227 protein-coding genes and 4 tRNA genes (1 of these 231 cut by a window edge) are annotated in these 228574 nt (G+C 72.0%); 61 read left to right on the top strand and 170 right to left on the bottom strand.

Features of this window, described 5'->3' with window-relative positions; translation table 11 throughout:
- From ACW62_RS22495 to ACW62_RS22475, 5 genes are all read right to left on the bottom strand, one after another.
- Positions 1–157 carry the 5' portion of a GNAT family N-acetyltransferase gene (locus ACW62_RS22495; protein WP_053206334.1) on the bottom strand. The gene continues 836 nt to the left of window position 1, outside the view, so the window shows 157 of its 993 coding nt (coding positions 1–157); its start codon is at positions 155–157; its stop codon lies off the left edge, out of view.
- A gap of 46 nt (positions 158–203) precedes the next feature.
- The gene (glmM, locus tag ACW62_RS22490) at positions 204–1553 is read right to left on the bottom strand and encodes a phosphoglucosamine mutase (RefSeq protein WP_053206333.1); all 1350 of its coding nucleotides are present in this window, start codon (positions 1551–1553) and stop codon (positions 204–206) included.
- A 103-nt stretch (positions 1554–1656) separates the two neighbouring features.
- Positions 1657–2136, bottom strand: coding sequence for a 30S ribosomal protein S9 (gene rpsI / locus ACW62_RS22485; protein ID WP_053206332.1), 480 nt, complete (start codon positions 2134–2136; stop codon positions 1657–1659).
- Positions 2137–2144: 8 nt separating this feature from the next.
- Entirely contained in the window at positions 2145–2588 is a 444-nt protein-coding gene (gene rplM, locus ACW62_RS22480; RefSeq protein WP_053206331.1) for a 50S ribosomal protein L13, read from the bottom strand.
- A 141-nt stretch (positions 2589–2729) separates the two neighbouring features.
- Positions 2730–3605: a GNAT family N-acetyltransferase gene (locus ACW62_RS22475; protein ID WP_053206330.1), complete on the bottom strand. Its 876-nt coding sequence runs from the start codon at positions 3603–3605 to the stop codon at positions 2730–2732.
- 59 nt (positions 3606–3664) lie between these two features.
- On the opposite strand from ACW62_RS22475, the gene ACW62_RS35940 reads away from it, so the two are divergent.
- Both ACW62_RS35940 and ACW62_RS22465 read left to right on the top strand, forming a co-directional pair.
- The gene (locus ACW62_RS35940) at positions 3665–5308 is read left to right on the top strand and encodes a helix-turn-helix transcriptional regulator (RefSeq protein ID WP_053206329.1); all 1644 of its coding nucleotides are present in this window, start codon (positions 3665–3667) and stop codon (positions 5306–5308) included.
- A 196-nt stretch (positions 5309–5504) separates the two neighbouring features.
- Positions 5505–6620: a flavin-containing monooxygenase gene (locus ACW62_RS22465; RefSeq protein ID WP_053206328.1), complete on the top strand. Its 1116-nt coding sequence runs from the start codon at positions 5505–5507 to the stop codon at positions 6618–6620.
- On the opposite strand, the gene pulA is transcribed toward ACW62_RS22465, so the two are convergent.
- Both pulA and ACW62_RS22455 read right to left on the bottom strand, forming a co-directional pair.
- On the bottom strand, positions 6577–12261 hold the full coding sequence (gene pulA, locus ACW62_RS22460) for a pullulanase-type alpha-1,6-glucosidase (RefSeq protein WP_205629529.1): 5685 nt from the start codon (positions 12259–12261) through the stop codon (positions 6577–6579). The genes ACW62_RS22465 and pulA overlap by 44 nt on opposite strands.
- A gap of 960 nt (positions 12262–13221) precedes the next feature.
- A complete protein-coding gene (locus ACW62_RS22455; RefSeq protein ID WP_053206327.1) occupies positions 13222–14361 on the bottom strand; it encodes a citrate synthase/methylcitrate synthase in 1140 nt (379 codons plus the stop codon).
- A gap of 78 nt (positions 14362–14439) precedes the next feature.
- Between ACW62_RS22455 and ACW62_RS35350 the strand changes: the two genes are divergently transcribed.
- Positions 14440–16002, top strand: a complete 1563-nt coding sequence (locus tag ACW62_RS35350; protein WP_053206326.1) for a citrate synthase — start codon at positions 14440–14442, stop codon at positions 16000–16002.
- Between the two features lie 42 nt (positions 16003–16044).
- Here the strand turns inward: ACW62_RS35350 and ACW62_RS22445 are convergent, their stop codons facing one another.
- Positions 16045–16407, bottom strand: coding sequence for a winged helix-turn-helix transcriptional regulator (locus tag ACW62_RS22445; protein ID WP_053206325.1), 363 nt, complete (start codon positions 16405–16407; stop codon positions 16045–16047).
- An 87-nt stretch (positions 16408–16494) separates the two neighbouring features.
- Here ACW62_RS22445 and ACW62_RS22440 point away from each other — a divergent pair, with 87 nt between their 5' ends.
- A complete protein-coding gene (locus ACW62_RS22440; protein ID WP_205629528.1) occupies positions 16495–17604 on the top strand; it encodes an NAD(P)/FAD-dependent oxidoreductase in 1110 nt (369 codons plus the stop codon).
- A 47-nt stretch (positions 17605–17651) separates the two neighbouring features.
- Here the strand turns inward: ACW62_RS22440 and ACW62_RS22435 are convergent, their stop codons facing one another.
- The 10 genes from ACW62_RS22435 to ACW62_RS22390 form a co-directional block, all read right to left on the bottom strand.
- Positions 17652–18509 (bottom strand): GNAT family N-acetyltransferase, encoded by an 858-nt coding sequence (locus ACW62_RS22435; RefSeq protein WP_053206324.1) that lies wholly within the window; start codon positions 18507–18509, stop codon positions 17652–17654.
- Entirely contained in the window at positions 18509–20185 is a 1677-nt protein-coding gene (locus ACW62_RS36605; protein ID WP_053206323.1) for an ABC-F family ATP-binding cassette domain-containing protein, read from the bottom strand. Before ACW62_RS36605 ends, ACW62_RS22435 begins: the two co-directional genes overlap by 1 nt.
- Positions 20186–20236: 51 nt before the next feature.
- Positions 20237–20656 (bottom strand): response regulator, encoded by a 420-nt coding sequence (locus tag ACW62_RS22425; RefSeq protein ID WP_053206322.1) that lies wholly within the window; start codon positions 20654–20656, stop codon positions 20237–20239.
- A 74-nt stretch (positions 20657–20730) separates the two neighbouring features.
- Complete coding sequence (locus ACW62_RS22420) at positions 20731–21405, bottom strand: response regulator transcription factor (RefSeq protein ID WP_053206321.1); 675 nt, start codon at positions 21403–21405, stop codon at positions 20731–20733.
- The gene (locus ACW62_RS22415; RefSeq protein WP_053206320.1) at positions 21402–23192 is read right to left on the bottom strand and encodes a sensor histidine kinase; all 1791 of its coding nucleotides are present in this window, start codon (positions 23190–23192) and stop codon (positions 21402–21404) included. The genes ACW62_RS22420 and ACW62_RS22415 overlap by 4 nt, the downstream gene beginning before the upstream one ends.
- Before the next feature lie 13 nt (positions 23193–23205).
- Positions 23206–25629: an ABC transporter permease gene (locus ACW62_RS22410; protein WP_205629527.1), complete on the bottom strand. Its 2424-nt coding sequence runs from the start codon at positions 25627–25629 to the stop codon at positions 23206–23208.
- A complete protein-coding gene (locus ACW62_RS22405) occupies positions 25572–28028 on the bottom strand; it encodes an ABC transporter permease (RefSeq protein ID WP_053206318.1) in 2457 nt (818 codons plus the stop codon). The genes ACW62_RS22410 and ACW62_RS22405 overlap by 58 nt, the downstream gene beginning before the upstream one ends.
- Positions 28025–28744 (bottom strand): ABC transporter ATP-binding protein, encoded by a 720-nt coding sequence (locus tag ACW62_RS22400; RefSeq protein WP_053206317.1) that lies wholly within the window; start codon positions 28742–28744, stop codon positions 28025–28027. The genes ACW62_RS22405 and ACW62_RS22400 overlap by 4 nt, the downstream gene beginning before the upstream one ends.
- Complete coding sequence (locus ACW62_RS22395; RefSeq protein ID WP_053206316.1) at positions 28741–30090, bottom strand: adenylate/guanylate cyclase domain-containing protein; 1350 nt, start codon at positions 30088–30090, stop codon at positions 28741–28743. The genes ACW62_RS22400 and ACW62_RS22395 overlap by 4 nt, the downstream gene beginning before the upstream one ends.
- An 81-nt stretch (positions 30091–30171) precedes the next feature.
- Positions 30172–30606: a hypothetical protein gene (locus tag ACW62_RS22390; protein WP_053206315.1), complete on the bottom strand. Its 435-nt coding sequence runs from the start codon at positions 30604–30606 to the stop codon at positions 30172–30174.
- A gap of 156 nt (positions 30607–30762) precedes the next feature.
- Here ACW62_RS22390 and ACW62_RS22385 point away from each other — a divergent pair, with 156 nt between their 5' ends.
- A complete protein-coding gene (locus tag ACW62_RS22385) occupies positions 30763–31776 on the top strand; it encodes a cyclic nucleotide-binding domain-containing protein (protein ID WP_053206314.1) in 1014 nt (337 codons plus the stop codon).
- Complete coding sequence (locus ACW62_RS22380) at positions 31773–32603, top strand: MBL fold metallo-hydrolase (RefSeq protein ID WP_053206313.1); 831 nt, start codon at positions 31773–31775, stop codon at positions 32601–32603. Before ACW62_RS22385 ends, ACW62_RS22380 begins: the two co-directional genes overlap by 4 nt.
- 69 nt (positions 32604–32672) lie before the next feature.
- Here ACW62_RS22380 and ACW62_RS22375 read toward each other — a convergent pair whose 3' ends face one another.
- From ACW62_RS22375 to ACW62_RS22185, 39 genes are all read right to left on the bottom strand, one after another.
- On the bottom strand, positions 32673–33089 hold the full coding sequence (locus tag ACW62_RS22375; protein ID WP_157574910.1) for a hypothetical protein: 417 nt from the start codon (positions 33087–33089) through the stop codon (positions 32673–32675).
- A gap of 68 nt (positions 33090–33157) precedes the next feature.
- On the bottom strand, positions 33158–34027 hold the full coding sequence (gene truA / locus ACW62_RS22370) for a tRNA pseudouridine(38-40) synthase TruA (RefSeq protein ID WP_053206311.1): 870 nt from the start codon (positions 34025–34027) through the stop codon (positions 33158–33160).
- A gap of 26 nt (positions 34028–34053) precedes the next feature.
- Entirely contained in the window at positions 34054–34623 is a 570-nt protein-coding gene (gene rplQ, locus ACW62_RS36390) for a 50S ribosomal protein L17 (protein WP_053206310.1), read from the bottom strand.
- Positions 34624–34670: 47 nt separating this feature from the next.
- A complete protein-coding gene (locus ACW62_RS22360; protein WP_046772640.1) occupies positions 34671–35684 on the bottom strand; it encodes a DNA-directed RNA polymerase subunit alpha in 1014 nt (337 codons plus the stop codon).
- Positions 35685–35774: 90 nt separating this feature from the next.
- Positions 35775–36380 (bottom strand): 30S ribosomal protein S4, encoded by a 606-nt coding sequence (gene rpsD, locus ACW62_RS22355; protein ID WP_053206309.1) that lies wholly within the window; start codon positions 36378–36380, stop codon positions 35775–35777.
- Positions 36381–36412: 32 nt separating this feature from the next.
- A complete protein-coding gene (gene rpsK / locus ACW62_RS22350; protein ID WP_046772638.1) occupies positions 36413–36811 on the bottom strand; it encodes a 30S ribosomal protein S11 in 399 nt (132 codons plus the stop codon).
- An 80-nt stretch (positions 36812–36891) separates the two neighbouring features.
- On the bottom strand, positions 36892–37269 hold the full coding sequence (gene rpsM / locus ACW62_RS22345; protein ID WP_046772637.1) for a 30S ribosomal protein S13: 378 nt from the start codon (positions 37267–37269) through the stop codon (positions 36892–36894).
- Between the two features lie 167 nt (positions 37270–37436).
- Positions 37437–37550, bottom strand: coding sequence for a 50S ribosomal protein L36 (gene rpmJ, locus ACW62_RS22340; protein WP_015883600.1), 114 nt, complete (start codon positions 37548–37550; stop codon positions 37437–37439).
- A gap of 64 nt (positions 37551–37614) precedes the next feature.
- Positions 37615–37836, bottom strand: coding sequence for a translation initiation factor IF-1 (gene infA, locus ACW62_RS22335; protein WP_026877474.1), 222 nt, complete (start codon positions 37834–37836; stop codon positions 37615–37617).
- A 285-nt stretch (positions 37837–38121) separates the two neighbouring features.
- A complete protein-coding gene (locus ACW62_RS22330) occupies positions 38122–38580 on the bottom strand; it encodes a DUF1707 SHOCT-like domain-containing protein (RefSeq protein WP_053206308.1) in 459 nt (152 codons plus the stop codon).
- Between the two features lie 319 nt (positions 38581–38899).
- A complete protein-coding gene (gene map, locus ACW62_RS22325; RefSeq protein ID WP_420843613.1) occupies positions 38900–39715 on the bottom strand; it encodes a type I methionyl aminopeptidase in 816 nt (271 codons plus the stop codon).
- 17 nt (positions 39716–39732) lie between these two features.
- Positions 39733–40314: an adenylate kinase gene (locus ACW62_RS22320; protein ID WP_053206306.1), complete on the bottom strand. Its 582-nt coding sequence runs from the start codon at positions 40312–40314 to the stop codon at positions 39733–39735.
- The gene (gene secY / locus ACW62_RS22315; RefSeq protein WP_053206305.1) at positions 40311–41615 is read right to left on the bottom strand and encodes a preprotein translocase subunit SecY; all 1305 of its coding nucleotides are present in this window, start codon (positions 41613–41615) and stop codon (positions 40311–40313) included. The genes ACW62_RS22320 and secY overlap by 4 nt, the downstream gene beginning before the upstream one ends.
- Positions 41616–41787: 172 nt before the next feature.
- Complete coding sequence (rplO, locus tag ACW62_RS22310) at positions 41788–42237, bottom strand: 50S ribosomal protein L15 (protein WP_053206304.1); 450 nt, start codon at positions 42235–42237, stop codon at positions 41788–41790.
- A 5-nt stretch (positions 42238–42242) separates the two neighbouring features.
- Entirely contained in the window at positions 42243–42425 is a 183-nt protein-coding gene (rpmD, locus tag ACW62_RS22305; protein ID WP_053206303.1) for a 50S ribosomal protein L30, read from the bottom strand.
- On the bottom strand, positions 42422–43039 hold the full coding sequence (rpsE, locus tag ACW62_RS22300; RefSeq protein WP_053206302.1) for a 30S ribosomal protein S5: 618 nt from the start codon (positions 43037–43039) through the stop codon (positions 42422–42424). Before rpsE ends, rpmD begins: the two co-directional genes overlap by 4 nt.
- Positions 43040–43072: 33 nt before the next feature.
- Complete coding sequence (gene rplR, locus ACW62_RS22295; RefSeq protein WP_053206301.1) at positions 43073–43456, bottom strand: 50S ribosomal protein L18; 384 nt, start codon at positions 43454–43456, stop codon at positions 43073–43075.
- 3 nt (positions 43457–43459) lie between these two features.
- On the bottom strand, positions 43460–43999 hold the full coding sequence (rplF, locus tag ACW62_RS22290) for a 50S ribosomal protein L6 (RefSeq protein ID WP_053206300.1): 540 nt from the start codon (positions 43997–43999) through the stop codon (positions 43460–43462).
- Between the two features lie 21 nt (positions 44000–44020).
- The gene (gene rpsH, locus ACW62_RS22285) at positions 44021–44428 is read right to left on the bottom strand and encodes a 30S ribosomal protein S8 (protein ID WP_053206299.1); all 408 of its coding nucleotides are present in this window, start codon (positions 44426–44428) and stop codon (positions 44021–44023) included.
- A 72-nt stretch (positions 44429–44500) separates the two neighbouring features.
- Positions 44501–44686: a type Z 30S ribosomal protein S14 gene (locus ACW62_RS22280; protein WP_046772627.1), complete on the bottom strand. Its 186-nt coding sequence runs from the start codon at positions 44684–44686 to the stop codon at positions 44501–44503.
- A gap of 1 nt (position 44687) precedes the next feature.
- A complete protein-coding gene (gene rplE, locus ACW62_RS22275) occupies positions 44688–45257 on the bottom strand; it encodes a 50S ribosomal protein L5 (RefSeq protein WP_053206298.1) in 570 nt (189 codons plus the stop codon).
- The gene (rplX, locus tag ACW62_RS22270) at positions 45257–45601 is read right to left on the bottom strand and encodes a 50S ribosomal protein L24 (protein WP_157574909.1); all 345 of its coding nucleotides are present in this window, start codon (positions 45599–45601) and stop codon (positions 45257–45259) included. Before rplX ends, rplE begins: the two co-directional genes overlap by 1 nt.
- 66 nt (positions 45602–45667) lie before the next feature.
- Positions 45668–46036: a 50S ribosomal protein L14 gene (gene rplN, locus ACW62_RS22265; RefSeq protein ID WP_046772624.1), complete on the bottom strand. Its 369-nt coding sequence runs from the start codon at positions 46034–46036 to the stop codon at positions 45668–45670.
- A 7-nt stretch (positions 46037–46043) separates the two neighbouring features.
- Positions 46044–46361, bottom strand: a complete 318-nt coding sequence (gene rpsQ / locus ACW62_RS22260) for a 30S ribosomal protein S17 (RefSeq protein ID WP_074946514.1) — start codon at positions 46359–46361, stop codon at positions 46044–46046.
- Complete coding sequence (rpmC, locus tag ACW62_RS36600) at positions 46358–46741, bottom strand: 50S ribosomal protein L29 (protein ID WP_053206296.1); 384 nt, start codon at positions 46739–46741, stop codon at positions 46358–46360. The genes rpsQ and rpmC overlap by 4 nt, the downstream gene beginning before the upstream one ends.
- Positions 46741–47160 carry a 50S ribosomal protein L16 gene (rplP, locus tag ACW62_RS22250; RefSeq protein WP_053206295.1) on the bottom strand — a complete coding sequence of 140 codons (420 nt, stop codon included), beginning with the start codon at positions 47158–47160 and terminating at the stop codon, positions 46741–46743. The genes rpmC and rplP overlap by 1 nt, the downstream gene beginning before the upstream one ends.
- 4 nt (positions 47161–47164) lie before the next feature.
- Positions 47165–48025, bottom strand: coding sequence for a 30S ribosomal protein S3 (gene rpsC / locus ACW62_RS22245; protein ID WP_053206294.1), 861 nt, complete (start codon positions 48023–48025; stop codon positions 47165–47167).
- Positions 48025–48390: a 50S ribosomal protein L22 gene (rplV, locus tag ACW62_RS22240; protein WP_053206293.1), complete on the bottom strand. Its 366-nt coding sequence runs from the start codon at positions 48388–48390 to the stop codon at positions 48025–48027. Before rplV ends, rpsC begins: the two co-directional genes overlap by 1 nt.
- Positions 48391–48420: 30 nt before the next feature.
- Positions 48421–48702, bottom strand: a complete 282-nt coding sequence (gene rpsS / locus ACW62_RS22235) for a 30S ribosomal protein S19 (RefSeq protein ID WP_046772620.1) — start codon at positions 48700–48702, stop codon at positions 48421–48423.
- Positions 48703–48719: 17 nt separating this feature from the next.
- The gene (rplB, locus tag ACW62_RS22230) at positions 48720–49556 is read right to left on the bottom strand and encodes a 50S ribosomal protein L2 (protein ID WP_053206292.1); all 837 of its coding nucleotides are present in this window, start codon (positions 49554–49556) and stop codon (positions 48720–48722) included.
- Positions 49557–49592: 36 nt separating this feature from the next.
- Positions 49593–49901, bottom strand: a complete 309-nt coding sequence (gene rplW / locus ACW62_RS22225) for a 50S ribosomal protein L23 (protein WP_053206291.1) — start codon at positions 49899–49901, stop codon at positions 49593–49595.
- On the bottom strand, positions 49898–50554 hold the full coding sequence (rplD, locus tag ACW62_RS22220) for a 50S ribosomal protein L4 (protein WP_053206290.1): 657 nt from the start codon (positions 50552–50554) through the stop codon (positions 49898–49900). Before rplD ends, rplW begins: the two co-directional genes overlap by 4 nt.
- Positions 50551–51225, bottom strand: coding sequence for a 50S ribosomal protein L3 (gene rplC / locus ACW62_RS22215; RefSeq protein WP_053206289.1), 675 nt, complete (start codon positions 51223–51225; stop codon positions 50551–50553). The genes rplD and rplC overlap by 4 nt, the downstream gene beginning before the upstream one ends.
- A 13-nt stretch (positions 51226–51238) precedes the next feature.
- Complete coding sequence (gene rpsJ / locus ACW62_RS22210; RefSeq protein WP_026877498.1) at positions 51239–51547, bottom strand: 30S ribosomal protein S10; 309 nt, start codon at positions 51545–51547, stop codon at positions 51239–51241.
- A gap of 324 nt (positions 51548–51871) precedes the next feature.
- Entirely contained in the window at positions 51872–53068 is a 1197-nt protein-coding gene (gene tuf, locus ACW62_RS22205; RefSeq protein WP_053206288.1) for an elongation factor Tu, read from the bottom strand.
- Between the two features lie 117 nt (positions 53069–53185).
- A complete protein-coding gene (gene fusA / locus ACW62_RS22200) occupies positions 53186–55291 on the bottom strand; it encodes an elongation factor G (protein ID WP_053206287.1) in 2106 nt (701 codons plus the stop codon).
- A 51-nt stretch (positions 55292–55342) separates the two neighbouring features.
- Positions 55343–55813, bottom strand: coding sequence for a 30S ribosomal protein S7 (gene rpsG, locus ACW62_RS22195; protein WP_046772613.1), 471 nt, complete (start codon positions 55811–55813; stop codon positions 55343–55345).
- Complete coding sequence (gene rpsL / locus ACW62_RS22190) at positions 55813–56187, bottom strand: 30S ribosomal protein S12 (RefSeq protein WP_026877502.1); 375 nt, start codon at positions 56185–56187, stop codon at positions 55813–55815. The genes rpsG and rpsL overlap by 1 nt, the downstream gene beginning before the upstream one ends.
- Positions 56188–56750: 563 nt before the next feature.
- Positions 56751–57509 (bottom strand): hypothetical protein, encoded by a 759-nt coding sequence (locus tag ACW62_RS22185; RefSeq protein WP_157574908.1) that lies wholly within the window; start codon positions 57507–57509, stop codon positions 56751–56753.
- Between the two features lie 216 nt (positions 57510–57725).
- Between ACW62_RS22185 and ACW62_RS22180 the strand changes: the two genes are divergently transcribed.
- Together ACW62_RS22180 and ACW62_RS34270 are read left to right on the top strand one after the other, a co-directional pair.
- Positions 57726–58640 carry an ADP-ribosyltransferase domain-containing protein gene (locus tag ACW62_RS22180; RefSeq protein ID WP_053206285.1) on the top strand — a complete coding sequence of 305 codons (915 nt, stop codon included), beginning with the start codon at positions 57726–57728 and terminating at the stop codon, positions 58638–58640.
- Entirely contained in the window at positions 58607–58762 is a 156-nt protein-coding gene (locus tag ACW62_RS34270; RefSeq protein WP_157574907.1) for a hypothetical protein, read from the top strand. The genes ACW62_RS22180 and ACW62_RS34270 overlap by 34 nt, the downstream gene beginning before the upstream one ends.
- Before the next feature lie 55 nt (positions 58763–58817).
- Here ACW62_RS34270 and ACW62_RS22175 read toward each other — a convergent pair whose 3' ends face one another.
- From ACW62_RS22175 to ACW62_RS22130, 10 genes are all read right to left on the bottom strand, one after another.
- Complete coding sequence (locus tag ACW62_RS22175; RefSeq protein WP_053206284.1) at positions 58818–62732, bottom strand: DNA-directed RNA polymerase subunit beta'; 3915 nt, start codon at positions 62730–62732, stop codon at positions 58818–58820.
- 88 nt (positions 62733–62820) lie between these two features.
- Positions 62821–66291 carry a DNA-directed RNA polymerase subunit beta gene (gene rpoB, locus ACW62_RS22170; protein WP_053206362.1) on the bottom strand — a complete coding sequence of 1157 codons (3471 nt, stop codon included), beginning with the start codon at positions 66289–66291 and terminating at the stop codon, positions 62821–62823.
- Between the two features lie 1024 nt (positions 66292–67315).
- Positions 67316–67708: a 50S ribosomal protein L7/L12 gene (gene rplL / locus ACW62_RS22165; protein ID WP_053206283.1), complete on the bottom strand. Its 393-nt coding sequence runs from the start codon at positions 67706–67708 to the stop codon at positions 67316–67318.
- A 78-nt stretch (positions 67709–67786) separates the two neighbouring features.
- Entirely contained in the window at positions 67787–68374 is a 588-nt protein-coding gene (rplJ, locus tag ACW62_RS22160) for a 50S ribosomal protein L10 (protein ID WP_053206282.1), read from the bottom strand.
- A gap of 228 nt (positions 68375–68602) precedes the next feature.
- Positions 68603–70348, bottom strand: coding sequence for an alpha/beta hydrolase (locus ACW62_RS22155; protein WP_053206281.1), 1746 nt, complete (start codon positions 70346–70348; stop codon positions 68603–68605).
- A gap of 116 nt (positions 70349–70464) precedes the next feature.
- Positions 70465–71175, bottom strand: coding sequence for a 50S ribosomal protein L1 (gene rplA / locus ACW62_RS22150; protein WP_053206280.1), 711 nt, complete (start codon positions 71173–71175; stop codon positions 70465–70467).
- Between the two features lie 86 nt (positions 71176–71261).
- Positions 71262–71693, bottom strand: a complete 432-nt coding sequence (gene rplK / locus ACW62_RS22145) for a 50S ribosomal protein L11 (protein WP_053206279.1) — start codon at positions 71691–71693, stop codon at positions 71262–71264.
- A 65-nt stretch (positions 71694–71758) separates the two neighbouring features.
- The gene (gene nusG / locus ACW62_RS22140; RefSeq protein WP_420843612.1) at positions 71759–72553 is read right to left on the bottom strand and encodes a transcription termination/antitermination protein NusG; all 795 of its coding nucleotides are present in this window, start codon (positions 72551–72553) and stop codon (positions 71759–71761) included.
- Positions 72526–72774, bottom strand: coding sequence for a preprotein translocase subunit SecE (gene secE / locus ACW62_RS22135; protein ID WP_053206277.1), 249 nt, complete (start codon positions 72772–72774; stop codon positions 72526–72528). The genes nusG and secE overlap by 28 nt, the downstream gene beginning before the upstream one ends.
- A gap of 55 nt (positions 72775–72829) precedes the next feature.
- A tRNA-Trp gene (locus ACW62_RS22130) sits at positions 72830–72902 on the bottom strand.
- Between the two features lie 249 nt (positions 72903–73151).
- Here ACW62_RS22130 and ACW62_RS22125 point away from each other — a divergent pair.
- The 5 genes from ACW62_RS22125 to ACW62_RS22105 all read left to right on the top strand — a co-directional run bounded on the left by ACW62_RS22125 (position 73152) and on the right by ACW62_RS22105 (position 78328).
- Positions 73152–74864 carry a M14 family zinc carboxypeptidase gene (locus tag ACW62_RS22125; protein WP_053206276.1) on the top strand — a complete coding sequence of 571 codons (1713 nt, stop codon included), beginning with the start codon at positions 73152–73154 and terminating at the stop codon, positions 74862–74864.
- A gap of 37 nt (positions 74865–74901) precedes the next feature.
- Positions 74902–75342 carry a hypothetical protein gene (locus tag ACW62_RS22120; protein WP_053206275.1) on the top strand — a complete coding sequence of 147 codons (441 nt, stop codon included), beginning with the start codon at positions 74902–74904 and terminating at the stop codon, positions 75340–75342.
- A 42-nt stretch (positions 75343–75384) separates the two neighbouring features.
- Positions 75385–76014, top strand: coding sequence for a hypothetical protein (locus tag ACW62_RS22115; RefSeq protein ID WP_053206274.1), 630 nt, complete (start codon positions 75385–75387; stop codon positions 76012–76014).
- Between the two features lie 60 nt (positions 76015–76074).
- On the top strand, positions 76075–77292 hold the full coding sequence (locus ACW62_RS22110; RefSeq protein WP_205629526.1) for a pyridoxal phosphate-dependent aminotransferase: 1218 nt from the start codon (positions 76075–76077) through the stop codon (positions 77290–77292).
- Positions 77293–77374: 82 nt separating this feature from the next.
- A complete protein-coding gene (locus ACW62_RS22105; protein ID WP_420843611.1) occupies positions 77375–78328 on the top strand; it encodes an adenosine deaminase in 954 nt (317 codons plus the stop codon).
- A 10-nt stretch (positions 78329–78338) separates the two neighbouring features.
- Here the strand turns inward: ACW62_RS22105 and ACW62_RS22100 are convergent, their stop codons facing one another.
- Both ACW62_RS22100 and ACW62_RS22095 read right to left on the bottom strand, forming a co-directional pair.
- Positions 78339–79136 carry a PIG-L family deacetylase gene (locus tag ACW62_RS22100; protein WP_053206271.1) on the bottom strand — a complete coding sequence of 266 codons (798 nt, stop codon included), beginning with the start codon at positions 79134–79136 and terminating at the stop codon, positions 78339–78341.
- Positions 79137–79323: 187 nt separating this feature from the next.
- The gene (locus tag ACW62_RS22095; RefSeq protein WP_053206270.1) at positions 79324–79764 is read right to left on the bottom strand and encodes a winged helix-turn-helix transcriptional regulator; all 441 of its coding nucleotides are present in this window, start codon (positions 79762–79764) and stop codon (positions 79324–79326) included.
- A gap of 80 nt (positions 79765–79844) precedes the next feature.
- Between ACW62_RS22095 and ACW62_RS22090 the strand changes: the two genes are divergently transcribed.
- The 3 genes from ACW62_RS22090 (at position 79845) to ACW62_RS22080 (ending at position 83232) form a co-directional block, all read left to right on the top strand.
- Complete coding sequence (locus ACW62_RS22090) at positions 79845–81245, top strand: MFS transporter (protein WP_205629525.1); 1401 nt, start codon at positions 79845–79847, stop codon at positions 81243–81245.
- A gap of 94 nt (positions 81246–81339) precedes the next feature.
- Positions 81340–81843 (top strand): GNAT family N-acetyltransferase, encoded by a 504-nt coding sequence (locus ACW62_RS22085; RefSeq protein WP_053206268.1) that lies wholly within the window; start codon positions 81340–81342, stop codon positions 81841–81843.
- Between the two features lie 57 nt (positions 81844–81900).
- The gene (locus ACW62_RS22080; protein ID WP_053206267.1) at positions 81901–83232 is read left to right on the top strand and encodes an FAD-binding oxidoreductase; all 1332 of its coding nucleotides are present in this window, start codon (positions 81901–81903) and stop codon (positions 83230–83232) included.
- On the opposite strand, the gene ACW62_RS22075 is transcribed toward ACW62_RS22080, so the two are convergent.
- The 7 genes from ACW62_RS22075 to ACW62_RS22045 form a co-directional block, all read right to left on the bottom strand.
- Complete coding sequence (locus ACW62_RS22075) at positions 83229–84296, bottom strand: UDP-N-acetylmuramate dehydrogenase (protein ID WP_053206266.1); 1068 nt, start codon at positions 84294–84296, stop codon at positions 83229–83231. The genes ACW62_RS22080 and ACW62_RS22075 overlap by 4 nt on opposite strands.
- 13 nt (positions 84297–84309) lie before the next feature.
- The gene (locus tag ACW62_RS22070; protein WP_053206265.1) at positions 84310–84756 is read right to left on the bottom strand and encodes a MaoC family dehydratase; all 447 of its coding nucleotides are present in this window, start codon (positions 84754–84756) and stop codon (positions 84310–84312) included.
- Positions 84753–85214: an FAS1-like dehydratase domain-containing protein gene (locus ACW62_RS22065; protein WP_083460036.1), complete on the bottom strand. Its 462-nt coding sequence runs from the start codon at positions 85212–85214 to the stop codon at positions 84753–84755. Before ACW62_RS22065 ends, ACW62_RS22070 begins: the two co-directional genes overlap by 4 nt.
- A gap of 70 nt (positions 85215–85284) precedes the next feature.
- Positions 85285–85455, bottom strand: a complete 171-nt coding sequence (gene rpmG / locus ACW62_RS22060) for a 50S ribosomal protein L33 (RefSeq protein WP_026877526.1) — start codon at positions 85453–85455, stop codon at positions 85285–85287.
- A gap of 99 nt (positions 85456–85554) precedes the next feature.
- Positions 85555–85631, bottom strand: a tRNA-Met gene (locus tag ACW62_RS22055).
- 40 nt (positions 85632–85671) lie between these two features.
- Positions 85672–85744 (bottom strand) — tRNA-Thr (locus ACW62_RS22050).
- 117 nt (positions 85745–85861) lie between these two features.
- Positions 85862–85943: transfer RNA gene (locus tag ACW62_RS22045), tRNA-Tyr, on the bottom strand.
- 100 nt (positions 85944–86043) lie between these two features.
- Here ACW62_RS22045 and ACW62_RS22040 point away from each other — a divergent pair.
- From ACW62_RS22040 to ACW62_RS22030, 3 genes are all read left to right on the top strand, one after another.
- On the top strand, positions 86044–86538 hold the full coding sequence (locus ACW62_RS22040) for a YajQ family cyclic di-GMP-binding protein (protein WP_053206264.1): 495 nt from the start codon (positions 86044–86046) through the stop codon (positions 86536–86538).
- A gap of 159 nt (positions 86539–86697) precedes the next feature.
- A complete protein-coding gene (locus ACW62_RS22035; protein WP_053206263.1) occupies positions 86698–87429 on the top strand; it encodes a dienelactone hydrolase family protein in 732 nt (243 codons plus the stop codon).
- Positions 87430–87519: 90 nt separating this feature from the next.
- The gene (locus ACW62_RS22030; RefSeq protein ID WP_053206262.1) at positions 87520–89742 is read left to right on the top strand and encodes an esterase-like activity of phytase family protein; all 2223 of its coding nucleotides are present in this window, start codon (positions 87520–87522) and stop codon (positions 89740–89742) included.
- A gap of 190 nt (positions 89743–89932) precedes the next feature.
- Here the strand turns inward: ACW62_RS22030 and ACW62_RS22025 are convergent, their stop codons facing one another.
- From ACW62_RS22025 to ACW62_RS22010, 4 genes are all read right to left on the bottom strand, one after another.
- The gene (locus ACW62_RS22025; protein WP_053206261.1) at positions 89933–90442 is read right to left on the bottom strand and encodes a hypothetical protein; all 510 of its coding nucleotides are present in this window, start codon (positions 90440–90442) and stop codon (positions 89933–89935) included.
- 76 nt (positions 90443–90518) lie between these two features.
- On the bottom strand, positions 90519–91370 hold the full coding sequence (locus ACW62_RS22020; protein ID WP_053206361.1) for a M48 family metalloprotease: 852 nt from the start codon (positions 91368–91370) through the stop codon (positions 90519–90521).
- Positions 91371–91439: 69 nt separating this feature from the next.
- A complete protein-coding gene (locus ACW62_RS22015) occupies positions 91440–91643 on the bottom strand; it encodes a YbdD/YjiX family protein (protein ID WP_157574906.1) in 204 nt (67 codons plus the stop codon).
- Positions 91640–93820, bottom strand: coding sequence for a carbon starvation CstA family protein (locus ACW62_RS22010; RefSeq protein WP_053206260.1), 2181 nt, complete (start codon positions 93818–93820; stop codon positions 91640–91642). Before ACW62_RS22010 ends, ACW62_RS22015 begins: the two co-directional genes overlap by 4 nt.
- 210 nt (positions 93821–94030) lie before the next feature.
- On the opposite strand from ACW62_RS22010, the gene ACW62_RS22005 reads away from it, so the two are divergent.
- From ACW62_RS22005 to rarD, 3 genes are read left to right on the top strand one after another with little or no spacing between them, the layout of a single operon-like run.
- Positions 94031–95890, top strand: coding sequence for a 2-oxoacid:acceptor oxidoreductase subunit alpha (locus ACW62_RS22005; protein ID WP_240477383.1), 1860 nt, complete (start codon positions 94031–94033; stop codon positions 95888–95890).
- A 14-nt stretch (positions 95891–95904) separates the two neighbouring features.
- Positions 95905–96945: a 2-oxoacid:ferredoxin oxidoreductase subunit beta gene (locus ACW62_RS22000; protein WP_053206359.1), complete on the top strand. Its 1041-nt coding sequence runs from the start codon at positions 95905–95907 to the stop codon at positions 96943–96945.
- 60 nt (positions 96946–97005) lie between these two features.
- The gene (rarD, locus tag ACW62_RS21995) at positions 97006–97929 is read left to right on the top strand and encodes an EamA family transporter RarD (RefSeq protein WP_053206258.1); all 924 of its coding nucleotides are present in this window, start codon (positions 97006–97008) and stop codon (positions 97927–97929) included.
- 66 nt (positions 97930–97995) lie between these two features.
- Here rarD and ACW62_RS21990 read toward each other — a convergent pair whose 3' ends face one another.
- A complete protein-coding gene (locus ACW62_RS21990; protein ID WP_053206257.1) occupies positions 97996–98241 on the bottom strand; it encodes a GntR family transcriptional regulator in 246 nt (81 codons plus the stop codon).
- A gap of 82 nt (positions 98242–98323) precedes the next feature.
- Here ACW62_RS21990 and ACW62_RS21985 point away from each other — a divergent pair, with 82 nt between their 5' ends.
- Complete coding sequence (locus tag ACW62_RS21985; protein ID WP_053206256.1) at positions 98324–98593, top strand: hypothetical protein; 270 nt, start codon at positions 98324–98326, stop codon at positions 98591–98593.
- 76 nt (positions 98594–98669) lie between these two features.
- Here the strand turns inward: ACW62_RS21985 and ACW62_RS21980 are convergent, their stop codons facing one another.
- The 19 genes from ACW62_RS21980 to ACW62_RS21890 all read right to left on the bottom strand — a co-directional run bounded on the left by ACW62_RS21980 (position 98670) and on the right by ACW62_RS21890 (position 119271).
- Positions 98670–99662 (bottom strand): polyprenyl synthetase family protein, encoded by a 993-nt coding sequence (locus ACW62_RS21980; protein ID WP_053206255.1) that lies wholly within the window; start codon positions 99660–99662, stop codon positions 98670–98672.
- Positions 99663–99714: 52 nt separating this feature from the next.
- Complete coding sequence (gene nuoN / locus ACW62_RS21975; protein WP_053206254.1) at positions 99715–101241, bottom strand: NADH-quinone oxidoreductase subunit NuoN; 1527 nt, start codon at positions 101239–101241, stop codon at positions 99715–99717.
- Positions 101238–102764 (bottom strand): NADH-quinone oxidoreductase subunit M, encoded by a 1527-nt coding sequence (locus ACW62_RS21970; RefSeq protein ID WP_240477381.1) that lies wholly within the window; start codon positions 102762–102764, stop codon positions 101238–101240. The genes nuoN and ACW62_RS21970 overlap by 4 nt, the downstream gene beginning before the upstream one ends.
- A gap of 11 nt (positions 102765–102775) precedes the next feature.
- Positions 102776–104629 (bottom strand): NADH-quinone oxidoreductase subunit L, encoded by a 1854-nt coding sequence (nuoL, locus tag ACW62_RS21965; RefSeq protein ID WP_053206358.1) that lies wholly within the window; start codon positions 104627–104629, stop codon positions 102776–102778.
- A gap of 121 nt (positions 104630–104750) precedes the next feature.
- Positions 104751–105050: an NADH-quinone oxidoreductase subunit NuoK gene (nuoK, locus tag ACW62_RS21960; protein ID WP_053206252.1), complete on the bottom strand. Its 300-nt coding sequence runs from the start codon at positions 105048–105050 to the stop codon at positions 104751–104753.
- Positions 105047–105871: an NADH-quinone oxidoreductase subunit J gene (locus tag ACW62_RS21955; protein WP_083460035.1), complete on the bottom strand. Its 825-nt coding sequence runs from the start codon at positions 105869–105871 to the stop codon at positions 105047–105049. The genes nuoK and ACW62_RS21955 overlap by 4 nt, the downstream gene beginning before the upstream one ends.
- Positions 105871–106398 (bottom strand): NADH-quinone oxidoreductase subunit NuoI, encoded by a 528-nt coding sequence (gene nuoI / locus ACW62_RS21950; protein ID WP_240477380.1) that lies wholly within the window; start codon positions 106396–106398, stop codon positions 105871–105873. The genes ACW62_RS21955 and nuoI overlap by 1 nt, the downstream gene beginning before the upstream one ends.
- Positions 106391–107707, bottom strand: a complete 1317-nt coding sequence (gene nuoH / locus ACW62_RS21945; RefSeq protein ID WP_083460034.1) for an NADH-quinone oxidoreductase subunit NuoH — start codon at positions 107705–107707, stop codon at positions 106391–106393. The genes nuoI and nuoH overlap by 8 nt, the downstream gene beginning before the upstream one ends.
- Entirely contained in the window at positions 107704–110160 is a 2457-nt protein-coding gene (locus ACW62_RS21940) for an NADH-quinone oxidoreductase subunit G (RefSeq protein WP_053206250.1), read from the bottom strand. The genes nuoH and ACW62_RS21940 overlap by 4 nt, the downstream gene beginning before the upstream one ends.
- Positions 110160–111476, bottom strand: a complete 1317-nt coding sequence (gene nuoF / locus ACW62_RS21935; RefSeq protein ID WP_053206249.1) for an NADH-quinone oxidoreductase subunit NuoF — start codon at positions 111474–111476, stop codon at positions 110160–110162. The genes ACW62_RS21940 and nuoF overlap by 1 nt, the downstream gene beginning before the upstream one ends.
- The gene (gene nuoE / locus ACW62_RS21930) at positions 111473–112177 is read right to left on the bottom strand and encodes an NADH-quinone oxidoreductase subunit NuoE (protein ID WP_083460033.1); all 705 of its coding nucleotides are present in this window, start codon (positions 112175–112177) and stop codon (positions 111473–111475) included. Before nuoE ends, nuoF begins: the two co-directional genes overlap by 4 nt.
- Entirely contained in the window at positions 112174–113535 is a 1362-nt protein-coding gene (locus ACW62_RS21925; protein ID WP_053206248.1) for an NADH-quinone oxidoreductase subunit D, read from the bottom strand. Before ACW62_RS21925 ends, nuoE begins: the two co-directional genes overlap by 4 nt.
- Positions 113535–114398, bottom strand: coding sequence for an NADH-quinone oxidoreductase subunit C (locus ACW62_RS21920; protein WP_205629523.1), 864 nt, complete (start codon positions 114396–114398; stop codon positions 113535–113537). Before ACW62_RS21920 ends, ACW62_RS21925 begins: the two co-directional genes overlap by 1 nt.
- A complete protein-coding gene (locus tag ACW62_RS21915) occupies positions 114395–114949 on the bottom strand; it encodes a NuoB/complex I 20 kDa subunit family protein (protein ID WP_053206247.1) in 555 nt (184 codons plus the stop codon). Before ACW62_RS21915 ends, ACW62_RS21920 begins: the two co-directional genes overlap by 4 nt.
- A gap of 12 nt (positions 114950–114961) precedes the next feature.
- Positions 114962–115321 carry an NADH-quinone oxidoreductase subunit A gene (locus ACW62_RS21910; RefSeq protein ID WP_053206246.1) on the bottom strand — a complete coding sequence of 120 codons (360 nt, stop codon included), beginning with the start codon at positions 115319–115321 and terminating at the stop codon, positions 114962–114964.
- A gap of 52 nt (positions 115322–115373) precedes the next feature.
- Entirely contained in the window at positions 115374–116699 is a 1326-nt protein-coding gene (locus ACW62_RS21905) for a geranylgeranyl reductase family protein (protein WP_053206245.1), read from the bottom strand.
- Positions 116700–116871: 172 nt separating this feature from the next.
- Entirely contained in the window at positions 116872–117753 is an 882-nt protein-coding gene (locus ACW62_RS21900) for a DUF1707 SHOCT-like domain-containing protein (protein WP_053206244.1), read from the bottom strand.
- Positions 117750–118574, bottom strand: coding sequence for a DUF1707 SHOCT-like domain-containing protein (locus tag ACW62_RS21895; RefSeq protein WP_053206243.1), 825 nt, complete (start codon positions 118572–118574; stop codon positions 117750–117752). The genes ACW62_RS21900 and ACW62_RS21895 overlap by 4 nt, the downstream gene beginning before the upstream one ends.
- Before the next feature lie 4 nt (positions 118575–118578).
- Positions 118579–119271 (bottom strand): demethylmenaquinone methyltransferase, encoded by a 693-nt coding sequence (locus tag ACW62_RS21890; RefSeq protein ID WP_053206356.1) that lies wholly within the window; start codon positions 119269–119271, stop codon positions 118579–118581.
- A gap of 39 nt (positions 119272–119310) precedes the next feature.
- On the opposite strand from ACW62_RS21890, the gene ACW62_RS21885 reads away from it, so the two are divergent.
- Entirely contained in the window at positions 119311–120561 is a 1251-nt protein-coding gene (locus tag ACW62_RS21885; protein ID WP_053206242.1) for an isochorismate synthase, read from the top strand.
- Here the strand turns inward: ACW62_RS21885 and menD are convergent.
- Positions 120558–122207 carry a 2-succinyl-5-enolpyruvyl-6-hydroxy-3-cyclohexene-1-carboxylic-acid synthase gene (gene menD, locus ACW62_RS21880; protein WP_053206355.1) on the bottom strand — a complete coding sequence of 550 codons (1650 nt, stop codon included), beginning with the start codon at positions 122205–122207 and terminating at the stop codon, positions 120558–120560. The genes ACW62_RS21885 and menD overlap by 4 nt on opposite strands.
- Positions 122204–122770 (bottom strand): CGNR zinc finger domain-containing protein, encoded by a 567-nt coding sequence (locus ACW62_RS21875; protein ID WP_083460047.1) that lies wholly within the window; start codon positions 122768–122770, stop codon positions 122204–122206. Before ACW62_RS21875 ends, menD begins: the two co-directional genes overlap by 4 nt.
- Before the next feature lie 142 nt (positions 122771–122912).
- Between ACW62_RS21875 and ACW62_RS21870 the strand changes: the two genes are divergently transcribed.
- Positions 122913–124208 carry an MFS transporter gene (locus ACW62_RS21870; RefSeq protein ID WP_083460032.1) on the top strand — a complete coding sequence of 432 codons (1296 nt, stop codon included), beginning with the start codon at positions 122913–122915 and terminating at the stop codon, positions 124206–124208.
- Between the two features lie 5 nt (positions 124209–124213).
- Here the strand turns inward: ACW62_RS21870 and ACW62_RS21865 are convergent, their stop codons facing one another.
- Positions 124214–125362, bottom strand: a complete 1149-nt coding sequence (locus ACW62_RS21865; protein ID WP_053206239.1) for a hypothetical protein — start codon at positions 125360–125362, stop codon at positions 124214–124216.
- A 153-nt stretch (positions 125363–125515) separates the two neighbouring features.
- Here ACW62_RS21865 and ACW62_RS21860 point away from each other — a divergent pair, with 153 nt between their 5' ends.
- The 5 genes from ACW62_RS21860 (at position 125516) to ACW62_RS21840 (ending at position 129715) form a co-directional block, all read left to right on the top strand.
- Positions 125516–126427: a 1,4-dihydroxy-2-naphthoyl-CoA synthase gene (locus ACW62_RS21860; protein ID WP_053206354.1), complete on the top strand. Its 912-nt coding sequence runs from the start codon at positions 125516–125518 to the stop codon at positions 126425–126427.
- 117 nt (positions 126428–126544) lie between these two features.
- Positions 126545–126805 (top strand): hypothetical protein, encoded by a 261-nt coding sequence (locus tag ACW62_RS21855; RefSeq protein WP_053206238.1) that lies wholly within the window; start codon positions 126545–126547, stop codon positions 126803–126805.
- Between the two features lie 50 nt (positions 126806–126855).
- Positions 126856–127464 carry a hypothetical protein gene (locus ACW62_RS33345; RefSeq protein WP_205629520.1) on the top strand — a complete coding sequence of 203 codons (609 nt, stop codon included), beginning with the start codon at positions 126856–126858 and terminating at the stop codon, positions 127462–127464.
- Positions 127465–127655: 191 nt separating this feature from the next.
- Positions 127656–128840, top strand: a complete 1185-nt coding sequence (menE, locus tag ACW62_RS21845) for an o-succinylbenzoate--CoA ligase (RefSeq protein WP_053206236.1) — start codon at positions 127656–127658, stop codon at positions 128838–128840.
- On the top strand, positions 128840–129715 hold the full coding sequence (locus ACW62_RS21840) for a 1,4-dihydroxy-2-naphthoate polyprenyltransferase (protein ID WP_053206235.1): 876 nt from the start codon (positions 128840–128842) through the stop codon (positions 129713–129715). Before menE ends, ACW62_RS21840 begins: the two co-directional genes overlap by 1 nt.
- Positions 129716–129815: 100 nt before the next feature.
- Here the strand turns inward: ACW62_RS21840 and ACW62_RS34265 are convergent, their stop codons facing one another.
- From ACW62_RS34265 to ACW62_RS21805, 8 genes are all read right to left on the bottom strand, one after another.
- Positions 129816–129989 (bottom strand): hypothetical protein, encoded by a 174-nt coding sequence (locus tag ACW62_RS34265; RefSeq protein WP_157574905.1) that lies wholly within the window; start codon positions 129987–129989, stop codon positions 129816–129818.
- Positions 129990–130096: 107 nt separating this feature from the next.
- A complete protein-coding gene (locus tag ACW62_RS21835; RefSeq protein WP_053206234.1) occupies positions 130097–130327 on the bottom strand; it encodes a hypothetical protein in 231 nt (76 codons plus the stop codon).
- Positions 130328–130388: 61 nt separating this feature from the next.
- Positions 130389–130676 (bottom strand): DUF4229 domain-containing protein, encoded by a 288-nt coding sequence (locus tag ACW62_RS21830; RefSeq protein WP_053206233.1) that lies wholly within the window; start codon positions 130674–130676, stop codon positions 130389–130391.
- A 198-nt stretch (positions 130677–130874) separates the two neighbouring features.
- The gene (locus ACW62_RS21825) at positions 130875–131951 is read right to left on the bottom strand and encodes a serine hydrolase domain-containing protein (RefSeq protein WP_420843610.1); all 1077 of its coding nucleotides are present in this window, start codon (positions 131949–131951) and stop codon (positions 130875–130877) included.
- Positions 131952–131967: 16 nt separating this feature from the next.
- Positions 131968–132489: a pyridoxamine 5'-phosphate oxidase family protein gene (locus ACW62_RS36595; RefSeq protein ID WP_053206232.1), complete on the bottom strand. Its 522-nt coding sequence runs from the start codon at positions 132487–132489 to the stop codon at positions 131968–131970.
- A 143-nt stretch (positions 132490–132632) separates the two neighbouring features.
- The gene (locus ACW62_RS21815; RefSeq protein ID WP_205629518.1) at positions 132633–133049 is read right to left on the bottom strand and encodes a GNAT family N-acetyltransferase; all 417 of its coding nucleotides are present in this window, start codon (positions 133047–133049) and stop codon (positions 132633–132635) included.
- 51 nt (positions 133050–133100) lie between these two features.
- Positions 133101–133502 (bottom strand): cytidine deaminase family protein, encoded by a 402-nt coding sequence (locus tag ACW62_RS21810; protein ID WP_053206231.1) that lies wholly within the window; start codon positions 133500–133502, stop codon positions 133101–133103.
- On the bottom strand, positions 133499–133906 hold the full coding sequence (locus ACW62_RS21805; protein ID WP_053206230.1) for a DUF3806 domain-containing protein: 408 nt from the start codon (positions 133904–133906) through the stop codon (positions 133499–133501). Before ACW62_RS21805 ends, ACW62_RS21810 begins: the two co-directional genes overlap by 4 nt.
- A gap of 99 nt (positions 133907–134005) precedes the next feature.
- Here ACW62_RS21805 and ACW62_RS21800 point away from each other — a divergent pair, with 99 nt between their 5' ends.
- Positions 134006–135028, top strand: coding sequence for an LLM class F420-dependent oxidoreductase (locus ACW62_RS21800; protein WP_053206229.1), 1023 nt, complete (start codon positions 134006–134008; stop codon positions 135026–135028).
- On the opposite strand, the gene ACW62_RS21795 is transcribed toward ACW62_RS21800, so the two are convergent.
- Both ACW62_RS21795 and ACW62_RS21790 read right to left on the bottom strand, forming a co-directional pair.
- The gene (locus ACW62_RS21795; RefSeq protein WP_053206228.1) at positions 135021–135965 is read right to left on the bottom strand and encodes a threonine ammonia-lyase; all 945 of its coding nucleotides are present in this window, start codon (positions 135963–135965) and stop codon (positions 135021–135023) included. The genes ACW62_RS21800 and ACW62_RS21795 overlap by 8 nt on opposite strands.
- A complete protein-coding gene (locus ACW62_RS21790; protein WP_053206227.1) occupies positions 135965–136432 on the bottom strand; it encodes an Lrp/AsnC family transcriptional regulator in 468 nt (155 codons plus the stop codon). Before ACW62_RS21790 ends, ACW62_RS21795 begins: the two co-directional genes overlap by 1 nt.
- A 416-nt stretch (positions 136433–136848) precedes the next feature.
- On the opposite strand from ACW62_RS21790, the gene ACW62_RS21785 reads away from it, so the two are divergent.
- The gene (locus ACW62_RS21785) at positions 136849–137277 is read left to right on the top strand and encodes a PLD nuclease N-terminal domain-containing protein (protein ID WP_205629517.1); all 429 of its coding nucleotides are present in this window, start codon (positions 136849–136851) and stop codon (positions 137275–137277) included.
- Between the two features lie 508 nt (positions 137278–137785).
- Here the strand turns inward: ACW62_RS21785 and ccsB are convergent.
- From ccsB to ACW62_RS21710, 15 genes are all read right to left on the bottom strand, one after another.
- Positions 137786–138778 carry a c-type cytochrome biogenesis protein CcsB gene (gene ccsB, locus ACW62_RS21780; protein ID WP_053206226.1) on the bottom strand — a complete coding sequence of 331 codons (993 nt, stop codon included), beginning with the start codon at positions 138776–138778 and terminating at the stop codon, positions 137786–137788.
- A complete protein-coding gene (gene resB, locus ACW62_RS21775; RefSeq protein WP_053206225.1) occupies positions 138778–140373 on the bottom strand; it encodes a cytochrome c biogenesis protein ResB in 1596 nt (531 codons plus the stop codon). Before resB ends, ccsB begins: the two co-directional genes overlap by 1 nt.
- Positions 140374–140398: 25 nt before the next feature.
- Positions 140399–141148 (bottom strand): cytochrome c biogenesis CcdA family protein, encoded by a 750-nt coding sequence (locus ACW62_RS21770; protein WP_053206224.1) that lies wholly within the window; start codon positions 141146–141148, stop codon positions 140399–140401.
- Positions 141142–141750, bottom strand: a complete 609-nt coding sequence (locus tag ACW62_RS21765; RefSeq protein ID WP_053206223.1) for a TlpA family protein disulfide reductase — start codon at positions 141748–141750, stop codon at positions 141142–141144. The genes ACW62_RS21770 and ACW62_RS21765 overlap by 7 nt, the downstream gene beginning before the upstream one ends.
- A complete protein-coding gene (locus ACW62_RS21760; RefSeq protein ID WP_053206222.1) occupies positions 141750–142397 on the bottom strand; it encodes a histidine phosphatase family protein in 648 nt (215 codons plus the stop codon). Before ACW62_RS21760 ends, ACW62_RS21765 begins: the two co-directional genes overlap by 1 nt.
- Positions 142394–143704, bottom strand: coding sequence for a glutamate-1-semialdehyde 2,1-aminomutase (gene hemL, locus ACW62_RS21755; protein ID WP_053206221.1), 1311 nt, complete (start codon positions 143702–143704; stop codon positions 142394–142396). Before hemL ends, ACW62_RS21760 begins: the two co-directional genes overlap by 4 nt.
- Before the next feature lie 78 nt (positions 143705–143782).
- A complete protein-coding gene (locus ACW62_RS21750; RefSeq protein WP_053206220.1) occupies positions 143783–145318 on the bottom strand; it encodes a M28 family peptidase in 1536 nt (511 codons plus the stop codon).
- Between the two features lie 139 nt (positions 145319–145457).
- Positions 145458–146906 carry a catalase gene (locus ACW62_RS21745; RefSeq protein WP_053206219.1) on the bottom strand — a complete coding sequence of 483 codons (1449 nt, stop codon included), beginning with the start codon at positions 146904–146906 and terminating at the stop codon, positions 145458–145460.
- The gene (locus ACW62_RS21740) at positions 146903–147349 is read right to left on the bottom strand and encodes a Fur family transcriptional regulator (RefSeq protein WP_053206218.1); all 447 of its coding nucleotides are present in this window, start codon (positions 147347–147349) and stop codon (positions 146903–146905) included. The genes ACW62_RS21745 and ACW62_RS21740 overlap by 4 nt, the downstream gene beginning before the upstream one ends.
- A 249-nt stretch (positions 147350–147598) precedes the next feature.
- A complete protein-coding gene (gene hemB / locus ACW62_RS21735) occupies positions 147599–148582 on the bottom strand; it encodes a porphobilinogen synthase (RefSeq protein WP_053206217.1) in 984 nt (327 codons plus the stop codon).
- A 14-nt stretch (positions 148583–148596) separates the two neighbouring features.
- Positions 148597–150234: a bifunctional uroporphyrinogen-III C-methyltransferase/uroporphyrinogen-III synthase gene (locus ACW62_RS21730; protein ID WP_083460030.1), complete on the bottom strand. Its 1638-nt coding sequence runs from the start codon at positions 150232–150234 to the stop codon at positions 148597–148599.
- Complete coding sequence (gene hemC / locus ACW62_RS21725) at positions 150212–151156, bottom strand: hydroxymethylbilane synthase (RefSeq protein WP_053206215.1); 945 nt, start codon at positions 151154–151156, stop codon at positions 150212–150214. Before hemC ends, ACW62_RS21730 begins: the two co-directional genes overlap by 23 nt.
- Positions 151153–152517, bottom strand: coding sequence for a glutamyl-tRNA reductase (locus ACW62_RS21720; RefSeq protein ID WP_053206214.1), 1365 nt, complete (start codon positions 152515–152517; stop codon positions 151153–151155). Before ACW62_RS21720 ends, hemC begins: the two co-directional genes overlap by 4 nt.
- Positions 152514–153248, bottom strand: coding sequence for a redox-sensing transcriptional repressor Rex (locus tag ACW62_RS21715; RefSeq protein WP_053206213.1), 735 nt, complete (start codon positions 153246–153248; stop codon positions 152514–152516). The genes ACW62_RS21720 and ACW62_RS21715 overlap by 4 nt, the downstream gene beginning before the upstream one ends.
- 137 nt (positions 153249–153385) lie before the next feature.
- A complete protein-coding gene (locus ACW62_RS21710; RefSeq protein WP_240477377.1) occupies positions 153386–153652 on the bottom strand; it encodes a glutaredoxin family protein in 267 nt (88 codons plus the stop codon).
- A gap of 46 nt (positions 153653–153698) precedes the next feature.
- On the opposite strand from ACW62_RS21710, the gene ACW62_RS21705 reads away from it, so the two are divergent.
- Positions 153699–154559: an HAD family hydrolase gene (locus ACW62_RS21705; RefSeq protein ID WP_053206212.1), complete on the top strand. Its 861-nt coding sequence runs from the start codon at positions 153699–153701 to the stop codon at positions 154557–154559.
- Positions 154560–154676: 117 nt separating this feature from the next.
- Here ACW62_RS21705 and ACW62_RS21700 read toward each other — a convergent pair whose 3' ends face one another.
- The 10 genes from ACW62_RS21700 to ACW62_RS21660 form a co-directional block, all read right to left on the bottom strand.
- Entirely contained in the window at positions 154677–155531 is an 855-nt protein-coding gene (locus ACW62_RS21700) for a lysophospholipid acyltransferase family protein (RefSeq protein WP_053206351.1), read from the bottom strand.
- Between the two features lie 49 nt (positions 155532–155580).
- A complete protein-coding gene (locus ACW62_RS21695; protein WP_205629515.1) occupies positions 155581–156615 on the bottom strand; it encodes an NAD-dependent epimerase/dehydratase family protein in 1035 nt (344 codons plus the stop codon).
- A 66-nt stretch (positions 156616–156681) separates the two neighbouring features.
- Positions 156682–156783: a 30S ribosomal protein bS22 gene (locus ACW62_RS33340; RefSeq protein ID WP_074946526.1), complete on the bottom strand. Its 102-nt coding sequence runs from the start codon at positions 156781–156783 to the stop codon at positions 156682–156684.
- Between the two features lie 97 nt (positions 156784–156880).
- Positions 156881–157099, bottom strand: coding sequence for a helix-turn-helix domain-containing protein (locus tag ACW62_RS21690; RefSeq protein ID WP_053206210.1), 219 nt, complete (start codon positions 157097–157099; stop codon positions 156881–156883).
- 359 nt (positions 157100–157458) lie between these two features.
- Positions 157459–158637, bottom strand: coding sequence for an acetoin utilization protein AcuC (locus ACW62_RS21685; RefSeq protein WP_053206209.1), 1179 nt, complete (start codon positions 158635–158637; stop codon positions 157459–157461).
- A gap of 2 nt (positions 158638–158639) precedes the next feature.
- A complete protein-coding gene (gene proC, locus ACW62_RS21680) occupies positions 158640–159443 on the bottom strand; it encodes a pyrroline-5-carboxylate reductase (protein ID WP_053206208.1) in 804 nt (267 codons plus the stop codon).
- Positions 159440–160369, bottom strand: a complete 930-nt coding sequence (locus ACW62_RS21675) for a proline dehydrogenase family protein (protein ID WP_053206350.1) — start codon at positions 160367–160369, stop codon at positions 159440–159442. The genes proC and ACW62_RS21675 overlap by 4 nt, the downstream gene beginning before the upstream one ends.
- A 69-nt stretch (positions 160370–160438) precedes the next feature.
- Positions 160439–161167 (bottom strand): ABC transporter permease, encoded by a 729-nt coding sequence (locus ACW62_RS21670; protein WP_053206207.1) that lies wholly within the window; start codon positions 161165–161167, stop codon positions 160439–160441.
- A complete protein-coding gene (locus ACW62_RS21665) occupies positions 161164–161892 on the bottom strand; it encodes an ABC transporter ATP-binding protein (protein WP_053206206.1) in 729 nt (242 codons plus the stop codon). Before ACW62_RS21665 ends, ACW62_RS21670 begins: the two co-directional genes overlap by 4 nt.
- A 61-nt stretch (positions 161893–161953) precedes the next feature.
- Positions 161954–162568, bottom strand: coding sequence for a TetR/AcrR family transcriptional regulator (locus ACW62_RS21660; RefSeq protein ID WP_083460027.1), 615 nt, complete (start codon positions 162566–162568; stop codon positions 161954–161956).
- Between the two features lie 307 nt (positions 162569–162875).
- On the opposite strand from ACW62_RS21660, the gene ACW62_RS21655 reads away from it, so the two are divergent.
- The gene (locus tag ACW62_RS21655; RefSeq protein ID WP_053206205.1) at positions 162876–163361 is read left to right on the top strand and encodes a hypothetical protein; all 486 of its coding nucleotides are present in this window, start codon (positions 162876–162878) and stop codon (positions 163359–163361) included.
- A gap of 493 nt (positions 163362–163854) precedes the next feature.
- Here the strand turns inward: ACW62_RS21655 and ACW62_RS21650 are convergent, their stop codons facing one another.
- The 3 genes from ACW62_RS21650 to ACW62_RS21640 are packed head-to-tail and all read right to left on the bottom strand — an operon-like array spanning position 163855 to position 166603.
- Positions 163855–164736, bottom strand: a complete 882-nt coding sequence (locus ACW62_RS21650; protein WP_083460026.1) for a sugar phosphate isomerase/epimerase family protein — start codon at positions 164734–164736, stop codon at positions 163855–163857.
- Between the two features lie 58 nt (positions 164737–164794).
- Positions 164795–165595 (bottom strand): M15 family metallopeptidase, encoded by an 801-nt coding sequence (locus ACW62_RS21645; protein WP_053206204.1) that lies wholly within the window; start codon positions 165593–165595, stop codon positions 164795–164797.
- 48 nt (positions 165596–165643) lie between these two features.
- Positions 165644–166603 carry a Ppx/GppA family phosphatase gene (locus ACW62_RS21640; protein WP_053206203.1) on the bottom strand — a complete coding sequence of 320 codons (960 nt, stop codon included), beginning with the start codon at positions 166601–166603 and terminating at the stop codon, positions 165644–165646.
- Here ACW62_RS21640 and ACW62_RS21635 point away from each other — a divergent pair.
- A complete protein-coding gene (locus tag ACW62_RS21635; protein WP_053206348.1) occupies positions 166562–167380 on the top strand; it encodes a DUF3109 family protein in 819 nt (272 codons plus the stop codon). The genes ACW62_RS21640 and ACW62_RS21635 overlap by 42 nt on opposite strands.
- Before the next feature lie 141 nt (positions 167381–167521).
- Here ACW62_RS21635 and ACW62_RS21630 read toward each other — a convergent pair whose 3' ends face one another.
- A complete protein-coding gene (locus tag ACW62_RS21630) occupies positions 167522–169018 on the bottom strand; it encodes an LPXTG cell wall anchor domain-containing protein (RefSeq protein ID WP_083460025.1) in 1497 nt (498 codons plus the stop codon).
- A gap of 129 nt (positions 169019–169147) precedes the next feature.
- Between ACW62_RS21630 and ACW62_RS21625 the strand changes: the two genes are divergently transcribed.
- From ACW62_RS21625 to disA, 3 genes are all read left to right on the top strand, one after another.
- A complete protein-coding gene (locus tag ACW62_RS21625; RefSeq protein WP_053206201.1) occupies positions 169148–169852 on the top strand; it encodes a class I SAM-dependent methyltransferase in 705 nt (234 codons plus the stop codon).
- Between the two features lie 61 nt (positions 169853–169913).
- On the top strand, positions 169914–171305 hold the full coding sequence (gene radA, locus ACW62_RS21620; protein ID WP_053206200.1) for a DNA repair protein RadA: 1392 nt from the start codon (positions 169914–169916) through the stop codon (positions 171303–171305).
- Positions 171306–171462: 157 nt separating this feature from the next.
- Positions 171463–172557, top strand: coding sequence for a DNA integrity scanning diadenylate cyclase DisA (disA, locus tag ACW62_RS21615; protein WP_157574903.1), 1095 nt, complete (start codon positions 171463–171465; stop codon positions 172555–172557).
- 318 nt (positions 172558–172875) lie between these two features.
- Here disA and ACW62_RS34260 read toward each other — a convergent pair whose 3' ends face one another.
- Together ACW62_RS34260 and ACW62_RS21610 are read right to left on the bottom strand one after the other, a co-directional pair.
- Positions 172876–173037, bottom strand: a complete 162-nt coding sequence (locus tag ACW62_RS34260) for a hypothetical protein (protein WP_157574902.1) — start codon at positions 173035–173037, stop codon at positions 172876–172878.
- Between the two features lie 119 nt (positions 173038–173156).
- Positions 173157–174383, bottom strand: coding sequence for a hypothetical protein (locus ACW62_RS21610; protein WP_157574901.1), 1227 nt, complete (start codon positions 174381–174383; stop codon positions 173157–173159).
- A gap of 284 nt (positions 174384–174667) precedes the next feature.
- Here ACW62_RS21610 and ACW62_RS21605 point away from each other — a divergent pair, with 284 nt between their 5' ends.
- From ACW62_RS21605 to ACW62_RS21590, 4 genes are all read left to right on the top strand, one after another.
- Positions 174668–175537, top strand: a complete 870-nt coding sequence (locus tag ACW62_RS21605; RefSeq protein ID WP_083460023.1) for an HhH-GPD family protein — start codon at positions 174668–174670, stop codon at positions 175535–175537.
- Positions 175538–175711: 174 nt separating this feature from the next.
- Entirely contained in the window at positions 175712–177523 is a 1812-nt protein-coding gene (locus ACW62_RS36260; protein WP_205629512.1) for a glycoside hydrolase family 3 protein, read from the top strand.
- A gap of 29 nt (positions 177524–177552) precedes the next feature.
- Entirely contained in the window at positions 177553–178845 is a 1293-nt protein-coding gene (locus tag ACW62_RS21595) for an exo-beta-N-acetylmuramidase NamZ family protein (RefSeq protein WP_053206197.1), read from the top strand.
- Positions 178842–180578, top strand: coding sequence for a serine hydrolase domain-containing protein (locus ACW62_RS21590; protein WP_053206196.1), 1737 nt, complete (start codon positions 178842–178844; stop codon positions 180576–180578). Before ACW62_RS21595 ends, ACW62_RS21590 begins: the two co-directional genes overlap by 4 nt.
- Here the strand turns inward: ACW62_RS21590 and ACW62_RS21585 are convergent.
- Positions 180562–181302, bottom strand: a complete 741-nt coding sequence (locus tag ACW62_RS21585; protein WP_053206346.1) for an HAD-IIA family hydrolase — start codon at positions 181300–181302, stop codon at positions 180562–180564. The two genes, ACW62_RS21590 and ACW62_RS21585, sit on opposite strands and share 17 nt — an antisense overlap.
- 143 nt (positions 181303–181445) lie before the next feature.
- On the opposite strand from ACW62_RS21585, the gene ACW62_RS21580 reads away from it, so the two are divergent.
- Entirely contained in the window at positions 181446–181817 is a 372-nt protein-coding gene (locus ACW62_RS21580; RefSeq protein ID WP_053206195.1) for a hypothetical protein, read from the top strand.
- 84 nt (positions 181818–181901) lie between these two features.
- On the opposite strand, the gene ACW62_RS21575 is transcribed toward ACW62_RS21580, so the two are convergent.
- Positions 181902–184445, bottom strand: coding sequence for an ATP-dependent Clp protease ATP-binding subunit (locus ACW62_RS21575; protein ID WP_053206194.1), 2544 nt, complete (start codon positions 184443–184445; stop codon positions 181902–181904).
- 236 nt (positions 184446–184681) lie between these two features.
- Here ACW62_RS21575 and ACW62_RS21570 point away from each other — a divergent pair, with 236 nt between their 5' ends.
- A complete protein-coding gene (locus ACW62_RS21570; RefSeq protein ID WP_053206193.1) occupies positions 184682–185719 on the top strand; it encodes a serine hydrolase in 1038 nt (345 codons plus the stop codon).
- On the opposite strand, the gene ACW62_RS21565 is transcribed toward ACW62_RS21570, so the two are convergent.
- The 4 genes from ACW62_RS21565 to ACW62_RS21550 all read right to left on the bottom strand — a co-directional run bounded on the left by ACW62_RS21565 (position 185704) and on the right by ACW62_RS21550 (position 188293).
- Entirely contained in the window at positions 185704–186045 is a 342-nt protein-coding gene (locus ACW62_RS21565; protein WP_053206192.1) for a DUF2516 family protein, read from the bottom strand. The genes ACW62_RS21570 and ACW62_RS21565 overlap by 16 nt on opposite strands.
- Before the next feature lie 37 nt (positions 186046–186082).
- On the bottom strand, positions 186083–186544 hold the full coding sequence (locus ACW62_RS21560) for an MBL fold metallo-hydrolase (RefSeq protein WP_053206191.1): 462 nt from the start codon (positions 186542–186544) through the stop codon (positions 186083–186085).
- A 5-nt stretch (positions 186545–186549) separates the two neighbouring features.
- A complete protein-coding gene (locus ACW62_RS21555; RefSeq protein WP_420843609.1) occupies positions 186550–186918 on the bottom strand; it encodes a helix-turn-helix domain-containing protein in 369 nt (122 codons plus the stop codon).
- Between the two features lie 64 nt (positions 186919–186982).
- Positions 186983–188293 (bottom strand): glycoside hydrolase family 15 protein, encoded by a 1311-nt coding sequence (locus ACW62_RS21550; RefSeq protein WP_157574900.1) that lies wholly within the window; start codon positions 188291–188293, stop codon positions 186983–186985.
- A gap of 104 nt (positions 188294–188397) precedes the next feature.
- Here ACW62_RS21550 and ACW62_RS21545 point away from each other — a divergent pair, with 104 nt between their 5' ends.
- Entirely contained in the window at positions 188398–189660 is a 1263-nt protein-coding gene (locus ACW62_RS21545; protein ID WP_053206188.1) for an APC family permease, read from the top strand.
- 241 nt (positions 189661–189901) lie between these two features.
- Here ACW62_RS21545 and ACW62_RS21540 read toward each other — a convergent pair whose 3' ends face one another.
- Genes ACW62_RS21540 through ACW62_RS21525 form a run of 4 tightly spaced genes read right to left on the bottom strand, consistent with a single transcriptional unit; the run spans position 189902 to position 192674 of the window.
- Positions 189902–190294 carry a DUF6463 family protein gene (locus ACW62_RS21540; RefSeq protein ID WP_157574899.1) on the bottom strand — a complete coding sequence of 131 codons (393 nt, stop codon included), beginning with the start codon at positions 190292–190294 and terminating at the stop codon, positions 189902–189904.
- A 26-nt stretch (positions 190295–190320) separates the two neighbouring features.
- Complete coding sequence (locus tag ACW62_RS34845; protein ID WP_053206186.1) at positions 190321–190899, bottom strand: TetR/AcrR family transcriptional regulator; 579 nt, start codon at positions 190897–190899, stop codon at positions 190321–190323.
- Positions 190896–191861, bottom strand: a complete 966-nt coding sequence (locus tag ACW62_RS21530; protein ID WP_053206185.1) for an asparaginase — start codon at positions 191859–191861, stop codon at positions 190896–190898. Before ACW62_RS21530 ends, ACW62_RS34845 begins: the two co-directional genes overlap by 4 nt.
- 57 nt (positions 191862–191918) lie before the next feature.
- A complete protein-coding gene (locus ACW62_RS21525; protein ID WP_240477373.1) occupies positions 191919–192674 on the bottom strand; it encodes an SDR family NAD(P)-dependent oxidoreductase in 756 nt (251 codons plus the stop codon).
- Between the two features lie 87 nt (positions 192675–192761).
- Here ACW62_RS21525 and dtd point away from each other — a divergent pair, with 87 nt between their 5' ends.
- Complete coding sequence (gene dtd, locus ACW62_RS21520; RefSeq protein ID WP_053206184.1) at positions 192762–193193, top strand: D-aminoacyl-tRNA deacylase; 432 nt, start codon at positions 192762–192764, stop codon at positions 193191–193193.
- Between the two features lie 17 nt (positions 193194–193210).
- Positions 193211–194059 carry an NAD-dependent epimerase/dehydratase family protein gene (locus ACW62_RS21515; protein WP_053206183.1) on the top strand — a complete coding sequence of 283 codons (849 nt, stop codon included), beginning with the start codon at positions 193211–193213 and terminating at the stop codon, positions 194057–194059.
- Here the strand turns inward: ACW62_RS21515 and ygfZ are convergent.
- From ygfZ to ACW62_RS21500, 3 genes are all read right to left on the bottom strand, one after another.
- Positions 194047–195021, bottom strand: coding sequence for a CAF17-like 4Fe-4S cluster assembly/insertion protein YgfZ (ygfZ, locus tag ACW62_RS21510; protein WP_053206182.1), 975 nt, complete (start codon positions 195019–195021; stop codon positions 194047–194049). The genes ACW62_RS21515 and ygfZ overlap by 13 nt on opposite strands.
- A 29-nt stretch (positions 195022–195050) precedes the next feature.
- Positions 195051–195569 carry a heme-binding beta-barrel domain-containing protein gene (locus tag ACW62_RS21505; protein WP_053206181.1) on the bottom strand — a complete coding sequence of 173 codons (519 nt, stop codon included), beginning with the start codon at positions 195567–195569 and terminating at the stop codon, positions 195051–195053.
- Between the two features lie 108 nt (positions 195570–195677).
- Entirely contained in the window at positions 195678–196106 is a 429-nt protein-coding gene (locus tag ACW62_RS21500) for a YybH family protein (protein ID WP_053206180.1), read from the bottom strand.
- 45 nt (positions 196107–196151) lie between these two features.
- Between ACW62_RS21500 and ACW62_RS21495 the strand changes: the two genes are divergently transcribed.
- Positions 196152–196514, top strand: coding sequence for a DsrE family protein (locus ACW62_RS21495; protein ID WP_053206179.1), 363 nt, complete (start codon positions 196152–196154; stop codon positions 196512–196514).
- 28 nt (positions 196515–196542) lie between these two features.
- On the opposite strand, the gene ACW62_RS21490 is transcribed toward ACW62_RS21495, so the two are convergent.
- From ACW62_RS21490 to ACW62_RS21470, 5 genes are all read right to left on the bottom strand, one after another.
- Positions 196543–196839 carry a DUF1416 domain-containing protein gene (locus ACW62_RS21490; RefSeq protein WP_053206178.1) on the bottom strand — a complete coding sequence of 99 codons (297 nt, stop codon included), beginning with the start codon at positions 196837–196839 and terminating at the stop codon, positions 196543–196545.
- A 4-nt stretch (positions 196840–196843) separates the two neighbouring features.
- Positions 196844–197692, bottom strand: coding sequence for a sulfurtransferase (locus ACW62_RS21485; RefSeq protein ID WP_053206177.1), 849 nt, complete (start codon positions 197690–197692; stop codon positions 196844–196846).
- Positions 197689–198132 (bottom strand): DUF4395 domain-containing protein, encoded by a 444-nt coding sequence (locus ACW62_RS21480; RefSeq protein WP_053206176.1) that lies wholly within the window; start codon positions 198130–198132, stop codon positions 197689–197691. Before ACW62_RS21480 ends, ACW62_RS21485 begins: the two co-directional genes overlap by 4 nt.
- A 250-nt stretch (positions 198133–198382) precedes the next feature.
- Entirely contained in the window at positions 198383–198787 is a 405-nt protein-coding gene (locus tag ACW62_RS21475) for a thioredoxin family protein (protein ID WP_053206175.1), read from the bottom strand.
- Positions 198788–198908: 121 nt separating this feature from the next.
- Entirely contained in the window at positions 198909–199748 is an 840-nt protein-coding gene (locus ACW62_RS21470; RefSeq protein ID WP_053206174.1) for a hypothetical protein, read from the bottom strand.
- A 186-nt stretch (positions 199749–199934) separates the two neighbouring features.
- Here ACW62_RS21470 and ACW62_RS21465 point away from each other — a divergent pair, with 186 nt between their 5' ends.
- The gene (locus ACW62_RS21465; protein ID WP_053206173.1) at positions 199935–201332 is read left to right on the top strand and encodes a PQQ-binding-like beta-propeller repeat protein; all 1398 of its coding nucleotides are present in this window, start codon (positions 199935–199937) and stop codon (positions 201330–201332) included.
- Here the strand turns inward: ACW62_RS21465 and ACW62_RS21460 are convergent.
- A complete protein-coding gene (locus tag ACW62_RS21460) occupies positions 201329–201607 on the bottom strand; it encodes a MoaD/ThiS family protein (protein ID WP_053206172.1) in 279 nt (92 codons plus the stop codon). The two genes, ACW62_RS21465 and ACW62_RS21460, sit on opposite strands and share 4 nt — an antisense overlap.
- A 7-nt stretch (positions 201608–201614) precedes the next feature.
- Positions 201615–202445: an alpha/beta hydrolase gene (locus tag ACW62_RS21455; protein WP_205629511.1), complete on the bottom strand. Its 831-nt coding sequence runs from the start codon at positions 202443–202445 to the stop codon at positions 201615–201617.
- 91 nt (positions 202446–202536) lie between these two features.
- On the opposite strand from ACW62_RS21455, the gene ACW62_RS36385 reads away from it, so the two are divergent.
- Both ACW62_RS36385 and mshD read left to right on the top strand, forming a co-directional pair.
- On the top strand, positions 202537–203301 hold the full coding sequence (locus tag ACW62_RS36385; protein ID WP_083460022.1) for a winged helix-turn-helix domain-containing protein: 765 nt from the start codon (positions 202537–202539) through the stop codon (positions 203299–203301).
- 17 nt (positions 203302–203318) lie between these two features.
- Complete coding sequence (gene mshD, locus ACW62_RS21445; protein WP_053206171.1) at positions 203319–204233, top strand: mycothiol synthase; 915 nt, start codon at positions 203319–203321, stop codon at positions 204231–204233.
- A gap of 493 nt (positions 204234–204726) precedes the next feature.
- Here mshD and ACW62_RS21440 read toward each other — a convergent pair whose 3' ends face one another.
- Positions 204727–207267, bottom strand: coding sequence for an ABC transporter permease (locus ACW62_RS21440; protein WP_053206170.1), 2541 nt, complete (start codon positions 207265–207267; stop codon positions 204727–204729).
- Positions 207261–207992 (bottom strand): ABC transporter ATP-binding protein, encoded by a 732-nt coding sequence (locus ACW62_RS21435; RefSeq protein ID WP_053206343.1) that lies wholly within the window; start codon positions 207990–207992, stop codon positions 207261–207263. The genes ACW62_RS21440 and ACW62_RS21435 overlap by 7 nt, the downstream gene beginning before the upstream one ends.
- Before the next feature lie 141 nt (positions 207993–208133).
- On the opposite strand from ACW62_RS21435, the gene ACW62_RS21430 reads away from it, so the two are divergent.
- From ACW62_RS21430 to pstB, 9 genes are all read left to right on the top strand, one after another.
- Positions 208134–209393 (top strand): sensor histidine kinase, encoded by a 1260-nt coding sequence (locus ACW62_RS21430; RefSeq protein WP_053206169.1) that lies wholly within the window; start codon positions 208134–208136, stop codon positions 209391–209393.
- Complete coding sequence (locus ACW62_RS21425) at positions 209381–210025, top strand: response regulator (RefSeq protein ID WP_053206168.1); 645 nt, start codon at positions 209381–209383, stop codon at positions 210023–210025. Before ACW62_RS21430 ends, ACW62_RS21425 begins: the two co-directional genes overlap by 13 nt.
- Before the next feature lie 46 nt (positions 210026–210071).
- Entirely contained in the window at positions 210072–212144 is a 2073-nt protein-coding gene (locus ACW62_RS21420) for an RNA degradosome polyphosphate kinase (RefSeq protein ID WP_083460021.1), read from the top strand.
- Positions 212141–213679, top strand: coding sequence for a CYTH and CHAD domain-containing protein (locus ACW62_RS34840; protein WP_053206166.1), 1539 nt, complete (start codon positions 212141–212143; stop codon positions 213677–213679). The genes ACW62_RS21420 and ACW62_RS34840 overlap by 4 nt, the downstream gene beginning before the upstream one ends.
- On the top strand, positions 213676–214578 hold the full coding sequence (locus tag ACW62_RS21410) for an NUDIX hydrolase (protein WP_053206165.1): 903 nt from the start codon (positions 213676–213678) through the stop codon (positions 214576–214578). The genes ACW62_RS34840 and ACW62_RS21410 overlap by 4 nt, the downstream gene beginning before the upstream one ends.
- 555 nt (positions 214579–215133) lie before the next feature.
- Positions 215134–216276 carry a phosphate ABC transporter substrate-binding protein PstS gene (gene pstS, locus ACW62_RS21405; protein ID WP_053206164.1) on the top strand — a complete coding sequence of 381 codons (1143 nt, stop codon included), beginning with the start codon at positions 215134–215136 and terminating at the stop codon, positions 216274–216276.
- A gap of 122 nt (positions 216277–216398) precedes the next feature.
- A complete protein-coding gene (gene pstC, locus ACW62_RS21400; RefSeq protein WP_053206163.1) occupies positions 216399–217352 on the top strand; it encodes a phosphate ABC transporter permease subunit PstC in 954 nt (317 codons plus the stop codon).
- A complete protein-coding gene (pstA, locus tag ACW62_RS21395) occupies positions 217352–218464 on the top strand; it encodes a phosphate ABC transporter permease PstA (protein ID WP_053206162.1) in 1113 nt (370 codons plus the stop codon). The genes pstC and pstA overlap by 1 nt, the downstream gene beginning before the upstream one ends.
- 18 nt (positions 218465–218482) lie before the next feature.
- Positions 218483–219262 carry a phosphate ABC transporter ATP-binding protein PstB gene (gene pstB, locus ACW62_RS21390; RefSeq protein ID WP_053206161.1) on the top strand — a complete coding sequence of 260 codons (780 nt, stop codon included), beginning with the start codon at positions 218483–218485 and terminating at the stop codon, positions 219260–219262.
- 50 nt (positions 219263–219312) lie between these two features.
- Here pstB and ACW62_RS21385 read toward each other — a convergent pair whose 3' ends face one another.
- From ACW62_RS21385 to ACW62_RS21370, 4 genes are all read right to left on the bottom strand, one after another.
- Complete coding sequence (locus ACW62_RS21385) at positions 219313–223959, bottom strand: ThuA domain-containing protein (RefSeq protein ID WP_083460018.1); 4647 nt, start codon at positions 223957–223959, stop codon at positions 219313–219315.
- Between the two features lie 112 nt (positions 223960–224071).
- Positions 224072–225079 carry an inorganic phosphate transporter gene (locus ACW62_RS21380; RefSeq protein WP_053206160.1) on the bottom strand — a complete coding sequence of 336 codons (1008 nt, stop codon included), beginning with the start codon at positions 225077–225079 and terminating at the stop codon, positions 224072–224074.
- Positions 225080–225083: 4 nt separating this feature from the next.
- Positions 225084–225695 (bottom strand): DUF47 domain-containing protein, encoded by a 612-nt coding sequence (locus ACW62_RS21375; RefSeq protein WP_053206159.1) that lies wholly within the window; start codon positions 225693–225695, stop codon positions 225084–225086.
- Positions 225696–225789: 94 nt separating this feature from the next.
- On the bottom strand, positions 225790–227397 hold the full coding sequence (locus tag ACW62_RS21370; RefSeq protein WP_053206158.1) for a serine/threonine-protein kinase: 1608 nt from the start codon (positions 227395–227397) through the stop codon (positions 225790–225792).
- 201 nt (positions 227398–227598) lie between these two features.
- Between ACW62_RS21370 and ACW62_RS21365 the strand changes: the two genes are divergently transcribed.
- Positions 227599–228516 (top strand): helix-turn-helix transcriptional regulator, encoded by a 918-nt coding sequence (locus ACW62_RS21365; RefSeq protein WP_053206157.1) that lies wholly within the window; start codon positions 227599–227601, stop codon positions 228514–228516.
- Positions 228517–228574: the final 58 nt, after the last annotated feature.

The raw sequence follows: 228574 nt of genomic DNA, 5'->3' as shown, positions 1-228574 counted from the left end.
GCTGCACCGAGCGGTACTCGGTGCCCTGGTAGATGACCTTCAGCTCGGGTTCGAGCCACTGCGGGCCGGTGGGGTTGTCGGCCACCCGCGCGGCGAGGTAGACCTCGTACCAGGCGGCGAAGTCGGCGTCGGCGGCGTGAATCGTCCTGATCTGCACAGGTCGAGCGTCCCCCTCGCCGCGCCCGCCGGCAACCGGTTTTTCGTCAGAGCGCCAATTCCGCCTGCACCGTGGCGGCCAGCCGGCGGGCGACCGTCTCGGCCTGCTCGGGGGTAGCGGCCTCGACCATGACCCGCACCAGCGGCTCGGTGCCGGACGGGCGGAGCAGGACGCGGCCGGTGGCGCCGAGCTCGGCCTCGGCCTCGGCGACGGCGGTCTTCACGCCTTCGTCGACGGTGACCCGGCTCTTGTCGACGCCCTTGACGTTGACCAGGACCTGCGGGAGCCGCTGCACGACGCCGGCCAGCTCGGCCAGCGGCGTGCCGGACGAGGCGACGTGGGCGAGCAGGTGGACGGCGGTCAGCACGCCGTCGCCGGTGGTGCCGTGGTCGAGCAGGAGGACGTGGCCGGACTGCTCGCCACCGAGGTTGTAGCCGCCGGCCTTCATCGCCTCGAGGACGTACCGGTCGCCGACCGCGGTGTCGATGACGGTGACGCCGGACTGCCGCATGGCCAGCCGGAAGCCCTCGTTCGACATGACGGTGGAAACGACGGAGTCGCGGCGCAGTGTCCCCTGGCCGCGCATGGCCAGCGCGAGGATCGCCAGGATCTGGTCGCCGTCGACGACCTCGCCGGTGGCGTCGACGGCCAGGCAGCGGTCGGCGTCGCCGTCGTGGGCGATACCGAGGTCGGCGCCGGCCGCGACCACCTCGGCCGCGACGACGTCGAGGTGGGTGGAGCCGCAGTTGTGGTTGATGTTCAGGCCGTCGGGCTCGGCGCAGACGGCGATGACGTCGGCGCCCAGCCGGCGCAGCGCCTCGGGCGCGGCGCGGAACGCGGCGCCGTGCGCGCAGTCGACGACGACGCGCAGGCCCTCGAGCCGGGACGGCGCGGTGCCGACGATGTGCGAGATGTAGGTCTCGAGGCCCTCGGGGTGCTCGTGGACGCGGCCGATCTCGGCGCCGGTGGGCCGCTTCCACGGCTCGCGCAGCCGCGCCTCGATGGCGTCCTCGACGGAGTCGTCGAGCTTCTGGCCACCCTTGGCGAAGAACTTGATGCCGTTGTCGGGCATCGGGTTGTGGCTGGCCGACAGCATGACGCCGAGGTCGGCGTCGAGCATGCCGGTGAGGAACGCCACGGCGGGAGTGGGCAGCACGCCGACCTTGAGGACGTCGGCGCCGGCGCTGGCGAGGCCGGCCACGACGGCCGCTTCGAGGAACTCGCCGGAGGCCCGCGGGTCGCGGCCGACGACGGCGACCGGGCGGCGCCCGGAGCCGAACGCGCCGATCTCACCCAGCACGTGGGCGGCGGCGACGGAGAGGTCGAGGGCGAGCTCGGCCGTGAGATCGGAGTTCGCCAGGCCGCGAACGCCATCGGTGCCGAAGAGACGAGCCACTGGTTGTGCTCCTACTGGGACAGCGGACGATGGGAAACGCGAACGGCCCCGGGTTCTGTATACCCCCCGGGGCCGTTCGCGGATGTTCGCGCGGTGCGCGAAATCAGCGCTTGCTGTACTGCGGAGCCTTACGGGCCTTCTTGAGGCCGGCCTTCTTCCGCTCCGTGACGCGCGCGTCGCGGGTGAGGAAGCCGGCCTTCTTCAGTGCCGGGCGGTTGTTCTCGGCGTCGGCGGCGTTCAGCGCCCGGGCGATGCCCAGCCGGAGCGCGCCGGCCTGACCGGTGACGCCGCCGCCGTCGATGCGGGCGACGATGTCGTAGCGGTCGCCGAGCTCGAGCTCGACCAGCGGCGAACTGACCAGCTGCTGGTGCACCTTGTTCGGGAAGTAGGCGTCGAGCGTGCGGCCGTTGATGGTCCACTGCCCGGTGCCCGGCGCGATGCGGACGCGCGCGATGGCCTGCTTGCGCCGGCCGGTGGCCGCGGCGGCCTCGATGTTCGAGAAGCGCGACGGCGCCGACTCGGAGGTGTAGCTCTCGATGGGAGCCTCGTCGGTGTCGACCTCGTCGACGGTGGTCTCAGTCATGTCCTCACTCACTGCGCGACCTGGCCGATCTCGTACGGCACGGGCTGCTGGGCCTGGTGCGGGTGCTCCGGGCCCGCGTACACCTTCAGCTTGGACAGCATCTGCCGCCCGAGGCTGTTGTGCGGGAGCATCCCCTTGACGGCCTTCTCGATGACCCGGCGCGGGTTCTTCTCGAGGAGGTCGCGGTAGCTGGTGGAGCGAAGTCCGCCCGGCCGGCCGGAATGCCGGTGGTCGAGCTTCTGCTCCAGCTTGTTGCCGGTGAGCGCGATCTTGTCGGCGTTCACCACGATGACGAAGTCGCCGGTGTCGACGTGCGGCGCGTAGACGGGCTTGTGCTTCCCGCGCAGCAGGGTCGCGGTCTGGCTGGCGAGCCTGCCGAGCACGATGTCGGTGGCATCGATGACATGCCACTGGCGCTGGACATCGCCGGGCTTGGGGCTGTACGTGCGCACGGTCGTAGGCCTTCGCTTTGGTCGAGAGGATGGATCTGGTCGGTGGCTGGCGTGCCGCGCTCCGGTACGCACAACGACACGACAGGATACCTGTGCGAGCGTCGCATGGTCAAAACGTGGGGAATCCCCGCCCGACGCCAGTCACACGTTCCCGTGCACCATCTCATACTGGGCCAGCTCCTCGCGAACCCAGCCGGTCGCGCGGAAGAATTCGGCCCCGTCGGACTCGGGCACGAGCGGCGGCACCGTCCACCGCCGTCCGGGGAACGCGTCGCGCAGCCCGGCCAGCAGCGCGCGGCCGTGACCACGCCGTCTGGCGCCCGGTGCGGTGTGGACGGCGCTCAGCACGGCGGTGGTCCCGGTGAGGCTGAGCAGCGCCGCGGCGGGGCCGAGCGCATAGGCCTGGCGCGGCGGCACGGCGGCGGCCAGCGTCTCGGGCGCGAGCTGCCAGGGCGGCTCGTCGGCGTGCTCCAGCCCGGCGGCGACGTCGCGGGCGAACCGCGCGGGGTCGATCGGGGACGGGACGGACGGCGGCACCGGCCCGGCCGCGGCGGGTCGCTCCCAGCGGTAGCCGACCAGCGTCCGCAGGATGCGGAAGCCGAGCCGCTCGTACAGCCGGACCGCCGCCGCGTTGCTGGTGATGACCTCGAGCGTGATGCGGGTGGCGCCGGCCTCGACGCAGCGGACGATCGCCCGCTCCATCAGCGTCCGGCCGACCCCGACGCCGCGGTAGGCCGGCGTGCAGCCGAACCCGCCGATGCGCGCCGTCGTCCCCCGCCGGGTGATCAGGCAGATGCCGACGAGGTCGCCGTCCGCCGTGTAGACCTCGCTGAGGTAACGGTCGAGGTGCTCGGCGCCGAACCGCCGCTCGAATCCCGGCCCGTCGACGGACACCGGCACGACGTAGCCCTCGAATGCCCGTGTCATGGCCTCGGCCGCCTGCTCCGACGTCAACGCGGCGACCGGGCGCGCCGTCAGCACGCCGGCCCGGGTGGAGATCTCGTCCGCGGCACTCACCGCACGATTGTCACCCGGGCACAGGAGTAGCGTGGCGGCAGGATCGGTCGGGGGCGCGCATGACGACTACCGAGGCACGGGAACGGGGCCGGGCCGCGTTCGAGACGCGGGCCTGGGAGCAGGCGTATGCGCAGCTCACGGCCGCCGACGCCGCGGCGCCGCTGCCCACCGCCGACCTCGAGCGGCTCGCCGTCGCGGCGTTCCTGGCCGGGCACGACGACGAGAGCGCGGCCCTGCAGGAGCGCGGCTACCGCGAGCTGCTGCGCGAAGATCGGCCGCACGAGGCTGTCCGGTGCGCGTTCTGGCTGGCGATCGTGCTGCTCAACCAGGGTGAGTTCGCGCGAGCGGCCGGCTGGCTGGCCCGCGCCGACCGCCTCCTCGACGACGCCGGGCGCGACTGCGCCGAGAGCGGCTACCTCCTCGCGGCCCGGGCCCGTCAGACGGTGGCGGGCGGCGACCCGGCCGTGGCCGCGGAGATGTTCGCCGAGGCCGTCGCCGTCGGCCTCCGGCACCACGACGCCGACCTGGTCGTCCTCGCCCGCATGGGCCGCGGCCGGGCGCTGATCGACCTCGGCAAGGTCGCCGACGGCGTCGCGCTGCTCGACGAGGCGATGGTCGCGGTCACCGCCGGAGAGGCCGGGCCGCTGCTCACCGGCATCGTCTACTGCACGGTCATCGACGCCTGCCGGGCGACGTTCGACGTGCGCCGGGCCCGCGAGTGGACGACGGCGCTCACCCGCTGGTGCGAGGAACAGCCGGACCTCGTGCCGTTCCGCGGCGAGTGCCAGGTGCACCGCGTCCACGTCCTGCGCGACCAGGGCGCCTGGCGCGACGCGCTGGCCGAGGCCGGGCGCGCCTGCGTCCGGCTGTCCGACCCGCCGGGTCAGCCGGCCGCCGGCGCCGCCTACTACGAGCAGGCCGAACTGCACCGGCTGCGCGGCGAGGTGGCCGCCGCCGAGGACGCCTACCGGCTGGCCGGGCTGAGCGGGCTGGACCCGCAGCCCGGCCTGGCCCTGCTCCGGCTCGGCCAGGGCCGGGTGGCGGCCGCCGTCGCCGGGCTGCGCCGCGCGGTCGACGAGACCCCGAGCCCGATCGAGCGGCCGGGCCTGCTCGCCGCACTGGTCGAAGCGTTGCTGGCGGCCGGCTCCGTCGACGATGCGGCGGCCACCGCGGCGGAACTGGCCGAGATCGCCGGGGCGGCCCGGGTGCCGGTGCTGGCGGCGATGTCCGCGTACGCGACGGCGTCGGTGCGGCTGGTGCCCGGCGACGCCGGTGCCGCGCTGACCGCCGCGCGCCGGGCGTGGGCCGGCTTCCACGAGGTCGACACCCCGTACGACGCCGCCCGGGCTCGTGTCCTGGTCGGCCTGGCCTGCCGCGACCTCGGCGACGCCGACGCCGCCCGGCTGGAGTTCGACGCGGCGCAGCGGACCTTCCGCCGGCTCTCGGCCGGGCCGGACCTCGACCGCCTGCGGCGTCTGACCTCCCCCGGCGGGCCGCGCGCGGCCTCGGACGGCGGGCTGACGCCGCGCGAGCTGGAGGTCCTGCGCCTGGTGGCCGCCGGCCGGAGCAACCGGGCCATCGCGGCGTCGCTGGTGCTCAGCGAGAAGACGGTGGCGCGGCACGTGAGCAACATCTTCGCCAAGCTCGGCGTCTCGTCCCGGGCCGCGGCGACGGCGTTCGCGTACGAGCACGGCTTGATGTGAGCTGAGCCGTCTGGCCGCTCGTGGCTGGCGGTTCGGTGGGCCCAGGGCGCCAGTAGTCCGCCAACCATCGGTGGCCGTCTACACAGTTCTGCCCATGCCCGCCCCGCCGCGAAGATGCATGGTCCGCCCGACGCGGGCGGACCGGCGCCGGCCCTAGCGTCGAAGTCCTGACCTGGCCGAACATACGGGGGGCGTCATGGACCAGCACATCGAGACGATCGTCGTCGGGGGCGGGCAGGCCGGGCTGAGCGTCGGGTACCACTTGGCCAGGCGGCGCCGGCCGTTCGTGATCCTGGACGACCGCGCGCGGACCGGCGACAACTGGCGGCGGCACTGGGACACGCTGCGGCTGTACAGCCCGGCGTGCTACGACGGGCTGCCGGGGATGCGCTTCCCCGGGCCGGGACGGGCGTTCCCGACGAAGGACGAGGTCGCGGACTATCTGGAGGCCTACGCGGCCCGCTTCGAGCTGCCGGTCGAGCACGGCGTCCGCGTCACGGCGCTGAGCGGCGACGGCGACGGGTACGTCCTGGACTGCGGCGATCGCCGGTTCACGGCCGACAACGTCGTCGTGGCGACGGGGACGTTCGGGACGCGCGCGTACGTGCCTGCGTTCGCCGGCGAGCTGGACCCGGCCATCGCGCAACTGCACTCCACCGACTACCACCGCCCGGACCAGCTGCCACCCGGCCCGGTCCTCGTCGTCGGGGCGTCGCACTCGGGGGCGGACATCGCCGTCGAGGCGGCCCGCGAGCACCACACGATCCTGTCCGGCCGCACGAACGGGCAGCTCCCGGTGCCGCTGGAGTCGCGGCGGGCGCGAGCGGCGTTCCCGGTGCTGTGGTTCCTGGCCCGGCGGGTGCTCACCCTGCGCACGCCGATCGGCCGGAAGCTGCGACCGGAGATCCGGACGCACGGCGGGCCGCTACTGCGGGTCCAGTCCGACGACCTCGCCGCGGCCGGCGTGGAACGGGCGACGGAGCGGGTCGCCGGCGTGCGGGACGGGCGGCCGGTGCTCGACGGCGGCCGGGTGCTCGACGTCGCGTCCGTGGTCTGGTGCACGGGGTTCCGGCAGGACTTCGGCTGGGTCAAGCTGCCGGTCCTGGGCGACGACGGCTGGCCGCTGGAGGAGCGCGGCGTGGTGCCGTCGTCGCCCGGCCTCTACTTCACCGGCCTGGCCTTCCAGAGCGCGTTCGCCTCCATGCTGGTGGGCGGCGCCGGGGCCGACGCGGAGTACGTGGCCCGGCACCTGGCCGCCGCGCACCCCGTCAGGGCTGCTCGAACACCGCGACCGTCCGCGCCGGGACGGTGACGCCGGCGGCTCCCGCCACGGACTCGCGGACGACGGGGTCGGCGCCGGCCGCCTGGACGGGGTGCAGCCGCAGGCTCGCCGCGTCCTCCACCGGCGCCGTCGCCGCCGACGGCGTCGCGTTGTAGACGACGACCAGCCGCTCGCGGTCCGGGTCGAGGTCGGCGCCGGCGCGGTCGTCGAGCTGCATGACGATGACGCCTGCGGGCTGCGCCGGTCCCCCGTCACCGAACGAGAGCCGCTCCTGCACCAGGTCAGCCGACCCGAGCCGGAACAGCGGCGACGAGAACCGCAGCCTGAGCAGGTCCTGCGCCATCTCCGTCGCCGCACCCAGGTCGGCGGCGGACGGCCGCTGCCCCGGGTCGGCCAGCAGCTGGCGCATGAAGTCCCACTTCGCGGCGTTGTCCGTCTCCGGCGGCAGGCCGGACCCGAAGGTGCTCTCCTGCCCGGTCCAGTCGATCCGGTTGAACCAGTCGCCGGAGTCGTAGGAGTTGCGGTCCAGCGACTTCGACCGCAGCAGGTCCGCGCCCGCGTGCCAGAACGACGGGCCCTGGCCGAGCGCCGTCGTCGCCAGCGAGAGGACGTTCATCCGGACCCGGTCGGCCATCGGCGTCTCCGCGGGCAGCTTGTACGCGAGCGCGTCGAACAACGTCTCGTTGTCGTGCGCGTCGACGTAGGTGATCACCTCGGCGGGGTCGGCCGTGTAGCCGGCCGGTGAGCCGTTGTAGTCGACGTCCGCGCCGGTCACGGCCGCGCCGGTGGCGTCGGTGAAGGCGTAGTCGCGCAGGTTGCCGGTCAGCCCGACCTTGATCAGATCCTGCAGGTGCAGCAGCCGGGCCCGCTGCTCGTCCGGCGTCCCGTTGACGGCGGCGCCGTTCGGGTCGGTGAACAGGCCGCTGCCGAAGCCCTGCAGCCGCGGGTCGTCGTCGAACGGACCGCCGCCGCGGACGCCGTCGCGCAGCCGGTCGTTGAACGTGCCGATGCCGGCGCCGAACAGCTCCAGCTGCGTGGCCTGCTGGAATCGCGCGTTGTCGGCGACCTCGCCGAAGTTCCAGCCCTCGCCGTACACGTAGACGGACGCGCCGTCGACGCCGTCCTTCTGGGTGGTGAGCGCGTCCAGCGCGGACCGCACCCGCTCCATCGTCGACCGGCTGTGGTGGCCCATGAGGTCGAACCGGAAGCCGTCGACCTTGTAGTCACGCGCCCAGGTGACGACGGAGTCGACGATCAGCTTCTCCATCATCGCGTGCTCCGACGCGGTGTTGGCGCAGCAGGTGGACGTCTCGACGGCGCCCGTGGCGGACAGCCGCTGGTAGTAGCCGGGCACGATGCGATCCAGCACTGAAGGCGGGACGCCGGCCGCGAGGTCCCCATCAGCGGCGAGCCCCGCAAGGGAAAGGGGGAATTGCTCGTCCTGCCCGGCAGCATGGGTGTGGTTGTAGACGACGTCCATGACGACGCGCAGCCCGGCGCCGTTGAGGGCGGCCACCATCTCGCGGAACTCGCGGGTGCGGCCGGGGCCGTCCGGGTCGGTGGCGTACGAGCCCTCCGGGACGGTGTAGTGCAGCGGGTCGTAGCCCCAGTTGAACCCGTCCCGACCAGCGACGGCGGTCGTGCACTCCTGCTGCGCGGTACCGGCCGGGTCGGCGGCGGTCAGCGCCTCGAGGTCGCAGCCGGGGGTGGCCTGCGCGGCGCGGTCCTCCGGCACCGTCGCGAGGTCGAACACCGGCAACAGGTGGACCGTGTTCAGCCCGGCGTCCGCGAGCGTCGACAGGTGCCGCATGCCCGCGCCGCCGGGCTGCGTGAACGCCTGGTACGTGCCGCGCTGCGCCTCCGGCACGGACGTGTCGCCGACGGAGAAGTCGCGCACGTGCAGCTCGTAGATGGCGGAGTCCTCGGGCTGCGCCAACTCCGGCTTGGCCAGCGCGTCCCAGCCGGCCGGTTCGAGGGCCGGATCGGCCAGGTCGACGACGAGCGAGCGCTGCGAGTTCGTCGTCAGAGCGACGGAGTACGGGTCGGTGACGACGTTCGTCTCGACGCGGTCCGTCGCCGGCACGTACACGTCGACCTCGAACGCGTACGCGGCGCCGGCCCAGCGCGGGTTGCCGCGGGCGGTCCAGACGCCGTCGCGGTCGCGGCGCATCGGGACGGTCTGCTCGCTGCCTCCCGGCGGGGTGAGGAGCAGGTCAACGTGCTTCGCGGTGGGCGCCCAGACGGCGATGTCGGGACGCCGTCCGTGCCAGACGACCCCAAGCTCGCGGTCCGTGGCGCCGGCGTAGACGTCGTCCAGCACGCCGGGCAGCTGCACGCCGGTCGCGTCGACCAGCCGGCCGAGGTCGTCGTACGCGGCGACGGCGACCTGCCCGGTGAGCACGTCCTCGATGTCCTTCACGTCGGCGCGCAGGCCGTCGTACGACGCCAGGTGCGGGTAGCGCTCCTTGACGTCGTCCGGCAGCTCGACCGGCGTGAGCGGGTACGACGTCCCACCGGTCACCGCCTCGGCGTCGATCCCCAGCCCGCCGGTCGGCGCCGTGTGCAGCCGGAACGTCCAGCCCGCCGCGGCCGCCGGCAGGTCCCACGCCAGCAGCCCGCGCTCCAGCCAGTGCGCCTTCTGCTGCGTGAGGTCGGCCCGCGACTCCGCCGCCGACGACGTCACCGTCAGCACGTGCGTGGCGACGTCGTAGGCGAGCGTCGTCCGCGCGCCGGCCGGCACCGTGAACGCGATGTTCGCCCCGTTGGGCGCGCCGCCGGCTCCGTAGTTCTCGTCGAACGACAGCCCGTGCGTCACCTTGGCCTCGTACGTCCCGGCGGCGATGCCCGTCGTCGAGAGCGTGTAGACGCCGTCGCCGTCGGGATCCTTCAGCCATGAGCGCATGCAGGCCGGGTCCCAGTCGGCCGCACACCCCAGCTCGGACTGGAACGACCCCGGCACGGTGACGATCGGGTCCTGCCCGTCGCTGGTGGCCCAGTGCGTCGCGTGGTCGTAGTAGAACGTCACGTCGCCTGGTGTGCCGAGCGGGAGCGGGATGTTCGGGCCGTCGCGGCGGGCGCCCAGGCCGTAGTTCTCCGCCCACGAGCCGTCGATCGCGGCCTTGTACTCGAAGTCGCCCGCGGGCAGCGTGAACGTGCCCTTCCAGACGTCGTCGTTCGGATCGAGCGTGAGCCCGGCCTGCGCGCAGCCCGGGTCCCAGTCGCCGGCGCAGCCCTGCTCGCTGTTCAGGCTGCCGGGGACGGTGACGCGTTCCGGCTGCTCGACCGGCCCGCCGGTGCCCGGGTCCTCGTCGTCCTGCGGCTCGCCGACGACGCCGTACGTCGACGCGACGGAGAGGTTGCCGGAGTGGTCGCGCAGGACGGCGCGGTACTCGACCAGCGTGCCGTGCGCGAGGCCGCTGACGTCGTGGAAGACCCGGTACGGCGCGTTGTCGTCGGTGCCGAGTGGCTGCCACTCGTCCGTGCCCAGCGGCCGCCAGGCCAGCGTGACCTGGTTGAACCCGCCGGCCGGCACGGCGACGCCGACCTCGGCCCGTCCGCCGACGGTGCCGCCCGGGCCGGGCGTGCGGAACTGCACCGCGGGCGCGTCCTTCGCCTTGGGCAAGGCCTTCGGCGCCTGCCAGACGGCGGCGGACAGCGGCGGGACGGTGACGGTGACCCGGCCCTGCGCATCCGACCTCGTGTTCGTCGCCGACGCGGGCCAGACCGGCTGGAACGTCGTCCGCGGGTTGAACGTCGCGAAGCTCACCGTCTGGGCGTCGGTCGAGTTGTTGGTGGCGACGACGTACTCGACCTGCTCGTCGGCGTCGATGCGGCTGAACGCGTACACGCCGGCGTCGTCGCTCGCGTAGCGGTGGATCTGCGCGCCGTCGGCCAGCGCCGGGTGCTCGTCGCGCAGCGTGGACAGGTCGGCGAGGCGGCGGTAGATCGGGTGGTCCGGGTCGAAGTTCTCCTCCGCCGTCGTCGCGTCGGTGCCGATGAGGTCGTCGTCGTTGTAGCTGGCCACCTGGCTCGGGAACAGGTCCTGACGGGCGTCCTTGTCGCCGCCGTCGCCGGTGAAGCCCTGCTCGTCGCCGTAGTAGACGACCGGCTGGCCGCGGGTCAGGTACATCAGGTCGTGCGCGAGCAGGGCCCGGCTGAGCTGCTCGTCCGGCGCCACCCCGGTGTCCTGCACGAACATCCCGATCCGGCCCATGTCGTGGTTGCCGAGGAACGTCGGCAGCGAGTACGCGTTCGAGTCGGCGTCGGTGTAGTGGTCGTCGCCGGCGAACAGATCGCGCAGCTCCGTCGTCGGGCGGCCGGTCGCGAAGCCCTGTGTGCGGGCCTGGAAGCCGAAGTCGATGGTCGCCTGCAACCCGCCCTCGGTCGTGTACCGCGACATCGCCGCCGGGTTCGCGTCGTACACCTCGCCGAACATGAAGAAGTCGTCGGCGCCCGACTCGTGCGCGGCGTCCAGCACCTCCGGGGCGAACTTCTGCCAGAACTCCATGTTGACGTGCTTGACGGTGTCAATGCGGAACCCATCAACCCCGAACGCCGCCCAGTATTGATAAATGTTGATCAACCCATCGCGGACCGCCGGCTGCTCGGTGAACAGGTCGTCGAGCCCGACGAAATCGCCGTACAGGTCGCCCTCGGTGCCGTCGAAGGCCGCGTTGCCGCGGTTGTGGTAGAGCGTCGGGTCGTTCAGCCAGGCCGGCACCTTGACCGTCGCGTCCTCCGGTGTGCGGAAGAACGGCGTGTACGGGAACGACGTCCGTGGGTCCAGCTCGGGGAAGGTGTCGCCGGCCGCGTAGTCGGAGTCGTCGAACTCGTTGCCGGCGGCGTCTCGGTACGGTGCGTCGGCCTTCGGGACGTAAGTGAAGGCGCCCTCCTCGTAGTCGATGACGTCCGCGGTGTGGTTCGTGATGATGTCGAAGAACACCTTGATGCCCCGCGCATGCGCCTCGTCGATGAGTTGGCTGAGCTCCTCGTTCGTGCCGAGATGCGGGTCGATCCGGGTGAAGTCGGTGATCCAGTAGCCGTGGTAGCCGGCGCTGACGTCCGCGCCGCTGCCCTGCACCGGCCGGTTCATGAACGACGGCGTCAGCCAGATCGCGGTCGTGCCGAGATCCTCGATGTAGTCCAGCCGGCGGAGGATCCCGGCGAGGTCGCCGCCGTGGTAGAAGCCCTTGTCCGCGGGGTCGAGCCCGTGCACCAGCCGCGGCTCGTCCGTCCCGGGCGGCACCTGGTACCCGCCGGTGTCGTTGGACGGGTCGCCATTGTCGAACCGGTCCGCCATCACGAAGTAGAACCGCTCGTCGGTCAGGCCCGCGCGCAGGCTGGTGCCGGCCAGCTGCTCGTCGTCCTCGGTGAGGCCGGGCTGCGGGTTCGTCGGCGCGACCGCGATGCGGTGACTCTCGTCGTCGTACGAGAACGTCACCTCGGCCAGCGCCTCCAGCACCAGCGGCAGGTTCGGCCCGTTCGCGACGCCGCCGGCGCCGTAGTTCTCGTCCCAGCTGCCGTTCAGGGCAACCTTGAACTCGTACGATCCGGCCGGCAGTTCGGCCGCCAGCGCATACGCTCCCCCGTCCGCCGGGGTCAGCGCGGTGGCGGCACAGGCCGGGTCCCAGTCGGCAGGGCAGCCCAGTTCGCTCTGCAGGCTCCCGACCAACGTGACGACGCTCGGCGCCGTCGCGTCCTCTGCCCCCGCGGCCGTCGCGGCGGGTGCCGCCGCTGCGGGTGGCGCCGCCGCAGGTGCCGCCGCCGCTGCGGTTGCCCCAGCCGTCGCCGCCCCAGCAGTCCCAACGGCCGCCGCAGGTGCCGCCGCCGCTGCGGTTGCCCCAGCCGTCGCCGCCCCAGCAGTCCCAACGGCCGCCGCGGTCGCGATGGGCGTCGTAGCTGCCGCGCCCGTCGCGGCGGGTGGCGCGGCCTCGGCCGTGACGGCGACCGATCCCAAGGCGGTGGCGAGGGCGAGAGCGAGGAGTCGGCGACTGGGCGGCAGGGTCGGCATCGGTCACTCCCGGGGCGGACGGCGATGTCACGGTGCCCGAGACGCTAGCCACCCCCGGCGACTCTTGCAAGACTTGCAGCAAGCTTTCAAGTGCCCGAAATGCGCACTGCTCATCCCTTGACACCGTCGACCCATGGCCGCACCCGACCACACTGAGTTCGCTCCCGGCCTCGCCTCTCGCACTTGCCGCCACGCCCCAGACCCGCCGCACCCCGGTCCGCCGGCCCTCGGTTCCGCCCGCCCCGGTTCCGAAACGCGCGTGGTCTGCCACACCCGTGGTCTGCCATGCCCAGCCAGTCGCGGCCCCGGGTCTGTCACCCCGCCCCGCCACGTACGCCACGACACCCCGGCCCGCCGCGGCCCCGGCTCCGCCAACCCTCGGGTCGGTCACGCCCAGGTCGGTCACATGCTGGCCTGTCACGCCCCGCCCGCCACGTACGCCACGACGCCCCGGCCCCGCCACGGTTCCGCCAACCCTCGGGTCTGTCACACCCCGCCCTGCCACGCCCGCCCCGCCACGTGCGCCGCCAGGTCACCTCGGCAGGGTCGGCGGCGGGCGGCGGGCGGCGGGCGGCGGGCGGGGAACCGAACCGTCCGGCCCACGTTCGCCGTCGCGGCGATTCAGGCAGCCGGGACGGGCACCGGCGGCGGCGGGCCGACGTAGCGGGCGGCGGGCCGGATGATCTTGCTGTCCGCCGCCTGCTCCAGGATGTTCGCCGTCCAGCCCACGACCCGGGCGACCGCGAACGTCGGCGTGAACATCGCCCGCGGCAGCCCGCACTGCTCCATCACGACGCCGGCGTAGAACTCGACGTTGGTGTGCAGCTCGCGACCTGGCTTGAGCTCGGCCAGAATCGCCTCGACCTGCCGCTCCACCTCGACGGCGAACTCGGCCAGCGGGCCGCCGAATCCGGTCGCGATCTCACGCAGCATCCGCGAGCGCGGGTCCTCCGTGCGGTAGACCGGGTGGCCGAAGCCCATGATCCGGTCGCCGGCCAGCACCCGCTCACGCACCCATGCCTGAATGCGGTCCGGCGTGCCGATGGCGTCCAGGGTGTCCAGCGCCCGGCTCGGCGCGCCCCCGTGCAGTGGACCCGACAGCGCCGCGATACCGCCGACCAGGCAGGCCGCGACGTCGGCGCCGGTGGAGGCGATCACCCGCCCGGTGAACGTCGACGCGTTGAAGCCGTGGTCGATGGTCGAGATCAGATACCGCTCGACGGCGCGGGCGTGATCAGGCGCCGGCTCCTGTCCGGACAGCATGTACAAGTAGTTCGCCGCGTGCCCGAGGTCGGTGCGCGGCTCGACCGGCTCCAGCCCCTGCCCGAGCCGGTACAGTGCTGCCAGCAACGTCGGCACGACGGCACCGGCCAGCAGTGCGTCGTCACGCCGCTCGTCTGCGGCGAGGTCGTAGACCGGCTGGAACCCCGCCGCCGCGCCGACCAGCGACAGCGCCGTACGCAATCCGGCCATCGGACCGGACGCGGCGCTCGCGCGGGCAACCGCCGGCAGCGCCGCACGCACCTCGTCGGTCAGCGCCCGCAGCCCGGCGACCCGGCGGGCGAACGCGACGCTCTCCTCCGCCGACGGCAGCGCACCGAACAGCATGAGATGCCAGACGTCCTCGAAGCTGCGATTCGCGGCCAACTCGACGGCCGAGTACTCGCGGTAGTGGTAGAAGCCCTCCTGGCCCCGGACATCGCCCAGCACGGTCTCGGTGACGACAACCCCGGCCAGTCCACGCGGCACCTGTGCAGTCATGGTTCCTCCAGTGCGCTCAATAGTTGACAGTAATGATAGATATGTTGATTTGGGTCAATATCTCGATGAAGGTGGACGATGGTGGAGCAGCGTCGGCTGACGACTCAACAGGTCGCGGCCCGGCTCGGAGTCAAGCCCGAGACGGTGTACGCCTACGTGAGTCGCGGCCTGCTCGGCAGCAGGCGGGGCGCCGGGGGCCGGGCCAGCACGTTCGATCCCGACGAGGTGGAACGGCTGGCGCGCCGGCGCCGCGGCCGTCCGGACGCCGGTTCCGCCGGGGGACGCGAGCAGGATGCGGCCGGACCCGTCTACAGCGGCGTGACGCTGATCGAGGACGACCGCTTCTACTACCGCGGCGTCGATCCGGTGGAGTTGGCGCGGCGGTCGTCGTTCGAACCGGTCGCGTGGTGGTTGTGGACGGGCGACGAGCGGCCCGGCCCGCCCTTCGCCGCTCCGGCCGCTGGGCTGGCCGCGGCCCGGGCCGCCGGTGACGCGTTGCCGCCGCAGGCCGGCCTGGTCGACCGGCTCCGAGTGGCGGCGGTCGCGGCGGCGACCGTCGACCCGGTCCGGTTCGACCTGCGCCCCGGCACCGTCGCGGCGACGGCCCGCGGACTCATCGCCACCTTCGTCGACGCACTCCCGCGCCGCGATGGCCGGAGTGAGGACGTGGGGTACGGCGCGCCTGACCACGGCCTCCCGATGGGCCACGGCGCGGGCGCTGCGACCGGCCACGACGTGGGCGGCCCCGGCCACCCGGCGCGCGGCGGGACCGGGCGGACAGGGGCCGGCCGGCCTGGCCACGGCGGCGCAGCCCAGCACGGCGACACAGCCCAGCACGGCGACACAGCAGGCCGTAGCGGCACAACGGGCCACGGCGGCGCAGCCCGCCACGGCAGCACAGCCCTGGATGGCCACACGGCAGGCCACGACGGCGCGGCCCAGCACGGCGGCACGGCAGGCCGCGGCGGCACAACGGACGAGGACGAGATCATTGCCGAGCGGCTGTGGCCGCGGCTGACCGACCGACCGCCCGGGCCGTACGCCGTGCACATCCTGGACCGAGCGCTGGTGCTGTTGATCGACCACGGGCTGGCGGCGTCGACCGTGACGGCGCGGGCGGCGGCGTCGGCGCGGGCGCATCCGTACGCGGTCGTCTCGGCGGCGCTCGGCGCTGCGGAGGGACCGCTGCACGGCGGAGCGAGCGGGCTGGCGCACCGGATGCTCACCGACGTCCTCGAGAGGGGCGCCGGGCCGGTCGTGGCCGAGCACCTACGAGCGGGGCGGCGCATCCCGGGGCTGGGGCACCGGCTCTACCGGACCACCGATCCGCGAGCGCAGGTGCTGTTCGAACGGCTCGCGGCCATGCCCGAGGCCGCGCCTGCCCTGGCCGCCGCCCGCGCCGTCACCGAGACCGCCGCGACGCACCTGCCGCTGCCGGCGAACGTCGATCTGGCGTTGGCGACGCTGACGGTCGCGGCAGGGATGCCGCCGGAGGCCGGCGAGGCGATCTTCACGGTGGCACGGACAGCCGGCTGGATCGCGCACGCGCTGGAGGAGTACGACGAGCGAGCGCTGCGGGTCCGCGTCACCGGCCGGTACGAAGGCCCGCCACCACCGCAACCGCTGCCCTCACTGTCCTGACCGCCCCGCACGCGCCAGGCCTAGGACATGCGGGCGCTGGCGTCACTGCTCTGACGGCTCCGGCGGCAGGTGCTCGACGGCCCAGGAGGAGATCTGGTCGAGGGCAGGCATCAGGGCGCGGCCGTGGTCGGTGAGCTCGTAGCTGACGGAGACCGGCGGGCCCTCGTCGACGCGGCGGCGGACCAGCTGGTGCCGCGTCAGCTCGGCGAGGCGATCGGCCAGGACGGAGTCGCTGAGGCCGTCGATGGCGCGCGACAGCTCCCGGAAACCCGCCGGGCCGGTCTGAAGCCCGCCCAGGACCAGCGCGTTCCAGCGCTTCCCGAGGATCGTGAAGGCCCGGGTGAGCGCGGCGTCGGTGCGCGCGCAGGCGTCCACATCATGGGTGGCGCGAACCGGCGCGGGCATGTCAGGAATACTAGCGCGAGCGGGGTTGCTTCGATTTTCGAAGCTGCTACGAGAAGGCTCGTAGCTTCGACTCTCCGAGGAGTATTCGTGACCGAGACCCACGGCTCGCGCCCCTCCGTCGTCATCGTCGGCGGCGGGTTCGGCGGCATCAACGCCGCGAAGGCGCTCGACGAGGTCGCCGACGTGACCCTGGTCGACCCGTCCGACACCTTCCTGCACAATCTCGCGTCCTGGCGGGCGCTGGTCGAGCCCGAGTGGCTGGACCGGATCTTCCTGCCGTACGACCGGCTGCTCGCGCACGGCCGCTTCGTCCGCGACCGCGCCGTCGACGCGGACGGAGCCGGGGTCACGCTGGCCTCGGGCGAGCGGCTGGCCGCCGACTACGTCGTCCTCGCAACCGGCTCGTCCTACCCGTTCCCGGCGAAGACCGACGAGACCGACGTCGCCGTGGCGCGGCAGCGGTTCCTGGCGGCGCACGACGCGCTACGCGGGTCGGGCCACGCGCTGGTGATCGGCGCCGGCGCGGCCGGGCTGGAGCTGGCCGGCGAGATCAAGACCGCCTACCCGGACAAGGACGTCACTCTGGTCGACCTCGCCGACGACATCCTGCCCGGACCGTACGACCAGGAACTGCGCGCGGAACTGCGCCGCCAGCTCGACGGGCTCGGCGTGCGGCTCGTCCTCGGCAGCCCGCTGCGGGCGGTGCCGGACGCCCCGGCCGCGACGGCCGCACAGGTCACCGTCACGACGGAGGCCGGCGAGGAGCTGACTGCCGACATCTGGTTCCGCGCGTTCGGTGTGACGCCGGCCACCGGGTTCGTCACCGGATCACTGGCCGCCGCCCGCGACGACCAGGGCTACCTGCGCGTCGACGACCAGCTGCGGGTCGCCGGGCACGAGAACGTGTACGCGATCGGCGACATCGCCGACGCCGACCGCAACATGGCGGCGACGGCGCGGCTGCAGGCGGAGCTGCTCGCGGCGAACCTGACGGCGCGCATCACCGGCGCGGGCGAGGTGAGCGCGTACCAGAAACTGCCGCCGCTGGTCGCGATCCCGCTCGGCCCGGAGGGCGGCGCCGGCCAGCTCCCCGGCATCGACGGCGTGGCGGGCCCGGAAGTGATCGCGCAGGTCAAGGGCCGGGCGATGCTGATGGATACCTACGACGACCTGTTCAACGTCGAGCCGGTGGCCTGACGTCCAGGGGTGAGCGTCCGCACGGCGCCGGACGCTCACCCATGCCGTCAGCGGCTGAAGGTGTAGGCCGTGACGTCGGCGACGGGCCGGTAGCCGAGGGCGGCGTAGACGCGGTTCGCCGTGGGGTTGGCGAGGTCGGTGAAGAGGGCGCAGCGGTCGGCGCCGGCGTCGAGCACGGCCTGGCTGACCGCCGCCACCAGCACCGACGCGTAGCCGCGGCGACGGCAGCCGGGTGGGGTGTAGACCGGCGCGATGCGAGCGACGCCGCCGACTGTGCGGGAGACGCCCGTGAAGCAGGCCGGGCCGTCGTCGTCCCAGAGCCAGGCGCGCTGCTCGGCGACCAGCTGGCCCACGACACGCTCGGCGACGCTGGCGCCGGGCGCGGCGTTGGACTCGCGCTCGAACGCCAGCGTCCAGTCGACCAGCAGGTCGCGGTCGCCGGGACCGGCGAGCCGGGCGGTTCCGGGCACCGGCCGCGGCGGCACGACGGCGTCGAGCTCGAACAACCGCTGTCTCATCGAGACGGCGACCGTGCCGCCGGTGCGGCCGGCCCACGCCCGGGCGTACGCCGCGGCCTCGTCCGTGGCGCCGGTGACGCCGCTGACGCCGTCGATCCCCGGGCAGCGGTCGAGCATGGCCAGGGCGAGCCGCTCGGCCTCGACCGGCGGTGCGGCGACGTGGACGCGGAACGGCGGCGTCCACACCGCGACGCCGGCCACCCCGCCGGGCGCAGCCCCGCCGGCCACCCCGTCGGCCAGCAGCGCGAACGTGCCGCCGGACCCGCCCCGGCGCTCACGGTCGACGGTGGTGAGCAGCACCGAGCGCAGCACCGGCTCGCGCCGCAGCCACTCGTGCGCCCACTGCCAGAACTCCTCGGCGTCGGTGGTGATCGAGATCTCGCTCATCAACGCACCCGGGTGACGCGGCCCTCGTCCCACACCGGCTCGGGTGCCTCGTAGACGGTGCCGTTGGCGCCGAACACGAGGAAGCGGTCGAAGTCGCGGGCGAACCAGCGGTCGTGGGTGACGGCGAGCACCGTGCCCTCGAACGCCTCGAGCCCGTCCTGCAGCGCCTCGGCCGACACGAGGTCGAGGTTGTCGGTGGGCTCGTCGAGCAGCAGCAGCGTGGCGCCGGACAGCTCGAGCAGCAGGATCTGCAGCCGCGCCTGCTGCCCGCCGGACAAAGACTCGAACGCCTGGTCGGCGGCGTGCGCCAGCTCGTACCGGTCGAGCGCGCGGCTGGCCTCCTCGCGCGCCATGCCGGCCCGCCGTCCGTCGCCGCGGTGCAGGATCTCGAGGAGGGAGCGGCCGACCAGCTCGGGGTGGTCGTGGGTCTGCGCGAACCAGCCCGGCCGCACCCGCGCGCCCAGCCGCGCCATACCGGTGTGGAGGACCGGCGCGATGGGAACGTCGTCGACGGGCTCGTGCTCGGGCTCCGGGTCGGTGCCGCCGGCGGCGAGCAGCCGCAGGAAGTGCGACTTGCCGGAGCCGTTGGAGCCGAGGACGGCGACCCGCTCGCCATACCAGACCTCGAGGTCGAACGGCTTCATCAGGCCGGTCAGCTCCAGCGACTCGCAGATGACGGCGCGCTTGCCGGTGCGCCCGCCGCGCAGCCGCATGCGCAGGTTCTGCTCGCGCGGCTGATCCTCGGGCGGGCCGGCGTCCTCGAACCGGCGCAACCGGGTCTGCGCCGCCTGGTAGCGGGCCGCCATGTCGGAGTTGTAGGCCGCCTTCTGCTTGTACATGAGCACGAGCGCCTTCAGCTTCGCGTGCTCTTCGTCCCAGCGGCGGCGCAGCTCCTCGAGCCGGGCGAACCGCTCGCGCCGGGCCTCGTGATAGCTGCCGAACCCACCCGGGTGCACCCAGGCGGTGTTCCCGGCCGCACCCAGCTCGACGGTGACGACGCGGGTGGCGGTGCGGTGCAGCAGCTCGCGGTCGTGGCTGACGTAGAGCACCGTCTTGGCCGACTCGAGCAGCCGGTCCTCGAGCCACCGCTTGGCCGGCACGTCGAGGAAGTTGTCGGGCTCATCGAGCAACAGCACCTCGTCGGGTCCGCGTAGCAGCGCCTCGAGCACCAGCCGCTTCTGCTCTCCGCCGGACAGCGTCGACACCTCGCGCCAGCGGCAGCGCTCGAACGGGATGCCCAGCGCGGCCGTGGTGCAGACGTCCCACAGCACCTCGGTCTCGTAGCCGCCGGCGTCGGCCCACTCGCCGAGGGCGGCCGCGTACGTCATCTGGGTGGGCTCGTCGTCGCGGTCCATCATGGCCAGCTCGGCAGCGTCGACGGCGGCAGCGGCGGCCCGCACGCGGGGCGGCGCCACCGAGAGCAGGAGGTCGCGGATGTCCTGGGCGTCGCGGGCGACGAACTGCCGCATGACGCCGAGCCCGCCGCTGCGCGTGACGGCGCCGCCGTGCGCTGCGAGGTCGCCGCCGACGATGCGCAGCAGCGTGGTCTTGCCGGACCCGTTCGCCCCGACCAGCGCGACCTTGGCGCCGTCGCCGACCCGGAACGAGACGTCGTCGAGCAGCACCCGCCCGTCGGGGAGGGTGAAGGAGACGGCGTTGAGGTCGACGTGGCCCATGATCCCAGTCTCGCCCCGGCGCGAGCCACGGTCGAGGGGTTTTCGGCGCGCTCAGAACCCGGGGTCGAGCTCGCCGGCCATGACCGCGACCAGGACGTCCGGCGCGAGGTCCTCTTTGTAGACGTAGGCCCGGGCGCCGCTGACGCGGGCGTCCTGCGGCAGGTCGGACGCCGGGTACGTCGACATCAGCAACACGACGGCGTCAGGCACGGCCGCGAGCAGCCGGCGGGTGGCCTCGATGCCGGAGATGCCGGGCAGGTTGATGTCCATCAGCACCAGCGCGGGCCGCAGCGACGCGGCGAGCCGCACCGCGTCCTCGCCGCTGGATGCCTCACCGGCGACCCGGAACCCGGGCGTGGCGCCGACGACGTACCGGGCGACGGACAGGTAGGTCTCCTGATCGTCGACCACGAGGACGTCGACGACGGTGGGCGGAGCCTCGGCGTGGGGGGTGTGCGGACTGCCGGCCATGACACCAGCATCGTCGCCGCCGGGCGCATCCGCCACCCGGTCACCACCCGTCCCGCGGGGGTGCCAGCACCCCGTCAGCGCAGCGAGGCGAGGTACAGCAGGACGGCGCTGACCCGGCGGTGGACGTCGGGCTCAGCGGTGAGGCCGAGCTTGGCGAACAGCGCGTTGATGTGCTTCTCGACGGCGCGCTCGGTGAGCACGAGCGCGGCGGCGACGCCGGCGTTGCTCTTGCCCTGCGCGATCTGCTCGAGCACCTCCAGCTCGCGCCTGGTCAGCCCGGCGAGCGGATCGCCGGGCGGGCGGTTGCCGGCCACCAGCACCTCGACGACACGCGGGTCGACGACGCTGCCGCCGTGGGCCACCTCGCGGACGGCCGCGGCCAGCTGGTCGGGCTCGCTGACCCGCTCCTTGAGCAGGTAGGCGCGCCGCTGCGAGCCGCCGGAGAGCAGCTCCAGCGCGTACGCGGGCGCGGCGTACTGCGACAGCACGACGACGCCGGTCTCGGGCGCGGTCTCACGCAGCCGGGTGGCGGCGCGGATGCCTTCGTCGCTGGAGGTCGGCGGCATGCGGATGTCCGTGACGACGACGTCGGGCCGGTGCTCGTCGACCGCGGCCAGCAGGCCGTCCAGGTCACCTGCCACGCCGACGACCTCGAGGTCGGGGTACAGGCTCAGCACCCGCTGGACGCCCTCGCGCACCAGCAGGGCGTCGTCGGCGACGACGATGCGGACCCGGGCGCCTGTGGTCACGGGTGGGAGCGTACCGGCGTCAGCGCGGCGACGGGCAGCGTTCCGACGACGACGGCGCCGGCGCCCGGCGCGCTGGTGACCGTCAGCTCGCCGCCGAACACGCCGAGGCGGTCGCGCATGTTGACGAAGCCGTGGCTCTCGCCGGTGGCCGCGGGATCGAAGCCGGCGCCGTCGTCGGCCACCTCGAACTCCAGCTCGCCGTCCGCGGACGCGCCGACCCGTACCGTCACCGTCGCGTCGGGTCCGGCATGCTTGCCGGCGTTCTGAAGAGCTTCCAGGCAGCAGAAGTACACCGCGGCCTCGGCCTCCGGCGAGTAGCGCGGGACGCCGTCGGCCTCGACCCGGACGGGGATCGTGGCGCGTCCGGCGGCGGTGCGGAGCGCCTCGCCGAGGCCGTGCTCGCGCAGCAGCGGCGGGTAGATGCCGTGCGCCAGCTCGCGCAGTTCGGTCAGTGTCTCCTGGACGTCGGTGCGCAGCTCCTCCAGCAGCGCCGCCGCGTCGCCCGTCGCCAGCCGCCTGGCCAGGCCCAGCTTCACCGCCAGCGCGACCAGCCGCTGCTGCGCGCCGTCGTGCAGGTTGCGCTCGATCTGCCGCCTGGACGCGTCGGCGGCGGACACGATGCGGGCCCGCGACGCCTGTAGCTCGGCGTTGCGGTGGCGCAGCTCCTCCAGCGACGCCTGCAGCGCGGAGTCGAGGCGGACGTTGTGCAGCGCCAGGCCGACCTGCCGGGCGAGGTCGGCCAGGACGCGGTCGTCGTCGTCGCTGAACGGCCGGTCGTCGGCGGAGCGGACCACGACCAGCAGCCCCAGCAGCCGGCCCAGGTGCGTGACAGACGCGACGCGCACCGATCGACGTGCGTTCGCCGATGAGGTAGGCATGACCCGCCCGGCCCGGGTGGGGCCCACCCTATGGGCGGGCACCGACAACGTCGGCGCGCTTTCGCCCGACGCACCTCCGCCCGGCCCGGCCTCGCCGCCCGGCGCACCTCCGCCCGGCTCGCCGTCGCCGACCGGAGCCGGGCCGCCCGGGCCGCCCGGCCCGCCGGGCTCGCCCGTTCCCGGCCCGCCCGCGTCGGCCAGCAGCGACGGCAGCCACATCGCCGCCCACGCGTTGCCGGACACGCGGGCCCGGCTGACGGCGGCCAGCTCGGGACCGGCGAGGGTCAGCCGGCCGTGGCCGCGTTCGGGCACCGAGACGGTTCGTTCGAGGACGCCGTCCTCGCCGGTCCAGACCTCGGCGCCGACCGGGCCGAGGGTGGAGCGCAGTGTCTCGGCCAGTTGCAGCAGCAGCTCGTCCATCGGGACGGCGCGGGTCATGCGGGAGCCGAAGGTCTCCAGCGCGGACGACGCGGGTCGCTGCGGGCGGCCGGCCCACTGCTCGGCGAGCTCGTGCAGCCGCCCGCGCACCGGCTCGGCCAGCACGACCGCCGTCAGCGCGGCCAGCATCGAGAACGCCAAGACGCCCTGCCCGTCGTCGTCGACCTCGCCGCCGAGGCCGATCACGACGACCAGGTAGACGGCGAGCACCATCAGCGCCAGGCCGCAGAACACCAGCGTCGGCCCGGCGCCGGCGCCCGCGCGGCGTCGCAGCCGGGGCACGGCCGCCGCCACCACGGCGACCGGGACCGCGGCCAGCCCGAGCAGCGCCCAGGGCAGCAGCTCGCCGGGCAGGTCGATCAGCGTCCGCAGCGCCCACACCACGAGAGCGACGGCGACGGCCACCAGCGCCGCCCATCCGGCCCACAGCGCGACGTCGCGCCGGTTCCGCGCGTGCACCGAACCGTTCACCCCGCCCACCTCCTCACTCCGCCCTCAGCACGGAACTCACCCGCAACGACGCCGCCCGCTGCGACGGCCACGCGGCCAGCAGGTTCGCCGCCACCAGGGCGACCGGCGGCACCAGTGCCAGCGCCAGCGCGTCCACCGGCGGCACGTACAGCAGCGGCGTGGTGTCGGCGACGTATCGCCACACCACCCGGCCGAGCGCGACACCTAGCGGGACGCCGATCAGCAGCCCGGCCAGCGCCAGGACGCTGGCCTGCGTGGTCACGACGGCGCGCGACTGCCGCCGGGTCAGCCCGACGGCGCGCAGCACGGCCAGCTCGTGCCGGCGACGGCGCACGGCGGTGGCCAGGGCGTGCCCGACCGCGCCGAGCGCCAGCACGGCCAGGAACCCGGCCAGCACCACGGGCAGGGTCCGGATCTGCCGGATCTCCGCGACCGGGGTGGGCACTTCCGGCGGGGCGAACCCGACGCCGGTGGTCTCGGCCAGCCGGGCGGCGACGGCCGCCGGGTCGGCGCCGGGACGCAGCTCGACGTGCGCCTCGTGGAACTTGACGTCACCGGCGAACAGCGCGTCGTAGCCGTCGCGGGTGGCCCAGGAGCCGGTCGTGTAGTCGTTGTGCGAGCCGTCGGGCAGGTACGCGATGCCGGTGACGGTGGCGCTGCCGGTCCCGCGGGTCGCCACCAGGTCGACGCGGTCGCCGACGCCCGCTCCGGCGGCCGCAGCCGTCGCCGGGGCGAGCACGATCTCGTCCGCCCGCTCCGGCATCCGGCCGTCCAGGACGACGACGTCCGGCACGCCGTCGCCGACCGGCGCGTAGGCGTAGACCGCGGCGGACACCCCGCCGATCTCCGCCGCGCCGATGCGGGCGTCGTTGACGGCGACGACGTCGGGGTCGGCGGCGGCCGCGGCCAGCACGTCGGAAGCCGGCGGCACGTCCTCGCCGTCGTCGAGGTAGGCCAGCAGCTGGTGGGTCTGGCCGAAGGTGCGCAGGTCGCCGGTCGCGCCGTCGACGCCGCTGGAGAACGTGAACGCCGCGAGCACGCCGGCCACCCCTGTGACCGCGCCCAGCAGCGCGGGCCGCACGGGCACCGCCTGGCGGCCGCGGCCGGGCTCCAGCGCGAACCGGGTGCCGACGACCACGGGCACCGGCATCCCCGCGGCGGCGACGGCGCTCGCGACGGCCGAGCGGCGGCGGTGCGGCGCCGACCGGGCCGCGCGCACGGCCAGGACGGCCGCCGCGACGGCCGCGACGGCCACCAGCGCCGGCACCGCGAGCAGGCCGATGCCCAGGACCGGGACGTCGGCATCGACGCCGGGGGCGGGCTCCAGCGTCGCCGCGGAGCCGATCGGGAACCACCGGGACGCCGCCACCGCGCCGGCCGCGCCGAGCACCGCGCCCGCGGCCGCCGCCAGCACGGGCCCGAGCGGCGCGGCCGCGACCACCTGCCGCGGCAGCATGCCCACGCCCCGCAGCGCCTGCAGGTCCGCGACCGACGCGGCGACGTAGCGCGCGACCGGCTGCCCCACCAGGAACACCGCGGCGGCGGCCGCGACCGCCGCGAACACCAGGAGCGCGTCGGCCTCGAACCCGGTGACGTCGCGGGCGTGCTGGTGGAACGCCTCGCCCAGGTTCCAGACGTCGACCGTGCGGCCGGTGAGCCGCTCCAGCTCGGCCTGGAACGCCGGGATGGCCGCGGCGCCACCGTCCAGCCGGGCGATCGCGTTGAACAGCTCGGTCGGCGAGCCGGCGCCCAGCTCGGCCGGATACCGCTCGTACAGCCCGGCCGACGATGTCAGCAACCCCTGGCCGCCGAGGCCGTCGCCGTGCCAGAACGACCGGACGACGCCGACGATCCGCGCCTCGACGACGGGCCCGTCCGGCGGCAGCGACGGATCGGCCCGGAAGGCGGCGAACGACTCGGGCCGGAACAGCCGGATCGTCACGGTGTCGCCGACGTCCAGGCCGTAGATCTCGACGAAGCGCGGCGTCACCGTCGCCTCGTCGGCGCGGTGCGGGTCGGGCAGCCGCCCGGCGAGGACGACCGGCCGCTCCACCGTGACCATGGTGTCCGGGCCGACGGCGCCGCCCAGCGAGTCGGCCGGCACGCCGTCGACGGCATACGGGGCGCCGCCGAACGTGGACAACGCGGCCACCCCGGGCAACTGCCGCACCGCGGCCCAGTCGAAGCCGGGCTGGTTCGGCAGGATCGCGAGGTCCGCGGGCAGCGTCCGCTCCAGCAGGCGGTCGACGGCGCTCTCGCCGCGCCGGGCGCCCGCGACCGCCGTCAGCACCGTCCCCGCGGCCAGCGCCACCAGCAGCGCCAGCACCAGCAAGGACCGCCACCGGCGGCGCAGCTCCAGCCGCAGCCACGCCGCCGCCATCACTCCGCCCTCAGCACGGAACCCACCCGCAACGACGCGGCCCGGTGCGACGGCCATGCGGCCAGCAGGTTCGCCGCCAGCAGCGCCAGCGGCACGATCAGCAGCAGCGCCAGCGCCGCCAGCGGGGCGACGTAGAGCAGCGGCGTCGTGTCGGCGACGTAGCGCCAGACGGTCCGGCCCAGCGCCAGGCCGAGCGGCACCCCGACCGCCAGCCCCACCAACGCGAGCAGGCTGGCCTGGGTGACGACGACGCCGCGGGACTGCCAGCGGGTCATGCCCAGCGCCCGCAGCACCGCGACCTCGTGCCGGCGACGGCGCACGGCGGTGGCCAGCGCGTGCCCCACGGCGCCCAGCGCGAGCACCGTCAGGAACCCGGCCAGGAACACCGGCAGCGTCCGGACCTGGCGCAGTTCCGCGAGCCGGCTGGGCGGCTCGGCCGGGGTGACGACGTCGGTGACGGACTCGGGCGGCGCGCCGGTGGCCGCGGCGATCACCGGCACCACGGCGGCCTCCAGCCGCTCGGTCACCGCCGCCGGGTCGGCGCCGGGCGTCAGCCCGAGCAGCACGAGGTGGTACTTGAACGCCGGCGACACCGTGCTGGCCGGGTCGAACAGCGTGTCGTAGCCGGCGCCGGAGACCCAGCCGCCGGTGACGTAGTTGTTGTGCGGGCCCTCCGGCACGAACGCCAGGCCGGTGACGGTGAACTCGCGGTCGCCCGCGGTTCCGGCCATCGTCACGACGTCGCCGACGCCCACGCCCATCGCGTCGGCGCTGCCGGGCGCCAGCGCCACCTCGCCCGGCTGCTCCGGCGCCCGGCCGTCGACCAGCACCGGCCGCAGCGGCTCGCGTCCGGCCTGGTCCAGCGTGAACAGCGTGACCGGCCGGTTCTCGACGGCCGCGACCGCGATGCGGGTGTCGTTGACGACCCGCACGTCCGGGTCGTCGGCCATGACCTGCATGACCTGGTCTCCAGGTACGAAGTCCTGGCCGGCGTCGCCGACGAACGACGTCAGCTGGTACACCTGCCCGAACCGCTCCGGGTGGCCGGCCGCGTCGGCGACGCCGCTGGAGAAGGTGAACGCCGCGATGACGCCGAGCACCCCGACGACGGCCCCCACCAGCGCCGGGCGCACCGGGACCGCCTGCCGGCCGCGGCCGGGCTCCAGCGCGAACCGCGCGCCGACGACCACCGGCACCGGCGCGCCCGCACGCCGGGCGGCGGCCGCGAGCGCCGACGACCGCGCGCGGCGGGCCGTCCGGGTCGAGCGCAGCGCCAGCCGCGCGGCAAGGCCTGCGCCGGCCGCGGCCAGCAGCACCGTCACCGTCCCGACCACGCCGATGACCAGCGGGTCGACGTCGATGCCCGGGTCCGGTTCGTACAGCGAGGCGGTGCCGATCGGGAACCAGTACGACGCCACCACCGCGGCACCCGCGCCCAGCAGCGTGCCGACGACGGCGGCGCCGACCGGGCCCGCCGCCGCGGCCACGCCGGCCTGCCCCGCCGTCATCCCCAGGGCCCGCCCGACCTGCAGCTCGGCCGCCGCCGACGCCGCGTACCGGGCCACCGCCTGGCCGACGAGGAAGATCGCCGCCGCACCCGCCGCCAGCGCGAACGCCTGCAGCGCGTCGGCCTCGAACCGGGTGACCGAGCTCAGGTGCCGGCCGTCCTCGGCGACGTCCATGAAGTCGATGTCGCTGCGCCCGCTGACCTCCCGCAGGGCGGCCTTGAACGCCGGAATCGCGGCCTCGCCCCCGTGCAGCCGCACCAACGCGTTCAGCTCGCCCTGGCCGGACGCGCCGAGCAGGTTCGCGGGGTACTGGGCGAACAGGCCCGGCGACGGCGACATCCCGCCCTCCTCGTCGCCGACGGCCTCGCTGAACCACGGCGACCGGATGATCCCGACGATGGTGGCGTGCACCACCGGGCCGTCCGGCTCCGGCAGCGTCGAGGCGAACTTCAGCCCGTCCTGCGTCTGCGGCGTGAACAGCCGCAGCGTGAGGGCGTCGCCGACGCCCAGCCCGTAGGTCTCCTCGAACCGCGGGCTCACGACGACCTCGTCGGCCCGTGCGGGGTCGGGCAGCCGGCCGTCGAGGACGACCGGGCGCTCGATGGTCCGGAACACCTCGTCGTCGCCGGGCGGGAAGCCGGCCCCGTAGAAGTCCGGCGGTAGCTCCTCGACCACGTACGAGCCGGTCAGCACGAACGTCGTCAGCGCCTCGACGTCGGGCAGCGCGCGCACCGCGTCCCAGTTGAAGCCCGGCTGGTTCGGGAGGACGGCGATGGTGGCCGGCAGCGTCCGCTCCATCAACCGGTCGACGGCGGTCGAGCCGCGCCGGGCGCCGGACAGCGCCGTCATGACCGTCCCCGCGGCCAGCGCCACCAGCAGCGCCATGACCAGCAGCGACCGCCACCGGCGCCGGGTGTCCAGCCGCAGCCAGGCGCGGACTGCGGTCACGGCGCGCGCTCCTCCACTACGGACGCGGCCGGCGCCGTGCCGACCGGGACACCGTCGATGCGGCCGTCGCGCATGCGCACCACCCGGGACGCCCCGGCGGCGACGTCGGCCGAGTGGGTGACCATGAGAATGGTCTGCCCGTCGCCGTGCAACCGGCGGAACAGCTCCAGGATCTCCGCGCCGCCCTCGCTGTCCAGCGCGCCGGTCGGCTCGTCGGCGAGCAGCACGGCCGGCTCGTTGACCAGCGCGCGGGCGATCGCCAGCCGCTGCCGCTGCCCGCCGGAGAGCACCGACGGCAACTGCTCGGTGCGGTCACCCAGACCCAGCAGGTCGAGCAGGTCACGGGCGCGCGACTCGGCCGCCTTGCGGCGCAGCCCGCCCAGGATCGCCGGCAACGCGATGTTGTCCAGCGCCGAGACCCCCTCGAGCAGGTTGAAGAACTGGAACACGATGCCGACGTGGTGCCGGCGGAACCGGGCCAGCCAGTTCTCGTCGCGGCCACTCACCACCAGCTCGTCCACGACCACCACGCCCTCGTCGGGCTGGTCCAGCCCGGCGAAGATGTTCAACAGGGTCGACTTCCCGCACCCCGACGGCCCCATCAGCGCGACGAACTCGCCACGGTCCACCCGCAGGTCGACGCCGCGCAACGCCCGGACGGGCGCCAGCTCCGCCTCGAACGTCCGGCGGACCCCCTGAGCCAGCAGTGCGGTCATCGCGTGTACTCCTCCACCTCGTCCGGCGTGGCGGCGGGCGCGAGCACCCGGCACGCCGTCACCGCGGCGTCACGACCCTTGACCCGGACCGGGTCGAGCCGCTGGAACGTCCACGCCGGCGCGGCCGCCGCGGTGGCCGCGCTGGCCACCGTCGTCCCGGCCGGGCGGGCCAGGTCCTGCAGGCGTTGCGCCAGGTTCACGATGTCGCCGACCAGCGTGTACTCCAGCCGCTCGTCGCTGCCGAGCAGCGCGGCGGCCACCTCGCCGGTGGACAGGCCGATGCCCATGCCGAACGGCTCCAGCCCCTCGGCCGCCCACTGGGTGTCGACGGCGGCCTGCCGCCGATGCATGTCGTGCGCGGCCTGGAGCGCCCGCTCAGCGTGGTCCGCCTGCGGGAACGGCGCCCCGAAGACCGCCATGACGGCGTCTCCCACGTACTGCATCACGGTGCCCCCTTGGTCGAGGATGGCACCGTTCATGGCCCGGCGGTGCGCATTCAGCTGCCGGGCCAGGCTGGACGGGTCGGCCCGCTCGGCGATGCCGGAGTAGCCGCGCACGTCCGACATCAGCACGGTGACGATCAGCCGATCGGTGCGGGCGACGGCGCCGGGGTCGTCACGCAGCTTGTCGGCGAGGCCCGACGGCAGCAGCCGGGTGAGCGTCTCGCCCTGCTCCTCGCGCTCCAGGATCGCCGTGTGCAGCCTGCGTAGCCGCTCCAGCGCGCCCCGGACGCCGGAGCTGGCGTCGCGGGCGAGGTGCAGGAACAGCTCCTCGACGGCGTGGTCGACGGCCTCCGGCGTGCTGCGCAGGTTCGCGGCCATCGCCTTGACGGCGCGCCCCTCGGCCACCATGGTGAGCAGCCGTTCCTCGTCGGCGGACAGGCCGGCGCCGCCCCGTGCCGGTGCCACGAGGGCCTGCACGATCTCCGGGTCCAGCATGGAACCCCCCGCCGCGACCTCGCGGACCGCCCGGGCCAGCCGGTCGCCGTCCGCGACGCGCTCCTTGAGCAAGTATGCGTAGCCGGCGGCGCCCTGGGCCAGCAGTGCGACCGCGTATTCCGGGTCGTCGTACTGCGACAGCACCACGATCCCGGTGCCCGGGAGCCGCTTGCGGACCTCCTTGGCCGCCTCGATGCCCTCGTCGGCGAAGCGCGGCGGCATCCGGATGTCGGTGACGACGACCTGCGGGCGGTGCTCGACCGCCTGTGCGACGAGCCCGTCGTAGTCCTCGGCCGTCGCGACCACGTCCACGTCGCCGGCGACCCGCAGCAGTGCCCGCACCCCCTCGCGGACGAGCAGGTTGTCGTCCGCGAGGAGCACGGTGATGCGAGCGCCGGCTGAGGTCATGCGGCCATGACACTCCTACCGGCGCGAACGCGCCAGTGCGGCAGCCACCCGAATGCGACGGGGTGCCAGCACCCCTGCCCCCTAGCGGCTGGGTGCCCGCAAGGTGGCGAGGCCGACGATCCAGCCGGCGAAGATGCCGTAGGTGGCGCCGGACGAGATCAGCGCGAACACGGCCGGCGCGGAGGCGTCGCTCTGGATCAGCCCCATGATCAGCCCGGCGGCGGCCCCGGCGAACACGACGCTGGCCCAGCCGGTGAGCAGCTGAGCGCCCGCGTTGCCGGTGCGCGGCCAGGCCAGCGCGGTCAGGAACGCCGCCGTGAGGACGACCACCAGCACCGCGCGCAGCACCATCGCGAGGACGTCGCGGGCCGGCGCGTCGAGGGTGAAGTCCCAGGACGGCCAGGCGAGGATGGACAGGAACAGGTCGAGCGCGCCCGTGCCGGTCGCATTGTCGCGGGCCCAGTCACCGAACGGCGGGCTGCCGAACACGAAGACCAGGACGAGCACCGCGATCACGCCGGAGGCGGTCGTCGTCCGAAACCGCGTCGAGACTCCCATACGTCAAGAAATACCCCACGATGATCGTGCTCATGCGCAGGCGTGCCAGCACCCCTCCCGACCGGCCTGCTTGCACCCTGCCCACCGGCGCCGCCGCTCCCTAGCGTGAACAGCATGAACACACGTATCGAGGCCACGGCCACCACACTCTCCTGGATTCCGTCCGAGGCGGTCACCGGACTCACCAAGGCCGCCTTCGAGACCGGCTTCACCCACTACGACCCGCCGCCGCCCGACGTCGTCGAGGATCTCGGCGGGCTGCGCGCCGCGGACCGGTTCCGGTACGCGAACGTGCTGGCCGGCTGGGCCGAGGTCGCAGACGGGCGGATCGTCCGGGCCGGCTACGGCGCCGCCGCCGGAGTGGAGATGGGGTCGACGACGGTGCGGATCGGGCGGCTCGGGGCGACGTTCGCCGCGGTCGCGCTGCCGGTCCTGCGTCGCGACCCGGAGTACCTGGCCGACGGCAGCGTGCGGCTGACGCAGACCTGCGGCGGCCGGACCGCGCTGCCCGCGCCGCGCGCCGTCCCGCACCCGCCGTTCGTCCAGCTACGCTCGCCGCTGGTGTGGACGACGCTGACGCTGACCCTCCACCCGGACGGCCGGTCCGAGCCGGGCCTGCCCGGCGCCAGCGCGTTCCCGCGGCACTGGGTCTACGACGACGCCGGGGCGCTCGTGCGCAAGTCCGGCCTCACCGACTACTCGGCGTGGGCCGCGCACTCGTTCGGCTCGCGGACGCCGTGGGGCGACGAGGACTCGCCGGCGCTGAGCGTCGAGGTCGAGAGCGCCGCCGAGCGGGTGCTGTCGCGGCTGCTGATGACCGGCGCCGGCAAGCCGCGCATCCGCACGCTCGCCGACGGCGACCTGCTGACGCTGCAGGGCGCGCCCGGCGACGAGCTGTACCTGCTGCTCGACGGCGTGCTGCGGGTCGAGGTCGACGGGCAGCGGCTGGCCGAGGTCGGGCCGGGCGCGGTGCTCGGCGAGCGGGCCGTCCTGGAGGGCGGGCGGCGGACGTCGACGCTGGTCGCCGTCACCCCCGTGCGGGTGGCCGTGGCCCCGTCGGCGGCGATCGACCGCGAGCGGCTGGCCGAGCTGGCCGGCTCGCACCGCCGGGAGGATGTCCCGGCGTGAGGATCGTCCTGCACGGCGTCCGCGGCTCGACGCCAGCGCCCGGAGCCGCGTTCGTGCGGACCGGCGGCCACACGTCGTGCGTCTCGGTGACCGTGCGGAACGAGTCGGCGCCACGGCTGGTGCTGGACGCCGGCACCGGGCTCGCCAATCTGACGGCGCTACTGGGGGGCGCGCCGTACCGCGGCGACCTGGTGCTCAGCCACCTGCACTGGGACCACGTGCAAGGGCTGCCGTTCTTCCGCTCCGGCGACGTGTCCGGCGCGGACGTGCGGCTGAGGCTGCCCGCGCAGTCCGTCGCGTCGCCGTCGGTGCCGGGGTCGGCCGCGGCGCTGCTGAGCCGGGCGATGTCACCGCCGCACTTCCCCATCGGGCCGGACGGGCTGGCCGGACGGTGGCGGTTCGACGCATGCGACGCCGGCTGGTTCGCGGCCGGCGGGGCGCGGGTGCGGCTCGCGGACATCCCGCACAAGGGCGGGCGCACGTTCGGGATCCGGGTCGAGGCGGACGGCGCCTCTTTCGCCTACCTGCCCGACCACGCCGCCGGCGCCGGTGACGGGCCCGCCGCAGACCTCGTCCGCGGCGTCGACCTGCTGCTGCACGACGCGCAGTTCTCCGACGCCGAACGGTACTGGGCCGAGGCGTACGGTCATTCGACCGTCGGCGACGCCATCGCGCTGGCCGCCCGCGCCCGGGTCGGCCGGCTGGTGCTGATCCACCACGCGCCCGCCCGCCCCGACGACGAGGTGGACGAGCTGGCCGCGAAGTACGCCGCGGCCGCCCCGCTCCCCGTCACCGCCGGCCGCGAGGGCGACGTGCTGGAGCTGTGAGCCGGGCCGTCGGTGATCATCCAGGAAATGTGGTGTCAGGACACCTCGTTCCTTGGATGGTCACGAGCGCTACTGGATGCCGTGGCGGCGCAGAATGGCCTCGATGTCCTCGAGCTCGGGGTCGCCGGACGCCTGCTGCTTCTTGCCCTTCTTCGGGCCGGCGTCGACCGCGCCCTTCGGGGCCGGGCCGGACTCGCCGACCGCACTGGGCTTGGCGGAGTCCTTCGGGACCTCGAGCTTCTGCCCCGTCACGAACAGCAGGCCGGCCACCGCCAGCATGCCGACGCCGATCCAGGCCATGGGCGAGAGCACCAGGCCGACGACGAAGCCGACGATGCCGATGGCGGAGGCGCCCATGAGCAGGAATCCGCCCGCCGCCATCTGCAGCGAGGCGGCCCAGCCCTTGGCCCGTGCCTGTCGCACGGACAGCACGACAAGTCCGAGCCCCAGAATGGCTACGGCAATCTCGATCGCATCGGTGAACACTCCTCCAGGCTACGCGTCCGGGCCGCGTTTGCCCTCAGGGATCTCCCCGACCTTCCCCCCGCACGGGGTCAGCGCAGCGTGCGGACGTTGCGGGCGACGGCCGCGCGGGTGGCCAGCTCGGCGTCGGGCGGATAGCCGACGGCCTCGAGCGTCAGGCCGTGCGGCGGGATGACGACGACGCCGGGGTCGCGCGCGCCGGCCGCGAGCACCGTCGCCGGCCAGTCGACCGGCCGCCGGCCGTCGCCGACGAGCAGCAGGGCGCCGATCATCGCGCGCACCTGGTTGTGGCAGAACGCGTCGGCCTCGACGGTCGCGACGGCCAGCCCGTCGGCCGAGCGCGACCACGCCAAAACGCGCAGCTCGCGGATCGTCGTCGCGCCCTCCCGGGGCCGGCAGTACGCCGCGAAGTCGTGCTCGCCGAGCAGCCCGGCGGCCGCGGCGTTCATCGCGTCGACGTCGAGCGGGCGGTCGTGCCAGAGAACGAACGAGCGCAGCAGCGGGTCGGCGCCGTACGGGGTGTCGGCGACGCGGTAGCGGTAGCGGCGCCAGACGGCGGAGAAGCGGGCGTCGAAGCCGGCCGGCGCCTCGGCGACACCGTGCACCCGGACGTCGCCCGGCAGCACTCCGGCCAGCCGCCGCGTCAGCGCGACCGCCGGCGGATGGTCCGACCGGCCGGGCGCCGCCGCCCATGCCGTCACCGGGACGTCGACGTGGCAGACCTGGCCGCGGGCGTGCACCCCGGCGTCAGTGCGCCCGGCGACGGTGAGCCGCGGCGGGTCGATGCGCAGCACCCGGCCCAGCGCCTCCTCGAGCACGCCCTGGACGGTGCGCCGGCCGGGCTGCGCGGCCCAGCCGGAGAAGTCGGTCCCGTCGTAGGCGAGGTCGAGCCGCACACGCAGCAGCCCGCCGACCCCAGGCGTGGGATCGGCGGGCTGCATGACGTGCGGTGCTGGGACGCGGGGGGTCAGGCCTTCTCGGCCGGACCCTCGGCGTCGTCGGACTTCTCCTCGGCAGCGGCCTCGTCGGCCACGGCCTCGGTCTCCTCGACGGAGTCCTCGGCAACAACCTCCTCGGCCGGAGCCTCGGTGACCTCGTCGGCGGCCGGAGCGGCAGCGGCCGGCGCGTCAGCGGCGGCCCGCCGGGTCGCGCTCGTCGCCTCGGTCACGACCTGCTCGGCCAGCGGCTCGACCAGCTCGATGACCGCCATCGGAGCGTTGTCACCCTTCCGCGGACCGATCTTCACGATCCGGGTGTAGCCGCCGTTGCGGTTCTCGTAGCGCGGGCCGATCTCGGCGAACAGCACGTGCACGATGTCCTTGTCGCGGATCGTGCTGAGCACCTGACGGCGCGCGTGCAGGTCACCGCGCTTGGCCTTGCTGATCAGCCGCTCGGCGACCGGACGCAACCGGCGGGCCTTGGCCTCGGTAGTGGTGATGCGGCCGTGCTCGAACAGCGCGGTCGCCAGGTTGGCGAGGATCGCGCGCTGGTGAGCCGGCGAGCCTCCCAGGCGAGCACCCTTGGTTGGGGTGGGCATGGTGATCGTTCTCCTGTGTGGTGGCGACCGCTACCGGCCGCGCTCGGTCAGTACTGCTCGTCTTCGGCGTAGGACTGGTCGTCGTCGCCGTAGCTGTCGACGGCCGCGGCCGGGTCGAAGCCCGGCGCGCTGTCCTTCAGGCCGAGGCCCATGGTGGCCAGCTTCGCCTTGACCTCGTCGATCGACTTCTGGCCGAAGTTGCGGATGTCGAGGAGGTCGGCCTCGCTGCGGGAGACGAGCTCACCCACGGAGTGGATGCCCTCACGCTTGAGGCAGTTGTACGAACGGACGGTGAGCTGCAGGTCCTCGATCGGCAGCGCGAGGTCCGCGGCCAGCTGAGCGTCGACCGGCGACGGGCCGATCTCGATGCCCTCGGCCTCGATGTTCAGCTCGCGAGCGAGACCGAACAGCTCGACCAGCGTGCTGCCGGCCGAAGCGAGCGCGTCACGCGGCCGGATGGACTGCTTGGTCTCGACGTCGACGATGAGACGGTCGAAGTCGGTGCGGCCCTCGACGCGGGTCGCCTCGACCTTGTACGTGACCTTCAGCACCGGCGAGTAGATGGAGTCGACCGGGATGCGGCCGATCTCGGCGTCGGCGCGCTTGTTCTGCACGGCCGACACGTAGCCGCGGCCGCGCTCGACCGTCAGCTCCATCTCCAGCTTGCCCTTGCCGTTCAGCGTGGCGATGTGCAGGTCCGGGTTGTGCACCTCGACCCCGGCCGGCGGCGCGATGTCGGCGGCGGTGACGGCGCCGGGGCCCTGCTTGCGCAGGTACATCACGACCGGCTCGTCGTGCTCGGACGAGACGACGAGGCCCTTGAGGTTCAGGATGACGTCGGTGACGTCCTCCTTCACCCCGGGGATGGTGGTGAACTCGTGCAGCACACCGTCGATGCGGATCGACGTGATGGCCGCGCCGGGGATGGACGAGAGCAGGGTCCGGCGCAGCGAGTTGCCGAGCGTGTAGCCGAAGCCCGGCTCGAGCGGCTCGATGGTGAACTTGGCCCGGTAGTCGTTCAGCGACTCTTCGCTGAGACTGGGACGCTGGGTGATGAGCACTTCTGACTTCCTCTCCGCGACGCCCGCTATATGACGGTCGCGATCAGGGCGCCGTGGCCGGCCCGATGCCGGCCACGGCGATGGTGCGAACTACTTCGAGTAGTACTCGACGATGAGCTGCTCCTGCACCGGCGTGTCGATCTGCTGCCGGGACGGGAGCTGGTGGACCAGCACCCGCAGCTGGTTCGGGATCGACTCAAGCCACGCGGGGACCGGGCGGTCGCCGTGCGTCTCGCGAGCGATGATGAACGGGGTCGTCTCCTTGGACTTGTCCCGCACGTCGATGACGTCGTGCAACGCCACCTGGTACGAGGGTATGTCCACCTTGCGGCCGTTGACCAGGAAGTGGCCGTGGACGACCAGCTGGCGGGCGTGCCGCCGGGTGCGGGCCAGGCCCGACCGGTAGACGACGTTGTCGAGACGCGACTCCAGCAGCTGGAGGAGGACGTCACCGGTGCGACCCTGGCGACGGTTGGCTTCCTCGTAGTAGCGGCGGAACTGCTTCTCCAGGACGCCGTAGGTGTAGCGCGCCTTCTGCTTCTCGTGCAGCTGGAGGCGGTACTCGCTCTCCTTCTGCCGGCCGCGGCCGTGCTGGCCGGGCGGGTAAGGACGGCGTTCGTACGCCTTGTCCTCACCGATCAGGTCGACGCCGAGCCGACGCGACTTCTTCGTGAGTGGACCGGTGTAACGGGCCATGGTGGTTCAGGTCTCCTCGAGGTCTCGGTGGGTCAGACGCGGCGGCGCTTCGGCGGACGGCAACCGTTGTGCGCCTGCGGGGTCACGTCCGAGATGGAACCGACCTCGAGGCCGACGGCCTGCAGCGAGCGAATCGCGGTCTCCCGGCCCGAGCCCGGGCCCTTGACGAGCACGTCGACCTTGCGCATGCCGTGCTCCTGGGCACGGCGGCCGGCGGCCTCGGCAGCCATCTGCGCGGCGAACGGCGTCGACTTACGCGAGCCCTTGAAGCCGACCTGGCCGGCGCTGGCCCACGCGATCACGTTGCCCTGAGGGTCGGTGATCGAGACGATGGTGTTGTTGAACGTGCTCTTGATGTGCGCGACACCATGAGCGACGTTCTTCTTCTCCTTGCGGCGCACCTTGGTCTGGCGGCCCTTGGCGGGTGGCATGTGTGCGGTACTCCTGTCCGAAAGCTTCTGAGGTCAGCGGTTCGCTGCGCGCGACGACGACGTGGCCGCCGTCGCGGCACTCACTTGCCGGCCTTCTTCTTGCCGGCGACGGTCTTCTTCCGACCCTTGCGGGTACGGGCATTCGTGTGAGTGCGCTGACCACGGACGGGGAGCCCGCGGCGGTGCCGGATGCCCTGATAGCTACCGATCTCGATCTTACGACGGATGTCGCTCTGCACCTCGCGGCGCAGGTCACCCTCGATCTGGTAGTTGGCCTCGATCCAGTCGCGGAGCTTGACCAGCTCCTCGTCACCGAGGTCCTTGACGCGAACGTCCGGGCTGACGCCCGTGTTCTTCAGAGTCTCCAGCGATCGGGTGCGCCCGATGCCGAAGATGTAGGTGAGAGCTACCTCCAGGCGCTTGTCGCGCGGGAGGTCGACGCCAACGAGGCGTGCCATGCGGTGTTCCTCACTTCGTTCGCGGGGTGTCTGACGCACCGCGTCCCGGCGATCCTGTGCCGCCGAGCCCCGGCCTCCGCCCGGGGGTAGTCCCTGCCGTTGCGGGCAGGGGTGCTGGTGCGTTGTCCTGTGTATTCAGTTGTGTCCGGGCGAGCGGTGCCCGGTGATCAGCCCTGACGCTGCTTGTGACGCAGGTTCTCGCAGATCACCATGACCCGGCCGTGACGGCGGATCACCTTGCACTTGTCGCAGATCGGCTTGACGCTCGGCTTGACCTTCATCGGGGACTCTTTCTTGACGTGTGCCGAGAGTTCGGATCGGGCCGAAGCCGCCGGCAGGTCGTGGTTACTTGTAGCGGTAGACGATTCGACCGCGGGTCAAGTCGTACGGGCTGAGCTCCACCACCACCCGGTCCTCGGGAAGGATCCGGATGTAATGCTGGCGCATCTTGCCGGAAATGTGGGCGAGCACCTTGTGACCGTTGGAGAGCTCTACCCGGAACATCGCATTCGGGAGAGCCTCGGTCACGGTGCCCTCGATCTCGATGACCCCGTCCTTCTTCGGCATGTCCTCCGCACTTCTTCAGTCGGTCGTCTTCCGCCCGGCACACCACGCCACCGGAGTCCTGAGAGGGACGGGCGGCGAGCTGTCACGTACACCCTTGTCCTTGGTCGAGAAGACCACAGAACCAGCCGCAGGGCGCAACGAAACAGACCACAGTGGGCCGACCAGGAATTGTACGGCACTGGGCCTACCAGAGGCCAATCGCGGGAGGCAAGCCGACCCGCGAGGGTCCATGCGGCGATGCGGCTCACAAGGGAAAGCAGACCAGTGAGGCAAACCGACCCGCGGTCAGCGTGGCGCGGGCGTCTCCCTGGAACGGTACGCCATCTCCAGGCCACCGAGCAGCACGCCCCACGGGCCGGCCACCCACATCGGCCAGAAGTACTCGGGCCCGCCGTTGCCGACGCTGACCAGCGTCCACACCATCAGGTTGATGATCACGACGAAGCCGTAGAACCACCACGAGCCGGTCAGCAGGGCGCGCGCGATGCGTCGCCCCGTCCGCCGCGGCGCAGGGCGCGGCGCGGACAGCGGACGCGGCATGATTCCGGCCGGCTGGCGGCGCACCGGCAGGTCGGCGATGACGCGGTCGAGGTCCTGGTACGTCTTCGCCGAATAGGTCGACTCGACCCGGAGGAGCAGTTCATCCTGGCTCAGCCGGCCCTCGCCGTGCGCGTCGCGCAGGATCTCGGCCACGCGATCGCGATCGGCGTCGCTGGCGCGCATCTCGAACCGCTCGGCTCCCATGCGCTCCAGTATCCGCCGCTGCCCGCGGTCCGCCTATCGGGGTAACCCCCCAGTTCGCCCCCGGGGCCACCCCCACTTCCGTCGCACGCAAACGATCAGGTGACACAACCGCACGAATCAGCGCGGCTACGTCACCTGATCGTTTCGCGTCCGCATGGTGGAGATGATCAGGTGACACAGGAGGGCCGCCGCGGGGCCGATGGTCACCTGATCGTTTCTGGCGCGACGATCAGGTGAGCAACCCACGGCCAGGCGACGGCGGGGCGTCGGGCCGGGGCGTCGGGCCGGGGCAGGCGTCGGGCCGGGACGGCGGCAGCGGTCAGCCGCGGTGGATCTGGGCGGCGGCGGGCACGCCGAGCGCCGCCAGCCGGGCGGCTCCGCCGTCGAGGGCGGTGAGCACCCACGGGCCCTCCGGCGTGACGGCGATGCTGTGCTCGAAGTGCGCGGCCCAGGTGCCGTCGTCGGTCTTGACGGTCCACTCGTCGGGCAGGACGTGCGTCTCGGGGCCGCCGAGCGTGATCATGGGCTCGACCGCCAGGCACAGGCCGGGCACCAGCTTCGGGCCGCGCTGGCGGGTGCGGTAGTTCATCACGTGCGGGTCCATGTGCATGGCGGTGCCGATGCCGTGTCCGCCGTACTCCTCGACGATGCCGTAGTCGCCGCGCGCCTCGATGGTCTTCTCGATGGCGGTGCCGATGTCGCGCACCCGGTGGCCGGCCTTCATCGCGGCGATGCCCGACCACAGCGCGTCCTCGCAGTCGGTCAGCAGCCGGGCGACGTCGTCGGACAGGCCGCCGGAGCCGACCGGCACGGTCACGGCGGCGTCGCCGTGCCAGCCGTCGAGCACCGCACCGAAGTCGAGCGAGACGATGTCACCGTCACGGAACGGGGTGGCGTCCGGGATGCCGTGCACGACGACGTCGTTGACCGAGACGCACACCGTGGCCGGGAAGCCGCCGTAGCCGAGGAAGTTCGACGTGGCGCCGCGGGCGGCCAGCTCGCGCCGGGCGATCGCGTCGAGGTCCTGCGGAGTGGCGCCGGGCACGATGGCCGCGCGCATCACCTCGTGGATCTCGGCCACGACCAGCCCGGCCGCGCGCATGCCGGCCAGCTGCTCCGGCGACTTGATCTCGATGGTCGCTCCTGAAGAACCTAGTGCGGCTGCGGCGGCTGCTCGATCGCCTCGGCCACCCGCTGCTGGACCTCCTCGACGGTGCCCAGACCGTCGACCTCGAAGACGAGGCCGCGCTCGCGGTACACCGCGATCAGCGGGGCGGTCTCCTCGAGGTAGAGCTCCTGCCGCTTGCGGATGGACTCCGGGTTGTCGTCGTCGCGGCCCTCCTCGACGGCACGCTGGTGCAGCCGCCGGACGACCTCGTCGAGGTCAACCTTCAGGACGATGACGTGGTCGACCTCGTGGCCCTGCTCGGCCAGCACCTTGTCGAGGAAGTCGACCTGCGCCAGCGTGCGCGGGTAGCCGTCGAGCAGGAAGCCCTCGGCGACGTCGGCCTGCGTGAGGCGGTCGCGGACCACCTCGTTGGTCAGCTCGTCCGGCACGTAGAGGCCGGGCCCGAGGTAGGGCTTCACGCGAAGCCCGAGCGCGGTCTCGTTCGCGATGTTGGAACGGAAGATGTCGCCGGTGGAGATGGCCGGCACGGTGAACCGCTTCGCCACCAGTTCGGCCTGCGTACCCTTGCCCGCGCCCGGCGGGCCCATGATCAACAGTCGCGTCACCGCAAGAACCCCTCGTAGTTGCGCTGCTGCAGCTGGCTCTCGATCTGCTGCACGGTCTGCAGGCCGACACCGACCATGATCAGGATGGAGGTGCCGCCGAACATGTTGTTGAACGACTGGCCGCCATCGCTGGGGTTCAGCACGTTGAAGGCCAGCAGTGGCAACAGGGCCACGAGCGCCAGGTAGACGGCGCCGGCCGACGTGATGCGGTTGAGCACGTAGGCCAGGTATTCCTCGGTGGCGCGGCCGGCACGGATGCCCGGCACGAAGCCGCCGTAGCGCTTCATGTTGTCGGAGATGTCCTTCGGGTTGAACGTGATGGACACGTAGAAGAACGCGAACCCGACGATCAGCAGGAAGTACGCCGCGATGTACGCGGGGTGGGTGCCGCGGGTGAAGTTGTCCTGGATCCACAGCGCCCAGCCGGCGGTCTGGTTGAACTGCGCCGCGAGCAGCGGGATGTAGAGCAGCGACGAGGCGAAGATAACCGGGATGACGCCGGCCTGGTTGATCTTCAGCGGGATGTACGTGGCCGAGCCGCCGTACATGCGCCTGCCGACCATCCGTTTGGCGTACTGCACCGGGATACGGCGTTGTGCCTGTTCGACGAAGACGATGAGCGCGACCACGATCAGCGCGACCACGACGACCAGGCCGAAGACGCCCCAGCCGCGGCTGGTCTGGATGCTCCAGAACATGCTCGGCACGCTGGCGACGATCTGGGTGAAGATCAGCAGCGACATGCCGTTGCCGACACCGCGGTCGGTGACCAGCTCGCCCAGCCACATGACCACGCCGGTACCGGCCGTCATCACGATGATCATGATGGCGGCGGTGGTGAGCGAGTCGTCCTGCAGGACCTCCTCGGGACAGTTCGGGAAGAACTGCCCGCGGCGGGCCAGCGTGACGATGGTGGTCGACTGCAGCAACGCCAGGCCGATGGTGAGGTACCGGGTGTACTGCGTGATCTGGGCCTGCCCGGACGCGCCTTCCTTGCGCAGCGCCTCGATGCGGGGGATCACGACCGTCAGCAGCTGCAGGATGATGCTGGCGGTGATGTACGGGATGATGCCGAGCGCGAAGACCGCGAGCTGCAGCATCGCCCCGCCGGAGAACAGGTTGAGCATCCCGTAGATGCCCTCGTTGCCGGCGAGGTCCACACAGGTCCGCACCGCCGGGACGTCGACACCGGGCGTGGGCAGGACCGAACCGACCCGGAAGATCGCGATGATGCCCAGCGTGAACAGCAATTTCGTGCGCAGATCAGGTGTACGGAACGCCTGCGCGAACACTCTGAGCACTTCAGGGCCTCCTGCGTGGCCGACGGCGGAGCCGACTGCTGGGTCGAAACCGGCGCGGTGGTACGGACGGAAAAGACGGTAACACCGCCGGGTCCGAACGACCGAAAGCGCCTGCCGCCTGGTAAGACGTCAGGACGCTCTCGGAACCGTCCGAACACACGGTGCGGGGCGCCTACACCTCGGTGACGGTGCCCCCAGCAGCGGTGATCTTCTCCTTCGCGCTGGTGGAGAACGCGTTCGCGTTCACTCGCAGCGCAACCGAGATCTCACCGGTGCCCAGAACCTTGACCAGCTTGCCGGCCCGCACAGCGCCCTTGGCCACGAGGTCGTCGACAGTGACGTCCCCGCCCTCTGGGAACAGCGACGCCAGCTTGTCCAGGTTCACGACCTGGAACTCGACGCGGAACGGGTTCTTGAACCCCTTCAGCTTCGGCAGGCGCATGTGCAGCGGCATCTGCCCGCCCTCGAAGCGGGCCGGCACCTGGTAGCGGGCCTTCGTGCCCTTGGTGCCGCGGCCCGCGGTCTTGCCCTTGGACGCCTCACCGCGACCCACGCGGGTCTTCGCGGTCTTGGCGCCGGGGGCCGGCCGCAGGTGGTGCGGCTTCAGCGGCGAGTTGCTCATGCCTCTCAGACCTCCTCGACGGCGACAAGATGCGCCACCGTCTTGACCATGCCCCGGATCTCAGGGCGGTCCTCCTTGACGACCTCGTGTCCGATCCGCTTCAGGCCGAGCGAGCGCAGGGTGTTGCGCTGGGACGACGTCCCACCGATCGGGCTCTTGACCTGACGGACCTTCAGCTGGCCGCTCATGACGACGCTCCCGCGGCCTGAGCGCGCAGCAGCGCGGCCGGGGCGACGTCCTCCAGCGGCAGGCCGCGGCGGGCCGCCACCTGCTCCGGACGCTCCAGCGACTTCAGCGCCTCCACCGTGGCGTGCACGATGTTGATGGCGTTGGACGACCCGAGCGACTTGCTCAGGATGTCGTGGACGCCCGCGGCCTCCAGGACGGCGCGCACCGGGCCGCCGGCGATGACGCCGGTACCGGGCGAAGCCGGACGGAGCAGCACGACGCCGGCAGCCTTCTCACCCTGCACGGGGTGCGGAATGGTGCCCTGGATCCGCGGCACCTTGAAGAACTGCTTCTTGGCCTCCTCGACACCCTTGGCGATCGCCGAGGGCACCTCCTTGGCCTTGCCGTAACCGACGCCCACGGTGCCGTCGCCGTCGCCGACGACGACCAGGGCGGTGAAGCTGAAGCGACGCCCACCCTGGACGACCTTGGCGACGCGGTTGATAGCGACCACGGTCTCGATGTAGTTGGTCTTGTCCGCACCGTCGCCGCGACGGTTGTCGCGATCGCGACGGTCACGACGATCGCGGCGCTCGCCACCGGCACCGCCACCGCGGCGCTGGGGTTCAGCCATGATGTCCCTCTATCCTCTCGAGATTGTTCGTGGTCAGAGCTTCAGGCCGCCCTCGCGGGCGCCCTCCGCCACCGCGGCCACCCGGCCGTGGTACTGGTTGCCGCCGCGGTCGAAGACCACGGCCTCGACCCCGGCCGCCTTGGCGCGGTCGGCGATGAGCTCTCCGACGCGACGTGCCTTGGCGGTCTTGTCGCCGTCCAGCGAGCGCAGGTCGGTCTCCATGCTGGTGGCCGAGGCCAGGGTGCGGCCGGTGGCGTCGTCGACGACCTGGACCACCATGTGCCGCAGCGACCGGCTGACGACCAGGCGCGGACGCTCGGCCGAACCGGTGACCTTCTTCCGGACCCGCAGGTGCCGGCGGTCCCGGGCAGCCCGCTTGTCGCCCTTCCTGATGTGGCGATTGATCGCGATGCCCATGTGTTACTTACCAGCCTTTCCGACCTTGCGCCGGACGTGCTCGCCCTCGTAGCGCACGCCCTTGCCCTTGTACGGCTCGGGCTTGCGGATCTTGCGGATGTTCGCCGCGATCTCGCCGACCTTCTGCTTGTCGATGCCCTGCACCGAGAACTTGGTGGGCGACTCGACGGCGAACGTGATGCCCTCGGGCGGCTCGACGACGACCGGGTGGCTGAAGCCGAGTGCGAACTCGAGGTTCTGGCCCTTGGCCGTGACGCGGTAGCCGACGCCGACGATCTCGAGCTTCTTGACGTACCCGTCCGTGACACCGGTGACCATGTTGGCGACCAGCGTCCGGGTCAGACCGTGCAGAGCCCTGCTCTCACGCTCGTCGTCGGGGCGGATGACCTGCAGAGTGCCGTCGTCGCCCTTCTCGACGCCGATGACCTCGGGCAGCGTGTGGTTCAGCGTGCCCTTGGGGCCCGTGACCTTGACCGCGCGGCCGTCGACGTCGACCTGGACGCCGGACGGTACCGGGATCGGGAGCTTGCCGATGCGCGACATGAGTGATGCGCTCCTTTCCCGTTACCAGACGTAGGCGAGGACTTCCCCGCCCACACCCTGCTTGGACGCCGCCTGGCCCGTGAGCAGGCCCTGCGACGTCGAGATGATGGCGACACCCAGCCCACCGAGCACGCGCGGCATGTTCGTGGCCTTCGCGTAGACCCGCAGACCCGGCTTGCTGACGCGGCGGATGCCGGCGATCGAGCGCTCGCGGGACGGGCCGTACTTCAGGGTGAGCTCGAGCGTCTTGCCCACCTGGTCCTCGGCCGGCTCACGCACGGAGAACCCGGCGATGTAGCCCTGCTGCTTGAGGATCTCGGCGATGTTCACCTTGATCTTGCTGTGCGGCATCGCCACGATGTCGTGGTGCGCCGTGTTGGCGTTGCGCAGACGGGTCAGCATGTCTGCGATCGGGTCGGTCATGGTCATGTGTGGTTGCCGCTTTCCCGTCGTGGTTTCCGCTGCGCGGACCTTCGACGATACGAAGGGTCTGGGTGAGAGCTACCAGCTAGATTTCGTGATGCCCGGCAGCTCGCCGCGGTGCGCCATCTCGCGAAGGCACACACGGCACAGCCCGAACTTGCGGTACACCGAGTGCGGACGACCGCACTTCTGGCACCGGGTGTACGCGCGCACGGCGAACTTCGGCTTGCGCGCGGCCTTGATGACAAGCGCCTTCTTTGCCACGTCAGTTCTCCTTGAACGGGAAACCGAGCAGCTTGAGCAGCGCCCGACCCTGGTCGTCGTTGGTCGCGGTCGTGACGACCGTGATGTCCATGCCGCGGACCCGGTCGATCCTGTCCTGGTCGATCTCGTGGAACATCGACTGCTCGTTGAGACCGAACGTGTAGTTCCCGTTGCCGTCGAACTGCTTGCCCGACAGGCCGCGGAAGTCCCGGATGCGGGGCAGCGCGATGGTCACCAGGCGGTCCAGGAACTCCCACATGCGGTCGCCGCGCAGCGTCGCGTGCGCACCGATCGGCATGCCCTCGCGCAGCTTGAACTGCGCGATGGACTTGCGCGCCTTGGTGACCTGCGGCCGCTGGCCGGTGATGGCCGCGAGGTCGGCGATGGCGCCCTCGATCAGCTTCGCGTCACGAGCCGCCTCGCCGACACCCATGTTGACGACGACCTTGGTCACGGTCGGCACCTGCATGACGTTCGCGATCTGGAACTGCTCGCGCAGGCCCGCGATGATCTCGTCGCGGTAGCGCTGCTTGAGCCGCGGCAGCGCGCGGGTCTCAGTGGTGGTGGTCATCAGATGTCCTCACCGGTGCGCTTGGCGAACCGGACCTTGTTGCCGCTGTCGTCGATGCGGTACCCGACCCGGGTGCCCACCGTCTTCTTCTTGCCGTCGACGTCGGCCTCGACCGCGAGCTGCACGTTCGAGATGTGGATCGGCGCCTCCTGGTGGATGATCCCACCGGACTGCTGCGTACCACGCGCCGTCTGAGTCGGCTTCTGGTGCTTCGTGATGCGGTTGACGCCCTCGACGAGGACACGCTCCTGGCGCGGGTAGGCCGCGATGACCTTGCCCACCAGACCCTTGTCCTTGCCGGCGATGACGACGACCTTGTCACCCTTCTTGATCTTCATCCTCAACGCACCTCTTCGCTTTCCGAGGTGTTGCAAACGCGCTTGTCACACCACTTACTCGAGGTCTTCATCTCACAACACCTCCGGAGCGAGCGAGATGATGCGCATGAAACGCTTGTCCCGCAGCTCACGACCGACGGGGCCGAAGATGCGCGTACCGCGCGGGTCCCCGCCGTCCCTGATGATGACCGCCGCGTTCTCGTCGAAACGGATGTAGGAGCCGTCCGGACGGCGGCGCTCCTTCACGGTCCGCACGACCACGGCCTTGACGACGTCGCCCTTCTTGACCGCGCCGCCGGGAATGGCGTCCTTGACGGTGGCCACGATGACATCACCGATGCCGGCGTATCGCCGACCGGAGCCACCGAGCACACGGATGCACAAGAGCTCCTTGGCACCGGTGTTGTCGGCGACCCGCAGCCGCGACTCCTGCTGAATCATCTCGCTCCTACTTCGCCTTCTCGAGGATCTCCACGACGCGCCAGCGCTTCGTGGCCGACAGCGGACGGGTCTCCATGAGCAGGACGCGGTCGCCGATGCCGGCGGTGTTCTGCTCGTCGTGGGCCTTCAGCTTGCTCGACCGACGGACGACCTTGCCGTAGAGCGGGTGCTTGAAGCGGTCCTCGACGGTGACGACGACGGTCTTGTCCATCTTGTCGCTGACCACAACGCCCTGGCGGGTCTTGCGGTAGCCACGGCCGCCCGGCGCGTTCCCAGCGGTCTTCGGGCTCTCGGTCACGTTCTCTTCCTTGTTCGCGGGGCTCACTCGGCACCGTCCTCAGTCGCGGCGGCGGCCTTCTTGGTCGTCCGCTTGCGCGGCGCGGCCTTCTTCGGGGCCTCGGCGTCGTCGGCGGTCTTCTTGGCCGCCGCCTTCTTCGGCTCGGCCTTGGCCTCCGCCTTCTTCGGCTCGACCGGCGCCGCCACGACGGCGACGATGCCGAGCTCACGCTCGCGCATGATCGTGTAGATGCGCGCGATGTCGCGACGGACGGCCTTCAGCCGGCCGTGACTCTCGAGCTGACCGGTGGCACCCTGGAAGCGCAGGTTGAACAGCGACTCCTTGGCCTTCTGCAGCTCCTCGACCAGCTCGTCGTCAGACTGCTCGCGCAGCGACACGGCGTCGAGATCCTTCGAACCGATCGCCATCAGAACTCACCTGCCTCGCGCTTCACGATGCGCGCCTTCATCGGGAGCTTGTGGATCGCGCGCGTGAGCGCCTCGCGAGCCACGGTCTCGTTCGGGAACGACAGCTCGAACATCACGCGACCAGGCTTGACGTTCGCGATCCACCACTCCGGCGAACCCTTACCGGAACCCATGCGGGTCTCGGCCGGCTTCTTCGTCAGCGGACGGTCCGGGTAGATGTTGATCCACACCTTGCCGCCACGACGGATGTGCCGGGTGATGGCAATACGAGCGGCCTCGATCTGGCGGTTGGTCACGTAGTGGCCCTCGACCGCCTGGATGCCGTACTCGCCGAAGGCCAGCGACGTGCCGCCCTTGGCCATGCCGCGGCGCTTCGGGTGGTGCTGCTTGCGGTGCTTGACCTTGCGAGGGATCAGCATGGTGTCAGCCCTCCTGGCCCGTCGTGGTCGCCGCGGCGTCAGCGGCCGGCGCCTCGGGCGCGGTCGCGGGGGCCTCGGCGGCCTGAGTGGCGGGAGCGTTGTCGCCGCGGTCGCCGCGGCCACCCGGCCGACGACGCTCCGGACGGCCGCGGCCGCCACCGCCGCCGCCGCGCTGCTGCTGAGCGCGGGCCTGCGCGGCCTGCTCAGCGGCGCGCTCGGCGCGGGAGCCGCTCACGTCGCCCTTGTAGATCCACACCTTCACGCCGATGCGGCCGAAGGTGGTGCGGGCCTCGTAGAAGCCGTAGTCGACGTCGGCGCGCAGCGTGTGCAGCGGGACCCGGCCCTCGCGGTAGAACTCCGAGCGGCTCATCTCGGCGCCGCCGAGACGGCCCGAGCACTGGATCCGGACGCCCTTGGCGCCGGCACGCATGGTGGTCTGCAGCGCCTTGCGCATCGCGCGGCGGAACGCCACGCGAGCCGACAGCTGCTCGGCCACACCCTGTGCGACCAGCTGAGCGTCGATCTCGGGCTGCTTCACCTCGAGGACGTTCATCTGGACCTGCTTGCCGGTGAGCTTCTCGAGCTCCGAGCGCAGGCGGTCCGCGCCCACGCCGCGACGGCCGATGACGATGCCCGGCCGGGCGGTGTGGATGTCGACGCGCACACGGTCGCGGGTGCGCTCGATGTCGACGTGCGAGATGCCGGCGCGCTCCATGCCGTCGGTCATCAGCTTGCGGATGGCGACGTCCTCGGCGATGTAGTCGCGATAGCGCTGACCCTGGGTCGTGCTGTCGGCGAACCACCGGCTCTTGTGATCGGTGGAAATGCCCAGCCGGAACCCGTGCGGGTTGATCTTCTGACCCACTAGCGGGCCCCTCCCTTCGCTGCAGCGATCGACGCCTTGTCGTCGACGATCACCGTGATGTGGCACGTCCGCTTGTTGATGCGGCTCGCGCGGCCATGGGCGCGCGGGCGGAACCGCTTCATGGTCGGGCCGTCATCGACGTACGCCTGCGCGATGACCAACGTCTCGCGCGGCGTGCCCGCGAGGTCGTCGGCGTTCGCGATGGCGCTCTCGAGCACCTTGCGCACCGGCTCGGCGGCCGCCTGCGGAGCAAACCGCAGTAGTGCCGAGGCCTCGTCCGCGTCCATCCCACGGATCAGGTCCACCACACGGCGCGCCTTCATGGGCGTGACGCGGACGAACCGCGCGTGAGCCCTGGCTTCCATCGTTACTCCTCAGTCATTCCGTGGTGGACGTCACCGGCGGCGAGCGCGGCGGTCGTCCTTCTCGTGGCCCTTGAACGTGCGCGTGGGGGCGAACTCGCCGAGCTTGTGCCCGACCATCGCCTCCGTCACGAACACCGGGACGTGCTTGCGGCCGTCGTGCACCGCGATGGTGTGACCGATCATGTCCGGCACGATCATCGAGCGACGGGACCAGGTCTTGATGACGTTCTTCGTGCCCTTCTCGTTCTGAGCATCGACCTTCTTGGCCAGGTGCTCGTCGACGAAGGGGCCCTTCTTCAGGCTGCGCGGCATCTGTTCCTACTCCCGACTCAGCGCTTCTTGCCGGTCTTGCGACGGCGGACGATCTGACGGTCGCTGGGCTTGTTCTTCCGGCGGGTGCGCCCCTCGGGACGACCGTTCGGGTTGACCGGGTGACGACCACCCGAGGTCTTGCCCTCGCCACCACCGTGCGGGTGGTCGACCGGGTTCATGGCGACACCACGGACCGTCGGGCGCTTGCCCTTCCAGCGCATGCGGCCGGCCTTGCCCCAGTTGATGTTCGACTGCTCGGCGTTGCCGACCTCGCCGACGGTGGCGCGGCAGCGCACGTCGACGTTGCGGATCTCGCCGGACGGCATGCGCAACTGCGCCCAGGTGCCCTCCTTGGCGACCAGCTGGACGCTGGCGCCGGCGGAGCGGGCGATCTTCGCGCCGCCACCGGGCCGCAGCTCGATGGCGTGGACGACCGTACCGACCGGGATGTTGCGCAGCGGCAGGTTGTTGCCGGGCTTGATGTCGGCGCCGGGGCCGGCCTCGACCTTCGCGCCCTGCGCCAGGCGGTACGGCGCCAGGATGTAGCGCTTCTCGCCGTCGGCGTAGTGCAGCAGCGCGATGCGCGACGTGCGGTTGGGGTCGTACTCGATGTGCGCGACCTTCGCCGGCACGCCGTCCTTGTCGGCCCGGCGGAAGTCGATGACCCGGTACTGGCGCTTGTGGCCGCCACCCTGGTGCCGCGTCGTGATCTTGCCGGAGTTGTTACGACCGCCCTTCTTGGGCAGCGGCCGCACCAGCGACTTCTCGGGCGTGGACCGGGTGACCTCGACGAAGTCGGCGACGCTGGAGCCGCGTCGGCCCGGCGTCGTCGGCTTGTACTTTCGGATTCCCATTCGTCGTTACCTCAGTAGCTCGTGTCCTGGCCGGCCTCAGCCGACCGGGCCGGAGAAGATGTCGATGCGCTGGCCTGCGGCGACCGTCACGATCGCGCGCTTGGTGTCGGGACGCTTGCCCACACCGAAGCGGGTGCGACGGCGCTTGCCCTGGCGGTTCTGGGTGTTGACACCGGTGACCTTGACGTTGAACACCTTCTCGACCGCGATCTTGATCTCGGTCTTGTTCGCGTCGGGCGCGACCACGAAGGTGTACTTGTTCTCGTCGAGAAGGCTGTAGCTCTTCTCGGACACGACCGGCACGATGAGGATGTCGCGCGGGTCCCTGCGGTTGATGGCGGTCACTTGGTGTCCTCCTCAGCGGCCGCGGCCTGCTCCCTGCCACCCAGGAACGCGTCGAGCGCGCCCTTGGTGAAGACGATGTCGTCGGCGCAGAGCACGTCGTAGGTGTTCAGCTGGTCGGCCACGAGCAGATGCACCTGCGGCGCGTTGCGCAGGCTCTTCACCGACACCTCGTCACCCCGCTCGACCACGACCAGGACGCTGCGCCGCTCGGTGACCGACTGCAGGGCCTTCAGGGCGTCCTTCGTGTTCGGGGCGTCGCCGTCGACGAAGCCGGTGACCACGTGCACGCGGCCGTGGGTCGCCCGGTCGGACAGCGCGCCACGCAGCGCGGCGGCCTTCATCTTCTTCGGCGTCCGCTGCGAGTAGTCGCGCGGCTGCGGGCCGTGGACGATGCCGCCACCGGTGAACTGCGGCGCGCGGATCGAGCCCTGACGGGCGCGGCCGGTGCCCTTCTGGCGGTACGGCTTCGCGCCGCCGCCGGAGACCTCGGCGCGGGTCTTGGTGGAGTGCGTGCCCTGACGGGCCGCGGCCAGCTGGGCCACCACGACCTGGTGGATCAGCGGAACGTTGACCTGGACCTCGAAGACCTCGGCCGGAAGGTCGACCGTGCCGGACTTCTTGCCGGCGGCGTCGAGAACCGTGATGGTGCTCACTGGGTCACTCCCTTCGCGGCCGAGCGGACGAAGACCAGACCGCCGTTGGGGCCCGGGACGGCGCCCTTGAGGAGCAGCAGCCCCTGCTCGGCGTCGACGGCCTGGACCGCGATGTTCTGGGTGGTCATGCGCTCGGCGCCCATGCGGCCGGCCATCTTCATACCCTTGAAGACGCGACCCGGCGTGGCGCAGCCGCCGATGGAGCCCGGCGAGCGGTGCTTGCGCTGCACACCGTGCGAGGCGCGCAGACCGTGGAAGCCGTGACGCTTCATGACACCGGCGAAGCCCTTGCCCTTCGTGGTGCCCGTGACGTCGACCTCCTGGCCGGCTTCGAACACCTCGACCGTGACCTCCTGGCCGAGCGTGTACTCGGAGGCGTCAGCGGTGCGCAGCTCGGCGACGTGACGGCGCGGCGTGACGCCGGCCTTGTCGAAGTGGCCCTGGGCGGGCTTGGTGACCTTGCGCGGGTTCGGCGCGCCGAAGCCGAGCTGGACCGCGTCGTAGCCGTCCTTGTCGGGCGTCCGGACCTGCGTGACGACGCACGGCCCGGCCTTGATCACGGTGACCGGCACGATGCGGTTGTTCTCGTCCCACACCTGGGTCATGCCGAGCTTCTCGCCCAGCAGGCCCTTGCGCACCGTGGTGGCGGCCTCGGAAGACTGAATACTCATCGTCGGCGGTCCCTCAGAGCTTGATCTCGATGTCGACGCCGGCCGGCAGGTCGAGACGCATGAGCGAGTCGACGGTCTTCGGCGTGGGGTCGATGATGTCGATGAGCCGCTTGTGCGTACGCATCTCGAAGTGCTCGCGGCTGTCCTTGTACTTGTGCGGCGATCGGATGACGCAGTACACGTTCTTCTCGGTAGGCAGCGGCACCGGGCCTGCGACCTGCGCACCCGTGCGCGTCACCGTGTCGACGATCTTGCGCGCCGACGTGTCGATGACCTCGTGGTCATAGGCCTTGAGCCGGATGCGGATCTTCTGTCCCGCCATGGCTGCTTGTCGTCCTCACTCTTCGTACTGCTAAGACCCGATCTGAACCAACACTGAGCTGCTGCTCCGCCGACCCCCGCGGTCGGGCGTGTCGCGCCACGCGGCAGATAAATGCCACAACGAACACGCTGATCATCGGGGTTTGACGGCCGGACCAGCCACACCGGAACGGCGCGGCTCCAGCCCTATCGGAGTTCTTCGTCACGAGCGCACAGCGCTGACGTCGCCCTCCGCCGAGCAACCTGAACAGTATGCCAGATCAGATTGGCTGAGGCCAATCGCGGTACGAGGGGCGGCCGGGCGGCCGCCCCTCGCAATGTCGAACTACTTGAGGATCTTGGTGACGTTGCCGGCACCGACGGTCCGGCCACCCTCGCGGATGGCGAACTTCAGGCCCTCTTCCATGGCAATCGGCTGGATCAGCACGACGGACATGCTGGTGTTGTCGCCCGGCATGACCATCTCGGTGCCCTCGGGCAGCGTGACGACGCCGGTGACGTCCGTGGTCCGGAAGTAGAACTGCGGACGGTAGTTGTTGAAGAACGGCGTGTGCCGGCCACCCTCGTCCTTGGACAGGATGTAGACCTGCGCCTCGAAGTCGGTGTGCGGCGTGTTGGTGCCGGGCTTCACCGCGACCATGCCGCGCTCGACGTCCTCGCGCTTGGTACCGCGCAGCAGCAGGCCGACGTTCTCGCCCGCACGCGCCTCGTCGAGGGTCTTGCGGAACATCTCGACCGCGGTGACCGTGGTCTTCTGCGCCGGGCCGGGACGGATGCCGACGAGCTCGATCTCCTCGTTGGCCTTCAGCACACCACGCTCGACGCGGCCGGTGACGACCGTGCCACGACCGGTGATGGTGAAGACGTCCTCGATCGGCATCAGGAACGGCTTCTCGATGTCGCGCACCGGGTCCGGCACGTTCTCGTCGACGGCCTCCATGAGGTCCTCGACCGACTTGACCCACTCGGCGTCGCCCTCGAGCGCCTTCAGCGCCGAGACCTTGATGACCGGGACGTCGTCGCCGGGGAACTCGTACTCGGAGAGCAGTTCGCGGACCTCGAGCTCGACGAGCTCCAGGATCTCCTCGTCGTCGACCATGTCGGCCTTGTTCAGCGCGACCAGGATGTACGGCACGCCGACCTGACGGGCCAGCAGCACGTGCTCCTTGGTCTGCGGCATCGGGCCGTCGGTGGCCGCGACCACGAGGATCGCGCCGTCCATCTGCGCCGCGCCGGTGATCATGTTCTTGATGTAGTCGGCGTGACCCGGAGCGTCGACGTGCGCGTAGTGACGCTTCTCGGTCTGGTACTCGACGTGCGCGATGTTGATCGTGATACCGCGCTGCTTCTCCTCCGGCGCCTTGTCGATGTCGTCGAACGGAGTGGCCTCGTTCAGCTCCGGGTACTTCTCATGCAGCACCTTGGTGATGGCAGCCGTGAGCGTGGTCTTGCCGTGGTCGACGTGACCGATCGTGCCGATGTTGACGTGCGGCTTGTTCCGCTCGAACTTCGCCTTAGCCACTGTGTGGTCCTCCTGTGGACTTCGTACGTTGCCGATCCCCCGCCTGTGCGGTGTGTTCGGCCGTGTTTCTCGGTCGGGATTGCTCGTTACTTCGGGCCGGGTGAAGACCCGGAGAGATTACTCTCCCCGGACCTTCTTGATGATCTCTTCCGCCACGTTCCGGGGAACCTCGGCGTAGGAGTCGAACTGCATCGAATAGCTGGCCCGGCCCTGGGTCTTGCTGCGGAGGTCACCGACGTAGCCGAACATCTCCGACAGCGGGACCAGCGCCTTGACGATGCGCTGGCCAGCACGCTCCTCCATGGCCTGAATCTGGCCACGGCGGGAGTTGAGGTCTCCGATGACCTCGCCCATGTAGTCCTCGGGCGTGGACACCTCGACCTCGAACATCGGCTCGAGCAGCACCGGGTCGGCGCGCCGAGCAGCTTCCTTGAACGCCATGGAACCGGCGATCTTGAACGCCAACTCCGAGGAGTCGACGTCGTGGTAGGCGCCGTCCTTCAGCGTCACCTTCACGTCCACCAGCGGGTAGCCGGCGACGACACCGAACTCCATGGCCTCCTGCGCGCCCGCGTCGACCGACGGGATGTACTCCCGCGGGATGCGGCCACCGGTGACGGAGTTCACGAACTCGTAGCCGCCATCACCCTCGCCGCCCGTGGGCTCGATGTCGATGATGACGCGGGCGAACTGGCCGGACCCACCGGTCTGCTTCTTGTGGGTGTACTCGACCTTCTCGACCTTGCGGCGAATGGTCTCGCGGTAGGCGACCTGCGGCTTGCCGACGTTCGCCTCGACCTTGAACTCCCGCTTCATGCGGTCGACCAGGATCTCCAGGTGCAGCTCGCCCATGCCGGAGATGATCGTCTGGCCGGTGTCCTCGTCGGTGCGGACCTGGAACGTCGGGTCCTCGTCGGCGAGGCGCTGGATGGCGGTGCCCAGCTTCTCCTGGTCGCTCTTGGTCTTCGGCTCGATGGCCACCGAGATGACCGGCGCCGGGAACTTCATCGACTCCAGGATCACCGGCTGGGCCGAGTCGGACAGGGTGTCACCCGTCGTGGTGTTCTTCAGCCCCATGACGGCGACGATCTGGCCGGCGCTGGCCTTCTCGATCTCCTCACGCTTGTTCGCGTGCATGCGGTAGATCTTGCCGATGCGCTCCTTGTTGCCCTTGGTGCTGTTCAGCACCATGGTGCCGGTGGTCAGCGTGCCCGAGTAGACCCGGACGAACGTGAGCTTGCCAAGGTGCGGGTCGGCCATGATCTTGAACGCCAGCGACGACAGCGGCGCGTCCTCTTCCGGCGCGCGCGTGAGGATCTCCTCCTCGTTGTCCATCGCGTGGCCCTCGACGGCGCCGACGTCGACCGGCGACGGCAGGTAGCGCACGACGGCGTCGAGCATGGGCTGCACGCCCTTGTTCTTGAACGCCGAGCCGGTGAGCACCGGGGTCAGGTTGCCCGCGATGGTGGCGCGGCGGATCGCGGCGATCAGCTCGTCGCGGCCGGGCTCCTTGCCCTCGAGGTACAGTTCCATCATCGCCTCGTCGTTCTCGGCGATGGTCTCGAGGAGGCGGTCGCGCCACTCCTGGGCGGCCTCGGTGTGGGTGTCGGGGATGTCGACGGTGTCGTACATCTCGCCCAGCGGGGTCTCGGCCGACCAGAGCATGGCCTTCATGTCGACGAGGTCGACGAGGCCGCGGAAGTCCGCCTCGGCACCGATCGGCAGCTGCAGCACCAGCGGGGTGGCCTTGAGCCGCGACACGATCATGTCGACGCAGCGGTGGAACTCGGCGCCCGTGCGGTCGAGCTTGTTGACGAAGCAGATGCGCGGGACACCGTACTTGTTGGCCTGATGCCAGACGGTCTCCGACTGCGGCTCGACGCCGGCGACGCCGTCGAACACGGCAACCGCGCCGTCGAGGACGCGCAGCGACCGCTCGACCTCGACGGTGAAGTCGACGTGGCCGGGAGTGTCGATGATGTTGATGGTGTGGTCGTCCCACTCGCAGGTGGTCGCGGCAGAGGTGATGGTGATGCCGCGTTCCTGCTCCTGCTCCATCCAGTCCATGGTGGCTGCGCCATCGTGGACCTCACCGATCTTGTAGTTGATCCCGGTGTAGTACAGGATCCGCTCGGTGGTGGTGGTCTTACCGGCGTCGATGTGGGCCATGATGCCGATGTTGCGGACCTTGGCCAGATCGAGCTTGCGGAGGTCGGTCGCCATGTGCGTGCGTTCGCTTCCTTATATGCGGTCTCGTCGACTCGGCGCCAGCGACTACCAGCGGTAGTGCGCGAAGGCCTTGTTCGACTCGGCCATCTTGTGGGTGTCCTCGCGACGCTTCACACTGGCGCCGAGGCCGTTGGAGGCGTCGAGGATCTCGTTCATCAGACGCTCCGTCATGGTCTTCTCACGACGGGCACGGGAGTAGCTGACCAGCCAGCGCAGGGCCAGCGTGGTGCTGCGGCCGGCGCGCACCTCGATGGGCACCTGGTAGGTCGCGCCACCGACACGGCGGCTGCGGACCTCGAGGGTCGGCTTGACGTTGTCGAGCGCGCGCTTCAGCGTGACGACGGGGTCGGTGCCGGTCTTCTCGCGGGCGCCCTCGAGCGCACCGTGCACGATGCCCTCGGCGATGGACTTCTTGCCGTCCTCGAGCACCTTGTTGACCAGCTGAGTGACCAGCGGCGACCCGTAGACCGGGTCGACGACGACCGGCCGCTTCGGGGCGGGACCCTTGCGGGGCATCAGCTCTTCTCCTTCTTCGCGCCGTAGCGGCTGCGCGCCTGCTTGCGGTTCTTGACGCCCTGCGTGTCGAGCGAACCGCGGATGATCTTGTACCGGACACCCGGGAGGTCCTTCACACGGCCGCCGCGCACGAGCACCATCGAGTGCTCCTGCAGGTTGTGACCGACACCGGGGATGTACGCGGTGACCTCGATCTGGCTGGTCAGCTTGACACGGGCAACCTTCCGAAGAGCCGAGTTCGGCTTCTTCGGCGTGGTGGTGTACACGCGCGTGCACACGCCGCGACGCTGCGGGCTGCCCTTGAGCGCCGGGGTCTTGTTCTTGGCGACCTTGTCCTGGCGGCCCTTGCGGACCAACTGCTGGATCGTAGGCACTACGTCTCCGTGTCCTCTGCTCGTCGAACTGCCTCGACTGGTGGTTTCCGGGGATCACACCGGTCGCTCGCCTGGCGTCTGCGCAGGTGGGAGGCGCCTTACGGCGACCCCCGCGGTCGGGCGTGTCGGCCCGGTCCCACGCCGCACGATCAGGCTCCCGATCGATGTGGTCCGTTGATCTGTCCGGTATGCGCCGACTCTGCGGCCAGGCGCGCCGGATTGCCCGGAGCAGTCCAGGCACGGAGACTGAGGTTACCCGGTCGAGGGTACCCAGGTCAAAGTGATGCCGCGGCTCGACGGGGGGACGTCAACCGACGATAACGCACCGGTCTCGCCCGCGTCACGGCCCCACGCCGGACGGCCGACTGCACCGGGCCCCTTCGCGGTCCCGGTCTGGTGCGCCTTCACTCCCCTGCTGCGGGCCGTGTCCCGGCTGGTGGCTGCCTTGGCCCGGCGTGGCCCGGGGTGGACGACGTGGCCGGCGGCCGGGTGAGACTATTGCCAGCCTAGCGGTGCGTCCCTCCGCCTGGCCGCCGGGGCCACCGTCGAGGCCGAGTACGCCGTCAGCAGCGGTAGCCGCCGTCGGCGAGGCCGGCCTCACGTTCGAGCGGATGATCGCACGGCTTGCGTGGATCGTGCCTGATGACGTACTCCCAGATGAACCGCGCGTAGCCGTACCGCGCCCACTGCTCGGAGTGCACCCGTTCGTGCCGCAGCAGCCGCGCCAGGCTCGGCGCGCCCGACCCGGGCGGCCGCCTGCCGGATTCCACCGTCGTCCGCGCCACCTCGACCGGATCGTCGAACGAGCCGTTGACCAGGTAGATCTCGCCCCAGGTGGTGCCGCCGCGGGAGGCGAACCAGTCGATGACGTTGGGGACCGACCGCAGCGCGCGGCGGCCGGCCACCGCCATCATCGTCCCCTCGGGCGTGGCCACCAGGGCACCGCGCTTCACCGCCGTGCCGGCGTCGCCGCGGTTGAGGCCGAACAGGCCGGTGTAGGACCAGCGGTTGCGCTGGCGGCGGGGGTCGGTGCTGCCGGGCCGCCCGCCGTTGAGCAGTTCGGTGAGCCGGGCCAGCTCGCGGGCCCGCCGGGCGTCGTCGATGAGGACGTACGGGCGGTCGTCGGGGCCGCGCCAGACCGTGCGGCCGGTCAGCGGGGCGAACGTCGCCGCGCTGACGCCCTCGTGCCGCGCGACGTCGACGACCTCGGGCGGGGTGCGGCCGGACGCGAGCGTCCAGCGGATCCACTCGCGGTACCACTCGTCCGGTGTGCCGTCGATCAGCCCGGCGTCGCGGAGCAGCGCGACGGTCGGCTCGGTCATCGGCGTCTCCTCTGACGGCGACGTGGACGGCGCCGCGAACGGCGACATGAACGGCGACGTGGACATGGCCCGCCCGGCTGGGAGGGAGTCCCACCCTACGGGCGGGCACCGACACCCGGCAGCGATCGACGGCGTTCGGCGGCCCGACGTCGGCAGAACGAGATCGATCTCCGGGGCGTTGTCACATTCGGGGTCCGCGAACGACCCATAGGAAGTGTGGTCCTCTCCTCCTCCGCGCGACCCATCCGGTCCGCCGCCCGCCGGCTGGCGCAGCTGCCCGGCGAGGTTCACGACGCCACCGGCGCGCTCGCCGCGGCGGTGCTGTCGCACGTCCGCATCGTCGAACGGCGGGCCGGACCGGCGCTGTCACCGTCCGAGCAGCACGCCGTCCGCGGCGCCGCCGGGGCGATGCGACGGGCGCTCGCCGCCGCCGACGACGCACTGACGCTGGCGGCCTGGTCCGCGGCCGCCGAGGCCGACGCGCTGCTCCGGCCCACGCCGACGCCGCTGCCGCCGCTGCCCGCACCGGCCCCAGCACCGGCAACGGCTCCGGCTCCGGCTCCGGCTCCGGCTCCGACACGAGCAACGACAGCGACGCCGGCGACGTCGCCGCTCGAGCGGCTGACGTCCGCACAGTGCTGCGCGCTGCACCACTACACGACCGTCGAAGGGGCCGGTGAGCTGAACGCGTACCTGCGCCGCCCCGCCGACGTGCCGGCGAAACGGCGGGCGGAGCTGCGGCGGCTGGTCGACGACGCGACGGCGGGGCTGGCGGCGTTGCCCCCGTTCACCGGCCTCGCCTACCGCGGCACGTCGCTACCGGCGGCGCAGCTGCGGCGATGGCGTCCGGGCGTCGTCGTGGCGGACCGCGGGTTCGCCAGCGCGTCGGCCAGTCCGTCGGTGGCCGACGCGTTCCGGGGCGGCGGCAACGCGTTCATCACCGTCGTCGGGCACAGCGGCGCCGACATCCGGGCGCTGTCGTCGTTCCGGCACGAGGCCGAGGTGCTCTACCCGCCAGGCACGCGGTTCCGCGTCGTCGACCGGTCGTGGGACCATCGGCGCGAGTGCTGGAGCTTCCTGATCGAGGAGGTCACGTCATGCGCTTCGACCGCACCGTCTACGACCGGCTGAGCGACGCCGAGAAGGCCGCCTATGCCCGGGCGGCGGCCCAGGACGACAACGAGACGCCGCCGGACGGCATCGCGCCGGAGAAGGCCGAGAGCCACGAGGGCTTCGAGATCGTCGAGGAATGACGACGGCGCCGCCACCCGCGAAGGGTGACGGCGCCGCCGCTCAGTGACGCCGGACTCAGTTGTTGTACGAGCCGAAGTCGTAGTCCTCCAGGCGCACGGCCTCGCCGGACCCCTGGCCGAACTCGTAGTCGGAGTAGTCGGCGCCGTAGTCGACCATGGAGTACATGGCCGCCTTGGCCTCCTCGGTCGGCTCGACCCGCAGGTTGCGGTAGCGGGGCAGGCCCGTACCGGCCGGGATCAGCTTGCCGAGGATGACGTTCTCCTTCAGGCCGATCAGCGGGTCGGACTTGGCGTTGATGGCCGCCTCCGTGAGCACCCGCGTGGTCTCCTGGAACGACGCCGCCGACAGCCACGAGTCGGTGGCCAGCGACGCCTTGGTGATGCCCATCAGCTGCGGACGACCCGAGGCCGGCTGACCGCCCTCGGCGACCGCACGCCGGTTCTCGTCCTCGAACCGCGACCGCTCGACCAGCTCGCCGGGGAGCAGGTCGGTGGTGCCGCTCTCGAGCACGGTGATCCGGCGCAGCATCTGCCGCACGATGATCTCGATGTGCTTGTCGTGGATCGACACACCCTGCGACCGGTAGACCTCCTGGACCTGGTCGGTCAGGAAGACCTGAACCGCCCGCTGGCCCTGGACCCGCAGCACGTCGTGCGGGTCGGCCGTACCGGAGTGCAGCAGCTCGCCGACGTCGACGCGGTCGGCCTCCTGCACACGCCACTGGGCGATGCCGGGGGCGCGCCGGTTGGTCCACTCGAACACACGCCGCGACAGCGGGAACGACTGCTCCTCGCCGCCGTCGTCGGGGACGACGACCGCGTGGGCGCCCTTGGCGTCCTCCTCGATGCGGACCCGGCCGGACGACTCCGAGAGCGGAGCCTTGCCCTTCGGGGCGCGCGCCTCGAACAGCTCGACCACACGCGGCAGACCGTGCGTGATGTCCTCACCGGCGACACCGCCGGTGTGGAACGTCCGCATGGTCAGCTGGGTGCCGGGCTCGCCGATCGACTGGGCGGCGATGATGCCGACCGCCTCGCCGACGTCGACGAGCTTGCCCGAGGCCAGCGACCGGCCGTAGCACATGGCGCAGACGCCGGTCTTGCTCTCGCAGGTCAGGACGCTGCGGACGCGGACGTTCTCGACGCCCGCGGCCACCAGGCGGCCGATCTCGACATCGCCGAGGTCGTCGCCGGCCGAGGCCACCTTGGTGCCATCGGGCGCCACGACGTCCTCGGACAGCGAGCGCGCGTAGACCGAGGTCTCGACGTGCTCGTCGACGACCAGCCGGCCGTCGGCGCCGGTGGCGGCGATGGGCAGCGACAGACCACGCTCGGTGCCGCAGTCGACCTCGCGGATGATGACGTCCTGCGAGACGTCGACCAGACGACGGGTCAGGTAACCGGAGTCGGCGGTCCGCAGCGCGGTGTCGGCCAGACCCTTCCGGGCGCCGTGCGTCGAGATGAAGAACTCGACGACGGACAGGCCCTCGCGGAAGCTCGCCTTGATCGGCCGCGGGATGGTCTCACCCTTCGGGTTGGCGACCAGGCCGCGCATACCCGCCAGCTGGCGGATCTGCATCCAGTTACCACGGGCACCGGAGGTGACCATGATGTTGATGGCGTTCTCCGACGCGAACGACGCGCGCATGGCGACGTCGACCGCGTTGGTGGCGTCGGTCCAGATGTCGATGAGCTCCTCACGCCGCTCACCGTCGGAGATGACGCCGCGGGCGAAGTTGCGCTCGACCTTCTCGGCCTTCGCCTCGAAGCCCTCCAGGATGGAGGCCTTCGTCGGCGGCGGCACGACGTCGTCGAACGAGACCGTGACGCCGGACCGGGTGGCCCAGTGGAAGCCGATCTCCTTCAACGCGTCCAGCGTGGCGGCCACCTGGATCTTCGGGTACCGCTCGGCGAGGTCGTTGACGATGCTGCCGAGGCGCTTCTTGTCCACGACGGCGTCGACGAACGGGTAGTCCAGCGGCAGCGCCTCGTTGAACAGCGCCCGGCCCAGGGTGGTGCGCAGCGTCAGCGGCTGGCCCGCCTCCCAGTCCTCCGGGGTCTCGTAGCCGGCCGGCGGCACGACGTCGTTCACCCGGATGGTGATCGGCGCCTGCAGCGACAGCTCACCGCGGTCGAACGCGGCGATGCCCTCGGCGACGGACGAGAACGCCCGGCCCTCGCCGGCCTGATCGGGCCGGTCGGAGGTCAGGAAGTAGATGCCCAGCACCATGTCCTGCGTCGGCATGGTGACCGGCCGGCCGTCGGCCGGCTTGAGGATGTTGTTGCTGGACAGCATGAGGATGCGGGCCTCGGCCTGCGCCTCGGCGGACAGCGGCAGGTGCACGGCCATCTGGTCGCCGTCGAAGTCGGCGTTGAACGCCGTGCAGACGAGCGGGTGGATCTGGATGGCCTTGCCCTCGATCAGCTGCGGCTCGAACGCCTGGATGCCCAGACGGTGCAGCGTCGGCGCCCGGTTCAGCAGCACCGGGTGCTCGGCGATGACCTCTTCGAGGACGTCCCAGACGACCGGGCGAGCCCGCTCGACCATGCGCTTCGCGCTCTTGATGTTCTGCGCGTGCGAGAGGTCGACCAGCCGCTTCATGACGAACGGCTTGAACAGCTCGATCGCCATGCCCTTCGGCAGGCCGCACTGGTGCAGCTTCAGCTGCGGGCCGACGACGATGACCGAGCGGCCGGAGTAGTCGACGCGCTTGCCCAGCAGGTTCTGCCGGAACCGGCCCTGCTTGCCCTTGAGCATGTCGGAGATCGACTTGAGCGGGCGGTTGCCGGGACCCGTGACGGGACGGCCGCGGCGGCCGTTGTCGAACAGCGCGTCCACGGACTCCTGGAGCATCCGCTTCTCGTTGTTGACGATGATCTCCGGCGCACCGAGGTCGAGCAGCCGCTTGAGGCGGTTGTTCCGGTTGATGACGCGACGGTAGAGGTCGTTGAGGTCGCTGGTCGCGAACCGGCCACCGTCGAGCTGCACCATCGGGCGCAGGTCCGGCGGGATGACCGGGACGGCGTCGAGCACCATGCCGCGCGGGTCGTTCTTCGTCGTCAGGAACGGCGAGACGACCTTGAGCCGCTTCAGCGCACGGGTCTTCTTCTGGCCCTTGCCGTTGCGGATGAGGTCGCGCAGCTTGTCGGCCTCGGCCTCGAGGTCGAAGCCGTCGATGCGCTCCTTGATGGCCTGCGCGCCCATGCCGCCGCGGAAGTACTGACCGAAGCGGTCGCGCATCTCGCGGTACAGCAGCTCGTCGCCCTCGAGGTCCTGGACCTTGAGGTTGCGGAAGCGGTCCCACACGGCGTTCAGCCGGTCGATCTCGGCGTCGGCGCGCTTGCGCAGCTGGCTCATCTCGCGCTCGGCCGACTCCTTGACCTTGCGGCGTGCGTCGCCCTTGGCGCCCTCGGCCTCGAGCTCGGCGAGGTCGGCTTCGAGCTTCTTGGCGCGCGTCTCGATGTCGGCGTCGCGGCGCTGCTCGATCTGCTTGCGCTCGACGTCGATCTGGCCCTCGAGCGAGGAGAGGTCGCGGTGCCGCGCCTCCTCGTCGACCCAGGTGATCATGTAGGCGGCGAAGTAGATGACCTTCTCGAGGTCCTTCGGCGCGAGGTCGAGCAGGTAGCCCAGCCGCGACGGCACACCCTTGAAGTACCAGATGTGCGTGACGGGGGCGGCCAGCTCGATGTGGCCCATCCGCTCGCGGCGCACCTTGGCGCGCGTGACCTCGACGCCACAGCGCTCACAGATGATGCCCTTGAAGCGGACCCGCTTGTACTTACCGCAGTAGCACTCCCAGTCGCGGGTCGGGCCGAAGATCTTCTCGCAGAAGAGCCCGTCCTTCTCCGGCTTCAGAGTGCGGTAGTTGATGGTCTCCGGCTTCTTGACCTCACCGTGCGACCACCCGCGGATGTGTTCGGCGGTCGCGAGGCCGATGCGTAGCTCGTCGAAGAAATTGACGTCGAGCACGTGTGTCCTTCTCTCGCTCAGATGTTTCAGGTCTGTGGTGGCTGGCGGGAATGGGAGGCCGGCTCAGCGGACCGGCCTCCCACCACCGTCAGACCTCTTCGACGCTGCTCGGCTCGCGCCGGGACAGGTCGATTCCGAGTTCTTCAGCCGCGCGGAAGACGTCTTCGTCGGTCTCCCGCATCTCGATCTGCGACCCGTCACTGGAGAGCACTTCGACGTTGAGGCACAACGCCTGCATCTCCTTGAAGAGCACCTTGAACGACTCGGGGATACCCGACTCGGGGATGTTCTCGCCCTTGACGATGGCCTCGTAGACCTTGACCCGGCCGGGGACGTCGTCGGACTTGATGGTGAGCAGTTCCTGCAGCGCGTAGGCGGCGCCGTAGGCCTGGAGCGCCCAGACCTCCATCTCGCCGAAACGCTGGCCACCGAACTGCGCCTTACCACCCAGCGGCTGCTGCGTGACCATCGAGTACGGGCCGGTCGACCGGGCGTGGATCTTGTCGTCGACGTGGTGGTTGAGCTTCAGGATGTACATGTAGCCCACCGCCACCGGCTTCGGGAACGGCTCACCGGACCGGCCGTCGAACAGGTTGGCCTTGCCGTCGCCGCCCACCAGGCGGACGCCGTCGCGGGTCTTGGTCGTCGACCCGAGCAGGCCGGCGATCTCGTCCTCGCGCGCACCGTCGAAGACCGGCGTGGCGACCTTGGTGTCCGGCGGCGCCTCGGCGGCGCCGATGCCGCGCAGCCGCGTCTTCCACTCCTCGTCGTCGCCCTCGACCTCCCAGCCGGTCTTGGCCACCCACCCGAGGTGGGTCTCCATGACCTGGCCGAGGTTCATGCGGCTCGGGACGCCCAGCGGGTTCAGCACCATGTCGACCGCGGTGCCGTCCTCGAGGAACGGCATGTCCTCGACCGGGAGGATCTTGGCGATGACGCCCTTGTTGCCGTGCCGGCCGGCGAGCTTGTCGCCGTCCTGGATCTTGCGCATCTGAGCGATGTAGACGCGGACCAGCTGGTTGACGCCCGGCGGGAGCTCGTCGCCCTCGTCGCGGTCGAACACCCGGACGCCGATGACCTTGCCGGACTCGCCGTGCGGCACCTTCAGCGAGGTGTCGCGGACCTCGCGCGCCTTCTCACCGAAGATCGCGCGGAGCAGCCGCTCCTCCGGGGTCAGCTCGGTCTCGCCCTTCGGGGTGACCTTGCCGACCAGGATGTCGCCGTTGGTGACCTCGGCGCCGATGCGGATGATGCCGCGCTCGTCGAGGTCGGCCAGCACCTCGTCGGAGACGTTCGGGATGTCCCGCGTGATCTCCTCGGGGCCCAGCTTGGTGTCGCGGGCGTCGACCTCGTGCTCCTCGATCTTGATCGAGGTGAGGACGTCGTCCTGGATGAGCCGCTGCGAGATGACGATGGCGTCCTCGTAGTTGTGGCCCTCCCACGACATGAACGCGACCAGCAGGTTCTTGCCCAGCGCCATCTCACCGAGCTCGGTGGACGGGCCGTCGGCGATGACCTGGCCGGCCTCGATGCGCTGCCCTTCGTCGACGATGGGCCGCTGGTTGATGCACGACCCGGCGTTGGAGCGGCGGAACTTGGCCAGCTGGTAGGTCTGGTAGGTGCCGTCGTCGGCCATGACGGTGATGTAGTCGGCCGACAGCTCGGTGACCACACCGCTCTTCTCGGCCAGGATGACGTCACCGGCGTCCTCGGCCGCGTGCGACTCCATGCCGGTGCCGACCAGCGGCGACTCGGACCGGAGCAGCGGCACGGCCTGGCGCTGCATGTTCGAGCCCATGAGCGCGCGGTTGGCGTCGTCGTGCTCGAGGAACGGGATCATGGCGGTGGCCACGGACACCATCTGCCGCGGCGAGACGTCCATGTAGTCGACCTCGCCACCCGGCACGGTCTCGATCTCGCCGCCGCGCTTGCGCACCAGCACCTTGTCCTCGGCGAACCGGCTGTCATCGGTCAGCGGCGCGTTGGCCTGCGCGATGACGCGGCGGTCCTCCTCGTCGGCGCTCAGGTACTCGATGTCGTCGGTGACCAGACCGTCGATGACCCGGCGGTACGGCGTCTCGATGAAGCCGAACGGGTTGATGCGCCCGTAGGTGGCCAGCGAGCCGATGAGGCCGATGTTCGGGCCCTCAGGGGTCTCGATGGGACACATGCGGCCGTAGTGCGACGGGTGGACGTCGCGGACCTCCATGCCGGCCCGCTCGCGGGACAGACCACCCGGACCCAGCGCGTTGAGCCGGCGCTTGTGCGTCAGCCCGGCCAGCGGGTTGGTCTGGTCCATGAACTGCGACAGCTGGGACGTTCCGAAGAACTCCTTGATCGCGGCCACGACCGGCCGGATGTTGATCAGCGTCTGCGGTGTGATGGCCTCGACGTCCTGCGTGGTCATGCGCTCGCGGACGACGCGCTCCATGCGGGACAGACCGGTGCGGACCTGGTTCTGGATCAGCTCGCCGACCGTGCGGATGCGGCGGTTGCCGAAGTGGTCGATGTCGTCGACCTCGACCGGCACGGTGTTGTCGCCGGTCGTCAGCTCCGTCTCGTTGGCGTGCAGCCGCACGAGGTAGCGCAGTGTGCCGACGATGTCGTCCATGGTCAGCGTGCTCTGGTCGAGCGCGAGGTCGACGCCGAGCTTCTTGCCCAGCTTGTAGCGGCCGACCCGGGCGAGGTCGTAGCGCTTCGGGTTGAAGTAGGCGTTCTCGAGCAGCTGCTGCGCGGCCTCGCGCGTCGGCGGCTCGCCCGGACGCATCTTCCGGTAGATGTCGAGCAGCGCTTCGTCCTGGGTGGTGGTGTGATCCTTCTCCAGGGTGGCGCGCATCGACTCGTAGTCGCCGAACTCCTCGAGGATCTGCTCGTTCGTCCAGCCCATGGCCTTGAGCAGCACCGTGACGTTCTGCTTGCGCTTGCGGTCGAGGCGGACGCCGACCATGTCGCGCTTGTCGATCTCGAACTCCAGCCAGGCGCCCCGCGACGGGATGACCTTGGCGGTGTAGATGTCCTTGTCGGACGTCTTGTCGAGCGACCGCTCGAAATACAGGCCCGGCGACCGCACCAACTGCGACACGACGACGCGCTCGGTGCCGTTGACGATGAAGGTGCCCTTGGGGGTCATGAGCGGGAAGTCGCCCATGAACACGGTCTGGGACTTGATCTCGCCGGTCTCGTTGTTGATGAACTCGGCGGTGACGAACAGCGGCGCGGAGTACGTGAAGTCGCGCATCTTGCACTCGTCGATGCTGTTCTTGGGGTCCTCGAAGCGAGGGTTCGAGAACGACAGCGACATGGTCGCCGAGAAGTCCTCGATGGGGCTGATCTCGTCGAGGATCTCCTGCAGGCCCGACGTGGTGTTGACGTCGGTACGCCCCGCGGCCTCGGCAGCGGCGACCCGCGCCTGCCAGCGCTCGTTACCGAGCAGCCAGTCGAAGCTGTCTATCTGGAGGGCGAGAAGGTTCGGAACGTCGAGAGGTTCGCGAATCTTGGCAAAAGAGATGCGACGCGAGACATTTGGGCCAGCAGTGGTGGTGGGCGTGACGGCCAACAGGGGTCCTTCCGAGGGCACACGGTCGGAGTGCACGCGCAGTCCTCAACCCAAGCGGGCAGCATCGGCGAAGGGCAGCGCAAAGCTGCAGTCTAACCCAATGGGCACACTGCTGTCGAGTGGTCAGCCACTCCGCGCTTCCTTCTGTCTCGCATCCCCCACCCCACTGCCCGATCAGCATCTCGTCAGGAGCCGCCCCACGTCAAGCACCGACGCCCCCCATATCGCCGACTTGGCACCTGAAATGCCACATTCGCCGTGCTCAGCGGCCGATCAGTGACTCATCCGAACGTACGATCCAGTGGCGCGCCAGGGGTCCGGAGCCGGCCGGCACGACTGGATGACCTGCTCGGGTGGCGCGGGCGGGACTCGGCGAAGTTCGCTGTGGGCGAACGGGCTGGCGTTGATTCCCAGTTTCCGGACGGGTCCGCACCGTTCGCCGTGGTGCTGGGGTTCGCCGCTTTGCGGCCGTTCGCCGCTTTGCGGCAGTGGGCCGTCCCCCTGCTGCCCATTTTCTCAGCCGCGGCACCGCGCCTAAAGCGGACTGATGGCGCTTCGCGCGGCGATGACCGCTTGACCCGCGGCACCGCGGCCAAGAACGGGCAGCTATCAGGGGGACGGGGGGAGTGTGGCGACGGTCCGCCGGGGCGGGGTCCTGGTCTGGTGTGACGTCCTGGTCTGTCGTCGCGTTCTATGGCGGGTTCGGGGCTGATGGCGTGACTGGGGACCAGGACGTGACGGCAGACCAGGAGGCCCACGGCGCATCGGGCGCGGGCTGGGCCCAGACTCCCCCCGTCCCCCTGATAGCTGCCCGTTCTTGGCCGGGAGTGCGCGGGTCAAGCGGTCACCCCACGCGCGAAGCGCCACTCGGGTCCGCTTGAGGCGCGTGCTCCCGGCTAAGAAAATGGGCGCCAGGGGGACGGCCAACCTGCGGACCACGGCCAACGGCAGCAAGGCGGCGAACGCGAACGGGCCCGGCACCCCGCGATGGGGGTACCGGGCCCGTTGCTGTCAGTGGGTCAGCGACTCACTTGACGGAGACGGTGGCGCCGGCGGCCTCGAGGGCCTCCTTGGCCTTGTCCGCGGCCTCCTTGTTGACCTTCTCCAGCAGCGGCTTCGGCGCGGCCTCGACGAGGTCCTTGGCCTCCTTGAGGCCGAGCGACGTCAGCGCGCGGACCTCCTTGATGACCTGGATCTTCTTCTCGCCGGCCGACTCGAGGACGACGTCGAACTCGTCCTTCTCCTCCTCGGCCGGGGCGGCAGCACCGGGGCCAGCGGCACCCGGAGCGGCGGCGACGGCGACCGGGGCGGCCGCGGTGACCTCGAAGGTCTCCTCGAACTTCTTCACGAACTCGGAGAGCTCGATCAGAGTCATCTCCTTGAACGCGTCGAGCAGCTCGTCGGTGTTGAGCTTCGCCATGGTGGCGGTTCCTTTCTCTGTTCGGCTGAATGCCGGGTTGTCGTACGGGCTCGGGGCCGTGGGACGACCCCCGGGCGTTCAGCCCTCGTTCTGCTCCGTCGTCTCGGCCGCGTCGGCGGCCTCGGCGGCGGGTGCCTCGGCGGCGGGCGCCTCGGCTTCGACCTTCTGCCGCAGCGCCTCGACGACGCGAGCGGTCTGCGCCAGCGGGGCGTTGAACAGCGACACCGCGTTCTGCAGCGAGGCCTTCATCGCACCGGCCAGCTTGGCCAGCAGGACGTCGCGCGACTCGAGGTCGGCGAGCTTCGTGATCTCCTCGCCGGTGAGCGGCGCCCCATCGAGCAGGCCACCCTTCACCACGAGGACGGGGTTGGCCTTGGCGAAGTCACGCAGACCCTTCGCGGCCTCGACCGGGTCGCCCTTGACGAAGGCGATGGCCGACGGGCCGGACAGGTAGTCGTCGAGCCCCGAGATCCCGGCTTCCTTCGCCGCGATCTTGGTCAGCGTGTTCTTCACCACGGCGTAGGACGCGTTCCCACCGAGCGACCGACGCAGTTCCGTCAGCTGCTTGACGGTGAGGCCGCGGTACTCGGTCAGCACGACCGCGTTGCTGGCACGGAACTCGTCCGCGAGCTCGGCGACCGCGGCTGCCTTGTCAGGCCTCGCCATGGGGCTCCTTCTTCCGGATGGTGGTGCCGGAAGGACCCTCAGACATGAAGAACGCCCCGGCGCAGGCGCGGGGCGAAGGCACACCGTGAGCACGGTGTCGCGTTTCGTCTCTCACCTGCGCGGGCCGCCCACATCGCTGCGGGTCCTTCGTCACGATCGATGAGCAATCGTGAGACCGGCGGTCTTTGGCAGCGTTCATCGTACGGGCACCGGGGCGCCGTCGCCAAATCAGCCGAACGGACCGGTCTTCTGGTCCTGGAACGAGTGCACCATGTCGCGCAGCTCGTCGGTCCGCCAAGCCGGCCAGTCGTCCGGCGGCGCGACCGCCAGCCAGGCGTCGACCAGCTCGCCGCCGTAGTTGTGCCCGTGCCCGGCCGGCACCGTCGCCGACAGCGCCATATCGGCAGTGACCTGCCAAAACGTGACGAACGGATACCAGTCGAGGGTGGGCAGGACGTCGGGCCCGTGCTCCTCGTCGATCCACTCCGGCCGCTCGAACATCAGATCCCACGACCACAGCGCCACGGGGTCGGAGGCGTGCTGCAGGAACAGCACCGGCGGGCCTTCGTCGAAGGCGAGGTCCATCGGCTCCTGCCAGCCGCCCCAGAACTTCACCTCACGGCCACCGTCGACGACGGGCAGCCGGGCAGGCGAACCGGCGTCGCGCTCGGCGGTCAGCTCGGTGCGCAGCCCGTGCCGGCTCGGCGAGCCGACCCAGAGCGCGCCGTCGACGTTCGAGCGCAGGTCGTCCAGCGAGTCGAAGGCGGCCGCGCTGCCCATGGCGCCGAGGCTCTCGCCGTACACGAGCAGCTTCGGCCGCTGCGACGGCGGACGCTCCAGCCACGCCTCGTGGACGGCCTCGAACAGCGCCCCGCCGGCGATCTGCACCTGCTCCTGGTCGGCGACGAACGAGATCCAGCTGGGCAGGTAGGAGTACTGCAGCGCGACGATGGCGGAGTCACCGTTGTAGAGGTACTCCAGCGCGTCGGCCGCGGCGCCGTCGACCCAGCCGGTGCCGGTCGTCGTCACCACCACGAGGACCTCACGGTCGAAGCCGCCGGCCCGCTCCAGCTCGCGCACGGCCAGCGACGCCAGCCCGGCCGGCGTCTCGGCGGAGTCCATGCCGACATAGGCGCGGACGGGGTCGAGTGCGGGCCGGCCGCTGAACTCCGTCAGATCGTCGGCCGTCGGCCCGGACGACACGAACTCGCGGCCCTTGCGGCCCAGCGAGTCCCACGTCACCAGCGAGCCGGGGCCACCGGAGTGCGTCGCGGAGCCGGGCGCGTTGTTGCCGGCCTCGGTCTCCATGTTCACCGCCGCGAACGCGTCGTTGGCCACGCCCAGCAGGGTCGGATAGAGCAGGCCGGTCCACGACCAGAACGCCACCCCGCCGACGCACAGCACGGACGCGACCAGCGCGACCTGCGGCGGCACCCAGCGGCCGAAGAACCGGCGCAGCCGCCGCGACGCGCCGCGCAGCAGCCGGGCCAGCGCCAGGAACACCACGAAGATGGCGCCGGCGACCAGCAGGATCAGCAGGTAGTGATTGGGCCCCGGGCTCTCGACGTCCATCAGGGCGCGCAGCTCGGTCTGCCAGGCGGCATTGTCGGCGAGGTACCAGGCGACCGCGGCGGCCGCCGTACCCGCCAGGCCCCACCAGGCGATCAGCCGGGTCCGCGCTGACGGCGCCAGCAGTTGCGGCCGTACCCGGCGCACGACCAGCCGGACCACCCAGGCGATCAGCACGCCGAGCGCGTAGCCGATGGTCGCCGTCAGCCCGCTCACCATCGCCTGGTAGATCCAGGTGCGCGGCAGCAGCGTCGGCGTCAGCGACCAGCAGAAGAAGCAGGCGGCGCCGATCAGCCCGCCGTAGTCGGGCCGCAGCCACACGAGGAAGCGGCCGAGCACCGGGATCTCGCGAACCGCCGGCAGCCCGCGGCGAGCGGACGCGCCGCGGTCCAGTACCTGCGTCACCGGTACCACGTCCAGACGGCGGCACGGACAGGACAGCACGACCGCCGCGAGCCAGCGGACTGGATCGCGGCGGTCGGCGGGCGGTGAGGCGTCAGCAACGGCTCACCGGAACGAACTCACGCGTCAGCGGACTCTGCCGCACGCACCTTCGACGGGTCGAGCGGGATGCTCGGGCCCATGGTCGTGGTGAGCGTCGCCTTGCGGATGTAGCGGCCCTTCGACGCCGACGGCTTGAGCCGGTTGACCTCGTCGAGCGCGGCCGCGTAGTTCTCCGCGAGCGCCTGCTCGGTGAACGACGTCTTGCCGATGATGAAGTGCAGGTTCGCGTGGCGGTCGACCCGGAACTCGATCTTGCCGCCCTTGATCTCGGAGACGGCCTTCTCGACGTCCATGGTGACCGTGCCGGTCTTGGGGTTCGGCATCAGGCCGCGCGGGCCGAGCACCCGGCCCAGCCGGCCGACCTTGCCCATGAGGTCGGGCGTCGCGACGACGGCGTCGAAGTCGAGCCGGCCCTTCTGGACCTCTTCGACCAGCTCGTCGCTGCCGACGATGTCGGCGCCCGCCGCCTTGGCCTCCTCGGCCTTCGGGCCCACGGCGAAGACCAGGACCCGAGCGGTCTTGCCGGTGCCGTGCGGGAGGTTGACGGTGCCGCGGACCATCTGGTCGGCCTTGCGGGGGTCGACGCCCAGCCGCAGCGCGACCTCGACGGTGGAGTCGTACTTGGTGGTCGACGTCTCGCGGGCCAGCTTGACGGCCTCGACGGGGTGGTACAGGCGGTCGTGGTCGATCTTCTCGGCCGCGGCGCGGTAGGACTTGCTGCGCTTCATGTCTTCTCCTCGTGGTTCCTGGAGTCGTGGTGCGGGCCCAGCGCTGGGACCCTCCCACTGGCCGGCCGGTCTGCCCGGCCGGCGGTTCAGTCGGCGACCGTGACGCCCATCTGACGGGCGGTGCCGGCGATGATCTTCTCGGCGGCCTCGACGTCGTTGGCGTTGAGGTCGGGCATCTTCTGCTCGGCGATGGCCCGCAGCTGCTCGCGGCTGATCGACGCGACCTTCACGCGGTGCGGCTCGCCGGAGCCCTTGTCGATGCCCGCGGCCTTGAGGATCAGCTTGGCAGCCGGCGGCGTCTTCGTGACGAAGGTGAAGCTACGGTCCTCGTAGACCGTGATCTCCACCGGGATCACGTTGCCGCGCTGCGACTCGGTGGCCGCGTTGTAGGCCTTGCAGAACTCCATGATGTTGACGCCGTGCTGGCCCAGCGCGGGGCCGACCGGCGGTGCGGGGGTCGCCTGGCCGGCCTGGATCTGGAGCTTGATCAGGCCTGCGACCTTCTTCTTCGCTGGCATTCCTCGGGTCCTTGTCGTGATGGTGATGCTGTCCCATGCGCACCGGACGGCGCGCGCGGGGACCGTCAGAGCTTCTGGATCTGGTTGAACGAGAGCTCGACGGGGGTCTCGCGGCCGAAGATCTCGACCAGTCCCTTGATCTTCTGGGAGTCGGCGTTGATCTCGTTGATGGTCGCGTGCAGGGTGGCGAACGGCCCGTCGACCACCATGACGGAGTCGCCGACCTGGAAGTCTACGACCTCGACCTGCTTCTTCTCCTCGGCCGGCTTGGCCTGCTCGGCCACCTGCGGGGCGAGCCACCGCTCGACCTCGTCGAGGCCCAGCGGGATGGGCTGGTGCGCGTGCCCGACGAACCCGGTGACGGCCGGGGTGTTGCGGACCGCGGACCACGACTCGTCGGTCATGTCCATGCGCACCAGCACGTAGCCGGGGAAGCGGTTGCGCTTCACCAGGCGGCGCTGGCCGTTCTTGATCTCGGCGACCTCTTCGGTGGGGACTTCGATCTCGAAGATGAAGTCCTCCATGTTGAGGCTGCCGATGCGGTTCTCGAGGTTGGCCCGGACCCGGTTCTCCATGCCGGAGTAGGTCTGGACGACGAACCACTCACCCGGCTTGGCGCGCAGCACCCGGCGGAACTCAGCCAGCGGGTCGGTCTCCTCGGGCTCGTCGGTGCCGGCGGCGTCGTCCTCGGCGGACTCCGCCTCGGTGGATGCCTCGGCCGGACCGGTCTCGCCCTCGGGCGACTCCTCGGTCTCGACGTCCTCGATGGTCGACTCGTGCTCGGACACGGTGTGCGCTTCTTCCTCCTGGGTGCGGCTGACCACGGGATCGATCAGCCGAAGACCTTGAACATCGCCCAGCCCAGGCCCAGATCGAGCACCGAGACGAAGGCGATCATGATCGCCACGAAGACGAGCACGACGGCCGTGTATGTCAGCAGCTCCTTGCGGGTCGGGTAGACGACCTTCCGCAGCTCGGCCACGACCTGACGGATCCAGAGCGACAGCCGGGCGAACGGCCCGCGGCGCCGGGGCGAACGCGGACGCTCGGGTGTAGCGGTCTTGCCGCTGGTCTCCGTCACGTGCTACCTCGCTGACTCTGGAACAACGTCAGGCCGCTGGGTTGTGGCGACCTCGCAGGGCAGGAGGGACTTGAACCCCCAACCGCCGGTTTTGGAGACCGGTGCTCTACCAATTGAGCTACTGCCCTTCGAATGGACACGACGGTTCCAGCCAAAGTGTGTGGGCACGCTTCGGCTGGGGGTCCGGCGACCACCCAAGAGTGAGAGTGTACGGGGTGAGGGGCGTCCTGGTCTAACTCGCTGCGGAGAGCGCTCGTCACCACCACGAAGGTCATAACGAGGTCACCCCTCGGTCCGTTCCTTGACCTCCGCGTGCGCGCGACGGAATGATCACGGTTCGAGCGAGATGTGCCCTGCCGTCGACCGGGAGGCAACCCGTGGCCACACCGACCGTCCCCGTCCGTCTCGCTGCCGGCGCGCTCGCGCTCGGCCTGGCCGGAGCGCTCTTCGCCGGACCGGTCGCGGCCGGCCGCCCCGCACCGTCCGCCACGCTGCCCGGCGCGGAGGTCACCGTCGTCCGCGTCGAGGCGGGCACCGACGACGACCGCCGCCGGCTGCTCGGCCTCGGCCTGGACGTCGTCGACGCCGACGAGAACGGCGCCGAGCTGTTCCTCTACGACGACGCCGAGGCGGCGGCCCTGCGCGCCGCCGGGTTCGACCCGGTCGTCGTCGACCACGACCGGTCGCCGGCCGCGCTGGCCCTGGAGGCGACCCGCGCCGCCGAGGAGCGGGCCGAGGCGACGGCGGCGACGTCCGAGCTGCCGACCGGGCGGGTGTCGTACCGCACGCTGGACGAGATCGAGGCCGACCTGGCCGCGTTGGAGGCGGCGTACCCGGACCTCGTGCGCCGGTTCGCGCTGCCGCACCCGACGCTGCTCGGCCGCACCGTGTACGGCGTCGAGATCTCCCGCGACGTGCACGCGCCGTCCGGCGAGCCGGTGTTCCTCACGACCGGCGTGCACCACGCGCGCGAGTGGCCGACCGCCGAGGTCACGCTGGAGTTCGCGTGGGACGTGCTGCAGAACGACGGCGCCGACGAGCGCGTCACCCGGCTGCTGGACAACACGACGATGATCGTGGTGCCGGTGGTGAACCCGGACGGCTACGAGCTGTCGCGCAGCCTCGTCAACGAGCAGAAGCGGAAGAACTGCCGGGTGACGCACGGCGCGGTCCCCACCTACGAGCAGTGCGCCGACCCCGTCAACGCCAACCTCGGCGTCGACCTCAACCGCAACTACGCGCCGTTCTGGGGCGGGCCCGGGTCCAGCGGGAACCAGACCGCCAGCAACCACTACGGCGAGGCGCCGTACTCCGAGCCGGAGATCCGCAACATCGCCGAGCTGACCGCCGCCCACCAGGTCACCGTCGCCGTGCACAACCACTCGCCGGACGGCCGGCTGCTGCGCGCCCCCAGCTCGCCGCTGGAGCCGGTGCCCGCCGACGTCGAGGCGTACGACGCGCTGGCCCAGGAGCTGGGCGCCGCGCTGGACTGGCCGGCCGGGCCGTGGCCGGACATCTACTACGAGGCCAGCGGCGTCGCCGAGCAGAACGCCTTCTACACCGCCGGGATCTTCGGGTTCACGACGGAGATGACGCCGGGCCACGACGGGCTGGCGCGGTTCCACCCGCCGTACGAGTACGTCGTCGACCAGTACTTCGGTACCGGCAGCTACCCCGGGTCCAGCATGCGCGAGGCGCTGCTGATCGCGTGGGACGCCGCCGCCGACCCGGCGCTGCATTCCGTGCTCACCGGGCGGGCGCAACCGGGCGTGGAGCTGACCATCGCCAAGGACGTCGTGGTCGACTCGTCGCCGGTGACGCTGCCCGGCGCGGGCACCGTGGTGCTGCCGACGGACGTGTCGCTGGCGTCGACGCTGACGGTGCCGGCGAGCGGACGGTTCGAGTGGCACGTCCAGCCGTCGCCGCGGCCCAGCCAGTACGAGTCCGCGCGTCTGCCGGAGAGCTGGACGGTGTCCTGCCGCAACCGCTCCGGCCGGGTCGTCCACAGCCAGCAGGTGACGGTCGAGCGCGGCCAGAGCGCCGACCTGGACCTGCGCCGCTGCCCGGCGGTGCCGCCGAGGGGCCGCTAAGGTCGATACACGGGCCCGCGACGGGACGGAGAACGGCATGAGCGGCACGGCAGCCGAGTTGCGCCCGCCCCGCGACGTCGTCCGCGCCGTGCGGCTCATGTACGCCGGCGCCGCGCTGACGGCGCTGCTCGGCCTGCTGCGGCTGATCGACCCCGACGCGTACGAGGACGCCCTCGACACCTCGTCCGGCACCAGCGCCCGCGGCTCGTACGTCGCGTACCTCTTCGTCGTCGCGCTGATCTGGCTGCTGGTGGCCCGGTACTGCGCGCGCGGCAGCCGGCGGGCCCGCCTGGCCGCGACCGTCTTCGCCGTCCTGTACGTGGCCGCCGTCGCCGCGACGCTCGCCGGCTCGCCGCGGTTCGACGCCTACAACGTCGTGAGCGTGCTCGTCGCGGTGGTCGGGGCCGCGGTGATCTGGCTGCTGTACCGGCCCGATTCGCGGCGCTGGTTCCTGCGTCAAACCCCTCCGACCAGCTAGTGTGCGTGCCGAGAGGCACCCGACGACGATGGAGAATCGACCATGAGTGGCACCACCCCTCCGCCGGGATCCGGTCCGGGCGAGGACGAGAACCCGTACGCACAGTCGGGCCAGGGCCGGCCGCCGGAGCAGCCGTGGGGGGCCACGCCGCCACCCAGCGGCCCGCCGGCGTGGAGCGGGCCGGTCGACGGGGGCGCCTCCGCCTGGGGCGAACCCGCGGCGCCGTCCGAGCCGCCGCAGTCGATCCGGCGCGCCGCCATCCTCATGTACGTCGGCGCCGGCCTGTCGGTGCTCGGCCTGCTGTTCACGCTGCTGGCCCGCGACTCCATCAAGGACGCGATCGCCGACAACGACAGCAGCCTCAGCGCCGACGACGTCGACGCCGCCGCCAACCTCATCGTCGGGGTGGGCATCGTGGTCGGCCTCATCGGCGCCGCGCTGTGGCTGTGGATGGCCTACGCCAACAAGGCCGGCAAGTCGTGGGCCCGGGTGGTGGCCACCGTGCTCGGTGGTCTGAACATCCTGTTCACACTGTTCTCGCTGAGCGGTGGCGGCGGCCTCAACCTGATCATCAACGTGGTGACGATCGCGCTGGCGGGGTACATCCTGTACCTGCTGTACCGGCCCGAGTCGAGTGCCTACTACGCCGCCATGGGCGGCAAGCGGCGCTGACGCGTCCAATCGGCGCAACCCCTTGGCGCGGCGCGGCGTGGTGATGCCAAGATGAACGGCATGACCTCGCCTGCGCCCGCCGGCGCCCGCCCCCGCGTCTCTGCCCGCATCGCCGCCATCGCCGAGTCGGCCACGCTCGCGGTGGATGCGAAGGCGAAGGCGCTCAAGGCGGCGGGCCGGCCGGTCATCGGCTTCGGCGCCGGTGAGCCCGACTTCGCGACGCCCGACTACATCGTCGAGGCCGCCGTCGAGGCCTGCCGCGACCCCCGCAACCACCGCTACACCCCCGCCGGCGGCCAGCCGGAGCTGAAGCAGGCCGTCGCGGCGAAGACGCTGCGCGACTCCGGCTACCAGGTCGAGCCGAGCCAGGTGCTCATCACCAACGGCGGCAAGCAGGCCGTCTACGAGACCTTCGCGGCGCTGCTCGACCCGGGCGACGAAGTGCTCATGCCGACGCCGTACTGGACCACGTATCCCGAGTCCATCGCGCTGGCCGGCGGCGTCCCCGTCGAGGTGCTGGCCGACGAGACCACCGGCTACCGCGTCAGCGTCGAGCAGCTCGAGGCGGCCCGCACGCCGCGCACCAAGGTGCTGCTGTTCGTGTCGCCGTCGAACCCCACCGGCGCCGTGTACTCCCCCGAGGCGGTCCGCGAGATCGGCCGTTGGGCGCATGCGAACGGCCTGTGGGTCGTCACCGACGAGATCTACGAGCACCTCGTCTACGGCGATGCCACGTTCTCGTCCATCGTCGTCGAGGTGCCCGAGCTGGCCGACACCTGCGTCGTCGTCAACGGCGTGGCCAAGACGTACGCGATGACCGGCTGGCGGGTCGGCTGGATGATCGGCCCGAAGGACGTCATCAAGGCGGCCGGCAACCTGCAGTCGCACGCCACGTCCAACGTCTCCAACGTCGCGCAGCGGGCCGCGCTGGCCGCCGTCTCCGGCGACCTCGCCGCCGTCGCGCAGATGCGGTCGGCCTTCGACCGCCGCCGCCGCACCATGGTGTCGATGCTCAACGAGATCGACGGCGTCTTCTGCCCTGAGCCCGAGGGCGCGTTCTACGCGTACCCGTCGGTGAAGGACGTGCTCGGCCGCACCATCGCCGGGCGCACGCCGAAGACCAGCGCCGAACTGGCCGAGCTGATCCTCGAGGAGGCCGAGGTCGCGGTGGTGCCGGGCGAGGCGTTCGGCCCGAGCGGCTACCTGCGGCTCTCGTACGCCCTGGGCGACGACGATCTCGCCGAGGGCGTCGGGCGCATCCAGCGGCTGCTCGGCTGAGCCCCGTCGCGTGACCGAACCGGCTCCTCGCGACCTGCGGGCCCTGCCCAAGGCGCACCTGCACCTGCACTTCACCGGGTCGATGCGGCACGCGACGCTGCTCGACCTCGCCGACGAGCACGGCGTGCGGCTGCCCGACTCGCTGCGCGAGGACTGGCCGCCGCTGCTGTCGGCGGCCGACGAGAAGGGCTGGTTCCGGTTCCAGCGGCTGTACGACCTCGCGCGGTCGGTGCTGCGGACGGAGTCCGACGTGCGGCGGCTGGTCACGGAGGCGGCGGAGGACGAGGCGGCCGAAGGGTCGGGCTGGCTGGAGATCCAGGTCGACCCGTCCGGCTACGGCGGCCGGTTCGGCGGCATCACGGCGTTCACCGACCTCGTGCTCGACGCCGCGCGGGCGGCGTCCGACTCGACCGGGGTGGGCATCGCCGTCGTCATCGCCGCGAACCGGACCCGGCACCCGCTCGACGCCCGCACGCTGGCCCGGCTCGCCGTCCAGTACGCGGGCCGCGGCGTGGTCGGGTTCGGGCTCTCCAACGACGAGCGGCGCGGCGTCATCGCGGAGTTCGCGCCGGCGTTCGCCATCGCCGGGCGGGCCGACCTCATCTCCGTACCGCACGGTGGCGAGCTGCGCGGCCCCGACAGCGCCCGCGCCTGCCTCGACGACCTCCACGCCGACCGGCTGGGGCACGGCATCCGCTCGGTGGAGGACCCGGCGCTGCTCGCCCGCATCGTCGACGCGCGGACCACCCTCGAGGTCTGCCCGGCGTCCAACGTCAGCCTCGGCGTCTACGCGACGCCCGCGGACGTGCCGCTGCGCACCCTGGCCGACGCGGGCGCGCGGGTGGCGCTGGGCGCCGACGACCCGCTGCTGTTCGGGTCGCGGCTGCTGGACCAGTACGAGACGGCGCGGCACGTGCACGGCTTCTCCGACGCCGACCTGGCCGAGCTCGCCCGCGGCTCGATCGAGGGCTCGTCCGCGCCGTCCGACGTCCGCAAGGTCCTCCTCGAAGGCGTCGACGGCTGGCTGTCGTCCTGAGCCTGCGCGGTCAGGCGAGGATGGCGGCGGGGGCGGCCAGCTCGTCGAGGATGCCGGGGCCGTCGCCGGTGCGCAGGTACCACTCGTAGCCGTACGCCTCGTCGAAGCCGGCGTGGCCGAGCGACTCGGCGCTGACCTGGCTGGCGTGCACGGCGATGGCGGCCCGCTTGACCGCCAGCTCCCCCGCCGTCGCGCCGATGCGCAGCGCCACGTCACCCGAGGGCACCCCGAACGGCAACCCCGTCGCCTCGGCGGCGGCGTGAATGAGGTGCGAGCGGGTGACGCGGTCGTGCAGGTGGTCGCGGTCGACGGTGGACTGGTAGGCGGCGACGCCGGTCAGCCGGGCGGCCGCCGCGCCGATGCGGTGCGCCGCCAGGTGGTCCGGGTGCCCGTAGATGCCGCGGCCGTCGTCGTGGACGAGCGCCTCGGCCGACTCCTCGTCGATCAGGGCGGCGACGCGGCGGGCGACCCGCTCGGGGTCGGCCGCCGCGAGGGCGTCGGGGTGGACGTTGTCGGCGGCGCCGGGCAGCCCGGAGTCGCGGGCGCCGAGCAGCACCAGCCGCTGCACGCCCAGGAGGGACGCCGCGCTCTCCAGCTCGGCGACCCGCCGCTGCGCCATCGTCTCGCCGGGCGAGAGCGGCACGTGCACCTCGCCCAGCTCGCCGAGCGTGGCGGTGACCAGCACGACCCGCGCCCCGGCGTCGGCCAGCCGGCGCATCGTCACGCCGGTGAAGATCGCCTCGTCGTCGGGGTGGGCGTGGAGGACGAGGACGGTGCGCCTGCGGAGGGACGAGGGATTCGAGAGCATTCCTGCCTGCTGTGGTGACGGAGCCGGCGAAGGGCTCCGGAGGTGGTCGGGTCGCGGGTGAGGTTCAGCGACAGCGACAACAGCAGGGCATGCCGAGAACCGCCGGGACGGCGGTGCGGGTCGGCATGGCGATCACGAGCGCAGAGTCTGCCACATCGCCGGGCGCCCGCGCACCCCGTTCCGGCGATCAGGCGTCGACGAGGTCCGCGTCGGCCGCGGCGCGGCGGTCGTACTCGTCGCGGGCGGCGGCGATCTCCGGCCGGTGCTCTTCGGTCCAGTTGACCAGCGCCTCGATGGTGTCGTGCAGCGTGGCGCCGAGCGGCGTCAACTCGTAGTCGACCCGAGGCGGCACGACGGGGTGCACGGTGCGGCGGACCAGGCCGTCGCGCTCCAAATGGCGCAGGGTGACCGTGAGCATGCGCTGGCTGATGCCGTCGATCTCGCGCCGCAGCTCGGTGAACCGCAGGCGCCGGAGGTCGAGCAGGGCGATGACCAGCAGCGACCACTTGTCGCCGATGCGGTCGAGGATCTGCCGGACGTCGCAGTCTTCGCGCGGGTCCCACTTCTGGCAGTACGCGGGGTCGGTTACCGGCGTGTACCCGGGTGACTTCGAAGTGCCTTCTTCCATGGTCAGCCATAGTGCCGGAAGATGCGGTCAGTGACAAGAAGTAACCGACCCTCATCCTGATAACCATGAAGGAGCGCTCCGTGCCAACCCCGACGGCACCCGCCGACCGGCTCACCGGCCGCGGCTGGGCCATCCTGATCGTGCTCAGCAGCGCGATCTTCCTCGAAGGCCTCGACGTCTCGATGATGGGCGTCGCGCTCCCCTCGATCCGGGCCGACCTCGGCCTGTCCACGTCGTCGCTGCAATGGGTGGTGAGCGCGTACGTGCTCGGCTACGGCGGCTTCGTGCTGCTCGGCGGCCGGGCCTCCGACCTGCTCGGCCGGCGGCGGATGTTCGTGCTCTGGCTCACCGTCTTCCTGCTCTTCTCCGGACTCGGCGGCCTGGCGACCGACGGCTGGATGCTGATCGTCGCGCGGTTCGTCACCGGCGTCGCGGCGGCGTTCCTGACTCCGGCCGGCCTGTCCATCATCACGACGACGTTCACCGAGGGGCCGCAGCGCAACCAGGCGTTGCTGGTCTACGCGGGCATCGCGGCCGGCGGCTTCTCGCTGGGCATGGTCATCGGCGGGCTGCTGACGTCGATCGGCTGGCGCTGGGTGTTCTTCGCGCCGGTGCTGCTGGCGGCGGCCATCCTGGTGGCGGGGGTGCGGCTGATCCCGCACGACACTCCGGCCGCGCGGACCGGCGGCGGGTACGACGTCGGCGGCACGCTCAGCCTCACAGCCGCCATGCTGCTGCTCGTCTACACCGTCGTGATGCTGCCGGAGGTGTCCGCGGGCCGAACGGCCACGACGGCGGCCGCGGGCGTCGCGCTGCTGGCGCTGTTCGTGACGATCGAACGGCGCTCGAGCACGCCACTGCTGCGGCTCGGGCTGTTGCGGTCCGCACCGCTGGTGCGGGCCAACGCGGGCGCGATGCTGCTGCTCGCCGGGTTCGTCGGGTTCCAGTTCATCGCCGTGCTCTACCTGCAGGAGTACCGCGGCTGGTCGGAGCTGCAGACCGGGCTGGCGCTGATGATCCTCGGGCTGGACGCGATCCTCGCGCCGACCCTGACGCCGGTGCTGGTCCGCCGGTTCGGCAACGGCCGGGTGATCGTCGCCGGGCTGATGCTGGCCACCATCGGCTACGCGCTGTTCCTGCGGGTCGGCGCGGACTGGACGTACGCGGCGATGCTGCCGTCGCTCCTGCTGCTGACCACGGCGTTCGCGCTCGCCTACGGACCGCTGACGATCGCCGCCACCGACGGCGTCGCCGCGGAGGAACAGGGCCTGGCCAGCGGCGTCCTGACGACGTCGTTCCAGTTCGGCGCCGCGCTCGGGCTGGCCGTCGTGACGGCGGTGGTCGTCAGCGGCAGCGGGCCGGCCGGCGCCGACCTGGACACGTTCCGGACGGCGCTGCTGGTCCCGCTGGCCGGGGCCGTGATCGGCGTCGCCATCACCGCGTCCGGACGCTCTCATGGTCATCCAGGTTTTGTGGCGTGATAGCACCCCAAAACTTGGATGATCATGGATCGGTGGCTACCGGCAGCGACAACATCCCAAGATCAAATCGGACTCACTCATCTAGGATGAGCCGATGACCGACGCCGTCACGACCGCCCGGTTGCTGGTGCGCCCGCCCGAAGAGCCCGACCGCGCGCGGTTCGTCGAGCTCTTCCAGGACGAGGAGTTCATGGCGTTCGCGCCGTCGGTGCTCACCGCCGAGCAGGCCGAGGCCCGTTTCGACCACATGGCCGACGTCTGCCGGACGATCCCGTTCGGCAAGCAGCCGGTGGTCGAGCGGGCCACCGGCCGCGTCGTCGGCTACACCGGAGTCGACCACATCGAGATCGACGGCCGGGACTGGCTGGAGTGGGGATACCGGTTCGTGCCGGAGGCGCGCGGCCACGGATATGCCACCGAGGCCAGCGCGGCGCTGCTGGAGCACGCCCGCCGGACGTACACCGGCGAGCTGCTGGCGATCATCGACCCCGAGAACGGCCCGTCGAAGCGGGTCGCCCGCAAGCTCGGCTTCGCGTTCTGGACGCAGACGACGATCGATGGCGACCGCTGCGACCTCTACACGCTGACACTGGAGTAACTTCGGTCGAGTCCGGACCAGAGACCGGCGGGCACACGACCGTGACGACGCGAGGACGTGACCGCCGTGAGCCCCGACCACTGGACCACCCTGCGCGGCGACATCGCCGGTACGCTCCTGCTCCCGCAGGACACCGGCTTCGACGCCGCCGTCCGGGCGCGGCCGTTCACGGCGCACGACGGCGTCCCGGCGCCGGCCGCGGTGCTCCGGTGTACGAGCGCCGCCGACGTGGCCGCGGCCATCGGGTTCGCGCGCCGCGAGGCGCTGCCGATCGCGGTCCGGTCCGGCGGGCACTGCGCGGCCGGCCTCTCCTCGACGCCCGGTCTCGTCGTCGACGTGTCGCCGATGGACTCGATCGAGGTGGACGGCGACCGCATCGTCGTCGGCGGCGGGGTCCGGCTGGCCGCGCTGGTCGAGGCGCTCGGGGCGCACGGCCGGGCGATGCCGACCGGCACCTGCCCGACGGTCGGCGTCAGCGGGCTGACGCTCGGCGGCGGCTGGGGCATGCTCAGCCGCCAGTACGGGCTGACCTGCGACCAGCTGGTCCGGGCCGAGGTCGTCACGGCCGACGGCGCGGTGCTCGTGGCCGACGACGACCACGAACCGGACCTGTTCTGGGCGGTCCGCGGCGGCGGGACCAGCGGCCTCGGCGTGGTGACGTCGATGGAGTTCCGCACGGTCCCGGCGCCGCCGATGACGAACTTCCGGTACACCTGGCCGGCCGCCGCGGCGGGCGTCGTGCTGCGCGCCTGGCTCGACCGCGCCGTCGACGCGCCCGCCCGGCTGTGCGCCGAGGCCGGCCTCTACCCGGACGAGGTGGCGCTGCACGGCGCGATGGCCGGCACCGAGGCCGAGACGCGCGCGGCCCTGGACCAGCTCTGCGACGGCCTGCCGGAGCCGGTGCGCGCGGAGGCCGCCGAGCTGTCGTACCTCGACTCCGCCCGCGACCTCGCCGGCGCCATCGACACCGCCGACCCGTCCCGTCACCTCTACGCCACGTCGGAGTTCTTCGAGGAGCCGCTGCCCGACGACACGGTCGCCGCCCTGCTCGCGCTGTTCGCGGCCGGTCCGGCCGAACGCGAGGTCGGGTTCATGCCCTGGGGCGGCGGCGACACGGACGTCGCTCCGGACGCGACCGCCTTCCCGCACCGCCGGGCCCGCTACGCCGTCCACCACCTCGCCATCGCACCCGACGCCGACGCCGAGGCCCGCGACTGGACCGGCGCCATGCGCGACACCCTCGGCCCGCACGGCACCGGCGGCGTCTACGCGAACTTCGCCGATCGCGGCCTCGCCGACCCGGACCTCGCCTACTACGGCGCCAACGCCGCCCGCCTGCGCGAGGTCAGGCGCCGCTACGACCCGGACGGCGTCTTCCGCCCGAGTTAGAGGGAGCAGCCGACGAGCGTCGGCTCGGGCACCAGCTCGACGCCGAAGGCGGAGCGGACGCCGTCGCGCACCTCGCGGGCGAGGCCGAGCAGGTCGGCCGTGCTGGCGTCACCGCGGTTCGTCAGGGCCAGCGTGTGCTTGGTCGACAGTGCGACGTCGGCGCGGCCGCCGTCATAGCCGCGGCCGAACCCGGCGTGCTCGATCAGCCACGCCGCGCTCGACTTCACCAGGCCGTCGCCGGCCGGGAACCGCGGCGCGCCGTCGGGTAGCGCCGCGGCCTGCGCCTCGGTGAGCACCGGGTTGGTGAAGAACGACCCGGCGCTCCAGGTGTCGTGGTCGGCGACGTCGAGCACCATGCCCTTGCCGGCGCGCAGGGCGAGGACGGCGGCGCGCACCAAGGCGAGCGGCGCCCGCCCACCCACCTCGACGCCGAGCCGTCGGGCCAGCTCCGCGTAGCGGACCGGCATGCCGAGATCCCCCTCGCGCAGCTGGTAGCTGACGGTGAGGACGACGTAGCGCTCGGACCCCTTGAACCGGCTGTCGCGATAGGCGAAGCGGCAGTCGGCGTTGGCGAACGTGCGGACGCGGCGGTCCTGGCGGTCGTAGGTGCGCACCGTCCAGACCGTCTGCGCGACCTCCTGGCCGTAGGCGCCGACGTTCTGCATGGGGGTGGCGCCCACCAGCCCGGGGATGCCGGACAACGCCTCGATGCCGGGCCACTCGTTCGCGACGGTGTACGCGACGAGCTCGTCCCACGGCTCGCCGGCGGCCGCCGTCAGCAGGACCCCGCCGCAGGCCGCGAGCGCGCCGCTGTCGCAGGAGGCGCTCGCGTCGACGTCGACGCCGCGGGTGCCGACCAGCACCACCGTGCCGTCGAACCCGGCGTCGTCGACGACCAGGTTGGAGCCGCCGCCGACCACCAGCACCGGCTCGCCACGCTCGTCGCAGTCGCGGACCAGGCCGATCAGCTCGTCCTCGGTCGTGGCCTCGACGACCCGCTTGGCCGGCCCGCCCAGCCGCAGCGTGGTCAGCCCGGAGAGGGCGACGTCGGTCAGTTCGCGCATCGCGGCCTCGTCGCTACGACCCCGGCGGCCGGTCGGCCGGCAGCCGGCACAGCGCCCGGGCCTGCGTGAGCACCTTCTGCTCGTCGACCTTGACGGTCAGCTCGAGCGCCACCAGGCCGTCGTCGCGGACGTCGGTGACGGTGGCGGCCACGCGCACCGCGACGCCGATGTCGTCGTCGGGGACCACCACCGGGCGGGCGAAGCGGACGCCGTACTCGACCACCGCGGCGGGGTCACCCAGCCAGTCGGTGAGCAGCCGGCCGGCCAGCCCCATCGTCAGCAGTCCGTGGGCGATGACGTTGGGCAGCCCGACGGACGTCGCGACCCGCTCGTTCCAGTGGATCGGGTTGAAGTCGCCGGAGGCTCCGGCGTACCGGACCAGGTTCTCGCGGGTGATCCAATACGTGTGGTCGGCGACAACGTCGCCGACGGCCAGCTGCTCGGTCACCCGCTCAGTCACTGGCGTCTCCCCCCGTCGGAGTCCTCGGGCCGCACCAGCAGGGTGGCCTCGGACAGGCAGATGTCCGTGCCGTCCTCTTCGTCGCGGACCTCGGTGCGGATCTTCAGCAGGTCGTTGCCGGCGACGGCACGGACCCCGTCGAGCCGGGTGGTCGCCTCGACCCGGGTGCCCACCGACAGTGACCGCGAGTAGGTGAAGCGCTGGTCGACGTGCACGACGCGGGCGAACTCGATGCCCAGGTCCTTCATCAGCAGGTCGAAGCCGTTCATCACGATGATCATCATGAAGGTGGGCGGCGCGACGACGTCGCCGTGTCCGTAGCCGCGGGCCGCTGCGGTGTCGACGTACGCCGGGTTCGCGTCGCCGATGGCCTCCGCGAACTCGCGGATCTTCTCCCGGCTCACTTCGTAGAACTGAGGAGGGTAGACCCGGCCGGCGACCGAGGGATCAATGGGCATGCGTTGAACTTACCGTCACCAGGGCCGGGCTCCGACGGGAGACCCTGGCCACGAGCCGGACGCGAACGCGTCAGCGGGTCTCGCGATGGACGGTGTGCGTGCGGCAGCGCGGGCAGAACTTCTTCAAGTCGAGCCGGTCGGGGTCGTTGCGCCGGTTCTTCTTGGTGATGTAGTTGCGCTCCTTGCACTCCGTGCAGGCCATGGTGATCTTGGGACGGATGTCAGCGCTCTTGGCGGCCACGGGTGCCTCTTTCGGGGACGTCTGGATCGTCGGAACCGTGCAAGGGTACCCGACCTGGTCGTGTCGCACCCAATCGAGCGAATGCGACGGCCGGGCTGGTGGTAGCGGGGGCGGGACTCGAACCCGCGACACAACGATTATGAGCCGTTTGCTCTAACCACCTGAGCTACCCCGCCGAAGGGAGTCGGCGCCGCGCAAACGGCGCAGCCTCACCAGAGCCCCAATACGGAATCGAACCGTAGACCTTCTCCTTACCATGGAGACGCTCTGCCGACTGAGCTATTGGGGCGTGCGCCAGATGAGGTTACACAACCTGGGGCCGTGGTGCGAAATCGGCCGTTCGGCTGCGGAGTTCACGTCCCGAACCGGCCGGGCCGGGACGTTCGCTCACTGTCCTCGAGAGGCGTGGCAGGTGCAGGATTCGAACCTGCGTAGGCTGTGCCGGCTGATTTACAGTCAGCTCCCTTTGGCCGCTCGGGCAACCTGCCGGGTGGTTCCCCGCCATTGGCTGGGACCGGTGAGAGAATACATCAGTGCGGAGGGCGCCGGACAATCGGTTCGGGCTCGAGAGATCCAGAAGGAGCCGACGTGGCTAGCGAGTCGTCGTTCGACGTGGTGAGCAAGGTCGACCGGCAGGAGGTGGACAACGCGCTGAACCAGGCATCGAAGGAGATCGCGCAGCGTTTCGACTTCCGTGGCACCGGCGCCTCGATCCGCTGGCTGGGCGAGCTGGGCGTCGAGATGGAGGCATCCGCCGAGGACCGCGTCAACGCCGTGCTCGACGTCTTCAAGGACAAGCTGATCAAGCGCAAGGTTTCGCTCAAGGCGCTCGACGCCGGCGAGCCGCGTGTGTCCGGCACCGTCTACAAGATCAACGCCACCCTGCAGGACGGCCTCGACCAGGACCAGGTGAAGAAGATCACCAAGGCCATCCGCGACGACGCGCCCAAGGGCGTCAAGACGCAGGTGCAGGGCGACGAGGTGCGGGTCTCCTCGAAGAGCAAGAACGACCTGCAGACCGTCATGGCCATGCTGCGCGAGCAGGACTTCGACTTCGCCGTCCAGTTCATCAACTACCGCTGACGGCGTCGCTGACCTGCTAATCTTCCGAGGGCCGTGCGAGCGAACGAGGAGGTGGTACCCGTGAACGCAGTATCGACATGGGTGCTCCCCTCCGGGGTCACGGTCGGGCGATAGGTCGTCCGGGAGCGCCGTTCACGAGCACTCCCGAAAGGCACGACCATGCGATTCACTTCCGAACAGCGCCTCGACGACGGCGTCCTCGAACGCGAGTTCACCCTCGGCGAGATCCCCGGCATCATGTGGACGCCCGGTTCCGCATCCGCGCCGGTCCCGCTGATCCTGCTCGGCCACCCCGGCGGGCTGCGCACGATGTACCCCCGGCTGGTGGCCCGGGCGCTGCACTGCGCGGCGCAGGGCTTCGCCGCGGCCACCATCGAGCTCCCCGGGAGCGGTGACCGGCCCCGTTCCGCCGTCGCCGAGCAGGCCCGCGCCGACCTGCAGGGGGCGGTGCGGGCCGGCCGGCCGGTCGACGACGAGATCGTCGACCGGCTCGTCCTCCCGCTGGTCGACACGGCGGCCCCGGAATGGCGGGCCGCCCTCGACGCTCTCCTTGCGCTACCCGAGATCGGCGGCCCGGTCGGGTACGCGGGAGGGGTGATCTCCATCGGCATCCGGCTGGCAGTGGTCGAGCCGCGTATCTCGGCCGCTCTGCTGTTCGCCGGGAGCTTCGTGCCCCGTGCCCTGTTCGACGAGGCCCGGCAGGTCACCATTCCGCTGCTGGTCCTGCTGCAGTGGGACGACGAAGGCAACGACCGGCAGCAGGCACTGGACCTGTTCGACGCCTTCGGCAGCGAGGAGAAGACGCTCCACGCCAACATGGGCGGGCACACCGGCGTCCCGCGGTTCGAGGGGGACGCCGGGAACCAGTTCTTCGTCCGGCACCTGACATGACGCGGCCGTTCGCGGGGACTTCGGCCGTGCGCCGGGCGGCGTTCACGACGACGTCGCGTCGTCGTCGCGGGACGCCGTTGTGATCAGCGGATGAGAACTCCACTCGCGCGTTCCGTCGCGGCCGCCGTCGCCGCGACCCTGCTGCTCCCGGCAGCCGCGGCCGCCGGAGAACACGAGCCGCCCAGCCGTGGCTCCGTCACGCACCCCGTCCTCGAGGGGCGGGCCACCCTGTCGGCAGACCACCTGGCCGAAGGGCCGCCCTCGGGCGCCCTGGCGTCGCCGGGAAACGGGCGCCAGGGCCCGTGGGACGGCCAGGTCATCCCCGGCTTCTCGGCCATGGCCGACAACGGCGACGGCACGTTCTGGGCGCAGCCGGACAACGGGTTCGGCTCGAAGGGCAACTCGGCGGACTTCCTGTTGCGCAACTACCTGGTGCGGCCCGACTGGGACACCGGCGACGGCGGCTCGGGCGAGATCGAGGTGGAGCGATTCGTCCAGTACAACGACCGCAACCACGTGCTGGACTTCCCGATCGTCCACGAGTCGACGCCGGACCGGCTGCTCACCGGCGCCGACTTCGACATCGAGTCGCTCGTCCGAGCCAAGGACGGCACGTTCTGGGTGGGCGAGGAGTTCGGCCCGTTCATCCTGCACTTCGCCGCCGACGGCACGCTGCTGGAGCCGCCGGTCCCGCTGCCCGGCGGGCTGAAGTCGCCGCAGAGCCCGTACCTCGCGCCGGGCGAGACGCCGTTGGTGCGGTCCAGCCGCGGCTTCGAGGCGATGGCCGCCTCGCCGGACGGGCGGTACCTCTACCCGATCGTCGAGGGCGCGTACGTCGACGACCCCGACCAGCGGCGCCGCGAGATCCACGAGTTCGACACCCGCCGCGGCACGTACACCGGCCGGACCTGGAGCTACCAGACGCACCAGGAGGCCAACGTCGTCGGTGACGCCTTCACCGTCAGTCGCGGGAAGTTCTGGATCATCGAGCGCGACGACTTCGAGGGCGACCAGTCCGTCGTCAAGCGCGTCTACGAGATCGACCTCAACCGCCGCGACACCGACGGCTACGTGCGCAAGACGCTGGTGCTCGACGCGCTGCGCGTCGACAACCCGCTGGGCATCGACGCCGGCGAGGGTTATGGCCTGGGCGACACGTATGCGCTGCCGGTGCAGTCGTTCGAGACCGTGCTGCGGCTGAAGGACGGCCGCATGCTGATCGGCAACGACAACAACTACCCGGGCAACGACGCGCGCGTCACCGGCAGCCCCGACGACACGGAAATGGCGATCGTCGACCTGCGTCCGTCCCGGCCGTCGGACGACGGCGTCACCGTCGTCGGGCACCGCGGCGCGTCCGGCTACCGGCCGGAGCACACGCTGGCCTCGTACGAGACCGCGATCCTGCAATGCGCCGACTACATCGAGCCGGACCTCGTCTCGACGAAGGACGGCGTGCTGGTGGCCCGGCACGAGAACGAGATCGGCGGCACCACCGACGTCTCCGCCCGGCCCGAGTTCGCTTCGCGGCGCACCACGAAGGTGATCGACGGCGTCAGCGTCACTGGCTGGTTCACCGAGGACTTCACTCTCGCGGAGCTGCGCACGCTGCGGGCGAAGGAGCGGATCCCGGCGACCCGTCCGGCCAACACCGCGTTCGACGGGCTCTACCAGATCCCGACGCTGGACGAGGTGCTGGACCTGGCCCGCACCTCCCGCACCTGCGACGGGCGGCCGGTCGGCGTCTACCCGGAGACTAAGCATCCGACGTACTTCGACTCGATCGGGCTGTCGCTGGAGGAGCCGCTGGTCGCGCAGCTCCGGGGGAACGGGATGAACCACCGGAACGCGCCGGTCATCCTGCAGTCGTTCGAGACCGGCAACCTGAAGCAGCTGGACCGGATGACCGAGGTGCCGCTGGCCCAGCTGATCAGCTCCAGTGGCGCGCCGTACGACCTCGTCGCCGCCGGCGACCCGCGCACCTACGCCGACCTCGCGACGGCGGCCGGGCTGCGCGCGATCGCCCGCTACGCCGACGGCGTCGGCCTGGAGAAGAACGTCATGATCCCGCGCGACGCCGACGGCACCCTGGGCGCGCCCACCCCCGTCATCCGCGACGCGCACCGGGCCGGGCTGCAGGTGCACGGCTGGACCTTCCGCCGGGAGAACCAGTTCCTGCCGGCCGAGTTCCGCTCGTCCGCCGACCCCAACGCCGTCGGCGACGTCGAGGGCGAGATCCAGGTCTTCCTGGAGGCCGGCATGGACGGCTTCTTCACCGACAACCCCGACCTCGGTTCCGCTGCCGCCAACTGACGGCCGCCGTCGCGCGCTCCGGCGCCTCGGTCCGTGCCCTTCGCGCACGGGCCGGGGCGCTGCGTCTCCGATCGCCCTGGACTGGATTTGTCCGGCCGGTGGCCGTAATCTGGTCAGTGCCAGGGCAGTAGCCCGTGGGAAGTGAACCCCGCAGCCAGCCGGACGACTGGTGAGCGGGGTTTCGCGCTTTCTACACCCGGATCTCGGTGGTGCAGCCGGCCACCCGGTCACGCCAATGGCCGCCCTTGGCCCAGCACCATGCGATCGCGTCGGGCACACACAACAGCAGATCGCTATGAGCGCGCTGGTGCTCGTACACCAGGTCGGGACAGTACTCCCGGGCCAGCCGGGCGAGCACCTGCCGATCGAATCGCGCCAGCGACTCGTCGCGCTCCAGCACCAGCCGGGAGACTCCGGCGGCCGCGAGGTCGGGCACCATGCGCTCCAGGCACACGCCGCGGGCTTTCCGCTCGTTCGTGGTCACGTACACCGTCGCGGTGACCTCGAGGTGGTCGATGACCGAGAGCACCCGGTCCTTGCGAGGTGGCCGCTCGTCCTTGAAGTGAATACGCCGCTGACCAGGTCGCAGCACAGCGCGCAGTGCCGCCCGGGCCGCATTCACCTTCCCAGCGGGGACGAGGGCGGCCACGACGACATAGTCGCCGGAGAACGACTCATCGACGAACGCGTGCAGCGGCACCGGCTCGACCTCCTGCCTGGCCGGGCCGTGATCATGGTGTGGCCGATGGTAGCGGGTGGCAACGCGCCGGGTCGTCTCAGCGGCGGTAGCCGGCCCGCTGTTCCAGCCGGGCGACCCGCTCGGCCATCGGGGGGTGCGAGGCGAACAGTTTGGCGATGCCGGTCTGCTGCAGCGGGCTGGCGATCATCAGGTGGCTGGTGGCGACGATGTCGCGCTCGGGCGGCAGCACCAGCCGACGGGTGCTGGCGTCGAGCTTGCGCAGGGCGGCGGCCAGGCCGAGCGGGTCGCCGGTGATGCGGCTGGCCTCGGCGTCGGCCTCGTATTCGCGGGACGGGGCGACGGTGGCGCGGACGACGGCGGCGGCGAGCGGGCCGAGCACCGTCAGCAGCGCCCGCCCCACCGGGCCGGCCCGGCCACCGTCGCGGCCGCCGCCGAGGACGCGGAGGCCGGCGGCGACCATGACGACGCTGGCCACCGCGCCCGCCGTGGACGAGACGACGGTGTCGCCGCGGCGGACGTGCGCCAGTTCGTGCCCGACGACGGCGCGCAGCTCACGCTCGTCGAGCAGGTCGAGGATCCCTTCGGTGCAGCAGACGGCGGCGTGCGCGGGGTCGCGGCCGGTGGCGAACGCGTTCACCGCGCGGGTCGGGCTGACGTACAGGCGCGGCATCGGCACCCGCGCCCGCGCCGTCAGCTCCCGCACGACGCGGTGCAGCACCGGCTGCTCGGCCTCGCTGACGGGGTAGGCGCGCATGGCCCGCAGCGCGATCGCGTCGGAGCGCAGCACCACGTAGCAGTTCAGCACCACGACGACGACCGCCGCCACGAACAGGCCGACCGGCCCCAGCCACGAGCCGGCCAGCAGGGCCGGGCCCGACAGCCCGGCCAGCAGCAGCACGGCCTTCACACGATTGCGTTGCACGTCCACCTCTCGGGCGCCCGTCACCACGAGCACGGCGCCCCTGCGGATGAACGCTCGGTGGACCGGCAGGGTTCCTCAGCAGCAGCGTTGCTGCGGCGACCGGTCGCGGTCGTCCTGCCGGCGACGCTCGAACTCGCGCCTCGACAGCACCCGCCCCGCCGCATCGTGCCGGCGACAATGCTCGACGTAGCGATCGTAGGCGGTCTCGCCGCTGACCTCGCGCAGGTACCACCACACACCGGCGGCGGCGCGTCCGACGGCGCCCAGCAGCGCGGTCATCCGGCCCCCTCCCGGTCGCCGCGGGCGGCGGCCGCCATCAGCTCGCGTTCGGCCCTGGTCGGGATCAGCCCGGACGGCGCCACCAGCGTCGACCGCACGTACGGCGCCTCGGTGCTGGTGGCGGCGGCTGGGTTGCGTAGCGCCTTGACGCACACCCGGGCGGCGTCGGCGATGATGATCACGACCAGCAGCGCGAAGAACGCCGCCAGCACGCCGTCGACGGTGGAGTTCGTCACCACCTGCTCCATGTCGTCCAGCGACTGCGCCGGCGGCAGCACCTCGCCGTTGTCCAGTGCCTCGGAGAACCGGTCCCGCTGGGCGAAGAACCCGAGCCTGGGGTCGTCGGAGAACACCTTCTGCCAGCTGGCCGTCAGCGTGACCGCGGCGTCCCAGAGCAGCGGGATGCCGGTCACCCAGGCCCACTTCAGCCGGCCGCTCTTGATGAGGATGGTGGTCGCGACGGTCAGCGCGATGGCGGCGAGCAACTGGTTCGCGATGCCGAACAGCGGGAACAGCTGGTTGATGCCGCCGAGCGGGTCGGTGACGCCGGCGTACAGGAAATACCCCCACGCGGCGACGACGACCGCGCTGGTCAGCCAGAGGCCCGGCTTCCACGACACGTCGCGCATCGGCTTCCACACGTTGCCGAGGGTGTCCTGCAGCATGAACCGCCCGACCCGGGTGCCGGCGTCGACCGTCGTCAGGATGAACAGCGCCTCGAACATGATCGCGAAGTGGTACCAGAACGCCTGGCCGCCGGCGCCGAACCCGTCGGAGAAGATCTGCGACATGCCGACGGCGAGCGTGGGCGCGCCGCCGGTGCGGGCCACCAGCGTCGACTCCTCGACGGACGCGGCCGCGGCGGCCAGTTGGTCGGGCGTGATCGAGAAGCCGAGACCGGCGACGGCCTGTGACGCCGATTCCAGTGAGTCGCCGAGGAATCCGGCCGGCGCGTTCATCGCGTAGTAGAGGCCCGGGTCGATGACGGACGCGGCGATCAGCGCGCTGATGGCGACGAACGACTCCATCAGCATGCCGCCGTAGCCGATCATCCGGACCTGCGATTCCTTCTCGATCAGCTTCGGCGTGGTGCCGGAGGCGATCAGCGCGTGGAAGCCGGAGAGCGCGCCGCAGGCGATGGTGATGAAGACGAACGGGAACAGCGAGCCGGAGAAGACCGGGCCGTCGCCGCGGGACGCGAAGTCGGTGATCGCCTCGTTCTGCAGCACCGGCCGGGCCAGCAGCAGCCCGACGGCGAGCAGGATGATCGTCCCGATCTTCATGAACGTCGACAGGTAGTCGCGCGGCGCCAGCAGCATCCACACCGGCAGCACTGACGCGACGAAGCCGTAGATGATCAGCGCCCACACCAGCGTCTCGGGCGACAGCGTGAACGTGTCGGCCCAACTGGAGTCCTGGACCCACCCGCCGCCGACGATCGCCAGCAGCAGCAGCCCGACGCCGATGATGCTGGTCTCGATCACCCGGCCGGGCCGCAGCGAGCGCAGGTAGAACCCCATGAACAGCGCGATCGGGATGGTCATCGCGATCGAGAAGGTGCCCCACGCCGAGTGCGCCAGTGCGTTGACGACCACCAGCGCCAGCACGGCGAGCAGGATGATCATGATCGTGAAGACGCCGACCAGCGCCGCCACGCCGCCGACGACGCCGATCTCCTCGCGCGCCATCTGGCCCAGGCTCTTGCCGTTGCGCCGCATCGAGAAGAACAGCACGATCATGTCCTGCACGGCGCCGGCGAAAATCACCCCTACGACGATCCAGATCGTGCCGGGCAGGTAGCCCATCTGCGCGGCGAGAACCGGGCCCACGAGCGGGCCGGCGCCGGCGATCGCGGCGAAGTGGTGACCGAACAGCACCCGCCGGTCGGTCGGCTGGTAGTCGGTGTCGTTGCGCAGCGTCTCGGCCGGCGTCGCGCGGGTGTCGTCGACCTTCAGCACCCGGCGGACGATGAACCGGGCGTAGAACCGGTAGGCGATGGCGTACGAGCCCAGCGCGGCTGCCAGCAGCCACAGCGCCGAGATCTGCTCACCGCGTGTCAGCGCGACGACGCCCCAGGCGACAGCGCCCACGACGGCGACCAGCGTCCAGATCACGATCGATCTGAGCGGAGGACGGCGCCGGGGCGGGGTGGTCTCGGTGCGGACGGTGTCGACCATGACGACCTCCGAACTGATCCGGATCCTGCGATGGTGACCGTAGAGATTACGCTCAGATGTCCCATCGGTCGAGAGACGGCGGGGACGTGTCATCTCTCACGCTTCGGACGCTGGGACGGCTACGGCGAAAAGTCGCCGTAGCATGGATGGTCGGGATCCGAGCCGGGACACCCCGGAGATACCGAACGTCTGAAGGAGGCGTCGACACCGGTGACGGTGAAGCACGTACGCGAGCTCGACCGTGTGGTGATCCGCTTTGCTGGCGACTCCGGTGACGGCATGCAGCTGACCGGCGACCGGTTCACCGCCGAGACCGCCTCCTTCGGGAACGATCTCTCCACGCTGCCGAACTTCCCGGCTGAGATCCGGGCGCCCGCCGGCACGCTCCCCGGCGTCTCCAGCTTCCAGCTGCACTTCGCCAACTACGACATCCTCACGCCCGGCGACGCGCCCGACGTGCTGGTGGCGATGAACCCGGCGGCGTTGAAGGCGAACCTGCCCGACGTCCCCAAGGGCGCCACGATCATCGTCGACACCGGCGACTTCACGCCGCGGGCGCTGAAGAAGATCGGCTGGACCACCAACCCGCTCGAGGACAACACCCTCAGCGCCTACAAGGTGCACGCGCTGGACCTCTCCGGCATCACCATGCAGGCGCTGGCGCCGTTCGAGCTGTCCCGCAAGGACGCCTCGCGCTCGAAGAACATGTTCGCGCTCGGGCTGCTGTCTTGGATGTACGGACGGTCCATCGACGGCACGGTGACGTTCCTGCGCGAGAAGTTCGCGACCCGCGAGACCATCCGCGACGCCAACATCGCCGCGCTCAAGGCGGGCTGGAACTACGGTGAGACCACCGAGGACTTCGCGGTCTCGTACCAGGTCAAGCCGGCCGCCATGCCCGCCGGCACGTACCGGAACATCACCGGGAACCTCGCGCTGTCGTACGGCCTCATCGCGGCCGCGCGGCAGTCGGGGCTGCCGCTGTTCCTGGGCTCGTACCCGATCACCCCGGCGTCCGACATCCTGCACGAGCTGTCCAAGCACAAGCGGTTCGGCGTGCGCACGTTCCAGGCCGAGGACGAGGTCGCGGCCATCGGCGCCGCGTTGGGCGCGTCGTTCGGCGGCGCGCTCGGCGTCACGACGACCTCCGGCCCCGGCGTCGCGCTGAAGGGCGAGACCGTCGGCCTGGCGGTGTCGCTGGAGCTGCCGCTGGTCATCGTCGACGTGCAGCGCGGCGGGCCGTCGACCGGCCTGCCCACGAAGACCGAGCAGGCCGACCTCCTGCAGGTGCTGTACGGCCGCAACGGCGAGTCGCCGGTGCCGGTGGTGGCGGCGTCGTCGCCGTCCGACTGCTTCCACGCCGCCATCGAGGCCGTGCGCATCGCCGTCACCTACCGCACGCCGGTGTTCCTGCTCTCCGACGGCTACCTCGCCAACGGCTCCGAGCCGTGGCACGTGCCCGACGTCGAGTCGCTGCCGACCATCCGCCCCGACTTCGCCACCGAGCTCAACCACGACGGCGAGGGCGAGCGGGACTTCTGGCCGTACCTGCGCGACCCCGAGACGCTGGCCCGGCCGTGGGCCGTCCCCGGCACGCCCGGACTCGAGCACCGCATCGGCGGCATCGAGAAGCTCGACGGCCCCGGCACCATCTCGTACGACCCGAACAACCACGACCGCATGGTGCGGCTGCGCCAGGCGAAGGTCGACGGCATCGCCGGCGTCGGCGAGCTGGAGGTCGAGGACCCCAGCGGCGCGGCCCGGCTGCTGGTGCTCGGCTGGGGGTCGACGTACGGCCCCATCGGCGCGGCGGTGCGGCGGGCCCGCAAGGCCGGCCACCACGTGGCGCAGGCGCACCTGCGTCACCTCAACCCGATGCCCGCCAACACCGGCGACGTGCTGCGGTCCTACGACCGCGTGCTGGTGCCGGAGATGAACCTCGGGCAGCTCGCCCTGCTGCTGCGCGGCAAGTACCTCGTCGACGTCGTCGGGTACAACCAGGTGCGCGGGCTGCCGTTCAAGGCCGAAGAGCTGGCCGACGTGATCATGGAGGAGGTGGGTGCGCTGTGACCGCACCCGTCGAACTGGGCCGGCCCGGCCTCGCCGGGGTGCCCACCACCGACGTCAAGCAGACGAAGAAGGACTTCACCAGCGACCAGGAGGTCCGCTGGTGCCCCGGCTGCGGCGACTACGCCGTGCTGGCGGCCGTCCAGGGCTTCCTGCCCGACCTCGGGCTGGCCCGCGAGAACATCGTCTTCGTCTCCGGCATCGGCTGCTCCTCGCGCTTCCCGTACTACATGGACACCTACGGGATACACTCGATCCACGGCCGCGCACCGGCCATCGCGACCGGCCTGGCCGCGTCGCGTCCCGACCTCTCCGTCTGGGTCATCACCGGCGACGGCGACGCGCTGTCGATCGGCGGCAACCACCTGATCCACGCGCTGCGGCGCAACGTCAACCTGACGATCCTGCTGTTCAACAACCGCATCTACGGGCTGACGAAGGGCCAGTACTCGCCGACCAGCGAGCAGGGCAAGGTCACCAAGTCGACACCCATGGGGTCATTGGAGGCGCCGTTCAACCCGGTGTCGCTGGCGCTGGGCGCCGAGGCGACGTTCGTCGCCCGGACCATCGACTCCGACCGCAAGCACCTCACGTCGGTGCTGTCGGCCGCGGCGGCGCACCGAGGCACCTCGCTGGTCGAGATCTACCAGAACTGCAACATCTTCAACGACGGCGCGTTCGAGATCCTGAAGGACCGCGAGAGCGGCGACGAGGTGCTGATCCGGCTGACGCACGGCGAGCCGGTGCGTTTCGGCGCCGATGCCCAGCTGGGCGTCCGGCGCAACCCGTCGACCGGCTCGCTGGAGGTGTGCGCGAGCGACGACCCCGGCGTCATCGTCCACGACGCCGCGGCCGACGACCCCACCCAGGCGTTCGCGCTGTCCCGGCTGGCCGACCCCGGCACGCTGGCCCGCAGCCCGATCGGCATCTTCCGTCAGGTCGAGCGGCCGGCGTACGGCGACCTCATGGCCGAGCAACTGGACGAGGCGACGGCCAAGCAGGGCGAGGGCGACCTCCAGGCGCTGCTGCACGGCAAGGACTCCTGGACGGTCGGCTGACGCGTCTCGCGTCATGAGCCAACCGTGCAATGGTTGCTGGCGGCCCATTAGCATACGCGGGTGAGTACCCCCCAGCCCGGTCTGTTGTACGGCATTGGCGCGTACGCGCTGTGGGGTGTCTTCCCGCTCTACATCAAGCTGCTCGAAGACACCGGCGCGGTGGAGATCCTGTCGCACCGGGTCGTATGGTCGCTCGTCCTCGTGCTCGGCCTGCTGGTCGTGGGGCGCAACCTCGGCAAGCTGCGGACGCTCGGGCGGCGGTCGTACGGCCTGCTGACGCTGGCGGCGCTGCTGATCTGCGCCAACTGGGGCGTCTACATCTGGAGCGTCAACAACGACCACATCGTCGAGACGTCGCTCGGCTACTTCATCAACCCGCTCGTGACGGTGGTGCTCGGCGTCCTGGTGTTCGGCGAACGGCTGCGCCGGCTGCAGTGGGCGGCGCTCGGCCTGGCCGGTGTCGCCGTCATCGTCCTCACCATCGACTACGGGCGGCCACCCTGGATCGCGCTGAGCCTGGCGTTCTCGTTCGCCACCTACGGCCTGGTCAAGAAGAAGGCCGGCGTCGGCGCCGTGGAGAGCCTGGCGGTCGAGACTGCGGTGCTGTTCCTGCCGGCACTGGGCTTCCTGGTGGTCCTGGCGGCGCGCGGCACCGGCGACTTCGGCGCGGCCGACTGGGGGACGACGCTGCTGCTGGCCGGCTGCGGGGTGGTGACGGCGGTGCCGCTGCTGTTCTTCGGGGCGGCCGCGGTGCGGGTGCCGTTGACCACGTTGGGGACACTGCAGTACCTGACGCCGTCGTTGCAGTTCCTGCTCGGGGTGGCGGTGTACGGGGAGACGGTGCCGCCGGTGCGGTGGTTCGGGTTCGCGCTGATCTGGACCGCTCTCGTCATCCTGACCGCCGAAGTGCTGGTGCGTCGACGCCGGGACCGCCGGGCGGCGTTGGATCGGCTGGTGCTGGATCCGGCCACCGCCGCCGGGTAGCGGCCATGATCATCAACCTTTTGCGTCGTCAGGACAGCTCAAAAGGTTGATGATCATGGCCGACGGTCAGTCGGGGGCGACGAAGGTGCCCTTGCCGTGGACGGTGAGGATGCGGCCGCGGTCGCGGAGCTCCACCATGGCCCGCCGCACGGTGAGGTAGGCGACGCCGTACTCGACGGCGAGTTCGCGCTCGGGAGCCAGCCGCGCGCCGGGCCGGAGCTCGCCGGAGTCGATGCGGGCCGCGAGGTGGTCGGCGATGGCGACGTAGAGCAGCTCGTGACCCTGCGGCCGGAACTCCGGTACGTCACCCATGCGCTCCACGATAGAAGCTCTGCTGACCTGCACAAAGACCTTGAGCTATACAAAGGTCTACAGTGCCACTTAAAGTCATCACATGCGCGACGAGACCTACACCGGGTGGCTGTTGTGGAGCCGCCCGCCGGCACGGCTGCTGGACGAGATCGTCATCACCGACCAGGACGGCCACACCATCACCAACCGCCCGCTCCCCTATGGCACCGTCGGGACCCGCGGCTGGGACGTCACACTGCGGCGGCTCGGCTTCGAGCGCCTCGGCGGCTGGATGCCGGCGACCGGCGGGTACGTGTGCCGTATCCAGCGCATCCCGCCGCCACCGGCCGGCGTGCTGGCGAAAACCGACTGAAGATCTCTAGGGGGTGTCTCCCGAGTCCATGGCCTACTGCGCGACGCTCGCTACGGCCGAGACCCAGGAGACACCCCTAGGACATCCGGGTGACGACGGTGTCGCAGAGGGCGTGCAGGGCGGCGCGGGCCGGAAGGTCCGGCAGCGCCGCCAGCGCGGCCCGGGCGTCGTCGGCCCAGCGACGGACGTCGGCGGACGCCTCGGCCATGGCCGGGTGTGCCCGCAGCAGCTCCAGCGCCTCCGCGTGGTCGGCGTCGTCGACCACGGGGCCGGAGATCAGCGACAGCAGCCGCTCGTCGCCCGGCCGGGCGGCCCGGCGGGCGTAGAGGACGGGCAGGGTGGCGACGCCCTCGCGGAGGTCGGTGCCGGGCGTCTTGCCGGACAACCGCTGGGAGCCGGCGATGTCGAGGAGGTCGTCGGCCAGCTGGAAGGCCATGCCGATGCGCTCGCCGAACTGGCCCAGCACCTCGACCTGCGACGGGTCGACGCCGGCGTGCAGCGCGCCCAACCGGGTGGACGCGGCGATGAGGGAGGCCGTCTTGTCGGACAGCACGGACAGATAGTGCGCGACGGCGTCTTCGTCCTCGCGCGGGCCGAGCGTCTCGTGCAACTGGCCGTGCACCAGGCGCTGGAACGTGCGCGCCTGGATGCGCACCGACTCGGGCCCGAGGTCGGCCAGGAGGTCGGAGGCGCAGGCGAACAGGAAGTCACCGGTGAGGATGGCGACGCTGTTGCCCCAGCGCGCGTTCGCGCTCTCCGCGCCGCGACGCAGCTGCGCCTCGTCCATGACGTCGTCGTGGTAGAGGGTGCCGACGTGGGTCAGCTCGACGACGACGGCGGCCGGCACGACCTTCGGCGCGTCGATGTCGCCGAAGCCGGAGGCCAACAGCGTGAGCATGGGCCGGAACCGCTTGCCGCCGGCCTGCGCCAGGTGCCGCGAACTCTCGCTGAGCATGGCGTCGTCGGTCTTCACCGCCGCCAGCAGCCGCGCCTCGACGTCGTCGAGGCCGGCGCTGATGGACGCCTCGAGTGCGCCGTCGACGGACGGTATGCCCAGACCGCTGCTCAACCCCGGCCCCTCCCTCGTAGCTGGGCACCTTCACCCAGCAGGAGCGTCCACTCTAACGAACGAAGATGGACGCCTGCTGCGCCAGGTCCAGCAGCGGACCGGGCACGATGCCCAGCAACAGCGTCGCCGCCGCGCCGACGGTGATGCCGACGGCCGTCCACAGGCTCGGCACCGCGACGGTCGGGCCCTCCGGCGCGGGGTCGCTGAAGAACATCAGCACGATCACCCGCACGTAGAAGAACGCCGCCACGGCGCTGGCGATGACGCCGACCACGACCAGCGGCGCGGCACCGCCGTCGATGGCCGCCGTGAACACCGTCAGCTTGCCGACGAAGCCGCTGGTGAGCGGGATCCCGGCGAAGGCCAGCAGGAACAGCGCGAACGTCGCCGCCAGCACCGGCGAGCGCCGGCCCAGCCCGGCCCACTTGGCCAGGTGGGTGGCCTCGCCGCCGGAGTCGCGGACCAGCGTGACGACGGCGAACGCGCCGAGCGTCGCGATGCCGTAGGTGGCCAGGTAGAACAGGATCGCCGCCGTGGCCGTCGAGTCGGCCGCCACCATCGCCGTCAGGACGAACCCGGCGTGCGCGATGGACGAGTAGGCCAGCATCCGCTTGATGTCGGTCTGCGTCAGGGCGACGACGGCGCCGACCAGCATGGTGGCGATGGCGACGGCCCACAGCATCGGCTGCCAGTCGGTGCGCAGCCCGCCGAACGCGACGTAGAACAGCCGCACCAGCGCGCCGAACGCGGCCAGCTTGGTGCACGCCGCCATGAACGCGGTGACGGGAGTCGGCGCGCCCTGGTAGACGTCCGGCGTCCACGAGTGGAACGGCACGGCGCCGACCTTGAACAGCAGGCCCACGGCCATCAGCCCGACGCCGGCCAGCAGGATGCCGTCCTGGCCGATGTTCGCCGTCAGCGCCTCGGAGATCTCACCGAAGCGCAGCGTGCCGGCGTAGCCGTACACGAACGCCATGCCGAACAGGAAGATCGCCGACGAGAACGCGCCGAGCAGGAAGTACTTGAGCGCCGCCTCCTGCGAGAGCAGCCGGCGCCGGCGGGCCATGCCGCACAGCAGGTACAGCGGCAGCGACATGACCTCGAGCGCGATGAACAGCATCAGCAGGTCGTTCGCGGCCGGGAACAGCAGCATGCCGCCGACGGCGAACAGCATCAGCGGGTAGACCTCGGTCTGCAGCCGCTGCTCACGGACGAGGATGCGCTCGTCCTCGCTGCCCGGCAGCGACGACGCGGCGGGGGCGAACGCGTCGCCGCCGGCCTCCAGCCGCCGCTCGGCGAAGAGCCCCACGCTGATGATGGCCAGCACGAGGATGGTGCCCTGCAGGAACAGCGCCGGCCCGTCGACGGCGACCGCGCCGACGGCCGCGACCATGTCGGTGCCGGCCAGCAGGATCACCTGGACCAGCGCCGCCACCAGCGCCAGCAGCGCCAGCCCGACCTGGACCGGGTGCCGCAGCTGCCGCGGGACGAACGCCTCGATCAGGACGCCGATGACGGCGGCGCCGAAGATCGTGATGAGCGGCGCCAGCTCCGCGTACTCGATGGTCGGGGCGTTCACCGGCCAGTCCCTTCCTCGACGTGTTCAGCGACGGGAGCCAGCGGCTCGGGTTGGTCGACACCGACTTCGACGAGCGTCGGCTCGACGGCCTCGTCGATCGCGTCGGTGAGCGGCTTCGGGAAGAACCCGACCACCAGCAGCAGCGCCAGCAGCGGGGCGACGACGGCGAGCTCGCGGGTGCGCAGGTCGGGCATGCCCTCGACGGCCGGACGCACCGGGCCGGTCATGGTGCGCTGGTAGAGCCACAGGATGTAGAGCGCGGACAGCACGATGCCCAGCGTCGCGACGATCGCCGCCGGCCGGTACCGGGTGAACGTCCCGGAGATCACCAGGAACTCCGACAGGAACGTCGACAGCGGCGGCAGCGCCAGCCCGGACAGGCCGGCGAACAGGAACACGCCGGCCAGCTTCGGCGCCGGCTTCTGCACGCCGCCGAAGTCGTCGACCTGCCGCGACCCGCGCCGGCTGATGAGGAAGCCGACGACGACGAACAGCGCGATGGTCGAGAGGCCGTGGTTGACCATGTAGAACGTCGCGCCGGTCGCGGACTGGCCGGTCAGCGCGAAGATGCCCAGCACGATGAAGCCGAAGTGCGAGATCGACGTGTAGCCGATCAGCCGCTTCATGTCGGTCTGGCCGATGGCCAGCAGCGCGCCGTAGATGATGCTGATGACGGCCAGCACGACGATCACCGGGGCGGCCTCACGCGACGCGTCCGGGAACAGCGGCAGCACCAGCGCGATCATGCCGTAGGTGCCGACCTTGTCGGCGACGCCGGACAGGAACGCCGCGTTCGACGGCGTCGCCTCGGCCGCGGCGTCGGGCAGCCAGGTGTGGAACGGCCACAGCGGCGCCTTGATCGCGAACGCCAGCATGAACCCGATGAACAGCCACCACTGGGTGGTGGTGTCGATGTCCAGGGCGACGAGGTCGGGCAGGAAGAACGACGGGTTCCCGGCCTCGACGGACTGCACGTACAGCCCGATGACGGCGGCCAGCATGGCCAGCCCGCCGACCAGGTTGTACAGCAGGAACTTCACCGCGGCGTAGCGGCGCTGCGGGCCGCCGTACATGCCGATCATGAAGTACAGCGGGATCAGCATCGCCTCGAAGACGACGTAGAACAGCAGTACGTCCTGCGAGAGGAACGCGGTCAGCGTCAGCGCCTCGACGGACAGCAGCAGCGCGAAGAACGCCTTCGGGTCGCGCTTCTCGTCCTCGGCCTCGTGCCACATGGCCAGCGCGACGATGGGCGTCGCCAGCACCGTCAGCGCGACCAGCGCGAGGCTGATGCCGTGGAGGTCCAGCGCCCACGAGGCACCGAGCTCGGGGATCCACTCGTAGGTCTCCGGCTCGACGCCCATGTCGACGTCGAACAGGTACTGGAGGCTGATCAGCGCGCCGACGATCAGCGTCAGCACCGCGAAACCGGTCGCGACCTGCTTGGCGAGCGTGCCCCGCCCGGACGGCACCAGGGCGGTGAGCACCGCCCCGAGCGCCGGCAGCGCGATGAGCGTGGTCAACCAGGGAAAGGTCACGGAAGCCTCACCAACAGCATGGCCAGCACGACGACAGCGACGCCGCCGAGCATCGTCACGGCATAGGAACGGACGAAACCGGTCTGCCAGCGCCGCATGCGGGCCGACAGGCCGCCGACGGCGGTGGCGGTGCCGACCACGGCGCCGTCGACGCCGCGGTTCTCGAAGTAGACCAGCGAGCGGGTCAGGTACTGGCCCGGCCGCATGAACACCGCCTCGTTGAACGCGTCGCCGTAGAGGTCGTTGCGGGCGGCGACGGTGATCGCGTTGCCGGCCGGGACGTCCTCGCGGACCGCGCGGCGCCCGAACATCGCCCAGGCGACAGCGACGCCGACGACGACGGTGGCCAGCGTGATGGTGATCAGCAGCCAGAGCGGCATCGGAAGGTCGTGGTGCGCCTCACCGGTGACCGGCGCGAGCCAGTCGACGATGCCGGCGCCCAGGTACAGCAGCCCGAACCCGCCGACGACGGACAGCGCGCCGAGCACCCAGAGCGGCCCGGTCATGACCGGCGGCGACTCGTGCGGCAGCTCGCTCTGCTTCCAGCGGCGGTTGCCGAAGAACGTCATCAGCATGAGGCGGGTCATGTAGAACGCGGTGATGCCGGCGCCGATCAGCGTGGCCAGGCCGGTGATCCAGTTGTCCGCGAACGCCGCCTCGATGATCTTGTCCTTGGAGAAGTACCCGGCGAACGGCGGGATGCCGATGATGGCCAGGTAGCCCATCGCGAAGGTGAGGAAGGTGGCCGGCATGAGGATGCGCAGGCCGCCGTAGCGGCGCATATTCACCTCGTCGTTCATGCCGTGCATCACCGAGCCGGCGCCGAGGAACATGTTGGCCTTGAAGAAGCCGTGCGTCAGCAGGTGGAAGATCGCGAACGCGTACCCGGCCGGGCCGAGCCCCGCCGCGAGCACCATGTAGCCGATCTGGCTCATGGTGGAACCGGCCAGCGCCTTCTTGATGTCGTCCTTGGCGCAACCGATGATCGCACCCATCAGCAGCGTGATCGCGCCGACGACGACGACCGCGGTGCGCGCGTCCGGCGCGAGGTCGTAGATCGCGGCGGACCGGACGATCAGGTAGACGCCGGCGGTCACCATGGTGGCCGCGTGGATCAGCGCCGACACCGGGGTCGGGCCCTCCATCGCGTCCAGCAGCCAGGACTGCAGCGGGAACTGCGCCGACTTGCCACACGCGCCGAGCAGCAGGAACAGGCCGATGACGGTGAGCCAGCCGGTCGACGCGCCCTCGGCGGACGAGAACACCACGTCGAACGCCGTCGACCCGAAGACCGCGATCATCGACGCCATCGCGAGGACCATGCCCATGTCGCCGACGCGGTTGACGACGAACGCCTTCTTGGCCGCGACCGACGCCGAGTCCTTGTGCTGCCAGAACCCGATCAGCAGGTACGACGCCAGGCCGACGCCCTCCCAGCCGATGAACATCACCAGGTAGTCCGACGCGAGCACCAGCAGCAGCATCGCCGCGACGAACAGGTTCAGGTAGCCGAAGAACCGGCGCCGCCGCTCGTCGTGCTCCATGTAGCCGATCGAGTAGATGTGGATCAGCGACCCGACACCGGTGATCAGCAGCACGAACGAGATCGACAGCTGGTCCAGCAGCAGACTGACGTCGACGCTGTAGCCGCCGGCGTTGACGTACTCCCAGAGTTGGACGGTGAACGCGCGGCCGTCGGACGGCTCGCCGACCATGGCGAAGAACAGCACCAGGCCCATGACGAACGAGGCGATCGACGCCGCGCAGCCGATCAGGTGGCCGACCTTGTCGGTGCGGCGCCCGCCGACCAGCAGGATCGCGGCGCCCAGCAGCGGGAACGCGATCAGCAGCCAGGTGAGGTCGAAGACGCCGGTCGCCTCGGCGACCGCCTGGCCGCCGCCGTGCCCGCCCTCGGTGGCGACAGCCGTCGCCAGCGCGCTGAGTGTGGAAGTCACTGGTTCCTCACGCCCGTCAGAGCTTCAGCAGGCTGGCGTCGTCGACCGACGCGGACCTGCGAGTTCGGAAGATCGTCACGATGATCGCCAGCCCGACGACGACCTCGGCCGCCGCCACGACCATGACGAAGAACGCCACGATCTGGCCGTCGAGGTTGCCGTGCATCCGGGCGAAGGTGACGAACGCCAGGTTGCCCGCGTTGAGCATGAGCTCCACGGACATGAACGCCACCAGCGCGTTGCGCCGGATGAGCACGCCGGCCGCGCCGATCGAGAACAGGATGATCGACAGCACCAGGTAGTTGGTCGGGTTCATGCGCGCTCACCTCCGGATGCGTCGTCGTCGGGTCCGGGCTCGCCCGCCGGCTCGTCCGCGTCGCCCTCGGCCGCCGCCTCGATGTCGGCCGGGGTCGGATGGTGCCGGAACTCGTCGGTGGAGCGGGCGGCGCCGCGGGCGACCAGCACCCGGTTGACCGAGTCCTCGCTGGGCGTGCCGTCGGGCAGCAGCGCCGGGGTGTCGACGGCGTTGTGCCGCGCGTACACGCCGGGGACGGGGAGGCCGGCGGCGTCGCCGGGCGCGCCCTCGCTGAACCGCTTGATCGACAGTTCCCGCTGGGTGGCCTTGGCGACGATCCGCTCGCGATGGGTCAGCGTCATGGCGCCGACGGCGGCGGTGATCAGCAGCGCGGCCACCACCTCGAAGGCCCACACGTAGGTGCCGAAGATCGCGTCGGCGATGGCCGGGACGTTGCCGTCCGGCGTGGCCTGTGCGAGCCCGGCCGGCTCCTCCGGCAGCGTCGCCCGGATGGTGACGCCGGCCAGCAGCAGCACGACGCCGGTGACGGCGAGCGTCGCCGCGACCCGCTGGCCGCGGATGGTCTCGACCCGGGAGTCGGAGGAGTCGATGCCGATCAGCATGATCACGAACAGGAACAGCATCATGATCGCGCCGGTGTAGACGACGATCTGCACGACGCCGAGGAACGGCGCCTCCTGCGCGATATAGAACAGCGCGAGCGAGATCATCGTCGCGGCCAGGCTCAGCGCGCCGTGCACGGCCTTGCGGGAGAACACCAGGCCGAGCGCACCCAGCACGGCGATGGGCGCCATGATCCAGAACAGGGCTGCCTCGCCCATCAGGCCCCCTCACCGCTGGAGCGGCCGAGGCCGGCGCCGAGGTAGTAGTCGCGCTCGTCGTCGCCGAGCCGCATCGGGTGCGGCGGCTCCTCCATGCCGGGCAGCAGCGGCGCGAGCAGGTCCTTCTTCTCGTAGATGAGGCTCTCGCGGGTGTGGTCGGCCAGCTCGTACTCGTTGGTCATCGTCAGCGCGCGGGTCGGGCACGCCTCGATGCACAGCCCGCAGAGGATGCAGCGCAGGTAGTTGATCTGGTAGACGCGGCCGTACCGCTCGCCCGGCGAGAAGCGCTCGTCCTCGGTGTTGGAGGCGCCCTCGACGTAGATGGCGTCGGCCGGGCAGGCCCACGCGCACAGCTCGCACCCGATGCACTTCTCCAGCCCGTCGGGGTGCCGGTTGAGCTGGTGCCGGCCGTGGAACCGCGGCGCCACCGGATGCGGGTGCTCCGGGTACTGCTCGGTGACCGGCTTGCGGAACATGGTCCGGAACGTGACTCCGAACCCCGCCACCGGGTCGAGGAACTTAGGCACGACTGCTCTCCTCGGTACGGTCATCAGTCTGGGTGGTGGCCGCGGGGATGCGCACCGCCACGAACTCCTGGCCCGGCATCGGCGGCACCGGGTGGCCGCCGGCGAACGCGTCGAACTCCGGTGGCTCGGCCGGCTCGGGTTCGGCCGGTGTCTTCTTCTCCGGGATCAGCAGGCTGCCGATCAGCAGCACCGCGACCGCGATACCGCCGTACAGGAGGATCTGGTTGCGCTCGACGCCCTCATTGAACGCCAGCCGCATGCCGGCCACCGCCACGATCCAGACCAGCGAGACCGGCAGCAGCACCTTCCAGCAGAAGTGCATGAACTGGTCGTACCGCAGCCGGGGCAGGGTGCCGCGCAGCCAGACGAAGACGAAGATCAGCAGCATCACCTTGCCGAAGAACCACAGCAGCGGCCACCAGCCGGTGTTGAACATGCCGTCGTTGATCGCCGAGATCGGCCATGGCGCCCGCCAGCCGCCCAGGAACAGCGTGGTGGCGATGGCCGAGACGTTCACCATGTTGATGTACTCGGCGAGGAAGAACATCGCGTACTTGATCGAGGAGTACTCGGTGCCCCAGCCGGCCACCAGCTCGCCCTCGGCCTCCGGCAGGTCGAACGGGGCCCGGTTGGTCTCGCCGACCATCGAGATGAGGTAGATGACGAACGACGGCAGCAGGATGATGCCGTACCAGAGCCGCTCCTGCTCCGCGACGATGCCCGACGTCGACATGGTGCCGGCGAACAGGAAGACGCCGACGAACGACAGCCCCATGACCAGCTCGTACGAGATGACCTGGGCGGTCGAGCGCAGGCCGCCGAGCAGCGGGTAGGTCGAGCCGCTGGACCAGCCGGCCATCATCAGCCCGTACACGCCGACCGACGCGATGGCCAGCGTGAACAGCACCGCCACCGGCATGTCGGTGAGCTGCAGCCGGGTCTCCTGGCCGAAGATCGAGACCTCGGGGCCCAGCGGGATGACCGCGAGGATCAGGAACGACGGGATCACCGCCACGAGTGGCGCGGCGATGTAGACGATCTTGTCGGCCGCCTTCGGGACGATGTCCTCTTTGAACATCAGCTTCACACCGTCGGCGAGGCTCTGCAGGCTGCCGAACGGCCCGGTGCGGTTCGGGCCGAGGCGGTGCTGCATGCGCGCCACGACCTTGCGCTCGAAGACGATGTTGAACAGCGTCAGAACGACACAGATGACGAAGATCGCCAGGCACTTGATGGCGATGATCCACCAGGGGTCGTTGCCGAAGCCGGCGACCTCGTCCCCGGTGGTCTCAGCGGCGATCGCGATCACGACTCGATACCTCCACCCGCGAGCTTCACGACGTGCCCGGCGCCGGCGCCCAGCAACTGGTGCAGCGTCGAACCGTTCGAGTTCTCCGGCAGCCAGACCACCCGGTCGGGCATGTCCGTCACCCGCACCGGCACGCTGACCGAGCCGGTCCCGGTGCGCACGGTGAGCCAGTCGCCGTCGGAGACGCCCACCTCGGCGGCGGTGCCGGCGGAGATGCGCGCCTCGGCCTTCTTCGCCGTCGCCGCGAGGTGCGGCTCGCCGTCCTGCAGCCGGCCGCTGTCGAGCAGGAGCTTCCAGCTGGCCAGCACCGCCTCACGCTCGCCGGGCCGCGGCGGGCCGGCGGGCGGGGTGTCGGTGGACTCCGGCCTGGCGCCGTCCCAGACGCCCAGCTCGGCAATCTCGGCGCGGACGTCGTCGACGTCGCGCAGCCCGAGCCGGATGCCCAGCTCGTCCGCGATGGCGTCGAGCACGGCGGCGTCGCTGAGCGACGGCGTCTGCGCGAGCACCGCGGGGAACGGCCGGGCCCGGCCCTCCCAGTTGAGGAACGTGCCGGCCTTCTCGACCGGCGGCGCCACCGGCAGCACGACGTCGGCCAGCTCGGTGACCTCGCTGTGCCGCACCTCGAGGCTGACGACGAAGCCGGCCGCCTCGATGGCGCGCTTCGCCGCGGCCGGGTCGGGCAGGTCGGCCAACTCGACGCCAGCCACCAGCGCGCCGGCCAGCACGCCGCTGGACAGCGCGGACAGGATGCCGGTGGTGTCGCGGCCGGGCAGCGACGGCAGCGTCTCGACGGACCAGGCGGCGGCGACGTCGACCCGGGCCTCCGGGTCGGCGACCGGCCGGCCGCCGGGCAGCAGCGTCGGCAGCGCGCCGGCCTCGAGCGCGCCGCGCTCGCCGGCCCGCCGCGGCACCCAGGCCAGCCGGGCGCCGGTGACGGTGGCGACGCGGGCGGCCGCGGACAGCCCGCCCGGGATGGTCGCCAGCCGGGAGCCGACCAGGATGACGGCGCCCTTCGCGCGCAGCGCCTCGCCCAGGTAGGCGACGCGGTCGTCGCCGAGGGTGACGGCGTTGAGGATCTCCGGCTCGGTGCCCGGCGCGGCCGGCAGCAGCGTGCCGCCGGCCTTCGTCAGGCCACGGGTCGCGAACGCCGCGATGGCGTGCACCTGCGTGCCGTTCTTCCGGTTGGCCTTGCGCAGCCGCAGGAACAGCGCGCCGGCCTCCTCCTCGGGCTCCAGCCCGACCAGCAGCACCGCCGGCGCCTGCTCGACGTCGGTGAAGGTGACGCCCAGCCCGGACCCGGCGATCGAGGCCAGGAAGCCGGCCTCCTCGGCCGAGTGCGGCCGCGCGCGGAAGTCGACGTCGTTGGTGTCGAGGGCGACCCGGGCGAACTTCGCGTACGCGTAGGCGTCCTCGTGCGTCAGCCGGCCGCCGGTCAGGACGCCGACGCCGCCGGCGTCGCGCGAGCGGGCCAGCCCCTGCGACGCGAGGGTCAGCGCCTCCGGCCACGACGCCGGGACCAGTTCACCGGTCTCCTCGTCGCGGACCAGCGGGTGGGTGATGCGGTCGTCGAGCGTGGGCCAGCGGAACGCGAAGCGGTCCTTGTCGGTGATCCACTCCTCGTTCACCTCGGGGTCGTCGCCGGCCAGCCGGCGCATGACCGCGCCGCGGCGGTGGTCGACCCGGATCGCGCTGCCGCAGGCGTCGTGCTCGGCGACGGACGGGACCGAGACGAGGTCGAACGGCCGGGACCGGAACCGGTACGCCGCGCTGGTCAGCGCGCCCACCGGGCAGATCTGGATGGTGTTGCCGGAGAAGTAGCTCTCGAACGGCTCCTTCTCGTAGATGCCGACCTGCTGCAGCGAGCCGCGTTCGAGCAGCTCGATGAACGGGTCGCCGGCGATCTCCTTGGAGAACCGGGTGCACCGGGCGCACAGCACGCAGCGCTCGCGGTCCAGCAGCACCTGCGCGGAGATGTTGATCGGCTTCGGATAGGTCCGCTTCTTGCCCTCGTAGCGCGAGTCGCCGCGGCCGTTGCTCATCGCCTGGTTCTGCAGCGGGCACTCGCCGCCCTTGTCGCAGACCGGGCAGTCGAGCGGGTGGTTGATCAGCAGGAACTCCATGATCCCCTGCTGCGCCTTGTCGGCGACCGGCGAGGAGAACTGGGTGTTGATCACCATGCCCGGCGTGACGGTGAGCGTGCAGGACGCCTGCGGCTTGGGCATGCCGCGGCCGTTGCCCATGTCGGGCACCTCGACCATGCACTGGCGGCAGGCGCCGACGGGCTCGAGCAGCGGGTGGTCGCAGAACCGCGGGATCTGGATGCCGATGAGCTCGGCGGCGCGGATGACCAGCGTGCCCTCGGGCACGCTCACCTCGAAGCCGTCGATGGTGACCGTCACCAGGTTCGGCTGCGGCTCCACGGTGTCGGACGTGGAGTTGGTCGTCACGGTCATCAGGCCTTGGCCCCCAGTTCCTGCACGAACAGCGTCGAGGCGGCCGGGTCGAACGGACAGCCGCCGTGCTCGAAGTGCGCGATGTACTCGTCGCGGAAGTGCTGGATGGTCGAGACCACCGGTGCCACCCCGCCGTCGGCGAGCGCGCAGAACGAGCGGCCAGCGATGTTATCGCTCATGTCCAGCAGCTTGTCCAGATCGGCCTCGGTGCCGTCGCCCTTCTCCAGGCGTTCGAGGATCTGCACCATCCACCAGAAGCCCTCACGGCAGGGCGTGCACTTGCCGCAGGACTCGTGCTTGTAGAACTCGATCCACCGCTCGGTGGCGCGGACGACACAGGTGGTGTCGTCGAAGATCTGCAGCGCCCGGGTGCCCAGCAGCGAGCCGGCACCTGCCATCCCCTCGAAGTCCAGCGGGAGGTCGATGTGCTCGGCGGTGAGGACCGGCGTGGACGAGCCGCCCGGCGTCCAGAACTTCAGCTCGTGACCGGCCCGGATGCCGCCGGCCATGTCCAGCAGCTCGCGCAGCGTGATGCCCAGCGGCGCCTCGTACTGGCCCGGCTTCGTCACGTGCCCGGACAGCGAGAAGATGCCGTAGCCGGGCGACTTCTCGCTGCCCATGCCGCGGAACCACTCGGCGCCGCCGGCGATGATCGACGGCACCGACGCGATGGTCTCGACGTTGTTGATGACGGTCGGCGACGCGTACAGGCCGGCCACCGCCGGGAACGGCGGCTTGAGCCGCGGCTGTCCCCGTCGCCCCTCGAGCGAGTCGAGCAGCGCGGTCTCCTCGCCGCAGATGTACGCGCCGGCGCCCGCGTGCACGACGACGTCGAGATCGAACCCGGAGCCGAGGATGTCCTGGCCCAGGTAGCCGGCCTCGTACGCCTCGGCGACGGCGTTCAGCACCCGGCGGAACACGTGCAGCACCTCGCCGCGCACATAGATGAACGCGTGCTTGGCGCCGATGGCGTAGGACGTGATGATGACGCCCTCGACCAGCACGTGCGGGTCGGCCATCATCAGCGGGATGTCCTTGCAGGTGCCCGGCTCGGACTCGTCGGCGTTCACGACCAGGTAGGTCGGCTTCGGCGAGTCCTTCGGGATGAAGCTCCACTTCATCCCGGTCGGGAAGCCGGCGCCGCCGCGGCCGCGCAGGCCGGAGTCCTTGACGATCTCGACGACGTCCTCGGGCTTGCGCTGCAGCGCGCGGCGCAGTGCCTTGTAGCCGCCGGCCTTCTCGTAGTTGCGCCGGGTGAACGCGTCGGACTGGTCCCAGCGGGCGGTGAGGACCGGGGTGAGGGTCGTGTCACTCACTTCTTGCTACCTCCCAGCTCGCGCTGACCGCCCTCGGGCGCCGTCCAGCCGTTCTCGTGCGCCAGTTCCAGGCCCACGACCGAGGCCGGGCCGGCGGCGACGCCCTCGGTGGCGAGGTCGTCGGGGAACCCGGCCAGCACCCGCTCGGCCTGCTTCCACGAGCAGATGCGCGGGCCGCGGGTGGAGCGGACCTCCTCGCCGGCACGCAGCCGGTCGACCAGCTCGCGCGCGGACTGCGGCGTCTGGTTGTCCATGAACTCCCAGTTGACCATCATCACCGGCGCGTAGTCGCAGGCCGCGTTGCACTCGACCCGCTCCAGCGAGACCTTGCCGTCGTCGGTCGTCTCGTCGTGCCCGACGCCGAGGTACTCGGACAGGTCGTCCCAGATCGCGTCGCCGCCCATGACGGCGCACAGCGTGTTCGTGCAGACGCCGACGTGGTAGTCGCCGACCGGGCGGCGCTTGTACATCGTGTAGAACGTCGCGACGGCCGCGACCTCGGCCTCGGTGATGTCGAGCACCTCGGCGCACAGCTCGATGCCCTCCGGGGTGACGTACCCCTGGTGCGCCTGCACGAGGTGCAGCATCGGCAGCAGCGCGGAGCGCGGCTCCGGGTAGCGGGCGATGATCTCAGCCATCTCCGCCCGGACGGTGTCGTCCAGCGGGCTGATCGCGGCCTGTGTGTCGTTCACGTCGGTCATCGGTCACATCCACCCATCACCGGGTCGAGGCTCGCGACGGACACGATGACGTCGGCCACCATCGAACCCTCGCACATCGCCGGTACGGCCTGCAGGTTGTTGAAGGACGGGTCGCGGAAGTGCACCCGCCACGGGCGCGTGCCGCCGTCGGACACCACGTGCGCGCCGAGCTCGCCACGCGGGCTCTCGATCGGCACGTACACCTCGCCGGCCGGGACCCGGAAGCCCTCGGTCACCAGCTTGAAGTGGTGGATCAGCGCCTCCATCGACTCACCCATGATGTGCCGGATGTGGTCGAGGGAGTTGCCCATGCCGTCGCTGCCGATGGCCAACTGGGCCGGCCACGCGATCTTCTTGTCCCCGACCATGACCGGGCCGGGCTCCAGCCGGTCCAGGCACTGCTCGACGATCTTCAGCGACTCCTTCATCTCGTCGATGCGGATGCGGAAGCGCCCGTAGGAGTCGGCGGAGTCGCGGGTGGGCACCTCGAAGTCGTAGGTCTCGTAGCCGCAGTACGGCTGCGACTTGCGCAGGTCCCACGGCAGGCCGGTGGAGCGCAGCACCGGACCGGTGATGCCCAGCGCCATGCAGCCGGCGAGGTCGAGGTACCCGACGTCGACCGTGCGGCCCTTGAAGACCGGGTTCTCGTTGCAGAACGCCTCGTAGGAGCCGATGTGGTCCCACATCCAGCGCAGGTACTCGCGGATGCTCTCGACCGCGCCGGGCGGGAGGTCCTGCGCGACGCCGCCGGGGCGGATGTACGCGCTGTTCATGCGCAGGCCGGTGATCAGCTCGAACAGGTCGAGCGTGCGCTCGCGCTCGCGGAACCCGTTGGTCATGACGGTGAGCGCGCCCATCTCCATGCCGCCGGTCGCGATGCAGACCAGGTGCGACGAGATGCGGTTGAGCTCCATCATCATGACGCGGATGACGTTGGCCCGCTCGGGGATGTCGTCGGTGATGCCGAGCAGCTTCTCGACGCCCAGCACGTACGCGGCCTCGTTGAAGAACGGGGACAGGTAGTCCATGCGGGTCACGAACGTGACCCCCTGGGTCCACGTCCGGTACTCCATGTTCTTCTCGATGCCGGTGTGCAGGTAGCCGATGCCGCACCGGGCCTCGGTGACGTTCTCGCCGTCGAGCTCGAGGATGAGCCGGAGCACGCCGTGCGTCGACGGGTGCTGCGGGCCCATGTTGACGACGATGCGCTCCTCGCCCGCGGCGGCCGCGCCGACCACGTCGTCCCAGTCCTGACCGGTGACGGTGTAGACGGGGCCCTCGGTGGTCTCGCGAACGCCCGCGTACGGGTCGTCGGTGTCGTCGCCGGCCGGGGTGAAGGTGACGTCCTGCTGGCTCATCAGTTGTACGCCCTCCGCTCGTCCGGCGGCGCGATGGTCGCGCCCTTGTACTCCACGGGGATGCCTCCGAGCGGGTAGTCCTTGCGCTGCGGGTGCCCCGGCCAGTCGTCCGGCATCTGGATGCGGGTCAGCGCCGGGTGGCCGTCGAAGAGGATCCCGAAGAAGTCGTACGTCTCGCGCTCGTGCCAGTTGGCCGACGGGTACGTGTGGACGATCGACGGGACGTGCGGGTCGGTCTCGGGGCAGGTGACCTCGAGATTGACCCGGCGGTTGTGCGTGATCGAGAGCAGCTGGATGTGGACGTGCAACTCGCTGCCGATCTCCTCCGGGTAGTGCACGCCGTTGACGCCCATGCACATCTCGAACCGCAGCAGCGGGTCGTCGCGGAACGTCCGCGCGACCTCGGCCAGCTTCTCGCGCTTCACGAAGAAGGTGATCTGGCCGCGGTCGACCAGCACCTTGTCGAACGCGTCGGCGTCGGTGCCACCGGCCTCCTGCAGCGCCGCGCTGACGTCGTCGCCGAGCGCCTCCAGCTGCTCCGGCCACGGGCGCGGGGTGGAGCCGCCACGGACCGGGTTGGCGTCGCGGACCACCAGCCGGCCGTAGCCGGAGGTGTCGCCGCTGCCGCCGTAGGCGCCGAACATGCCGCGCCGGGACGGGTGCTCGGGCGGGAGCGCCGGGCCCTCCGGCTCGGCCGGGAGCGACTCCTCCTCGGGCTCCTCGGCGGCGGCCTCGGGCTCCGCGTCAGCGGGCGCCTCCGCGGCGCTCTGCTCCTCGACGGGGCTGGTCTCGGCGCGCGTCCGCGAGGCCTCCTCGACCTCTTCCGGATCTTGCTTGCCGCTCTGCGGGTCGTTGTCGCTCACCGGAGCAGGCCCTTCATCTCGTGCGTGGCCTCGGCCCGCAGCGCCAGCTGCTCGGCCTCGGCGTCGGCCGCGACCTTGTGCGCGCCCAGTTTGGTGTGCTGGATCTGGTCGTGCAGCTTGAGGATCGCGTCGATCAGCATCTCCGGCCGCGGCGGGCAGCCCGGCAGGTAGACGTCGACGGGCACGACGTGGTCGACGCCCTGGACGATGGCGTAGTTGTTGAACATGCCGCCGGACGAGGCGCAGACGCCCATCGACAGCACCCACTTCGGGTTGGCCATCTGGTCGTAGATCTGCCGCAGCACCGGGGCCATCTTCTGGCTCACCCGGCCGGCGACGATCATGAGGTCGGCCTGCCGCGGCGAGGCGCGGAACACCTCCATGCCGAAGCGGGCGGAGTCGTGCCGGGGACCGCCGAACGCCATCATCTCGATGGCGCAGCAGGCCAGGCCGAACGTCGCCGGCCAGACCGAGCCCTTGCGCATGTAGCCCAGCAGGCCCTCGACGGTGCTCAGCAGCACGCCGGACGGAAGCTTCTCTTCAACACCCATGATTCGCCTCTGCTAGTCCCAGTCGAGCCCGCCGCGCCGCCACTCGTAGATGAACGGCACGGTGATCAGGAAGATGAACGTCACCATCGCGACGAAGCCGAAGACCCCGAGGTGATCGAAGCGGACCGCCCACGGGTACAAGAAGATGATCTCGATGTCGAAGATGATGAAGGTCATCGCGGTGAGGTAGTACTTCACCGGGAACCGGCCGCCGCCCACCGGCTGCGGCGTCGGCTCGATGCCGCACTCGTAGGAGTCCAGGCGGGCCCGGTTGAACCGCTTCGGCCCCGCGAGCGAGGAGAAGGCCACCGAGCCGACGGCGAAGGCCGCCGCGATCGCGATGAGACCGAGGATCGGAGCGTACGAGTTCACGCCAGACCACCCCTCTGCACTGGGTACTGCACAGCGTCCTCCATGGAGCTACTCACGCCGCCGGGGCGAGTCGGGTCATCGCGTTGATGACGCGGTCGTACACGTCACCGTCGCGGTGGTCGGTCAGGTTGGCCAGCAGCTTCAGCGTGAACTTCATCAGCCACGGCCGCGGCAGGCCGTGGTTCCGGGCGATTCTCATGATCCGTGGGTCACCGATCAATCTGACGAAGATGCGGCCGAGCGTGAAGTAGCCACCGTGTTCGTGCTTCAGCGCCGCAGGATAGCCCTGCAGCACCCGCTCCCGCCCGGCGGCATCCCGGGAGAGCGCGTCGGCCACGACGGTGGCCGCGAGACCGGCCGCCTCCATCGCGTAGTCGATGCCTTCGCCGTTGAAGGGATTGACCATGCCGCCGGCGTCGCCGACCAGGAGCAGCCCACGACTGTAGTGGGGCTGGCGGTTGAATCCCATCGGCAACGCCGCGCTGCGGATGCCACCGACCTGGTTCTCTTCGGTGAAGCCCCATTCCGGCGGCGTCTGTGCGGCCCAGCGGCGCAGCATGTCCTTGTAGTCGACCCGGCCGAACGCCTTCGAGGTGTTGGTGATGCCGAGGCCGACGTTGCTGGTGCCGTTGCCGGTGCCGAAGATCCAGCCGTAACCGGGCAGCAGGTCGCGTCCGCCGGCCGGGTTGTCGGCCCACAGCTCCAGCCACGACTCCATCCAGTCGTCGTCGTGGCGCGGCGTCTTGTAGTACGTGCGGACGGCGACGGCCATCGGGCGATCGTCACGCTTGTGGATGCCCATGGCGGTGGACAGCCGCGACGACGTGCCGTCGGCGGCGACCACCAGCGGCGCGCGGTACGTGACGGCCGCGCCCGCGGCCCGGCCGCGCTCGTCCAGCGGCTTCGCGGTGACGCCCACGATGCGGCCGGTGCGCTCGTCCAGCACCGGCGCCACGACGTTGGTGCGCTCGTGCAGCCGAGCGCCGGCCGACGCTGCGTGCCGGGCCAGCAGCTCGTCGAAGTCGGTGCGGGTGCGGACCAGGCCGTAGTCGGGGTAGCTGGCCAGCTCGGGCCACGGCAGGTGCAGCCGCATGCCGCCGCCGATGATGCGCAGGCCGCGGTTGCGGATCCAGCCCGGCGCGCTGGTGTCGACGCCCATGCGGACCAACTGCCGGACGGCGCGCGGCGTCAGGCCGTCGCCGCAGACCTTGTCGCGCGGGAACGACGCCTTCTCGAGGAGCAGGACGTCCAGCCCGGACCGGGCCAGGTGATAGGCCGTGGTCGAACCGGCCGGCCCGGCGCCGACGACGATGACGTCGGCCTCTCCGGCGGTGCGGGTCGGGGCGCTCGGTCGCGTACGACCAGTGCGCTGGCTCATCGACGGGTCCTCTTGCGTGTCACTGTTCGGTTCGTGGCGGCACGCTCGTGAATGCGTTCACGAGCGCACACTCGGTCCCAAGTGTAGGGGTTCCCCGTTGTGTCACTCACCCCGGGTCACCGGGTCTGACCTGCAGATTTACGCAGCAACAACGTTGCGTAATTCCGGCTCGTCAGTAGACGGCGACGACCCGCTGCCCGGTGGCGTCCCACCGCACGTAGTTGATGCCGCTGTCACCCTCCGGATAGACGCTGATGGTGAACTGCCCGTCCCGGTAGGGACCGATGCTGATGTGCTGGACGGCGACCTCGGCGACGTCCATGGCGGCGGGCGTGCCTGCGATCGCGGCCGCCACCGCCTCGGGCGTGACGTCCGTCCAGGCGAAGAACGTGTCGTCGTCCGTTTCGCCGTCACCCAGGTCTCGATAGGGCTCGCGCGACAGCAGCAGCCCGCCCTGGTACTCGACCCGGTCGAGCGCCCGATGCGCCGACGCCGACCGCACCTCCAGCGTGGCGCTGTCGGCGAACAGGCTCATCGCACTCGGCTCGGTGTCGGCTGCGACGGCGGCCGTCCACAGTTGCTTCAGGCCGTCCAGCGTGAAGAGACCGAGCTGCACCGTGGCGATGGGCGGCAGCTCGACGTCGTCCACCGGCGGCGGCACCTCCTCGTCCGGTGGCGGCGGCTCCTCGGCGACCACTGGCGGGGCGGCCGGCGCCGGGTCCGGGACGCTCGGGCCGTCGTCGCGGAACGTGCTCAGCAGGATGGCGCCGAGGATCAGCACCACGGCGAGCCCGCCGATCAGCGTCGCGACGGCGGCACCGGCCGGCTTGCGCCGCGGCACGCGCGCCGGCACCGGCTCGTCCCGCGGCGGAGCCGGCATGTCCTCGACCAGCGCGTCGAGGTCGGCGATGGACGTCGCCTCGTAGACCAGCGCGGTGCGGCTCTCCATGTCGGTGGCGTCGATGCGGCCCTCGGCGAACGCCTGCGAGATGGCGGACGCGTACCGGTCGCGGTCGTCGTCCGACGGCCGCCAGCGGCGGTCGGCGCGGCTCATGGGTCGATCCCGTCGTCGAGCAGGTACTGGCCGGTGTTGTCCCAGGTGACCACCGCGCCGACGCCGTACGCGTCGGTCTCGAGGTGCACGCTGATCGTCACGGTGCCGCCGTAGGACACGTCAGGGTTGATGACGATCAGCTCGACCGCGCGGTCCGGCCGCTGGGCGACCTCCGCGGCCCGGGCGGCGCACGCGGCGACGACGGCCGGGTCGACCTGGTCGAGGGTGAAGAACGCGTCCTCCGGGTCCTCGTCGGTCACCTGCCCGCCCGGTTCGCGCTCGCCCAGCGTGCCGTCGTATTCGACGTCGTCGTAGGTGGGCGCGCCCGGCGCCGTCCGCACGTCGAGGTCGGCCCACGTGTCGTGCAGGTAGATGCTCTTGACGCCGGACACCTGTTCCGCGGCCAGCGCCTCCCACAGGGCGGTCAGCTCGGCCGCGGCGAACATGTCCACCGGGACCTCTTCGACCTCCTCGACCTCCTCGACCGGCGGCGGCTCGACCTCGACCGCCGGCGGGTCGGCGGCCGGCGCGTCGTCGTCGCCGGAGCTCGCCGCCGCGATACCGAGGCCCACGGCGGCCAGCATCGCGACCCCCGCCACGGTCACCGTGGCCAGCGACGGGCCGCCCGCCGTCCGGGCCGGCCCGGGCAGATCGCCCACGACGGCGTCCAGCTCGCCCATCGTCTGCGCGTAGCGGACGGTGAAGGAGCGCCGGGAGTGCTCGGCGTCGTCGATGCGGCCGTCCGTGCGCGCGGCCTCGAGCACCGCCGTGTAGCGCCGGCGGTCGTCGTCCTCCGGCCGCCTGTTCTGTCCCCGAGCCATCCCGTCAGGGCTTCACGGCGTGGTGCAGCGCGACGATGCCACCGCTGAGGTTGCGCCAGCGGACGTCGGCCCAGCCCGCCTCGCGCAGCCATGCGGCCAGCCCGGGCTGGTCGGGCCAGGCGCGGATGGACTCGGCCAGGTACACGTACGCGTCGGGGCTGCTGGACACCCGGCGGGCGACCGGCGGCAGCGCGCGCATCAGGTACTCGACGTAGACCTTGCGGAACGGCGTGAACGTCGGGTGGCTGAACTCGCACACCACGACCCGGCCGCCCGGCCGGGTGACGCGCAGCAGCTCGCGCAGCCCGGCCCTGGGGTCGTGCACGTTGCGCAGGCCGAAGGAGATGGTGACCGCGTCGAAGACGGCGTCGGCGAACGGCAGCCGGGTGGCGTCGCCGGCGACGAACGGCAGGTCGGCGTGGTTCTGCCGGCCGGTCCGGAGCATGCCGAGGGAGAAGTCGCAGGGGACGACGAACGCGCCGCGGGCCCGGAACGGCTCGCTGGAGGTGCCGGTGCCGGCGGCGAGGTCGAGCACCCGCTCCCCCGGCCCGATGCCGAGCGCCGCGACGACGGCCCGCCGCCAGGCGCGGTCCTGGCCGAGCGAGAGCACGTCGTTGGTGCGGTCGTACTTCTCGGCGACGTCGTCGAACATCGCCGCCACCTCGTGCGGCTGCTTGTCCAGGGAGGCGCGGGTCACGTCCGTCACTGTATCCGGGGCCGCTCGGCCGTACTCTTGATGGTCGTGACGACGCTGCCCGCCTCCGCGCCGATGGTCGTGCGCACCACCGAGGTCCCGGACCCGGGCCCACTGCTGGAGTTGCTGCCCGAGGACTCGCCGATGGCCTGGGTCCGGCAGGGCGAGGGCGTCGTCGGCTGGGGGCAGGCCGCCCGGTTCGACACCATCGGCGCCAACCGGTTCGTCGCGGCCGACCGCTGGTGGCGGCGCATGGTCGGCACCGCCGTCGTCCGTGACGAGGTGCGGCTGCCCGGCACCGGCCCGATCGCGTTCGGCTCGTTCGCCTTCGACGACGTCCCCGGCTCGTCCTCGCTGGTCCTCCCCGACACCGTCGTCGGGCACCGGTCCGGGCGCTGGTGGGTCACGACCATCGACGTCACGGGCAACCTGCCCGGCGGCGCCGCGTTGCCGCCGGTGTCGCCCGCGCGGCGGCCGGTGGACGTCACGTACGCCGACGGTTCGCGCTCGGGCACCGAGTGGCAGGGCATCGTCGCCGAGGCCGTCCGCCGCATCGTGGCGGGCGCGCTGGAGAAGGTGGTGCTCGCGCGCGACCTCGTCGCCGAGAGCCCGGTGCCCGTCGACATCCGGTGGCCGCTGCAGCGGCTGTCGGCCGGCTACCCGCACTGCTGGACCTTCAGCGTCGACGGCATGATCGGCGCCACCCCCGAACTGCTGGTGCGGCGCGAGCGCGGCCTCGTCACGTCCCGCGTCCTCGCCGGCACCATCCAGCGCACCGGCGACGACGCGCACGACCTCGCGCTGGCGGCGTCGCTGGCGCGGTCCAGCAAGGACCTCGAGGAGCACGAATACGCCGTCCGCTCCGTCGCCGACGCGCTGGCGCCGTTCTGCTCCAGCATGAACGTGCCGGAGTCGCCGTTCGTGCTGCACCTGCCCAACGTCATGCACCTGGCGACGGATCTCGCCGGCGTCTCCGACTCCGACGCCTCCTCCCTCGCCCTGGCCGCCGCCCTGCACCCGTCGGCGGCCGTCGGCGGCACTCCTACGGCGGTCGCGCTGGACGTCATCCGCGAGATCGAGGGCCTCGACCGCGCCCGCTACGCCGGCCCGGTCGGCTGGATGGACGCCCGCGGCGACGGCGAGTGGGGCATCGCACTGCGCTCCGCCGAGGTCTCCGGCAGCCGGCTGCGCCTCTTCGCCGGCTGCGGCATCGTCGCCGGCTCCGATCCCGCCGCGGAACTGGCCGAGAGCGTCGCCAAGCTGGTCCCGATGCGCGACGCGCTCACGTCCTAGCCCAGCGCCGCGTCGACTGCGGCACGGAGGCGAGCATGCAGGTCGCGCAGGGCGGCGCGGGCGACCGGGACCTCCAGCAGGCTGCGCCCAGTCACCGGCTCGGCCAGCGCCGACCGCAGCGCCGCCGCGTCCGTCACCAGGCGGTGCGCCACCCCATAGCCCGCGCACAACGCCGCGAGGTCCGCGCCGTGCGGGGTGCCGAAGACCCGCTCGAAGCGGTCGGCATGCGCCGGGTCGCCGTGTTCGAGCAGCGCGAAGATGCCGCCGCCGTCGTCGTTGACGACCACGATCTGCAGGTCGGGGCGGTCCTCCAGCGGGCCGACCAGCAGGCCCCCGGCGTCGTGCAGGAAGGTGAGGTCGCCGACGAGCGCGCGGACGGGGGCGTCCGACCCCAGCGCGACGCCGGTCGCGGTCGAGAGGGTGCCGTCGATGCCGGCCAGGCCGCGGTTGGCCAGCACCGGACCGGCGCCGTCGTCGAGCACGGGCGCCGCGGCCAGGTCGAGGTCGCGGATCGGGTTGGACGAACCGGCCACCAGCGCCTCGCCCGGACGGCGCGCCGCCCACACCAGCGCGGCCACCGCCGGCCCGGTGAGCGGCCCGGCCGCGAGCACGGCGTCGACGGCGTCCTGGGCGGCCTTCGCGGCCCGCTGCCACGACGCCAGCCACTCGCCGTCACCGCTGGGAGGAGCGGTCACGGCCGACACGACGCGGGCGGCGCGGTTGCCGGCGTCGATCCAGTCGGGGTCGCGGCCGGCGACGACCATCACCTCGACGCCGTCGCCCCCCAGCAGCGCACTGACCGGCCGCGACAGCGTCGCGTGCCCGAACACCACCACCCGCTCGACCCGGCCGCCGAGCTCGGGGCGGCCGAGCAGCAGGCGGTAGGGCCCGACGGCGTTGGGCCCGGACCGCGCGCCCGACGACGGCTCGGCGAGCAGGGGGACGCCGGCGGCCTCGGCGAACGTCCGTGCGGCCGGCCCCGCCCCGTCGCCCGCCACGACAACGGTCCGCGGGCCGTCGGCCAGCAGCACCGGCTCCGGCGGGCGCACGGGCTCGGTCACCTCGAGCGCACCAGGGACCGGCCACGCATCGTCGCCGTCCGGGACGAGCGGCTCGCGGTAGGCGAGGTCGAGGTGGACGGGGCCGGGGTCGCCCGAGCGGGTCCCCACGGCCGCCGCCACCGCGCGGGCCAGCAGCGCGCGCAGGTCGCCGTCCTCACCCGGCCGTCCGTACGGCGCGGGCACGTCGGCGAAGAACCGGACGGCGGACCCGAACAACCGCACCTGGTCGGTGGTCTGGTTCGCGCCGGTCCCCCGCAGCTCGTGCGGCCGGTCCGCCGTCAGAGCCAGCAGCGGCACCCCGGCGTGCGACGCCTCCAGGACGGCCGGGTGCAGGTTCGCCGCCGCCGTCCCCGACGTCGTCACGACGGCCACGGGCCCGGCCACGCGGGCCAGCCCGAGCGCCGTGAACGCCGCGACCCGCTCGTCGATGCGGACGTGCAGCCGCAGGTCGCCGCGCGCGGATGCCGTCGCCAGCGCGTGCGCCAGCGGCGCCGACCGCGAGCCGGGCGCCAGCACGACCTGCCGGACGCCGGCCCGGACCAGCTCGGTGACCAGCGTGCGGGCCGCCCACGTCGAGGGGTTCACGGTGTCGATTCTGCCCTGCGGCCGCGCCACGCCCGCTGCTTGGCCCGGTTGCCGCAGACCTGCATGGAGCACCACTTGCCCGACCGCGCCCGCGACTCGTCGTAGAACGCCCACTGGCAGGTGTCGTTGACGCACACCTTGAGCCGCGGCCACGTCCCGTCCGCCATCGCGTCGCCGACCAGCGCGAGCAGCCCGCCGAGCGCGCCGTCGACGCCGTCAGCGGCCGGGCGGGGGCGCCAGCCGTCGCGGGCGGTGAGGGTCGCCGTCAGCCGGGCGCGTCCGGCGGCATCGTTGAGGACGGCGAGCGCGGCGGCCGGGATGGGGTCACCGCCGTGGTTGGCGGCCAGCGTCTGCCGCAGCGCCTCGCGGACGGCGACCGCGCGGGCGAGGTCGTCGCGCCCGGCTCCGTGGTTGTCGCCGGACAGCAGATCCGTGGCGCCCAGCCAGGCGACGAGCGCGCCCGGCGACGTCAGCGCGTCCGTCCCCGCGTCGATGTCGAGCGTGTTGACGAAGCGCCGGACGGTCTCGAGCCGGCCGGGCGCCGGCGTGCTGGCTCCGGACATGCCTCCGAGCATAACCCTCTTGCGAGATTCATTGGTTACTCCATAACCTGTGAACTCATGACAAAGGTTACGGGAAGCAGTCGATGATTCAGAATGATCTGAATCGGTTGGGACCGGTGCCGGACCCCGAGACAGTGACGCCATGACCGACGCGAAGGCGCCTCCTCGACACGAATCGGCTCCAGCCAGCACGCGAGCCTGGGACAACCGCGACTTTCGCCGGCTCTGGACCGGCTCGGCGGTGTCGACGTTCGGGTCCGAGGTCGCCGAGCTGGCCGTGCCGCTGCTGGCGATCGCTGTGCTGGCCGCCACGCCGGGCGAGCTGGGTGCCCTGCGGACCGCCCAGTTCCTGCCGTTCCTGCTGGCCACGCTGCCGCTCGGGATGCTGGTCGACCGGCGGCGACGGCTGCCGCTGATGATCGGCGCCGACGTCGGACGGTTCGCGCTGATCCTGGTCATCCCGATCGCGGTGTGGGCCGGGCTGGCGGAGATCGAGCTGCTATACGTCGTGATGTTCCTGGCCGGCGTCCTGACGGTGCTGTACCAGGTCGCGGACTTCGCGTTCGTGCCCGAGGTCGTGACGGCGCACCAGCTGGTCGACGCGAACGGGAAGCTGGCGGCGGCGCACTCGGCGAACGAGATCGGCGCCCGCGGCTTCGGCGGCCTGCTCGTCCAGGCGGCCTCCGCCCCGGTGGCGATGCTGGTCAACGCCGTCGCGTATCTGGCGTCGGCGCTCAGCCTGCGCGGCATCGCCGTCGTCGAGACGGCCCGCCCGGCGGCGTCCACCCGGCCGTCGTGGGCGGAGGTGACCGCCGGGCTGCGCGAGGCGCTGCGCAACCGGTTCGTCCGGGCGCTGCTCGGCGAGGCGACCACGTTCAACCTGTTCAACGAGGTGTTCCTCCTCGGGCTGATGCTGTTCACGGTGCGCGAGGTCGGGCTCAGCCCGGTGCAACTCGGCATCGTGTTCACCGCCGGCGGCGTCGGCTCGTTCCTCGGCGCCTGGTTCGGCTCGCGGGTGACCGGACGGTTCGGCTACGGCCGGGTGCTGCTGATCACGCTGGCCCTCGGCAACACCGCACCGGTGCTGGTCGCTCTCGCCGGCACGGACGCCGCCGGGACGATGACCCTGTTCTGCTCGGTGTTCGTGGTGATGGGCGTCGGCATCGGGATCGCCAACGTGCACGCGGTGACGCTGCGCCAGGCGGCGCTGCCCGACGAGCTGCGCGGCCGGGTCAATGCGGCGTACCGGCTGATCTCGTGGGGCGCGATCCCGGTCGGCGCGTCGCTCGGCGGGCTGCTGGCCGGGCTCACCGACGGGCGGACGGCGATGGTGGCCGGCGCCTGCGGCATGGTGCTGGCGACGCTGTGGGTGGCGTTCTCGCCGGTGCGCCGGCTGGCCTCGATCGACGAGGCGGCCCGGCTCTCGCGCGCGAGCTAGGGCCGTCAGGTCTGCGGCTGGCCGGCCGGTGGCGTCTCGCCCTCGGGCAGCTTGCGCAGCCAGGTGAAGCCGGTGTTGCTGCCCTGGCAGGTCTGCAGGACGATGTCGCAGTCGTCGCCGCAGGTCCAGTTCGACGCCGAACCGAGCGCCGAGCCGCGGCCCTGGGCGATGACCCGGTCGACCACCTCGTACAGCCCGGTGAACTCGCCCTCGAGCTGGACGACCGTGCCCTCGGGGATGGAGTTCCACCACGAGTTGCCGAGGTAGTCGTGGGCGACGACGAACGTGCCCGACTCGACCGGCGTGTAGTGGCAGCCCACGCCGTTGCCGAGGTTGTCGATGTCGACGTCGTCGTCGCAGGTCTCGACCGGGATGGTGCGGACGTCGTCGCCGAGCGCGAGCGCCTCTTCGCTGACGACGGCGCCGAACCGGCTGCCGCCGGCGTAGCTGAACCGGAACCGGGTGGTGTGCTCGGCGGTGGCCTCGGCGACGGCGGTGCCCTCGGCCGTCGTGGTGACGGCGGACACCGGCGCCCACTCGGCACCGTCGGCCTGCTGCTCGAGCCCGATCTCGCCGAGGATGGGGACGCCGCCGTCGGTGGTCCACGCGGCGGTGACGCCCACGCCGTCCTCGGACTTCTCGGCGGTGGCGGTGATGCGCGACACCAGCGGCGAGCCGGCCATGATGACGACCTCGTGCGACGCGACCTCCTCGACCTCGGGGCCGCCGCCGTACGCGAGCCGGTAGATGCCCGACGCCTGCACCTGCACCTCGACCTCGCCGACACCGTTCTCGACCGGGACGGTGGTGACGGTGACCCAGGAGTTGCCCTCGATGCGCTGGAGGTCGACCTCGCCGCTGACGGCCTCGCCGGATGGCGTGATCCAGCTGGCGCCGAACGTCACCGACGCGCCGGGCCGTGCCTCGGCGGGGGCGGTCAGGACCAGTGGGAGATCGTCGGCCACGGCCGGCGGCTCGGCGGCGATGGCGCCCGCCACCTGCTCGGGCGCCGGCGACGCGGCCGCCTGGACGATGGTCGCCTCGGAGCCACCACCAGCCACCGTGTCGTCGTCATTCGTGGCTCCGAGGATGGCGAACACCGCCGCAACGACGAGGGCCAGGACGCCGGTGACGGCGAGCACGCGGTACTTCATGCCTCTATTTTCCATGATCACCGACGCATGTCGGCCCCGACCCGGTCCTCCCACACCCGTGAGACGACCGAATCGGCCCGTTCGTTCCCTCATCCTGAGGGGATCACGACGGCCCGCAGCGCCCGGACACAAGCACCGGCTAGCGTGATCACGGTGACGACCGCACCGTTCGACCCGTCCCGCTGGCGCTCTGTCGAGGGCTTCGAGTTCACCGACATCACCTACCACCGCCAGGTCGAGGACGGGCGCGACCACGGCACCGTCCGGATCGCGTTCGACCGGCCCGAGGTGCGCAACGCCTTCCGCCCGCACACCGTCGACGAGCTGTACCGCGCGCTCGACCACGCCCGCATGACCCCCGACGTCGGGTGCGTGCTGCTGACCGGCAACGGGCCCTCGCCGAAGGACGGCGGCTGGGCCTTCTGCTCCGGCGGCGACCAGCGCATCCGCGGCCGCTCCGGCTATCAGTACGCCAGCGGCGAGACCGCCGAGACCGTCGACGCCGCCCGGGCGGGGCGGCTGCACATCCTCGAGGTGCAGCGGCTGATCCGGTTCATGCCGAAGGTCGTCATCGCGGTCGTGCCCGGCTGGGCGGCCGGCGGCGGCCACAGCCTGCACGTCGTCAGCGACCTCACGCTGGCCAGCGCCGAGCACGCCCGGTTCAAGCAGACCGACGCCGACGTCGGCTCCTTCGACGGCGGCTACGGGTCGGCGTACCTCGCCCGGCAGGTCGGGCAGAAGTTCGCCCGCGAGATCTTCTTCCTCGGTTCCGAGTACTCGGCGGAGGACGCCCATCGCATGGGCATGGTCAACGCGGTCGTGCCGCACGCCTCGCTGGAGGACGTGGCGCTGGAGTGGGCGGCGAAGATCAACGCCAAGAGCCCGACGGCGCAGCGCATGCTCAAGTTCGCCTTCAACGCCATCGACGACGGCATGGTCGGCCAGCAGGTCTTCGCCGGCGAGGCGACGCGCCTCGCCTACATGACCGACGAGGCCGTCGAGGGGCGCGACGCGTTCCTGGAGAAGCGGCCGCCGGACTGGTCCCGGTTCCCCTGGTACTTCTGAGTTGTCGACGTATCGCAGTTCAGCGGCTCGGCTGTCAGTGCATTGAGCAGCTTCGGTGGTGGGTGGTACTTTGGTACCCGAGGTCGAGTCAACACTGACCTGAAGGAGCAACCCGTCATGGCTACCGCAACTGCACCGATCAAGGTCGACGCCGCGACCGATGAGCTCGTGTCCCACGCAGCTCACTTCATGTCGCGCTCGAAGAAGGACATCGTCGATGCTGCCGTACGCGAGTACATCGACGCCCACCGCGATGAGATCAATGCGGGCATCAAGGCTGCGCTCGGTCAGCTCAACGGCACCGACGCTGCCGCCGTTTCGATGATGACCGGCTTGAGTGCCGAGGAGCTCGACGACCTCGGTGGCCTGCCGACGTAGCTACTGTCAGTCTGAACCGTTCTGTCGGATCCGGCCGCTAGATTCGGCGCATGGCCCCGGACCCCATCGCTGTGCGCCCCACCAAGCGCTGTCTCGGCGACCTCGACGTCGACCTGCCGGATCTTGGCGCGTCGCTGAGTGAGGTCGACGAACCGGTCATCGTGAGCGCCCAGGCGGTACCTGAGCAACGCGAGGCCGGCGGCGTCGAGCGGGTTGTCTCGCTGACGGATCGCGTGTGGTTCAAGGTGAAGACGGCAGACCGCCGTGCGGTCGTCACCGAACTCCGCGGCGATGAACTCCCCGAGTGGATTCCACGCAGCAGGGGCGCATGGTGGATCGGCACAGCAGGCCGTCGGCAGAACGACAGCCCTCAGCGCGACTTCTACGCAGTGCTGCAGCGCGAATGCATGACCGGCAAGACAGTGTCCACGGACCATCTGCTCCCGGCCGACTGGGACTGGAACCGTCTCAGCGCGGAGCAGGGCGGCGAACCCGACGGCACGGCGACGGACACCTCGACGACGTCCTCCCACTCGTCGGTGGCGACCGGCGGGGCGCTCTCGTGCGCCACGATGCGCACAGGCGAGCCACCCGACCGGCGGGCGAGGTGCAGGTACAGACCGCCGGGCGAAGCGGCGCCCGCGAGTCCGTTCGCCTGAGCGAACACCCGGTCGAAGTCTCCGTCGAACCCGACGTCGTCGGACCAGAGGAGATCGAACTGCCCGTAGTCGGTACGGATAGTCGTATCGAGGAGGACTCTCGCCATCCGCCGAGTGTTCCACGCGGTCCGGTCCGCCAGTCCTCAGGCCGTCACCGGTCGACGGCGTCGGGGATCTAGGGTGGTGGGGCGATGCAGACGCCCAACCGTTCCCTCATCACCGTCGAGGTGCCGCTACGGCCCGCCGTGGTGCCGCGGCTGCTGCCCGCCGTCGCGGGGGCGCTGGCCGGGGGCGACGCACTGCTGCCGCTGCCGTCGGCGCCTGCGGCGGTGCGCAACGAGCTGATCGCGGAGTTCGCGCCGCACCGCGCGCTGGAGCCGGATGTCGCGTTCATCGTGCCGACGTCGGGGTCGACGGGGCGGCCGAAGGGGGCGCTGCTGAGCGCCGCCGCCGTCCGGGCGTCCGCCGAGGCGACGCTGGAGCGGCTCGGCGGGCCCGGCCGCTGGCTGCTCGCGCTGCCCGCCACCCACATCGCCGGGCTGATGGTCCTGGCCCGGTCGGTCGTCGCGGGGACGGAGCCGGTCGCGACCGACCTCAGCGGCGGCTTCGACCCCGAACTGTTCGCCGCCGCGAGCGTCCAGATCTTCGCCGGCGGCGGACGCCGGTACACCGCGCTGGTGCCGCGGCAGCTCAGCCAGCTGCTCGACGCCGGCGGGGCGCCGCTGGCCGCGCTGACGGGCTACCACGGTGTGCTGGTCGGCGGCGCCGCCGCCGACGGTGCGCTGCTCGATCGCGCCCGCAAGGCCGGCGTCGAGGTCGTCACCACGTACGGCATGACGGAGACCTGCGGCGGCTGCGTCTACGACGGCGTCGCGCTGGACGGCGTGCGGGTCGAGCTGGCCGCCGATGGACGGATCCGGCTGGCCGGCCCGATGCTGGCGCACGGCTACCGCCTGCGGCCGGACCTCGCCGACGCGTTCACCGGCGGCGCCTTCACCACGTCCGACCTGGGCGAAATCGACGACGACGGACGACTCACCGTGCGAGGAAGGGCCGACGACGTCGCGGTGTCCGGCGGCGAGAACGTCCCGCTGGGCGCCGTCGACCTCGCCGTCGCGTCGCATCCGGACGTCGCCGAGGCGCTCAGCGTCGCCGTCCCCGACGCCGAGTGGGGCGAGCGGGTCGTCGTCGCCGTCGTGCCGGCCGACGCCGCCCGCCCGCCGTCGCTGGACTCCGTCCGCGCCCATGTCCGCGAGCGACACCCCGTCGCCTACGCACCCAAGGAGCTGCACGTGCTCGAAGCGCTGCCCACCCTGCCGGGCGGGAAGACCGACCGCCGCGCGCTCGCGGCCCGGCTGGGACTGGCGGACGCCTGATGGCGACGCTCGGGCAGTGGGTCGAGGGCGCCCGGCCGCGGACCCTGCCGGCCGCCATCGCTCCGGTGCTGGTGGGGACGGGGGCAGCGGCGGCCGCCGACGCCGCGCACCTGGGCAAGGCGGCGCTGGCCCTGGTGGTCGCGCTGGCGCTGCAGATCGGCGTCAACTACGCGAACGATTACTCCGACGGCATCCGCGGCACCGACGAGCACCGGGTCGGGCCGTTCCGGCTGGTCGGGTCCGGTGCGGCGCGGCCGGCGGCGGTGAAGGCGGCGGCGCTGTGGAGCTTCGTGGCGGCCGGGGTCACCGGTGCGGCGCTGGTGGCGTGGTCGGGGCACTGGTGGCTGTTCGCCGTCGGCGCGCTCGCCATCGCGGCGGCCTGGTACTACACCGGCGGCCGCAACCCGTACGGCTACCGCGGGCTCGGCGAGATCTCGGTGTTCGTGTTCTTCGGGCTGGTGGCCGTCGCCGGCACCACGTACGTGCAGGCCGACCGGCTGACGTGGACGTCGCTGGTGTCGGCGGTGGCGATCGGCTGCCTGGCGTGCGCGCTCCTGCTGGTCAACAACATCCGCGACATCGGCACCGACACGGTGAGCGGCAAGCGGACGCTGGCGGTGACGCTCGGCGAGCAGCGCAGCCGCATGCTCTACGTGCTGCTGATGACGGCGCCGTTCCTCATCGTGGCGGCGCTGGCCGTCACCGGCCAGCCGTGGGGCGCCCTCACGCTGCTGTGCGCCCCACTGGCCGTGGTGACCACCCTGCCGGTGGTTCGGCGGGCGATGGGCCGGGACCTCATCCCGGTACTCAAGCGGACCGGCATGACGGAGCTGGCCTTCGCGGTCCTGCTGACCGTCGGCCTGGCGGTGGGCTGAGGGGTTCGCCTACGCGCCAGGCCGGGTCGGCGTCGGGCGGGACCGCTGGCTGCGGCCGTCCGCGGGTCGGATGACGGTGTGGGTGCTCCCGCGCGCACCTTCAGGCGTGCCGGCGGGCGCGGCGCGGACCGGCGTAGCCGCGGTCCTCAGTGGGGACGCGCGCCAGGATGGCCTGACGCAGGTCCTGCAGCAGCGACTGGCTCTCGCCGCGGTGCCGGCCCCGCTTGGCCTGCTTGGCGTCTTCGGCAGCGCGCTCGTATTCGTCGGTCATCATGAGAACCTCCTGTGTGAGGACGGCTCCTCGCGGTGCCGTCTGACCCACAAGACAGGGGGACGACCGGATCATGACGCGCCCTGTCAAGATTTCTTCTCGATATTCGGTCAGCTCTCGTTCCGAAGCTCGGGAACGTCGACGGCGTCGTCGAGTTCATGCAGGTCACGGCCCTTTGCGTCGGCTGTGAGACCCTGCTTGCCGGTGGCGGCCTGCTGGTGCACGACGCCCTCATAGGCGTCCATCTCGTCGAGCGCGGCGTCGCCGAGGCGTTCGCTGTCGATGTCGCGCGGGTCCTCACCGGGGGTGGCCCCGGGTTTCGTGCGCCGATCGTCGGTCATGGCGCACCCGTACCCACCCGGACACGTTCAAACGCGCCCGGACTGCCCCGGCGAAGAGGGGCTAGGCGTCGCGCGGCGGGCGGCCGTCGGCGTCGGCGTCGGAGCGAGCGCGCTGCTCGTCGTCCCATGCGTCTTCGGCGGCGGTGCGCTCGCGGATGGTGCGCAGGCGCCGGTCCCAGGCGACGGACACCTGGTCGCGGCTGCTGCGCAGCACGAAGAAACTGACCAGCCCGGAGAGGACCAGCCCGAGCGCCACGAGCACCAGCCCGCGCAGGCCGACGAGCCAGAGCAGCGCCGCGATGATGACGAACACCAGCGCGCGCAACAGCGTGTATCGGAGAACGGCCATGACGTGACGGATTCTACGCTGCCCGGCGATCGGCAGGGCCGCCGCCCGCGGGTCGGGGAAGCCCGGGCGACGGCCCCTGCCGATCACCCCGGGGCGGGTGGTGGCCTGGAGGGGCGGCTCGGCCGCTGCCCGTGGCCGGCCGCCGGTGTGGTGTTCGGAAGGACCATGGGAAGACACTATCGAACAGGTGTTCGAGCGTCAAGCAGGTGAGTCGAGTTCGGCTGTGGTCAGCTCCGCGAGCCGCTGTGCGGTAGCGAAATGCGGGGTGAGACGGGTCTTGGTCATGGCGAACGAGGTGCCGGTGGCGGTGTCGGCATAGACGTAGCTGCCGCCGCCACCGATCCAGCCGAACGTGGTGCGCGACTCGTCCGGCCGCGCGCCGAGGCGGCCGAGCGGATAGCCCAGAGCCAGCCGCACGGGGTTGCCGAAGACCTGGTCGATGCCCTCGAAGGCCACCGCCGTCACCTCCTCGAGCTGGCGTGAGTCGATGAGCCGGCCGTCGAGGAGCGCGGCTTGCATCGCGGCGATTCCCCGCGCGGTGAAGGTGCCGACCGAGGGGATGTCCGCTTGCAGGATCTCGTGGCTGTTGCCCATCGCTGCGGCCGGTTGCATCTCCCAGGGCGCGAGCACGGTATCGCCGCCGGGTGGCACGACGGGCGCGGCGTCTTCGAGTCGCGCCAGCCGGGTCAGTTCGGTTCGCGGCACACCGAAGTACAGGTCGCCGTCGATGCCCAGGGGCGCGGCGACCCATTCGTGGAGGAGTCGCCGCATCGGTGTGCCGGTGGCCCGGCGCGCGACCTCGCCGACGAGGAAGCCGAAGGTGAACGAGTGATACCCGGTCCGGGCCCCAGGACGCCACCGGGGTTCGGCGTCGGCGATCGCCGCGCAGACCCGCGACCAGTCGGTCAGGTCGGCGGGACCGATGTCACGAGGCATCGCCGGCAGCCCGGTCGAGTGGGTGAGCACGTGCCGAAGCGTCGTCGTCGCCTTGCCATGGGCACCGAACTCCGGCCACAGGTCGACAACGGGTGTGTCGTAGTCGACGGCGCCGGTCCCGACGAGCAGGTGCGCGATGAGCGACGTCATGACCTTGCCGGCGGAGAAGCTGAAGAACGGCGTGTCCGGCGTCACCCCGCGCCCGGTCCGGCTGTCGGCGATCCCGGCGACGGCGTCGGCGACGAGGGCGCCGTGGTGGTACACGGCGAGCTGCAAGCCGGTTTCGGCTCCAGCGTCGACGAGTTCGTCGAGGACGCTCTGCGCCTTGTCCTGCAGCACGGACCTGATCAGATCATCACCGGCTCGGCCACGAGTAGCGGGTCTGGCTCGACGTCGGCAGCTTGCCGAAGGCGAATCCGGCCGTCGGCGCGACTCGATACAGCCTGACGTCGCCGGCGACGACGGCCTCGCCCAATCCATACCAGGTACCTTCGGGGCTGGTCAGATGCGCGCCGTACTTCCGCTCGAAATCAGCGACGGCCCGCTCGCGCTCCGAGAGCTCCTCCACCACCGATGCGACACCCTCGATGACGACGTCCACGCCGGTCAAGGCGTTCGTGCCGGTCGTCAGCACACAGCGGGGGTTGTGCTCGAGGTTGAGTGCCTTGCGTTCCTGACTGCCCGTGGTGAAGCACAGGCCACCCAGGCTCCACGCCGCCAGCAACGGCGTCACGTGCGGTCGCCCGTCGGGGCGGACCGTGGAGAGCCAGAACACCTCCGCCTCACCGAGCACTGCCAACGCCGTCGCCCACGGGGTCGCCTGCGCGCCCGGAGACGAGAACGGCCCCAGCACAGCATGCGGTTCATGGTCGGACATGTCAGATCCCCTCCAGTGGTTTCCTGCCTGCTGGACTGTGACCTGAACGCGCCGGGAAACTCATCGGCCCTCGTCAGAGGCCCAGCACCGGCCGGCACTCCGCCACGCCGTTCAGCTCGATGTCGTCGCGGCGGGTCCAGCGCTCACGGGTGAGCCGCCAGCTGCAGGACGGCGGCGCGCATCTCCGCGCCCAGACCCCGCCCCCGGCGCTCCGGGCCGAGCCAGGAGAACGTCGTGACCGTGCCGAGCCGGTCGAAGCCGGTGCCGATGAGGTCCTGCATGCCGACCGGCTCGCCGTCGGCCAGCACCACGAAGTGCAGCCGCCAGGACTCCGGGCTCACCCGGGCGCGACCGGCCCAGATGCCGCGGATCCAGCGCCATTCGCGGCTGGGGCCCTCGTCGTAGAGCGACATCGGGTCGTCGAACGGCGCCTCCTCGGGCCCGACGACGCCGGCGCGCACCACGGGGAGCAGCTGCTCCAGCCGTTCGTCCGTCGCGCCGGCCAGCGTCAGGCGGGGCGTGCGGACCTCGACGTCGAGCGGCGGGTACAGGGACGCCATGCGGCGCAAATGTACGGGTGCGCCCCCGCGGCCGCACCCGGTTTTCCGGCCTCAGCCCAGCGGCGCGGGCCACTCGTGCGCCGGCAGCAGCTCCCGCAGCGGCGCCGCGCGGTCCCGGCCCAGCACGACCCGGGTGTCGAGGTTGCCGGGGTGCAGCTGACGGACGAACTCGCGGCACCGCCCGCACGGCGGCAGCACGTACAGGGCGCCGTCGTCGTCGCGCCAGACCGCGACGATGGCGGCGATGCGCTCCTCGCCGCCGGTCACCATCGCGGCGATCGCGCTGTGCTCGGCACAGAACCCGGTGCCGCACGGGGTGTCGATGCAGACGCCGTGGTACGCGTTGCCCCGGTCGGTCACCAGCGTCGACGCGACGTCGCCGATCAGCCGGTCGGCGACCTGGCGGGGGTTGAGGTACCCGGCGGCCGAGGCGATCAACTCGTCGTCGTTCACGTCTGCTCCCGGAGCCGCGCGACCTGCTCAATGAGGGCGGCCGCCAGCTCGGGCAGGACCCCGGTCTGGCCGGCGACCCAGCGCTTGGCCACGAGGTTCGCCGGATACAGCAGGACGTCGCCGGGCTGCCCGTGCAGCGCCAGCTCGGTGCCGTGCTCGTCGGCCGCGATGACCCAGGCCAGCCCGATCCGCTTCCGCAGGTGCTCGCCGAAGCCGATGCCCAGCCGATTGATCAGCTCGTTCGGGTCGGGCCGTTCCTCCGGGGACACCGACGTCCAGCCGCGCAACGCGGCGTCGTAGGCCGCACCCAGCGCGACGATGTCGCCGTCGGCCCGGCCGAGCGCGGCCAGGATCTCGGACACCCACGCCCGCTCCGCGTCGTTCAGGTCGGTGATCTCCGCCATCGTGGCAGCCTAGTCAGCCGGGCCGACGGCGAAAAGCGGAGGCACGTCTCCGAACGTTCACCGTCTTGTCCTACGGTGACCCCCATGACTTCTTCCCCCATGAAGTTCGGACTCTTCGTCCCCCAGGGCTGGCGGCTGGACCTCGTCGACATCGATCCCAAGAGCCAGTGGGAGACGATGCTGCGCGTCGCTCAGCACGCCGACGCGGGACCGTGGGAGTCGATCTGGGTCTACGATCACTTCCACACCACCCCGGTGCCGACCGAGGAGGCCACCCACGAGGCGTGGACGCTGATGGCGGCGTTCGGCGCGGCGACGCAGCGGGTGCGGCTGGGCCAGATGTGCACCTGCATGGCCTACCGCAACCCGGCCTACCTGGCGAAGGTCGCCGCGACGGCCGACGTCGTGTCGGGTGGACGGGTCGAGATGGGCATCGGCGCGGGCTGGTACGAGCACGAGTGGCGCGCCTACGGGTTCGGCTTCCCGCGCGCCGGCATCCGGCTGGCCATGCTCGACGAGGGCGTCGACATCATGCGGCAGGCGTGGACGAACGGCGTCGCGACGCTGGCCGGCGAGCACTACCAGGTCGACGGCGCGATCTGCCGGCCGCTGCCGCTGCAGGAGGACGGCATCCCGCTGTGGATTGCCGGCGGCGGTGAGAAGGTGACGCTGCGCATCGCGGCCAAGCACGCCCGCGGCCCGGAGTACACCGGCTCGCGCAGCTACACGGCGTACACGAACTTCAGCGGCACGCCCGAGGTGTTCCAGCACAAGTCCGAGATGCTGGCGCAGCACTGCCGCGACCTCGGCACCGACTACGACTCCATCACCCGCTCGATGAACTTCAACGTCGTCATCGGCGCCGACCAGGCCGAGGTCGACGCCAAGCTGGCCCGCGTCGAGGAGATCTACGGCCGGTTCATGACGCCCGACGTCGTCGCCGAGAAAATGCGGCCCTACCGCGAGAACCCGACCGCCGGCACGCCTGAGCAGGTCGCCGACGCGATCAGGCAGTACCAGGACAAGGGCATGCGCTACGCCATCGGCTACTTCCCGGAGGCCGCCTACGACCTCAGCGGCGTCGAGCTGTTCGAGCGCGAGGTCATCCCGGCGCTCAGCTGAGCACCCGGGCCAGCAGCGCGGGATCGGCGTTGCCGCCGGACACCACCGCCACCGTCCGGCCGAACCGGTCCGGCTCGGCCAGGAAGGCCGCGGTCGTCAGCGCGCCCGTCGGCTCCGCCACGACCCGCCCGCGCACCGCCAGCAGCCGCATCGCCGCCAGGATCGCGTCCTCCGGGACGGTCACGATCTCGTCGACGTAGCGGCGGATGTGCTCCCAGGTCAGCTCGCCGATGACGGGGAGCCGGACGCCGTCGGCGATGGTCCGGTAGGTGTCGGCCGGGTCCCAGGCGACGCGTTCGCCGCGGGCCAGGCTGTCGCGGGCGTCGGCGGCCAGCTCCGGCTCGACGCCGACGACGCGGGTCCCGGGCGCCAGCGCCTTCACCGCGACGCCGATGCCCGAGATCAGCCCGCCGCCGCCCACCGGGACGAGGACGGTGCCGGCGTCGGGGCGGTCGGTGGCGATCTCCAGGCCGACCGTGCCGCCCCCGGCGATGACCCGGGCGTCGTCGAACGGCGAGACGAAGGTCAGGCCGCGCTCGGCGATCAGCTCGCGGACCCGGCTGTCGCGTTCCGGCGGCGGCACCATGATGACCTCGGCGCCGAGCGCCCGCGTCGCGGCGACCTTCACCGGCGCGGCCGCGTCGGGCATGACGACGGTGGCGGCGATGCCCTGCTCGCGGGCGGCCCAGGCCAGCGCCTGCGCGTGGTTGCCGCTGGAGTGCGTGACGACACCGCGCCCGCGGGCGTCGTCGTCGAGCAGGGCGACGGCGTTGAACGCGCCGCGCAGCTTGAACGCGCCGGTGGCCTGCAGGCCCTCCGGCTTGAGCCACAGGTCACCGCCGGCCCACGCGGCCGGGACCAGCGGCGTGCGGACGGCGACACCGTCGAGCCGCCGGGCCGCCGCGCGGACGTCGTCGAGACCGACCAGGGCGGCCATCAGCTGCCGACCAGTTCCGAGGTGGCCGGCTCGACCTGGCGGTCCTCGAACCGCGTCGAGATGACCAGCGTGGTGCGGGTGCGCGCGACCCCCTCGATGCGGACCAGGCGGCCCAGCAGCCGCTCCAGCCCTTCGACGTCGGCGACGCGGACCTTGAGCATGTACGCCTCGTCGCCGGCGATGAACCAGCAGTCCTCGACCTCCGCGACGTCCTCCAGCCGGGCGCCGACCTCCTCGTGGCCGGCGGAGTCGGACAGCACCAGCCCGATCAGCGCCGTCAGCCCGAGGCCCAGCGCCGACGGCTCGACGGTGGCGCGGTAGCCGGTGATGACGCCGCGGTCCTCGAGCCGGCGCACCCGCTCCTGGATGCTCGGCCCGGACAGCCCCACCAGCCGCCCCAGTTCCGCGTACGACGCACGGCCATTGGCCCGTAACGCCGCGACAAGACTCGCATCGACGGTGTCCATGGCGCTCCATCCTCGCAGCGCACCGAAGCGCGCCGCCAACGTGGTGGGGATCACCCGGTTCGAGATGGCCCCGTGACCTCCCCGTGACTTAGAATCATAGGCAGAATGCGGGATAATGCCTTCGATCTGATTGAATTTCATCACAGGGAGTGACGTTGTACGGCTTGGAGTACGCCCAGACCCGCATCGACGACCTGCGTCGGGAGGCGGAGAAGGCGCGCCAGGCAGCCGTCCTTCGCGCCGGCCACCGCACGCGCCGTCGTCTCTTCTCCTGACCCGCGCCCGGACCGGCTGACGCTTGCTCCGACAAGCGGAATCCGGTCCGAGGTGCGTCGCGCCCGGCACACCACCTAGGCTGGTGGGAAGGAACACAGCTCGACCGGGGAGGTCGCACGGTGGGTCGGGTACTACCAATCGTGGTCGCCATAGCGCTACTCGTGTACGCGCTGATCGACTGCCTGCAGACCGACTCCACCCGGTTCCGGTCCCTGAACCGGGTCGCGTGGGTGGCCATCGTCGTGCTCATCCCGCTGATCGGCCCGATCCTCTGGCTGGTCATCGGTAAGGAGCGGGCCCGCCCGCAGCGGCCCTCGGGACCGCCCCCGCGTCCCCTCGCCCCCGACGACGACCCCGAGTTCCTGCGGCACCTGCGCGACATCGACACCAAGCACGAGCAGATGCTGAACCAGTGGGAGGCCGACCTCCGCCGCCGCGAGGCCGAGGCCCAGCGGGAGAAGGAGGCCGAGGAGCGCGCCGCCGAAGAGGCCGAGCGCCTCCGTCAGGCCGAGGCCCGCAAGCGCGAGGACGACCGCCAGCACACCGACGACGAGGACGACTCCCGCTAGCGGCCGGCCACGCCCGCTTCGATGCGCGCCCCCCGACTGTCTGCTGGACGAGGTGACGCCAGCGCCAACAGTTGGCGCCCCAGTCACCACCCCACGACAGCACAGCCCGGCCCACGGCCTCGCCGGTCAGAGACCGCCGCACGAGTGCAGGCCGTTGAAGAGGATGTTCACGCCGAAGTTGCCTCCCGCTAGCGGTCGGCCACGCCCGCTTCGATGCGCGCCCCCGACTGTCAGCTGGACGAGGTGACGCCAGCGCCAACAGTTGGCGCCCCTGTCACCACCCCACAACAGCACAGCCCGGCCCACGGCCTCGCCGGTCAGAAACCGCCGCACGAGTGCAGGCCGTTGAAGAGGATGTTCACGCCGAAGTTGCCTCCCGCTAGCGGTCAGCCGCGCCCGCTTCGATGCGCGCCCCCGACTGTCTGCTGGACGAGGTGACGCCAGCGCCAACAGTTGACGCCCCTGTCACCACCCCACGACAGCACAGCCCAGCCCACGGCCTCGCCGGTCAGAGACCGCCGTACGAGTGCAGGCCGTTGAAGAGGATGTTCACGCCGAAGTAGCTGAACAGCACGGTGGCGTATCCGACGAGCGCGACCACCGAGGCCTTCGAGCCCTTCCAGCCGGCCGTCGCGCGCGCGTGCAGGTAGGCCGCGTACGCCAGCCAGGTGATCAGCGCCCAGACCTCCTTGGGGTCCCAGCCCCAGAACCGGCCCCACGACACCTCGGCCCAGATGGCGCCGAGGATGAGCGGGCCGAACGTCCAGATCGGGAACGCGATGGCGGTGAGCCGGTAGCCGAGCCGGTCGAGCGCGGCGGAGTCGGGCAGGGACGCGCCGAAGCCGGTGGTGCGGCCGCGGTCGGCGGCCCGCTCGGACACGATCTGCAGGCCGCTGACGACGGCGCCGACGGTGAACAGGCCGAACGCGATGACCGCGCAGCCGACGTGGACGACCAGCCAGTACGACTGCAGCGCCGGCTGCACCGGGCCGGGCGACACGTAGAGGAACGTGGCGGCGAGCCCGACGGTCATGAAGATCAGCAGGACCGCCCAGACGGCGACGACGCGGCCGACGACGGTGCGGGCGAGGACGAGGAAGACGATCGAGGCGACCAGCGCGCCGGTGATGGAGAACTCGTACATGTTCGCCCAGGGCGCCCGTTCGGTGCCCAGGCCGCGCATGACGACGCCGACGGCGAGCGCCAGCGTGGCCAGGCCGAACAGCCCGAGGCCGATGCGGCCCAGACGATCGGCGCGCTGCACCAGTTCGGCGTCGCCGGGACCGGACGGCCCGGACGGCGCCTGCGCGGGCGCGTCAGCGGCGACCGACGACGTGACGCCGAGCAGCTCGCGCTCGGGGGCGGCCGCCGTGGCCAGCGCGCGACGACGACGGCTGTGGATGCCGGCCTCGGCGCAGTAGGCGAGCCAGGAGGCCAGGTACCCGAGCGTGGCCACGACGACGACGTAGCGGCTCCACTCGGCGACGGTGTCGAGGTCCATCAATCCTCCAGTTTTCCTTCCGCGCCGCCGAGGCGCAGCAACAGCCCATCAGTGATGGCGCCGATCTCGTCGACGAGGCGGTCGCCCGCCGAGCCCTCGGCCCGGTGCAGCCCCGCAACCTCGACCACGGTACGCCCCTCCGCTCCGACGCTCGCACGCACCCAGGCCCGGCGCCGCCGCACGTACAGCGAGCCCATCAGCCCGACCACCGCGAGCACACCGCCGACGAGCGCCAGCTCGCGCCCGGAGTTGCGGCCGACCTGCAGGTTCACCCAGGTCACGTAGCCGTCGAAGGTGATGTAGCGGCCGTCGGGCAGCTGGGCGGTGTCGCCGACGGCCATGCGGGACCGGAACGGTTCGCCGTCGGCCTCGTACTGCTCCATGTCGGTGGTGTCCAGCCGGTACACCGACTGCGACTGGCCGTCGTCGAGGCCGAGGTCGCCGTGCCAGGCGGTGAGGTACACCTCGGGGTTGCGCGCGCCGGGGAAGACCGAGCGCGGGCCGTTCTGGTCGAGGTAGGCCGTGGGCAGGAAGCTGCCCTGGATGCCGATGTCGTCGCCGTACTCCGGCGGCACCTCGACCTTGACGACGCCGGTGGACGTGAAGCTGGTGTCCTCGGGCAGGAACGGCACCGGGCCCTCGGCGAGGATCGTCTCGCCGTCGGCCGCCCGGACGGTGAACGCGGGGGCGTAGCCGGGATTGATGATGTGGATCGAGGTGCCGTCGATGGTCAGCGGCTCGTTGACGCGGATCGTGTGCGTCTCGGGCGCGGCGCCCGGCTCGGGCACCACCGTCACCGTCGCCTCGTACTCCGCCGGCTGGCCCAGCTGGTTGCCGGCCTCGACGAACTCCATGCGGAACTGGTCGATGTCCATGGAGAACGGCGGCAGGTCGTCGGTGTCGAACAGCGCGCCGGCGGACAGGCTGTCGAACTGGATGACCTGGTTGGAGAAGCCCGCGCCCTCCGGCACCAGCACCGTCGCCCGGTAGCTGAACAGCCCGCCCAGCGCGACCGCCAGCAGCACCACCACGACGGACAGGTGGAACAGCAGGTTGCCGGTCTCGCGCAGGTGCCCGATCTCGGCCGCGACGGAGTCGGCTTCGCCCTCCGCGGGACGGCGCAGCCGGAACCGCCGCGACCGCAGCTCGGCGCGGGCCACCGCGAGCACCTCGTCGGGAGTCGCGTCGACCTCGACCTTGCGGTACGCCGGCATCCGGGTGAGCCGCCTCGGCGCCTTCGGCGGCTGCGCCCGGGCCGCCTTCCAGTGCTGCCACAGGCGCGGCAGGATGCAGCCGACCAGCGACACCATGAGCGCGAGGTAGATGGCGGCGAACCAGGGTGCGGAGTAGACGTCGAACAGGCCGATGCGGTCGTACCACTCCGACAACGTGGGGTTGCGGGCGCGGAAGTCGCGGACGTTGAGCGGGTTGACGTCGCTCTGCGGGATGATCGAGCCCGGAATCGCGGCGACGGCCAGCAGGAACAGCAGGATCAGCGCCACCCGCATGGAGGTCAGCTGCCGCCACGCCCAGCGGGCCAGTTCCAGCCCGTTCAGCGGCGGCGGCCGGTTGTCCACCGGCGGACGCGTGTCCATCCCCGTCGTCATCGTGTGCCCATCTCTACACCGCCACCTCGAAGCCGCCGATCCAGCCCTGCATCGACGCCATCAGCTCGTTCCACAGCCCAGTGACCAGCAGGACGCCGAGCACGATCAGCATGATCCCGCCGGCCCGCATGAACGCCTGCTGGTGCTGGCGCACCCACTGGAACCACCGCGTCGCCCGCTGGTAGGCCAGCGCGGCCAGCAGGAACGGCACGCCCAGCCCCAGGCAGTAGGCGAACGACAGCAGCGCGCCACGACCGGCGCTGGCCTCGGTGAAGGCCAGCGCCTGGACGGCCGCCAGCGTCGGCCCCATGCACGGCGTCCAGCCGATGCCGAACACCGCGCCCAGCAGCGGGGCGCCGGCCAGGCCGACCGCCGGGCTCACCCCCGTGGCGTGCCAGTCGCGGGACAGGCCCGGCAGCCAGCCGGCGAACAGCAGGCCGAGCCCGATCGTCACGACGCCGAGCACCCGCATGATGATCTCGCCCTGCTCCAGCAGCAGCGATCCCAGGCCGCCGAAGAGCAGCCCGTACGACACGAACACCGCGCTGAAGCCCAGGATGAACAGCAGCACGCCGGCCAGCAGCCGGCCGCGCCGGCCGGACGCCAGCTCCGCGCCGGACAGCCCGGTGACGTAGCCCAGATAGCCCGGCACCAGCGGCAGCACGCACGGCGACAGGAACGAGACGAGTCCGGCCAGCGCCGCCACCGGCACGGCCAGTGCCAGCGAACCGGAGAAAGCGGTCTCGCCGAAGGAGCTCACGATGTCTCAGCGGTGCCCTCCGCCGCGGGCGGCTCGGCCGCGATCTCGCCCACGATGTCGGTCAGCGACGCCTCGCCGATGGGACCGAGGATGCGCGCCGCGATGCGGCCCTCGCGGTCGATGACCAGCGTGCTCGGGATGGCCTTCGGCGGGATGGTGTCGCGGAACGCCAGCAGCGCGTCGGCCTTGGGGTCGTAGACGCTCGGGTAGGTGATGCCGAACTCCTCTTCGAACCGCAGAGCCGGCCCCTCGCCGTTGGGTTCGCGGACGTTGACGCCGACGAACTGCACGCCCTCGGGCTGCAGCGTCTCGTAGGTGGCCTGGAGGTCCGGCGCCTCCTTGCGGCACGGCGGGCACCACGATCCCCAGACATTCAGCACGACGACGTCGCCGAGCTGGTCGGCCAGTTGGAAGTCGCCGCCGTCGAGGAGGTCGCCGCCGAACTCCGGCGCGGTCTCCCGATCGGCCGGCTCGTAGATGCTGATGGTGCCGTCGCCGGCGATGTAGCCGGCCTGGTTGCCGTTGTCGCTGCGCTCGACCTGGCCGTCGGAACATCCGGCGAGGGCGAGCACCCCCACCGCCGCGAGCACGAGCGGGCGGCGCATCAGGCGCCCGCCGTGAACGGCTTGCCGGCCCTGGGCAGCAGGTCGCCGGCCGGCTCGCTGTAGGCGACCGAGACGATGGTGTCATCCTCGTACGTGACGGTGGTGAGGCTGGCCAGCGAGCACTCGCGCCGGCGTGGGTCGTGCCAGAGCCGGCGGCCCTCGATGAAGCTGCGTACCGTCCAGATCGGCAGCTGATGCGAGACCATGACGACCTCGTGGCCGGCGGCGTCGCGGCGGGCGTCGCTCATGGCGGCCAGCATGCGGGCGGCGATGTCGCGGTACGGCTCGCCCCACGACGGCGTGAACGGGTTGCGCAGGTGCCGCCAGTGCCGCGCGCGGCGCAGCGAGCCGTCGCCGACGCCGAAGGTCAGGCCCTCGAAGACGTTGAGCGCCTCGAGCAGGCGGTCGTCGATGCGGACGTCCAGGCCGAGCGCGTCGGAGAGCGGTGCGGCGGTCTCGCGGGCCCGCTCCAGCGGCGAGCTGACCAGCAGTGTGACGTCGCGGTCGGCGACGGCGGCGGCGACCCGGTCGGCCATCGCCCGCCCGAGGTCGGACAGGTGGTAGCCGGCCAGCCGGCCGTAGAGCACCTTCGACGGGTTGTGCACCTCGCCGTGGCGCAGCAGGTGCACCCGGGTCAGCTCGCTCATGCGGCGTCCACCCCCGCCGCGGCCGCGGCGGCCGCAGGCAGCGCTTCCGCGATGCGATCGACGGCGCGGGTGTCGTGCGCGGCGCTGACGAACCACGCCTCGAACGCCGACGGCGGCAGGTACACGCCGGACTCGAGCATCGAGTGGAAGAACGCCCCGAACCGGGCCGTGCTGGTGCGCTTGGCGGCGGCGAAGTCGGTGATCGGGCCGTCGTCGGGGGTGAAGAAGACGCTGAACAGGTTGCCGGCGTACTGGACGCGGTGCGCCACGCCGGCCGCCGTCAGCGCCTCGCCGGCCAGCGCGCCGATGCGCCGCGCCGTCGCGTCGAGGTGCGCGTACACCTGGGCGTCGGCCAGCCGCAGCGTGACCAGGCCGGCCGTCGTGGCGACCGGGTTCCCGGACAGCGTGCCGGCTTGGTACACCGGCCCAGCGGGCGCGAGCAGGCCCATGACCTCGGCCGACCCGCCGAACGCGGCGGCCGGGAAGCCCCCGCCCATGACCTTGCCGAACGTCGTGAGGTCGGGCGTGACGCCGTCGAGGCCGTGCCAGCCGGACCGGGACACCCGGAAGCCGGTCATGACCTCGTCGAGGACGAGCAGCGCGCCGTGCTCGTGTGCGGTGTCGCGGAGGAACGCGTTGAAGCCGTCGGCCGGGGCGACGGCGCCCATGTTGCCGGCGGCGGCCTCGGCGATGACGCAGGCGATCTGCGCGCCGTGCTCGGCGAACGCGGCCTTGACCGCGCCGGTGTCGTTGTACGGGAGGACGATGGTGTCGCCGGCGCTGGCGCCCGTGACGCCGGGGGTGTCGGGCAGCGCGAACGTCGCGACACCGCTGCCGGCCGCGGCCAGCAGCGCGTCGACGTGCCCGTGGTAGTGGCCGGCGAACTTCACGATCTTGCTGCGGCCGGTGGCGCCCCGGGCCAGCCGGATGGCGCTCATGGTGGCCTCGGTGCCGCTGGAGACCAGCCGGACCTGCCCGACGCTGGTGCGGGCGACGATCTCCTCGGCCAGCTCGACCTCGGGCTGGGTGGGCGTGCCGTAGGACGTGCCGAGCGCGACCTGCGCGCGGACCGCCTCGACGACCGCCGGGTGAGCGTGGCCGAGGATCATCGGCCCCCACGAGCCGACGAGGTCGACGTACTCACGGCCGTCGGCGTCGTAGAGGTAGGGTCCGGTGGCGCGCTGCATGAACCGGGGTGTCCCGCCGACGGCGCGGAACGCCCGCACCGGCGAGTTCACCCCGCCGGGCGTGACGGCCCGCGCACGGTCGAAGAGCTCCGCACTGCGCGGCACGTCGTCGTTGGTCACCGCGTCATTCTCGCAAGTGGCCCGAGCAGCCCGAACGCCGCCCCCACGACGTCCGGGCCGCCCGCTCCTGGAGCCGTCTCAGCGCCGCAAGTGCGACCCGCGGAACAATGACTCCGACTGGCCGGTGGCCGTGCCCTTGCCGGTCCCCTCGATGGCCGACGTCGTCATGGCGAAGGTCAGCGTGGCGTGCGCCGAGGCGTCGGACATCTCGTCCAGCGCCTGCTCCGACAGGTTGCCGATGTCGTCGCACTCCTGGTGGTAGCAGGGGTCGTACGCGACGCCCGCCGTGCCGCCGTAGATCGCCGCCTCCTCGGCCGTCTTCACGCCCTCCGCGCCGGTGAACAGGCCGCCGGCCGGGATGCCGGCGCTGATGAACGCGTCGTAGTCGGACCGCCCGTCGAACGCGGTCGGCTCGGACTCGAGGCCCTGACCGGCGAAGTAGTCGGTGAAGACGTCCTCGACGACGCCCGACCCGGTCGAGCCGAGCGAGGCGGTGTCGGACGCGTCGCCGTCGTAGACGAACCGCACGTAGTTCGGCGACCCGACCATGTCGAAGTTCAGGTTCACCGCGGTGTTCTTGAGCTGGCGCGGCGTCAGCGAGTCGACGTAGAACTGCGAGCCGATCAGCCCGGACTCCTCGGCGCCCCACCACGCGAACACGATCTGGTTGCGCGGCGTGACGTCCAGCTCGGCCAGCTGCAGCGCGATCTCGAGGTTCTGCGCGGACCCGGACCCGTTGTCGTTGATGCCCTCGCCGGCGGAGACGGAATCGAGGTGAGCACCGACGACGACCTGCCGGTCACCGCGCCCCTCTCCGGTGGTGGCCAGCAGGTTCGCCGTCGGCACGTCATGCGTGATCAGCGTCGAGGTCTCGACGTGCACCGTCACCGGCCCCGCCTGGGTGCGGGCGTAGAGGTCCGCGCCCACGGCGAAGCTCGCGCCGAGCACCGGGATCGTCGCCTCCGTGTCGGCGCCGAGCGTCCCGGCCAGCGCCTCGGTCCGGCCCTCCTGGCCCTCGTTGAAGATCACGACGGCGTCGTAGCCGGCGGCCTGCGCGTTGACCGCCTTGACGGTGAAGTCGCAGGTGCCGCGCTGGACCAGCGCGACCTGCGGCTCGGTGGCCGACGCCGGGACGAAGTCGGCGGGCTCGCAGCCACTGCTCGACCCGGGCTGCGCCGGCGGCGGGATCAGGACGTCGGTGGTCGGCACCAGCGTGCCGGTGACGTCGCCGCTGCCGGAGTACTCCATGGTGAGGAAGTCGTCGCCCTCGGCGTAGGTGACCGGGTCCGGCGCCACGCGCTCGAACGTCGGCGCGGCCAGCTCCTCGAACGTGTCGAACAGGAACGGCTGGACCGTCGTCTGGTACCCGGCCGCCTCCAGCTGGTCCTGCACGTACTCCACCGACGCGTCGTAGCCGGGTGTGCCGGACGCCCGGGTGCCGCCGTTCGCGTCGGCGATGTCCTGGAGGGCTTCCAGGTGCTCCATGATCCCGGCCGCCGTCACGGCGTCCCGGAGATCGGTGCTGTCAGTCGGCTTGCCCGCCCCCGCCAACGGCGCGGTGACCAGTACGATCGCCGCCGCGGTGGCTACGGCGCATGCTGCGTTCCGCCTCATCTCGGCTCCCCAGTTCGTGGTGTCCTGGAGGGTCCTGCGGAACCCCGTTTCTGGGGGTGGACGCTACGCCTGAGCCGTCTCGTGCGGAACCCCCTGCGGCGACGTTTCTCGTGGCCGCAGGGGGTTCGGCGGGGATGGGTCAGCGGCCTACGGCCGCTTCGACCCGCTTGCCGAGCGTCTCGTCGACGCCGCGCCAGTAGGCGTAGACGCGCTGCCGCAGCTCGTCGGTGGTGACGTTGCCGACGTGCCCGGCGATGTTCGCCACGAGGCGGTCGCGGGCGGCATCGTCCAGCACCTCGCGGACCAGCGTGCCGGCCTGGCCGAAGTCGTCGTCCTCGGCGTGCAGCGTGGCCGCGGCGCGCACCAGCTCGCCGTCGGACTCCCAGCCGGCGTCGCCGACCAGCGACGGCTCGGCCGCCGGGCCGCCGTGGCTGTTCGGGGCGTACACCGGGCGCTCCGGCGACGCGTACGAGAACCGCATGGCGCCGTCCTTCGCGTACGAGTTGACCTCGTTCTTCGGCGCGTTCACCGGCAGCTGCGCGTAGTTGGTGCCGATGCGGTACCGGTGCGCGTCGGCGTAGGAGAAGATGCGGCCGAGCAGCATCTTGTCGGGGCTCGCGGCGATGCCGGGCACGAAGTTGCTCGGCTCGAACGCGGCCTGCTCGATCTGCGCGAAGTAGTTCTCCGGGTTGCGGTCGAGCCGCAGCGTGCCGACCTTGATCAGCGGGTAGTCGGCCTTCGGCCACACCTTGGTGAGGTCGAACGGGTTGAACCGGTAGCTCGCGGCGTCGGCGTACGGCATGACCTGCACGTGCACCGTCCACGACGGCGCGTCGCCGCGGCCGATCGCCTCGTAGAGGTCGCGGATGTGGTGGTCGGCGTCCTCACCGGCGATGCGGTCGGCGTCGGCCTGGCTCAGGAACTCGTGGCCCTGGTCGGTGCGGAAGTGGTACTTCACCCAGAACCGCTCGCCGCCGGCGTTGATCCACTGGTACGTGTGCGAGCCGAAGCCGTCCATGTTGCGCCACGTGCGCGGCAGCCCGCGGTCGCCCATCAGCCACGTCACCTGGTGCGCGCTCTCCGGCGACAGCGTCCAGAAGTCCCACTGCATGTCGTGGTCGCGCAGGTTGGAGCCCGGCAGCCGCTTCTGCGAGCGGATGAAGTCGGGGAACTTGATGGTGTCGCGCAGGAAGAACACCGGGGTGTTGTTGCCGACGAGGTCGTAGTTGCCCTCGGGCGAGTAGAACTTCAGCGCGAAGCCGCGGGGGTCGCGCCAGGTGTCGGGGCTGCCCTGCTCGCCGGCGACGGACGAGAACCGGGCCAGCGCCTCGGTGCGGGCGCCCGGCTGGAACAGCGCCGCCTTGGTGAACTGGCTCACGTCCTCGGTGACCTCGAGGACGCCGAACGCGCCGCCACCCTTGGCGTGCACCACGCGCTCGGGGACCCGCTCGCGGTTGAACTGGGCCAGCTTCTCGACCAGGTAGTGGTCGTGCAGCACGATCGGCCCGTCCGGCCCGACCGTCAGCGAGTGCGCGTCGCTGGCCACCGGGGCGCCGGAGTTGGTGGTCGAGTGCGGAGTAGAACTCATGCATTCTCCTTGTTCGCTGATTGACATGCGGGGCAGAGCCCCCAGAAGGTCACCTCGGCCTCGTCGAGGACGAAGCCGTGCGTGTGCTCGGGCGCCAGGCATGGCGCCACGCCGGAGCAGTCGACGTCGGCGATGACGCCGCAGCCCCGGCAGATCACGTGGTGGTGGTTGTCACCGACCCGGGTCTCGTAGCGCGCCGCCGACCCGGCCAGCTCGATGCGGCGCAGCAGCCCCGCCTCCGTCAGCGCGTGCAGGACGTCGTACACGGCCTGCGTGGAGACGGCGCCGAGCGAGCTCCGGACGCGCCGCGCGACGGTGTCGGCGTCGGCGTGCGACTCACGCTCGAGGGCGACGAGCACGCCCACGCGCGGCGCGGTGACCCGCAGCCCGGCCGCGCGCAGCCTCGCGGCGGCGTCCTCACGGAGCTGCTCGTCGGCGGGCATGATCCGATCCTCGACGCTTTTCTGGAGTCAGTCAAGTAAGCGTCTGATTCCAGCTAAGGCGTGTCTCTCCCCGGGTCTCGCGCGTTGTGTCACCTGATCATCTTCACGATGCGGACACAAAACGATCAGGTGACAAAGCCGCGGCGAATCTGAGCGATACATCACCTGATCGTCGGCAGCCCAGGCCGACGGCCGAGCCGATGGCCGCCAGCAGGAAGCCGGCCCGGGCGAAACCGGCAGGGTGAAACCTCAGCGAGCGGCGCGCAGCCAGTGGGCGGCCTCGACCGCCCAGTAGGAGAGGACGACGTCGGCGCCGGCCCGGCGGATGGACGTCAGGGTCTCAAGGACAGCGCGGTCGCGGTCGATCCAGCCGCGTTCGGCGGCGGCCTGGATCATCGCGTACTCACCGGAGATCTGGTAGGCCGCGACGGGGACGTCGACGAGGTCGCGGACCCGGGCGAGCACGTCGAGGTAGGACATGGCCGGCTTGACCATGACCATGTCGGCGCCCTCCTCGACGTCGAGGGCGGTCTCGCGCAGCGCCTCCAGCCCGTTGGCAGGGTCCTGCTGGTAGGTCATGCGGTCGCCGGTCAGCGACGACTCGACGGCCTCGCGGAACGGGCCGAAGAACGCCGACGCGTACTTCGCGGCGTAGGCCAGGATCGCGACGTCGGTGTGCCCGGCCGCGTCCAGCGCCGCACGAGCGGCGCCGACCTGGCCGTCCATCATGCCGCTCGGCCCGACGACGTGGACGCCGGCGTCGGCCTGGGCGACGGCCATGCGGCCGTACACCTCGAGCGTCGCGTCGTTGTCGACCGAGCCGTCGGGCGCCAGCACGCCGCAGTGGCCGTGGTCGGTGAACTCGTCGAGGCAGAGGTCGGCCATGACGACGGTCGCGTCACCGACCTCGGCGACGACCTCGCGGATGGCGGCGTTGAGCGGGCCCTTCGGGTCGACGCCGCCGGAACCGGCGGCGTCTTTCCGCTGCGGGATCGCGAACAGCATCAGCCCGCCGACCCCGGCCTCGGCCGCCTCCAGCGACGCCTTGCGCAGCGACTCCATGGTGTGCTGCACGACGCCGGGCATGGACAGGATCGGCCGCGGCTCGGTCGCGCCCTCGCGGACGAACATCGGCAGCACCAGGTGCCGCGGCTCCAGCGACGTCTCGGCGACCAGCCGGCGCATGGCCGGCGTGGTGCGCAGCCGGCGCGGCCGGATCTCCGGGTAGCCCATGCCTGCGTCCTCTCCTACTGGGCGTTCTTGCGCCGGGCGGAGGCCCGGCGCCGCTGCGACGGCTTGAGCACCGGCTCGCCGGCCTCGACCATGGCCAGCCGGCGGGTCAGGCCGAACTGTGCCAGCGCGTCGGCCAGCGCCTCGATGGACGGCTCCGGCGCCAGGACGTCGACCCGCAGGCCGTGCTCCTCGGCGGTCTTCGCCGTCGCCGGCCCGATGCAGGCCACGACGGTGGACGCGTGCGGCTTGCCGGCGATGCCGACGAGGTTGCGCACCGTCGAGGACGACGTGAACGCGACCGCGTCGAACTTGCCGGTCTTGATGGCGTCGCGGGTCTCGGCCGGCGGCGGCGCCGCGCGCACCGTGCGGTACGCGGTGACGTCGTCGACCTCCCAGCCCATCTCCGTGAGGCCGGCCGCCAGCGTCTCCGTGGCGATGTCGGCGCGCGGCAGGAACACCCGGTTGATCGGGTCGAGCACCTCGTCGTACGGCGGCCAGTCGTTCAGCAGGCCGACCGCGGACTGCTCGCCGGACGGGACGAGATCGGGCTCGATGCCCCACGACCGCAGCGCCTCGCCGGTCTTCTCGCCCACCGCGGCCACCTTGAGGCCGGACAGCGCGCGAGCGTCGAGACCGTACGCCGTCAGCTTCTCCTTGACGGCCCGCAGCGCGTTGACCGAGGTGAACGCGATCCACTCATAGCGGCCCTCGACCATGCCGCGGACGGCCTTGTCGATCTGCTGCGGGTTGCGCGGCGGCTCGACGGAGATCGTCGGGACCTCTTCGGGGACCGCGCCGGAGCGGCGCAGCGCCTTCGACAGCACCCCGGCCTGCTCCTTGGTGCGCGGCACCAGGACGCGCCAGCCGAACAGCGCCTTCGTCTCGAACCACGACAGGGTGTCCCGGTGCTCGATGGTGTCGCCGACGATGACGACGTACGGCCCCTCGACCTTGGCCGCCCGGGCGTCGGCCACGATGCCGCCGAGCGTCGACACGACGGTCTGCTGCTCGACGGTGCTGCCGGACGTCACGACGGCGACCGGCGTGGACGGCACCCGGCCGGCGTCGACGAGCGCGTCGGCGAGCTGGCCGAGCTGCTCGGTGACGCCGGTCAGCAGGACGGTGTCGGCCGTACAGGACCGCAGGTCGATCTTGCCGCCGACGTCGAAGATCTCGACGCTACGACGACGGCCGGTGACCAGCGGGATGCCGGCGTGGGCCGCGACGGACGTGGCCGTGGCGACGCCGGCGACCACCTCGAACGGGATGCCGGCCTTGGCGCAGGCGAGCGCTTCGTCGGCACCGGTGGCATGGGTGAACGGGTCGCCGCCGAGCAGGCGCACGACGCGCCGGCCTCCCTTGGCGGCCTGGACGACACGGCGGCCGCGCGCGGCCGCCGTCAGGGTGACGCCTTCGTCGTCGACGCTGACGTCGATGATCTCGACGATGCCGGGTGCGTACGCGAGCATCGAGCGGTGCGCCGGCTCGTCGATGACGACGACGTCGGCCCCACCGAGCACCTCGACCGCCCGTAGGGTGAGCAGCCCCGGATCGCCGGGACCGGCGCCGACGAACGCGACGCCACCTTCTGCGGCGCGCTTGTGCGCGCCTCGCGGAGTGGTCACGACTCTATTCCTCCTTCGACGCCGCACCAGCGGCGTCGACGACTGCCCCGGCCCCGTCGGCGAGAAGCTCGTGCGCGAGGTCGCGCCCGATCTGCTCCGCCCCCCCGAGGGATCCGGTGGCTGACTTGCGGATACTCACTGAGCCGTCGCGTGCTGCCACGACGGCCCGGATGTACAGCTCGAGGCCACTATCTCCCTCTGCCGCCTCGGCGTAGGCGCCCACGGGCGCCGTACAACCGGCCTCGAGCACGGCGAGGAGGGTCCGTTCTGCGGTGACCGCCGCCCTGGCGGCGGGGTCGTCGAGCGCGCCCAGCACCTCGACCAGGGCGGTGTCGGCGGTGCGGCACTCGACGCCGAGCGCGCCCTGACCCGGTGCCGGCAGCACCTGCATCGGGTCGAGCACCTCGGTGACGGAGTCGAGCCGGCCCAGCCGGGACAGCCCGGCCCGGGCCAGCACGACGGCGTCGAGCGTGCCGTCGGTGACCTTGCCCAGGCGGGTGTCGACGTTGCCGCGCAGGCCGACGATCTCGATGCCCAGCCCGAGCGCGCGCAGCTGCGCCTCGCGCCGCGGCGACCCGGTGCCGACGCGCGCGCCGACGGGGAGGTCTGACAGCTTGAGGCCGTCGCGGGCGCACAGGGCATCGCGCGGGTCCTCCCGCTCCGGGACCGCGGCCAGCACGAGGCCGTCGGCCGGCGCCGTCGGGAGGTCCTTGAGCGAGTGGACGGCGAGGTCGACGCGGCCGTCGAGCAACGCCTCGCGCAGCGCGGCGACGAACACGCCGGTGCCGCCGATGCGGTCCAGCGGCTCCGTCGACACGTCGCCCTTGGTGGTGATCTCGACCAGCTCGACGTCGTGCCCGAGCGCGTGCAGGCGGCCGGCGACGTACCGGGCCTGCGCCATCGCGAGAGCGCTGCGGCGGGTGCCCAGCCGCAGCGGTGTGGTCGTCATGTGGACACCGTCCCGTCGGGTTTGGCGACGGCGTCGATGGACCGGCGGTCGAGCGCGAACAGCTCGCGCAGCGCGGCCTCGTAGGACGCGCCGTCGGGCTGCGCGGCCAGCTCCTTGACCCGCACCGTCGGCTGGTGCAGCAGCTTCTCGACCACCCGGCGGACGGTGCGGGCGACCTCGGCGCGGGTGCGCTCGTCGAGGCCGGGCAGCCGGCCGGCCATGCGGGTGAGTTCGGCGTCGACGACGTCGTCGGCCATGCTGCGCAGCGCGACGACGGTGGGCGCCACCTGGGCGGCGCGCTGGGCGGTGGCGAACGCGGCCACCTCGTCGGTGACGATCGAGCGGACGGCGGAGACGTCGCCGGCCATGGTGCGGGCGTCGGCGACGTCGTCATCGGCGGCCTCACTGAGCCGGGCGAGGTCGGCCAGCACGACGCCGGGCAGTTCGGCCACGCCGGCGTCGACGTCGCGCGGCAGGGCGAGGTCGACGATGCCCAGCGGGCGCCCGCCGCGGCCCGCGACCGCCGCCTCGACGGCGTCGAAGGGCAGCACGACGCCGGCCGCGCCGGTGCACGAGATGACGAGGTCGACCTCGCGCAGCACCTGCGGCAGCGCCGTCATCGGGACAGCCCGGCCGCCGACCGCCTCGGCCACGCGGACGCCGTTCTCCTGCGTGCGGTTCGCGACGACGACGTCGACGCCTTCGCGCTGCAGCGTGGCCGCGGCCAGCGCCGCCATCGACCCGGCGCCGACGACCAGCGCGGACGTGCCGGGCAGCAGCTCGCGCCAGGACGCGCCGCCGACCCGGCCGGACGACCAGCCCTCGGCGGCGACGGCCGGCAGCACCCGGGCCAGCCCGAGCGTCACCAGCGAGCGGCCGGCGGCGTCGATGCCGGTCTCGGCGTGCGCCCGCTTGCCGACCCGCAGCGCCGTCTGGAACAGCTCCGTCAGCACCCGGCCGGTCGCGCCGGAGGTCTGCGCGAGCCGGAACGCGTCGCGCACCTGGCCGAGGATCTGCGTCTCGCCGACCACCATGGAGTCGAGGCCGCTGACCACGTGGAACAGGTGCGACACCGCGCGGTCGCCGTAGTGCACGTAGAGATACGGGGTGAGCAGCTCGATCGGCGCGCCGGTGTGCTGCGACAGCAGCGCGCTGGCCTCTTCGACGCCGCCGTGGAACGTGGCGGTGTCGAGGTACAGCTCGAGCCGGTTGCAGGTGGCGACGACGACCGCCTCGGCGATCTGGTGCGACGACGGCACCTCGTCGAGCAGCTTCCCGACCGCCGGGCGGTCCAGCGCGACGGACTCCAGCACCTCGACCGGCGCGCTACGGTGCGAAACGCCGATGGCCAGCACGCTCATCCGTTCACCGCCTCGGCCAGCTCGGCCGCCTGCTCGGCGGTCAGGGCCAGCGCGGCGCCGTTCTTGCGCTGTTCGTGGTAGGCGAGGATCTGCAACTCGGTGGAGAGGTCGACCTTGCGGAGGTCGACGCCCTCGGGCACCTGCACGATGGCCGGCGCGAAGTTCAGGATGCTGGTGACGCCGGCCGCGACCAGGCGGTCGCAGACCAGCTGCGCGGCCCGGGCCGGGGTGGCGACGACGCCGATGGCGATGCCGAGGTCGTCGACGATCTGCTCCAGTTCGTCGGCGTGCCGGACGTTGAGGCCGGCCACCTCCTCGCCCAGCCGGGTGGGGTCGGCGTCGACCAGCGCGGCGATGCGGAAGCCGCGGGACGCGAACCCGCCGTAGTTGGCCAGGGCGTGGCCGAGGTTGCCGATGCCGACGATGACGACGGCCCAGTCCTGGGTCAGGCCGATCTCGCGGGTGATCTGGTGGCGCAGGAAGTCGACCTCGTAGCCGACGCCGCGGGTGCCATAGGAGCCCAGGTAGGAGAGGTCCTTGCGCAGCTTGGCGGAGTTGACGCCGGCCGACGCGGCCAGCTCCTCCGACGACACCGTCGCCACGCCCCGCTCGGCCAGCGTGGTGAGCGCCCGCAGGTAGAGCGGCAACCGCGCGACCGTCGCCTCCGGCACACCGCGCTGCGACGCCGCGCCTGGTGTCGGTGTGGACGACGGACGGCTGTTTCGGGTCACGACACTCCCCGGTCGGCCGGCACGGAAGGCGACATCCGGGGGCCGGGTGACGAACCCGAACCGGCAGGACTTACGATGCGGCCCAGCCTAGACGCTTGTGAACGTGTGCACAAAGTTGCTGTTCTGGGCTGGATGTTCTATAACCCGCCGGTGAGAGCGCGGCGGAGCCGGTCGGCGTCGACCCGCCAGAAGTCGTGCTGAGCACCGTCGACGAACGTGACGGGGATCTGCTCGCCGTAGCGCCGCCGCAGCTCCGGGTCGTCGTCGATGCTGCGTTCGGCCCACCGCACCCCCATCTCGGCGCAGACCGCCGCGACCACGGCGCGGGCGTCGTCGCACAGGTGGCAGCCCGGCCGGCCGAGCAGCAGCACCCGCGCGTCGGGGTCCTGAATCGAGTCCGTCACGGAGTCAACCGTACGCAACCAGTGCCCGCCGTTACGCTTGGCGACCATGCGCTTGCGCAGGGAACGGACCGGGGCCGCGTCGGAACGGGCGCGGGCCGACCTCGCCGCCAGCGCCGCCGAGGCGATCGCCGGCATCGAGCTGCCGTCCGACGCGCGCGCCGCCGCCTTCTTCGACCTCGACAACACCGTCCTGCGCGGCGCTTCCCTCTTCTACCTGGCTCGCGGCATGTACCAGCGCGGACTGCTGCACACCAGTGACATCCTCCGGTTCGGACGCCAGCAGCTGCAGTTCGCGCTCGGCGCCGAGGACCCGGACCACATCGTCGAGGCGCGGGCGGCGGCGCTGTCGTTCATCGCCGGCCGGTCGGTCGAGGAGCTGTCCCGCGTCGGCGAGGAGATCTTCGAGGAGCTGATGGCCGACAAGATCTGGCCCGGCACGCAGGCGATCGCGCAGCTGCACATCGACCAGGGCCAGCGGGTGTGGCTGGTGACGGCGGCGCCGGTCGAGGTGGCGACGATCATCGCCCGGCGGCTCGGCCTCACCGGCGCGCTGGGCACCGTCGCCGAGCACGTCGGCGGCACGTACACCGGCCGGCTCGTCGGCGACCTGCTGCACGGGGCGGACAAGGCGGCCGCCGTCCGGTCACTGGCCGCGCACGAGGGCCTGGACCTGCACCGCTGCTCCGCCTACAGCGACTCCGCGAACGACATTCCGATGCTGTCGCTGGTCGGCTTCCCGTGCGCGGTGAACCCGGACCGCAAGCTGCGCCGGCACGCCCGCAAGCGCGGCTGGCGGATTCGCGACTACCGCGCCCGGCGGCGCAACACGACGCTGGGCATCGCGGCCGGCACGGGCGCCGTCGCGGGCGCCGCCGTCGGCATCGTCGCGGCCCGACGACGCCGCTAGCCCCGTCCCCCGCCCCGTCCCGTCCCGTCCCCGAAGTTGATCTTGGAAAAACCGTGGCATCGCCGTCCGATTCGCCGGATTGATTCCGCCGTTACTCCAAGATCAACTTCGGAGTGGTCAGCCGAAGGCGGGGCCGCGCAGCTCCAGCAGCTCGGTGAGCGTAGCCTGGATGGTGTCGCGCACCTGGTCGGTCAGCTCGAACACCACCATGGGGTCGTCGGCGGCGCCGGGCGGGTAGTCGTCGGTGCGGATCGGCTCGCCGAACTCGATGATCCACTTCGACGGCAGCGGCACCAGCCCGAGCGCGCCGAGCCACGGGAACGTCGGCGTCAGCGGGAAGTACGGCAGCCCGAGCAGCCGGGCCAGCGACTCGGCGTTGCCGATCATCGGGTAGATCTCCTCGGCGCCGACGATCGAGCACGGGATGATCGGCGCCTTGGTGCGCAGCGCCGCGGACACGAACCCGCCGCGGCCGAACCGCTGCAGCTTGTACCGCTGCGAGAACGGCTTGCCGACGCCCTTGAAGCCCTCGGGCCAGACGCCGACCAGCTCACCGCCGCCCAAGAGCGCCTCGACGTCCTCGGTGCAGGCCAGCGTGGTGCCGCTCTTGCGGGCGAGGTCGGCCACCACCGGCAGCTGGAACACCAGCGTGGCGCCGAGCGCGCGCAGGTGCCGGGCCTGCGGGTGGGTGTCGTGCACGGCCAGCTGCGTCATCAGCGAGTCGACCGGCAGCGTGCCCGAGTGGTTGGCCGCGACCAGCGCCGCGCCGGACTCCGGGATGTTCTCGATGCCGCGCACCTCGACCCGGAACCAGTGCTTGTACAACGGGCGCAGCAGCGGCAGCAGCACGGCCTCGGTCAGCTCGGGGTCGAACCCGAACGGGTCGACCTCGAACTCGCCGGTCAGCCGGCGCCCGGCGAACGCGACCAGGTGGTCCAGCCGCTCGCCGTCGACGCCCAGGCGGTCGCGCAGCGCGCGGCCGGCCGCCGTCGCGACGCGGTCCAGCAGACCCGGCAGCGGGCTATCGGCCACGGGCGTCCTCCCCGGTCAGGACGCCGCGGACGGCGTGCTCGACGGCCCTGACGCGGTCGCGGTCCAGCACGCCGCCCCGGGTGCGGGCGTCGGCGAACGCGTCGAACGTCGCGACCGTGCTGTAGACGGGGTCGAACTTCAACTGGGTGCGCATGCGGGTGGTGTCGACGCCGCGGCCGAAGGTGAGGAACCGCACCAGCGCGGAGTCCATGTCGACGACGCCGCTGCGTTTGAGGACCCCACCGACCAGCGGCGAGCCCAGCGTCGGCAGCGGCAGCCCCGGCCGGCCGGCCCGCCGCAGCGCCTGGCTCAGCGCCAGGAAGCCGTCGCCGGCCACGTTGAAGATGCCCGGCCGATGCTCCACCGTCGCCACCCGCAGCGCCTCGACGCAGTCGAGCTCGTGCACCAGCTGGAACCGCGGATCGCGGCCCAGCACCACCGGCACCACCGGCAGCACGAAGTACTCGGACAGGCCGGTGCGGATCTGCGGGCCGAGCACGTTGGCGAACCGCAGGATCGTCACGCCGACATCGGGCCGGCGCCGCGAGAACCCGCGCACGTACGCCTCGACCTCGCCGGCATCCTTCTCGTACCCGCGACGCGAGTGCGCCCCCGCCACCATGTCCTCGGCGAACAGCGCCGGCGACTGCGGGCCCGAGCCGTACACCGTCGTCGACGACTTCACGACCACCTTGCGCACCGACCGCGAGCGCTGGCACGCCGCCAGCAGCTGCATGGTGCCGATGACGTTGATCTCCTTCTGCGGCGTGCGCCCACCAGCGTCGGCGCGCGTCGCGAGGATGTTCATGTGCACGACGGTGTCGGGCGCGACCCGGTCGATCGCCCGGCCGATGTCGGACGTGCGAATGTCGGCGCGCACGAACTCGGCCCCGCCGATGCTCAGCGTCGGCTCGACCAGATCGACGCCGACGACGCGGTCGACCCCCGCCTCAGCCGCGAGGCGTTCGGCCAGCCGGGCACCCAGATACCGGGCGACCCCCACCACCATGACGACTCTGGACACTCGTGTCCCGCTCTCCTGGAGCACGGCCGCGCGAGACACCACCCCCCGCACGGCCGTCGGAGTGACTTACTTGCCCATACGGCGACGCTGCACGCGCGTCCGGCGCAGGAGCTTGCGGTGCTTCTTCTTCGCCATCCGCTTGCGGCGCTTTTTGATCACAGAGCCCACAGGGCAACCTCACTCGCAGGTCGACAGCCGCGCGACAGTCGCGCGACCGGCCAAGCCTACCCGGCTGACCGGGGGCGTCGTCCAATCGGATGCGGCGTCAGCCGGCTTCCATGCCCCTGACATAGGAATCGCGCAGGTACTCGTGCACCGCGCTCTCCGGGATGCGGAACGACCGGCCCACCTGAACCGCCGGCAGCGTGCCCGCGTGGACGAGGCGATACACCGTCATCTTCGACACCCTCATCGCCGTCGCCACCTCGGCGACGGTGAGGAATCGCACCTCTCCGAGTGGTGCTTCGGGCCCGTTGGTCGTCATCGCTCCTCCGCGACGGGCCGGCGGCGCCCATGGGTTGGACGCGCGTCTTCGGCTCGTTGCTTGATGGTAGTGGCGGATGTGACGGATGGGAAAGGGGGATCGAGAAGTGATCCGGGTTTGGGGCGGGATTGGTCCTCAGTCGTGACCTTTTGCGGCTCTTGCTTCCTGGCGCGGGGCGCCGGTGGGGAGGGGACGCCGGCCCCGCCCGCCTCGCTCGTTCCTCGCTCGGACGCCCGCGCCTACCCCTGCCGGCGTCCCCTCCCCACCGGCTCTCTTCACGCTTGGCTGCGGCGCCGCTCTGGTCGCTCTTGCTGACCGCTCCCGCCTTGGCCCGGGGGTTCTCGGCCCGCTTCCCGGCGTCAGTAGGTGGGGTCGAGGGCGTGCGCCGGGAAGACGGCCAGCCGGGTCGCGTGGACGGCGCGGTCGAGGGGGCTGGCCGGGTCGTAGCCGGAGGACCAGTCGGCATGAGTGGGTGTCGCGCCGTCGGTCATGCGCTGCGGCGGCGTGTGGTGGTAGCGGGCCTGGACGTGCGACCGCCAGCCCGACGGGGTGAGCGTCGTGGGCTGGATGGGCTTCTCCGCGGCGATGGCCAGGAGATGCGTCCAGGCGCGCGGCACGACGTCGATGAGGGCGTAACCGCCGCCGCCGGTGGCGACCCAGCGGCCGTCGCAGAGCTCGTGCGCGAGGTCGTGCAGGACGCGGTAGGACTCGCGCTGGCCGTCCAGCGTCAGCGCCAGGTGCGCCAGCGGGTCGTCGAGGTGACTGTCGCAGCCGTGCTGGGTGACCAGCACCTGCGGCTGCCAGGCGCGCAGCAGCGGCGGCACGACGGCGTGGAAGGCGCGCAGCCAGCCGGCGTCGGCGGTGCCCGGGGGCAGGGCGACGTTGACGGCGCTGCCCTCGGCGCCGGGCCCGCCGGTCTCGCTCGGGTAGCCGGTACCCGGGAACAGCGTGCGCGGCGATTCGTGCAGGCTGATCGTCAGCACCCGCGGGTCGTCGTAGAAGACGGTCTGCACGCCGTCGCCGTGGTGGACGTCGACGTCGACGTAGGCGACCCGCTCGGCGCCGGCGTCGAGCAACGCCTTGATGCCCAGCGCGGGGTCGTTGTAGACGCAGAACCCGGAGGCGCTGGCCGGCATCGCGTGGTGCAGCCCGCCCGCGACGTTGACGCCGTGCAGCGCACGCCCCTCCCAGACCGCCCGGGCCGCCGCGATCGTCCCGCCGGCCACCAGCGCGCTGGCCTCGTGCATGCCGGCGAAGCACGGGTCGTCGGTGGTGCCGAGGCCGTGCACGAGGTCGACGGTGCCGGGGTCGGCGCTGGCCGCCTTGACGGCGTCGAGGTAGTCGGCGGTGTGCACCGTGCGCAGCGTGGCGTCGTCGGCCGGGCCGGGCTCCTCGACGTGCACGCCGTCGCCGTCGAGCACGCCCAGCTCGCGGGCCAGCCGGATGGTGAGGTCGACGCGGACCGGGTTCAGCGGATGCCCGTGGCCGAAGTCGTAGCCGGTCAGGGCGTCGGACCAGGCGACGTGCACGGTGTGCATGATCAGGCCGGCTCGCCGGACGACAGCGCGCGGGAGCGGTCGCGGGCGGCCTCGAGCGCGGCGAGGAAGTCGGCGCGGACCTTGCCGTCCTCCAGCTTCCGCAGCGCCGCCGCCGTGGTGCCGCCGGGCGAGGTAACCCGCTCGCGCAGCACCGTCGGGTGCTCGCCGGAATCGCGCAGCAGCGCGGCCGAGCCGGCCAGCGTCTGCACGACCAGCTCCGTGGCGGTGGCGCGGGTCAGGCCCAGGTGGACGCCGGCCTCGATCATCGACTCGGCCAAGTAGAACACGTACGCCGGGCCGGAGCCGGAGACGGCGGTGACGGCGTCCTGCTGCGACTCGGGCACCCGCGTGACGCGGCCGGTGGAGCGCAGCAGCTCCTCGGCCTCGCGCAACTGCTCGTCGCCGCTGTGCGTGCCCGGCGAGATGGCGGCCATGCCCTCGCCGACCAGCGCCGGGGTGTTCGGCATGACCCGCACGACGGCGACGCCGTCGGGCAGCCGCGCCTCGACGAACGCCGTCGTGATGCCGGCCGCCAGCGACACGAACAGCTGCCCGGGCCGGGCCTCGGCGGCGACCTCGTCCAGCAGCGGACCGACGTCGTGCGGCTTCACAACGAGCAGGACGGTGCCGGCGCGGCGCACGGCCTCGGCGTTACCGACCACCTCGACGCCGTACCGCTCGGTCAGCTCGGCCGCGCGCTCCGGCCGCTTCTCGCCGACCAGGAGGTCGGACGCGGGCCGTCCCTGCAGGATGCCGGCCAGCAGCGCCTCACCCATCACGCCTGCTCCGAGCAGCGCCACCGTCATTTCGAACTCGCCACCGATCGCAGCAGGAAAGCGAGGTTGGCCGGCCGGTCGGCCAGCCGGCGGACCAGGTAGGCGTACCACTCCGGGCCGTAAGGGACGTAGACGCGGACCCGCTCGCCGGCCCGGACCAGCCGGACCTGCTCGCGCGAGCGCAGGCCGTAGAGCATCTGGTACTCGTAACTGCCCTGTTCGCGGCGGTGCCGGGCGGCGAGCGACCCGGCGATCTCGACCAGCCGGGCGTCGTGGGTGGCGATCATCGGGTAGCCGGCGCCGGCGAACAGCACCTTCATGCAGCGCACGTACGAGCGGTCGACCTCGCCGCGGTCGCGGAAGGCGACGGTCTCGGGCTCGTCGTAGGCGCCCTTGCACAGCCGCACCCGGGAGCCCTCGTAGGCGAGGTCGCGGCAGTCGGACTCGGTGCGCTTGAGCTGGGCCTGCAGCACCGCGCCGACGCTGGGGAAGTCGGCGCGGAGGTCGCGCAGGATGCCCAGCGTGGCGTCGGTGGTGGTGTGGTCCTCCATGTCCAGCGTCACCGTGGTGCCGGCGTCGGCCGCGGCCTGGCAGATCTGCTGCGCGTTCTCCAGCGCGATGGCGGCGCCGTCGGCCGGCAGCGTCTGCCCGACCGCCGACAGCGTCACCGACACCTCGACGTCCGGGGTGAGCTCGGCCTTGCCCAGCGCCTCGAGCAGCGCGACGTAGGTCTGCGCGATTCGGGTGGCGTGGGCGCGGTCGTGGGTGGGCTCGCCCAGGTGGTCGATGGTGACGGCGAGCCCCTCGCCGGCCAGCTCACCGGCCACCCGCACGGCGTCGCTCTGCTCGGTGCCGGCGACGTACCGGGCGACGACCTTGCGGGTCAGCGGGATGCGCTCGGCGGTGTGCCGCAGCCGCTCGCTGCGCGACGCGCCCAGCAACGCCGAACGCACCATCGTCACTGCCAAGGCGGTGCCCTCTCGTCACACGGGTAGCCGGACCCCGCCAGCGTACGGCAACCGACGTCAGGGGGTGCGGCGACGCAACGTGGCCGCGCCGAGCGCCAGCAGCACCACCGAGAACCCGAGCACGACGCCGATCTGGCCCCACACCTGCGGGTCGGCGCTGGTCTGCACCTCGCTCATCGCGTCGACGGCGTACGACAGCGGCAGCACGTCGGAGATCGCGCCCAGCACGTCCGGCAGTTCGTCGCGCGGCACCAGCAGCCCGCAGAGCAGGAACTGCGGCAGGATCAGCGCCGGCATGAACTGGACCACCTGGAACTCCGTCGACGCGAACGCGCTGACGAACAGTCCGAGCGCCACCCCCAGCAGCGCGTCGAACACCGCGACGGCGATGAGCAGCCAGGCCGGCCCGGCGGTGTCGAGGTCGAGCAGGCCGATCGCCACCGACGCCGTGATCAACGCCTGCACCAGCGCGACCAGCCCGAACGCCAGCGCGTAGCCGGCGAGGAAGTCGAACTTTCCGGTCGGCATCGACAGCAGCCGCTCCAACGTCCCCGACGTCCGCTCGCGCAGCGTCGCGATCGACGTCACCAGGAACATCACCAGGAACGGGAAGATCGCCAGCAGCGCCGGGCCGATGCGGTCGAACGTGGCGCCGCCGTCGTAGATCCACCAGAGCAGCGACAGCAGCAGGCTGGGGACCACCAGCATCAGCGCGATCGTGCGCGGGTCGTGCCGCAGCTGGGTCAGGACCCGGGCGGCGGTGGCCAAGGTGATCCGCGGGGTCATGACGCCACCTCCTGCTCCGCCTTCTCGACCAGTTCGAGGAACGCGTCCTCGGCGTCGGCCGCGCCGGTGCGGGCCAGCAGGCCGGGCAGCGTGTCGTCGGCCAGCAACCGGCCGTCGCGCAGCAGCACCAGCCGCTCGCACCGCTCGGCCTCGTCCATCACGTGGCTGGACACCAGCAGCGTGGCGCCATCGGCGGCGAGCCGGTTGAACAACTCCCACAGCTGCACCCGCAGCACCGGGTCGAGGCCGACCGTCGGCTCGTCCAGGACCAGCAGCTCCGGCGAGCCGAGCAGCGCCGTCGCCAGCGAGACGCGCGACTCCTGCCCGCCGGACAGCCGCCCGACCAGGTGGTCGGCGTGCGTGCCGAGGTCGACCTGCTCGATCGCGCGGTCGACGTCGCTCGCCGGGGCGCCGAGGACGCGGGCGTAGTAGCGCAGGTTCTGCCGGACCGTGAGGTCGGCGTAGACGCTGGGCGCCTGGGTGACGTAGGCGACGCGGTCGCGCAGCACCTTGGCACCGGCCGGGTGGCCGAGGACCTCGACCGTCCCGCCGGCCACCTGCTGCACCCCCACGATCGCGCGCATCAGCGTCGACTTCCCGGACCCGGACGGGCCGAGCAGGCCGGTCACGCTGCCGGGGCGGACGTCCAGGTCGAAGTCGTCGAGAGCGGTGATCGGGCCGCGGACGACCCGCAGCCCGCGGATCAGTACAGCGGAATTCATCATGTGATGAATAATGCGGCCGCGAACGAGCTCGCGTCAAGCGTCCGGAGGGTTTCGGGCGGCGTCAGTCCTGCTCGAAGGCGTCGTCGTAGTAGTGCTGCAGCACCGGGGCGATCAGCCGCACCAGCTCCTCGTCCGACACCGACGCGATGGGCTCCAGCTTCACCACGTAGCGGGTGATCGCCAGCCCGATGAGCTGCGACACCATGGCCTCGGCCCGCAGCGCGCCGTCCGGCACGCCCTCGAAGGCGACGAGGACGCGGCCGAGGATGGCGCGGGTGACGAACTGACGCATCAGCCGGGCGGCGGCCTCGTGCTGCATGGCGGAGCGGAGCAGCGCGAGGATCGGCGCCCGGCTGGCCGGCTGACTCCAGACGCCGAGGAACGTGCGGATGGCCCGCTCCCCGATGCCGTCGCCGCCGGCCTCGTCGATGACCGCGTCGGCGATGATCGACGGGTCGAACGGGATGTCCATGGCGGCCAGGAAGAGCTTCTCCTTGGTCCCGAAGTAGTGATGGACGAGCGCCGGGTCGACCTCCGCAGCCGCCGCGATGGCGCGCACGCTGGCGCCGTCGTACCCGCGCTCCCCGAACACGTCGCGCGCGGCGGCGAGAATCTCTCCCCTGGTGTCGGGCGCGCCTCGGCGGCGCCCCGACCGACCTCGAAGAACCTTTCCCACAATTCCGGCATCCTATCCGCCGGCGCCGCCCGGCGCCCGCCCCAATCTCGTCACACACCTGACATGTGCCGTGTTGTCGCATTCTTTCGGTGATGTGTGAGAAGTGTCGAAAACTCGGTTGAAATGCGCTGGCACCACCATGAACCACCTGTACAGGAGGGGTATGCGACGGCGAGTCTCACCAATCGGGTGACTCTCCGACAACACGCTTGACATAGCCCGCCAGCCAGTCAAAGCTGTCGTGCTGATGCGCATCAAAGCACCAACCGACCGCAAGACAACGCGTGATCATTCAAGGAGTATTCTGGTGAAGAACGTACTGCGCGGCGCCCTCGTCGCTGGTGTGGCGTTCGCAGCCTCCATGGGCATCGGGGCCACGGCTTCCGCGGCTCCCGAGGTTCCCGAGGTTCCGGGCGTCGACGCTCTCCCCGAGATCGACGTCCTGAACAACGCCTGCATCCTGCCCTGGTTCTGGCAGGGCCCCGTCAACCTCGGGGTCGAGGACCAGTACGGCTCGTACTCGGCCTGTAACGGTGCGGCCGAGGACACCGACGGCAGCAGCATCGCGAACAACGCGTGCATCCTGCCGTGGTTCTGGCAGGGCCCGTTCAACGTCCTGCTGGGCAGCCAGGCCGGCGACTACGCGGCCTGCAACGGCTCCGAGGAGATCCCGGCCGACGTCCAGGAGCAGCTGGAGACCCTGCTGCCCGAGGGTGTCGCCCCCGAGGACCTCACCGAGACCGAGCTGCTGGAGCTGCTCCCCGAGGGCACGCAGCTGCTGCCGCAGGGCTGACCCTGGGCTGAGGGCACGGGACGGAGATTGTCAGCTTCTCCTGCGGCAATCTCCCCCGTGCTGCTCGGTTTCTCGTATCGCGACTCGCGTCGGGGGCTTTGCCCTCGGCGCCTTTCGTCGTTTCTTGATTCTTTGGTTGGCCCGGGGTTCGCGTTGGTCGAGCTCGCGTTGGCGGGGTTTGCCGCGTTGGCCTGCCCCCTGCTGCTTCCGATTGTCGGGGGCGCGATCGGCCGCCTCAAGCGGACCTCTGGCTGGGCGCTTCGCGCGACGGCGGACCGCTTGACCCGGCCGCCCGCGCCCCCGTTCAAGCAGCGTCAGGGAGCCGGCCGGAAGATGGGCCCGGCTTCCCTGCTCGCTGTGCTCCTGGTCCGCTGGCCGCTCACTGGCCGTGGGTGGGTTCTTGGCAACCGGCTCCGCGCGGCTCGTCGTCCGCTGGCCCGCCCTCATGATCATCGGCGATCGACCCCACTATGACGTGGTCGATCGCCGATGATCATGGGGTGGAGGCCACGGTCGAGCCGGCGCCGCCGCGGGCGACCAGTTCCGCCGTCCCGTCGGGGCCGACCGCGAAGGCCGTCTCCACGGAGGCGGCGAGGTTGAGGCGGGTGAAGGCGAGCGCCTCGGCGAGGTCGGCCTCCCGCTCGGCGAGGTTGCGGGCCCGGCGGGTGCTCACCTCGAGGATCACCGACCCGGACCACTCGATGCGGGCCAGCCGTTCCAGGACCGCCGAGCACGGCTGGTTGCCGCGGCCCGGGATCAGGTGCTCGTCGCGGGCCGAGCCGGTGCCGTCGGTCATGTGCACGTGCGCCAGGCGGTCGCCGACCGACTCTGACAGCTCCAGGGAGTCCTGCCCGGCAACGGCCGCATGCGACAGGTCCAGGGTGATGTGCCGGTACGCCTCGTCGGTGGGGTCCCAGTCGGGCGCGTAGGCGGCGACCTCCCGTCCGGCGGCCCGCCACGGGTACATGTTCTCGACCGCGACGGCGATGCCGAACTCGTCCTCCAGCCGGTCGACCAGCTCGACGAACCCGCGGGCGTACTCGCGCTGCCAGCGGAACGGCGGGTGGACGACGACGGTGGTGGCGCCGAGGCGGCGGGCCGCCTCCAGGGACTTCGTCAGCCGCACCGTCGGGTCGGGCGACCACACCCGCTGGGTGATCAGCAGACACGGCGCGTGCACGGACAGCACCGGCATGCCGTAGCGCTGGGACAACTGCTCGATTTGATCGATGTCCTGGCTGACCGGGTCGGTCCACACCATCACCTCGACGCCGTCGTACCCGAGCGATGCGGCCATCTCGAACGCCGTGGCCGCCCCCTGCGGGTAGGTGGCGGCGGTGGACAGCCCCACCGGCGCCTCGGGGACGCGCAGCACCCCGGAGGCACTCTGGCGCAGTTCGGACACGCTCCCAAGAGTAAGCGGCCCCGCGGGTTCAGGATGCAGGAGAGAACTCCCAGTGCCAGGGCTCCGGTGTGCTGCCACCGGGCTGGGCCCAGCCGGGGTTGTCCCAGCCGAAGTCGCCGGCGTTGTCGTCGAGCCAGTCGTAGAGGGCACCGTCGAAGGAGTTGGCTCCGCAGCCGACGTCGACGGCGAGGCCCCAGCCGTGCTCGCTGGTGCCGGGCTCGGCGGCCAGGCCGGGCTTGCGGTCGGCGACGTCGACCTGGGCCTCGTAGCTGCGATAGGAATCGGTGACGCACGAGATCAGGCCCTCGCCGGTCTCGGCTCGGTAGAAGGCGTCGAGCGCGACGAAGGAGGCGGCGGCGTCGGGCCGCAGCTGCTGGCCGCTGCCGATGCCGCAGAGGTGGTCGTCGCCGAGCTCGCCGTTGCCGACGTCGTCGCCGGGGACGGTGGCGTCGCAGCCGGCGATCGGCGGGAAGCCGGCCGGCTCCGGAGTCGGAGTGGGCGACGGGGCGGGCGTGACGGCCGTGGGTGCCGGCGTCGGCGCGGCGGTCACCGACGGCGACGGGGCGGGGGTGGACGGCGTGGCGCTGCCGGCCAGCGGGGACGGAGCGGCGTTGTCACCGCGGTCCGGGCCGGCCGCGGCGTCCTCGCGCAGCGCGTCGACGTCGAACGGGGCCGGTGAGACCGGGGAGACGGCCGCTACCGGGGGCGGCGCCGACGAGAACGCCGTGGCACCGACGGCGGCTCCGGCAGCAGCGCCCGCGCCCGCGACGGGCAGGACGAGACGGCTGAGACGGCCAGGACGGCGCCGCTTGTGGCGAGCGTGGGGCACGAGCGGCGGTCCTCCGGAAGATCACGAGACGATAACGGCCACATGACTCTAACCCGATTCGTCCGATTCGCCGAACGTGCCCCCCTCGATCTGGTCCAGCCGGCGCAGGATGACGCCCTCGCGCAAGGCCCACGGGCAGACGTCGACCTCGTCGACCTCGAACAGGTCGAGCGCGGCGTCGGCGACGATGGCGCCGGCCAGCAGCTGGCCCGCCCGCCCGGACGAGACACCAGGCAGTTTGGCCCGCTCGGCGGCCGTCATGGACGCCAGCTTCTTCACCAGATCCTGCACGTCAGAGCGGCTGAGCGTGCGCCGGACGTACGGGCCCTCGCCGGACGGCGCGGCGCCGGTCGCCCGGGCCAGCGACCGGAACGTCTTGCTCGACGCGACCACGCGGTCGCGGCCGCCGTACCGGTTGACGTCGCCGATGATCGACGCGACCTCGGCCCGCACGTGCCGCCGCAGCGCCCGCACCTCGTCCTTGCCGGGCGGGTCGCCGGTGAACCAGTCGCGCGTGAGCCGGGCGGCGCCCAGCGGCAGCGACACGGCGACGTCGGGATCTTCGTCGCCGCCGGCGGCCAGTTCCAGCGAGCCGCCGCCGATGTCGAGGCTCAGCAGCCGCCCCGCCGACCAGCCGTACCAGCGCCGCACCGCCAGGAACGTCAGCCGCGCCTCGTCCTCGCCGGAGAGGATCTGCAGGTCGACGCCGGCCTCCTCGCGCACCCGGTCGAGGACCGCGGTCCCGTTGACGGCCTCGCGCAACGCCGACGTCGCGAACGCCAGCATCGAGGTGGCGCCCTTGTCCTCGGCCGCCTCGACCGCCTCGCGGCAGCTCTGCACCAGGCGTTTGGCGCCCTCCTTGCCGATCGACCCGGAGTCGTCGAGCAGTTCGACCAGCCGCAAGTCGGTCTTCTGCTTGTACGCCGGCAGCGGACGCGCACCCCGATGCGCGTCGACCAGCAGCAGATGGACGGTGTTGGAACCGACGTCGAGCACACCCATGCGCACGAAAAAGACGATACTCGGGGGGTGGAGTTGCGGACACATGGAGCGCGAGCCTGGGTGGAATTCACCGATCCGGCCGACGACGGCCAGGTGCTGCGCTGCGACCTCACCTGGCTGACGTCCCGGTGGACGTGCATCTTCGGGCAGGGCTGCCCCGGCATCTATGCCGACCGCCCCGACGACGGCTGCTGCACGCACGGCGCCCACTTCTCCGACGAGGACGACGAGAAGCGCGTGCGCAGGTACGCCGGCCGGCTGGGCCCCGAGACGTGGCAGCTGCGCGACGAGGGCCTGCGCGGCGGCATCGTCGAGACCGACGACGAGGGCGAGCGCAAGACCCGCGTCGTCGACGGCGCGTGCGTGTTCCTGAACCGGCCCGGGTTCGCCGGCGGCGCGGGCTGCGCGCTGCACGCCTACGCGCTGGCGAACGGGCAGCACCCGCTGGAGACCAAGCCTGACGTGTGCTGGCAGCTGCCGATCCGGCGCACCTACCGCGAGGCCGAGCGGCCCGACGGCACGTCGTACCTCGAGATCTCCATCGGCGAGTACGACCGCGCCGGCTGGGGCGCCGGCGGCCACGACATGACGTGGTACTGCACGACGGCCACGGAGGCGCACGTCGGGCGCGAGCCGGTGTACCGGTCGAACGAGCCGGAGCTGCGGGCGCTCATCGGTGACAAGGCGTACGAGCAGCTGGCCGAGCACTGCGAGGCATTCCTCGCCGCCCAGCTACCGCTGCTGGTGCACCCGGCGACGGCGGCCAAGAGCCCGCCGGATTGATCGACGTGATCGTCAACGGTCAGCGACGGCATAGCGTCGCCACCGGTTGATGATCGGGCGAAGAGCCGCCCGGGACAGTGAGAGGCCGCCGGACCCGGACCTCGTCGTCCGGGCCGGCGGCCTCTGCAGGGGAGTTGCCGCTTACTGCTGGACCTGGCGGCGGTTCACCGCGAACGCGGCGGCCGCACCGGCGAGCAGCAGGCCGGCGCCGACGAACAGCAGCTGGCTCGACGCGCCGGTGTCCGGCAGCGCCTCGCCGTCGCCGGAGCCGTCGGCGGCACCGTCCTCCGAGCCGTCGGTCTCGGTGCCGTCGGTCTCGGTGCCGTCGACCTCGGTGCCGTCGACCTCGGTGCCGTCGACCTCAGTGCCGTCGACCTCAGTGCCGTCGACCTCAGTGCCGTCGACCTCAGTGCCGTCGACCTCGGTCCCATCGACCTCAGTGCCGTCGACCTCAGTGCCGTCGACCTCGGTCCCATCGACCTCAGTGCCGTCGACCTCAGTGCCGTCGACCTCGGTCCCATCGACCTCAGTGCCGTCGACCTCGGTCCCGTCGACCTCGGTCTCCGCCTCGGCGGCGCGGTCGCAGGCCTGGTAGTAGGCCTCCTGGCTGCCGATCAGGGCGTTCAGCGGGCCCTGCCACAGCCACGGCAGCGCACAGGCGTCGTTGAGGACGTCGATGCTGCCACCGTCACCCTCGGCCGAGACGAGGCTGCTGAGCAGGTCCGTCGACGGCGCGTCGGCGCCGCTGCAGGCGGTGTAGTGGGCCGACTGCGACCCCAGCACCGCGTTGATCGGACCCTGCCACAGCCACGGCGCGGCGCAGGCGTTGTTCAGCAGGTTGACGCCGTCGCCGGTCAGCGTGCCGTCGTTGTTGCAGGCGGCGTAGTGCGCGGACTGACCGTCGCTGAACCCGTTGACCGGGCCCTGCCACAACCACGGCAGCGCACAGACGTTGTTGCCGACGTTGAAGCCGTCACCGTAGGTGGTGCCGTCGCTGTTGCACGCGACGTAGGTGGCCTCCTGGCCCTCGACGAACACGTTCGCCGGGCCCTGCCACAGCCACGGCAGAGCGCACGCGCCGTTGAGCACGTTGATGCCGTCGCCGTACGTGGTCTCCTCGGTGTTGCAGACCACGTAGTAGGCCGCCTGGTCCTCAGTCGCGCCGTTGGCCGGACCCTGCCAGAGCCAGGGCGCCGCGCAGGCGTTGTTGAGGACATTGATGCCATCGCCGTACGAGTCGGCACCGTTGTTCAGGACATTGATGCCGTCACCGATGGCAATGCCGGTGTTGCCGTTGCAGGCCTCGTAGTAGGCCTCCTGGCCGCCCACGAAGATGTTGAACGGGCCCTGCCAGAGCCAGGGCAGCGCGCAGATGCTGTTTCCGACCTCGATGTCACCGAGGCCGAGGCTGTCCAGCAGGCCATCGGCCTGGTCGACACTGGTGATCTCGTTGGGGAGCTCAACCCCCTTGCCTTCCTCGGCCGTGGCCGCCGGAACGCTCATGGCGAAACAGGCGGCGAGCGCAGCGCCGGCCACAACGGCGCCACGCAGCACTGTTTTCAACACAATTCTCCTCAAATCATTCGAAAGGTGTTTCCCAGGCAACCTGTTTTTCTGGGTGCCCTCCAGGGAGTACATTCGACCCCCTGGCCAGGGGTGTCAAGGTACTCTACTAAAGGTCATTCATCTAGGTGACATACCGGTGACACCCTTTTTAGAAGGCCCTTTCTGTCCGAATTCGGCCTGAGCGTCTGCAATGATTGTTCTGTGCGCCGCGACGTGATCCCGAGTCCGAACATCTGGCACTTTCCCGACGTCTACGAGATCGAGAACCGCGGGGTCGATCCCGGCGGCGTCCTCGAGGCCGCCATGCTGCGGCTGCACGACTGGGCCGGGCTCGAGCTGCTCGACGTCGGCTGCGGCGCCGGCTACCACCTCCCGCGGTTCGCCGCGTCCGCCCGCCGCGTCGTCGGCGTCGAGCCGCACCCGCCGCTGGTGCGCCTGGCGCAGCAGCGGGTCGCGGCGCTGCCGGCCGCGGTCCGCTCCCGTGTCACCGTCCGGCGCGGCACGGCCCAGCAGCTGCCGCTCCCGAGCGCGTCCGTCGACGTCGTGCACGCCCGCTGGGCCTACTTCTTCGGCCCGGGCTGCGAACCGGGACTGGCCGAGCTGGCCCGGGTCGTGCGACGGGGCGGCACCGCGTTCGTCATCGACAACGACGCGACGCGCTCGACCTTCGGCCGCTGGTTCCGCACCGCGCTGCCGAAGTACGACGCCCCGGCGGTGGAGCGGTTCTGGGCCCGGCAGGGCTGGCACCGCGAGCCGCTGACGATGCGCTGGGAGCTGCCCGACCGCGCGGCGTTCGAGGCCGTCGTCCGGATCGAGTTCGACCCGGAGAACGCCGACGCGATCCTCGCCGAGCACGACGGCGCCTCCGTCGACTACGCCGTCAACCTGTTCTGGCGCCGCTTCTGAGCGCGGACCCGAGCGCGCGAGCGGACCCGCGTTGTCGGTGCCGGCGTCTACGGTTCATGGCATGGCGAAGGCGAAGACGACGGCCCCGGCGTTCCGGTGCTCCGAGTGCGGCTGGACCACGGCCAAGTGGGTCGGGCGGTGCGGCGAGTGCCAGGCGTGGGGCACGGTCGAGCAGGCGGGCGTGGCGAAGGCCGGGGTCACGGCGGCCGGGCCGGTCACCGAGGCGGCCCAGCCCATCGGCTCCGTCGCGATCGAGGCGGCCCGGTCCCGGCCCACCGGCGTCGGCGAGTTCGACCGCGCGCTGGGCGGCGGGCTGGTGCAGGGCGCCGTCATCCTGCTGGCCGGCGAGCCGGGCGTCGGCAAGTCGACCCTCCTACTCGACGTCACCGCGCGGTGGGCGCACGAGGCCGGCCGGGCGCTCTACGTCACCGGCGAGGAGTCCGCGGCGCAGGTCCGGCTGCGGGCCGAGCGCATCGGCGCCGTCGCCGACCACCTGTACCTCGCCGCCGAGACCGACCTCTCCGCCGTCCTCGGCCACATCGACGAGGTCCGGCCGTCGCTGCTCGTCCTCGACTCCGTGCAGACGGTGTCCAGCCCGGCCGTCGACGGCGCGGCGGGCGGCGTCACGCAGGTGCGCGAGGTGGCCGCGTCGCTCATCCGGGTGGCCAAGGACCGCGGCCTCGCCACCATCCTCGTCGGCCATGTCACCAAGGACGGCAGCATCGCCGGGCCGCGCGTGCTCGAGCACCTGGTCGACGTCGTGCTGCAGTTCGAGGGCGACCGCCACTCCCGGCTGCGGCTGGTCCGCACGGTGAAGAACCGGTTCGGCCCGGCCGACGAGGTCGGCTGCTTCGACCTCACCGACACCGGCATCACGTCGCTTGCCGACCCCACCGGGCTGTTCCTGTCCCGGCACGCCACGCCGGTGCCCGGCACCTGCATCACGGTGACGCTCGAGGGCCGGCGCCCGCTGCTCGGCGAGGTGCAGGCGCTGGTCGCCACGTCGGCGCTGGCCTCGCCGCGACGGGCGAACAGCGGGCTCGACTCCTCCCGGGTGGCCATGGTGCTGGCCGTGCTGGAACGCCGCGGCCAGGTGAAGCTCAGCAACAGCGACGTCTACACGTCCACCGTCGGCGGCGCGAAGCTGTCCGAGCCGTCCACCGACCTCGCGCTGTTGCTCGCCGTCGCCAGCGCCGCCACCGGCACGCCGCTGCCGGCCGGGCTCACCGCGCTCGGCGAGGTCGGGCTGGCCGGCGAGATCCGCCGCGTGTCCGGCCTGAGCCGGCGGCTGGCCGAGGCCGAGCGCATGGGATTCACCACAGCGCTCGTGCCTGCCGACCCCGGCCCGGTGCCCGGCGGCATCCGCGTCGTCGAGGTCACCGACGTCGGCCAGGCGCTTGCGGCGACCGGCCGCAATGCCGGATTGGCTGCGGATTCGCCCCAGCGCACCTGAATCGTTGCGTGGTATTGACGTGAACGTCGCCGCACCCCGGCACATCACGCCCTAGACTGTTCTATCCAGCGTCGTCTGCCGCGCCCTCACCTGGCTGGCGCCGCGCAACCGTACACTGTTCATCACGAGAAGCCGTCTGGGTCACGACAGGGGTCACGTGCAAGGCATCGATCGAGCCGGCGCCGACGCGAAACTGCGCCTGGCTCTGGCAGCAGTGGCGCCCGGCACCTCGCTGCGCGAGGGCCTCGAGCGCATCCTGCGCGGCCGCACCGGCGCCCTGGTCGTGCTCGGCTACGACAAGACCATCGAGGCCATGTCCACCGGCGGCTTCAGCCTCGACGTCGAGTTCAGCGCCACCAGGCTGCGCGAGCTGGCCAAGATGGACGGCGCCATCGTCGTCGACCGCGACTGCACGAAGATCCTCAAGTGCGCCACCCAGCTGGTGCCCGACCCGTCCATCCCGACGACGGAGTCCGGCACCCGGCACCGCACCGCGGAGCGGGTGGCCAAGCAGACCGGCTTCCCGGTCATCTCGGTCAGCCAGTCCATGCGCATCGTCGCCATCTACGTCGACGACATCCGTTACGTGCTCGAGGACGCCGGGCAGATCCTGTCGCGCGCCAACCAGGCGCTGGCCACGCTCGAGCGGTACAAGCTGCGCCTCGACGAAGTGTCGGGCACGCTGTCGGCGCTGGAGATCGAGGATCTCGTCACCGTCCGCGACGTCGTCTCGGTGGCGCAGCGGCTGGAGATGGTGCGGCGCATCTCGGTCGAGATCGACGGCTACGTCGTCGAGCTGGGCACCGACGGCCGGCTGCTCAGCCTGCAGCTCGACGAACTGGTCGCCGGCGTCGACTCCGACCGCGAGCTGGTGATACGCGACTACCTGCCGGCGCCGTCCGGACGCCGCAAGCGCAGCCTCGGCGAGGCCATCAGCGCGCTCGACACCCTGTCCGGCACCGACCTGCTCGACCTCGGCGCGGTGGCGCGGGCGCTCGGCTTCCCCGGCGGCGGCGAGCAACTCGACGCGGCGGTGAGCCCGCGCGGGTTCCGGCTGCTGGCGCGCGTGCCGCGGCTGCCCGACAGCGTCATCGACCGCCTGGTCGACCACTTCGGCGGCCTGCAGAAGCTCCTCGCCGCCAGCGTCGACGACCTCCAGGCCGTCGAGGGCGTCGGCGAGTCCCGCGCCCGTAGCGTCCGTGAGGGACTCTCCCGGCTGGCCGAGTCCAGCATCCTCGAACGCTACGTCTGACGTTCGGCGCCGCACGTCAGCGGCGGCCGTCCCGGCGCCGGTCGAACGACGCTGTCAGTGCCCGCCCGTAGGGTGGGAAGCCCTCCCAGCCGGGCGGGGACCGTACTCCGGACGCAACTTGCCGCCCGGCGCGTCAGCGGGCGAAGGCGGCGATCACCTCGGCGCACCGGTCCAGGTCGGCGCCGAAGCCGGGCGAGCACCTCCGGCCGCGCCCGGGACCAGTGCGGCCAGTGCGGCCACCGTCCGGCGCTGGTGGAACGGGTTCGGTGGGTCCACCGGCAGCAGGCCGAGCGGCGCCGTCAGCCCGCCAGCTCCACGTCAGTCACGCCGCGCAGGGTCCGCGCGGACCAGCCGGTCGGACGTGAGCACGTCGATGCCACGGCGTTCCAGCCCGGTGACGACGCCGGGACGGCGCCAGAACGCGTCGGCGTCCATGCCCGGTTCCCAGAGCCCGCCATGGACCAGCAGCAGCGTCGGCATCGTCGAATTCTGCCGCAGACGGACTCGTGGGCCCGGCCGCCCTCTCGCGAAGGGACCGGACCCACGAGGTTCTTCTCATTCTCCAGTTACGGCGGCGGGTGGAGCCGCCGTCACGGGTCTCACAGCGAGCGCGCGGCCTCCGCGGCAGCGTCGCCGGTGATGCCGCCCTGCGGCACCTCGACGCTCAGCTCGGGGAAGCTCAGCAGGCCGACCTCGGCGCTGGCCACCTCGACGTCGCCGACGACCGGCACCGGGACGCTGACCGTCACGCGCACCGACAGGCCGCCGCCCGACGCGGACGCGACCGTGCCGTCCTCGGCGAGGACGGTGTCGGAGTCGCGGTAGTCGGCGAAGTTCAGGTTCACCGACAGGCCGCCCAGGTCGAACGTCTCGTCGAAGCCCGGCTCGACGTGGACGACGTCGTTGTCGCCGACGTGCAGCTCGAGGGCCGGCAGCTCGTAGTCGAACGCCGCGCCGCCCGGCTCACCGGTCGCCTCCAGCCGGCCCCACGCGTTCGGCGTCTCGCCGTCGTCGGCGCCCGCGAAGCCGAGCGAGATGCCGCCGTTGGCCGCCCCGCCCAGCACGCTCAGGTCGGCGAACCGGCCACTGACCTCGGCGTACGCGCCCAGGGAGCCGTCGTCCTTCGGGAAGGTGCCGGTCTCCTGCAGCAGCTGGCCGGCGCCGACCGTGACGACCGGGCTGCCGGCCGGCAGCTCGATCGGCAGCAGGTCCGTCACCGCGCCCAGGTCCGCGATGTCGATCAGGTCGACCTCGCCGACGCCGGAGTACAGCGACGTCAGCACGCCGCCCGCGCCACCCTCGGTGACGAGGTCGTCGTTCCAGTTGGCCTTGACCTCGCCGGAGATCGCGTCGAGGTTGCCGAGGATCGGCACCTCGAGCTCGTGCAGGCCGTAGCTGGCCGACTCGGCCTCCTCCGGCAGCGCGACCTGCTCGACCAGGTACGGGACGTCGAACTCGGCGCCCGCGCCGCCGATGCTGGCGATGGTGCCGAACGCCCGGGAGAAGACGCCTTCGTCCTCGCCCTCGACACCGGCCGAGTTGGCCTCGGACTCGATCTGCCCGACGGTCACGTGCGCGTCGAGCTCCGGCACCTGCACCGGGAGCGGCGCCTTCGCGCCGGTCTGCACCTGAGCGGTGGCGTAGTAGCCGTCCGCCGCGATCCTGAACTCGCCGGAGCGCTGGTCCGGCTCTGGGCCCTGGCCGGACTCGGCGGCCTGTGCCTGCAGTCCGGCGGCCGAGCAGGCCAGCGCAACGCCGGCCACACCCGCAGCCACCTTGACCGCACCACGGCGCACACGCCGCCGGTCAGTCGCTTCCAGAGTCATGCTATTGCTCCTTCTCCACTACCCAATTCCGGCCTCGATGAGGACAAAGTCCGGATTTATCCGTGCGCGATGAATGATCACGCGTCAGAGACGCTAACTACGAGACGGATCATGAGTCAACGAACACGACGAAACGTCGTCGAAGGATGTTTTCGATTGTCCTTTTCGTCCTTTGCGACCCGGCGTCTAGGGTGTGTCTCCCGGGTCTCGGCCGTAGCGAGCGCCGCCTGGGCGTCGCGCTGTAGGCCACGGACCCCGGGAGACCCACCCTAGACTCGGATCCGATGCACGCCGCCGTCCTCTCCTGGTACTCCGCGCACGCCCGCGAGCTTCCGTGGCGCGCGGCGGACCGGACGCCGTGGGGCGTGCTCGTGAGCGAGATCATGCTCCAGCAGACGCCGGTCGTCCGGGTCGAGCCGGTGTGGCACGCATGGATGCGACGGTGGCCTCGCCCGGCCGACCTCGCCGCCGAGGAGCCGGGCGAGGCGATCCGGGCGTGGGGACGGCTCGGCTACCCGCGGCGGGCGCTGCGGCTGCACGCCGCGGCGGCGGCGATCGTCGACCGGCACGGCGGCGCGGTGCCGGCTCGCTATGACGAGCTCATCGCCCTGCCCGGCATCGGCGACTACACGGCCGCCGCCGTCGCGTCGTTCGCGTTCGGCGCCCGGCACGCCGTCCTCGACACCAATGTCCGACGGGTGCTCGCGCGCGCCGTCGCCGGCACCCAGTACCCGTCGGCGGCGCCCACGGCGGCCGAGCGGCGCATGGCGCTGGACCTCGTCCCGGACGCCGCGACGGCGCCGCGCTGGGCCGTCGCCGTCATGGAGCTGGGGGCGCTGGTCTGCACGGCGCGGTCGCCGTGCTGCTCGTCCTGCCCCCTTGCCGCATCCTGCGCCTGGCGCCTCGCCGGCTCCCCTCCGGACGACGGGCCCGCACGCCGCGGCCAGCCCTGGCACGGCACCGACCGTCAGGTCCGCGGCCGGCTGATGGCGGTCCTGCGCGACTCGGCCGTCCCGGTGCCCAAGCACCGCCTGGACGCGGTGTGGACCGAGCCGGTGCAGCGGGAACGCGCACTGGACACCCTGGTCGCCGACGGCCTGGTCGAGCCCCTGGACGGCGATCTCTTCCGCCTCCCGGCCGCGCGGCTCCCATGATCATCAACGATCCGACCACCTGTAGGGGGTTGGATCGTTGATGATCATGGCGAAATCGACGTCCCGGCGTGACCACTCTTGACCGGCGGTAATCATTTCGCTACGTTCCGCCACAAGCTGGCTCGCTGAAAACGGCAACCGCCCGCCCCTCGCTGGGAGGCCCGCATGCCCCGGATGCACCGTCGAAGCCTGTTACGTGTCGCCGCGGCCACGACCGCCGCCGCGTTGCTCGTCCCGCCGAGTCTGGCCGCTCCGGCGACCGCGACCGCGGACGACGAGCGAGAGGAGTGGGTCGCCGCCCAGCTGGACGGCATGACGCTGGAAGAGAAGGTCGGCCAGTTGTTCGTCGTCCAGGTGTACGGGGCCGACGCGCACACCGTCACCGCGGCGCAGCAGGCCAGCAACCAGGCCGCCTACGGCGTCGACACGCCCGCGGACGTGGTGGAGAAGTATCACCTCGGCGGCGTCATCTACTTCGCGTGGGCGGGCAACGTGAACAGCCCGCGGCAGATCGCGCAGCTCTCGAACGACCTCCAGCAGACGGCCACGGGCGACGGCGGGCCGCCGCTGATCGTCAGCACCGACCAGGAGACCGGCATCGTCGCCCGCATGCCGGCCCCGGCGACGCAGTTCCCCGGCGCTCAGGCGCTCGCCGCCGCCCAGAGCACGAACGCCGCCCGCGAGGCGGCCAAGATCACCGCCCGCGAACTGCGCGCCGTCGGCATCAACCAGAATTTCGCGCCGGTCGCCGACGTCAACGTGAACGCCGAGAACCCGGTCATCGGCGTGCGCAGCTTCAGCTCCGACCCGGCGATGGCCTCGGCCTACGTCGCCGCTCAGGTGGCCGGCTACCAGAGCGGCGAGGGCGTCGCGGCGGCCGCCAAGCACTTCCCGGGCCACGGCGACACCAGCACGGACAGCCACTACGGCGTCCCGGAGATCGACCACACGCGCGCGGAGTGGGAGGCCATCGACGCGCCACCGTTCCAGGCGGCGGTCGACGCGGGGATCGACGTGATCATGACGGCGCACATCGTCGTCGACAGCCTGGACCCGACGGGGGTGCCGGCGACGCTGTCCGAGCCGATCATCACCGGGCTGCTGCGCGGCGAGCTCGGCTACGACGGCGTCGTCGTCACGGACGCGCTGAACATGGAGGGCGTGCGCCAGGGCTTCGGCCCGGACCGCGTCCCGGTGCTCGCCCTCCGGGCCGGCGTCGACCAGTTGCTGGTGCCGAAGGACGGCGACATGGACGTCATGTACCAGGCGGTGCTGCGGGCGGTCCGCGACGGCGAGATCAGCGAGGACCGGCTGGACGAGAGCGTCGAGCGGATCCTGGAGCTGAAGTGGAAGCGCGGCATCACCGGCGACGAGCAGGTCGACGTCGACCGCGTCGACCGGACCGTCGGCGTCCGCGCGCACCAGGCCGCCGCCCAGCGGATCACCGACCCGACCGTCACCGCGCTGCGCAACACCGGCGCCGACGGCGCGGCCATCCTGCCGGTCAGCGCCACCAGCAGGGTCAACGTCGTCACGACGAACACGGCGGCCGGCAACGACCTCGCGGCCGCCCTGACGGCCCAAGGCGCGACGACGGCGACCCAGGCGGTCGGCACCCGGCCCAGCGACGCCGCGATCGCCGCCGCCGTCCAGGCCGCGCCCGCCCACGACCTCACCGTCGTGCTCACGTCGAACGCCTGGGACATCCTGACGACGGACCCGCAGGGCCGGCAGCGCCGCCTGGTCGCCGAGCTGGCCGCCACCGGGCACCCGGTCGTCGCGGTCGCCGTGCGCAACGCCTACGACGTCGCGTACCTGCCCGAGTCCGCCGGGTTCCTCGCCGCCTACTCGTCGACGACGGTGTCGATGCGCAGCGTCGCGAAGGTGCTGACCGGCGCCATCTCCCCCGCGGGACGGCTGCCCGTCGTCGTCCCGGCTGCCGACGGCAGCGTGCTCTACCCGATCGGCCACGGCCTCACCTGGTGACCCCCGCCCGCACACACCGAGGAGCCCCCATGGACCGCCGTACGTTCATCGCATCGGCCGGCGCCGCAGGTGCCGCAGGTGCCGCCGTCGTCGCCGCCCCGTCAGCCGCGTTCGCGGCCGGCAGCACCGACAGCGCCCGGGCGGTGCTGACGGGCGCGCAGCGGCTGGCCGACGACGGCTGGACGGCGCTGTCCGGCCACCGCGTCGGCGTCATCTCGAACCCGACCGGGATCCTGCCGGACGCCTCGCACATCGTCGACAGCATGGTCGCCTCCGGCGCCGTCAACATCGCCGGGGTGTTCGGCCCGGAGCACGGCTTCCGCGGCTCGGCGCAGGCCGGCGAGGCGGAGGAGACGACGATCGACCCGCGCACCGGCGTGACGGTGTACGACGCGTACGGCGCGCAGGAGGCCGGCTTCATGCGGATGTTCGCCGAGGCGGACGTCGAGGTCGTCGTCTTCGACATCCAGGACGTCGGCGCCCGGTTCTACACCTACATCTGGACGATGTGGTCGGCGATGCGCGCGGCCGCCCGCATGGGACTGAAGTTCGTCGTGCTGGACCGCCCGAACCCGGTCGGCGGCTCGGCCCGCGGGCCGATGCTGTTCCCCGGGTTCGAGTCGGGCATCGGGCAGCGCTACATCGTCCAGCAGCACGGCATGACGGTCGGCGAGCTGGCCCGGTTCTTCAACACCGAGTTCCTGCCCGACGACGCCGGCGGCTCCGTCGAGGACCTCGAGGTCGTGACGATGCGCCGCTGGCGGCCGGACTCCCACTACGCCGACACCGGGCTGCCGTGGGTGCTGCCCAGCCCGAACATGCCGACCCCCGAGACCGCGCAGGTCTACGTGGGCACCTGCGTCTTCGAGGGGACGACGGCGTCGGAGGGCCGCGGCACCACGCGGCCGTTCGAGCTGATCGGCGCACCGTACGGCACTTATCACTGGGCGGACGATCTCAATGCGGCCGGGCTGCCCGGCGTCGACTTCCGCGAGGCCTACTTCGTGCCGTGGATCAGCAAGAACGTCGGAGTGGTCAACGGCGGCGTCCAGCTGCACGTCACCGACCCGGCCGCGTTCGACCCGGTCCGCACCGGCGTCGCGATGCTGGTCGCGGCGAAGGGCCGGTACCCCGACGCGTTCGCGTGGCGCGGCGGCGGCACCAGCGACGGCTTCATCCACAAGTTGCACGGGTCGGAGCGGCTGCGGGTGATGGTCGACGCGGGGGCGTCGACGGACGATATCGTCGCCTCGTGGCAGGACGAGCTGGCCGAGTTCGACCGGCGCCGCCAGCCCTACCTGCTCTACCGGGGCCGGCGATGACGGCGCGCCGCGTCGTCCTCGTCACCGCGCTCGCGACGGCCCTGCTCGGCGCCGGCGTCCCCGCGGGAGCCGGCGGCGACGACGGCCGGTTCGACCGCCCGCACGACGACTTCATGTCGCCGCGGACGACGCTGCGCGCGGCGTCGCCGTCCGACGTCGGCCTCGACGAGGACCGCGTCGACGCGCTGGTCGAGGCAGCCGCGTCGTACACCCAGACACCGCCGGGCACCGCGCATCCGCTGTACTCCGGCATGACGGTGCTGGCCGCGCACGACGGCCGCATCGTGGCCGAGGACGCCGCCGGCTGGGCGCTGCGGTTCACCGACAACGCCGGCGGCGAGCTGCCGCAGGACGAGTGGGTCGCGGCCGGCGCCGACACCATCTACGACCTCGCCTCGGTGTCGAAGCTGTTCACGACGATCGTCGTGCTGCAGCAGGTGGAGGCCGGCCGGGTCGACCTCGACGCGCCGGTCGCCCGGTACCTGCCCGCGTTCGCCGCCAACGGCAAGGAGGCCATCACCGTCCGGCAGCTGCTGACGCACACCAGCGGGCTGGTCGCGTGGCTGCCGCTGTGGCGGGACTGGCCGACGCCGGAGGCGCGCATCGCCGCGGTCCTGAACACCACCCCGGCGAACCCGCCCGGCACGACGTACCTCTACTCCGACCTCAACATGATCACCGCCGGGCTGATCGCCGAGGCAGTCGCCGGTGCGCCGCTGGACCAGCTGGTCGCCGACGGCGTCACGGGGCCGCTCGGCATGACCGACACCGGCTACAACCCACCCACGTCCGAACTGGACCGCATCGCGGCGACGGAGTTCCAGGCGGCGCCGCCGCGCGGCATGGTCCGCGGCGAGGTGCACGACGAGAACGCCTGGTCGCTGAACGGCGTCGCGGGGCACGCCGGCGTGTTCGGGACGGCGCAGGATCTGGCTCGGCTGGCGCAGGCGATCCTCAACGGGGGTGCCTACGGCGGCGAGCGGATCCTGCGGCCGGACACCGTCGAGGCGATGCTCACCGACGAGAACGCCGCCTTCCCCGGCAACGCGCACGGCCTCGGCTTCGAGCTGGACCAGCGCTGGTACATGGACGCGCTGGCGTCGCCGTCGTCGGCCGGGCACACCGGCTTCACCGGAACGAGCATGGTTGTCGATCCGCAGTCGCGCTCGTTCGTGATCCTGCTGACCAACCGCGTGCACCCGTCGCGCAGCTGGGGCAGCGTCAACCCGGCCCGGCGGGCGGTCGCGCACGAACTGGCCTACGCGCTGGCCGTCGAGCCGCGGGCCGGCGACGACGCCTGGCGGGCGCACGAGGGCGACGCGACGACGTCGACGCTCAGCCTGCCGGTCGAGTTGTCCGGCAGCTCGACGCTGCTGTTCGATCTGTTCGTCGACACCGAGTCGACCGACCGGCTCACGCTGGAGCGCTCCACCGACGACGGCGCCACCTGGACGCCGGTGCCGTTCGCCGCCCGGGCCGGGCGCGACAGCATCGACGCGGCCGACGGCGTCGTCAGCGGCTACCAGGGCCGGCAGTGGTGGACGGTGCGGGCGGGCCTGCCCGGCGACGGCGCCACGATCCTGCGCTGGCGCTACGTCACCGACGCGCTCTACCAGGGCCGCGGCGTCTACGTCGACGACGTCAAGGTGCGCACCCGCGGCAAGCCGGTGTTCGACGGCGAGCGGCACCCGGACCGGTTCGTCGCCGACGGCTGGGTCAGATCAGGTCGATGAGGTCGGCCACCGAGTTGACCACGTGGTTCGGCTGGAACGGGAACCGGCCGATGTCGGCGCGGGCGGTGGAGCCGGTCAGCACCAGGTAGGTGCGCAGCCCGGCCTCCATGCCCGCGACGACGTCGGTGTCCATGCGGTCGCCGACCATCGCCGTCATCTCGGAGTGCGCCTCGATGGCGTTCATCGCGCTGCGGAACATCATCGGGTTCGGCTTGCCCACGTAGTACGGGTCGCGGCCGGTGGCCCGGGTGATCATCGCGGCGACGGCGCCGGTGGCCGGCAGCGGGCCGTCCTGCGACGGGCCGGTGGAGTCGGGGTTGGTGGCGATGAACCGGGCGCCCTCGCCGATCAGCCGGATCGCCCGGGTGATCGCCTCGAACGAGTACGTGCGGGTCTCGCCGAGCACCACGTAGTCGGGCTTGATGTCGGTGAGGACGTAGCCGATCTCGTGCAGCGCCGTGGTCAGCCCGGCCTCGCCGATGACGTACGCCGTGCCGCCCGGGTGCTGGTCGTCGAGGAACTGCGCCGTGGCCAGCGCGGACGTCCAGATGGACTGCTCGGGGAGGTCGAGGCCGCTACGCGCCAGCCGGGCGGCGAGGTCGCGCGGCGTGTAGATGGAGTTGTTGGTGAGCACCAGAAAGCGGCGCTCACGGTCGACGAGACGGCGCAGGAAGTCCGCCGCGCCCGGGATGGCGCGGTCCTCGTGCACGAGGACGCCGTCCATGTCGGTCAGCCAGCACTCGATCTCACGGTCGGTCACGCGCACCACTCTAGGACGTGGTGCGTCCGTTCCCCCTGTGTCGGACGGATCGGGTAGGGTCGCCGGGGTTTGACCATTCACGCACCCCCTTGCATAGGAGTTCCACGATGTCTCGATCCACCCGGTCCGCTTCGCTGCTCGGCGCCGCGGCCGCCCTCGTCCTCGGCCTCACCGCGTGTGGCAGCGACAGCGGCGGCGGGGAGTACTGCGACCTGCTGAACGCGGCCGAGGACGACTCGTCGCTGGCCGACGCCGACCCCACCGACCCGGAGGCGATGGAGGAGTTCTCCAACCGCATCCAGGAGATCGTCGACGCCGCGCCCGACGACATCAAGGGCGACTGGGAGACGTTCGCGACCTCGCTGGAGGCCGCCGCCGACCCCGAGTCGGTCGACGAGGACGCCATGACCGAGACCATGACGGCGCTGGAGAACATCACCCAGAACGTCCAGGACGAGTGCGACATCGACATGAGCTGAGCCTGACGGCTCGCTGTCTGATGGCTCGCTGAACGCGAAACGGCCCCGGAGCGGATGCTCCGGGGCCGTTGTCGTGGGACGTCGTTACGACGTCTTCTCGCGCTTCGTCGCCGCGGCCGTGCCGCTGGCGGCGCCCGCACCGACCGGCGTCGCGACGTCGGCCAGCTCGGACTTCGGGCTGCCGACGAACGTGAACGTCGCGCCGTTGCCCTCGCCCTCGACGTCGATCAGGACGAGCTCGCCCGCCTTGAGTTCGCCGAAGAGGATCTTCTCGGACAGCGTGTCCTCGATCTCGCGCTGGATGGTCCGGCGCAGCGGCCGGGCCCCCATGACGGGGTCGAATCCGTGCTTGGCCAGCAGATCCTTCGCCGGCTGCGTGAGCTCGAGGCCCATGTCCTTGTCGCGCAGCCGCTCGTCCAGCTCGGCGATGCGAAGGTCGACGATGCGCAGCACCTCGTCCTGCGTCAGCTGGTGGAACACGACGATGTCGTCGACACGGTTCAGGAACTCGGGCCGGAAGTGCTGCTTGAGCTCCTCGGTGACCTTCGCCTTCATCCGGTCGTAGCTGCCACCGACGTCGTCCGCGGCCGAGAAACCGAGGTTGACGCCCTTGGCGATGTCCTTGGTGCCCAGGTTCGTGGTCATGATGATGACGGTGTTCTTGAAGTCCACGACCCGGCCCTGCGCGTCGGTGAGCCGGCCGTCCTCGAGCACCTGCAACAGCGAGTTGAAGATGTCGGGGTGGGCCTTCTCGACCTCGTCGAAGAGCACGACGGAGAACGGACGCCGGCGCACCTTCTCGGTCAGCTGGCCGCCCTCTTCGTACCCGACATAGCCGGGCGGGGAGCCGAACAGCCGCGAGACGGTGTGCTTCTCGGAGAACTCGCTCATGTCGAGCTGGATCAGTGCCGCCTCGTCGCCGAAGAGGAACTCCGCCAGCGTCTTGGACAGCTCGGTCTTTCCGACACCGGACGGGCCGGCGAAGATGAACGAGCCACCGGGACGCTTCGGGTCCTTCAGGCCGGCCCGGGTACGGCGGATCGACTTGGACAGCGCCGAGATGGCGTCCTCCTGGCCGATGATCCGCTTGTGCAGCTCGTCCTCCATGTGGAGCAGGCGCGAGGTCTCTTCCTCGGTGAGCTTGAACACCGGGATGCCGGTGGAGAACGCCAGCACCTCCGCGATCAGCTCGTCGTCGACCTCGGCGACGACGTCGAGGTCACCGGCCTTCCACTGCTTCTCGCGCTCGATCTTCTGCGCGATGAGCTGCTTCTCCTTGTCGCGCAGCGACGCGGCCTTCTCGAAGTCCTGCGAGTCGATCGCGGACTCCTTCTCGCGCCGCACGTCGGCGATGCGCTCGTCGAACTCGCGCAGGTCCGGCGGCGCCGTCATGCGACGGATGCGCAGCCGGGCGCCGGCCTCGTCGATGAGGTCGATCGCCTTGTCCGGGAGGTACCGGTCGGAGATGTAGCGGTCGGCCAACTGCGCCGCCGCGACCAGCGCGCCGTCGGTGATGGACACCCGGTGGTGCGCCTCGTAACGGTCGCGCAGGCCCTTGAGGATCTCGATGGTGTGGGCGAGGGTCGGCTCCTGCACCTGGATGGGCTGGAACCGGCGCTCGAGAGCGGCGTCCTTCTCGACATACTTGCGGTACTCGTCGAGCGTGGTGGCGCCGATGGTCTGCAGCTCGCCCCGGGCCAGCATGGGCTTCAGGATCGACGCGGCGTCGATGGCGCCCTCGGCGGCGCCCGCACCGACGAGGGTGTGGATCTCGTCGATGAACAGGATGATGTCGCCGCGGGTGCGGATCTCCTTCAGGACCTTCTTCAGCCGCTCCTCGAAGTCACCGCGGTAGCGAGAGCCCGCCACCAGGGCGCCGAGGTCGAGCGTGTAGACGTGCCGGTCCTTCAGCGTCTCGGGCACCTCGCCCTTGACGATGGCCTGCGACAGCCCCTCGACGACGGCGGTCTTGCCGACGCCGGGCTCGCCGATGAGCACGGGGTTGTTCTTGGTGCGGCGGGACAGCACCTGCATGACCCGCTCGATCTCTTTCTCGCGGCCGATGACCGGGTCGAGCTTGCCCTCGCGGGCGGCCTGGGTCAGATTGCGGCCGAACTGGTCGAGAACGAGCGAGCTGGACGGCGCCTCGCCCTGCGGGCCGGCGCCGGCGGTGGCCGCCGCCTTGCCGCCCTGGTAGCCCGACAGCAGCTGGATGACCTGCTGGCGGACGCGGTTGAGGTCGGCGCCGAGCTTCACCAGCACCTGGGCGGCGACGCCCTCGCCCTCACGGATGAGGCCGAGCAGGATGTGCTCGGTGCCGATGTAGTTGTGGCCGAGCTGCAGCGCCTCGCGCAGGCTCAGTTCCAGCACCTTCTTGGCCCGCGGCGTGAACGGGATGTGCCCGCTCGGCGCCTGCTGACCCTGGCCGATGATCTCTTCGACCTGTTGGCGCACGGCCTCGAGCGAGATGCCGAGACTCTCGAGCGCCTTCGCCGCCACACCCTCGCCCTCGTGGATGAGACCCAGGAGGATGTGCTCGGTGCCGATGTAGTTGTGGTTGAGCATCCGGGCCTCTTCTTGGGCCAGGACGACAACACGCCTCGCGCGGTCGGTAAACCTCTCGAACATCAGTGGCGCTCCTTGCCGAGCGGTCGGCTGTAGAGACGGGGACTCCACATCTGACCATTCGATGCTATATCCGCCGGCCGCCTCTCCCCCCGCGGTGGTCCTGGAACGAGACGGCGGCGACGGATCCTTCGTACTTACTGTGCCTGCAAGAACACCACGCCGGGTACCCGATGTTCCACTCGATGAGCCTGTTGACCCCGGAGTTCGCTGCGGGCGAAGTTCCGTAGAGTGGCCGGATGCGCCGCACCGCCGTCCTTCTCGCGGCGGTGGCGGCCCTGGCGACGGGCTGTGCAGCGGGCGACGCGGCGGTGCTCACGCCGTCGCCGACGCCGTCGTCGGAGCGGACACCGGCCGGGTCGTGGGACGAGCTGAGCGGCCGGCTGACGGCCCTCGACGCCGACGTCGGCATGGTGGCGGCCCGCATCGACGACTCCGGGCGCTGCGAGCCCGTGGCGGAACTCGACCCCGCCACGCCGCGGCCGATGGCGTCCATCTTCAAGCTGTACGTGCTGGGCGCCGTCGCGGCCGCCGTCGACGCCGGCTCGCTGTCCTGGACCGACCAGCTCACCGTCAGCGGCGGGCTGCGCAGCCTGCCGTCCGGCGAGCTGCAGGATGCGCCGGACGGCACTCGCGTGACGGTCGAGCGGGCGGCCGCCGCGATGATCGCAGTCAGCGACAACACCGGCGCCGACCTGCTGATGGACCGCGTCGGCCGGGCCGCCGTCGAGGACGCGATGACGGCGATGGGGCACGCGCGGCCGCAGCTGAACCGTCCGTTCCTCACCACGCGCGAGTTCTTCACCGTCGGCTGGGGGCCGCTGGACCTGCGCGACGACTGGGCCGCCGCCGGGGCGGTGGCGCGCACCCGGATGCTGGCGGCGCTGCCCGGCGGGCCGCTGCGGGTGTCCGGGCGGGACATCACCGGCCCGGCCTGGGACTCCGGCGTCGACTGGTTCGGCTCCGCCCTGGACGTGTGCGCGGCGCAGGCGGCCCTGCACGCCCGGGCGGACTCGGACGAGACGCTGCGGGCCGTCCTCGGGCAGAACCGCGGAGTGACGATCGACGAGGGCGCCTGGCCCTACGTCAGCTTCAAGGGCGGCAGCGCACCCGGCGTGGTGACCGCGTCCTGGTACGGCGAGCGCGCCGACGGCGAACGGTACGTGTTCGTCATGCAGGCCGCGGCGCCGTCCCCGGACGCGCTGGCCGGGCACGACGCGTTCTTCGCACTGGGCGCGGACGCGTTCGCGCTGCTCACCGCCTACCAGGGACCGTAGGGCCCGTCGTGGGTGTTGCCGTTGCGGCGGCCGCCGCCGTACTGCCGCACCGCCGGCCGCACGTCGACCAGGTACACGGCCGCGCCGACCACGCCGAGCAGGTTCACGAAGAACAGCGGCGACGGGAACAGCGCGATCTCGATGAGCGTGGCGACGCCCAGGATCGACAGCCAGATGGTCTTGCTCCACTTGCCGGCGGCGGGGAACGCCTGCTGCGGCACCCGGATCGCGTCGACGAAGGCGTATCCCTTCAGCCCCAGAGCGCCGATGCCCAAGAGGATCAGGATCCAGGACTGGAAATCACCAAAGGTGTTGAGATCGCCCACGGTGACACTCTACGTGATCTACCGGCGCGCCCCGAGGTCAGCGCTTGCCCTTCAGGTCGTCGGCCGCCTTCTCGGTGATCTCGGCCACCTCGTCGGCGGCGTCGGCCACCCGGCCGCGCACGTTCGCGACCGCGTGCTCGACGGCCGGCCCGTACTCGGCCCGCAGCTTCGTGACGACGCCCTCGCCACGGGTGGCGAACTGCTCGTACGCCTTGCCCGCCTCACGACCGGCGTCGGCCAGCAGCTCGCGCACCTTCTGCGGCAGGTCGGCGGCCTTCGCCTGCGCCGTCAGCAGGAGGTCGGGCAGGCCGGCGCGGAACGCCTGCACGTCGGCCGGCAGCTCGGCGAACCGCGTGCGGAACTCGTCGCGCAGCTTCTCGTCGTTGACGGCCTCGGTGAGCTTCGCCGGCAGCTCGCGCAGCGCCGCCACGGCGGCCTCGGCCGCACCGGCGGCGGCGTAGAGGGGCTTGCGGTCGGTGTTCGTGGTCTCGGTGGTCATGGGGATCACCCTTCTTTCTCGGTGCCGTGGCGCGCGGCGTTCGCGGCCCGGAACGATGCGTAGACGTCGAGCAGCGCCCGCTTCTGCTGCTCGTCGAGGCCGGGGTCGGCCAGGACGGCGTCCTCGACGCTGTGGTCGCCGCTGGGTTCGTCCAGCAGCCCGGCCCGGACGTAGAGCGCCTCGGAGGAGATGCGCAGCGCCTTCGCGATCTGCTGCAACACCTCGGCCGACGGTTTGCGCAGGCCGCGCTCGATCTGGCTGAGGTACGGGTTGCTGACGCCGGCGAGGTCGGACAGCTGCCGCAGCGACAGCTGCGCGGTGCGCCGCTGGTCGCGGAGGAACTCGCCGATCCCGGCCGTCGTCATGTACTCCACGGTAGCTAACTCTTGCAAGCATTTGCAAGCGGCGGCTAGCGCGGACGGTGTGCCTCGCCGATGATCATGGGACGACGGGGAGGCCGTCCTCCAGCTCCGCCAGCGTGAGCAGTACCAGCGACGACGTCCACGCCAGCGGCGCCACCGAGGCCGGCGTCGCCTCGGAGTCGACCTTCTCGGGCAGCGAGCCGAGCGGCGTGCGGTAGTCGTCGAGGAAGGTCAGCAGGCGGTCGGCGTCCTCACGATCGCCGTTGCCGGCCAGGGCGAGCGCCAGCAGCGCCGTCTCGGGCGTCCACGCGACGTCGACGTCCTTGTGCCAGGCCTCGCCGGGACGGTGGCCGCCGTTGGGCACCCGCAGCGCCAGCTCGGTGTCGCGCACCGCGGCGCTGACCTCGGGCGTCGACGGCGCGAAGGGCGGGGCGAGGAACGTCACCGCGGCATCGGCGCCACCCTCGGGGCGGGTGCGGGGGTAGCCGTGGGCGCCGAACTCGCGCGTGATCGCCTCGTCCAGGCGGCGGGCGGCGTTGCTCCACACGAACGGGTCGTCGACGCCGATCAGCGGGGCCAGCGCGAGCGCCGAGCGCAGCCCGAGCGACAGCGGCGCCGCCACCCCGAGCGTCAGCTCCGACTCGTCCTTCTCCCAGTAGTCCGACGACGGCTCGGGCAGGCCATCCTCCTGGAGGGACGCGACGATCGCGTTCGCCGACGCGATGACGGCCGGCCGCAGGTCCTCCAGCACCTCGGATGCGACCTCCGGCTCGACCGTCCGCGACACCAGCCACACCGCCCACAGCACCCAGCCGGCACTGTCGAGCTGCTTGGGCCGGTCGTCGGGCGGGCCGGAGCCGTCGGCGAGGTACCGCGCCTCCCACTCGCCGTCGGCCGGGGCCACCCGGGCGAGGAAGCCGAGCACGTCGGCCGCTTCGTCGTCGTGCCCGGTGACGGCGTAGGCGGCGGCCGCGAACGACGCGTCGCGGGGCCAGACGTGCCGCCAGGCGGTGACGGGGGCGGCGATCAGCGCGCCGGTCGGCGAGGTCAGCGCGCGCAGGTCGAGCAGCGCCCGCTCGGACATCGCGTGGTACCTGGTCCCGTGGCCGGGGATGTCGCCGTCGGACAGCCAGCGCCGGTCGTCGTCGATGCGGGCGGCGACGTCGGGATCGGACCGGTTCGCGGAGCTGAGCACGCTGCTGCCGGGCACGAACGCCGCGTCGGACCCGACCGGCACCGTGGCCACCGCGCCGCCGGCCTCGACCATGACGCCGTCGGCCCGGAGCGGGAGCACGGTGCCGCGCGACGGGGCCATGCTGAGTGCGGCGATGACGAGGATCACCGCCGGCAGCCCTATGCGCCACCCGAGGCGGCGGGACGATCGCACCTCACCAGCGTACGTGGTCCAGACCATTGCGACGTTCCCCGCCAGGTCACGGTTCGGTCGCCGTGCGTTCTCCGGGAGTTGGTTCCGTGGTCCACGATGGTGCTGTGGCCCCACCCCCAGAGTCTCGGCTGGTCAGACGGCTCGGCACCGGCGACGCTGTCGCGATCGGGCTGGCCGCGATGATCGGCACCGGCGTCTTCGTCGCCTGGCAGCCGGCGGCGTCGGCGGCCGGTGCGTGGCTGCTGGCCGGGCTGGCCGTCGCGGCGTTCGTCGCCTTCTGCAACGCGACGTCGACCGCCCAGCTGGCCGCCGTCCACCCGGAGGCCGGCGGCGCCTACCACTACGGGCGGCTGCGGCTCGGCGACGCGTGGGGCGCGCTGGCGGGGTACGCGTTCGTGCTGGGCAAGTCGGCGTCGTGTGCGACGGCGGCGCTGGCGGTCGGCGCGTACCTGTGGCCGTCGCACGACGTTGCGGTGGCGCTGGCGGCGGTCGTGGCCGTGACGGCGGTGAACCTGGCCGGGGTGAGGAGGACGGCGCGGGTCGGCGCCGTGCTCGTGGCGCTGGTGATCGCCGTGCTGGCGGCGGTCGTCGGGACCGGGCTGGGCGGCGCCGGGGTGGCGCCGGACTGGTCGTCCGGGTCGTCCGGCGGGGTGCTGGGCGTGCTCGGCTCGGCCGCTGTGCTGTTCTACGCGTTCGCCGGGTACGCGCGCATCGCGACGCTGGGCGAGGAGGTCCGCGACCCCGCGTCGATCCCCCGCGCCGTCATCGTGTCGCTGACGGCGGCGCTGGTGCTCTACGCCGTGGTCGGGCTGACGGTGCTGCTGGTGCTCGGCGCGTCCGGGACGGTGGACTCGTCGCAGCCGCTGCGGGCGGTGGCGGCCGCCGCGGGCGCCGGCTGGCTGGAGCCGGTCGTGGCGGCGGGCGCCGCGGTGGCCGCGCTGGGCGCGCTGCTGTCGTTGCAGGCCGGCGTCGGGCGGACGGCGTTCGCGATGGCGTCGGCCGGCGACCTCCCGGCCCGGCTCGCGGCCGTCCACGCCCGCCGTCGCGTCCCGCACGTCGCCGAACTGGCCTCCGCCGTCGTGACGGTCGTGTTCGTGCTGGTCGGCGACCTCGCGACGACGCTCGCGGCGAGCGCCTTCGCGGTGCTGGTGTACTACGCGGTCGCCAACGCGGCGTCGTGGCGGCTGGGTCCGGACGAGCGCCGGTGGCCACGCTGGCTGTCCGCCGTCGGCCTCGCGTCGTGCGTGCTGCTCGCGGTGTCGCTGCCCTGGCGGACGGTCGTCGTGGGCGCCGCCGTCCTCCTCGTCGTCATGGGCGTCCGCGCGATCCTGCGCTGGCAGGGTGTGTCTCCCAAGTCTCGGCCGTAGCGAGCGGCGTCCAGGGTGGATGCCGCGCAAGATGCGAGGAGCGACGACTGCCGAGAACGATCAGGTGACGGAACCGCCCGGCATTCGCGCGTTTGTGTCACCTGATCATCTCCACGATGCGGACACAAAACGATCAGGTGACGAAGACGCGGCCAATCTGGGCGATACGTCACCTGATCATCGGCAGCAGCAGCGGCGCCGCCCGGACGCCGCGCAGTAGGCCACGGACCCGGGCGACACCCTAGGCGCCGGCCGTGACCCGCCGGGGCTGCCGCAGCGTCAGGACGGCCGGGACGAGGAAGGCCCAGAACCCCGAGACCGGCATGAGCGCGGCGCCCCACCCGGTCAGCGCCAGCAGCCCCCAGCCCAGGGCGCGGGGCGGCGCGTCACCCCGTCGCTCCAGAGACCGCACGACGCCGCCGAGCAGGCCGAGACCAAGACCGGCCGTGACGTACCAGAAGCCCACCCCGCGCTCGGCGATCAGCGCGGGATCGGCCTCGACCGCTAGGACGACGCCGGCCTCCCAGGTCGAGCGCAGCGAGTCGGGATAGATCACCGGGGCGCTCAGGACGTGCAGGCCGGCGATGACCAGCAACGACCAGCCGACGAGCGGGCGGCGCACAGTCTGCGTCATGGTGCCATGATGGCACAATGTGCCAACTACGGCCAGATGGGTGCCAGCCGGACGAGGATCAACTCGACGGCCTCGGCGACGGTGCCGCCGTCCTCGGCCGCCCACCGCAGCATCGCCGCGTCCAGCGCACCCAGATAGGCGCCGGCGATGACCACGGCGGTCGCCCGGTCGAGCGGCGTGCCGCGGGCCGGGTCCTCCAGCACCGTGACCACGCGCGCCGTCCAGGCCGGGTTCGCGAGGAACGCCGCCTGGAGGGCGGGAACGGCGTCGCTGATGCGCCAGGCGGTGCGGATCCGTGCGCTCTCGGCGTCCAGGTGCGCCCCGATGGCGCGGGCGGCGTGCTCGATGACGTCACGCGGCGGGAGGTCGGGCGCGGCCGCGGCGACCACGTCGTCCCACATCGCCATCCATTCGACCGGGAGGTCGAGCAGGATCCGGTCCTTCGTCGGGAAGTGGCGATACAGCGTGCGCCGCGACACCCCGGCGTCAGCCGCGATCTGCTCCATGGTCACCGCCTCGTAGCCGCGCTCGTCGAACAGCCGCAGCCCCGCCTCGACGATCTCGCCGCGGGTCGCGCGCTGCCGGCGGGCACGGAGGTCGCTCACAGCTCCGGCCAGTCGACGGCGGTTCGGAGGGTGCCGACGGGGTGACCACCGCCGAGGACGGGGACGGTGGACAGCTCGTCCAGCGCCGGGGCGTCGACCCCGAGCCGCCGGAGCGCGGCCACCAGGACCGGCATGCGCGCCCGCGTTCCCCCGTCGTCGATCTTGACGGCGACCGCGCGGCCGTCGTCGAGGGCGGCGGCGAGGACGGCTTCGGCGCCGCCCTTGGCGACCAGGCCGGGCACGCCGCGGATCAGCTGCATCTCGTCGCGCGTGGTGCCGCTGGTGTACTCGGGGTGCGCCCGGATCGCGTCGGCCACCCGCCGCTCCGGCGTCCCCGACTGCGCCAGCGCGAGCGCCCGGAAGATCCGGGCCAGCCCGGTCAGGGACATCGCGAACAGCGGCGCGCCGCAGCCGTCGACGCCGGTGTGCGTCGCCGGCGCCCCCGCCAGCGAGCCGACGGTGTCGTGGATCGCCGCCTGCAGCGGATGCGCCGGGTCCAGATAGTCCTCGACCGGCCATGAGTTGACGACGCAGGTGAGCAGCATCGCGGCATGCTTGCCGGAGCAGTCGGCGGCCAGCGACGACGGCTCACCGCCCGTGCGGACGTAGTCGACCATCGTGGTGTGGTCGATCGGGAAGCCCGGCGTGTTCCGCAGCGCCGACTCGTCCAGCCCGCCGAGCGCGAGGATGCGCCGCACGCCGTCGAGGTGGATCGGCTCGCCGGAGTGGCTGGCCGCCGCGAGCGCCAGCAGCTCGCCGTCCAGCGGCAGCCCCAGCCGGACCATCGCCGCGGCCTGCGCCGGCTTGTTCGACGACCGCGGGTACATCGGCTCCTCGGCGCGGCCGGCGGTGAACGCCACCGACCCGTCGGCGGCCAGCGCGGCCACCGAGCCATGGTGCCGGGACTCCACCAGCCCCGACCGGACCACCTCAGCCACCAGGACGGCGTCGCCCGCGTGCATGTCGCTCCTCGCTTCTCGGCGCAAATCGGTGCGACGATCCTGTCACGCGCCCGTCCGTCAGATGGAGAAACCGCCGTCGACCAGCACCGACGTCCCGGTGATGTAGCGGCCGTCGTCGCCGGCGAGGTGCGCGACGGTGGCGGCGATCTCGGCCGGGTCGGCGTACCGGCCCAGCGCCGTGTGCGACCGGACGGTGTCGGAGTACGGCCCGTCGGCCGGGGAGAGGTCGGTGTCGGTGGGGCCGGGGTGCACGATGTTGGCCCGGATCCCCCGGCTGCCGAGATCGCGCGCCATGCCCTTCGTCAGCCCGGTCAGCGCGGTCTTGCTCATCGCGTACAGCCCGTAGCCGGGGAAGACGGTGCGCTCGGCGACCAGGCTGCCGATGGTCACGATGCTGCCGCCGTCGGTCATGTGCCGGGCGGCGGCCTTGGAGGCGACGAACGGCGCCCGGACGTTCACCGCGATGGTGCGGTCGAACTCGTCCAAGCCGAGCTCCTCGATGGGCCCGACGGGGTATCGCGCGGCATTGTTGACCAGGATGTCCAGGCGGCCGAACCGGTCGGCGACGGTGTCGACGGCGGCCGTCAGCGCGACGGCGTCGGCGCTGTCGACCCGCAGGGCGAGCGCGCGCCGTCCGGCCTCCTCGACCGCGGCGACCACCTTGTCCGCGGCCGCGGTGTCGGCGAGGTAGGTGAAGGCGACGTCGGCGCCGTCCTCGGCCAGCCGGCGGACCACCGCCGCGCCGATGCCCCTGCTGCCGCCGATGACCATGGCCGCCCTGCCGTCGAGCCCTGTTCTCGTCTGCATGTTCATGTCTCCAGTGTCCGCTCGCGGGGACCGCGTAGCTGGCGGCTTTCGGCCGCCGCGCCGGCGCCTGGACGCGCGTGCGACGATGCGGGGATGCGAGCGGTCGTGCAGCGGGTGACGTCGGCGTCGGTCTCGGTGGACGGGGAGGTCGTCGGGGCGATCGAGCCGGACGGGCAGGGCCTGCTGGTGTTGGTCGGGGTGACCCACGACGACAGCGCCGACGACGCCGCCAAGCTGGCCCGCAAGGTCTGGGGCCTGCGCATCCTCGCCGACGAGCGGTCCGCATCCGACGTCGGCGCGCCGATCCTCGTCGTCAGCCAGTTCACGCTCTACGCCGACACCGCGAAGGGCCGCCGCCCGTCCTGGGGCGCGGCGGCGCCGGGACCGGTGTCCGAGCCGCTCGTGGCCGAGTTCGTGGCCGCGCTACGCGGGCTCGGCGCGGCCGTCGAGACCGGCGTGTTCGGCGCGGACATGCGGGTCAGCCTGGTCAACGACGGCCCGGTGACACTGCTCCTCGACACCTGACGCCCGCGGAGGACCTCATGATCATCGTGACCGGTGGCAGCGGCCAGGCCGGCCGGGCCTGCGTCGCGGACCTGACGGCGCACGGCTACGACGTCGTCTCGGTGGACCTCGTGCCGCCGGCCGACCCGTCGGTCCGGCACAGCCGCGTCGACCTCACCGACTACGGGCAGACGGTCGCGGCGTTCGCCGGCATCGACGACCGCGTCGACGGCGTGACGGGCATCGTGCACCTGGCCGCGATCCGGGCGCCGGGGCTGGCGCCGAACCCCGTCACGTTCTCCGTCAACACGCTGAGCACTTACAACGTGTTCGAGGCGGCCCGCCAGCTGGACATCAAGAACGTCGTGTGGGCGTCCAGCGAGACGGTGCTCGGGCTGCCGTTCGACACGCCGCCGCCGTACGTCCCCGTCGACGAGGACTACCCGGGCCGGCCGGAGACCGCGTACTCGCTGTCCAAGCTGGTCGGCGAGACGATGGCCGAGCAGTTCTGCCGGTGGGATCCGGAGCGCAAGATCATCGGGCTGCGGCTGTCGAACGTCATGGACCCCGAGGACTACGAACGGTTCGCGTCGTTCCAGGACGACCCGCTGCTGCGCAAGTGGAACCTGTGGGGCTACATCGACGCCCGCGACGCCGCGCAGGCCGTCCGGCTGGCCCTCGAGGCGCCGCTGACCGGCGCGGACGTGTTCGTCATCGCCAACGCCGACACCGTCATGGAGCGGCCCAACGGCGAGCTGCTGGACGAGGTGTTCCCGGCCGTCGAGCGGCGTCGCGACGTCGGCGAGCACGAGACGCTGCTGTCGATCGACAAGGCCCGCCGGGTGCTCGGCTACGAACCGCGCTACGGCTGGCGTCAGCGCAGCTGAGGCCGCACGTGCAAGCCGGCCTCGGGGTCGACGACGACCTCCTGGGCGGCGGCCACCCCGCCGGCCAGCAGCTGGGCGTCGACCGGGGTGTTCCGCTTGAGGACGGCGAGCGCGATCGGCCCCAGCTCGTGGTGGCGGGCGGCCGAGCCGACGGTGCCGACGGTGCGGCCGTCCAGCTCGACGGGGTCGCCGTGCTCGGGCAGGGTGTCGACGGAGCCGTCGAGGTGCAGCAGGACGAGGCGGCGCGGCGGCCGGCCGAGCGTGTGCACCCGCGCGACGGTCTCCTGACCGCGGTAGCAGCCCTTGTCGAGGTGGACGGCGGTGCCGATCCAGCCGACCTCGTGCGGGATGGTGCGGTCGTCGGTGTCGAGGCCCTGACGTGGCTCGCGCGCCTCGATGCGCAGCGCCTCGTGCGCCCAGACGCCGGCCGGCTGGGTGACGTACGCGGCCAGCTCGGCCCGCGGGACGAACACGTCGCGCCCCCGCTCGGTGACGCGGCTCAGGTGCGCGGCGGCCGGCTCGGTGACCGGCTCCCACACGACGGCGAACTCGTCCGTCACGTCGGCGACCTCGACCTGGGACCAGAACTTCATCTTCTCCAGGTAGTCGCGCAGCGGCTCGGCCGACGTCCGCTCGGTGTGGAACCAGAACGCCTCGCCGTCGTCGACGCCGTAGAGCGCGTGCTCGACCCGGCCGTTCGCGTCGAGGACCAGCGCGGACGTGGCCCGATGCGGCTCGAGGTGCTCGACGTGCTGGGTGAGGAGCTGGTGCAGCCAGGTCAGGCGGTCGGGCCCACCGACCCGCAGGACGCCGCGGTGCGAGAGGTCGACCGCGCCCTTGCCGGCGACGAGGCGGCGCTGCTCGCGAAACGGGTCGCCGTAGTGCGCGGCGACGCCGTCGTCGGGCTCGGTGGCCGCGACGGCCCCGGGGGTGGCGAGCAGCGGGCTGCGGTAGACGTCCATACCCTCATTCAACACCGCGGACGAGCGAATCAGTCCCGGGCTTCGGCGGCGCCGGTGACCCGCTTGAGCTCGGCGGACAGGTGCGGCTGCAGTTCCTGGCCCATGGCCGACATCTCGTAGACGTACATCAGCGCACCCTCGACCAGCCCGTACAGCCGGTGGCCGGTGCGGTAGTCCTTGGCGGTCTCGGTCTTCAGGACGCCGCGCGTGGCCAGTTCGACCCGGGCCGGCTCGGTCTGCCCGATGTAGATCTCGACGAACCCGGTCGGGTGCGTGAGCAGCACCTCGATCTCGTCGTTCTCCTGCGGCCGCCAGTAGCCGGTCTCCCGCGCCGCGGGCCGCACCAGGTTGCCGTCGTCGTCCAGGATCCAGCTGCGGCTGCGGTACGACAGGAACGGCTTGTCCGGGACGTAGCCGAACTCGACCTCCTGGCCGAACCGGAACGCCTCGATCGTCGGGTAGTCGCCGAGGCCCGCGCCCTCCCAGCGGCCGAGCAGCCAGGCGATCGGCAGGCAGGCCGGGTGGAGGTCGTCCGGGATCTCGATCAAGCCTGGCCCTTGAACAGCTTGTAGACCACGAGCACGCCCATCATCCCGGCGGCGATGGTGACCAGGACGAGGATGCTGGTGAAGACGAGTTCGAGCACGCCCCGCAGTCTATCCGCCGGGAACGAGGTCCATGGCCGCGGTCCCCTGCGGGAACTCGACCGGCAGCGAGACGTGCTCGTGCGCGATCGTCCAGCCGCCGGCGCCACGCCGCAGCCCGTCCGTGGCACGGACCCAGTAGCCGACCTCGCGGCCGGTCGCCAGCGTGCCGCTGGTCCGGATCAGCATCCGCACGACGGCGACGTCGCCGCCCGCCTCGACGTGGACGTCGTGCGCCTGCTGGCCGATCGGGCCGGACCAGCGGGCGAACCAGTCGGCGAACCGGTCGCGCATGGCGGCCGCGCCCTGGTAGAGCAGCGGCGGGACGACGTCGAAGTACACGATGTCGTCGGCGTAGAACGACATCAGCCGGTCGAGGTCCTTCGCGTGGATGGCCGCGGACCGGGCGTCCAGCAGGGTCGTGATCTCGGTGGTGTCCATACCCTTACGACGAGGTGGCGCGCCTGTGTGTGAGGCTTGCGTTCCATGGAGCGCACCCTCGTCGTCAAGGTCACCGCCGGGTCTGACGCGCCGGAGCGGTGCTCGCAGGCCTTCACCGTCGCGACGACGGCGCTCGCCGCGGGCGCGTCGGTGTCGCTGTGGCTGACCGGCGAGTCGGCCTGGTTCGCGCTGCCCGGCCGGGCGGCCGAGTTCGAGCTTCCGCACGCGGCGCCGCTGCCCGACCTGCTCGACGCGCTGCTGGCCGGCGGCACGGTGACGCTGTGCACCCAGTGCGCCGCCCGCCGCGGCATCGGGCCGGACGACGTCATCGACGGCGTGCGCATCGCCGGCGCCCCGACCTTCGTCGAGGAGATCATGGCCGACGGCGTCCAGGCCCTCGTCTACTGAGGGCCTGGACGCCGCCTTTCGGACTGAATCAGCCGACGTGGACGTCGACGTCGGTCACGCCGATGTCGGCGACGACCGAGCGGTCGACGGTGTCGGCGCCGGGCGCCAGCGTGCGCAGCGTCCAGGTGCCGGGCGCGGCGAAGAACCGGAACTGGCCGGTCGCGCTGGTCGGGACCTCGGCGGTGAACTCGCCGGTCGCGTCCAGCAGCCGCACGTAGGCGCCCGACAGCGGCGCGTCGTCACGGTGCACGACGCCCTGGATGACGGTCTCCTTGGTCACGTCGACTCCTTCCAGCGAGACTCCGCCCGCAGTCGCTCCGCACATGAGGTCACGCCGCCCCGGGCTCGTCGCCGAGAGCGACCGGCACGCCGACCAGCGAGCCGTACTCCGTCCACGAGCCGTCGTAGTTCTTGACGTTCTCGACGCCGAGGATCTCGCGCAGCACGAACCACGTGTGCGACGAGCGCTCGCCGATGCGGCAGTAGGCGATGGTGTCCTTGCCGAAGTCGACGCCGACGCCGCCGTAGAGGGCGCGCAGCTCGTCGTCGGAGCGGAAGGTGCCGTCGTCGTTGGCCGCCTTGCTCCACGGGACGTTCGCCGCGGTCGGGATGTGACCCGGGACCTGCGACACCTCCTGCGGCAGGTGGGCCGGGGCCAGCAGCCGGCCGGCATACTCGTCGGGCGAGCGGACGTCGACCAGGTTCTGCGCGCCGATGGCGGCGACGACCTCGTCACGGAAGGCACGGATCGAGTTGTCCGGGTCCTGCGCGGTGTAGGTGGCCGCCGGGCGCGACGGGACGGTGTCGACCAGCTCGCGGCTCTCCAGCTCCCAGATCTTCCGGCCGCCGTCGAGCAGGCGCACGTCGCCGTGGCCGTAGACCTTGAAGTACCAGTACGCGTACGCGGCGAACCAGTTGTTGTTGCCGCCGTACAGCACGACGGTGTCGTCGTTGCCGATGCCGAGACCGCCGAGCAGCGCCTCGAACTGCTCCTTGTTCACGAAGTCACGACGCAGCGGGTCGCGCAGGTCGGTGGACCAGTTGACCTTCACGGCGCCGCGGATGTGGTTCTTGTCGTAGGCGGCGGTGTCCTCGTCGACCTCGACGAGCACCACCTTCGGGTTGTCGAGGTTCTGCTCGACCCAGTCGGCCGAGACGAGGCTGGACTCGCGGCTCATGACGCGACCTCCGTGGTGTTGGGTTGGGATGGGAACAGACGCCGGAAGGCGAGGTAGAACTCGCAGCCCAGGCAGAAGCCGAAGGCCGCGTTGAGGAACGCCGCGGCCAGCGCGGCCGCCACGACGACGTACGCGACCGCGGTCAGCCCGGCCGCGAAGGCGATGACGCCGGCGACGGCGAACACCAGCCCGACGGCCTGGGCGAACCGCGGCGGCGCGGCGTCTTCGAGCTCGCCGGGCGGACCGAGCCGGGGCCGGACGAGCTTCGCGTACAGCAGCCCGTACGGCGCCCGCGGCAACCCGAGCAACGCTCCGGCCGCGAACACCAGGCCCTGGACGGCCAGCAGCCAGGCGCTGCCGGTGACCAGGACGACCGCGAGCACGACGGCGGTGAGCGTGGCCGCGAACCGCGGACCTCGTGGGTCGATGCGAGTCGGCATGGTCCTCCTGACGTGGACGGAACGGGAGACGATCGTCAGGAACGGCAGAGGCCGAGGACGCGAATGCGTGGCCGCGTGGCGGGGCCGTTCCCCGTCAGGGCAGACAGAGCATGGACGCGGCGCGACCGAAGTCGATGGCGCGGCGCTTCCAGAGCTCGGTGCGGAACATGGGACGAGCGTACGGCGACGGCCCGCCGCCGTCACCGTCCGTATCAAATAACGAGATATGTCGTCTCGGGATCCGGCCAAATCAGCCTGGAAGGGCGGCCCTCACCTCCGCCAGCCGCGGCGCGCCGGTCGCCCGGCGGACGATGCGGCCACTGCCGTCGAGCACCAGCGTGGTGGGCGTACGCAGGATGTTCAGCCGCCGGACGAGGTCGAGATGGTGCTCGGCGTCGATCTCGACGTGCACGACGCCCTCGGTGTCGGCGGCGACGTGCGCCAGCGTGGCGCGGGCGGCCCGGCACGGCTGGCAGAACGCCGTCGAGAACTGCACCAGCGTCGCCCGCTCGCCCAACGGCGCGCCCAACTCATCCGGGCCCAGCAGCTGATCGTCCACCCTCGCCTCCACCACCCGGCCGTCGCGGGCACGCCGCCACAGCCCGAACGCCGTGGCGGCCGCGAGCACGGCGACGACGACCACCAGACCTGTCACATGGGGGACAACGCGTCCGCCGCGGCGGACGATTCCCACCCGGACCCCGCCCATCATGATCATCAACGATCCGCGACCTCATAGTGTCGCCACCGGTTGATGATCATGGCTGGTCGGGAAACTAGCTGACGAAGATGCGGCCCAGCACGTAGGCGACCGGCGCCGCGGCGACGAACGGCAGGCTGACCCGCAGCGGCAGGAACGCGCTCGCGCCCCGCGGCACGGCCGCGACCTCGGCGCCGTCGCCGTCTGCCTCGGCCGCCGGTGCGGCGCCCACCTGCACCGCGACCGGCTGTGGCTGCGGCGTGAACTCGTCGGCCAGGCGGTCGACGGCGGCGAACGCGACGGCCGACAGCAGGCCGGCGAACGTGGCGACGACGACGGCGCTGACGGCGGGCACGGCGTCGCCGACCCAGTCGGTGGTGAGCACCAGCGCGCCGGCGCCCACCGCGGCCAGCAGCACGCCGACCAGCCGGCGCACCGCCCGCGACATCGGCAGCGACTCGGCCAGCCCGACGGCGCCGACGCCCAGCAGTGCCAGCCCGACCGGGTACTCGCCGTCACCGGACTCGCGCAGCGCCAGCCAGGCGACCGGCAACACCGCCAGCACGCACGCCGTGACGGACACCGCCAGCGACGTGGTCAGCCCGGCCCGCCCGTCGCGCCGGAGCAGCTGGACCACGATCGACGCCACCAGCGTCGGGCCCAGGAACGCCGCCATGGGCGTGAGGTCGGAGCCGCCCTCGGTCCACGTCCACCCGAGCGCGCCGAGCCCGGCGACCAGCGCGACGCCGGCCGACCAGCGCGCCACGCCGACCCGGGCCGCGGCCACGCCGCCGAGCGTGAAGATCAGGATGACCAGGGCGAGGCCACCGGCCAGCAGGGCGCCCCCGGACGCCGACGCGAGGGCCAGTACGCCGGCGAGGGCGGCGACGGCCAGCGAGGCATGAACGGAGGGCACCTTTGAATGCTTGCAGACGCGGACCGCCCACCCGCGCCGAAATGACAACAACTCCGCAACAGTCCGGCTGCCCTCGAGGCACGGCGTGATCTCGGTCTCGCCTACTGGACGTGACCCGGTCCTCTACGGTATGTGGCACGTCGTTTCACGTACGACCTGCCAGTTCTGAGAGAGGACCCCCTGAACATGTCGGATACCCGCGTACGGCTGGCGGCGATCGTCGCCGTCGCCACGTTCGCCTTGACCGCCTGCGGCGACGACTCCGAGCCGTCCGCCACCGAGACCGGCACCGACGCGCCGTCGGAGCAGCCGTCGGACCAGGCGTCCACCCCCGAGCAGGCGGAGTTCGCCTGCCCGCCCGAGTTCCTCCCCGACATTCCCGAGGGCTTGGACCCGGCCGACTGCTGGTCCCAGCCCGGCCTGGAGCGTCCGGTGCTGGTCGACGACACCGTCTTCGCGCTGTACCCCGACCCGGCGGACCCGGACGCGCCCGGACAGGTGGTGGCCCTCGACGCCGAGACCGGCGCGCAGCGGTGGATGTCGGCCGTCCTGCCCGGCGAGGTGGCCGGGCTGCATGCCGTCGACGTCGGCGGCGACCCGGGCATCGCCGTCCTCGTCACCGAGCAGGACTCCGGCGACGCGCTCACCGAGGCGTCGGAGAGCTGGGGCTACCTCGCCTGGCCGTCCGAGGCGGGCGACGGCGACGACGCCCCCGCGGGCGTCGAGCCGGCCGAGCACGTCACCGTCCCGAAGGGCGAGAACCCGCACATCGAGGTGTACTGGACCGATCAGGGCGTGCTGGCCGGCGACTTCATCCTGAAGCCGGGCGCGACCGAGTTCACGCCGGTGAACATGGCTCCGGAGCCGATGGTCCTCGGCGCCTACGACCTGGACGAGTCCTTCACCGGCTTCTCCGGCGATCTGCTGCTCTCCTATGTCCGCGGCCAGGCGTGGCTGCCCGACGGCCCGTCGAACGGAGAGACGTACGTCGGGTGGCTGGCCCGTAGCGCCGACGGCACCGAGGCGTGGAACAACGTCGTGGGCACGCCGAACCAGGAGGACACGCTGTTCGGCGAGGGCCCGGTCCAGGTGGTCATCGTCGTCGGCGAATACCTGCTCACCATCACCCCGACCGATGAGAACTACACCGCGTTCGAGCTGAGCTGGCTCGACGCCGCCACGAACACCGCCGCCACACCCACCGCGGCGGACCTCGAGGGCGCCGAGCCGAGCGTGACCGCCACCGACATCATGGCCGACACGACGGCGCTGCTCTCGCCCGACGGCAAGCATCTGTTCGCCTCGTGGTCGACGCTGGCGCTGATCATCGACGTCGAGGCCGGGACCGCCACGCGGGTGCCGACCGACTTCGCCGTCCACGGCTCGGCGATCGATGACCGGACGTTCTTCGGCTCCACCGAGAACGGCAGCCTCACCATCGACCTCGCCAGCGGCGAGGCGACGGCGATCGAGGCGCCGCGGCAGCCCTTCGACGTCGTCGACGGCGACTTCGGCGCGGCGATCCTGGAGGGCGACATCGGCGAGCCGAGCTACCTGATCGGCGGCCGCCGCACCACGTCCTAGGGTCCGGTCGGGCTGCTCCCGCCCGCGAACGGCGGGAGCAGCTCGACCGCGGCGCCGTCGCGCAGGACGATGGCGGCCGGATCGCGGGTGCCGGCCGGGGTGCCGTCGACGACGACGGCGCAGATGTCGAGAACGGCGGCGAAGCGCGCGGACCCGCCGTGCGCCGAGCGGGCCGCGGCCAGCGCCTCGGCGAGCGTCCCGGCGTCGACGACCTCCTCGGGGATGCCCGCCGCCGCGCGAAGAGCAGCCCAGTACCTCAGCGTCACCTTCGCCATCAGGACATCATGCCCGCACCGGTTCGACCGCGACCGTGTGCTCGTCGAGCCAGGCGCCGATGCGCGTCACCAGCGACTCGGTGGCGCCGGCCTCGGCGTGGCCGAAGCCGCGCTCCAGCCAGAGCGAGCCGGACGGCGCGGCGGCGTGCACCTGCCACGCGTGGTGCACCGGGAAGTAGCCGTCCTCGTCGCCGTGCACCACCAGCAGCGGGACGTCCAGCTCGGCGGCCGCCGCGCGCGCGTCGATCGGGTCGGGCGTGGACCAGCCGGCCGGCGAGACCCGGGTGCGGCGCAGTAGCCGCAGCAGCACGCGGCCCGGCTTGGTGAGGATGAGCCGCAGCAGCGTCCGCATGGCGGCGGTGCCGCGGTAGTGCCACTCGCCGGGGACGCTGACGGCGGCGACGGCGCCGACGCCGCGGTGCAGCGCGCCATGGCGCACCGCGACCGCCGAGCCGAGCGAGAACCCGAGCGTCGCCACCCGCCGGTAACCGAGGGCGCGCGCCCAACTCACGGCGGCGTCCATGTCGAGCACCTCGCGCCAGCCCAGGGTCGAGTGCCCGCGCGACCGGCCGTGCCCGCGCAGGTCGAGCAGGACGACCGCGGAGTGCTCGCTGAGCCAGCCGGAGATGCGTTTCATCTGCGGGCTGCGCGAGCTCTGAGTGAAGCCGTGCGCGACGACGACGGCGAGGTCGCCGGCGACGCCGTCGCGGCGGGGAAAGTAGCGGGCGTGCAGCAGCGTGCCGTCGGCGGCCTGCAGGCGCTGCGAATGTCCAGAGCGTTGCGGGCGAGCGTCCGGCCGGGGTTCGGCGGCTGCCCCGGGAGTGTCGAGGTCCGGCATATCAGCTATTCTCTCTCACCAAGGGACCTGGGCGACGACGCCGGCAGGTCCCTTCTGCGTTCACCGGCCCCGGCCGACTGGAGGTCGCGACATGGCAACCATCGTCCTGCTGACCAACTCCCTGCAGTCGTCGGCCGAGGTGCTGCCCGCCCTCGGCTTCCTCCTGCACGACGTCCGGGTACTGCCAGCGGAGGCGTCCGCGCTGGTCGACGCGCCAACGGGTGACGTCGTCGCCGTCGACGCCCGCCGCGACCTCTCCCAGGCGCGCGGCCTCACCCGCCTCATCCGCACCACCGGGGTCGACGTCCCGCTGATGGCCATCGTCACCGAGGGCGGGCTGGCCGCCGTCACCGCCGAGTGGGGCATCGACGACGTCCTGCTCGATTCCGCCGGCCCGGCCGAGGTCGAAGCGCGGCTGCGGCTCGCCTTGGGCCGGCTGGCCGCCGCCGGCGACGACGCGCCGGACGAGATCCGCTCCGGCGATCTCGTCATCGACGAAGCCACCTACACCGCGAAGGTGGCGCGCCGCACGCTCGACCTCACCTACAAGGAGTTCGAGCTGCTCAAGTTCCTCGCCCAGCATCCGGGCCGGGTGTTCACCCGCGCCCAGCTCCTCCAGGAGGTGTGGGGCTACGACTACTTCGGCGGCACCCGCACGGTCGACGTCCACGTGCGGCGGCTGCGGGCGAAGCTCGGCGCCGACTACGAGTCGCTGATCGGCACCGTCCGCAACGTCGGCTACCGGTTCGTCCCGCCCCAGCAGGGCCGCTCCGGTCGCCCGTCGGCCGGCGTCCCGCTTCCCGACAACGACGTCGCCGCCGACCGCGGCAGCATGAGCATCACGCTGTCCGACTGACGGGTAGGGTCGCTGCCGTGGCGACGACGTTCACGGCGGCAGAGCTGGCCGAGGTCACGGCGCTGGCCGAACGCGCCCGCGCGGCCGACGGCGTGGCCCCCTTCTCCGACGACCTCTTCCCGGCCGCCCGCTCCGGCGCGACGATGGCGGCGTTGACATCGCCGGTTGGGGACGGGCCGGGCTCGGGCGAGCTGGCCGGCGCCGCGTATGCGGCGCGGCAGGGCGACCGGCTGGCCGCGGAGCTGGTGGTCGACCCGGCGCGGCGAGGGCTGGGGCTGGGCGGCGCACTGCTGGCCGACCTGCTCGGCGCCGTTCCCGGTGAGCTGTGGTTGTGGTCGCACGGTGATCATCCGGCGGCCGCGGCGCTGGCCCGGCGGCACGGGCTGGTGCGGGCCCGCGAGCTGCTGCAGTTGCGCCGCCGCATCGCGCCCGGCGAGCTGCCGGAGCCGGTGCTGCCCGACGGCGTGCGGCTGCGCCCGTTCGTCGTGGGCCAGGACGAGTCCGCGTGGCTGGACGTCAACAACGCCGCGTTCGACTGGCACCCGGAGCAGGGCGGCCAGACCCTCGACGACATCGCGGCGGCCGAGGCGTCGCCCGACTTCGACCCGGCCGGTTTCCTCCTCGCCGTCGACACCGACGACCGGGTGCTCGGCTTCCACTGGACGAAGGTGCACCCGCACGACCCGAACCCGGGCCGAGACGGCGTGGACGAACCGATCGGCGAGGTCTACGTCCTCGGCGTCGCGCCGTCGGCGCACGGCCGAGGGCTGGGCGGCGCGCTGACCATCGCCGGCCTGCGCCATCTGGCCGACGTCGCCGGAGTGCGCACCGTGACCCTGTACGTCGAGGGCGACAACACCGCCGCCGTGCGCCTGTACGAGCGCGAAGGCTTCACCCGCCACGCCATCGACGTGGCCTACCGCCGCGACTGAGCGGGACGGAACCCCGGCCCCACCTGCCCCGCGGCCTGTCCCTCCCCGTCCGGCGCGCGGTCGTGGTCGTGCAGGGCCGGATGCGGCGGCGTGGGGCCAGTGGTTGTGACGGCGTGGGGTGACCAGAGTGCCAACTGTTGGCGCTCAGGTCACCCACGCCTACACCACCACCCGGCCCCCATGACCCGGCCACCAGCCGTCACTCCCGCAGGCCGATGGCGTCGACCGGGCGAAGGCGCAGCGGGCGAAGGCTTCACCCGCCACGCCATCGACGTGGCCTACCGCCGCGACTGAGCGGGACGGAACCCCGGCCCCACCTGCCCCGCGGCCTGTCCCTCCCCGTCCGGCGCGCGGTCGTGGTCGTGCAGGGCCGGATGCGGCGGCGTGGGGCCAGTGGTTGTGACGGCGTGGGGTGACCAGAGTGCCAACTGTTGGCGCTCAGGTCACCCACGCCTACACCACCACCCGGCCCCCATGACCCGGCCACCAGCCGTCACTCCCGCAGGCCGATGGCGTCGACCGGGCGAAGGCGCAGCGCAGCGCGGGCCGGGACACCGACGGCGAGGAACCCGAGCAGGGCCGTCGTCAGGACGATGCCGCCGAAGCCGGCCGGCGAGATCGACGGCAGCGGCGACTCCGTGAGCCCGATGCTGATGCCGACCAGCGGGGGCAGCGCCACCAGGAGGCCGACCAGCACCGACACCGCGACGATGACCGCGGCCTCGACCCGCATCATGGCCAGCACGTGCCGCCGGGCCGCGCCGGCCAGCCGGAGCAGAGCGAACTCGCGGGTGCGCTCGGCCGTGGCCATGACCAGCGTGTTCACCACGGACACCGCCAGATAGGCGAGCAGCGCGAGGATCGCCACCAGGCTGGACGACGACTCGGCGGACCGATCGGACGAGCCGGCCGCGGAGAGGTCGGACCCGGTGCCGGCGGCCAGGCCGGGGTGCTCCGCCGCCACCCGCGCGACGGTGCCGGGGTCGCCGCCGCCGATCAGCACCCAGCTGTCCAGGCCGGTCGTCGTGTGCGCGGCCAGCTCGTCGTGCGGCAGCGTGACGTCGCCGAAGCCGAGGCCGCGGCCGTAGACCGCGACGACCGTCGGCTCGATGACGGTGCCGTCGCCGAGCACGATCTCGACGGTGTCGCCGACGGACGCGCCGAACGTGGCCGAGGCGTTGCGGCTCAACGCCACGGTGCCGTCGCGCAGGTCGCCGAGGTCACCGTCGCGGACCTCGAGGTCGAGGGTGCGGTCGAGGCCGGCGGGGTCGAGCCCCTGCGCGGCGAACGACTCCTGGGCCGGGTCGCCCAGCTCGGTGTAGCGGACGATGACCTGGCTGTGCACGACCGGCGTCACCGTGGCGTCGTCGCCCAGCTCGCGGCGCAGCTCGTCGGTCACCGCCCCGCCCACCCCGCCGTCGCTCCCGGTGACCACGTGGTCGGCCACGATGCCGTCGACGGTCTGCCGCCCGGCCGCCGCCGCCAAGGTGCTCTGGCTGAACAGCTGGACGGAGACGACCGCGACCGCCAGCACGATCGGCGTGACGGCCGCCGCCAGCCGGCGCGAGTTGGCCCGCATGTTCGCCGTGGCCAGGTACCCGTGCACCGGCCACAGCCGCCGCACCGGTGCGGCCAGCAGGCCGGCCGCCGCGCCCAGCACCCGCGGCCCGAGCAGCGCCACGCCGATGGCCAGCAGCAGCGCCCCACCCGCCGCCGCGGCCACGCCCACCATGCCGGGCACCAGCATCGGCACGCCGGACACCGCCAGCCCGAGCAGGACCAGCAGTGCCCCCGCGCCCACCCGCCCCCGCCCGAGGCGCGGCTCCTCGACCGCACTCTCGCCTAACGCCTCGACGGGGTTCAACCGCGCCGGTCGCCTGGCCGCCACCCACCCCGCCAGCCGCGCCGTGACCAGGCACAGCACGATCGCGCCGAGCCCCGGCAGCGGGCTCATCGCCAGCCGGAAGTCGGCCGGCAACAGCCCGGTGCCGGCGAACGCCCGCCCGAGCCCGACCGCCACCAGGTATCCGGGCAGCGCGCCGAGCACCGCGGCCGAGGTGGCCAGCAGCATGACCTCGGCGCCGACCAGCCGCCGGACCTGCCGCCGCGTCGCGCCGACCGCCCGCAGCAGCGCGAACTCGCGCCGTCGCTGCTGGATCGACAGCGCCAACGTGCCCGCCACGACGAACATCGCGATGAGTACCGTGGTGCCGGCCAGCGACATCGCCATGACCGTCAGTTCGCCGCGGGCCTGGCCGATGTCGAGGAACTCCACGTGGCCGCGGGCGTCGCCGGTGTGGGTGCGCACGCCGGGCACGGCGTCGGCGATGCGACCGGCCAGCTCGCCCGCGGCCACCCCGTCGTCGGCGACCACGACGACGGCGTCCCACCGCCCCGCCGCCCCGGCCAGCTCGCCGGCCCGGTCGTCGGTGAGGAACACCGCCGACTCCCGAGCGTCGGCGCCGGCCTCGCCGGGCCGGGACACCACGCCGCTCACCGTGTAGGTGGACGCGACCCCGCCGACGGCCAGCTCGACGCGGTCGCCGGCCGCGACGCCCAGGGACGACGCGAGGCCGGCCTCCAGCGCCACCTCGTCGTCGCGTTCCGGACCGTCGCCGTCGGCGGCCGTGAACGGCGTGAGCGCCGCCGCCGACCAGCCGTGCCCGACGACCGGCCGGGACAGCTCGGCCACGGCGCCGCCGGCCACCACGCTCACCGGGACGTTGACGTCGCCGGCCGCCTCGGCCACCCCGGGCACATCGGCGACGGCGGCGACCACGTCGGCCGGCAGCCGGACCCGCTCGGGCAGCGCGATGTCGGCGTCCTCGGCGACCGGGAGCGCCTGCACGCCGCTGACCACGACGTCTGCGCCGGCGTAGCGCTGCGGCGGCAGCCCGCCGCGAAGGCCGGACTCCACCAGCACGCCGAGCGACGTGACCAGCACCGACGCGAGCAGCACGGCGAGGAACGCGCCGATGAACCCGGCCTTGCGGCCCTTGATGGTCTTGCGGGCGATGTCTCGCACGGTCACCACGCCCCGAGCTTCGTCATGCGCTCGGCCACCAGCTCCGCCGTCGGCGCGTCCATGACGCCGGTGAGCCGGCCGTCGGCCAGGAACAGCACGCGGTCGGCGAACGACGCCGCGACCGGGTCGTGCGTGACCATGATGACGGTCTGGCCGCTGTCGTCGACGATGTGACGCAGCAGCTCGAGCACCTGCCGCCCGGTGCGGGTGTCGAGCGCGCCGGTGGGTTCGTCGGCGAAGACCGCGTCGGGCCGGCTGACCAGCGCCCGCGCGATGGCGACCCGCTGCTGCTGGCCGCCGGAGAGCTGCGCCGGGCGCCGCTGCAGGTGGTCGGCCAGCCCGACCGAGCCGGCCACCCCGGCGATCCAGCCCGCGTCGATGTCGCGCCCGGCCAGCCGCAGCGGCAACGACACGTTGTCCTCGACGGTCAGCGACGACAGCAGGTTGTAGGCCTGGAACACGAAACCGATGCGGTCGCGGCGGACCACCGTCAGCTCGTTGTCGGACAGCGCCGAGAGTTCGGTGTCGCCCAGCCGGACCGAGCCCGACGTCGGCCGGTCGAGCCCGGCCGCGCAGTGCAGGAACGTGCTCTTGCCGGATCCGGACGGGCCCATCACCGCGGTGAAGGTGCCGGTGGCGAGGTCGACGCCGACCTCACGCAGCGCCGTGACCTGGTGCTCGCCACTGCCGTAGATCTTGGTCACGGCGTCGAGCCGGACCGCCGGTGCCGTCATGGTGTGCACGTCGTTTCCTCCTTGTAGGGCCTGGTCACGACGTTATGGAACGGACGCGGCGGGAACGATCCGGCTGGCGCCCCGATCAATGGTGGTGCTGGGTATACCGTCTGGCGGCGCTCGCTCGGGCATGCTGAACACATGGACAGAGTGCGGTCGGCGTACCGGGCGACGCGGCGGGCGCTGCCGTTCCTGCTACGCGGCCTCGTCAGCGCGGCGGTGGCGCTCGTCCTGCTGATCCGGGTACTGCTGGTGGCCGCGTTCACGCTGATCGGCGTGGGCTGGCTGGCCATCCCGTCCACGGTGCGTGCGGTGCGCCGCTGGGCCGGCGACGAACGCCACCGGGTCGCGGCCTACACCGGCCGCCCGGTCCCGGCGCCGTACCCGCCGCCGGACGACACCGGGTCAGTCTCCACCCGCACCCTGGTCGCCGACCCGGCCACCTGGCGCGACGTCGCCTGGGTGCTGTTCCACGGCCTCACCGGACTGGTCGTCGGCGTGGGGGCGGTGCTGCTGCCGCTGAGCGTCGTCAACGCCGCCGTGGTGCCGATCTACTGGTCGGCGATGCCGGCGGACGACCCGGTGCAGTCGCCGTACCCGGTGACGTCCTGGGCCGGGGCGCTGGGCATGCTGCCGCTCGGCCTGGGTTGGCTGGTGCTGACGCTGGTGCTGGTGCCGCTGCTGGCCAGGTGGCAGGCCGGGGTGGCCGGCCAGCTGCTGCGGCCGACCAAGGACGCCCAGCTGTCCGAACGCGTCACCGAGCTGACGGCCACCCGCGCGGCCGCCCTCGAGGCGCACGGCGCCGAGCTGCGGCGCATCGAGCGCGACCTGCACGACGGCACCCAGAACCGCCTGATGGGCGTCATCATGAACCTCGGCATCGCCGAGCGAGCGCTGCGCCGCGACCCCACGTCCGCCCTGCCGATGCTGCTCCAGGCGCAGAACCAGGCCACCGACGCGCTGACCGAGCTGCGCGACGTCGTCCGCACCATCTACCCGCCGGTGCTGGCCGAGCGCGGCCTCGACGGCGCGCTGGCGGCGCTGGCCGCCCGCTGCGCGATACCGTGCACCCTGCGCGTCGACGGGCTGCGCCGACTGCCCGCCGCGGTCGAGGCGGCCGCGTACTTCGTCGTCGCCGAGGCGCTGACGAACGCCTCGAAGCACAGCGGCGCCGACCACGTCGGGGTGACGGTGACACTGCGGCCCCCGGCCGTCCGGGGCGACGAGGAGACGCTGGTGATCGAGGTCCGCGACGACGGCCACGGCGGCGCCGACGAGTCCGGCGGCAGCGGGCTGGCCGGCATCCGCCGCCGGGTCGCCGCCTTCGACGGCCAGACCTCGGTGACCAGCCCGCTCGGCGGCCCGACTGTGGTCGAGGCGGTGATCCCGTGCGCGTCGTGATCGCCGAGGACGACACCCTGCTCCGCGAGGGCCTGGTGCTGCTGCTGGCCAATGAGGGCATCGAGGTGGCCGCCGCCGTCGACAACGCCACCGACTTCCTCGCGGCGGTGAGCGCCGAACGGCCCGACGCCGCCGTCGTCGATGTGCGGCTGCCACCCGACTTCAAGGCCGAGGGCATCGCCGCGGCCGCCGCGGCCCGGCGCGAGCGGCCCGGGCTGCCCGTCCTCGTGCTGTCCGCGTACGTCGAGGACAGCTACGCCACCGAGTTGCTGGCCAACGGCGCCGACGGCGTCGGCTACCTGCTCAAGGAGCGGGTCGGCAAGGTCGAGCAGTTCCTCGACGCACTGAACCGGGTGGCCGGCGGCGGCACCGTCATGGACCCCGAAGTGGTCTCGCAGCTCATGGTCCGGCGCCGTGCCGACGACCCGATCCGCACGCTCACGCCGCGCGAGCGGGAGGTGCTGGCGCTGATGGCCGAGGGCCTGGCCAACCCCGACATCGCGGCGCGGCTGGTGGTCACCGAGCCCGCGGTCAGCAAGCACATCCGCAACATCTTCGCCAAGCTCGGCCTGGCACACGGCGACAGCGGGCACCGCCGCGTGCTGGCCGTCCTCGCCTACCTGAAGTCGTGATCACCGCAGCTACCCAGTGTTCACTCGCGCGTGTCAGCATGGGGACATGGCGGAGCCGACCAAGCCGGAAGAGCGTTATCTCGACCGCGAGTTGTCGTGGCTCGCCTTCAACCACCGGGTGCTCGAGCTGGCCGAGGACCCCGACGTGCCGCTGCTGGAGCGGGCCCGGTTCCTGGCCATCTTCTCGAGCAATCTCGACGAGTTCTACATGATCCGGGTGGCCGGCCTGAAGCGGCGCATGGCGGCCGGCGTCGCGTTCCCGTCGGTGAGCGGCATGATGCCGCGCGAGGTGCACGAGCGCACGCTCGAGCGCACCCGCGAGCTGATGGCCCGGCAGACCAAGTGCTTCCGCAGCGACGTGCTGCCGGCGCTGGTCAAAGAGGGCATCGACATCGCCCGGTGGGACGACCTCGACGACGCCGAGCACGTCCGGCTGCGGCGGCTGTTCAGCGAACGGATCTTCCCGGTGCTGACGCCGCTGGCGGTCGACCCCGCGCATCCGTTCCCGTACATCTCCGGACTGTCGCTGAACCTCGCCGTCGTCGTGCGCAACCCGCGCAACTCGACCGAGCACTTCGCCCGGGTCAAGGTGCCGCCGAACTTCCCGCGCTTCCTGCCGGTGGCCGAGCAGCGGTTCGTGCCACTCGAGGACGTCATCGCCGCGCACCTGGCGCAGCTGTTCCCGGGCATGGAGGTGCTGCAGCACCACATGTTCCGGGTCACTCGCAACGAGGACGTCGAGGTCGAGGAGGACGACGCCGAGAACCTGCTGACCGCGATGGAGCGCGAGCTCATGCGGCGGCGGTTCGGCCCGGCGGTCCGGCTCGAGGTCGAGGAGACCGTCGACCCGCACGTGCTCGACCTGTTGCAGCGCGAACTGGGCGTCAGCGACGGCGAGACGTTCTCGCTGCCCGGCCCGCTGGACCTCACCGGCCTCACCGCCATCGCCGATCTCGACCGCGCGGAACTGCGGTACCGGCCGTTCCTGCCGGCCACCCACCGCGACCTCCGCGACGTCGAGTCGGCGTCGCCGGCGGACATGTTCGCGGCCATCTCGAAGGCCGATGTGCTGGTGCACCACCCGTACGACTCGTTCTCCACCAGCGTGCAGCGCTTCGTCGAGCAGGCCGCGGCCGACCCCCGGGTGCTGGCGATCAAGCAGACGCTGTACCGCACGAGCGGCGACTCCCCCATCGTCGACGCGCTGATCGACGCCGCCGAGGCGGGCAAACAGGTGCTCGCCGTCGTCGAGATCAAGGCGCGCTTCGACGAGCAGGCCAACATCACCTGGGCGCGCAAGCTCGAGCAGGCCGGCGTCCACGTCGTCTACGGCCTGGTCGGGCTGAAGACGCACTGCAAGCTGTGCCTGGTGGTGCGCGACGAAGCCGGCGGCATCCAGCGCTACAGCCACATCGGCACCGGCAACTACCACCCGCGCACGGCCCGCATCTACGAGGACATGGGCCTGCTCACGGCCGACCCCGACGTCGCCGAAGACCTCAACCACCTGTTCAACACGCTGTCCGGCTACTCGCTGGAGTCCGACTACAAGCGGCTGCTGGTGGCGCCGCACTCGCTGCGCGGCGGCATCGTCGACCGCATCCAACGCGAGATCGAGCACCACCGCGCCGGGCTTCCGGCCGGCATCCGGTTCAAGATGAACAGCATCGTCGACGAGTCGATCATCGACGCGCTGTACGAGGCGTCCGAGGCGGGCGTGCCCGTCGACATCTGGGTGCGCGGCATCTGCAGCATCCGGGCCGGTGTGCCGGGGCTGTCCGAGAACGTGCGGGTGCGCAGCGTCCTCGGCCGGTTCCTCGAGCACTCGCGCGTCTACTCGTTCCAGAACGGCGGCGACGACGAGCACTGGATCGGTTCCGGCGACCTCATGCACCGCAACCTCGACCGCCGCGTCGAGGCGCTGGTGCGGCTGAGCCGGCCGGAGCACCGGCACGAGGTCGAGGGCCTGTTCGACCTCGCCTTCGACCCCCAGACGGCGTCCTGGCACCTGCGCCCCGACGGGACGTGGGACCGCGTGCACACCGGCCCCGACGGCGAACCGCTGTCCGACATGCAGCAGGTGCTCATCGAACGCAAACAGCGCCGGAGGTCCACGTGAGCCGTGCGGAGCAGACCGCCCGACCACACACCCAGTGTGAGGTCGAGCAGAAGTTCCGCGTGCACGGACTGTTCCGCATCCCCGACCTCGCCACGCTGCCCGGCGTGACCGGGGTCGACGACCTCGGCGTGGTCGAGCTGGAGTCGGCCTACTACGACACCGCCGACCTCCGGCTGGCCCGCGAAGCCATCACGCTGCGCCGGCGCAGCGGCGACGACGAGGGCTGGCACCTGAAGCTGCCGGCCGGCGGGGTCGGCGCCCGCGACGAGGTGCGGCTGCCGCTGGACGCCGGAGACGTCCCGCCGCCGGCGCTGGCCGCGCTGGTCCGGGTGATCACCCGGACGGAGCCGCTGCGGCTGGTCTCGACGCTGCGCACGACCCGGTCCCGGCAGCTGATCCGCGCCGGCGGCGTGGATGCCGGGGAGCTGGTCGACGACACCGTCCACGTGGTCGGCGCCGACGGCGCCGTTGCCGCCCGGTTCCGGGAACTGGAGTTGGAGGAGCGCCACGGCGGCCCGCTGATCGCGACCGTCGCGACGGCGCTGACGGAGGCCGGCGCGGTCGGCGGAGAGTTCGTCGCCAAGGTGGTCCGGGCGCTCGGCCCCAACGCCGCGGCGCCGCCGGAGGTGCCGGAGCTGCCGGTGCCGCGGCCGAAGGACCCGGCCCACGACGCCCTCGTCGCGTATCTGGCGCTGCACGTGCGGGCGCTGCGATCCGCCGACGTCGCGTTCCGCCGCGAGCCGGCCGACCCCGAGGCCGTCCACCAGCTGCGGGTGGCCGCGCGCCGGCTGCGCAGCGGACTGCGCACGTTCCGGCCGGTGCTGGACCGGCCGTGGGCCGAAGAGCTGCGCGCCGAGCTGGCCTGGTTCGCCCGCTCACTGGGCGAGCTGCGCGAGGGCGACGTGCTGCGGGAGCGGCTGGAGCGCCACTGCGCCGACCTCCCGCCGGACCTGCCGGCCACCGAGGTGAAGCAGCTGCTGGCCGAGGTGCTGGGCGGCTCGGTGGCCGATGCCCGCACCCGGGTCGGCGAACTGCTCGACGACGACCGCTACCTCGCCCTGCACGACCGCCTGGTCCGCGCCGTCGCCCAGCCGCTGACCCGCCCCGACGCCGAGCGTCCGGGCCGCGACGTCCTGCCACGACTGGTCGCGAAGGCGTGGGCGAAGCTCGACGGCGCCGCCGACGACCTCACCGACGCCTCGCCCGACGACGAGTGGCACGTCGCCCGGCTGGCGGCCAAGCGCGCTCGTTACGCCGCCGAGGCCGTCGCGCCCGTGCTCGGTTCCGACGCGAAGGCGTTCGCGAAGCAGCTCGAGAAGGTCACCGACATCCTGGGCGAGCACCAGGACGCCGCACTGGCCGCCGCCAGGGCCCGCGAGCTGGCCCACTCCGAGCAGGCCTCCGCCGACATCGCGTTCGCGCTCGGCGTGCTGGCCTCGAACGAGCGGGCGCACGTGCACGCGGCGCGCGCGGCGTTCGCGGACACCTGGCGGCAGGTGCGACGAGCGAAGTGGCGCCGATGGATACAGCCATGACGTCCAGGCGTGACCCGGTGCTCGCAGCCGGGGCGGTGCTCTGGCGCGCACAACCGGATTCGCCGGACGGCCGGGTCGAGCTGTGCCTGGTGCACCGCCCCCGATACGACGACTGGTCGCTGCCCAAGGGGAAGCTGGAGCCGGGCGAGTCGCTGCTGGCGTGCGCGGTCCGCGAGGTGTTCGAGGAGACCGGGCACCGGGTGACGCTGGGCCGGCCGCTGCCGCAGCAGCACTACCCCGTCGCCGGACGGCCGAAGACGGTGCACTACTGGCTGGCCGAGGCCGACCCGCACGCGGCGCCGCGGCTGCCCGACCACGAGGTCGACGAGGTGGTGTTCCTGCCGGCCGGCGAGGCGGTGCGGCGGCTGACCCACGAGCGCGACGCGGAACTCGTCCGGGCCGCACTGCGCGGTCCGCTGCGCACCACGGCGCTGGCGCTGCTGCGGCACGCCAAGGCGGTGCACCGGACGTCGTGGCCCGGTCCGGACGTCGAGCGGCCGCTGGCGCCGGAGGGCCTCGCCGACCTCGGGCCGCTGGGCGAGGCGCTCGCGACGCTCAGTCCGCGGCGCGTGCTGTCCAGTGACTCCGTCCGGTGCGCCGAGACGGTGCGCGCGTTCGCCCGCAAGCAGGGACTGGTCGTCGAGTTGGAGCCACACCTGTCCGAGGAGAGCCTGCGGGTGTCCGCCGACCGCCACCCGGCCGAGGAGATCATCCGGTCGCTGCTGCGCGACGGCCCGGCCGTCGTGTGCTCGCACCGCCCGGTGCTGCCGCTGCTCTTCGACGCCGCCGGCGCCGACCCGGACGGCGGACTGGAGCCGGGCGCCTTCGCCGTGCTGCACCACGAGCATGGTCACGTCGTGGCGGTGGAACGGCACGGCCCGCCCCGTACGGGTGGGTGACCCACCCGCCGGGCGGACGCGAGCCCGGTGGGGTCGGCGGACGGGCGCACGGTGGGGTTGGCGGACGGGAGCCGTGCGAGTCGCGCGGTGGTAGGTAGACCCCTCCCGGCCCGGGTGGGGCCCACCCTACGGGCGGGCACCGACAGACCGGCGCACGCGAAACCGGCCCACCGCCCGGCCGGCCCGCGTGCACGAGCCCAGCCCAGCCCAGCCCAGCCCGGCCGGCCCGCACGAGCCCAGCCCCGGCCCGCACGCGAAACCGGCCCACCGCCCCGGCCGGCCCGCCCGGGAAACCGGCCGCCCGCCCGAGCCCAACCCAGCCCCGGCCCGCCGCTGGTTATCGGCCTGTGACCGCTCTCAACAGCAGGTCGTGATCCGCTCGCAACCGGCCACGCGGCCCGTTCACGTGACAGCCATCACACGGTCAGCGATCCGTCGTCTGCTCTGCGCCAGGCGTTCATTCCCCGTTCACTCTCAGCGGGGAACGGCGTCACCTCCGAAATCTACGTTCTAGGCGATACGCAAGGACGAATAGGTCCAGGAAGGACACCAGACGTGAACCTCAGCATCGTGCGCCGCACGCTGGCACCCGTAGCCGTCGCCAGCGCGGCCGCTCTCGTGCTGGCAGCCTGCGGCTCGGACCCCGACACCGGCAACTCCTCGAACGAGTCGCCCGATGGCGACAACAGCGAGGGCTCCGACGGCGCAGGCGGCGGCGACCTCTCGGGCACGCTGAACGGCGCCGGGGCCAGTTCGCAGGAGTCCGCGGTCCAGGCGTGGATCGCCGGCTTCCAGGGCCAGAACCCCGACGTGACCGTCAACTACGCCCCCGAGGGCTCGGGCGCCGGCCGCGAGCAGTTCACCTCCGGCGCGGTCGCGTTCGCGGGCTCCGACGCCGCCCTCGACGAGGAGGAGCTGGCGGCCGCCGAGACCGCCTGTGGCGCTCCGGCCGTCGACCTGCCGCTGTTCATCGACCCGATCGCCGTTCCCTACAACCTGCCGGGTGTCGACAACCTGCAGCTGGGCCCGGTGACGCTGGCGAACATCTTCAACGGCACCATCACCACCTGGAACGACCCGGCCATCGTCGCGGACAACCCGGACGCCACGCTGCCGGACACCACCATCACGCCGGTGCACCGCTCGGACGAGTCGGGCACCACCGAGAACTTCGTCGAGTACCTCGCCGCGGCCGCGGCGGAGGCGTGGACGTACGAGGTCAGCGGCGAGTGGCCGGCCGACCTGCCGGGTGAGGCGGGCGCGCAGACCCCGGGCGTCATCGCCGCCGTCCAGGCCGCCGAGGGCACCATCGGCTACGCCAGCGCCGCCGCCGTCGGCGACCTGCAGACCGCCGCCATCGGCGTCGGCACGGAGTTCGTCGAGTACTCGGCCGAGGCCGCTGCCGCCGTCGTCGACGCCTCGCCGCGCGCTGAGGGCCGGGCCGAGAACGACATCGTGCTGGAGCTGGCCCGGGACACCACCGAGTCCGGCGCCTACCCGATCGTGCTGGTCTCGTACACCGTCGTCTGCACCTCGTACGCCGACCCGGCGGTCGGTGACCTGGTGAAGGGCTACGTCGGCTACGTCGCGAGCGACGAGGGTCAGCAGGCCGCCGCCGCGGCCGCGGGTTCGGCCCCGATCTCGCCGGAGCTGCAGGCCGAGGTGCAGGCCGTCGTCGAGTCGATCGAGGTCGGCTGAGTCCTATCCTGTGCCACGGAGTTCCACGTCGCCGGGCGGCTCGTCCCATGCGGGACGGACCGCCCGGCGTCCGCACGACACCGGCCTGACCCGCGAGACCTCCACGACCCGGAGCTGACGCCGTGACCACCACCGAACCACCGCCGACCGAGCGGCCCGCCGTAGCCCGGCGGCCGAAGACGCGCCCCGGCGACCGCATCTTCTCCCGGTCCGCGCAGGTCGCGGGCATCCTGATCCTGGTCATCCTCGCCGGCGTGGCGGCCTTCCTGGTCCGGGAGGCACTGCCGACGTTCACGGCCGACCCGTCGGAGATCGACGGCGGCAAGGGCTTCTTCTCCTACGTCTGGCCGCTGGTCTTCGGCACGCTCGCGGCGGCGGTCATCGCGCTGATCGTGGCGACGCCGCTGGCGCTGGGCATCGCGCTGTTCATCTCGCACTACGCGCCGCGCCGGCTGGCGCAGGGCCTCGGCTACATCGTCGATCTGCTGGCCGCCATCCCGAGCGTCGTCTTCGGCCTGTGGGGCATCCAGTGGCTGGCACCGCAGGTGCAGCCGGCCTGGGGCTGGCTGGCCGACAACCTCGGCTTCATCCCGCTGTTCAGCGGCCCGGCCTCGGCCACCGGCCGCACGATGATGACGGCCGGCCTGGTGCTCGCGGTGATGATCCTGCCGATCATCACCGCCGTCTCGCGCGAGGTGTTCCTGCAGACGCCGACGCTGCACGAGGAGGCCGCGCTGGCGCTGGGCGCGACCCGCTGGGAGATGATCCGCATGGCGGTCATCCCGTTCGGGCGGCCGGGCATCATCTCCGGCATCATGCTCGGCCTGGGCCGCGCGCTCGGCGAGACGATGGCCGTCGCGATGGTGCTCTCGACCGGCGGCTTCACCTGGTCCATGGTCACGGCCGGCAACAACACCATCGCCGCCGAGATCGCCCTGGACTTCCCCGAGTCGTCGGGGCTGAAGACCAACACGCTCATCGCCGCCGGCCTGGTGCTGTTCGCCATCACGCTGGCCGTGAACATGTTCGCCCGGTGGATCGTGTCGCGCCGCAGTGAGTTCTCGGGGGCCAACTGATGTCCGTCGCCACCAAACCCGCGCCACCGGCCGGCGCCAGCTCGCTGGCCCAGAACCAGCTGCCCCGCTACACCACGCAGCTCGTCCTGGTGCTGTCGATCGCGGCCGGCGCCGGCCTGTCCGCGCTCTTCGGCGGGTTCTCGATCGTCTCCTTCGCCGTGCTCTCGGTGCTGGCGTTCCTGGTCGTCAACACCGTCCTGTCGGGCGTGGTCGAGGGCCGGCGCAAGGCCAAGGACAAGCTGGTCACCGGGCTCGTCTACACCGCGTTCGGCATCGCGCTGGTGCCGCTGGTCTCGGTCATCTGGTCGGTGGTCGACAACGGCATGGCGCGGTTCAGCATCGACTTCCTCACGACGTCGATGCGCAACGTCACCGGCCTGAACGACCAGCAGGCGCTGGAGGGCACCGCGCCGTTCATCGGCGGCGCCTACCACGCCATCCTCGGCACCTTCCTCATCACCGGCCTCGCCACCGTCATCTCGGTGCCGATCGGCCTGCTCACCTCGGTCTACCTGGTCGAGTACGGACGCGGCCGGCTGGCCAAGGCGATCACCTTCTTCGTCGACGTCATGACCGGCATCCCGTCGATCGTGGCCGGCCTGTTCGCCGCCGCGCTGTTCGCGGTGCTGTTCGGCGTCGGCACCCGCAACGGCTTCGCCGGCGCCGTCGCGCTGTCGGTGCTGATGATCCCGGTGGTCGTGCGCTCCAGCGAGGAGATGCTACGGATCGTCCCGAACGAGCTGCGCGAGGCGGCGTACGCGCTGGGCGTGCCGAAGTGGCGCACCATCGTCCGGGTGGTCATCCCGACGGCGATCTCCGGCATCGCGTCGGGTGTGACGCTGGCCATCGCCCGCGTCGTCGGCGAGACCGCGCCGCTGATCGTCACCGCCGGCTTCACCTCGTCGATCAACAACAACCCGTTCTCCGACTGGATGATGTCGCTGCCGGCGTACGTTTACAGTCAGGCCATGCGGCCGCTGTCGGGCTCGTCGCCGCAGCCGAGCTTCGACCGGGCCTGGGCCGCGGCGCTGACGCTCATCCTGATCGTCATGCTGCTGAACCTGGTCGCCCGACTCATCGCCCGCCTGTTCGCCCCGAAGACCGGCCGCTAGAGCAAGGAAACCGCCCTTATGTCCAAGCGCATCGACGTCGGCGATCTCAACGTCTACTACGGCAGCTTCCTCGCGGTCGAGGGTGTGTCGATGGCCATCGAGCCTCGCTCGGTCACGGCCTTCATCGGCCCGTCCGGCTGCGGGAAGTCCACCTTCATCCGCACCCTCAACCGCATGCACGAGGTCATTCCGGGCGCGCGGGTGCAGGGCAAGGTGCTGCTCGACGGCGAGGACCTCTACGGCCCCAACGTCGACCCCGTCACCGTCCGCCGCCAGGTCGGCATGGTGTTCCAGCGGCCCAACCCGTTCCCGACGATGTCCATCCGCGACAACGTGCTGGCCGGCATGAAGCTCAACAGCACCCGGCTGAGCAGGAACGACGCCAAGGACATCGTGGAGCGCTCGCTGCGGGGCGCGAACCTGTGGAACGAGGTCAAGGACCGCCTCGACAAGCCCGGCTCGGGCCTTTCCGGCGGTCAGCAGCAGCGCCTGTGCATCGCGCGGGCCATCGCCGTGCAGCCGGACGTCCTGCTGATGGACGAGCCGTGCTCGGCGCTCGACCCGATCTCGACGCTGGCCATCGAGGACCTCATCGGCGAGCTGAAGAAGAACTACACGATCGTCATCGTCACCCACAACATGCAGCAGGCGGCCCGGGTCAGCGACCGCACGGCGTTCTTCAACATCGCCGGCACCGGCAAGCCCGGCAAGCTGATCGAGATGGACGACACCACGAAGATCTTCACCAACCCGACCGTGAAGGCCACCGAGGACTACGTCTCCGGCCGCTTCGGCTGACCAGCCGGCGCCCGCCCACCACGCTGCGGTCGTGGTGGGCGGGCACGGCATCACCCCCGGCCGACGCCTGACGCCGCTGCGGCCCGGCGGATCGCGGCGGCCTCGCGGTCGTCGATCACGCCGTCCACGACCAGCTGGTCCAGCACCTCGCCGACGTGGCGGAGGAACGCGCCGGACGACGCCCAGTCGCGGTCCTCCTCGATGAGGTCGTTGACGGTGCACCCGTCGGCGGCCGCGCGGTTCGGCACGCCGCTGTCGACCGTCCCGACGACGACGGTCGCCCGCGGGTCCGGCTGCGGGCAGGCCGCCTCGACCGGCGCGATCCACACGTCGCGGATCTCGACATCGGAGCCGTCGTGGTGGTTCTGGAACCCGAGGTGGCCCTCGAGCGCGCGGCTCCCGTCGCCGGTGTAGGTGTTGACGAGTTCGCCGTTCAGCCAGACGGTGTAGGTCTGCCCGACGGCGCGGATCTCGTAGGTGTTCCATTCGCCGATCGGGTTGGCCAGGACGTCGGTGATGGTGGCGAAGTTGTAGATCGAGCCGGTCTTCTGCGGGTCGCCGCCGCCCGGGTCGTCGTGGAGCTGCGCCTCGTAGCCGCGCACGCTGTCGTCGGGCTGCCGGACCCACGGTCCCTGCCAGTCCAGCGGCGCCGGGAAGCGCAGGAACACCCCGGAGTTGTCCGACGCGTTGTTCATCTTGTACTGCAGCCGCAGGTGGAAGTCGCCGAATGCCTGCGGCGTGTACCACAGCAGGCCGCCGGAGCCGCGGCTGAGCAGCGTGCAGTCGGACGTGACGGTGAACGATCCGTTGCCCACCATCGCCCAGTTCTCCAGCGACTTCCCGTCCCAGAGGGCGGTGAAGCCGTCGGCCGGCTCCGGGTCCGGGCAGACCTGCGGCTCGGACTCGGTCAGCTCGAACCGGTCGAACGCGACGTCGACGACGGGGATGTTCGGGTCGCCGTTGCCGCCGGACAACGCGAGCACGCCCACGTTCCACGTCGACATCGTGCCCAGGCCGTACGGACGGCCCACCGGCAGCCACGTCGCACCGTCGGCCGAGTACTCCGCCCGCACCTCCAGCCCGTCGCTGACCAGCCGCAGCTCGAACGTGTCCGGGAAGTCGGCCGGCAGCGCGACGTAGTCGGCCGACGTGTTGCGTTCCTGCCCGCCTGCGACGGTGAAGAACGACATCCGCCGGGTGCCGTCCGGCCGGGCCATCACGACCACCTTGGCGAAGTCGGCGTCACCGGCGTGCAGGACGAGGCCGGCCTGCTGGAACGCGGTGCTCACGTCGGCGGTGACGCGGGTGGTGGCGGTCCAGCCGCCCTCCGGCGCCGGCCGCATGATGAGGTTCGTCGCGTCGGCGCGGGCCGAGGTCAGCTCGCCGTGCGCCGTCGGCAGCACCAACTGCCCGCCGGCCACCTGATAGCCGTCCGGGTCGTGGCGGACGATCGACGACCAGCAGGACGTGTTCAGCGCGTCGCCGTCGAACTCGTCCACGCCACCGTCCTCGCACGGCGGCCGCGGCACGCTGACGCCGTCGCCGTTGAACCGCAGCCAGTCCAGCGCCATCAGGTCCGGCCCGCCGGCCCCGACGTCGTCGTTGCGGAACACCAGGTAGACGTCGAAGGTGTCGCCCGGGTCGACCAGGTCGGTGGTCCGCTCGACGACGGTGTCGACGTTCCCCGTCACCGGCACGTCCACCGAGCCCAGCAGGTCGCCGTCCGGCGCGTCGCGGCGCACCTCGATGCTGCCGCCGTGCGCGGCCGACGAGGCACCGACGGTGAGCGACTCGATGTTCGTCAGGTTCACCGTGTCGAACCTGATCCAGTCGCCGTGCGAGATGCTGCCGACCCGCGCCCGCGCGCTGGCCAGCGGCCGTTCGAAGATCTGCACGCCCTCGCTCGCGGCGTAGTGCTCGGCCTCGCGCCGCTTCGGGTTCAGCCGGACCGCGTCGCCGCCGGTCAGCGGCTCGACGCCGGGCGCGCCCGCGTCGGTGAAGCTGGCCTCCAGCACGTAGTACAGGTTGGTCTCCTGGCCGTGCCCGCCGTCGGTGATGGTCGGGATCGTCCCGGTGCAGTGCGGGTAGTTGTCCAGCGGGTGCGCGTGCTGGTCGTGCCCGAGCAGCGCGCCCACGGTCACGGCGCCGCACTCGATCTCGCCGCCGGCGATCGAGCCGTCCTCGACGTCGTCGACCGCCACGTCGTAGGCGACCTCGTCGCCCCAGTCGAAGAAGCCGCCGTGTGGTGGCCAGCTGAACCCGGTCTCCGGCCGGGTGTTGCCGGCGGAGATCCGGACCGCGGCCACCGAGCTGCGGTCCCGGCTGTCGGTGACGGTGAGCAGCGCGGTGTAGTTGCCCGCCTCGGTGTACGTGTGCGACGGGTTCGGCTGGTCCGAGCTGGCGCCGTCGCCGAAGGACCAGTGGAACGTCATCGGCAGGCCGGCGGAATGCTCGGTGCCCTCGCTGGAGAACTGCACGGTTAGCGGGAGCTGGCCCGACGTCGGCGTGCCGGACGCCTTCGGGGTCGGCGGCCGGTCGCCGCCGACGTAGTCGATGCGGTAGATGCCGGCGCCCTCGTTGACGTCACCGCGTCCCGCCCCGCTGCCGGAGCCGAAGTCGATGACGTACAGCGAGCCGTCCGGGCCGAACGTCGCGTCGAACGGGCCGCGGAAGGTGGTGCCGCCGAACACCGGGTTGATCGACAGCAGCTCGCCGGTCTCCTCGACCCGCTTGATGGTGTGGTAGCGGTTGCGGGCGTACTCGAAGACGAACCAGGTGCCGTCGTAGTACTCGGGGAACTTGGTGTCGGACTCCAGGTCCGGGTCGTAGTCGTAGACCGGGCCGCTCATCGGGGCCGCGCCGCCACTGCCCAGCTCGGGGAAGTTCGGCGACGTGCCGTAGCCGTACCAGATGAACGCCTCCTGGACCGGCGGGAGCTGCTGCAGCCCGGTGTTGTGCGGCGAGTCGTTGACCGGTCCGCCGGCGCAGTCGAACGGCTCGCCGGACGTGCCGGTGGCGAAGTCGTAGTCGATGTAGGGGATGTTGTTGCCGACGCAGTGCGGCCAGCCGTAGTTGCCGGCAGCGCTGACGACGTTCCACTCCACCAGGCCCTCGGGGCCGCGCGCCGGGTTGGCCTGGGTCGCGTCCGGCCCGTAGTCGGCGACGAGCACGTCACCGGTCTGCTGGTCGACGGTCATCCGGAACGGGTTGCGGAACCCCATCGCGTAGATCTCCGGCCGCGTCTGGGCCGTGCCCGGCGGGAACAGGTTGCCCTCCGGGATGGTGTAGCCGCCGTCGTCCGCCGGGACGATCCGGATCACCTTGCCGCGCAGGTCGTTGGTGTTGGCCGACGTGGCCTGCGCGTCCCACGCCGCGCGGTCCGGCCGCTCGTCGATCGGCGCGTAGTTGTTGGACTGCGAGAAGTCGGTGTTGTCACCCATCGAGGCGTACAGGCTGCCGTCCGGGCCGAACTCGACGGCGCCGCCCATGTGCACGTTGGCCAGGCCGATGTCGCGCCACGTCGGGAAGTCCAGCAGCCGGCTCTCCGACTCCATGTCCAGCAGCGACGTCTCGAAGTCGAAGGTGAACCGGGAGATGTTCATCTGCGCCACGTCGGGGTCGGAGTACATCGCGTACACCCAGCCGTTCGCGGCGAAGTCCGGATCCAGCGCGAAGCCGGTCAGCCCGTCCGAGTGCCGGGCGGTGCTGAGCCCCAGTTCCAGGTCGCCGACGGTCGTGACCTCGAGCGTCGTCTGGTCGATCAGCTTGAACTGCCCGGTGCGCTGGATGTACATGACCCGGCGGTCCGGCAGCACCTCCAGCTCGAACGGGTCGGCGAGGTCGTCGGTGAGCTGCGTGACGGCGAAGCTCTCGACGTCCGTCGCACCGCAGTCGCCCGGCACCGCGCCGGCCGCCCAGGTGAGGCCGCCGAGCAGGTGCCCGGCGAACTCCGGCTCGTCGAACGCGGCGGCGTCGTGGCCGCCGGCGGTGTACCAGGACCGGCCGCCGTCGTAGACCTGGCACCACGAGAACGGGTGGTTCAGGCCGGAGTCGAGCCCGGGGATGCCGTCGCGGAGCTTGACCTCCGCCAGCACGTGCACGCTGCCGGTCGGGTCGGCGTCGAGGTTCACCCAGCCCTCCGAGCGCTCCCACAGCTGCGGCAGCTCGCTGGTCGACGGGTGCACCTGGTCCAGCACCTCGACGCGCCCGGGTGACGTCTCGCCGGCGGCGCCGAGGTCGGCGTGGCCGCTGACCCGGGCGCCGACGAGGCCGCCGTACCACTCCCAGTCCGGCTCGGACGCGGCCGCGGCGTGCAAGCCGACGTAGCCGCCGCCGTTCTGGATGTAGCGGGTGAACGCGGCGCGCTCCTCCTCGCCGAGCAGCGCGCCGTCCGCCGGGGTGTTGTTGAAGACGACGACGTCGAAGCCGGCCAGGCCGTCGTCGGTGAACAGCGCGGTGGAGTCGTCGACCACCACCTCGAAGTCGTTCGCGGCGCCGAGTTCCTGGAGCAACGCCGCGCCGGCCGCGACCGGCTCCTGCGGCTCGCCGGGCGCCACGGAGTAGACGAGCGCACGGAACTGCGGGTCCGCGGCGGCCGCCGGTGGCGGATCGGGTGCGGCAGTCGTCGGCGGGGCGCCGGCGAGCGCGGCCGCCAGGACGCCGGCGGACAGGGCTGAGAGCAGGCTGGATCGGCGCATTCGGGACTCCGTCCATGCGGTGGTGAGGACGATTCGGAAAGCGCTTACCGCGGACGAGTCTGTCGGTGATCACTCCGTGCTGTCAAGACCCCGGACGCCGGCCGGGCAGCGGTCAGAGCGAGCTGAGCCCCGGGATGAGGTGCAGCATGCCGTAGCTGAGCGCCGCCGCGAGCCCGGACATCGGGATGGTGAGCACCCAGGCGGTGACGATGTTCCCGGCGACGCCCCACCGCACGGCCGACAGCCGCTTCGTCGAGCCGACGCCAATGACGGCGGACGTGATGGTCTGGGTGGTCGAGATCGGCGCGTGGTAGGCGAACGCCGTCGTGTAGAGGACACCGGCCGCCACCGACTCCGCCGCGAAGCCCATCGGCGGGTCCAGGTGCACGATGCGGCGGCCGAGCGTCCGCATGATCCGCCAGCCACCCGCGTACGTGCCCGCCGCGAGCGCCGTCGCCGCCAGCACGATGACCCACCACTGGACGTGGAAGCCGGCCTGGTAGCCGCCGACCACCAGCGCCAGCGTGATGACGCCCATGGTCTTCTGCGCGTCCTGCAGGCCGTGGCCGAGCGCCATCGCGGCCGCGCTGAACGTCTGCGCCAGCCGGAAGCCGCGGTTGACCCGGCCCGGGTTGGACCGGCGGAAGATCCACTGGATCGCCGTCATCACCAGGAACGCCAGCGCGAACCCGACGATCGGTGACACCACCATCGGGATGACGACCTTGTCGAGGATGCCGTGCCACTTGACGGTGTTGGCCGACGCGATGGCCGCACCGATCAGGCCGCCGATGAGCGCGTGCGACGACGACGACGGCAGGCCGAACCACCAGGTGATGAGGTTCCAGACGATGGCGCCGACGAGCGCCGCGAGCACCACCAGCAGGCCGCTGTCGCCCACCGGCGCCTCGATGATGCCGCTGCCGACCGTCTGCGCCACGCCGGTGCCGAGGAACGCGCCGACGAGGTTCATCGCCGCGGCCATGAGCAGCGCCGCCCGCGGCGTGAGCGCCCGCGTCGACACCGAGGTGGCGATGGCGTTGGCGGCGTCGTGGAATCCGTTGGTGTAGTCGAACGACAGCGCGACGACGATCACCGTCAGGATGAGCGCGAGCTCCACCCGCTCACGACTCCTTGATGGCGATCTGCTCGACGATGTTGGCCACCGTCTCGAAGCCGTCGACGGCCGATTCCAGGGTGTCGACGACGTCCTTCAGCTTGTGCACCGTCAGCGCGTCGAACTCGCCGGAGAAGATGCGGGCGAGCAGCCGCCGGTAGTCCTGGTCGGCCTGGTTCTCCAGCCGGTTGACCTCGATCCAGTAGTCGGTCAGCTCCGACGGCGTCCGCAGCCGCGGCATCGCCTCGGCCGTCAGGTCGGCCGCGCGGGCCAGGACGTCGACGAGGTCGCCCACGCCGGACGGGAGGTCGCCGACGCGGTACAGCACCATGAGGTCCAGCGCGGCGTCGACGTCGTCGAGCACGTCGTCGAGGGCGCTGGAGAGCCGGTAGATGTCCTCGCGGTCGAACGGCGTCACGAACGTGGAGTTGACCCGCCGCACGATCTCATGGGTGTGTTCGTCGCCCTGATGCTCGACCTCCTTGAGCCGGACCGCGAGGTCGGCACGGTCGGCGTCGGACGCGAGGGCCTCGGACAGCAGCCGCACGCCTTCGCGCAGGTTGCGCGCGGCGGCGGCGAACAGGTCGAAGAAGGCGTTGTCTCGCGGGGAAAAGCGCACGAAACTCCTCTGTCGGACGTAGGCGAACGCTCGAATGCTAAACGGTGAACACTCTGTGACCTGTCACACGCTCGCCTGTGTCACCAGTGGATCTTCAGCTGCGCCACCAGGTGAGGTCGTCGACCGAGAGGTTCGCCGCCCACCAGCTGCCCCCGAACGAGTCGAACACCAGCACCGCGCCGCAGGCCGCGACGAACAGCACGCCGAGCACCACCCACGCCAGCTCACGGGACCGGTCCAGCGGCGCGAGCATCGACCTGATGCCGTGCCGGCTGCGCACCGTGCCCGGGCCGCGCCAGACCAGCCAGGTGCCGACGATGGCGGCCACGATGGACGGCGTGCGCGAGCCGCCGACGTCCAGCAGGTCGAGCGCGCCGCCGACCACCAGCGCGCCGAGGGCGGCCACCAGCAGCTGGGCCAGGCACGGCATCGCCGCGGCCACGATGTCCCAGGGCGCGGCCAGCGCCGCCACCATGCCGTCGTTGCGCTGCGCGCCGCGCGCCTCGCGCCGCTCGAACAGCCGCCGCTGGACCCGCCAGACGATGCGGCCGGTCAGCAGGACGGCGAGGGCGACGGCGCCGCCGGCGTACGGCTCGGCCGCGATGAGGAAGACCAGCAGCAGGCCGCCCAGTCCGATCGCCAGCCGGGACCGCCAGCTGCCCGGCGCCAGCGACTCGCCGCCCGGCCGCGGCGGCGGGACCGCCAGCGGCGACGGCTTCTGCGGCTGGCGGGGGCGACGGTCGTGGCCCGGCAGCGGCGGCGGGTGCACCTGGGTCGGCGGGACGTACGGGGGCGGCGCGGGCGTCACCGGCAGCGGGGGCGGCGGCACCGGCGCGATGACGGCGGTGTCGTCGAGGGTCGGCGGCTCGGCGACCGCGGGCGGCGGCGTGGTGATGGTGGGCGGCTCGCCGGTGCCGATGGCGTGCACCAGGGCGGGGACGCCGGGCCGGCGCGCGGGATCGGGCTGCAGCGCGGCGTCGAGCACCGCCGCCAGCCACGGCTCGACGCCGGTGAGGTCGTGTTCGCCGCGCCGGATGCGGTCGACGACGGCGAGGTCGGGGCCGCCGCCGTAGGGCGCCCGGCCGGTCGCGGCGTAGGTGAGCGTGGCCGCCCACGCGTGCACGTCGGTGGCCGACGTGGGGTCGCGGCCGAGGACGGTCTCGGGGGCGAAGTAGCCGGGGGTGCCGGAGATCAGGCCGGTCGCGGTGAGCCGGGTGTCGTCGGTGGCGTGCGCGATGCCGAAGTCGATCAGCACCGGCCCGCCGGCGGCCAGCAGGACGTTGCCCGGCTTGATGTCGCGGTGGACGACACCGGCCGCGTGCACCGCGTCGAGCGCCTCGAGCAGGCCGCGGGCCAGGATGCGCAGGTCGGCGGCGGCCAGCGGCCCGTGCTCGGCCACCCACGAGCTGAGCGGGACGCCGTCGACGAAGCGGGTGACGATGTACGGCGGCTCGGCCGCGATGTCGGCGTCGAGCACCTCGGCGACCCGCGCGCCGCGCACCCGCACCAGCGTGGCGACCTCGCGTTCGAACCGGCGCCGGCCGTCGGTGCCGCCGACGAGCCACGGCCGCAGCGTCTTGACCGCGACCGAGCGACCGTCGGGTGCGGTCGCCAAGTACACGACCCCCATGCCGCCCTCACCGAGCTGGCGGACCACCCGGTACGGGCCGATGTGGGTGAGTTCGACCGGCCTCGCGTCCACAACGTAGACGGTAACCGACCGGGCCGCGACGAGGCATTCCGAAGCCACGCCGGGCGAGCGCCACGCCTGCGGGGCCGCGGCGTGCTTTGCTATGACGAACACGATCATCGGGGGCTGATGTCAGCCCTCGTGGTCGGCGACAAGCGACGTGATCATGGGGGTGCGGCCGGGCCGAAGGCGTCCGGCTGGGGAGGACCGGCGATGGGCAGCCAGGGCCAGGCGACGGCTCAGCACGACACCACCGACGCACCGTCCCGCCTGCCGCGCATGCGCCGGCCGGCGGAGACCCCGGCGGCGCCTCGGCGTGGCCCGGGCGGCCCGCGGCCATCGCCGGGCGACGTTCGGCTGGGCGAGGCGGGCGGCCGCGCCAGCCGCAGCACCCGGCTCGACAGCCTCGCCCGCGAACTCCACGCCGCCGGCCGCCAGGGCCGCACGTCGTCATGGCTGGCCGAACGGCTCGGCGTGTCCGCGCGCACGGTGAAGCGGGACGTCATCGCGCTGCAGCAGTCCGGCGTCCCGATCCGGGCGTCCAGCGGGCCGCAGGGCGGCTACGTCATCGACCAGTCCGGGCAGCGCGCGCTCAGCCTCACCCCCGACGAGGCGCTGGCCATCGTCGTCGGGCTGCAGGCGGTGCCCGACCAGCCGTTCGCCGCGGCCGGGGCGTCCGCCGCGGCCAAGGTCCTGCGCGCGGTCGCGCCCGACCGCCGGGCCGACGTCACCGCCGTCGCCGAACGCATCTGGATCCGGCCCGGCGAACCCGAGCCGGAGCACGGCGACGCCGTCCGCTCCGTCCTCGCCGACGCCATCCGCGACCACCGCGTCGTCCTGCTCGACCACGCGGCCGGGACTGCGTCCACCGACGAGGCCGACACCGACGCCGACACCGACGCCGCCGAATCGCTGACCGAGCAGGTCGAGCCGCTGGGGTTCGCGTACTCGCGCGGCGCCTGGTTCGTGCTGGTCTGGAGCCGCGAGTCCGATGCCGGCCGCTGGTTCCAGCTCGACCAGGTGTCCGCGGCCCAGCCCACGCACGAGACGTTCGAGCCGCGCGACGTGCGCGAGATCTTCCGCCCCGTCCACGCCGAGGCGGAAGAGGCGTCCGAGGCGGACGCAGACTAGCTGGCTGTAGGTCTTGTCAACCGGGGTCGAGGCGCGTGTGGGTGTGCTCCGGCGGTGT

Origin of the sequence: Jiangella muralis (assembly GCF_001270745.1) — a bacterium.
Classification (GTDB): domain Bacteria; phylum Actinomycetota; class Actinomycetes; order Jiangellales; family Jiangellaceae; genus Jiangella; species Jiangella muralis.
The sequence above is the reverse complement of the archived record's forward strand: the minus strand, read 5'-3'. Positions and strand labels throughout refer to the sequence as shown.

Bases quoted from the DNA above. Each gene is read 5' to 3' on its own strand.
- ACW62_RS21490 (WP_053206178.1), bottom strand. From the start codon at position 196,839: ATGTGCGGAGCGACTGCGGGCGGAGTCTCGCTGGAAGGAGTCGACGTG.
- rplN (WP_046772624.1), bottom strand. From the start codon at position 46,036: ATGATTCAGCAGGAGTCGCGGCTGCGGGTCGCCGACAACACCGGTGCC.
- ACW62_RS21465 (WP_053206173.1), top strand. From the start codon at position 199,935: ATGTCGGATACCCGCGTACGGCTGGCGGCGATCGTCGCCGTCGCCACG.
- ACW62_RS22065 (WP_083460036.1), bottom strand. From the start codon at position 85,214: ATGCCCATTGATCCCTCGGTCGCCGGCCGGGTCTACCCTCCTCAGTTC.
- ACW62_RS22110 (WP_205629526.1), top strand. From the start codon at position 76,075: ATGACCTCGCCTGCGCCCGCCGGCGCCCGCCCCCGCGTCTCTGCCCGC.
- ACW62_RS22385 (WP_053206314.1), top strand. From the start codon at position 30,763: ATGAACACACGTATCGAGGCCACGGCCACCACACTCTCCTGGATTCCG.
- ACW62_RS21385 (WP_083460018.1), bottom strand. From the start codon at position 223,959: ATGCGCCGATCCAGCCTGCTCTCAGCCCTGTCCGCCGGCGTCCTGGCG.
- ACW62_RS21865 (WP_053206239.1), bottom strand. From the start codon at position 125,362: ATGAAGTACCGCGTGCTCGCCGTCACCGGCGTCCTGGCCCTCGTCGTT.
- ACW62_RS21435 (WP_053206343.1), bottom strand. From the start codon at position 207,992: ATGACGGCACCGGCGGTCCGGCTCGACGCCGTGACCAAGATCTACGGC.
- nuoK (WP_053206252.1), bottom strand. From the start codon at position 105,050: ATGAACCCGACCAACTACCTGGTGCTGTCGATCATCCTGTTCTCGATC.
- ACW62_RS21855 (WP_053206238.1), top strand. From the start codon at position 126,545: ATGGCTACCGCAACTGCACCGATCAAGGTCGACGCCGCGACCGATGAG.
- radA (WP_053206200.1), top strand. From the start codon at position 169,914: ATGGCGAAGGCGAAGACGACGGCCCCGGCGTTCCGGTGCTCCGAGTGC.
- proC (WP_053206208.1), bottom strand. From the start codon at position 159,443: ATGACGGTGGCGCTGCTCGGAGCAGGCGTGATGGGTGAGGCGCTGCTG.
- rplE (WP_053206298.1), bottom strand. From the start codon at position 45,257: ATGACCACCACCACTGAGACCCGCGCGCTGCCGCGGCTCAAGCAGCGC.
- ACW62_RS21900 (WP_053206244.1), bottom strand. From the start codon at position 117,753: ATGAGCCGCGCCGACCGCCGCTGGCGGCCGTCGGACGACGACCGCGAC.
- ACW62_RS21595 (WP_053206197.1), top strand. From the start codon at position 177,553: ATGGACCGCCGTACGTTCATCGCATCGGCCGGCGCCGCAGGTGCCGCA.
- ACW62_RS21765 (WP_053206223.1), bottom strand. From the start codon at position 141,750: ATGCGCCGCCCGCTCGTGCTCGCGGCGGTGGGGGTGCTCGCCCTCGCC.
- ACW62_RS21665 (WP_053206206.1), bottom strand. From the start codon at position 161,892: ATGATGAATTCCGCTGTACTGATCCGCGGGCTGCGGGTCGTCCGCGGC.
- ACW62_RS22035 (WP_053206263.1), top strand. From the start codon at position 86,698: ATGCGATTCACTTCCGAACAGCGCCTCGACGACGGCGTCCTCGAACGC.
- ACW62_RS35350 (WP_053206326.1), top strand. From the start codon at position 14,440: ATGGTGGAGCAGCGTCGGCTGACGACTCAACAGGTCGCGGCCCGGCTC.
- ACW62_RS21915 (WP_053206247.1), bottom strand. From the start codon at position 114,949: ATGGGTGTTGAAGAGAAGCTTCCGTCCGGCGTGCTGCTGAGCACCGTC.
- rpsE (WP_053206302.1), bottom strand. From the start codon at position 43,039: ATGGCTGAACCCCAGCGCCGCGGTGGCGGTGCCGGTGGCGAGCGCCGC.
- rpsJ (WP_026877498.1), bottom strand. From the start codon at position 51,547: ATGGCGGGACAGAAGATCCGCATCCGGCTCAAGGCCTATGACCACGAG.
- infA (WP_026877474.1), bottom strand. From the start codon at position 37,836: ATGCCGAAGAAGGACGGGGTCATCGAGATCGAGGGCACCGTGACCGAG.
- rpsM (WP_046772637.1), bottom strand. From the start codon at position 37,269: ATGGCACGCCTCGTTGGCGTCGACCTCCCGCGCGACAAGCGCCTGGAG.
- ACW62_RS22445 (WP_053206325.1), bottom strand. From the start codon at position 16,407: ATGCCCGCGCCGGTTCGCGCCACCCATGATGTGGACGCCTGCGCGCGC.
- ACW62_RS21905 (WP_053206245.1), bottom strand. From the start codon at position 116,699: ATGAGCCAGCGCACTGGTCGTACGCGACCGAGCGCCCCGACCCGCACC.
- ACW62_RS22395 (WP_053206316.1), bottom strand. From the start codon at position 30,090: ATGACCTCAGCCGGCGCTCGCATCACCGTGCTCCTCGCGGACGACAAC.
- ACW62_RS22120 (WP_053206275.1), top strand. From the start codon at position 74,902: ATGAGCGGCACGGCAGCCGAGTTGCGCCCGCCCCGCGACGTCGTCCGC.
- ccsB (WP_053206226.1), bottom strand. From the start codon at position 138,778: ATGGACCTCGACACCGTCGCCGAGTGGAGCCGCTACGTCGTCGTCGTG.
- ACW62_RS35940 (WP_053206329.1), top strand. From the start codon at position 3,665: ATGACGACTACCGAGGCACGGGAACGGGGCCGGGCCGCGTTCGAGACG.
- ACW62_RS22100 (WP_053206271.1), bottom strand. From the start codon at position 79,136: ATGCTCTCGAATCCCTCGTCCCTCCGCAGGCGCACCGTCCTCGTCCTC.
- ACW62_RS21750 (WP_053206220.1), bottom strand. From the start codon at position 145,318: ATGAGGCGGAACGCAGCATGCGCCGTAGCCACCGCGGCGGCGATCGTA.
- ACW62_RS21540 (WP_157574899.1), bottom strand. From the start codon at position 190,294: ATGACGCAGACTGTGCGCCGCCCGCTCGTCGGCTGGTCGTTGCTGGTC.
- ACW62_RS21485 (WP_053206177.1), bottom strand. From the start codon at position 197,692: ATGAGCCGCGAGTCCAGCCTCGTCTCGGCCGACTGGGTCGAGCAGAAC.
- ACW62_RS21430 (WP_053206169.1), top strand. From the start codon at position 208,134: ATGGACAGAGTGCGGTCGGCGTACCGGGCGACGCGGCGGGCGCTGCCG.
- pstA (WP_053206162.1), top strand. From the start codon at position 217,352: ATGTCCGTCGCCACCAAACCCGCGCCACCGGCCGGCGCCAGCTCGCTG.
- ACW62_RS22400 (WP_053206317.1), bottom strand. From the start codon at position 28,744: ATGACCGCACTGCTGGCTCAGGGGGTCCGCCGGACGTTCGAGGCGGAG.
- ACW62_RS22085 (WP_053206268.1), top strand. From the start codon at position 81,340: ATGACCGACGCCGTCACGACCGCCCGGTTGCTGGTGCGCCCGCCCGAA.
- ygfZ (WP_053206182.1), bottom strand. From the start codon at position 195,021: ATGGACGTCTACCGCAGCCCGCTGCTCGCCACCCCCGGGGCCGTCGCG.
- ACW62_RS21365 (WP_053206157.1), top strand. From the start codon at position 227,599: ATGGGCAGCCAGGGCCAGGCGACGGCTCAGCACGACACCACCGACGCA.
- ACW62_RS21760 (WP_053206222.1), bottom strand. From the start codon at position 142,397: ATGAGCGAGCTGACCCGGGTGCACCTGCTGCGCCACGGCGAGGTGCAC.
- ACW62_RS22030 (WP_053206262.1), top strand. From the start codon at position 87,520: ATGAGAACTCCACTCGCGCGTTCCGTCGCGGCCGCCGTCGCCGCGACC.
- rplO (WP_053206304.1), bottom strand. From the start codon at position 42,237: ATGAGCAACTCGCCGCTGAAGCCGCACCACCTGCGGCCGGCCCCCGGC.
- ACW62_RS21460 (WP_053206172.1), bottom strand. From the start codon at position 201,607: ATGGCGAAGGTGACGCTGAGGTACTGGGCTGCTCTTCGCGCGGCGGCG.
- rplF (WP_053206300.1), bottom strand. From the start codon at position 43,999: ATGTCGCGCATCGGCAAGCTCCCGATCCCGGTACCGTCCGGCGTCCAG.
- ACW62_RS21575 (WP_053206194.1), bottom strand. From the start codon at position 184,445: ATGTTCGAGAGGTTTACCGACCGCGCGAGGCGTGTTGTCGTCCTGGCC.
- ACW62_RS21815 (WP_205629518.1), bottom strand. From the start codon at position 133,049: ATGGCGTCCCTGTACCCGCCGCTCGACGTCGAGGTCCGCACGCCCCGC.
- rpsH (WP_053206299.1), bottom strand. From the start codon at position 44,428: ATGACCATGACCGACCCGATCGCAGACATGCTGACCCGTCTGCGCAAC.
- resB (WP_053206225.1), bottom strand. From the start codon at position 140,373: ATGGACACGCGTCCGCCGGTGGACAACCGGCCGCCGCCGCTGAACGGG.
- ACW62_RS22105 (WP_420843611.1), top strand. From the start codon at position 77,375: ATGCGGCACGCGACGCTGCTCGACCTCGCCGACGAGCACGGCGTGCGG.
- ACW62_RS21685 (WP_053206209.1), bottom strand. From the start codon at position 158,637: ATGCACACCGTGCACGTCGCCTGGTCCGACGCCCTGACCGGCTACGAC.
- rplC (WP_053206289.1), bottom strand. From the start codon at position 51,225: ATGAGTATTCAGTCTTCCGAGGCCGCCACCACGGTGCGCAAGGGCCTG.
- menE (WP_053206236.1), top strand. From the start codon at position 127,656: ATGCAGACGCCCAACCGTTCCCTCATCACCGTCGAGGTGCCGCTACGG.
- ACW62_RS21585 (WP_053206346.1), bottom strand. From the start codon at position 181,302: ATGGACGGCGTCCTCGTGCACGAGGACCGCGCCATCCCGGGCGCGGCG.
- rpmC (WP_053206296.1), bottom strand. From the start codon at position 46,741: ATGGCGATCGGTTCGAAGGATCTCGACGCCGTGTCGCTGCGCGAGCAG.
- rplR (WP_053206301.1), bottom strand. From the start codon at position 43,456: ATGGGCATCGCGATCAATCGCCACATCAGGAAGGGCGACAAGCGGGCT.
- ACW62_RS21495 (WP_053206179.1), top strand. From the start codon at position 196,152: ATGGAGCGCACCCTCGTCGTCAAGGTCACCGCCGGGTCTGACGCGCCG.
- ACW62_RS21480 (WP_053206176.1), bottom strand. From the start codon at position 198,132: ATGCCGACTCGCATCGACCCACGAGGTCCGCGGTTCGCGGCCACGCTC.
- ACW62_RS22435 (WP_053206324.1), bottom strand. From the start codon at position 18,509: ATGAGCGAGATCTCGATCACCACCGACGCCGAGGAGTTCTGGCAGTGG.
- ACW62_RS21610 (WP_157574901.1), bottom strand. From the start codon at position 174,383: ATGACTCTGGAAGCGACTGACCGGCGGCGTGTGCGCCGTGGTGCGGTC.
- rplJ (WP_053206282.1), bottom strand. From the start codon at position 68,374: ATGGCGAGGCCTGACAAGGCAGCCGCGGTCGCCGAGCTCGCGGACGAG.
- ACW62_RS21670 (WP_053206207.1), bottom strand. From the start codon at position 161,167: ATGACCCCGCGGATCACCTTGGCCACCGCCGCCCGGGTCCTGACCCAG.
- ACW62_RS21590 (WP_053206196.1), top strand. From the start codon at position 178,842: ATGACGGCGCGCCGCGTCGTCCTCGTCACCGCGCTCGCGACGGCCCTG.
- ACW62_RS22075 (WP_053206266.1), bottom strand. From the start codon at position 84,296: ATGCGCGAACTGACCGACGTCGCCCTCTCCGGGCTGACCACGCTGCGG.
- ACW62_RS22115 (WP_053206274.1), top strand. From the start codon at position 75,385: ATGAGTGGCACCACCCCTCCGCCGGGATCCGGTCCGGGCGAGGACGAG.
- rplA (WP_053206280.1), bottom strand. From the start codon at position 71,175: ATGAAGCGCAGCAAGTCCTACCGCGCCGCGGCCGAGAAGATCGACCAC.
- ACW62_RS36595 (WP_053206232.1), bottom strand. From the start codon at position 132,489: ATGTCCGACCATGAACCGCATGCTGTGCTGGGGCCGTTCTCGTCTCCG.
- ACW62_RS22095 (WP_053206270.1), bottom strand. From the start codon at position 79,764: ATGGAAGAAGGCACTTCGAAGTCACCCGGGTACACGCCGGTAACCGAC.
- rpsG (WP_046772613.1), bottom strand. From the start codon at position 55,813: ATGCCCCGCAAGGGTCCCGCCCCGAAGCGGCCGGTCGTCGTCGACCCG.
- ACW62_RS21885 (WP_053206242.1), top strand. From the start codon at position 119,311: ATGGTCGTGACGACGCTGCCCGCCTCCGCGCCGATGGTCGTGCGCACC.
- hemB (WP_053206217.1), bottom strand. From the start codon at position 148,582: ATGGGCTACCCGGAGATCCGGCCGCGCCGGCTGCGCACCACGCCGGCC.
- rpmD (WP_053206303.1), bottom strand. From the start codon at position 42,425: ATGAGCGGCCAGCTGAAGGTCCGTCAGGTCAAGAGCCCGATCGGTGGG.
- ACW62_RS21800 (WP_053206229.1), top strand. From the start codon at position 134,006: ATGAAGTTCGGACTCTTCGTCCCCCAGGGCTGGCGGCTGGACCTCGTC.
- ACW62_RS36260 (WP_205629512.1), top strand. From the start codon at position 175,712: ATGCACCGTCGAAGCCTGTTACGTGTCGCCGCGGCCACGACCGCCGCC.
- ACW62_RS21605 (WP_083460023.1), top strand. From the start codon at position 174,668: ATGCACGCCGCCGTCCTCTCCTGGTACTCCGCGCACGCCCGCGAGCTT.
- rplQ (WP_053206310.1), bottom strand. From the start codon at position 34,623: ATGCCCACCCCAACCAAGGGTGCTCGCCTGGGAGGCTCGCCGGCTCAC.
- ACW62_RS21940 (WP_053206250.1), bottom strand. From the start codon at position 110,160: ATGACCGTGACGACCAACTCCACGTCCGACACCGTGGAGCCGCAGCCG.
- ACW62_RS36385 (WP_083460022.1), top strand. From the start codon at position 202,537: ATGGCAACCATCGTCCTGCTGACCAACTCCCTGCAGTCGTCGGCCGAG.
- ACW62_RS21675 (WP_053206350.1), bottom strand. From the start codon at position 160,369: ATGGTGCGTTCGGCGTTGCTGGGCGCGTCGCGCAGCGAGCGGCTGCGG.
- ACW62_RS21740 (WP_053206218.1), bottom strand. From the start codon at position 147,349: ATGCCCGCCGACGAGCAGCTCCGTGAGGACGCCGCCGCGAGGCTGCGC.
- rpsD (WP_053206309.1), bottom strand. From the start codon at position 36,380: ATGGCCCGTTACACCGGTCCACTCACGAAGAAGTCGCGTCGGCTCGGC.
- ACW62_RS34265 (WP_157574905.1), bottom strand. From the start codon at position 129,989: ATGATGACCGACGAATACGAGCGCGCTGCCGAAGACGCCAAGCAGGCC.
- ACW62_RS33345 (WP_205629520.1), top strand. From the start codon at position 126,856: ATGGCCCCGGACCCCATCGCTGTGCGCCCCACCAAGCGCTGTCTCGGC.
- ACW62_RS21870 (WP_083460032.1), top strand. From the start codon at position 122,913: ATGACCGACGCGAAGGCGCCTCCTCGACACGAATCGGCTCCAGCCAGC.
- ACW62_RS22185 (WP_157574908.1), bottom strand. From the start codon at position 57,509: ATGACCGAGCCGACCGTCGCGCTGCTCCGCGACGCCGGGCTGATCGAC.
- rpsS (WP_046772620.1), bottom strand. From the start codon at position 48,702: ATGCCGCGCAGCCTGAAGAAGGGCCCCTTCGTCGACGAGCACCTGGCC.
- ACW62_RS22015 (WP_157574906.1), bottom strand. From the start codon at position 91,643: ATGACCGCGCTGCTGGGCGCCGTCGGACGCGCCGCCGCCGGTGTGTGG.
- ACW62_RS21635 (WP_053206348.1), top strand. From the start codon at position 166,562: ATGGACGGTGTTGGAACCGACGTCGAGCACACCCATGCGCACGAAAAA.
- ACW62_RS21925 (WP_053206248.1), bottom strand. From the start codon at position 113,535: ATGAGCCAGCAGGACGTCACCTTCACCCCGGCCGGCGACGACACCGAC.
- rplB (WP_053206292.1), bottom strand. From the start codon at position 49,556: ATGGGAATCCGAAAGTACAAGCCGACGACGCCGGGCCGACGCGGCTCC.
- dtd (WP_053206184.1), top strand. From the start codon at position 192,762: ATGCGAGCGGTCGTGCAGCGGGTGACGTCGGCGTCGGTCTCGGTGGAC.
- fusA (WP_053206287.1), bottom strand. From the start codon at position 55,291: ATGGCGACCGACCTCCGCAAGCTCGATCTGGCCAAGGTCCGCAACATC.
- ACW62_RS21580 (WP_053206195.1), top strand. From the start codon at position 181,446: ATGTCTCGATCCACCCGGTCCGCTTCGCTGCTCGGCGCCGCGGCCGCC.
- ACW62_RS21835 (WP_053206234.1), bottom strand. From the start codon at position 130,327: ATGACCGACGATCGGCGCACGAAACCCGGGGCCACCCCCGGTGAGGAC.
- truA (WP_053206311.1), bottom strand. From the start codon at position 34,027: ATGCAGCCCGCCGATCCCACGCCTGGGGTCGGCGGGCTGCTGCGTGTG.
- rplP (WP_053206295.1), bottom strand. From the start codon at position 47,160: ATGCTGATCCCTCGCAAGGTCAAGCACCGCAAGCAGCACCACCCGAAG.
- ACW62_RS21745 (WP_053206219.1), bottom strand. From the start codon at position 146,906: ATGAGTTCTACTCCGCACTCGACCACCAACTCCGGCGCCCCGGTGGCC.
- ACW62_RS22455 (WP_053206327.1), bottom strand. From the start codon at position 14,361: ATGACTGCACAGGTGCCGCGTGGACTGGCCGGGGTTGTCGTCACCGAG.
- ACW62_RS21515 (WP_053206183.1), top strand. From the start codon at position 193,211: ATGATCATCGTGACCGGTGGCAGCGGCCAGGCCGGCCGGGCCTGCGTC.
- ACW62_RS21955 (WP_083460035.1), bottom strand. From the start codon at position 105,871: ATGGGCGAGGCAGCCCTGTTCTGGATCATGGCGCCCATCGCCGTGCTG.
- ACW62_RS21530 (WP_053206185.1), bottom strand. From the start codon at position 191,861: ATGCACGCGGGCGACGCCGTCCTGGTGGCTGAGGTGGTCCGGTCGGGG.
- ACW62_RS21985 (WP_053206256.1), top strand. From the start codon at position 98,324: ATGCGCGACGAGACCTACACCGGGTGGCTGTTGTGGAGCCGCCCGCCG.
- ACW62_RS21410 (WP_053206165.1), top strand. From the start codon at position 213,676: ATGACGTCCAGGCGTGACCCGGTGCTCGCAGCCGGGGCGGTGCTCTGG.
- pstB (WP_053206161.1), top strand. From the start codon at position 218,483: ATGTCCAAGCGCATCGACGTCGGCGATCTCAACGTCTACTACGGCAGC.
- hemC (WP_053206215.1), bottom strand. From the start codon at position 151,156: ATGACGACCACACCGCTGCGGCTGGGCACCCGCCGCAGCGCTCTCGCG.
- rpmJ (WP_015883600.1), bottom strand. From the start codon at position 37,550: ATGAAGGTCAAGCCGAGCGTCAAGCCGATCTGCGACAAGTGCAAGGTG.
- rplV (WP_053206293.1), bottom strand. From the start codon at position 48,390: ATGGAAGCCAGGGCTCACGCGCGGTTCGTCCGCGTCACGCCCATGAAG.
- ACW62_RS21690 (WP_053206210.1), bottom strand. From the start codon at position 157,099: ATGACGACCAACGGGCCCGAAGCACCACTCGGAGAGGTGCGATTCCTC.
- ACW62_RS21790 (WP_053206227.1), bottom strand. From the start codon at position 136,432: ATGGACACCGTCGATGCGAGTCTTGTCGCGGCGTTACGGGCCAATGGC.
- ACW62_RS21570 (WP_053206193.1), top strand. From the start codon at position 184,682: ATGCGCCGCACCGCCGTCCTTCTCGCGGCGGTGGCGGCCCTGGCGACG.
- ACW62_RS21500 (WP_053206180.1), bottom strand. From the start codon at position 196,106: ATGGACACCACCGAGATCACGACCCTGCTGGACGCCCGGTCCGCGGCC.
- rpsI (WP_053206332.1), bottom strand. From the start codon at position 2,136: ATGACTGAGACCACCGTCGACGAGGTCGACACCGACGAGGCTCCCATC.
- ACW62_RS21805 (WP_053206230.1), bottom strand. From the start codon at position 133,906: ATGGCGGAGATCACCGACCTGAACGACGCGGAGCGGGCGTGGGTGTCC.
- ACW62_RS22425 (WP_053206322.1), bottom strand. From the start codon at position 20,656: ATGGCCGGCAGTCCGCACACCCCCCACGCCGAGGCTCCGCCCACCGTC.
- ACW62_RS21840 (WP_053206235.1), top strand. From the start codon at position 128,840: ATGGCGACGCTCGGGCAGTGGGTCGAGGGCGCCCGGCCGCGGACCCTG.
- ACW62_RS34260 (WP_157574902.1), bottom strand. From the start codon at position 173,037: ATGCCGACGCTGCTGCTGGTCCATGGCGGGCTCTGGGAACCGGGCATG.
- ACW62_RS21875 (WP_083460047.1), bottom strand. From the start codon at position 122,770: ATGTCCGGAGCCAGCACGCCGGCGCCCGGCCGGCTCGAGACCGTCCGG.
- ACW62_RS21990 (WP_053206257.1), bottom strand. From the start codon at position 98,241: ATGGGTGACGTACCGGAGTTCCGGCCGCAGGGTCACGAGCTGCTCTAC.
- ACW62_RS21630 (WP_083460025.1), bottom strand. From the start codon at position 169,018: ATGTACTCCCTGGAGGGCACCCAGAAAAACAGGTTGCCTGGGAAACAC.
- ACW62_RS21830 (WP_053206233.1), bottom strand. From the start codon at position 130,676: ATGGCCGTTCTCCGATACACGCTGTTGCGCGCGCTGGTGTTCGTCATC.
- rpsK (WP_046772638.1), bottom strand. From the start codon at position 36,811: ATGCCACCCGCCAAGGGCCGCCAGACCAAGGTGCGCCGCAAGGAGAAG.
- nuoE (WP_083460033.1), bottom strand. From the start codon at position 112,177: ATGACCGACGTGAACGACACACAGGCCGCGATCAGCCCGCTGGACGAC.
- rplL (WP_053206283.1), bottom strand. From the start codon at position 67,708: ATGGCGAAGCTCAACACCGACGAGCTGCTCGACGCGTTCAAGGAGATG.
- ACW62_RS21895 (WP_053206243.1), bottom strand. From the start codon at position 118,574: ATGGCTCGGGGACAGAACAGGCGGCCGGAGGACGACGACCGCCGGCGC.
- rplK (WP_053206279.1), bottom strand. From the start codon at position 71,693: ATGCCAGCGAAGAAGAAGGTCGCAGGCCTGATCAAGCTCCAGATCCAG.
- ACW62_RS21795 (WP_053206228.1), bottom strand. From the start codon at position 135,965: ATGGCCGCCCTGGTCGGTCTCGACGACGTCCGCGCGGCGGCCCGGCGG.
- ACW62_RS21560 (WP_053206191.1), bottom strand. From the start codon at position 186,544: ATGACCACCGAGACCACGAACACCGACCGCAAGCCCCTCTACGCCGCC.
- ACW62_RS21455 (WP_205629511.1), bottom strand. From the start codon at position 202,445: ATGCCGGACCTCGACACTCCCGGGGCAGCCGCCGAACCCCGGCCGGAC.
- ACW62_RS22010 (WP_053206260.1), bottom strand. From the start codon at position 93,820: ATGGTCGACACCGTCCGCACCGAGACCACCCCGCCCCGGCGCCGTCCT.
- ACW62_RS21720 (WP_053206214.1), bottom strand. From the start codon at position 152,517: ATGAGCGTGCTGGCCATCGGCGTTTCGCACCGTAGCGCGCCGGTCGAG.
- ACW62_RS22410 (WP_205629527.1), bottom strand. From the start codon at position 25,629: ATGGCCGTCGCACCGGGCCGCGTCGTTGCGGGTGGGTTCCGTGCTGAG.
- ACW62_RS21525 (WP_240477373.1), bottom strand. From the start codon at position 192,674: ATGAACATGCAGACGAGAACAGGGCTCGACGGCAGGGCGGCCATGGTC.
- ACW62_RS22330 (WP_053206308.1), bottom strand. From the start codon at position 38,580: ATGGGAGCCGAGCGGTTCGAGATGCGCGCCAGCGACGCCGATCGCGAT.
- ACW62_RS21420 (WP_083460021.1), top strand. From the start codon at position 210,072: ATGGCGGAGCCGACCAAGCCGGAAGAGCGTTATCTCGACCGCGAGTTG.
- ACW62_RS21705 (WP_053206212.1), top strand. From the start codon at position 153,699: ATGCGCTTGCGCAGGGAACGGACCGGGGCCGCGTCGGAACGGGCGCGG.
- ACW62_RS34270 (WP_157574907.1), top strand. From the start codon at position 58,607: ATGCGCTTCGACCGCACCGTCTACGACCGGCTGAGCGACGCCGAGAAG.
- ACW62_RS22465 (WP_053206328.1), top strand. From the start codon at position 5,505: ATGGACCAGCACATCGAGACGATCGTCGTCGGGGGCGGGCAGGCCGGG.
- ACW62_RS36605 (WP_053206323.1), bottom strand. From the start codon at position 20,185: ATGGGCCACGTCGACCTCAACGCCGTCTCCTTCACCCTCCCCGACGGG.